Consider the following 222,262-nt stretch of genomic DNA (forward strand, 5'->3'; position numbering starts at 1 on the left):
GCCCGAAGGCCTTGGCGAAATCGATCTGCTGCTGGCCCGTGAGCGGCTGGCCGCGCCAGACCAGCACGGCGTAGCGGTTCATCGCGGCGTTGATCTGCTTGACCTCGTCGTTCGAGAGCGGCCGGGCGATGTCGATGCCGCGCGCTTCGGCGGCGAAATGCGGATGCAGGGGGGTGAGTGCTAGGGGCATGGGAAGGGTGTCCGGATGGAAGAGGGGCTCACTCGGGCTGGATGCCCGCGTCGGCGATGACGCGCGCCCAGCGCTTCATCTCCGACTGCACGTAGGCGTCGAACTGCGCGGGCGTGGAGGCGACCACCTCCATGCCCTGTTCCTCGACGCGCTTGCGCATCTCGGGGTCGAGCAGCACGCGGCGCGTGTCCGACTGGATCTTCTCGATGACGGCCGGCGGCGTGCCGTGCGGCGCGATGAAGCCCAGCAGCGCGTTGACGTGGAAGCCGGGCAGCGTCTGCGCGACGGTCGGATAGCTGAAGCCGGGCACCGGCTTGTCGCCGAGGGTGGCGATCAGCTTCATGCGGCCGGCCTTCACGAAGGGCAGCACCGAAAGGAAGGGGTCGACCACGAGGTCGATGCGACCGCCCATGAGTTCGGTGTGCGCGGGCGAACTGCCCTTGAAGGGCGCGTGCAGCATGTCGAAGCCGGCCTCGCGCTTGAGCAGCTCGGCCCCCAGGTGCGTGGTGCTGCCGGCGCCGGGCGTGCCGTAGGTCAGCTTGCCCGGGTTCTTCTTCGCATAGGCGATTAGCTCGGCCAGCGTGTTGAAGGGCGCGTCGGGCCGGGCCACGATGGCCAGCTGCAGGTTGGCGATCTGGGTGATGCCCGTGATGTCCTTGAGCGTGTCGTAGGGCAGGGTCTTGCGCAGCGAGGGATTCACCGCAAACGAGGAATTCACCATGCCGATGGTCAGCCCGTCGGGCGGGGCCTTGGCGACGAAGTCGGCACCGATGGCGGTGCCGGCGCCGGGCTTGTAGTCGACGATGACCGGCTGGCCCCAGCCCTCCTGCAGCTTCATGGCGATGAGCCGGCCGACGGTGTCGGTCGGCCCGCCGGGGGCGAACGGCACGATGAGCTTCACCGGTCCCTTGGGGAATGCGGCCGGCGCGGCGGCCCGCGCGAAACCCGGAAGGCCGGCGCCGGCCAGCAGGCCGAGGCCGGTGCCAAGGAGCTCGCGGCGGCGCGGCGACGGCGGGGAGAAGTGGGGGTTTTGTCTCGTCATCTCATTATTTTGAAACTGTGTTCCGAAATAATGATCTCCCAAAGTTCTCGCGTCAACCCGTTTTTGCTGAAAAATGGCAACAAAGATCAATCAGGGAAGCAAAGGTTTCTAAAAATGAATGACGCGATTGGCGGCAGGGAAGAGGTGAGCGCGCTCGCCAGGGGACTGGCCCTGCTGAAGGTGATCGGGATGGCGGCGGCGCCGATGGGCAATCGCGAACTGGCGGATGCGACGGGCATTCCCAAGGCGACGGTGTCGCGGCTCACGGCCACCCTGGTCGGGGCGGGCTACCTGCGGCAGTCGCAGGACAGCGAGCGTTTCAGCCTGGGGCCGGCGCTGCTCGACATGAGCAGCCGCTACCTGCGGCACTTCGACCTGCGCACGGTGGCGCGCCCGCATCTCGCGGCGCTGTCGGACTTCGCGGGCGCGAGCGTGCACATGGGCGTGCGCGACGAGCTCGACATGCTGATCATCGATTCGCTGCGCCCGCGCTCGGTGATGATCAGCTCGCGCATCGAGGTCGGTTCGCGCATGACGATCGCCACCTCGGCCGCCGGAAGGGCCTACCTGGCCTCGCTCGCGGCGCCCGAGCAGGAGGCGCTGCTGGCGCAGATCCGGCAGGAAAGCGGCGAGAACTGGCCGCGCATCGAGCCGGGGCTGATCGCCAGCATCGAGGAGTACGCGCGCGTGGGCTACTGCGGCTCGTTCGGCGAATGGCATCCGCACATCCACGCGCTGGGCTTCGCGCTGCGCGGTCCGCGCGGCGAGCGCTACGCGGTGAGCTGCGGCGGCCCGGCCTACCTGCTGCCCAAGGACACCATGCTCGCGCGTGTGGCGCCGCGGCTGCTCGAGACGGCGCAGCGCATCGCGGCCGAGGCGGGCACGGTCGATCTCGATTGAGTGAAGAGAAGCGGGCCGCCGCGCGGCCCCGCGGCGGACGCTAGGCGGCCGCTTCCAGCCCGTTGCTGAAGTGCTCGCGCATGCGCGCCATGGCGGCCTCGCCGTCGCGCGCCTCGATCGCGGCCATCACCGAGCGGTGCTCGGCCAGCGATTCCCCGATCCGCCCGGCCTTGAGCAGCGAGTTGTGGCGGTTGAGCTTCATCACCTTGCGCAGGTCGGCCACCATCTGGTCGCGCCACTTGTTGTTGGCGATCGCCAGCAGGCGCATGTGGAAGCGCTCGTTGACCGCGAAGAAATGCTCGCGGTCTTCGGGCGCGGCCGCGGCCTCGAGCTCGGCATGCAGCGCGCGCAGCTCGGCGAGCTGGGCCTCGGTGGCGCGCTCGGCCACCACGCCGGCGGCATCGCTCTCGAGCAATGACAGCAGGTGGTAGACGTCGGCCAGGTCCTGCTCCGACACCTCGGTCACATAGGCGCCACGGCGCACCTTCATCGTCACCAGGCCCTCGGCGGCCAGCACCTTCAGCGCCTCGCGCAGCGGCGTGCGGCTGATGCCGTACTCCTCGGCGAGCTTGAGTTCGTCGATCCAGCTGCCCGGTTCGAGCTCGCGGCGGAAGATCCGCTGGCGCAGCAGCTCGGCCACCTCTTCATAGAGGGCGCGCGGGGTGAGGGTGACGGCGGACATGGGCGGGACTGTACTTCAAAAATCGCGTTTGAATTAATAATTATGGATCGGTTAGACTCGCGGCCGGCCTGCAAATCCCTGCGGACCCCCAGCGATTCCAGCGAATCCTTTCCTCCAGCAGCACACCCCCTGCACGACACACTGCGAAGCGGCGCCTCCATGAGCAGCAAACCCGAACCCTCCTTCAAGCCCGCCACTCTCGAGGCCTGGGCCAAGGCCGCCGCCAAGTCGGCCCCCGGCGGCGACGTCGCCGCGCTGAACTGGATCACGCCCGACGGCATCAGCGTCAAGCCGCTGTACACCGCGGCCGACCTGCAGGGCCTGAAGTACACCGACACGCTGCCGGGCTTCGAGCCCTACCTGCGCGGCCCGCAGGCCACGATGTACGCGGTGCGCCCGTGGACCATCCGCCAGTACGCAGGCTTCTCGACCGCCGAGGAATCGAACGCCTTCTACCGCAAGGCGCTGGCCGCCGGCGGGCAGGGCGTGAGCGTGGCCTTCGACCTCGCCACCCACCGCGGCTACGACAGCGACCATCCGCGCGTGACCGGCGACGTGGGCAAGGCCGGCGTGGCGATCGATTCGGTCGAGGACATGAAGATCCTGTTCGATCAGATCCCGCTCGACAAGGTCAGCGTGTCGATGACCATGAACGGCGCGGTGCTGCCGGTGCTCGCGGGCTACGTGGTGGCGGCGGAAGAGCAGGGCGTGGCGCAGGACCAACTCAGCGGAACCATCCAGAACGACATCCTCAAGGAGTTCATGGTCCGCAACACCTACATCTTCCCGCCCGCGCCGAGCATGCGGATCATCGGCGACATCATCGAGTACACGGCGCAGAACATGCCCAAGTTCAACTCGATCTCGATCAGCGGCTACCACATGCAGGAAGCCGGCGCCAACCAGGCGCTGGAGCTGGCCTTCACGCTGGCCGACGGCAAGGAGTACGTGAAGACCGCGCTGGCCAAGGGCCTCGACGTCGACGGCTTCGCCGGGCGCCTGAGCTTCTTCTGGGCCATCGGCATGAACTTCTACCTCGAGGTGGCCAAGATGCGCGCCGCGCGCCTGCTGTGGTGCCGGATCATGAAGGAGTTCGAGCCCAAGAACCCCAAGAGCCTGATGCTGCGCACCCACTGCCAGACCTCGGGCTGGAGCCTGACCGAGCAGGACCCCTACAACAACGTGGTGCGCACCACCATCGAGGCGATGGCCGCGGTGTTCGGCGGCACGCAGAGCCTGCACACCAACGCGCTCGACGAAGCCATCGCGCTGCCGACCGAGTTCAGCGCCCGCATCGCGCGCAACACGCAGCTCATCATCCAGGAAGAGACGCACATCACGAACGTGATCGATCCCTGGGCCGGCAGCTACATGATGGAGAAGCTCACGCAGGACATGGCCGACGCGGCCTGGACCATCATCGAGGAGGTCGAGGCCATGGGCGGCATGACCAAGGCCGTGGACAGCGGCTGGGCCAAGCTCAAGATCGAGGCCGCGGCCGCCGAGAAGCAGGCGCGCATCGACTCGGGCAAGGACGTGATCGTCGGCGTCAACAAGTACAAGCTCAAGAACGAGGATGCGATCGAGAGCCTCTCGATCGACAACGTGAAGGTGCGCGACCAGCAGGTGGCGCGGCTGCAGAAGATCCGCGCCGCGCGCGACGGCGCCAAGGTGCAGGCCGCGCTCGACGCGCTCACCGAGGCGGCCGAGAACGGCACCGGCAACTTGCTCGCGCTGAGCATCGACGCGGTGCGCCTGCGCGCCACCGTCGGCGAGATCTCCGACGCGCTCGAGAAGTCCTTCGGCCGCCACCGCGCCGATACCCAGAAGGTGACCGGCGTCTATGCCGCCGCCTACGACTCCGCCGAGGGCTGGGAGAACCTCAAGACCGAGATCAACGCCTTCGCCGAGGAGCAGGGCCGCCGTCCGCGCGTGATGATCTCCAAGCTGGGCCAGGACGGCCACGACCGCGGCGCCAAGGTGGTGGCCACGGCCTTCGCCGACCTGGGCTTCGACGTCGACATGGGACCGCTGTTCCAGACGCCCGAGGAGTGCGCGCGCCAGGCGATCGAGAACGACGTGCATGCGGTGGGCGTGAGCACGCTCGCGGCCGGCCACAAGACGCTGGTGCCCGCGATCATCGCGGAGCTGCGCAAGCAGGGCGCGGACGACATCATCGTGTTCGTCGGCGGCGTGATCCCGCGCCAGGACTACGACTTCCTCTACGAGGCCGGCGTGAAGGGCATCTACGGACCGGGCACGCCGATCCCGGCGAGCGCGAAGGACGTGCTGGAGCAGATCCGCGCGGCGGTCGCGGCCTGAGCAGCGTCGTGGGCGATCTCCTGTCGCGGCTGTCGCTGCAGCCCGTGGAATCCAGCGATTTCGAGGACATGCTGGCGCTGCGCATCGACGCGATGCGACCGAGCCTCGAGCGTGTCGGCCGCTTCGACCTCGCGCGCTCGCGCGAGCGGCTCAGCGCCGGCTTCGTGATCCCTTTCATGCACCACATCGTGCTCGACGGCGACGGGCGCATCGGCTTCGTCACGCTCAAGCCCGAGGGCGCCGATGCGCTGCGGCTCGACCACCTGTACCTGCGCACCGGCTTCCAGGGCCTGGGCATCGGTGAATGGGTGATGCGCTGGGCCAAGGCGCAGGCGCGCGCGCAGCAGCGCGACATCAAGCTCACGGCGCTGGTGGAGAGCGATGCCAACCGCTTCTACCTGCGGCACGGCTTCGTGCTCGAGGGCGAGGAGGGCGTCGACCTGCACTACCGCTGGCGCCTGGCCGTGGAGGCCGCGTGCTGAACACGGCCCAGGCGCTGCAACGCGCGATCGCCGAGACGGACGGCATGGCGCAGCGCCGTGCCATCGCCAAGGCCATCACGCTGCTCGAATCCACCCGCGCCGACCACCGCGCGCAGGCCGACGAGCTGCTCACCGCGCTGCTGCCGCGCACCGGCCATTCGTTCCGGCTCGGCATCTCGGGCGTGCCGGGCGTGGGCAAGTCGACCTTCATCGAGACCCTGGGCCTGCTGCTGATCGACAAGGGCCACCGCGTCGCGGTGCTCACCATCGACCCCTCGTCCACCGTCTCGGGCGGCTCCATCCTCGGCGACAAGACGCGCATGGAACGGCTCTCGGTGCACGAGCGCGCCTACATCCGCCCCAGCCCCTCGAGCGGCACGCTCGGCGGCGTGGCCGAGAAGACGCGCGAGGCGATGCTGGTGTGCGAGGCCGCGGGCTATGACGTGGTGATCGTCGAGACCGTGGGCGTGGGCCAGAGCGAGACCGCGGTGTCGGGCATGACCGACATGTTCGTGCTGATGCAGCTGCCCAACGCCGGCGACGACCTGCAGGCGATCAAGAAGGGCGTGATGGAGATCGCCGACCTGGTCGTCATCAACAAGGCCGACATCGACAAGGACGCCGCCACGCGCGCGCAGGCGCAGATCACCTCGGCGTTGCGCCTGTTCGGCCAGCATGGCCATCCCGACCATGCACGCCACGACGAGAGCTTCTGGCATCCGCAGGCGATCCAGCTCAGCGCATTGCTGGGGCAGGGCGTCGACGCGTTCTGGACCCAGGTCGAGCGCTTTCGCGCGCTGCAGGGCGCCAACGGCCGGCTCATGGGCCGCCGCCAGCAGCAGGCCAAGTCGTGGATGTGGGACCGCATCGAAGCGGGCCTGCGCCATGCCTTCCGCCATCACCCGCGCGTGAAGGAGGAGCTGCCGGCGCTGCTCGGCCAGGTGGGCGCGCTCGAGCTGGCGCCGTCGACCGCGGCGCGTCGCCTGCTCGGCCTCTATGCAGGCGACGAAAGCGCATGGGCCAGCTGAACGACCACGGCTTCGCGCGCGGTTTCGACACCGCGGCGGGACGCTTTGCCTGGGGCACGACCTTCGAGCAGCTGGAGGCGCGCGGGCTGCGGCCCGCGCATGCGGCCGCGGGCGTCAACGTCTGGCATGTGGCGGGCGCGGACGTGCTCGGGCTGCGCAGCAGCCGCATGGAACTCATGGTGCCGCGGCCCGGACGCCCCGTGATGCAGGCGTGGCATCGGCTGGACCTGCCCGCGGGCGAGTCGCATGTCGACTTCGCGCTGCGCGCGCATGCGCAACTGGTCGAGCGGTTCGGCGCGCCTGATCGCGGCGACGCGCGGCCCGCGCGCTTCAAGGAAGAGAACGCCTGGAGCGTGGCTGTCAGCGCCGAGTGGCGCCTGGCCGGCGTGCGCGTGGGCGTCTCGTGGTACGGCGCGCCGCGCGACGACGAAGCGGCCGGGAAGACCAGCGGCATCCTGTTCGTCGACTGGGATGACGAGGTCGCGGCCGCCGCGCCATGGGCCGAGGCCTGGCAGCGCGAACAGTCGGCGCTCGACGCCATGCTGCGCGGGGCGCATGCGGTGGCGAGGCTCGAGGCCGGCCCCGCGCGCGAATTCGCGCGGAGTGCGTCGCAGCGCGTGCTGCGCATGCCCGCGTTGCACTTCACCGTGCCCGGCTTCGCGCTGCTGCAGGGCGATAGCGCCGCCAACCATCGGCTGGTGCTGTGGTCGTCGGCCTCCGGCGATGCCTGGGGCGTCTCCGATCTCCACGACACCGTCTTCTGCCGCCGCGGCGAAAGCCTCGCGGCGCAATGGGTGCAGGTGCTGCCGGCCAAGGGCGGCGGCAGCACCGATCTCTCGTTCGGCCCGCTCACCAACACGTCGCCCTATCGCCCGCGCGAGCGGTGCGGCGCGATCGCGCAATTCATGGACATCCTGGCCACCATGCCGGGAGCATCGTTCCAGTACAGCGAAACCTATGACTGCTGATTTTTCAAAGAGGCTTTTCTCATGCAAGAACTGATCGACGAACTCGAAAAGCGCCGTGCGCAGGCCCGCTTGGGCGGTGGACAGAAGCGCATCGACGCGCAGCATGCCAAGGGCAAGCTCACGGCGCGCGAACGCCTCGAGCTGCTGCTGGACGACGGCACCTTCGAGGAATGGGACATGTTCGTCGAGCACCGCTCGACTGACTTCGGCATGGCCGACAACAAGATCCCGGGCGACGGCGTGGTCACGGGCTACGGCATGATCAACGGCCGCCTGGTGTTCGTCTTCAGCCAGGACTTCACCGTCTTCGGCGGCGCGCTCAGCGAAGCGCATGCCGAGAAGATCTGCAAGGTGATGGACCAGGCGATGAAGGTCGGCGCCCCGGTGATCGGCCTCAACGACTCGGGCGGCGCGCGCATCCAGGAAGGCGTGGCCTCGCTCGGCGGCTATGCCGACGTGTTCCAGCGCAACGTGATGGCCTCGGGCGTGGTGCCGCAGATCAGCATGATCATGGGCCCGTGCGCGGGCGGCGCGGTGTACTCGCCCGCCATGACCGACTTCATCTTCATGGTGAAGGACTCGAGCTACATGTTCGTCACCGGCCCCGAGGTGGTGAAGACCGTGACGCACGAGAGCGTGACGGCCGAGGAGCTGGGCGGCGCCGTGACACACACCACGCGCAGCGGCGTGGCCGACATGGCGTTCGAGAACGACGTCGAGGCGCTGATGATGCTGCGGCGCCTCTACAACTACCTGCCGCTCAACAACCGCGAGAAGCCGCCGGTGCGCCTGGGCAACAACGGCCAGGGCGATCCGGCCGACCGGCCCGACTATTCGCTCGACACGCTGGTGCCCGAGAACGCGAACAAGCCCTACGACATGAAGGAGCTGATCTTCAAGGTCGCGGACGACGGCGACTTCTTCGAGCTGCAGCCCGACTACGCGAAGAACATCGTGATCGGCTTTGCGCGCATGGAAGGCCAGACCGTGGGCATCGTCGCCAACCAGCCGCTGGTGCTGGCGGGCTGCCTCGACATCAAGAGCAGCATCAAGGCCGCGCGCTTCGTGCGTTTCTGCGATGCCTTCAACATCTCGGTCGTGACCTTCGTCGACGTGCCCGGCTTCATGCCCGGCACCGGCCAGGAGTACGGCGGCATCATCAAGCACGGCGCCAAGCTGCTCTACGCCTATGCCGAGTGCACGGTGCCGAAGATCACCGTCATCACGCGCAAGGCCTACGGCGGCGCCTACGACGTGATGGCCTCCAAGCACCTGCGCGGCGACGTCAACCTGGCCTGGCCGCGCGCCGAGATCGCGGTGATGGGCGCCAAGGGCGCGGTCGAGATCATCTTCCGCGAGGACAAGAACGATCCGGCCAAGCTCGCGGCGCGCGAGGCCGAGTACAAGGCCCGCTTCGCCAACCCCTACGTGGCGAGCGCGCGCGGCTACATCGACGACGTGATCCTGCCGCACGAGACGCGCAAGCGCATCTGCCGCTCGCTGGTGATGCTGCGCGAGAAGAAGCTCGAGAACCCGTGGCGCAAGCACGGCAACATTCCGCTTTGAGCCGCACGGAGAAGAACATGTTCAAGAAGATCCTGATTGCGAACCGCGGCGAAAGCGGCCGCAAGGCCGCTTCGGCGAAGCCAAATTGCATGGCGCGCGTAGCGCGCGCAGGCGATTTCCACGCGGAGACCCAGAATGTTTAAGAAGATCCTGATTGCGAACCGCGGGGAAATCGCCTGCCGTGTGATCCAGACCGCCAAGAAGATGGGCATCCTCACGGTCGCCGTCTATTCCGACGCCGACAAGGAGGCCCGCCACGTCGAGCTGGCCGACGAGGCCGTGCACATCGGTGCCGCGCCCAGCCGCGAGAGCTACCTGCTGGCCGACCGCATCATCGAAGCCTGCAAGAAGACCGGTGCCGAGGCCGTGCATCCGGGCTACGGCTTCCTGTCGGAGAACGAAAGCTTCGCGAAGAGAGTCGAGGAAGAGGGCATCGCCTTCATCGGCCCCAAGCACTACTCGATCGCGGCCATGGGCGACAAGATCGCCTCGAAGAAGCTCGCCAACGAGGCTAAGGTCAACACCATCCCGGGCTGGAACGACGCCATCGAGACCGCCGAGCGCGCGGTCGAGATCGCGAAGGACATCGGCTATCCGGTGATGATCAAGGCCTCGGCCGGCGGCGGCGGCAAGGGCCTGCGCGTGGCCTTCAACGACAAGGAAGCCTTCGAGGGCTTCACCTCCTGCCGCAACGAGGCGCGCAACAGCTTCGGCGACGACCGGGTGTTCATCGAGAAGTTCGTCGAGGAGCCGCGCCACATCGAGATCCAGGTGCTCGGCGATTCGCACGGCCACGTGATCTACCTCAACGAGCGCGAATGCTCGATCCAGCGCCGCCACCAGAAGGTGATCGAGGAGGCGCCGTCGCCCTTCATCAGCGATGCCACGCGCAAGGCGATGGGCGAGCAGGCGGTGGCGCTGGCCAAGGCCGTGAACTACCAGAGCGCGGGCACGGTGGAGTTCGTGGTCGGCAAGGACCAGAGCTTCTACTTCCTCGAGATGAACACCCGCCTGCAGGTGGAGCATCCGGTGACCGAGTGCATCACGGGCCTCGACCTGGTGGAGCTGATGATCCGCGTGGCGGCCGGCGAGGAACTGCCGCTGACGCAGGAGCAGGTCAAGCGCGACGGCTGGGCCATCGAGTGCCGCATCAACGCCGAGGACCCGTTCCGCAATTTCCTGCCCTCGACCGGCCGGCTGGTGAAGTTCCAGCCGCCGGCCGAAACCATGTTCGCGAGCGACACAGAACACCTGCAGGGCGTGCGCGTCGACACCGGCGTGTACGAGGGCGGCGAGATCCCGATGTACTACGACTCGATGATCGCCAAGCTCATCGTGCACGGCAAGGACCGCAACCACGCGATCGCGCGCATGCGCGAAGCGCTCAACGGCTTCGTGATCCGCGGCATCAGCAGCAACATCCCGTTCCAGGCCGCGCTGCTCGCGCATCCGAAATTCGTGGCCGGCGACTTCAACACCGGCTTCATCGCCGAGCACTATGGCAAGGGCTTCCATGCCGAGGACGTGCCGCACAGCGAGCCCGATTTCCTGGTCGCGCTGGCGGCCTACGTGCACCGCCGCTACCGCGCGCGTGCCTCGGGCATCAGCGGCCAGCTCGAAGGCCACGGCGTGAAGGTGGGCGAGCAGTTCGTGGTGGTCGAGCTCGGCGCGCAGGGCGAGCACGTGCACCATCCGGTGACCGTGAGCGACTTCCACGGCAAGACCGGCGCGAGCGCGGTCACGGTCAACGGCAAGACCTACAAGATCGACAGCAGCCTCGCGCTGGGCGCGGTGCGCGTGCAGGGCATCGTGAACGACAAGCCCTTCACCGCGCAGGTGGAGCGCGGCGCCGGCAAGAATCCGCTGGCGCTGCGGGTGTCGAACGACGGCCGCCAGATCGAGGCCATGGTGCTGTCGCCGCTGGGCGCGCGCCTGCTCGCGCTGATGCCGCACAAGGCGCCGCCGGACCTCAGCAAGTTCCTGATGTCGCCGATGCCGGGCCTGCTGGTCGAGGTGGCGGTGCAGCCGGGCCAGCAGGTGCAGGCCGGCGAGAAGCTCGCGGTGATCGAGGCGATGAAGATGGAGAACGTGCTGTTCGCCGCGCAGGACGGCGTGGTCGGCAAGATTTCCGCGGCCAAGGGCGAGTCGCTCGCGGTCGACCAGATCATCCTGGAGTTCAACTGATGGGGGCCAGCGACCTGCAGGCGGTGGTGCTGCACCGGCCCGCGAAGCCGGTGGCGACGCCGACGCCCGAAGGCCGCTGGTCGGTCGAGGCGATCCAGGCGCTGCTCGACAAGCCGCTGATGGAACTGCTGTTCGAGGCCCAGACGGTGCATCGCCGGCATTTCCCCGAGGGCGACATCGAGCTGGCCACGCTGCTGTCGGTGAAGACCGGCGGCTGCCCCGAGAACTGCGGCTACTGTCCGCAGTCGGCCGAGTTCGACACCGGCGTGAAGGCGCAGAAGCTGATGGAGGTCGACGAGGTGCTGCGCGCCGCGCAGGCCGCCAAGGACGCGGGCGCCACGCGCTTCTGCATGGGCGCGGCCTGGCGCGCGCCCAAGGACCGCGATGTCGAGAAGGTGGCGGTGCTGGTCGAGGCCGTGAAGGGCCTGGGCCTGCAGACCTGCGCCACGCTCGGCATGCTCGAGCCGCACCATGCGCAGCAGCTCAAGGCCGCCGGCCTCGACTACTACAACCACAACCTCGACACCGCGCCCGAGTACTACACCGACATCGTCGACACCCGCAGCTACCAGGACCGCCTCGACACGCTGGCCCATGTGCGAGGTGCCGGCATCAGCGTGTGCTGCGGCGGCATCGTGGGCATGGGCGAGGCGCCGGTGCACCGCGCGGGGCTGATCGCGCAGCTGGCCAACCTCGATCCGTACCCCGAGTCGGTGCCGATCAACAGCCTGGTGCGCGTGCCCGGCACGCCGCTGGCCGATTCGGAACCGATCGATCCCTTCGACTTCGTGCGCATGATCGCGGTTGCGCGCATCACCATGCCGACCGCGCGCGTGCGCCTGTCGGCCGGCCGCCAGCAGATGGGCGAGGCGGTGCAGGCGCTGTGCTTCATGGCCGGCGCGAATTCGATCTTCTACGGCGACAAGCTGCTGGTCACGGGCAATCCCGATGTCGAGGCCGACGTGCAGCTGCTGCGCAAGCTGGGGCTGCGCTCGCACCGCGCCTCGACCGAAACGAACCCGGAGTCCTGCCAATGACGAGCGCCATCCAACGTCCCTTCCGCGTGCTGGGCATCCAGCAGATCGCGATCGGCGGTCCCGACAAGACCCGGCTGCAGAAGCTCTGGGTCGACATGCTGGGGCTCGAGGTCACGGGCACCTTCCGAAGCGAGCGCGAGAACGTCGACGAGGACATCTGCGCGATCGGCACCGGCCCGTTCAAGGTCGAGGTCGACCTGATGCAGCCGCTCGATCCCGAGAAGAAGCCCGCGGTGCACGCCACGCCGCTCAACCACGTGGGCCTGTGGATCGACGACCTGCCGACGGCCGTCGAATGGCTGACGTCGCAGGGGGTGCGCTTCGCGCCCGGCGGCATCCGCAAGGGCGCGGCGGGCTTCGACATCTGCTTCCTGCATCCGAAGGCGAACGACGAGTTCCCGATCGCGGGCGAGGGCGTGCTGATCGAGATGGTGCAGGCGCCGCCTGAGGTGGTGAAGGCCTTCGACGCGCTCGCCGGGCGCTGAGCCCGGGCGCCTTCAGGCGTTCACGACCTTCCTGATCGGCGGCTTCACGTCCGAGCGGTGCGGCGGCAGCATCGGCTGGTGCTCGCGCGCCGGGTTCAGGATGATCGAGGTCGCGGTCTCGGTGAGGATGCAGAACTTGGTGACCACCGCGTCGAGGTGGCTCACGTCGATGACCGCGATCTCGAGGATCCAGCTGTCCTCGCCGGTCACGTTGTAGGCATTCACGCATTCGGGCGTGTCCTGCACCAGCTTCACGACGCGGTCGTAGTCGGCGCGGCCGACGCGGATCATCGCGCGGATGCCGTAGCCCAGCTTGCCCAGGTTGACGGTGGCGCGGTAGCCGCTGATCACGCCCGCGGCCTCGAGCTTCTTCACGCGCTCGGTCACTGCCGGCTGGCTCAGGTGCACGCGGCGGCCGAGCTCGGCCATGGTGAGGCGCGCGTCCTTCTGCAGCTCGGCCAGGATGCGGGTGTCGTGGGCATCGAGCGTGGGGTTCAAGGTGGATTCCATCGAAGTCCTTCAAATCGACGGCCGCGAGCCGCCAGAACCGTGATTTGCGCATGGAAGCGCGGCGGCGGCCTTCATACCATGGAGCCGGCCAGGTTCACAACAACAGACACCCTCGACATGCTCTCGCTCGCCACTTCCACGCCGTCCGCGCGCGGCGGACTGCCGCCGATCATCTGGCTCTGCCTCGCCGCCACCTGGCTGGTCTGGGGCTCGACCTACCTCGCGATCAAGTACGCGCTGATCAGCTTCCAGCCCTTCCTGCAGATGGGCTCGCGCTTCCTGTTCGCGGGCCTCCTGCTCGCGGCCTGGATGCGCTGGCGCGGCGCACCCTGGCCGAACCGGCTGCAGTGGCGCAACGCGCTGGTGGTCGGCACGCTGATGCTCGGCGGCGGCATGGGCGGCACCGCGCATGCCGAGGTCTCGGTGGGCTCGGGCCTGGTCGTGGCCTTCATCGCGGTGGTGCCGCTGATCATCGCGCTGCTCAACCTGATCTGGGGCATCGTGCCGACGAAGCTCGAGGCGATCGGCATCGCGCTGGGCCTGGTCGGCGTGCTGATGCTGACCCAGGGCAGCGGCTTCCAGGCCTCGCCGGCCGGGCTGGCCGCGATCTCCATCGCCTGCGTCTGCTGGTCGGCCGGCAGCGTGCTGAGCCAGCGCGCGCTGCCGCTCGCGCCGGGTGCGATGGGCTTCGCGAGCGAGATGATCTGCGGCGGCGTGGTGCTGCTGGTGCTGGCGGCGGTCTCGGGCGAGAGCCTCGTGTGGCCGCCCGCGCCGCAGGCCACGGCGGCCTGGTTCTACCTGGTGGTGTTCGGCTCGCTGATCGCCTTCAACGCCTACATGCTGCTGCTGGCGCGCGCGCCGGCCGCGCTGGCGGCCAGCTACACCTTCGTCAATCCGGTGATCGCGATGCTGCTGGGCGTGTGGATCGCGGGCGAAACGGTCACGCGCTTCGAGTGGTACGCGGTGACGGTGATCCTGGCGGGCGTGCTGATGCTGCTGCTCAAGCGCTCGGCCAAGAAGAACTGAGCGGGCCCCTGGCTCAGGCGCCCGGGCGGCGCCACACCGCGAGCGTGGCCGCCAGCAGCCACATGCCCACGGCGCAGCCGCGATTCAGCGCCTTGAGGCCGCGCTTCGAGAGCCAGCGCACGGCCTGCGTGCCGGCGCCGGCATAGGCCAGCATCACGCAGGTGTCGAGCAGCACGAAGATGCCGCCCAGCAGCAGGTACTGCGGGCCCTGCGGCCGCGCGATGTCGACGAACTGCGGCAGGAAGGCCGCGAAGAACAGCAGCGACTTGGGGTTCGACAGCGCCACCGCGAGGCTGCGCAGCAGCGCGATGCGGCCATGCAGCCGGCTCTCGGGCGAGGACTTCGCGAGCGCGGCGCCGAGGTCGGTGGCGTCGCTGCGCCAGAGCTTGATGCCGAGCCACACGAGGTAGGCCACGCCCGCCACGCGGATCGCGTTGAACAGCCATTCCGAGGCCGCCAGCAGCGAGCCCAGGCCCAGCGCGACCACCGCGATCACGATGCTGCTGCCGAGCGACGCGCCGACGATGCCCCAGCTCGCGCGGCGCATGCCGCCGTCGATGCCGTTCGACAGCGCGAGCAGCATGGTCGGGCCCGGGATCACGGCGAGCGCGAGGGAGGCGAGCACGAAGACGAGCAGGGTGTCGAGGTTCATGGCTTGGGTGTGGAAGGACGTTGGGAGGCGGCACGGGCGCGCGCGAGCGCGGCCTCGACCACCGAGCGCTTGCGGGCCTCGGCGCTGGGCGCCGCGACCTCGGCTTCGGGGCGCTTCTTGCCCTGGCGCGCATCGGTGGGCCGATGCTGGCCGTGCAGGGCATAGCGCGCGCGGGCATGGGCCGCCTGCGCGGGCGACCAGGCCTGCCAGCCGGTGCGGCCCGGCGTGGCGTCCTCGAGCGAGATGCAGTCGACCGGGCAGACCGGGATGCAGAGTTCGCAGCCCGTGCAGTGCGCGTCGATCACGGTGTGCATGCGCTTGTTGATGCCGAGGATGGCGTCGGTCGGGCAGGCATCGAGGCACAGCGTGCAGCCGATGCACCAGGCCTCGTCGATCACCGCCAGCCTGCGCGGGCCCTCGGTGCCGAATGCCGGATCGAGCGCCTGCACGGGGCGGCCGGTGAGCTGCGCGAGCCGCTCGACGCCTTCGGCGCCGCCGGGCGGGCACTGGTTGATCTCGGCCTCGGCGCTGGCCACGGCCTGCGCATAGCCCTCGCAGTCGGGGTAGCCGCAACGGGTGCACTGCGTCTGGGGCAGTGCGTCGTGGATGCGTGCGGCCAGTCCGTTCACGGGAGGAGGAGGGCGCTCAGCGCGCCGCGGCGGCGGTCTTGCGCGCCACGGTCTTCTTCGGGGCGGGCGCGCGCTTCGCGGCCGGTGCCACCTTCTTGGCCGGCACCGCCTTCTTGGCGGGCGCCTTGGCGGTGGTGGCGGCCAGCTTGCGGCCGGGCTTGACCTTGTCCTCGGCCGGCAGGCTCTCGCGTTCACCGGCACGGCTTTGCGGCTGGTCGTTGGCGGCGATGAACTTCTGCATCTTGGGGTAGACCAGTTCGCGCCAGCGGCGGCCGCTGAAGATGCCGTAGTGGCCCGCGCCCTTGACCTCGTAGTGCTCGCGCTTCGCATCGGCGATGCCGGTGCACAGCTCGTGCGCGGCCTCGGTCTGGCCCGAGCCCGAGATGTCGTCGAGCTCGCCCTCGACCGTGAGCAGCGCGGTGGCGCGGATGTCCTGCGGGCGCACGCGCTCGACCTCGCCCGTGGGGCTCTTCACGTCCCAGGTGCCGTTGACCAGGTCGAATTCCTGGAACACGGTGCGGATCGTCTCGAGGTAGTAATCGGCGTCCATGTCGAGCACGGCGTTGTACTCGTCGTAGAACTTGCGGTGCGCCTCGGCGCTCGCGTCGTCGCCCTTGATCAGGTCCTTGAAGTAGTCGTAGTGGCTGCTGGCGTGGCGGTCGGGGTTCATCGCGACGAAGCCCGTGTGCTGCAGGAAGCCCGGGTAGACGCGCCGGCCCGCGCCCGGGAAGCCCTGCGGCACGCGGTAGATCACGTTGTTCTCGAACCACTCGAAGCTCTTGTTCATCGCGAGGTTGTTGACCGCCGTGGGCGACTTGCGGGCGTCGATCGGGCCGCCCATCATCGTCATGGTGAGCGGCAGCGCCTCGCCGCGGCTGGCCATCAGCGACACGGCGGCCAGCACCGGCACCGTGGGCTGGCACACGCTGACCACGTGGCAGTTGCCGTACTCGGCCTGCAGGCGGCGGATGAACTCCTGCACGTAGTTGATGTAGTCGTCGAGGTGGAACTCGCCGTCCGACAGCGGCACCAGGCGCGCGTTCTTCCAGTCGGTGATGTAGACCTTGTGGTCCTGCAAAAGGGTGCGCACCGTGTCGCGCAGCAGGGTGGCGTAGTGGCCCGACAGCGGCGCCACCACCAGCACCACGGGCTGGCTCTTGAGCGTCTTGAGGATGTGCGGTTCGTCGGTGAAGCGCTTGAAGCGGCGCAGCTGGCAGAACGGCTTTTCCAGCTCGATCACTTCCTGGATCACGACGTCGTCGCCGTCGACCTTGACCGACTTGATGTTGAACTCGGGCTTCTCGTAGTCCTTGCCGAGGCGGTAGAGCAGGTCGTAGCTCGCCGCCATGCGCTGCGCTCCGGGCAGCTGGCTCCAGACGGCGCCGGGGCTGTAGAGCTTGGAGGCGGCCTGGGCGAAGTCCGCGAACGGTTCCATGAGGGAACGCTGGGCTTCGTAGAGTTGGTAGAGCATCGCTGTGTCGAGTTGGAATGTTGCGGTGCAATATATCAGCGCATTTCGACACGCGCAGGGGGCCTAACCCTAGGCCCGGGAAGGCCCTCGGAGATGGCCGCGGGCTTCGTGAACAAGTTGTGTCGCGCAGGTGACTCGAGCGAGTCACCTGCGGCCGCAATCACTCACGCGCCCGCGGCGCGGGGCCTCAAATGACTTTGGCGATCGACGCGCAGACGTGATCGATGTTCTTGCTGTTGAGCGCGGCCACGCACATGCGGCCGGTGTCGGTGCCATAGACGCCGAACTCGTTGCGCAGGCGCACCATCTGGTCCTTGGTCAGGCCCGAGTAGCTGAACATGCCGATCTGGGTGGTGATGAAGCTCATGTCTTCCTTCACGCCGGCGGCCTTGAGGCCGTCGACCAGCTTCTGGCGCATGGCCTTGATGCGCACGCGCATCTCGCCCAGTTCCTTCTCCCACAGGGCGCGCAGCTCGGGGTTGCCGAGCACCGCGGCCACCACGGCGCCGCCGTGCGTGGGCGGGTTGCTGTAGTTGGTGCGGATCGCGATCTTGAGCTGCGACAGCACGCGCGCGGCTTCTTCCTTGTTCTCGCACAGCACCGACAGGGCGCCCACGCGTTCGCCGTAGAGGCTGAAGCTCTTGGAAAACGAGGTCGAGACGAAGAAGGTCAGGCCGGCGTCGACGAACTTGGCGACGGCCGCGCCGTCTTCCTGCAGGCCGTAGCCGAAGCCCTGGTAGGCCATGTCGAGGAAGGGCACCAGGCCCTTGGCCTTGACGGCGGCGACGACCTGGTCCCATTGCGCGGGCGTGATGTCGTAGCCGGTCGGGTTGTGGCAGCAGGCGTGCAGCACGACCACGGTGCCGGCCGGGGCGGCGTTGAGCGCGGCCAGCATGCCGTCGAAGTCGATGCCGCGCTTGGCGGCGTCGTAGTAGGGGTAGCTCTCGACCTCGAAACCGGCGTTGGTGAACAGCGCGCGGTGGTTTTCCCAGCTCGGGTCGCTGATCAGCACCTTGGCGGCGGGGTTGAGCTTCTTGAGGAAGTCGGCGCCGACCTTGAGGCCGCCGGTGCCGCCGATGGCCTGGATCGTGGCCACGCGGCCCGAGGTGACGGGTTCGCTGTCGGCGCCGAAGACCAGCACCTTGACGGCGTTGTCGTACGCCGCGATGCCGTCGATGGGCAGATAACCGCGCGCCGTGGGCGCTTTCATCATGTTCTGCTCGGCCGCCTGCACGCACTGGAGCAGGGGCAGCTTGCCGTTGTCGTCGTAGTAGACGCCGACGCCGAGATTGACCTTGCTGGGATTGGTATCGGCGGCAAATTGCTCGTTGAGGCCGAGGATCGGATCGCGCGGTGCCATCTCGACCGCGGTGAACATAGACATGGAAAGGTCCTTTGGGATGAAAGCTTCGCTGGCAACCGCTCGAGGCTTTAAGCTTTGCGGTTGCCTTGAATTTTACCGGCGCCACGCCACCTGACGGGTACAGCCATGCCAGAGATCAACGAAGCCATAGCAGACTCGAACAATGCCGAACCCGTGGGGCCGGCTCCCCAGGGCGAATTCATCAGCTTCCCGGGCTCGCCTTTCGAGCTGTACCAGCCCTATCCGCCGGCCGGCGACCAGCCGAAGGCCATCGACCAGCTGGTCGAGGGCGTGAGCGACGGCGAGGTGTTCCAGACCCTGCTGGGCGTGACCGGCTCGGGCAAGACCTTCACCATGGCCAACGTGATCGCCCGCACCGGGCGCCCGGCCATCGTGTTCGCGCCCAACAAGACCCTGGCGGCCCAGCTCTACAGCGAATTCCGCGAGTTCTTCCCGAAGAACGCCGTCGAGTACTTCGTCAGCTACTACGACTACTATCAGCCCGAGGCCTACGTGCCGCAGCGCGACCTGTTCATCGAGAAAGACTCCTCGATCAACGAGCACATCGAGCAGATGCGGCTGTCGGCCACCAAGAGCGTGCTGGAACGGCGCGACACCGTGATCGTGGCCACCGTGAGCGCGATCTACGGCATCGGCACGCCCGAGGACTACATGGAGATGCGGCTGATCGCGCGCGTGGGCGACAAGGTCGGCCAGCGCGACCTGATCGGCCAGCTGATCCGCATGCAGTACACGCGCAACGAGCAGGACTTCGCGCGCGGCACCTTCCGCGTGCGCGGCGACACCATCGACGTGTTCCCGGCCGAGCACAGCGAGCTCGCGATCCGCATCGAGCTGTTCGACGACGAGATCGAGTCGCTGCAGCTGTTCGACCCGCTGACCGGGCGCATCCGCCAGAAGGTGCCGCGCTTCACGGTCTACCCCTCGAGCCACTACGTGACGCCGCGCGACAAGGTGCTGGCCGCCGTGGAAACCATCAAGATCGAGCTCGACGGGCGGCTCAAGGAGCTCGTGGCCGCGGGCAAGCTGGTGGAGGCCCAGCGCCTCGAGCAGCGCACCCGCTTCGACCTCGAGATGCTGGCCGAGATTGGCCACTGCAAGGGCATCGAGAACTACACGCGCCACCTCTCGGGCGCGGCGCCTGGCGACCCGCCGCCCACGCTGACCGACTACCTGCCGAAGGACGCCCTGATGTTCCTCGACGAGAGCCATCAGATGATCGGCCAGCTCGGCGGCATGTACAACGGCGACCGGGCGCGCAAGACCACGCTGGTGGAGTACGGTTTCCGGCTGCCGAGCGCGCTCGACAACCGGCCGCTGAAGCTCGAGGAATTCGAGAAGCGCATGCGCCAGTGCATCTTCGTGTCGGCCACGCCGGCCGACTACGAGAAGCAGCACGCCGGCCAGGTGGTCGAGCAGCTGGTGCGGCCCACCGGCCTGATCGATCCCGAGGTGGAGGTCCGGCCGGCCACCCACCAGGTCGACGACGTGCTGCAGGAGATCCACGTGCGCGTCGAGAAGAACGAGCGCGTGCTGATCACCACCCTGACCAAGCGCATGGCCGAGCAGCTCACCGACTACCTGGGCGACAACGGCGTGAAGGTGCGCTACCTGCACAGCGACGTCGACACGGTCGAACGCGTGGAGATCCTGCGCGACCTGCGCCTGGGCACCTTCGACGTGCTGGTGGGCATCAACCTGCTGCGCGAGGGGCTGGACATTCCCGAGGTCTCGCTGGTGGCGATCCTCGATGCCGACAAGGAAGGCTTCCTGCGCGCCGAGCGCTCGCTGATCCAGACCATCGGCCGGGCGGCGCGCAACCTGAACGGCAAGGCCATCCTGTATGCCGACCGGATGACCGAATCGATGAAGCGCGCCATCGGCGAGACCGAGCGCCGGCGCGCGCGCCAGATCGCCCACAACGAAGCCAACGGCATCACGCCGCGCAGCATCGTGAAGCAGGTGCGCGACCTGATCGACGGCGTCTACAGCGAGAAGACCGGCAAGGAAATGGCCAAGCTGGACCTCGAGCGTGCCAAGGTCGAGGACATGAGCGAGAAGGACATCGCGCGCGAGATCAAGCGGCTCGAAAAGCAGATGCTCGAGCACGCCCGCAACCTCGAGTTCGAGAAGGCGGCGCGGGTGCGCGACCAGCTGGCGCTGCTGCGCGAGCAGGCCTTCGGCGCCGCGGGCAGCGACAACATCGCGATACCGCCGGCCAAGTAGGCAGAAGGTTTGCGCCGCCGGCGCCCCTGATCGCCCGGAATCGGGTTTACCCGAGCAAACCCGGGGGGCTTCTGATATACTTGAGCGAAACACTCAACAAAAAAGAAACTTCGCGATGAAGGACCGACTCACAACCACTGGCTCACCAGTGTCAAGAGTCGGGCAGGGCGGAGACGAGATCACCGTGGCTCCCGGGCAACGGTGTCATTTCAACGGTAAGCGCTAAAAAGGAGCTTGCGATGCGTCTCACTACCAAAGGCCGTTTTGCGGTCACAGCCATGATCGATCTGGCTCTGCGTCAGAACACCGGTCCGGTCACGCTGGCCGCGATCAGCCAGCGGCAGCAGATTTCGCTGTCGTACCTCGAACAACTCTTCGGCAAGCTGCGCCGTCACGAACTCGTCGAATCCACCCGGGGTCCGGGCGGTGGCTACAGCCTGGGCCGCAAGGCTGCCGACATCACCGTGGCCGACATCATCGTGTCGGTCGACGAACCGATCGACGCCACCCAGTGCGGCGGCAAGGAAAACTGCCTCGGCGAACAAGGCCGCTGCATGACCCACGAACTCTGGGCCTCGCTGAACCAGCGCATGGTCGAGTTCCTCGATTCGGTCACCCTGCAGAAGCTGGTCGACGACCAGATCGCCAAGGGCGTGCAGATCGAGAACAAGCCGGTCGTCAAGCGCGCCATTTCCGCGCAGCCGGTGGTCAAGCCGATCCGCGTCAATGCACCGAATTCGGTGTTTGCCCTGGGCAACGTCTTCGCCAAGTCCTGAGGACCGCGCGACGCCGAAGCTTCGAGCCTAGACCGACGCGGCGCCCACCGGGCGCCGCCAGCGAACGAACAGCGACCAAGAACAACCCCCACGCCAGCACGAGCCAGCCATGGACGTAACTCCTCATTTCCCGATCTATCTCGACTACGGCGCGACCACGCCGGTCGACCCGCGTGTGGTCGACGCCATGATTCCCTGGTTGCGTGAGCACTTCGGCAACCCGGCGTCGCGCAGCCACGCCTGGGGCTGGGAAGCGGAAGAGGCGGTCGAGAAGGCCCGCGGCTACGTGGCCGAACTGATCGGCGCCGATCCGCGCGAGATCGTCTGGACCTCGGGCGCCACCGAGTCGAACAACCTCGCGCTCAAGGGCGCGGCGCAGTTCTACAAGGGCAAGGGCAAGCACCTGATCACGGTGAAGACCGAGCACAAGGCCGTGCTCGACACCATGCGCGAGCTCGAGCGCCAGGGCTTCGAGGTCACCTACCTCGACGTGCAGGAAGACGGCCTGCTCGATCTCGATAAATTCAAGGCCGCGATCCGTCCCGACACGATCCTCGCGAGCGTGATGTTCGTGAACAACGAGATCGGCGTGGTGCAGGACGTGGTGGCGCTCGGCAACATCTGCCGCGAGAAGGGCGTGATCTTCCACGTCGACGCCGCGCAGGCCACCGGCAAGGTCGAGATCGACATCGCCAAGCTGCCGATCGACCTGATGAGCCTGGCGTCGCACAAGACCTACGGCCCCAAGGGCATCGGCGCGCTGTACGTGCGCCGCAAGCCGCGCGTGCGGCTCGAGGCCCAGATGCACGGTGGCGGCCATGAGCGCGGCATGCGCTCGGGCACGCTGCCCACGCACCAGATCGTGGGCATGGGCGAGGCCTTCCGCATCGCCAAGCTCGAGATGAAGGAAGACATCGCCAAGGCCGCTCGGCTGCAGAAGCGTCTGCTCGACGGCCTGAAGGACGTGGAACAGGTCTTCATCAACGGCGACCTCGAGCACCGCGTGCCGCACAACCTGAACATGAGCTTCAACTACGTCGAGGGCGAGTCGCTGATCATGGGCATCAAGGGCCTGGCGGTGTCGTCGGGTTCGGCCTGCACCTCGGCCAGCCTCGAGCCCAGCTACGTGCTGCGCGCCCTGGGCCGCAGCGACGAGCTCGCCCACAGCAGCCTGCGCATGACCATCGGCCGTTTCACGACCGAGGAAGAGATCGACTACGCCATCTCGACCATCAAGCACAACGTGGCCAAGCTGCGCGAATTGAGCCCCCTGTGGGAAATGTTCCAGGACGGCGTCGACATCAGCACGATCCAGTGGTCGGCGCACTGAGGCAGTGACGCGAGACCGCTCCGAAGCTCCACGATTGAACACAGTTTGAGAGGTACACCATGGCATATTCTTCCAAGGTCATCGACCACTACGAAAACCCGCGCAACGTCGGCTCCTTCGAAAAGGGCGACGATTCGGTCGGCACCGGCATGGTCGGCGCGCCGGCCTGCGGCGACGTGATGAAGCTGCAGATCAAGGTCAACCCCGAAACCGGCGTGATCGAAGACGCGCGCTTCAAGACCTACGGCTGCGGCTCGGCGATCGCCTCGTCGTCGCTCGTGACCGAATGGGTCAAGGGCAAGACGCTCGATGAAGCCGCCGCGCTCAAGAACGCGCAGATCGCCGAGGAACTGGCGCTGCCGCCGGTCAAGATCCACTGCTCGATCCTCGCCGAGGATGCGATCAAGGCGGCCGTGAGCGACTACAAGGCCAAGCACGGCGCGAAGAGCGCCGAAGCCGCGGCAGTGCACTGAGATGGCCGTCACGCTGACAGAAGCCGCCGCGCGCCATGTGAATCGCTACCTCGGCAAGCGAGGCAAGGGCGTGGGCGTGCGGCTGGGCGTGAAGACCACGGGCTGCTCGGGCCTGGCCTACAAGCTCGAGTACGTGGACGAATTGACGCCCGAGGACGTGGTGTTCGAGGACCACGGCGTGAAGGTGCTGGTGGACCCAAAGAGCCTGGCCTACATCGACGGCACGCAGCTGGACTTCGTGCGCGAGGGCCTCAACGAGGGCTTCAAGTTCAACAACCCGAACGAACGCGACCGCTGCGGTTGCGGGGAAAGCTTCCGCATCTGATGCGCAGTCGCTGACCGCGACAACAGCCGCCACCATGTCATGTGCTGGCGGTTTTTTCATGCCATGAACCTGAACGACACCGACTTCGAGCTGTTCGCCGTCCCCGCGACTTTCGCGCAGGACCGCGCGGCGCTGGACGCGCGCTGGAAAGAGCTGCAGCGCGAAGCCCATCCCGACCGTTTCGCGGCGCAGGGTGCAGCAGCCCAGCGCGTGGCCATGCAATGGTCGGTGCGCATCAACGAGGCCTACCAGCGGCTCAAGGATCCGGTGCGGCGCGCGAGCTACCTCTGCGAGCTGCACGGTGCTCCGGTCAATGCCGAGAACAACACGGCGATGCCGCCCGACTTCCTGATGCAGCAGATGGAATGGCGCGAGGCGCTCGACGAGGTCGAGGACATCGCCTCGCTCGATCGCCTGCAAGCCGAGGTCGACGCGGGCCGCGCCCGCGCGCTCTCGTCGCTCGACTGGCTGATCGACGAGAAGGGCGACTACCCCGCCGCCGCGCAACAGGTGAGAGCCCTCATGTTCATTGAGCGCTTCGGCCACGACGTCGAAGCCAAATCGGATCAATTGGGACAATAAGGGCATGGCTCTCCTCCAGATTTCAGAACCCGGCCAGGCCCCCGACCCGCACCAGCGCCGCATCGCCGTCGGCATCGACCTCGGCACCACGCATTCGCTGGTGGCCTCGGTGCGCAACGGCGTGGCCGAATGCCTGCCCGACGACCAGGGCCGCGTGCTGCTGCCCTCGGTGGTGCGCTACCTCGACAAAGAGCGCCGCCAGATCGGCTTCGACGCGGTCGCCGCGCGCGCGCAGGACCCCTCGAACACCATCACCTCGGTCAAGCGGCTCATGGGCCGCGGGCTGGCCGACGTGACCCACCGCGAAGCGATGTCCTACGCCATCGGCGGTGGCGACGGCGGCATGGTGCAGGTGCACACCGCGGCGGGCGACAAGTCGCCGGTCGAGATCAGCGCCGAGATCCTCGCGACGCTGCGCTACCGCGCCGAGGACACCTTTGACGACGAGCTCTACGGTGCGGTCATCACCGTGCCGGCCTACTTCGACGAGGGCCAGCGCCAGGCCACGAAGGACGCGGCGCAGCTGGCCGGCCTCAACGTGCTGCGTCTGATCAGCGAGCCCACCGCGGCCGCCATCGCCTACGGCCTCGACAACGCGAGCGAGGGCGTCTACGCGGTCTACGACCTGGGCGGCGGCACCTTCGACATCTCCATCCTGCGGCTCACGCAGGGCGTGTTCGAGGTCATCGCAACCGGCGGCGATTCGGCGCTCGGCGGCGACGACTACGACCATGCGCTGGCCGATTTCGTGCTGGCGCAAAGCGGTGTCCAGACCGCGAGCGAAACCGACAAGGCCGCCGTGCTCGTGGCGGCGCGCGCCGCCAAGGAAGCGCTGACCGATGCCGACACCGTGACCTTCGCCGCCGACGTGGGCGGCCAGCCGATTCGCTTCGCGCTGCAGCGCGCGCAGTTCGACGCGGCCACCAAGGCGCTCACCGACCGCACCCTGGCCGCCGTGCGCAAGGCGCTGCGCGATGCCAGGCTCAAGGCCGACGACCTGCAGGGCATCGTGCTGGTGGGCGGGTCGACGCGCATGCCGCAGGTTCGCGAGGCCGTTGCCGAGTTCTTCGGGCGCGAGCCGCTGGTCAACCTCAACCCCGACGAGGTCGTCGCGCTCGGCGCCGCGATCCAGGCGAACCAGCTGGCCGGCAACAACGGCGCGGGCGAGCTGCTGCTGCTCGACGTGATTCCGCTGTCGCTGGGTCTCGAGACCATGGGCGGGCTGGTCGAGCGCATCGTGCCGCGCAACCAGACCATCCCGACCGCGATGGCGCAGGACTTCACCACCTACCAGGACGGCCAGACCGCGCTGGCGCTGCACGTGGTGCAAGGCGAGCGCGACCTGGTGGCCGATTGCCGCAGCCTCGCGCGCTTCACCTTGCGCGGCATTCCGCCGATGACCGCGGGCGCCGCGCGCATCCGCGTGACCTTCACGGTCGACGCCGACGGCCTGCTGAGCGTGAGCGCCAAGGAGCAGATGAGCGGCGTCGAAGCCAGCGTCACCGTCAAGCCTTCCTACGGCCTGTCCGACGACCAGATCGCGACCATGCTGCAGGAGAGCTTCTCGACCGCGCAGCAGGACATGCAGGCGCGCGCGCTGGTCGAGGCCCGCGTCGATGCCGAACGCATGCTGCTCGCGACGAAGAGCGCGCTCGATACCGACGGCGACCTGCTCGACGCGCAGGAGCGCGCGGCCATCGATGCGTCGATGAGCGCGTTGCGCCTGAGCGCCCAGGGCAGCGACGCGGCCGCGATCGAGGCCGCGACCAAGGCGCTGGCCGAGATCACCGAACCCTTCGCCGCGCAGCGCATGAATGCCGGCATCGCCCGCGCGCTCTCGGGGCGCAAGGTCGAATCGCTTTAGTCCACGGTCCAGAACACCGCAAGAACGACAACGCAGCACTGCATGCCCACGATCAAGATTTATCCGCACCCCGAGTACTGCCCGCAAGGCGCCGAGATCACCGCGCCCGCGGGCACCTCGATCTGCGAGGCCCTGCTCGACAACGACATCAACATCGAGCACGCCTGCGAGATGAGCTGCGCCTGCACCACCTGCCACGTGATCGTGCGCGTGGGCGGCGGCTCGCTCAACGAGGCGGAGGAGGGCGAGGAAGACCTGCTCGACCGCGCCTGGGGCCTGGAGCCGCAATCGCGCCTGAGTTGCCAGGCGATCCTGGCGCAGGAAAATGTGACGATCGAGATTCCGAAGTACTCGATCAACCACGCGAAGGAAAACCACTGATGAGTCGTCTGATCGTTCTCGACACGGAAACCACGGGCCTGTCGGCCGAGAACGGCGACCGGGTCATCGAGCTGGGCTGCGTGGAGCTGTTCAACCGCAAGCTCACCGGCAACGACCTGCACATCTACTTCAACCCCGAGCGCGAGAGCCACGAGGACGCGCTCAAGGTGCACGGCCTGACGACCGACTTCCTGCGCGACAAGCCGAAGTTCGCCACCCTGGCCAACGACATCGTGGAGTACCTGCGCGGCGCCGAACTGATCATCCACAACGCGGCCTTCGACGTGGGCTTCCTCAACAAGGAATTCGAGCGCGCCGGCCTGCCGCCGCTCAAGACCTTCGTGAGCGAGGTGACCGACACGCTGGCCATGGCCAAGCAGGTGTACCCGGGCAAGCGCAACTCGCTCGATGCGCTGTGCGACCGCTTCGGCGTCGACCGTTCGAACCGCACCTTCCACGGCGCCAAGCTCGACGCCCAGCTGCTGGCCGACGTCTACATCAATCTCACGCGCGGCCAGGACGCGCTGCTGATCGACGTGGCCACCACCGAGCCCGAAGTGGGCACCACGATGATCGCCATCGACCTGCGCAGCATCGAGCTGCCGGTGCTGGTGGCAACCGAGCACGAACTCGCCGAGCACGACGCCGTGTTGTCCCAACTCGACAAATCGAGCAACGGTCGCACACTCTTTCGCCAAAACGCTTGAAAAGCTGTGGCATAATCTAAGGCTTCGCAGAACGCGATTCATCCAGGCGCTGAAGCCCATCGAAAAGATCGGGCAGAGGCGTCAGGGGCGGTTAGCTCAGGGGTAGAGCACAGCATTCACACTGCTGGGGTCGGAGGTTCGAAACCTCCACCGCCCACCAATTTCCCGGTTTCATTTCTCTTTTCCGTCGGCGCATCGGCCCCAACGGCATTGCCGTTGGCCTGTCGGTGCGCACCGACGCCAAGTGCCGTCGCGTGCCGCTGGTTTCTCGTGCCTTCGCGCCTAGAACCGATGGCACGACCACAACCCAGGAGAAAAGATCATGGCGACCGCACCCGATCTTCCGACGCCGATCACGCCCACGCCGGGCCTGCCCGTGGAGCCCGACGAGGGGCCGAACAAGGCGCCCGACGAGCCCACCGATCCCGAGCCGCCGCCGACCGCGACCTGATCTTCCCCGGCGCGGCGCTCGCGCTAAGCTCGCCGCATGGACGATCTCGATTGCGCCGTCATCGGCGGTGGTGTGGTGGGTTTGGCCGTGGCGCGCGCACTCGCGCTCGCGGGCCGTGAAGTGATGGTGCTCGAGGCCGAAGGCGCCATCGGCACCGGCACGAGTTCGCGCAACAGCGAAGTCATTCATGCGGGGATCTACTACCCGCAAGGCTCGCTGAAGGCGACGTTGTGCGTCGAGGGCAAGCAACTGCTGTATGCCTATGCTGAAGCGCGCGGCGTGCCGCACCGGCGCTGCGGCAAGCTGATCGTCGCGACCTCGACCGAACAGGTGGCGGAGCTCGAGGCGATCCGTCTCAAGGCCGCGGCCAATGGTGTCGACGACCTCGAACAGATTTCGGCGGCGCAGGCCGTCGCGCTCGAACCGCAACTGCGCTGCATGGCCGCGCTGGTCTCGCCGAGCACGGGCATCGTCGACAGCCATGCGCTGATGCTGAGCCTGCTCGGCGACCTCGAGAATGCGGGCGGCATGCTGGCGTTGAAGTCGGCCGTGACGCGGGCTGACCTGGAGGAGGGCGGCATCGTCTTGACGGCGCATGACGGCACGCGGTTGCGCTGCCGCAGTGTGGTCAACGCGGCCGGCCTGGGGGCCCCCGATCTGGCGCGCCACTTCGGAGGACTCGCCACCGAGACCGTGCCCACCGCCCATTTCGCGAAGGGCAACTACTTCACCCTGTCGGGCCGCGCGCCCTTCGGCCGGCTGGTCTATCCGGTGCCCGAGCCCGGTGGCCTCGGCGTGCACCTGACGATCGACCTCGGCGGGCAGGCCAAGTTCGGACCCGACGTGCAATGGGTGAGCTCGCCCGACGACCTGGTGGTGGACCCGGCGCGCGGCGATGCCTTCTATGCCGAGGTGCGCAAGTACTGGCCCGCGCTGCCCGATGGCGCATTGATCCCGGGCTATGCAGGCATGCGACCGAAGATCTCGGGCCCCGGCGATCCCGCGGCCGACTTCCGCATCGACGGACCGCGCGCGCATGGCGTGCGAGGCCTCGTCAACCTGTTCGGCATCGAATCGCCGGGGCTCACGAGCAGTCTCGCGATCGGCCGCCACGTGGTGGACCTGCTCGCGGCCGAGGACTGAATTCCGCGTCGATCGCGAACGATCTCTTGCAGAACTCTTTGTGGATGCAGGCCTGTGTGGCCGATGGAGCCTGTAACATGACAGCACGCCATTTGTAGGCGTGAAGCCGCCGGCGCGGTGCCGGTGTCATCACGGAGGAAGGTTTCCAATGAGTGCATCCAAGAATCTCGAGGCGGCAGCCGAGGACATCGCGAGCGACGTGCGTGGCGTGCTCGCCAGCAAGGACCTGGATTCGGTTCCCCACATCAAGGCGCTGCGCCAGCGCATCGACACCAAGCTCGCGATCGCCCGCGAACTCGCCGCCGAGAAGAGCCGCCTCGCCGCCAAGAAGGCCCGCGAAGCCGCCTCGGCCACCAACGCCTATGCCCACGACGAACCCTGGCAGATCGCCGCAGGCGCGCTGGCCGTCGGTGTGCTGGTGGGCCTGCTGCTTGGTCGCCGCTGATCGAACCATGATGACGGGGGGCTGCCGATGAGGTTGCTCTCCCTGCTCGGACTGGACCGGCGCCTGCGCCGGCTGCGCATTGCCGCAGCCGAGGGCGCGATGGCCGCCGAAGACCGTGTGCAGCTGCTGCGCATGGCCTGGGAGGAGGAGAAGCAGCGGCTCAAGCTGGTGCTGGTCCTCGCGATCGTGCTGCTGGGCCTGACGACGATCGCCGTCGCGCTGCTGTCCGTGGCCGTCGTGGTCCATTTCTGGGACACGCCGCAGCGCACCACCGCCGCATGGTCGGTGGCCGCGCTCTGGATCGTGCTGTGGCTCGCGGCGGCCTGGGGCTTGTGGACCCAGCTGCGCGGCGCCTCGAACAGCTTCACGCCGACCCGTGAGGAACTGGCGCGTGACTGGACCTGGGTGCAGGAGCGCTTCGGGCTCGGCGACGAGCCGGGTGAAGAGGACGAGCCGGCGCCCCGCCGCCCGGCCACGCGCGAGGAACTGATCGAACGCATCGAGCGCCAGCGCCTGCGCATCGCGACCTTGCAGGGTGGCGGTACCGCCGCCGCGCACGCTGTGGAGCAGTCTGCGCCTCCGCCGCCCGACGAAACCCCGACGGCCACGGCGCTGCGCATCGCGCGCGAGCATCCGGTTGCCACGGGTGTGGCCGTGGCTGCGGCGCTGGTGGTGGTCCGCCCGAAGCGCCTGCTGCGCTGGGCGACCTTCGTCGCGCCGATCCTCTGGCGCATGCGCTGAAACGGCCGGCGAGCCACGCTCGCCAGATGTCCCGCTGAAAAAACTCAGGCGCTGCCGCGATCCCGCTGCAGCGCCTGTGCCGTTTCATGGACCAGTGCCGGGCCGCGGTAGATCAGGCCGGTGTAGATCTGCACCACGTCCGCGCCCGCCGCGATCTTGGCCTTGGCATCGGCCGCGCCCAGGATGCCGCCCACGCCGACGATCGGGAAGTCCGCGCCCAATGCGGCGCGCAGCTGGGCGATCACGCGGTTGCTCGATTCGCGCACCGGTGCGCCCGAGAGGCCACCCGCTTCCTTCGCATGCTGCAACCCCTCGACCGCATCGCGCGCCAGCGTGGTGTTGGTGGCGATCACGCCATCCATGCCGTGGCGGCGCAGCGTGGCGGCGATCACCGCCACCTGGGCCTCGTCAAGGTCGGGCGCGATCTTCACGAACAGCGGCACGCGGCGCGGCGCACCGCCGAGGGGCTGGCGCGCCAGCGTCTCGCGCCGCTCGGCCACGGCGCCCAGCAGCGCGTCGAGCGCCTCGTCGCTCTGCAGGCTGCGCAGGTTGGCGGTGTTGGGGCTCGAGATGTTGATCGTCACGTAGTCGGCATGCGGGTACACGCCGTCGAGGCAGGCGATGTAGTCGTCCACCGCGCGCTCGATCGGCGTGGCGGCGTTCTTGCCGATGTTCAGGCCCAGCAGCATCGGCGCCTTCGCGCGGCCCGCGTTGCGGCGGAAGCGCGCCTTCTGCACGTTGGCCAGGAACGCGGCCAGCCCGTCGTTGTTGAAGCCGAGCCGGTTGATCAGCGCCTGGCGTTCGGGCAGGCGGAACATGCGCGGGCGCGGATTGCCGGGCTGGCCCTTGGGCGTGACGGTGCCGACCTCGACGAAGCCGAAGCCCATGGCGGCGAAGGCGTCGATGCAGCGCGCGTTCTTGTCGAGGCCGGCGGCGAGGCCGACGCGGTTCGGGAACTGCAGGCCGGCCAGGGTGACGGGATCGTCGACGCGCGGCGCCGAATAGGCGCAGGCCAGCGGCGTGTTCTGCGTGCGCGCGAGCCCGTCGAGCGTCAGTTCATGGGCATGCTCCGGGTCGAAACCGAACAGGAAAGGGCGGGCCAGGCCGTAGAGCGAGGAGGGCAGCAGGGACATCGTCGGATAATTCGGGGCTTCAATGAGCCCAGGATTCTCCGCGATGACCGCACCCCTTCCTTCTTCCGCCGCACCCGCCACCATCTCCCAGGACGAACTCAAGGCCCAGGTGGGCCGCGCCGCCCTGGCCTACGTGGTGAAGGGCGAGATCGTGGGCGTGGGCACCGGCTCGACGGTCAACAAGTTCATCGACGCGCTGGCCACGATCAAGGACCAGATCCGCGGCGCCGTCTCGAGCTCGATCGCCTCCACCGAGCGCCTGCGGGCGCTGGGCATCCAGGTGTTCGACAGCAACGAGGTCGAGGAGCTGGGCGTCTACATCGACGGTGCCGACGAGATCGACCCGCGGGGTTTCATGGTGAAGGGCGGCGGTGCCGCGCTCACGCGCGAGAAGATCATCGCGGCCCAGTCGCGCCGTTTCGTCTGCATCGCCGATGCCTCGAAGCTGGTCGACACGCTCGGTGCCTTTCCGCTGCCGGTCGAGGTGATCCCGATGGCGGCGCGCCGCGTGATGCGGCAGTTCGCGGCGCTCGGCGGCCAGGCCCAGGTGCGCGAGAAGGACGGCCTGCCGCTGGTCACCGACAACGGCCAGCACATCGTCGACGTGACGGGCCTGAAGATCGCCGATCCGCTGGCCTTCGAATCCGAGGTGAGCCAGTGGCCCGGCGTGGTCACCGTCGGCGTGTTCGCGCACCAGAAGGCGCATGTGTGCCTGCTCGGCACGCCCGAGGGCGTGCGGACGCTGGACTTCGCCTGATCAGAACTTGATGCCGGCCGGGTTCTCCGGCGTCGGACCGCTCGGCGGTGCCGCGGGCAGCGGCTGCTCGTCGGGCGCCGCGCGCGCGGCGGCGGGTGCGGGCGCCGGTGCGCGCGTGACCTGCGCGACCATCGGCTGTGCCGGCGGATTGCGGTAGCCGCTGGGCAGGCCGTTGCTTCTGGGATAGCCGGCCGCGTCGAGGTACTGCGCCCACTGCGTGTCGGAGAAGCCGGGCAACTGCTGCGTGCCGATGGTCAGCAGCGGCAGCGAGTTCTGGCCGCTGAGCTTCTGCAGCGCCTCCACGTCCTGGTTGCTGTTCACCGTGCGTTCCTGGAACGGGATGCCGCGCGTGACGAGCAGCGTGCGCGCCATCGAACAGGGACTGCAGTCGTCGCCGCTGTAGAGCGTCACGGGATAGCGCTGCGCGATCTGGCGCAGCTCGTAGGGCAGGCCCGCGTTGGCGCCCGCGCCGGGCGCCGGCTGCGCATTGGCGGCCGGTTCGGTGCTGGCGGTGGGCGCGCGGTCCGAGAAGGTAATCCGGCCGTTCTTGTCGACCTGCCGGTAGACCGGTTGCGCCACCGCGCCCGCGACGGCGAGCAGGAGGACGAAACCGGTCAGGCGACTTGGTGAGAATTTGTAAATCGGGCGCATGGCCCGAGTATCTCAAGCTTCAGCGCCGCATCAAGCCGGCTGCGGCTCGGCCATACCCTGGTGTCGCAGCAGCGCATCAAGCTGGGGTTCGCGGCCGCGGAAGGCCTTGAACGACTCCATCGCGCTGCGGCTGCCGCCGGCCTCGAGGATGGCCTGGCGGTACTTGCGGCCGGTCTCGATGCTCGGTTCGCCGTTGGCGCCCACGGTTTCCTCGAAGGCCGCGTAGGCGTCGGCGCTCAGCACCTCGGCCCACTTGTAGCTGTAGTAGCCGGCCGCGTAGCCGCCCGAGAAGATGTGGCTGAAGGTGTTCGGCGTGCGGCTGAACGGCGGCGAAGGCATCACGGCCACCTCGGCGCGCACCTGGGCCAGCAGCGCGAGCACGTCGCCGGGCTTCGCGGCCGCGGCGTGGTACTCGGTGTGCAGCAGCATGTCGAACAGCGAGAACTCGATCTGGCGCAGCGTCTGCAGGCCGCTCTGGAAGTTCTTGGCCGCGGTCATCTTGTCGAACAGCGCGCGCGGCAGCGGCTCGCCGGTGTCGACGTGGGCCGTCATGTGGCTCAGCACGTCCCACTCCCAGCAGAAGTTCTCCATGAACTGGCTCGGCAGCTCGACTGCGTCCCATTCGACGCCGCTGATGCCCGAGACGTCGCGCTCGTTCACCTGCGTGAGCATGTGGTGCAGGCCATGGCCGAATTCGTGGAACAGGGTGGTCACGTCGTCGTGCGTGAGCAGCGGCGGCTTGCCGCCCACGCCTTCGGCGAAATTGCAGACCAGTTGCGCGATCGGCGTCTGCAGCCGGCCGTCGTCGGGCCGCAGCCAGCGCGCGCGCACGTCGTCCATCCAGGCGCCGCCGCGCTTGGCGGCACGTGCGGAGGGGTCGAGGTAGAACTGGCCGACCTTCTGGCCGGCGCGCTCGATGCGGTAGAACTCGACGCTTGGATGCCAGGTCGGCGCGCTGTCGCGGCGGATCGAGACCTCGAACAGCGTCTCGACGATCTTGAACAGGCCCGCCATCACCTTGGGCGCCGGGAAGTACTGCTTGACCTCCTGCTCGCTGAAGGCGTAGCGCGCCTCCTTGAGCTTCTCGCCGACGTAGCTCCAGTCCCAGGGCTGCGGATCGGCCAGGCCCAGTTGAGTGGAGGCGAAAACGCGCAGGTCGGCGAGGTCGCGCTCGCCGTAGGGGCGGGCCTTGGCGGTCAGGTCGCGCAGGAACTTCACCACCTGCTCGGGCGACTCGGCCATCTTCGGCACCACCGAGAGCTCGCCGAAGTTGCGGTAGCCCAGCAGCTTGGCCTCTTCCTCGCGCAGCGCGAGGATCTCGCTGATCAGGGCCGTGTTGTCGAAGGCCGGGTCGCCGAGTTCGCTGGCGCGCGTGACGTAGGCGCGGTAGAGCGTCTCGCGCAGCGCGCTGCTCTTGGCGAACTGCATCACCGGCAGGTAGCAGGGCATCTTGAGCGTGAGCTTGTAGCCGTCCTTGGCCTCGGCTTCGGCCGCGGCGCGCGCGGCGTTGACCACGTCCTCGGGCACGCCCTCGAGCTCGCCGAACTGCGCGTAGTAGGCGAAGGCATCGGTCGCGTCGAGCGCGTTCTCGCTGAACTTCTGGCTCAGCTCGGCCTGGCGTTCCTGGATCTCGGCGAAGCGCTGCTTGGCCTCGCCCTGCAGCTCGGCGCCGCCGAGCACGAAGTTGCGCACCGCGTTGCGATGCGCCTGGCGCTGCTCGGCATCGAGCGTGGCGACGTCGATCGCCTTGTACTTCGCGTACAGGCGCTCGTCGGAGCCCAGGCGGGTCCAGAACGCGGTGACGCGCGGCATCGCCTCGTTGTAGGCGGCGCGCAGCTCGGGCGTGTCGGCCACGGCGTTGAGATGGCCGACCGCGCTCCAGGCGCGGCTGAAGCGTTCCGAGGCCACGTCGAGCACCTTGGAGATCGCGCTCCAGCTCGCGGGGAAGTCGGGGGCCGTCACCGTCTGCAGCGCGGTCTCGGCATCGGCGAGCAGCACGTCGACCGCGGGGGCGACGTGTTCGGGCCGGATGCGGTCGAACAGCGGGAGGTCGGTGAAATCGAGGAGGGGGTTGTTCGAGATGGCCATGGTGTTCACTTGGCGACGCGTTCGGCCGCTTCAAGGGTGTTGGCGAGCAGCATGGCGCGCGTCATCGGGCCGACGCCGCCGGGCACTGGCGTGATCCAGCCGGCGACTTCCTTCACGCCGTCGAAGTCGACGTCGCCCGCGAGCTTGCCGTCTTCCTTGCGGTTCATGCCGACGTCGATGACCACCGCGCCGGGCTTGACCATGTCGGCCGTGAGGAGGTTGAGCTTGCCCACGGCCGCGACGATCACGTCGGCCTGGCGCGTGATGGCGCCCAGGTCCTGCGTGGCGCTGTGGCAGATGGTCACGGTGGCGCTCTTGGCCAGCAGCATCATGGCCATCGGCTTGCCGACGATGTTGCTGCGGCCGATCACCACCGCGTGCTTGCCGCGCAGGTCGTAGCCGATGGACTCGAGCATTTTCATGCAGCCGAAGGGCGTGCAGGGCCAGAAGCCCGGCGCGCCGGTCATCAGCGCACCGGCGCTGGCGACGTGGAAGCCGTCGACGTCCTTCGCGGGCGAGATGGTCTCGATGACCTTCTGGCTGTCCATGTGCTTGGGCAGCGGCAGTTGCACCAGGATGCCGTGCACGGCCGGGTCGTCGTTGAGGACGCGGATGCGCGCGAGCAGGTCGGCCTCGCTCAGGTCGGCCGGGTAGGTCTCGAGCGTGGCCGAGAGACCGGTCTGCGTGCTGTCGTTGACCTTGTGCTTGGTATAGACCTGGCTGGCCGGGTCCTCGCCCACGAGGATGATGGAAAGGGCCGGGTTCACGCCGCGGGCCTTGAGCGCCGCGGTGCGGCCGGCGACTTCGGCGCGGATGGTTTTGGCGAGGGCGTTGCCGTCGATCAGTTGGGCGGTCATCGGTTTCGATTTTCCAAGTAAAAACGCCCGCTTGCGCAGGCGTGGGGGTCATGCATCGCTATCGAACAGATAGCCGGCGTCTAGGCCTTGGCAGCGGGCGCCGCCTGTCCGAGCGCGATCTTCAGCAGATCGGCCACGGTGTTGGCGTTGAGCTTCTCCATGATGTTGGCGCGATGCGCCTCGACGGTCTTGATGCTGATGCCGAGGTCGTCGGCGATCTGCTTGTTGAGGCGGCCGGCGACGATGCGCTCGAGCACCTGCGCCTCGCGGCCCGTGAGCTTGGACAGCAGCGCGTCGCGGCTGGCCGACTGCTGGTGCTGCGTGAAGGCGCCGCGCGCGTGTTCGAGCATGCGCTCGACCAGCGCGACGAGTTCCTCGTCGTTGAAGGGCTTCTGGATGAAATCCATCGCGCCCTTCTTCATGCTGTCGACGGCCATCGGCACGTCGCCGTGGCCGGTGATGACCACGATCGGCAGCGGCGAGCGGCGCTCGATCAACCGGTCCTGCAGCTCCAGACCCGTCATGCCACCCATGCGGATGTCGACGATCAGGCAGGCCACCTCGCGGGGGTCGTAGCGGGAGAGGAAGGACTCGGCGGAATCGAAACAGCGGACCCGGTAGTCCTTGCCTTCGAGCAGCCATTGGAGCGAATCGCGTACCGCTTCGTCGTCATCGACGACATACACAGTGCCCTTTTTCGGAATCAAACTCATGCAGGTACCTTTACCTCGTCACTTGCTAGGGAACTGATAGCGTCCAACACCGGAATCCAGAAGGAAAAACGGCATCCGATCACATCCGGGCCATTGTAGATGTTCTCCGCCTGCATCCGGCCGCGGTGCGACTCGACGATGGTGCGGCACAGGTTCAGGCCGATGCCCATGCCCTCGGGCTTGGTCGAGAAGAAGGCCTCGTAGAGCCGGTCCATGACCTCGGGCGCGAGGCCCTTGCCGGTGTCCTGCACCGAGAACTCGATCGCGTTGTGGCCCTCGATCACCTTCGGCAGCACGCGCAGTTCGACGCTGCGCCGCGCCAGCGGGCGCTCGGCGAGGTCGATCGACTCGGCCGCGTTCTTCAGCAGGTTGACCATCACCTGCTCGATCAGGATCGGGTCGACGCGCACCATCGGCAGCCGCGCCGCCACGTAGTGGTTCAGGCGCACGTTGCGCCGGCGCAGCTCGATGCCGGCCAGCTCGACCGCCTCGCTGACCATGGTCGCGACGTCGGCCGGCGTGCGGTTGGGTTCGCTGCGCTTCACGAAGGAACGGATGCGCTGGATGATCTGGCCCGCGCGCTGGGCCTGCTTCGAGGTCTTCTCGAGCGCGGCCAGCAGCGCATCGTTGTCGATCGATTGGCTCTTGATGCGCGACATCATCCCGTTGCAGTAGTTGCTGATCGCGGTCAGCGGCTGGTTCAGCTCATGCGCCACGCTCGAGGCCATCTCGCCCATGGTGATCAGCCGGCTCGCGGACTGCGCGCGGTCGGCTTGCGCCGCGGCCTGTTCCTCGGCGTCGCGGCGCGGCGTGATGTCGGTGGCGATCACCAGCTGCGCCAGGCGGCCGTCGACCCAGGTCAGGTAGCGCGAGCGCACCTCGAGCCACTTGCCGAGCTCGGGCACGAAGATCTCGTTGTTGGCCGCCTGCGCGGCGGTCAGCGTGTCGATCGGCAGGCCGGCGTAGGGGTCGACGTCGTCCAGTCCCTCGTCGTGCGCGTTCGAGGCCGGCACGCCGGCCTGCGCCACCATGCCCAGGTGGCCGACGGTGTCGGAGCCGAACCACAGGCGGTAGAGCTTGTTGGCGAACAGCAGCTCCTCGCTGCCGATCGGCGCCACCGACACCGCGGCGTCGAGCGCCTCGAGCACGGTGGTGAAGCGCTCGTACGAGGCCGAGAGCTGCTCGCGGATGCGCGTGGGCTCGGTGATGTCGGTCATCGAGGTCATCCAGCCGGTCTGGTGGCCGCGCGCGTCGATCAGCGGCGAGACGTACAGCCGCGCGTCGAACACGCTGCCGTTCTTGCGCTTCACGCGCACCTGGAAGCCGCCGGGCAGGGCGCGGCCGTGCAGTTCCTCCTCGAGCCGCTCGTTCATGATCTCGCGGTCGGACTCGAGCCAGTAGGGGAAGGGCGGTGTCTGGCCGACCAGCTCCTCCTCGGCCCAGCCGGTCATCGCGCAGAAGGCGGCGTTGACGTAGGTGATGCGGCCCTGCAGGTCGAGCACCCGCATGCCGGTCAGCATCGAGTTCTCCATCGCGCGGCGGAAGTTGGTCTCGGCCACCAGCCGCTGCTGCGCCTGCAGCCTGCGGCGCGTGTGGCGCCAGGTGCCGATCAGCATCCAGCTGGTGAGCACGCTGAGCGCGCAGACCAGCCAGAACAGCCCGTTGCCGACCACGCCCTGCGAGGTGCGGTAGGCCTGGGCGCGCAGCACCAGTGCGTTGCCCACGGGCGAGACCGGCACTTCGTATTCGTTGGTGCGTTCGCTCCAGGGCAGGAGGCGCGCGCCGGTCTCGCGCAGGTTGGCGGTGTTGCCCGCGATCACCTTGCCCTTGGCGTCGAGCAGCGACACCGCGTAGCGCGCCTGCACCTCGGAAGGCATGCCGTAGCGCAGCAGGCCATCGACCGAGAACTCGCCGAGCACCACGCCCGCGAACAGGCCCTGGTCGAACAGCGGGATGTGCAGCTGCAGCATGGCCGGCGGATCGCCGCCGGCCGCGGGCTGGGAGAACACCGGCTGGCGCAGCTCGCGCGCCAGCGCGTAGTTGCTCTCGATGTCGCCGGGGCGCAGCACGTCGCCGATCAGGTGCTGCTGCGCCGGATGCACGCTGGGCGCGGCATAGCCGGCCTTGAAGCGGCGGCGGTCGTCGATCCAGGTGATGGTCTGCAGCTCGGGGAACTGGCTGACCAGCGATTCGGCGCGGCTGGTGAACTCGATCGGGTCGATCTCGCGGTTGGAGGCATCGCGCGCGATGCGCATCAGCTGCTCCTGGCGTTCCAGCAACCGCAGCCGCAGGCGTTGCTGGGCGTATTCGACGTCGCGGCGCACCGATTCCTGCTCGCGCTCGACCTCCTCGGTGCGCAGGTACCAGAAGGCGGTGACGATCGCCGCGAGGAACAGCAGCACGGCGGCCATCGGGGCCAGCATCGCGACGGCGTCCTGCAGCACCGGGGTCTGGCGGCGCCACCAGCGGCGCCACCACGACAGCGGCGAGGCGTTGACGGCACTGCGGGCCACGGCCAGTGGGGAGGAGAAAGGCATTGCGGGAGTTTATTAGGTGGCGGGCTTCCCAAGGCCCGGGTTATCGACGGTGGCACGGGTCCCGGCACGGTCTAGGGCTGGCTCAAAATCGTCAAAATGTCACATTAAGAAATCTATGCGCACTATTTGAAATCTCATTATTTCTGTGCGACACTCCGCGCGCTCACACGCAGAGCGCCTAAATTACGCCCACAGCCCCAAAAGGAGAGACAAGCATGTCGGCAAATCCCGAGAAGCAATTCGGCCCGGCCGCGAACGACGCGGATTCCCAGGAAACGCGCGAGTGGATGGATGCCCTGTCCGCCGTGATCCAGAGCGAGGGCCCCGAGCGTGCGCACTTCCTGCTCGAACAGCTTCTGGAGCACGCCCGCCAGAACACGGTCGACATGCCGTTCTCTGCCAACACGGGCTATGTCAACACCATCGAAACCTCGCAGGAAGCCCGCAGTCCCGGCAACCTCGAGATCGAACAGCGCCTGCGCGCCTACATGCGCTGGAACGCGATGGCGATGGTGGTCAAGGCCAACCGCCACCACCCGGCCGAAGGCGGCGACCTCGGCGGCCACATCGGCTCCTTCGCCTCGCTGGCCAGCATGTTCGGCGCCGGCTTCAACCACTTCTGGCACGCCGAGAGCGAAAACCACGGCGGCGACCTGCTCTACATCCAGGGCCACGTCTCGCCCGGCATCTACGCCCGCGCCTACCTCGAAGGCCGCCTGACCGAGGAGCAACTGCTCAACTTCCGCCAGGAAGTCGACGGCAAGGGCCTGTCGAGCTATCCGCACCCCAAGCTGATGCCCGAGTTCTGGCAGTTCCCCACGGTGTCGATGGGCCTGGGCCCGCTGATGGCGATCTACCAGGCGCGCTTCCTCAAGTACCTGCATGCCCGCGGCATCGCCAACACCGAGAACCGCAAGGTCTGGGTGTTCTGCGGCGACGGCGAAATGGACGAGGTCGAATCGCTGGGCGCGATCGGCCTGGCGGCGCGCGAGAACCTCGACAACCTGATCTTCGTCATCAACTGCAACCTGCAGCGCCTCGACGGCCCGGTGCGCGGCAACGGCAAGATCATCCAGGAGCTCGAAGGCGAGTTCCGCGGCGCCAACTGGAACGTGGTCAAGCTGATCTGGGGCAAGGGCTGGGACGCGCTGCTCGAGAAGGACCATGACGGCGCGCTGCGCAAGATCATGATGGAGTGCAACGACGGCGACTACCAGTCGTTCAAGGCCAACGACGGCGCCTATGTGCGCAAGAACTTCTTCGGCCGCGATCCGCGCACCCTGAAGATGGTCGAGCACCTGAGCGACGACGAGGTCTGGAACCTGCAGCGCGGCGGCCACGACTCGCAGAAGGTCTACGCGGCCTTCCACTCGGCCCAGAACCACAAGGGCCAGCCCACGGTGCTGCTCGTCAAGACCGTCAAGGGCTTCGGCATGGGCAAGATCGGCGAGGGCAAGAACACGGTCCACCAGACCAAGAAGCTCAACGACGACGACATCCGCGCCTTCCGCGACCGCTTCAACATCCCGATCCCCGACAGCCAGATCGCCGAGCTGCCGTTCTACAAGCCGGCCGACGACACGCCGGAAATGCGCTACCTGCACGAGCGTCGCAAGGCGCTGGGCGGCTACCTGCCGCACCGCCGCGTCAAGGCCGAGGAGAGCTTCACCGTGCCCGCGCTCGACACCTTCAAGGCGGTGCTCGAACCCACGGCCGAAGGCCGCGAGATCTCGACCACGCAGGCGTACGTGCGCTTCCTCACGCAGCTGCTGCGCGACCAGGCCCTGGGCCCGCGCGTGGTGCCGATCCTCGTGGACGAGGCGCGCACCTTCGGCATGGAAGGCCTGTTCCGCCAGATCGGCATCTACAACCCGCACGGTCAGCAGTACACCCCGGTCGACAAGGACCAGGTCATGTACTACAAGGAAGACAAGGCCGGCCAGATCCTGCAGGAAGGCATCAACGAAGCCGGCGGCATGTCGAGCTGGATCGCGGCGGCGACCTCGTACAGCACCAACAACCGCATCATGGTGCCGTTCTACGTGTACTACTCGATGTTCGGCTTCCAGCGCATCGGCGACCTGGCCTGGGCGGCCGGCGACATGCAGGCGCGCGGCTTCCTGCTCGGCGGCACCTCGGGACGCACCACGCTGAACGGCGAAGGCCTGCAGCACGAGGACGGCCACAGCCACATCCTGGCCAACACCATCCCGAACTGCGTGAGCTACGACCCGACCTTCGCGCACGAAGTCGGCGTGATCCTGCACCATGGCTTGAAGCGCATGGTCGAGAAGCAGGACAACGTCTACTACTACATCACGCTGCTCAACGAGAACTACCCGATGCCCGGCCTGCAGCCTGGCACCGAGGAACAGATCATCAAGGGCATGTACCTGACGCGTCAGGGCCCCGCGATCAAGGCCGCCAAGGGCAAGGAAGCGCCGACCGTGCAACTGCTCGGCAGCGGCACCATCCTGCGCGAGAGCTTCTTCGCGCAGGAGCTGCTCGAACAGGACTGGGGCGTCTCGGCATCGGTGTGGAGCTGCCCGAGCTTCAACGAGCTGACGCGCGACGGCCAGGACGCCGACCGCTGGAACCTGCTGCACCCGACCGAGGAAGCCCGCGTGCCCTTCGTGGCGCAGCAGCTCGCAGCGAGCACCGGTCCGGTGGTCGCCTCGACCGACTACATGAAGGCCTACGCCGAGCAGATCCGTCCCTTCATCCCCAAGGGCCGCAACTACAAGGTGCTGGGCACCGACGGCTTCGGCCGCAGCGACTTCCGCAACAAGCTGCGCGAGCACTTCGAGGTCAACCGCCACTATATCGTGGTGGCCGCGCTCAAGGCCCTGGCCGAGGACGGCGTGCTGCCGGCCGCCAAGGTGGCCGAGGCGATCAAGAAGTACGGCATCAATGCCGACAAGGTGAACCCGCTCTACGCGTAATCACGATTCCCCACAACCAGGACGCGCCTTCCGGCGGGAGACAAACGATATGGCAGCAGTGGAAGTCAAGGTACCCGACATCGGCGATTTCGATGAAGTCGCGGTGATCGAGGTGTTGGTGAAAGTGGGCGACACGGTCAAGCCCGAGCAGTCGCTCATCACCGTGGAGTCGGACAAGGCCTCGATGGAGATTCCGTCGTCGTCCGCCGGCGTGGTCAAGGAACTCAAGGTCGAGGTCGGCAGCAAGGTGAAGGAAGGTTCGGTGGTGCTGGTGCTCGAGGCCGAAGGGGCCGGCCAGGCCGCCGCGCCGGCGCCCGCGGCCAGTGCTCCGGCACCCGCGGCCAGCGCGCCGGCACCGGCCGCTGCGGCACCCGCACCTGCTGCGGCGGCTGCACCGGCCGCCGCAGCGGGCCCGGTCGACGTGAAGGTGCCCGACATCGGCGACTTCAAGGACGTCGCGGTCATCGAAGTGCTGGTCAAGCCCGGCGACACCATCAAGGTCGAGCAGTCGCTGATCACGGTCGAATCGGACAAGGCCTCGATGGAGATCCCGTCGTCGGCCGCCGGCACGCTCAAGGAACTCAAGGTCAAGGTCGGCGACGTCGTCAACATCGGCGACCTGATCGCGGTGATCGAAGGCGCCGCCCCCGCTGCAGGCGCCGCGCCCGCACCGGCGCCGGCTCCCGCGGCTGCGGCCGCCGCCGCGCCCGCCACGGCTTCGGCCTCCGCGCCGGCTCCGGCTGCGGCCGCTCCCGCGCCGGCCGCCGCCGCGCCGCACGATCCGACCAGGAGCCCGTCGGCCGGCCTGCCGCATGCCTCGCCCTCGGTGCGCAAGTTCGCGCGCGAACTCGGCGTGCCGCTCGAGGAGGTCAAGGGTTCCGGTCCGAAGGGCCGGATCACGCAGGAAGACGTCCAGGGCTTCACCCAGGCCGTGATGAGCGGCCTGGCCACCACCAAGGCTTCCGCCGCGGCCAAGCCCGCGGGCGGTGGCGGTGCCGACGGCGCCGCGCTGGGTCTCTTGCCCTGGCCGAAGGTCGACTTCACGAAGTTCGGCACGGTCGAGCGCAAGGACCTGTCGCGCATCAAGAAGATCAGCGGCGCGAACTTGCACCGCAACTGGGTGATGATCCCGCACGTCACGAACAACGACGATGCCGACATCACCGAGCTCGAAGCCTTCCGCGTCGCCACCAACAAGGAGAACGAGAAGTCGGGCGTGAAGGTCACGATGCTGGCCTTCGTGATCAAGGCGGTGGTCTCGGCGCTCAGGAAGTTCCCCGAGTTCAACACCAGCCTCGACGGCGACACGCTGGTCTACAAGCAGTACTTCCACATCGGCTTCGCGGCCGACACGCCCAACGGCCTCGTGGTGCCGGTGCTGCGCGATGCCGACAAGAAGGGCATCCTGCAGATCAGCCAGGAGATGGGCGAGCTCGCCAAGAAGGCGCGCGACGGCAAGCTCGGCGCGGCCGACATGCAGGGCGGCTGCTTCTCGATCAGCTCGCTCGGCGGCATCGGCGGCACGCACTTCACCCCGATCATCAACGCTCCCGAAGTGGCCATCCTCGGCCTCTCGAAGAGCGCGATGAAGCCGGTGTGGGACGGCAAGCAGTTCGTGCCGCGCCTCACGCTGCCGCTGTCGCTGTCGTACGACCACCGCGTGATCGACGGTGCCTCGGCGGCGCGTTTCAACGCCTACCTGGGCCAGGTGCTCGCCGACTTCCGCCGCGTGCTGCTATGAGCGCCCAGGCTGCTTCGGCGGCCTCGGCGCCCCTGGCGAACCGGCGCGAGGCCCCATGACCACGGTCGTGGCCGTCCGCAAGAACGGCCAGGTCGCCATGGCGGCCGACGCGCTCGTGACCTTCGGGGACACGCGGCTCACGCACCGGCAGGAGGCGAACCAGAAGATCTTCTCGATCGAGGACGCCGTCGGCCACAGCCTGTTCGCGATGGCCGGCGCCGCGGCGCACTTCCTGGTGCTGCAGCATGCGCTGGCCGCGCAGCCGCGCGAGTCGCTGCTGTTCGGCAGCAAGCACGAGGTGTTCCGCACCTTCACGATGCTGCATCCGGTGCTCAAGAGTTCGTTCTTCATGGAGACCAAGGAAGACGACCACGAGCCCTACGAGTCGAGCCAGTTCACGATGCTGCTGGCCAACGCGAGCGGGATCTACGGCATCTACAGCTACCGCGAGGTGTTCGAGTTCAAGCAGTTCTGGAGCATCGGCTCGGGACGCAGCTTCGCGCTCGGCGCCATGCATGCGGTGTACGACCAGAAGTCGCGCTCGGCGCGTGACGTGGCGGAGGCGGGGATCGCCGCCGCCTGCGAATTCGATCGCAATTCGGCCGGACCGGTCGACTCTCTCACACTCAAACTGAAAGTGTCCAAATGAGCGAACAACAAATCAAGGTGCCCGACATCGGCGACTTCGACGAAGTGGCGGTGATCGAGGTGCTGGTGAAGGTGGGCGACACGGTGAAGGCCGAGCAATCGCTGATCACGGTCGAATCGGACAAGGCCTCGATGGAGATCCCGTCGTCCGCGGCCGGCGTGGTGAAGTCGCTGGCGGTGAAGGTAGGCGACAAGGTCAAGGAAGGCTCGGTGGTGCTGACGCTGGAGGCGGATGCCGCCGCCGCGCCGGCGCCCGCCGCTGCCGCCCCGGCGCCTGCAGCAGCGGCGCCCGCGCCCAAGGCTGCCGCGCCCGCACCGGTCGCCGCGCCCGCGGCCTCGAACTACGGCGGCAAGGTCGACGTCGAATGCGACGTCATCGTGCTCGGCGCCGGCCCCGGCGGCTACTCGGCCGCCTTCCGCGCCGCCGACCTCGGCCTGAAGGTCGTGCTGATCGAGCGCTACGCCACCCTCGGCGGCGTCTGCCTCAACGTCGGCTGCATCCCCTCGAAGGCGCTGCTGCACGTGGCCTCGGTGATGGACGAGGTCAAGCACTTCGCCGACCTCGGCGTGAGCTTCGCCGCGCCCACGGTCGACCGCGCCAAGCTGCTGGGCCACAAGAACAAGGTGGTGGGCAAGCTCACGAGCGGCCTCACCGCCATGGCCAAGATGCGCAAGGTCACGGTGCTGCGCGGCGTGGGCAACTTCGTCGACCCGCATCACCTCGAGGTCGAGGAGACCTCGGGCACCGGCTGGGACACCACCGGCAGCAAGCAGACCGTGAAGTTCCGCAGCGCCATCATCGCCGCCGGCTCGCAGGCCGTGAGCCTGCCCTTCATGCCGAAGGACCCGCGCGTGGTCGACTCCACCGGCGCGCTCGAGCTCGGCACCGATCCCAAGCGCATGCTGATCCTGGGCGGCGGCATCATCGGCCTCGAGATGGGCACGGTGTATTCCTCGCTGGGCGCGCGCCTGGACGTGGTCGAGATGCTCGACGGCCTGATGCAGGGCGCCGACCGCGACCTGGTGAAGGTCTGGCAGAAGATGAACGCGCCGCGCTTCGACAACCTCATGCTCAAGACCAAAACGGTCGGTGCCGAGGCGACGAAGGAGGGCATCAAGGTCACCTTCGAGGGCGAGAACGCGCCCAAGGAACCGCAGGTCTACGACCTGGTGCTGCAGGCCGTGGGCCGCAGCCCCAACGGCAAGAAGATCGGCGCCGAGAAGGCCGGCGTGGCCGTGGGCGAGCGCGGCTTCATCCCGGTCGACATCCAGATGCGCACCAACGTGCCGCACATCTTCGCCATCGGCGACATCGTCGGCCAGCCGATGCTGGCCCACAAGGCGGTGCACGAGGCGCACGTGGCGGCCGAGGTGATCGCGGGCGAGCTCAAGGGCGACAAGGAACTCGCGAGCGCGGCCTTCAATGCCCGCGTGATCCCGAGCGTGGCCTACACCGACCCCGAGGTGGCGTGGGTGGGCCTGACCGAGGACCAGGCCAAGGCCGAGGGCGTGAAGGTCAAGAAGGGCCTGTTCCCCTGGACCGCCTCGGGCCGCGCGATCGCCAACGGCCGCGACGAGGGCTTCACCAAGCTGCTGTTCGACGCCGAGACGCACCGCATCCTCGGTGGCGGCATCGTCGGCACCCATGCCGGCGACATGATCGGCGAGATCGCGCTGGCCATCGAGATGGGCGCCGACGAGATCGACATCGGCAAGACCATCCATCCGCACCCGACGCTGGGCGAGAGCATCGGCATGGCGGCGGAAGTGGCGCACGGCACCTGCACCGATTTGCCGCCGCAAAAGCGCTGAACGATGAAGGGCCGCCTCGCGGCCTTCGCCCCAAACAAAAAATCCCGCGGCTGCGGGATTTTTTTCGTCCCGGCCCCAGTGCGAAGTGGGCCGAAGCAGGGGAATTCAGTCGCCGGTGCGGGCCGACGCCGCGGCGGCGCGGATCTCGTCGTTCGATCCGCCGCCGAGGACGCGGCGGGCACCGTCGAAGCGGCGGCTCCAGTAGCTGCCGTTCATGTCTTCCACGCGCACCTGGGCGCCCGAGCGCGGCGAGTGGATGAACTTGCCTTCGCCGACGTAGATGCCGACATGGCTGAAGGCGCGGCGCATGGTGTTGAAGAACACGAGGTCGCCGGGCTTGAGCTCGCTGCGGTCGATCTTCTCGGTGGCGGCGGCCTGTTCTTCCGCGCGGCGCGGCAGCATGTGGCCGACCGTCTGGTTGTACATGGCGCGCACGAAGCCGCTGCAATCGAAGCCGGTGTCTTCCGAATTACCGCCGCGGCGGTACGGAACACCGAGGAAACCGATGGCAGTCATCACGAGGTCGGAGGTGCGCTCCGTGACGGTCTGGCGGACTTGCCTCAGTTGCCCCACCAGGCCCTTTTCGGCCAGCAGTTGGCCGACTTCGTCGGACCGGTCCGGTGGTTGGGGAGCTGCGTGGGCAGCGACGGCAATCAGGAGGGACGCGGGTAGGACGAAAAAACGCATGGCGCGTAGGATATTGATGACGGCGGGCACTGTCAATTTGATCTGAATTAGAGATTGTGCCGCCAACCCGTTGATTTACTTGAAAAATTTGAATCATCGGACAACTAAAATGTAACGGTCGACCGGTGATGCCGGATAAACAGTTCGGCCTCCAAGACCCTTCGAAGTCGACAACTGTCTTCATGTGGGTTTGAAAAACCGCCAAGATCATTCGTTTTGCGGGGAAAACACATGAAATCGCTGTCAGAGACTTCCCGGTGCGTCCTCGGCCGTGTTTTCGTCATGTCGGGTTTGATCTTTGGTGCGGCCGCCATGGCACAGGGGCGATCTGAGACGGTGGCCTCGGGGCTCGAGAGCCCCTGGGGCGTGGGCTTCCTGCCGGGCGATCGTTTCGTGGTGACCGAGAAGCCGGGGCGCATCCGCATCGTGGCGAAGGACGGCAGGCTGGGCGCGCCGCTGGCGGGCCTGCCGCCCATTGCGGCGGGCGGGCAGGGCGGCCTGCTCGACGTGCTCGTCGACACGGACTTCCGCAGCAACCGCACGCTGTACTTCTGCTTCTCGGAGCCCGATGCCGGCGGCAGCGCCAACAGCACGGCGCTCGCGCGGGCGCGGCTCTCGCCCGACGACACGCGGCTCGAGAACCTGCAGATCATCTTCAGCCAGAAGCCCAAGGTCGCGAGCCGCGCCCACTTCGGCTGCCGCATCGTCGACGGCGGCGACGGCACGCTCTACCTCACGCTCGGCGACCGCTTCAGCCGCAAGGAGGACGCGCAGCGGCTCGACAACCACCTCGGCAAGATCGTGCGCATCCGCAAGGACGGCAGCGTGCCCGACGACAACCCCTTCGCCGGCCGGCCCGGCCCGCTGCCCGAGATCTGGAGCTACGGCCACCGCAACGGGCAGGGCGCCACGCTCGGGCCCGATGGCCGCCTGTGGATGACCGAGCACGGCCCGCAGGGCGGCGACGAGATCAATGTCGTGCAGGCCGGCCGCAACTACGGCTGGCCCGTCATCACCTACGGCGAGAACTACGGTGGCGGCAAGATCGGCGACGGCATCACGGCCAAGGAAGGCATGGAGCAGCCGCTGCACTACTGGGTGCCGTCGATCGCGACCTCGGGCATGGCCTTCCTGACCAGCGATCGCTACGGCGCCGCGTGGAAGGGCAATCTCTTCGTCGGCTCGCTGAAGTTCGGCTACCTCGACCGCATCGAACTCAAGAACGGCAAGGTGGTGGCCGAGCACAAGCTGCTCGAGGACGGACGCGCGCGCATCCGCGACGTGAAGCAGGGGCCCGACGGCCTGCTCTACGTGCTGACCGACGAGTCGAACGGCAAGCTGCTGCGGCTGCGGCCGAACTGAGCGTCAGCCGGGGCAGCCGGGCAGCGACAGCGTCGGCAGCAGCCGCTGCCACAGGCGCCGCCATTCGGGCCAGTCGTGGCCGCCCTCGGTGGTGAAGACGCGCTGCGCCGGCAGTACGCCCGCCAGCAGCCGGTGGCTGAAGGCGAATCGGTCGTCGAGCCCGTAGCCCAGGTACAGCGGGGGACGAGCGCCCGCTGTCTGCGTGTAACCCGCGTAGCCGCGCAGCCATTGCCACAGCTGGGTTTCGTTCGGTGTGCGCGGGGGCGCGGTGGCCGTGTCGAGCGGCCCGTTCCATTTGGCGAGTCCGCCCGCGTTGGCGATGTCGGTGCTCAGCGTGCGTTCGCCCAGGTAGGGCGCGATCGCCACCACGCCGGCCAGCTCGCCCGGATGCGTCTGCGCATAGAGCAGGCCGCCGAAGCCGCCGAGCGAGATGCCGACGATCCAGATCTTGCGGTAGCCCTGGCGCCGCGCGGGCGCGATCACGTCGGCGTTCAGCCGCTCGAGCACGGTCCTGTCGTTGTAGTAGCCCAGGTGCGCGTCGACCAGCATCACGTCGACCGCGAGCCGGTTCTCGCGCACCGCCTCGACGAAGCCTTCGCGCTCGAACTCGTCGGGCGTCGAATAGGCGCCCGGCAACATCACGAGCAGGGTGTCGGCCTGGCGCGTGCAGCGCTGGGTCTCGAGCACGGTCGCCAGCGGCACGGTGCTCTTGCGCACGCCGCCGCAGCCGGCCAACAGCAGCGCGGCACCGACGCCGAGGGCCGCGAGGCAGAGCCGCTTCGTCGGGACTTTCATCCCGCCGAGTCTAGGCGGCGCGATGAGGCTTGGGCAGTTCGACCATCACCGGCTGCCCGGGCGTCGTGCACCCCGTGTCGCAGCACTTGCCGGGCTGGCGGTTGCGCGTGATCGCGCGCTGCGGATCGTGCGGCGCGGCCGCGGGCGAGCCATCGGCGGCGATGCCGCGCTCCAGCAGCCGCTCGACCAGTTCCACCTTCGATCCCACCGGGTAGTGGCGCCAGATCTCCTGCTTCATCGCCGCCGGCGAGCCGCCGCCGTGCAGGCTGATCACGCTGTACCAGCCGCCCTGGTAGCCGGCCGTCAGGTCCTCGATGAAGCGGGCCGCTTCGATGCGCTGCTCGTAGGGCACGGCCGGATTGGCGCGCAGCACGTCCGACAGCCGCGCCGCGGTCTCGGGGTTGTGGTCCTCGTCGGGGCCGGGCAGGGTGACGATCAGGCCGCCGCTCACGGTGTGGGCGATGCGGTGCATGTCGTAGATCTTGGTCGCCAGCAGCAGCTTGCCGATGTTGCTGAACACCGGGTCGGGCATGAAGACCGGGCAGTGCTCGTCGGCCTTGCCGTAGACGCTGGCCGCCACGCCGCAGGCGAAGAAGCCCTCGGTGATGCTGATGAGCTCGACCATCTGCTCGCGCAGGTGGCTCTCCTTGCCCGGGTCGAAGCCGTTGGCCTCGCACATCAGCGCGCCGGCGCCGATCAGCAGGTCGCCGAAGCCGGCGCGCGCGCCGATGCAGCTGTGGCGGTGGTGGGTGGCGTAGCTGTAGGTGAGGTGGCCCGAATGTTCCCAGCTGCCGTCGGAGCCGTCGTAGAACACGCGCTCCCAGGGCACCAGCACGCGGTCGAAGATGCACACGCCGGTGCTCTGGCCGTACTTGCGGCTGAACAGGGCGTCGCCATGCTCGAGCTTCTCGCCGGGCCGCCCGGCCGGGCGTGCCACGATGGTCAGGCCCGGCGCGTCCAGCGGCACCGCGCAGCAAACGGCGAAGTCGGCGTCCTCGCGGCCCATGTTGCGGCAGGGCATGACCAGCAGCTCGTGCACGTAGGGCGCGCCGGTCACGATGGCCTTGGTGCCCGAGATCACGATGCCGCGCGCGTTGCGCTCCACCACGTGCACGTAGCTGTCGACGTTGGCCTGTTCGTGCGGCCGGCGGCTGCGGTCGCCCTTGGCGTCGGTCATGGCCACGCCCAGGGTCAGGTCCTGGTCCTGGACGCGGTGCAGGTACTCGAGGAAGCGCGCCGTGTGCTCGCCGCCGCCGCGCGCGTCGTCGATGCGCGCCGACACCTGGGCGATCGCGTTGAGCGCGTCGTGCGTGAGGTAGCGCTGCGCGCAGCCGGTTTCCTGGCACACCAGCCGCACCGCCTCGAGCTTGTTGAGCAGGTCGCCGGCGCTGGTGTTGATGTGCGAGAGCCGGTTCACGCGCTTGCCGCTGGTGTGCTGCATCGCGGTCATCAGCGGCTCGTACTGCGTCTTCAGCGCATGGTCGTAGGTCAGGGCGATGGCGTTGATGCCGGGGCGGAACGCGGGCTCGTCGGCCACGCTCTCGACCCGCCGGCCGTCGACGTAGACGACGGGCTTGTAGCGGCGCAGCGATTCGCGGTAGTCGGCGCCGGACATCAGCGCGGCCGAGGGGAGCGGGGCGTTCATCGTGGGTGTCTCCGGTGGTTGTCGTGCGGGCCGGAATGGGCCGGCCTCGTGAAATTTAAACACTGTTCAAAAAATTGATCAATAGTTAAGAAAAATGAGCAACGCTTAAAAGAGGGGCTACAGTCCAGCCCATGCAGGCCAAGCTCCAACGACGACAGACCCTGAGCGACGCGCGCCGCGCGCTGGTGCTCGACGCGGCGCGGGCCGTGTTCTCCGAGGCCGGCATCGAGGGCGCGAGCATTCGCGAGATCGCGCGCCGCGCCGGCTACACGCCCGGCGCCATCTATTCGTACTTCGAGAGCAAGGAGGCGATCTATGCCGCGCTGCTCGACGAATCGCTGCTGCGCCTGTGCACCGCGGTGGCCGAGGCCGAGGCCTTCGCGGACCGGCCCGCGCTGACATTGGCGTCCAAGGCGCGGGCCTGGTTCGGCTTCTACGGGGCCCATCCGCGCGAGCTCGACCTCGGCTTCTACCTGGTGCACGGCATGCGGCCGCGCGGCTTGACCAGCGAGCTCGACCACGCGCTCAACGACCAGTTGAAGGAAGCGCTCAACCCCTGCGAGGAAGCGCTGCGCGCGATGGGGCTCGATGCCGCCGACGCGCTGCGCGAGAACACCGCGCTGTTCGCGCACGGCGTGGGCCTGCTGCTGATGCGGCACACCGGGCGCATCCGCATGTTCGGGCAGTCGGCCGATGCGCTGTTCGAGGCCTACATCGGGCAGCTCGTCGCCCGTGTCGGGGCGCCTGCCGCCTGAGCCGGTCCGCGCACCGGTGCTTTGGTGTTAGTTTCCAGGGTTTCGGGCGCACGGCCGCCCCGCAACCCTCGTCAGAAGAAAGAACCCCGCCCATGCTGCTCGACGCATCCCAATCCCAACTCGTGCTGGTCGACTATCAGGCCCGACTGATGCCGGCGATCTTCGAGTCGGAGGCGGTGGCGCAGAACGCGGTCCGCCTCGGCAAGATGGCCCGGCTGTTCGACGTGCCCGTCTTCGGCACCGAGCACAACCAGTCCAAGCTCGGAGAGAACCTGCCCGACATCCGCGCGCTGTGCCGCCGCACGCTGCCGAAGATGCACTTCAGTGGCGTCGAGGAAGGCCTGGGCGAATGGCTGCGCGTGCCGGCCAAGGCGCCGCAGGGCAATGCGCGCAGCCTGCCCAAGCACCTGCAGAAGCCGGTCGCGGCTGCCGAGGAGCGCAACACCATCGTCATCGCCGGCTGCGAAGCCCATGTCTGCCTGCTGCAGACGGCGCTCGACCTGCTGGAGGACGAGTTCGAGGTCTGGGTCGTCACCGATGCCTGCGGTTCGCGCACCGAGCGCAACCGCGACGCCGCCTTCGACCGCCTGGCCGGCGCGGGCGCCGAGCTGGTGACGACGGAGATGGTCGGCTTCGAATGGCTGCGCACGGCCGAGCATCCGGCCTTTCCGGAGCTGCTCGCGCTGGTGCGCTGAGAGGGCGGGGCACCGACCACCCCCGCCAGTAGAGAGGCCGCTCGCCGGCCGACCCCGGTCTCATCCGCTTGTGGCGCGTGTCAGCCTGCTGCAAGATCGGTCTCCATAATTATGAATTCAGTTTTGGCGTCGCCCTTTGCCGGGCGGTGCCGGACCGATTTCCCAAGATCAGGAGACAACACCGATGAGCCGCTACGAAGAATTCCACCGCCAGTCCATCGACGCGCCCGAGGCCTTCTGGGCCGAGCAGGCCCGGCTCATCGACTGGCAGAGCCCGCCGCAGCAGATCCTCGACGCCGGCCAGCCGCCGTTCGCGCGCTGGTTCGTCGGCGGCACCACCAACCTGTGCCACAACGCCGTCGACCGCCACCTCGCCGAGCGCGGCGACCAGCCGGCGCTGATCTTCGTCTCGACCGAGACCGGCACCGAGAAGAGCTACAGCTTCCGCGAGCTGCATGCCGAGGTGCAGCGCACCGCCGCCAGCCTGGTCGACCTGGGCGTGGGCCGCGGCGACCGCGTGCTGATCTACATGCCGATGATTCCCGAGGCCGCGTTCGCGATGCTGGCCTGCGCGCGCATCGGCGCCATCCACTGCGTGGTGTTCGGCGGTTTCGCGAGCGGCTCGCTGGCCACGCGCATCAAGGACGCCGAGCCGAAGGTGGTCGTGAGCGCCGACGCCGGCTCGCGCGGCGGCAAGGTGATCGCATACAAGCCGCTGCTCGACGAGGCGATCCGCCTGTCGAAGCACAAGCCCGGCGCGGTGCTGCTGACCGACCGCGGCCTAGCCCCCATGGCGCTGGTGGCGGGGCGCGACCACCTGGCGAGCGAGCTGCGACAGAAGCATCTCGACGCGCAGGTGCCCTGCACCTGGCTCGAGTCGACCGAGATCAGCTACACCATCTACACCAGCGGCACCACCGGCAAGCCCAAGGGCGTGCAGCGCGACGTGGGCGGCTACGCGGTGGCCCTGGCCGCGAGCATGAAGCACATCTTCGACGGCCGGCCCGGCGAGACCTACTTCTCCACCAGCGACATCGGCTGGGTCGTGGGCCACAGCTACATCGTCTACGGCCCGCTGATCGCCGGCATGGCGACGGTGATGTACGAGGGCCTGCCCACGCAGGGGCTCGACGGCCAGCCCGACGGCGGCATCTGGTGGCGGCTGGTCGAGAAGTACAAGGTGACGGTGATGTTCAGCGCGCCGACCGCGGTGCGCGTGCTCAAGAAGCAGGACCCGGCGCTGCTCAAGAAGTACGACCTCTCCACCTTGCGCGCGCTGTTCCTGGCCGGCGAGCCGCTCGACGAGCCCACGGGCCGCTGGATCGCCGAGGGCCTGGGCGTGCCGATCATCGACAACTACTGGCAGACCGAATCGGGCTGGCCGATCATCACCATCGCCAACGGCATCGAGAAGAAGCCCAGCAAGTTCGGCAGCCCGGGCGTGCCGATGTACGGCTACAAGGTGAAGATCCTGCACGAGTCGACCGGCGAGGAGCTCACGGCCCCGAACGAAAAGGGCGTGGTCGTGGTCGAGGGCCCGACGCCGCCGGGCTTCATGCAGACCATCTGGAAGGACGACGCGCGCTTCGTCAACACCTACTGGAAGAGCGTGCCCGGCAAGATGGTCTATTCGACCTTCGACTGGGGCATCCGCGACGAGGACGGCTATTTCTACATCCTCGGTCGCACCGACGACGTGATCAACGTGGCCGGCCACCGGCTCGGCACGCGCGAGATCGAGGAAAGCATCTCGGGCCACGCGGGCGTGGCCGAGGTGGCCGTGGTGGGCGTGGCCGATGCGCTCAAGGGCCAGGTCGCGATGGCCTTCGTGGTGCCCAAGGACGGGCAGGCCGTGAGCGACGAGGCGGTGGCGCTCAAGCTCGAGGGCGAGATCATGAAGACCGTGGCCGACCAGTTGGGCGCGCTGGCCCGGCCGGCACGGGTGCGTTTCGTGGGCGGGCTGCCCAAGACCCGCAGCGGCAAATTGCTGCGCCGCGCCATCCAGGCGGTCTGCGAGGGCCGCGATCCGGGCGACCTGACGACCATCGACGACCCCGCCACGCTGCAGCAGATCAAACTGTTACTCAAGCCGGCCTGAGCGCCACGCCTGGGGGGTTGTGCATCCGCTTTCAACCGTCATATGGTTGGCGTGGCACAATCGCCCGGTACTCAGGCCCTTCCCAGCCACAGTCGCATCCGCCAATCGGTTCAGCCGTGTCGCGGAAGGTTTCTTAAACCAGCTCGTGCTTCCCACAGGGAAGCGAAGGTCAGCGCAATATGAGCGATTCATCGACTCCATCGGTGTATGCCGCCTACCAAGGCAACACCTATCTCTTCGGCGGCAACGCGCCCTATGTCGAGGAGATGTACGAAAACTACCTCGCCAACCCCGGCAGCGTGCCCGACAACTGGCGCACCTACTTCGACGCGCTGCAGCACGTCCCCGCCGCCGACGGCACCAACACCCGCGACGTTCCGCACCAGCCGGTCATCAATGCGTTTGCCGAACTGGCGAAGCAGGGCACGACCAAGGTCGTGCAGGCCAGCGGCGCCGACTCCGAACTCGGCCGCAAGCGCACCGCCGTCCAGCAACTGATCGCCGCCTACCGCAACGTCGGCGCCCGCTGGGCCGACCTCGATCCGCTCAAGCGCGCCGAGCGTCCCGCCATTCCCGAACTCGAGCCCTCGTTCTACGGCTTCACCGACGCCGACCTCGAGACGGTGTTCAACACCAGCAACACCTTCTTCGGCAAGGACACCATGTCCTTGCGCGACCTGCTCAACGCACTGCGCGAAACGTACTGCGGCACCATGGGTGCCGAGTACATGTACACCACCGACCAGAATCACAAGCGCTGGTGGCAGCAGCGGCTCGAAAGCGCCCGCACCAACCCCAAGCTCAGCGCCGAGCAGAAGAAGCACGTGCTCAACCGCTTGACCGCGGCCGAGGGCCTCGAGCGCTTCCTGCACACCAAGTACGTCGGCCAGAAGCGCTTCTCGCTCGAAGGCGGCGAAAGCTTCATCGTCTCGATGGACGAGCTGATCAACCAGGCCGGCGCCAAGGGCGTGCAGGAAATCGTGATCGGCATGGCCCACCGCGGCCGCCTCAACGTGCTGGTCAACTCGCTCGGCAAGATGCCGGCCGACCTGTTCGCCGAGTTCGACCACACCGCGCCTGAAGACCTGCCCAGTGGCGACGTCAAGTACCACCAGGGCTTCAGCTCGGACGTGACCACCCCCGGCGGCCCGGTCCACCTGAGCCTCGCGTTCAACCCCTCGCACCTCGAGATCGTGAATCCCGTGGTCGAAGGCTCGGTGCGCGCGCGCATGGACCGCCGCGCCGACCCGCTGGGCAAGCAGGTGCTGCCCGTGATCGTGCACGGCGACGCCGCCTTCGCGGGCCAGGGTGTCGTGATGGAAACGCTGGCGCTGGCCGAAACCCGTGGCTACTCCACGGGCGGCACGGTGCACATCGTCATCAACAACCAGATCGGCTTCACCACCAGCGACCCGCGCGACAGCCGCTCGACGCTGTATTGCACCGACATCGTCAAGATGATCGAGGCGCCGGTGCTGCACGTGAACGGCGACGACCCCGAAGCCGTGGTGCTCGCCACCCAGATCGCGCTGGACTTCCGCATGGAATTCCAGAAGGACGTGGTCGTGGACATCATCTGCTTCCGCAAGCTGGGCCACAACGAGCAGGACACCCCCTCGCTGACCCAGCCGCTGATGTACAAGAAGATCGCCCAGCACCCCGGCACGCGCAAGCTGTACGCCGACAAGCTGGCCGCGCAGGGCCTGGGCGACACGCTCGGCGACGACATGGTCAAGGCGCAGCGCGCCGCCTTCGACGAAGGCAAGAACACGGTCGACCCGGTGCTGACCAACTTCAAGAGCAAGTACGCCGTCGACTGGAGCCCGTACCTCAACAAGAAGTGGACCGACGCCGGCGACACCGCGATTCCCTCGAGCGAGTGGAAGCGCCTGGCCGAGAAGATCACCACCGTGCCGCAAGGCTTCACGGTGCATCCGCTGGTCAAGAAGGTGCTCGACGACCGCGCCGCCATGGGCCGCGGCGACGTCAACGTCGACTGGGGCATGGGCGAGCACATGGCCTTCGCCTCGCTGGTGGCCAGCGGCTACCCGGTTCGCCTGTCGGGCGAGGACTCGGGCCGCGGCACGTTCACGCACCGCCACGCCGTGCTGCACGACCAGAACCGCGAGAAGTTCGACGAAGGCACCTACACGCCGCTGCAGAACGTGGCCGACAACCAGGCCCCGTTCGTCGTGATCGACTCGATCCTGTCGGAAGAAGCGGTGCTCGCGTTCGAATACGGCTATGCCTCGAACGACCCGAACACGCTGGTGATCTGGGAAGCCCAGTTCGGCGACTTCGTGAACGGCGCGCAGGTGGTGATCGACCAGTTCATCGCCTCGGGCGAAGTCAAGTGGGGCCGCGTCAACGGCCTCACGATGATGCTGCCGCACGGCTACGAAGGCCAGGGCCCCGAGCACAGCTCGGCGCGCCTCGAGCGCTTCATGCAGCTGAGCGCCGACACCAACATGCAGGTGGTGCAGCCGACCACGGCCAGCCAGATCTTCCACGTGCTGCGCCGCCAGATGGTGCGCAACCTGCGCAAGCCGCTGATCATCCTCACGCCCAAGTCGCTGCTGCGCAACAAGGACGCGACCTCGCCGCTGGCCGAGTTCACCAAGGGCAGCTTCCAGACCATCATTCCGGAAAGCAAGGCGCTCAAGGCCGAGAAGGTCAAGCGCCTGGTCGCCTGCTCGGGCAAGGTCTACTACGACCTGGCCAAGAAGCGCGAGGAACGCGGCGACGACGACGTGGCGATCATCCGCGTCGAACAGCTCTATCCGTTCCCGCACAAGGCCTTCGCGGCCGAGATCAAGAAGTACCCGAACCTCGTCGACGTGGTGTGGTGCCAGGACGAACCGCAGAACCAGGGCGCCTGGTTCTTCGTGCAGCACTACATCCACGAGAACATGCAGGAAGGCCAGAAGCTCGGCTACGCCGGCCGCGCGGCCTCGGCCTCGCCGGCCGTCGGCTACTCGCACCTGCACCAGGAACAGCAGAAGGCACTGGTCGATGCCGCCTTCGCCAAGCTCAAGGGCTTCGTGCTGACCAAGTAATAGAACGATCTCCTTTCAACACGAACAACCCGCTCGGGCGCATGTGGCACGGCCACATCGCCCGATCCCCCACGAGGGGCGGGCCGGGCGAACCCCGGCCCCAGGGGCACACACAAATCAAAGCGGAGCAAACTCCAAATGTCTATCGTAGAAGTCAAAGTCCCTCAGCTGTCCGAATCGGTGGCCGAAGCCACCATGCTCACCTGGAAGAAGAAGGCCGGCGAAGCCGTCGCCATCGATGAAATCCTGATCGAAATCGAGACCGACAAGGTCGTGCTCGAAGTGCCGGCGCCCGCCGCCGGCGTGCTGGCCGAGATCGTGCAAGGCGACGGCGCGACCGTCGTGGCCGAGCAACTGATCGCGAAGATCGACACCGAAGGCAAGGCCGGCGCCGCCGCTCCGGCCGCCGCGCCCGCCGCTGCCGCCCCGGCACCCGCCGCCGCCGCGCCCGCGGCAGCCGCTGCTGCTGCCACCGGTGGTGCCAAGTCCGACGTCGCGATGCCCGCCGCCGCCAAGCTGCTGGCCGACAACAACCTCAAGACCAGCGACGTCGCCGGCACCGGCAAGGACGGCCGCGTGACCAAGGGCGACGTGCTCGGCGCCGTGGCCTCGGGTGCCACCGCCAAGGCCGCGCCCGCCGCGATCCCCGCGCCGGCCGCCAAGCCCGCGCTGCCGCAGGTCGCCGCGCCCACCAGCGCGCCGGACCTGGGCGAGCGCCCTGAACAGCGCGTGCCGATGAGCCGCCTGCGCGCCCGCATCGCCGAGCGCCTGCTGCAATCGCAGTCGACCAACGCCATCCTCACGACCTTCAACGAGGTCAACATGGCGCCCGTCATGGAACTGCGCAAGCGCTTCCAGGACAGCTTCACCAAGGAACACGGCGTGAAGCTCGGCTTCATGAGCTTCTTCGTGAAGGCTGCGGTGCACGCGCTCAAGAAGTACCCGGTGATCAACGCCTCGGTCGACGGCAACGACATCCTGTACCACGGCTACTTCGACATCGGCATCGCCGTCGGTTCGCCGCGCGGCCTGGTGGTGCCGATCCTGCGCAATGCCGACCAGATGAGCTTCGCCGACATCGAGAAGAAGATCGCCGAGTACGGCAAGAAGGCACAGGACGGCAAGCTGGGCATCGAAGAGATGACCGGCGGCACCTTCTCGATCTCGAACGGCGGCACCTTCGGCTCGATGCTCTCGACCCCGATCATCAACCCGCCCCAGTCCGCGATCCTCGGCGTGCACGCCACCAAGGACCGCGCCGTGGTCGAGAACGGCCAGATCGTCATCCGCCCGATGAACTACCTGGCGATGAGCTACGACCACCGCATCATCGACGGCCGCGAAGCCGTGCTGGGCCTGGTCGCCATGAAGGAAGCGCTCGAGGATCCGTCGCGCCTGCTGTTCGACATCTAACCTGACCCACCCCCGTTGCTCGCTCACTTCGTGTAGCCGCCTCCCCCCTCAAGGGGGCGCACCCAGCGGCCCGGCAAAGCCGGTTCCGCGGGTGCTCCCGAACGGCCTTCGCTTCGCTTGCCATTGAGCGGAGCCGGCACACGAAATCATGAAGGAAATCATGTCCAAACAATTCGACGTCATCGTCATCGGCGGCGGCCCCGGCGGCTACATCGCCGCCATCCGCGCGGCGCAGCTCGGCTTCAACGTCGCCTGCATCGACGAGTGGAAGAACGGCAAGGGCGGCCCGGCACCGGGCGGCACCTGCACCAACGTCGGCTGCATTCCCTCAAAGGCACTGCTGCAGTCGTCGGAGCACTACGACCAGGCGAACCACCACTTCGCCGACCACGGCATCAAGGTCGAGGGCCTCGGCATCGACCTCGCCAAGATGCTGGCCCGCAAGGACCAGGTCGTGAAGCAGAACAACGACGGCATCCTGTACCTGTTCAAGAAGAACAAGATCAGCTTCTTCCACGGCCGTGGCGCGTTCGAGAAGGCCGGCGACGCCGGCTACGACATCAAGGTGGCCGGCGCCGCCGAGGAAACCATCACCGGCAAGCACATCATCGTCGCCACCGGCTCCAACGCCCGTGCACTGCCGGGCGCGGCCTTCGACGAGGAGAACATCCTCTCGAACGACGGCGCCCTGCGCATCGGCGCGGTGCCGAAGAAGCTGGGCCTGATCGGCTCGGGCGTCATCGGCCTCGAGATGGGCTCGGTGTGGCGCCGCCTCGGCGCCGAAGTCACCGTGCTCGAAGCGCTGCCGACCTTCCTCGGCGCGGTCGACGAGCAGATCGCCAAGGAAGCCAAGAAGGCCTTCGACAAGCAGGGCCTGAAGATCGAGCTCGGCGTGAAGGTCGGCGAGATCAAGTCGGGCAAGAACGGCGTGAGCGTGGCCTGGACCAACGCCAAGGGCGAAGCCCAGAAGCTCGAGGTCGACAAGCTGATCGTCTCGATCGGCCGCGTGCCCAACACCATCGGCCTGAACGCCGAAGCCGTGGGCCTGAAGCTCGACGAGCGCGGCGCCATCGCCGTGGACGACGACTGCAAGACCAGCCTGCCGAACGTGTGGGCGATCGGCGACGTGGTGCGCGGTCCGATGCTCGCGCACAAGGCGGAAGAAGAGGGCGTTGCCGTGGCCGAGCGCATTGCCGGCCAGCACGGGCACGTCAACTTCAACACCGTGCCGTGGGTGATCTACACCAGCCCCGAGATCGCATGGGTCGGCCAGACCGAGCAGCAGCTCAAGGCCTCGGGCCGCGCCTACAAGGCCGGCACCTTCCCGTTCCTGGCCAACGGCCGCGCGCGCGCGCTCGGCGACACGACCGGCCTGGTCAAGTTTCTGGCCGACGCGACCACGGACGAGATCCTGGGCGTGCACATCGTCGGCCCGCAGGCCAGCGAACTGATCTCCGAAGCCGTGGTGGCGATGGAGTTCAAGGCCAGCGCCGAGGACATCGCGCGCATCTGCCACGCGCACCCCTCGCTGTCGGAAGCCACCAAGGAAGCCGCCCTGGCGGTGGACAAGCGCACGCTGAACTTCTGATCCAGCGGCGACCACGCTGCGGGCGGCCATTCGCTGGCCGCCCGCAGCCCCCAACACCTAGCATTCCGATCCCTTGAGCGTCAAACAGGCCTACGAAGCGGAACTCGCGACACGCGGGTTCAAGAGCGATCCCGCGCAGCTGAGGGCCGTCGAGGCGCTCGATCGCTGCGCCACGGAATGGGCCGCGTACAAGTCGCAGCGTTCCAATGCGCTGAAGAAGCTCATCAACCGGCCCGAGCTGCCGCGCGGCGTCTACATGTACGGCGGGGTGGGGCGCGGGAAGAGCTTCCTGATGGACCTCTTCTTCAACGCCGTGCCGCTGCGGCGCAAGACGCGCCTGCACTTCCACGAGTTCATGCGCGAGGTGCACCGCGAACTGCGCGAGCTGCAGGGCACCGTCAACCCGCTCGACGAGCTGGGCCTGCGCATCTCGAAGCGCTACAAGCTGATCTGTTTCGACGAGTTCCACGTCGCCGACATCACCGACGCGATGATCCTGCATCGGCTGCTGATGGCGCTGTTCGAGAACGGCGTGGGCTTCGTCACCACTTCCAATTTCAAGCCCGACGACCTCTATCCCGGCGGGCTGCACCGCGACCGCATCCTGCCCGCCATCGAGCTGCTGAACCAGAAGCTCGAGGTGCTCAGCGTGGACAACGGCACCGACTACCGGCGCCGCACCATGGAGCAGCTGCGCATGTACCTGACGCCGAACGATGCCGGCGCCGAGAAGGAGATGCGCAAGGCTTTCGAGAAGCTGGCCGAGACGGCCGACGAGAACCCGGTGCTGCACATCGAGTCGCGCGAGATCCGCGCGCGCCGCAAGGCCGGTGGCGTCGTCTGGTTCGACTTCAAGACGCTGTGCGGCGGGCCGCGCTCGCAGAACGACTACCTCGAGATCGCGAGCCAGTTCCACACCGTGCTGCTGTCCGACGTGCCGCACATGCCGGTGCGCATGGCCTCGGAGGCGCGCCGCTTCACCTGGCTGGTCGACGTGCTGTACGACCGCCGCGTCAAGCTCATCATGTCGGCCGAGGTACCGGCCGAGGCGTTGTACACCGAGGGGCCGCTGGCGCACGAGTTTCCGCGCACGGTCTCGCGGCTCAACGAGATGCAGTCGGCCGAATTTCTCGCGCTGGAACGCCGCATCGTCGACACTCGCCTCACATGAAGAAAACCCTCGTCCTTGCCCTGTGGATGTCGTTGGCCGGCCTGCCGGCCTGGGCCCAGTCCAGCGCCGCTGCCGGCATCGCCGATCTCGAGGCCGAGCGCAACCGTCTGGCCAGCGAGCGCGCCGCCATCGAGGCGCGCTACGAGAACGAGCGCAAGGCCTGCTACGCCAAGTTCGCGGTCGAGGACTGCCTGCGCGACAGCCGCGCGCGCCGCCGCACCGAGAACGACCACATCAAGCGCCAGGAATCGTCGATCAACGACATCGAGCGCCAGCGCCGCGGCGCCGCCGAGCTGCGCAAGCTCGACGAGAAGAAGACCACCGAACGCCCGCAGGATTCCGCGCAGCAGCGCGAGCAGTCCCAGCAGAACCAGCGCGAACGCGAACAGCGTGCCGCCGACCATGCCGAAGGCCGTGCCGCGACGGCCGCGGAAGCGCCCGAGCGCCAGCGCCAGTTCGACCAGAAGCAGAGCAACCAGGCCGCCGAGCAGGCCAAGGCCGCGCAGCGCCGCGCCGAGGCGCCCGCGCAGGCCCAGCGCTACGAGGAAAAGCAGCGCAAGGCCGAGGAGCACCGCGCCAGCCGCGAGCGGCAGAACACCAACCGCACCAAGCCGCGTGGCGCGCCCCTGCCGCCCGCGGAGCCGGCTGCGAAGCCCTGACCGCCGCGCACGGCCCGCGCGGGCCGTGGAGATTTCAGGCCGCCGGCAGGGGCTCGAGCTTGAGCACCGCGATCGAGATGTTGTCGCCGGTGCCATGCGCCCGGCGGCGTGCTTCGCCCACCAGGATCTCGACCGCATCGCGCGGCGGCTGCGCATGCAGCACGCTCGCGAGTTCTTCGGGAGTGAAGTAGTGCCACAGGCCGTCGCTGCAGGCCATCAGCAGGTCGCCGGGCTGCATCCTCGGGACCTGGTCGGGTGCGATCGGCGGCGGCGTCGAGCGCATGCCCAGGCAGCCGAGCAGGATGTTGCCCTGCGGATGCACGTTGGCCTCGGCCTCGGTGATCTCGCCGCGGTCGATCAGCGTCTGCACGTACGAATGGTCGCGCGTGCGCTTGATCAGCCGGCCGTCGTGGAAGTGGTAGATGCGCGAATCGCCCGCATGGATCCAGGCGCAGTCGCCGGTCGGGTTCATGAGGAAGGCAGCCAGCGTGCTGTGCGGTTCCTGCTCGCTCGACACGGCCGTGAGCTTGATCACCGTGTGCGCGTCCTCGAGCAGCTGGCGCAGCAGCGCTTCGGCCTCGTCGCGCGCCGGGTTGTAGCGCGCGAAGAGCTGGCGCGCGGTCATCAGCACCTGGTCGGAGGCCTTGCGTCCGCCGCTGCGCCCGCCCATGCCATCGGCCACCACGGCGAGCACGCAGCCCGGCGTGCGCGGATGCGCGATCAGCAGCACCTGGTCCTGCTGGTAGGGGCGGTCGCCCTTGTGCAGGCCGGTGGCGGCAACGAGTCGAAAGCCTTGGGTCATGAGCGCGAATGCGCCGATGCAGCGCCGCCTGTCTTCTCTGGAGTTCGGATCACGACGTATTATCGAATGAACCCGAGCCCGAGCCGCGCAGAAGATGCGTCCGCTTCTCCCACGTTGGACTCCAATCTCCACTCCCTTTCCCGCCAGTTGATCGAGTTGCGCATCGAGCATGCGGACCTCGACGCGTCCATCGACAGCCTGAGCGAGGTCGCGCCGCAGGACGAGTTGCTGCTGCGCCGCCTCAAGAAGCGCCGCCTTGCGCTGCGCGACCAGATCGTGCGGCTCGAGAACGCGATCGATCCGAAGGAGCCGGCGTGAGCGGGGTGGGTATTGACGACACGCTCGCCTCGAAGGTGCTCGAGGCTTTTTCGGAAGGCGGCGTGCTCTCGCGCGCGGCCGAGCAGTTCCGCGAGCGCTCGGGCCAGACCGAGATGGCGATGGCCGTGGCGCGCACCATCGAGCAGGGCGGCATGCTGGTGGTCGAGGCCGGCACCGGCGTCGGCAAGACCTTCTCGTACCTGGTGCCCGCGCTGCTGAGCGGCGAGCGCGTGCTGCTCTCGACCGCCACCAAGGCGCTGCAGGACCAGCTCTTCGGCCGCGACCTGCCGCGACTCGTGGAAGCGCTGGGCCTGCCGGTGCGCACCGCGCTGCTCAAGGGCCGCGGCAGCTACCTTTGCCTGCACCGGCTCGACATCGCGCGCCACGATGCCTCGCTGCCCGAGCGCGGCAGCCTGCGCACGCTGGCGAAGATCGAGCAATGGTCCAAGGCCACGCGCACCGGCGATCTCGCCGAACTGCCGGGGCTCGACGAGCGCTCGCCGCTGATCCCGCTGGTGAGCTCGACGCGCGAGAACTGCCTGGGCGCGCAGTGCCCGCAGTTCAAGCCCTGCCACGTCAACCTGGCGCGGCGCGAGGCGCTGGCGGCCGACGTGGTGGTCATCAACCACCACCTGTTCTTCGCCGACCTCGCGGTGCGCGAGACCGGCATGGCCGAGCTGCTGCCGAGCGTCAGCGTGGTGGTGTTCGACGAGGCGCACCAGCTCAACGAGACCGGCGTGCAGTTCCTCGGCACCAACCTCGGCACCGGGCAGGCGCTCGACTTCGCGCGCGACGTGCTCGCGGCCGGCCTCACGCATGCGCGCGGCCTGGTCGACTGGCAGGGCATCGTGGCCGGGCTCGAACGCGCGGCGCGCGAGCTGCGGCTGGCGGTGGGCAAGCAATGGCCGGGCGCGAAGCTGCGCTGGGCCGGGCCCTCGCCCGAGGGCATCGGCGAGCACGAATGGCAGGGCGCGCTCGACACGCTGCAGATCGCCTTCGAGGAGGCGGCCGAAGGCCTCGACACGGTCAGCGAGCTGTCGCCCGATTTCGTGCGGCTGCTCGAGCGCGCGCGCGAACTCGCGAAGCGCGCGGCCAAGTTCGCGCGCGCCTGCGCGCCGGAATCCGTGCGCTGGGTCGACGTGGGCACGCAGTTGCGGCTGGTGGAGTCGCCGCTCGACATCGCCGAGGCGATGCGCACGCGCGTGCTCAAGATCGCCAAGGCGCCCGATGCGCAGTCGGACGCGCACGGCGACGAGACGCTGGGGCGCGGCGCCCGCGAGGCCGTCGACGAATACGACGCCTGGCTCGATGCGCAGGGCGGTGGCGATGACGATGACGAGCCACCGCGCGCGCAAGAGCAGCCCGAGGCCCCCGAGCGGCGCCGCCGCGCCTGGGTCTTCACCTCCGCCACCCTGGGCGACGATCCCACGCTGCGCTGGTTCACCGAACCCTGCGGCCTCGAGGACGCGGAGGTGCTGCGCGTGCGCAGCCCCTTCGACTACGCCGCGCAGGCCGCGCTCTACGTGCCGCGCGCCTTCCCCAAGCCCAACGAGCCCTCGCACAGCCTGCGCGTGGCGCAACTGGCCGCGCGCGGCGCCGGCGCGCTCGGCGGCCGCACGCTGGTGCTGACGACCACGTTGCGCGCGCTGCGTACCGTGGGCGACGAGATCCGCCAGCAGATCGAGCGCCTGGGCATCGAGCGGCGGCCCGAGGTGCTGGTGCAGGGCGAGCTGCCCAAGCGGGTGCTGATGGACCGCTTCCGCGAGGGCGACACGATGGGGCGCCCCGGCTGCGTGCTGGTCGCCTCGGCCTCGTTCTGGGAGGGCTTCGATGCGCCCGGCGATGCCTTGCAACTGGTGGTGATCGACAAGCTGCCGTTCCCGCCGCCCAACGATCCGCTGGTCGAGGCGCGTTCGCAGCGGCTCGAGGCGCAGGGCCGCAGCTCCTTCGGCGACTATTCGCTGCCCGAGGCCGCGGTGGCGCTCAAGCAGGGGGCGGGGCGGCTGATCCGGCGCGAGACCGACAGCGGCGTGCTGGTGATCTGCGACACGCGGCTGGTCGCGATGGGCTATGGCCGGCGCCTGCTCGGGGCGCTGCCGCCGATGCGGCGGCTCGAGACCGAGGCCGATCTCGACGCGGCGATCGCGGACCTGGCCGTGCCGGTGCAGGACTGAAGCGCGCGAGCCGCGGGCGATAAAAAAGCCCGAGGGCTCGCGCCGTCGGGCTTTCGTGTGGGGTCAGCCGAGCCGGCCGGCCGCCATCACCACATCTTCCACCAGGGATCGTCCTTGGTCTTGAAGCCTTGCGAGAGGTAGGTGCTCTGCGGGTAGTTGGAGGTCAGCACGCGCTGCGCGTCGTCGCGCAGGTCGTTCATGCCGAGCGCGTCGTACGAGCGCACGATGATGTAGAGCGCTTCCTCGACCGCGGGCACTTCGCGGTAGTCGGCGATCGCGCTCTGGGCGCGGTTGATGGCCGCCAGGTAGGCGCCGCGCGAGTAGTAGTAGCGCGCCACGTGAACCTCGTACTGGGCGAGCGAGTTCACAATGTAGTTCATGCGCTGGCGCGCATCGGGCGTGTAGCGCGAGTCGGGGAAGCGCGTGATCAGTTCCTTGAACGACTCGAACGACTCCTTGGCCGCCTTCTGGTCGCGCTCCGACAGGTCCTGGCGCGTGAGGAACGCGAACATGCCGAGGTCGTCGTTGAAGTTGACCACGCCCTTGAGGTACAGCGCATAGTCGAGCGCGGGGCTGGCGGGGTGCAGCTTCAGGAAGCGATCGATGGTGGAGACCGCGGCCGCCTTGTCGCCGCCCTTGTACTGGGCGTAGGCCTTCTCGAGCTGGGCCTGCTGGGCGAGGGGGGTGCCGGCGGCACGGCCCTCGAGCTTCTCGTACAGCGGCACGGCCTTGTCGTAGGCGCCGGAACCGGCTTCGTCCTTGGCTTCCGCGTAGATCCGGTTGGGGCTCCAGGTCGCGGTCTTGTCGTCCTTGGTGCTCGAACAGCCGGCGAGCAGCGCGAGGGCGCTGAGCGCCATCCAGGCTGGGACCGATAATTTGGCGCGAATCATCACATGCGGCTTTCGTGAAACAGTTGCCCTCAATTATATCGACCGACCCCCGCGACAACTCCCCGGAGGCGGCCGAGCTCGACGAGGGCGCCGATCCGTCCGAAGCCAGCGAGTGGCGGGATTTCGTCGTCGACCCCGCGCAGCACGGACTGCGGCTGGATCGCGCGCTGGCCGCATTGGTTCCCGAGTTCTCGCGCAGCTACCTGCAGCAGCTGATCGAGGCCGGCGCCGTCGAGCTGCAGGGCCGCGCCGCCACCAAGGCCTCGGCGGCCGTGCGGGCGGGGCAGGCCGGGCGGGTCGAACTGCGTCCCACGCCGCAGAGCCAGGCGTTCCGGCCCGAGCCGATGGAGATCGTCACCGTCTACGAGGACGAGCACCTGCGCGTGATCGACAAGCCGGCCGGCCTGGTGGTGCATCCCGCCCCGGGCCACTGGAGCGGCACGCTGCTCAACGGCCTGCTCGCGCTCGATCCCAAGGCGCTGCTGCTGCCGCGCGCGGGCATCGTGCACCGGCTCGACCGCGACACCAGCGGGCTGATGATGGTCGCGCGCACCCGCGCCGCCATGGACGCGCTGGTGGCGCTGATCGCCGCGCGCGAAGTCAAGCGCCAGTACCTGGCGCTGGGCCACAAGCCCTGGACCGGCGCGGCCGCGCGCCAGGTCGACGCGGCCATCGGCCGCGACCCGCGCAACCGGCTGCGCATGGCGGTGGTCGACCTGCAGCAGCACGCCGGCAAGACCGCCCGCACCCTGATCGAGCGCCTGGACAGCGAGGAGCGCGGCTGCGTGGTGCGCTGCACCCTCGAAACCGGCCGCACGCACCAGATCCGCGTGCACATGGCGTCGATCGGCCATCCGCTGGTGGGCGACACGCTCTATGGCGGCACGGCCGCCGCGGGCCTCGCGCGGCAGGCGCTGCATGCGTTCCGGCTGGCCTTCGTGCATCCGGTCACCAAGGCGCCGATCGCGCTGCATTCAGCCTTGCCGGCCGATCTCGCCGAGGCCTTGCGGGCCTGGGGGCTGGACTACAATCGCGCCTGACGGCCTCCAGGGCCGCCGCGCCGGCCGCTTGGTGCCGGCCCCGCGTTGCACTCGCCGCGTGCCGGCAACGCCTCCTTCCATCCTTCTGAACAAAAAAAGCGTCCCCCAAGGCGCCTTTTCCCGGACAACGCGAACCATGAATACGGCGGATGCCAAGCGCATTCTCGAAACCGCCTTGATCTGTTCGAGCCAGCCGCTGCCGGTGCGCGAATTGCGCGTGCTGTTCGACGACGCACTGGGCGTGGACACGATCAAGTCGCTGCTTCTCGAGCTGCAGGAAGACTGGACGCAGCGCGGCCTCGAACTGGTCAGCGTGGGCAGTGGCTGGCGCTTTCAGAGCCGGCCCGAGATGCGCGACCACCTCGACCGTTTGCACCCCGAGAAGCCGCCGCGCTACACCCGCGCGGCGCTCGAGACCCTGGCCATCATTGCCTATCGCCAGCCGGTCACGCGCGGCGACATGGAAGACATCCGCGGCGTCACCATCAACTCGCTGATCCTCAAGCAGCTCGAGGACCGCAACTGGGTCGAGGTGATCGGCCACCGCGAGACGGTCGGGCGCCCGGCGCTGTACGCGACCACGCGCCAGTTCCTCGACGACCTCGGCCTGGCCTCGCTCGACCAGCTGCCGGTGATCGAGACGCCGGCCCAGCAGGCGGCACTGGTCGACTCGCTCGAGCGCGCGGGCGGCGGCGACCAGCCGGCGCTGCCAATCGACGAGCCGCCGGCGGAGGCCGAGCCGGCGCCGGCCGCCGACGAGACGGCGGTTGCCGTCGCGGCGGAAGAGGCGCAGACTGGTGCACACCCCTCGGAACAACCCGAAGTCCAGCCGGCGATCGCGGACGATGCATCGCTGGCCGACGAAGCGATCGCCGACGAGATCGTGGCGACCGACAGCGCGTCGGCCGAGCCGGACATGGCTCCCGAGCCGGGCGATGTCGCCGCCCTCGACGAGCGAGGCGACGACGCCGAACAGCCAGCCCCCGCGGAAGCCCAGGCTTCCGCCGATACCGAACCCTCCGAAGAACCCCGCATCGATCCCGACGCTCCACCGCCGGACGCGACCGATCCTGACGCAGTCCTCCCCGGAAAGACCTCATGAGCTCATCCGACCCCGACCAAGCGGCGATCCTGCCGATCGACCCCTTGTCCAATGAAAACACGCCGGAAACGACCGGCCAGTCCGCGGGCGATGCTGCGAAAGCCGTAGCGACGGCGGAGGAGGGCGCGGCACCGAAGCGGCGTCCGCGGCGCAAGAAGGAGGCCGCGGAGGCCACCGAGGCGCCGGCAGCGGCCGAACCCGAAGCGGCCGTGGCCGTGGCCGCCGAGAGCGTCGAGGAGCCGGCCAAGCCCGCCAAGCCCAAGCGCCCGCGCAAGCCGAAGGCCGTGGTCGACGCGGCGCCCGAAGAGCCCGCAGCCGAATCCGAGCCGCCTGCGCTCGAAGCGACACCCGAGCCCGTCGCGGCACCGGTGCCCCAGCCGGAGCCCGAACCCGCGCGTGCCGAACCGGCGCGCCTGCCGCCCCGGGACGAGGAAGATTCGGACGACCGTTCCGAGGACGAAGAAGACGAGGAAGACCCCGACGACGAGGAGGACGACCTCGACCGTGCCCGCCGTGCCGCCGAGCGCGAGCAGCGCAATGCGCCGCCGCCCGAGCCGATCCGCTTCGCCGACGTCATCTCGGGCCAGTTCGACGCCGACGAGGACAGCCCCGAGGTGCCGCCGCTCAAGCGCGTGCTGCTGCCCGAGGCCGATTCGCCCAAGCTGCACAAGGTGCTCGCGCAGGCCGGGCTCGGCTCGCGCCTGGAGATGGAGCAACTGATCCTGCAGGGGCGCATCTCGGTCAACAACGAGCCGGCCCACATCGGCCAGCGCATCCAGTACGGCGACCAGGTCAAGATCAACGGCAAGCCGATCCGCTACCGGATCGCGCCGCCGCCGCCGCGCGTGATCGCCTATCACAAGCCCGTGGGCGAGGTCGTCACGCACGACGATCCGCAGAACCGCCCGACCGTGTTCCGCAAGCTGCCGCGCCTGCATCAGGGCAAGTGGCAGTCGGTCGGCCGGCTCGACCTGAACACCGAAGGCCTGCTGCTGTTCAGCAGCTCGGGCGACCTGGCCAACCAGCTGATGCATCCGCGCTTCGGCCTGGAGCGCGAATACGCGGTGCGCGTGCTCGGCGCGATCAGCAGCGAAGAACGGCAGAAGCTGCTCGACGGCGTGCGCCTCGACGACGGCATGGCGCAGTTCGGCACCATCGAGGACGGTGGCGGCGAAGGCTCCAACTGCTGGTATCGCGTCACGATTTCCGAAGGCCGCAACCGCGAGGTGCGCCGGCTGTTCGAGTCGGTGGGCCATGCGGTCAGCCGGCTGATCCGCATCCGCTACGGCGCGATGGTGCTGCCGCGCGGCCTCAAGCGCGGCGCCTGGATGGAGCTCGACGAGCGCGACATCCGCGCGTTGTTCCAGGCCTCGGGTGGCGCGCAGGCGCGTCCGGGTCCGCCGCAGCAGCGCGGCCAGGGGCCCGATGGCGGCGGTGGCGGCCGGAACGGGCGCAACAAGAAGCGCCGCGGCGGCCGCAACGGCGGTGGTGCCCAGGCGCGCGACGACAACCGCGAGCCGCCGATCCCCAGCCCGCTGGGCGACGGCCGGCCGCCGCGCGGCCCGCGCAACAACCGCGGCCCCGGCGGCGGCAACGGCGGTCCGCCGCAACAGCAGCAGGGCCGGCGCAACAACGGCAACAACAATGCCGGCAACCGCAACCGGCAGGGCGGCGACGACCGTCCGCCGAGCGGTGCCAACCAGCCCGATCCGATGAAGACCTCGCTGGGCTACATCGGCGCCGACAGCTTCACGCGCCAGCGCAAGGAACAGCGCCAGGGCGGTTCCGGCCGCCGTGGCGGTGGGGGCGGCGGGGGCGGTGGTGGAGGCGGCGGCTTTGGCGGGCAGGGCGGCGGCGGTGGCCGGCGCCGCGGCCGCTGAACAAAAACAGCCGCGCCCGCGCGGCCTTTCGCGGGGTTTTCACCAAGGTGGTGAATCCCGCCGGTTAAAATCGCGGGCTTTGTCGGGATACAGCGCAACAATATCGTTGCAGTTGTGACAAAAAACTTCAGAATCAAGCAAGCTCAGAAAGCACTTCCATGGCTATCGAACGTACCCTCTCCATCATCAAGCCCGACGCCGTCGCCAAGAACGTCATCGGCAAGATCGTTTCCCGCTTCGAGGCCGCCGGCCTGAAGATCGTGGCTGCCAAGCTGGTCCACCTCTCGCGCAACGAAGCCGAGCAGTTCTACGCCGTGCACAAGGAACGTCCCTTCTTCAAGGACCTGGTCGAGTTCATGATCTCGGGCCCGGTGTTCGTGCAAGTGCTCGAAGGCGAGAACGCGATCGCCAAGAACCGTGACCTGATGGGCGCCACCGACCCGAAGAAGGCCGCCGCCGGCACCATCCGCGCCGACTTCGCCGACAGCATCGACGCCAACGCCGTGCACGGTTCGGACGCTCCCGAAACCGCCGCCAACGAAGTGGCGTTCTTCTTCGCCGGCCTCAACGTCTACGCACGCTGAAGCCGCATCTCGACCGAATCCATGACCACGGCCAACCTGCTCGATTTCGATCTCGAGGGGTTGGCTGCGTTCTGCGAAAAACTCGGCGAGAAAAAATTCCGCGCCACGCAGCTGTTCCGCTGGATCCACCAGCGTGGCGCCAGCGACTTCTCCCAGATGACCGATCTGGCCAAGTCGCTGCGCGAGAAACTCGCGACGACCGCGCGCGTCGAGGCGCTGCCGGTCATCACCCAGCACGAATCCAAGGACGGCACGATCAAGTGGCTGTTCGACGTCGGTGACGGCAATGCCGTCGAAGCCGTCTTCATTCCCGAGGACGACCGCGGCACGCTGTGCGTGTCGTCCCAGGCCGGCTGCGCAGTCGGCTGCCGCTTCTGCTCGACCGGCCACCAGGGCTTCAGCCGCAACCTGAGCACGGGCGAGATCGTCGCCCAGCTCTGGTTCGCCGAGCACTTCCTGCGCAAGCACCTCAAGCGCGACGAGCGCGTCATCTCCAACGTGGTGATGATGGGCATGGGCGAGCCGCTGCAGAACTATTCGGCGCTGGTGCCCGCGCTGCGCACCATGCTCGACGACAACGGCTACGGCCTCTCGCGCCGCCGCGTCACGGTCTCGACCTCGGGCGTGGTGCCGATGATCGACCGCCTGGGTACCGACTGCGCGGTGGCGCTCGCCGTCTCGCTGCACGCACCCAACGATCCGCTGCGCGACGACCTGGTGCCGCTGAACCGCAAGTACCCGATCGCCGAGCTGCTCGAGGCCTGCAAGCGCTACCTCGCGCACGCGCCGCGCGACTTCATCACCTTCGAGTACTGCATGCTCGACGGCGTCAACGACCAGCCCGAGCATGCGCGCCAGCTGATCGAGCTGGTGCGCACGCACGGCGTGTCGTGCAAGTTCAACCTGATCCCGTTCAACCCCTTCCCGGCATCGGGCCTGCTGCGTTCGCCGCAGCCGCGCGTGCTGGCCTTCGCGAAGATGCTGAGCGAAGCCGGCCTGGTGACCACGGTGCGCAAGACGCGCGGCGACGACATCGACGCCGCCTGCGGCCAGCTGGCCGGCGACGTCAAGGACCGCACCCGCGCGGCCGAGCGCATGGCGCAGCGCCGCCTGGCGTCTTCTGCCTCGGGAACGGAGCGAACGGTCGTGTTGCATCCGGTCCGCAAGGCCGCTTCCACCGCCTCCCAGGAGCATTGAACCGATGAGCATGGCTTTTCCGACGGCGAGCGCCGGGCTGCAACGCGTGCTGGTGGCCAGCTTCGCGGGCCTCGCGGCGCTGCTGCTCTCGGGGTGCGTGAACACCCGCACCACGACCACCAGCCTCGATTCGGCCAGCTCGTCCTCGGGCCCGCAGCTCGTCACCGAGTCGGACGAGTCGAACGCCCGTCGCCGCGCCCGCCTGCGCATGGAACTCGCGGCCGGCTATTTCGAGCATGGCCAGAACACCGTCGCGCTCGACGAGATCAAGCAGGCGCTCAACGCCGATCCCAGCTATGCCGACGCCTTCGCGCTGCGCGGACTGGTCTACATGCGCATGGAAGACGCCGGCCTGGCCGAGGACAGCTTCCGCCGCGCGCTGGCGCTCAACCCGCGCGACGGCAACACGCGCCACAACTACGGCTGGCTGCTGTGCCAGCAGAACCGCTACCGCGACGCCGCCCAGCAGTTCACCGAGGCGCTGGCCACGCCGGCCTACACCGAGCGCGCCAAGACGCTGATGACGCAGGGCCTGTGCGAGATGCGCGCGGGCCAGCCCGTCGAGGCCGAGCGCTCGCTGCAGGCGGCCTACGAGATCGATGCCGGCAATCCGGTGGTCGGCTTCAACCTCGCCTCGCTGCTCGCGAAGCGCGGGGAATGGTCGCGCGCGCAGTTCTACGTGCGCCGCGTCAACAACGGTCCCTCGGCCAACGCCGAAACCCTGTGGCTGGGGATCAAGATCGAGCGCAGTCTCAACAACCGCGAGGCGGTCGCGCAGCTGGGCGGGCAGCTGCAGCGCCGCTTCCCGCAGTCGCGCGAAGCTTCGGCGTTCGAGCGCGGGAATTTCAATGACTGAACGGGTTTCCGAATTCGGCACTTCCGCGGTGATTCCGCTCGAGGAAGCCGACAACACGAACAAGTCCGCCGGCACCATGCTGCGCGAGGCGCGCGAAGCGCACGGCCTGCATATCGAAATGGTCGCGGCCGCGCTCAAGGTGCCGGCGCAGAAGCTGCTGGCGCTCGAGGCCGACGACATCGCCGCCTTGCCCGACCCGGTGTTCGCGCGCGCGCTGGCCAGCAGCGTCTGCCGTGCGCTGCGCGTCGATCCGGCGCCGGTGCTCGCCAAGCTGCCGGGCGCGCCCAAGGCCGCGGTGGCGGTGGCCGACCGCAATCTCAAGACCCACATCGTCTCGGGCACCTCGCGCTGGGGCAGCGGCCGTTCGGGCGGGCTGCCGTCGCGCGCGCTGCTGACCGTGGTCGCGCTGCTGCTGGTCGGCGCGGCCGCGATCTTCTGGCTGCCGCAGTCGGTGTTCGACCGCATCGGCAGCACGGTGTCGCGCATCACGGCGCGCGGCGCGGCCGAGATAGGACCGAACGCTGGCGAGGCGCCTGCCGCCCCCGGCGCCACGCCGGGCGTCGCGACCGAGAACGTGCCGGTTCCGGCCGCGGCCGTCGGCACCGCCGCGCCGGCGCCGGCCGTGGCGGCTGCACCGGCGACGCCGGCCGCGGCAACGCCCGCCGCCCCCGCAACGGCTACGCCGCCGGCCGCCGCCGACGCGAGCGGCCAGGCGCTGGTCTTCGTGGCGCGCGAGGAATGCTGGATCACCGTCACCGATTCGGCGGGCAAGCAGTTGCTGCGGCGCAGCCTGCTGGCCGGCGAAACGGTCGCGCTGTCGGGGGCGCTGCCGCTCTCGGTGGTGGTCGGGCGCGCATCGAGCGTCGATGTGCAGGTGCTCGGCAAGCCCTTCGATCTCAAACCCTTCACGCGCAATGGCGGCGTTGCGCGCTTCGAGGTGAAATCGTGAGCGAACCCCTGCCGATCGAATCCGCGGCGCCCAAGGCGCGCCGCTCGCGCCAGGCCCGCGTGGTCTGGGGCCCGCGCGTGGTCACGGTCGGCGGCGATGCGCCGGTGCGCGTGCAGTCGATGACCAACACCGACACCGTCGACGCGATCGGCACCGCGATCCAGGTCAAGGAACTGGCCCAGGCCGGCTCCGAGATGGTCCGCATCACGGTCAACACGCCCGAAGCCGCGGCGCAGGTGCCCTACATCCGCGAGCAGCTCGACCGCATGGGCATCGACGTGCCGCTGGTCGGCGACTTCCACTACAACGGCCACCGGCTGCTGACCGACTATCCGGCCTGCGCCGAGGCGCTGAGCAAGTACCGCATCAACCCCGGCAACGTGGGCAAGGGCGACAAGAAGGACCGTCAGTTCGGCCAGATGATCGACGCGGCCATGCGCTGGAACAAGCCGGTGCGCATCGGCGTGAACTGGGGCAGCCTCGACCAGGAGCTGCTGGCCAGCCTGATGGACACCAACAGCCTGCGCGCGCAGCCCTGGGATGCCAAGCAGGTCATGTACGAGGCGCTGATCACCTCGGCCATCGAATCCGCGAAGCTGGCCGAATCCATGGGCATGGCCGGCGAGCAGATCATCCTGTCGTGCAAGGTCAGCGGCGTGCAGGACCTGATCTCGGTCTACCGCGAACTCGCGCGGCGCTGCGACTACCCGCTGCACCTGGGCCTGACCGAGGCCGGCATGGGCACCAAGGGCACGGTGGCCTCGGCCACCGCGCTGTCGATCCTGCTGCAGGAAGGCATCGGCGACACCATCCGCGTGTCGCTCACGCCGCAGCCCGGAGAGTCGCGCACGCAGGAGGTGGTGATCGCCTCCGAGATCCTGCAGTCGCTGGGCCTGCGCATCTTCGTGCCGAGCGTCACCGCCTGCCCGGGGTGCGGCCGCACCACCAGCACCACCTTCCAGGAACTGGCCAAGCAGATCGACGACTACCTGCGTCTGCAGATGCCGGTCTGGCGCAAGAAATACCCGGGCGTCGAGACGATGAAGGTGGCCGTGATGGGCTGCATCGTCAACGGCCCCGGCGAGAGCAAGCACGCGGACATCGGCATCAGCCTGCCCGGCACCGGCGAGGCCCCCGCCGCGCCGGTCTTCATCGACGGCGAAAAGGCCCTCACGCTGCGCGGCGACAATATCGCCAACGAGTTCCACCAGCTCGTCGAAACCTACATCGAAAAGCGCTTCGGCCAGCCCCAGGCTGCCGACGTCGCCTGACCACTCCTCTCCCATGGCTGACAAGATCAATGCCGTCAAAGGCATGAACGACATATTGCCGGCGAGCGTGCCGCGCACCGACCGCCTGCCCGACTCGGCCCTGTGGTCGTGGTTCGAGCAGACGGTGCGCTCGCTGCTCGCGCGCTACGGCTACCAGTACATCGTGACGCCGGTGGTCGAACCCACGGCGCTGTTCGTGCGCGGCCTCGGCGAGGTGACCGACATCGTCGAGAAGGAGATGTACTCCTTCACCGACTCGATGAACGGCGACAAGCTCACGCTGCGCCCCGAGGCCACCGCCGGCATCGTGCGCGCGATGGTCGAGCACAACGCGCTCTACAACGGACCGCTGCGCCTGTGGACCATGGGCGCGATGTTCCGCCACGAGCGGCCGCAGAAGGGCCGCTACCGCCAGTTCCACCAGCTCGACGTCGAGGCGCTGGGTTTCGCCGGTCCGGACGTGGATGCCGAGCTGATCCTCATGGTGCGCGCGCTGTGGCGCGAGCTCGGACTGCTCGAGGGCCAGCACGTGCGGCTCGAGATCAACAGCCTGGGCCAGCCGGCCGAGCGCCAGGCGCATCGCGAGGCGCTGATCCGCCACTTCGAGGCGCATGCCGAGCTGCTCGACGCCGATGCGCAGCGCCGGCTGCACAGCAATCCGCTGCGCATCCTCGACACCAAGAATCCCGCCATGCAGGCGATGGTCGAGGCCGCGCCGCAGCTGATGGACTTCCTCGGCGAGGAGTCGCGCGCGCACTTCGCCGCGGTGCGCGCGGTGCTCGACGCCGCGGGCCTGGGCTACCGCGTCAACCCGCGCCTGGTGCGCGGCATGGACTACTACAACCTGACCGTGTTCGAGTGGGTCACCGACCAGCTCGGCTCGCAGGGCACCGTGTGCGGCGGCGGCCGCTACGACGGCCTGATCGGCCAGATGGGCGGCAAGCCCGCGCCGGCCGTGGGTTTCGGCCTGGGCATCGAGCGGCTGCTGCTGCTGATCCAGGAACTCGGCCTGCCGGTGCCCGGCAGCGAACCCGCGGCCTACGCCATCGTGCCCTCGGCCGCGGCGCTGCCGCAGGCGATGGTGGTGCTCGAGCAGTTGCGCGCGGCCGGCGTGGCCGTGGTGCAGCATGCGGGCGGCGGCGGCATGAAGGCGCAGTTCAAGAAGGCCGATGCGAGCGGGGCGCGCTTTGCGCTGATCTTCGGCGAGGACGAACTCGCGCGTGGCGAGGTCACCGTGAAATCCTTGCGCGATGGCAGCGGTTCGCAGGTGGCCCGCCCGCTCGCGGACGTGGCCGGCTGGGCCGCCACCCTACAATCGCCGGCTCCCGGGGAATCATCGGACCGTTCCTGAGTCTTTCAGCCTCACGGAGGCACAGAATGAAAACACACGGGCGCACCCGGCGCACCGCGGCCTCGAGTCCTTCCAACCACTGACAGCGCATGGCAACCCATCTCGATCTCGAAGAACAGGAACAGCTCGACCAGCTCAAGCATTTCTGGAACACCTACGGCACCCTGATCACCTGGGTCGTGCTGCTCGTCGCCGGCGCCTTCGTGGCCTGGAACGGCTGGCAGTATTTTCAGCGCACCAAGGCAGCCCAGGCAGCGGCGCTGTACGACGAAGTCGAGCGCAGTGCCCAGTCGGGCGATGCCGCCCGCATCGAGCGCGTGTTCAACGACATGAAGGAACGCTTCGCGGGCACCGCCTATGCGCAGCAGGCCGGCCTGCTGGCCGCCAAGACCCTCTACGACAAGGGCAATGCCGAAGCCTCGCGCGCCGCGCTCGGCTGGGTGGCCGACAAGGCCACCGACCCCGGCTACCAGGCCATCGCCAAGCTGCGCCTCGCGGCCGAACTGCTCGATGCCAAGTCCTACGACGACGCGATCAAGCAGCTCTCGGGCAACGTGCCGAAGGAATTCGAGCCGCTGGTGGCCGACCGCAAGGGCGACATCTACCTGGCCCAGGGCAAGCGCGACGAGGCGCAGGCCGAGTACCGCAAGGCCTGGACCGGCCTGGGTGCCGCTTCCGAATACCGCCGGCTGGTCGAATTCAAGCTCAATGCGGTCGGTGTCGACCCCAAGAGCCTGGCGCCCGCCATCACCGTCACCCCCGCAGTTCCTGCCAAATCCTGATCGCCAGCCATCATGAATTTCATGCGTTTCATGCCTGAATCGACCGCCGTGCGTGCGGGGTCTGCTCTTGTTTTGGTAGCGGTCCTGGCCGCCTGCTCGGGCACCTCCAAGCCGAAGCCGGCCGAACTGCCGACCAATGCCTCGCTGATCGGCGTGCGCCAGGCCTGGAGCGTGAAGATCCCGGCGGTCAAGTTCCCGCTCACCACCGACATCAGCGGCGACATCGTGACCGTGGCGGCCGCCGACGGCACCGTGGTCGGCATCGATGCCCGCGCGGGCCGCGAAACCTGGCGTGCCAGCGTCGGCGCACCGCTCACGGCGGGCGTGGGCAGCGACGGCAGCATCACCGCGGTGGTCACCACCAACAATGAACTGGTCGCGCTGCAGGGCGGCAAGGTGATCTGGAAGCAGCGCCTCACCGCGCAGGCCTTCACCGCGCCGCTGGTGGCCGGCCGCCGCGTCTTCGTGCAGACCGCCGACCGCAACATCAGCGCCTGGGACGGCGAGAGCGGTCGCCGCCTCTGGTCGCAGCAGCGCACCGGCGAGAACCTCGTGCTCAAGAAGCCGGGCGTGCTGCTCGCCGTGGGCGACACCCTGGTGGCCGGCATCGGCGGCCGCCTCGCGGGCATCAACCCGTCGAACGGCACCTCGCGCTGGGAATCGCCGATCGCGGCGCCGCGCGGCACCAACGACGTCGAGCGCCTGGTCGACCTGACCGGCAGCGTGAGCCGCGTGGGCGACACCGTCTGCGCGCGCGCCTACTACGCCAGCGTCGGCTGCGTCGACACGCTGCGCGGCACCCTGGTCTGGAGCAAGGCGGCCTCGGGCGCCGAAGGCCTGGGTGGCGACGATGGTTTCGTCTACGGCACCGAAGCCGATGGCAGCGTCACCGCCTGGCGCCGCGCCGACGGCGAACGCGCCTGGCAGAGCACCACCTTCAAGAACCGCACGCTGACCGCGCCGCTGGCCGTGGGCCGTTCGCTGGTCATCGGCGACAGCACCGGCCTGCTGCTGTTCGTCTCGCGCGAGAACGGCGGCCTGCTGAACCGCGTCACGCCCGATGGCTCGGCCATTGAAACCGCTCCGGTGGTCGTGGGCAACACGGTGGTGGTCGTCACGGCCAACGGCGGCGTCTTCGGCTACCGTCCCGACTGATCTTTTTTCCAGGGCATGGCCATGAATTGCGAATCCGCGAAGGAGCGGCCATGAAACCCGTCATGGCCCTGGTGGGCCGTCCCAACGTCGGCAAGTCGACCCTGTTCAACCGCCTGACCCAGACGCGCGATGCCATCGTGGCGGACTTCGCCGGGCTGACGCGCGACCGCCACTACGGCAACGGCCGCCTGGGCAAGCACGAGTTCATCGTCATCGACACCGGCGGCTTCGAGCCCGACGCGGGCAGCGGCATCTTCAAGGAGATGGCCAAGCAGACGCGCCAGGCCGTGGCCGAGGCCGACGTGGTGGTGTTCGTGGTCGATGCCCGCGAAGGGCTGTCGGCACAGGACCACGACATCGCCAACGAGCTGCGCCGCCTGGGCAAGCCCTGCGTGCTGGTGGCCAACAAGTCCGAGGGCATGCACGACGGCTCCAAGCTGGTCGACTTCTACGAGCTGGGCCTCGGCGAGGTGCATGGCGTGTCGGCCGCGCACGGGCAGGGCATCCGCGGCCTAGTCGAACTGGCGCTCGAATCGCTGAACCTGCCCGAGCCCGAAGAGGACGAGGACGGCGAGGACGACGTCAACAAGCCGATCAAGCTCGCGGTGGCGGGGCGCCCGAACGTCGGCAAGTCCACGCTGATCAACACCTGGCTCGGCGAAGAGCGTCTCGTGGCCTTCGACATGCCCGGCACCACGCGCGACGCGATCTCGGTGCCCTTCGAGCGCAACGGCCAGCGCTTCGAGCTGATCGACACCGCCGGATTGCGCCGCAAGGGCAGGGTGTTTGAGGCGATCGAGAAGTTCTCGGTGGTCAAGACGCTGCAGGCCATCGAATCCGCCAATGTCGTGCTGCTGCTGCTCGATGCCACGCAGGGCGTGACCGACCAGGACGCCCACATCGCGGGCTACATCCTCGAGAGCGGCCGCGCGGTGGTGATCGCCATCAACAAGTGGGACGCGGTCGACAGCTACCAGCGCGAGCAGATCCAGCGCCAGATCGAGACCCGGCTGGTGTTCCTCAAATTCGCCGCGCTGCATTTCATCTCGGCCATCAAGCGCCAGGGCCTGGGGCCGCTGTGGCAGGCGATCGCGCAGGCCCACAAGTCGGCCACCCGCAAGATGTCGACGCCGGTGCTGACCCGGCTCTTGCTCGAGGCGGTGCAATTCCAGACGCCCAAGCGCACCGGCATGTTCCGGCCCAAGCTGCGCTATGCGCACCAGGGCGGCATGAATCCGCCGCTGATCGTGATCCACGGCAATTCGCTCGAGCATGTGACCGACGCCTACAAGCGCTTTCTCGAGGGGCGGTTCCGCAAGGAATTCGACCTGGTGGGTACGCCATTGCGAATCGAATTCAAGAGCTCCCACAATCCCTACGCCGACAAGGACGAGTGAGTCTTGGGCACCGTTGGCGGCCGATGAGCGGCCGCCGGAACGGAAGTTCCGTCTTTTGAGAACCGTTATTTTTCAAAGGCTTTTGGCGCGGAATGCTGCAGCGCGGGAGGCCTGTGTTAAGGTCCCTTTTCCAACAACTACTCTTGAACACGGAGAATATCGTGAGCAATAAAGGGCAACTTCTACAAGACCCGTTTCTGAACACACTGCGTCGCGAGCATGTGCCGGTTTCCATTTATTTGGTGAACGGTATCAAGCTGCAGGGTCAGATCGAGTCTTTCGACCAGTACGTCGTGTTGCTTCGCAACACGGTGACACAGATGGTCTACAAGCACGCCATTTCCACCATCGTGCCGGGTCGTGCCGTCAACTTCTCGGCCAACGAGAACGACGACGCCGCAGCCTGATCGGCGCGGAGCGCGGCGGTGTCAAACCCGCCGCGCTTTTCCCCTTTTCTGATACCGCTTGTCTGAACTGAATTCCCGCCAGGAAGGCGCCGTCGTTCTCGTCGGCGTCGACTTCGGGCTGCCCCATTTCGACAGCGAACTCGAAGAACTCGGCCTGCTCGCGCAAACCGCGGGCCTCTCGCCCGTGGCGCGCCTCGTGTGCAAGCGCAAGGTGCCCGACGCGGCGCTTTTCGTCGGCAGCGGCAAGGCCGACGAGATCAAGGAGCTCGCCGCGATGCATCGCGCGAGCGAGGTCATCTTCGACCAGTCGCTGAGCCCGGCCCAGCAGCGCAACCTCGAGCGCCAGCTCGACGTCGCGGTGTACGACCGGACCTTCCTCATCCTCGAGATCTTCGCGCAGCGCGCGCGCTCGCACGAAGGCAAGCTGCAGGTCGAGCTCGCCCGCCTGCAGTACCTGAGCACGCGCCTCGTGCGCCGCTGGTCCCACCTGGAGCGCCAGACCGGCGGTGCCGGCGTGCGCGGCGGCCCGGGCGAGAAGCAGATCGAGCTCGACCGGCGGATGATCGCCGAGTCGATCAAGCGCACGCGCGAGCGCCTGGCCAAGGTGCAGAAGCAGCGCGGCACGCAGCGGCGCCAGCGCGAGCGCCGCGAGACCTTCAACATCTCGCTGGTGGGCTACACCAACGCGGGCAAGTCCTCGCTGTTCAATGCGCTCGTGAAGGCCCGTGCCTACGCGGCCGACCAGCTGTTCGCCACGCTCGACACCACCACGCGCAACCTCTACCTCGGCGATGCGCGCCGGCAGGTGTCGATCTCCGACACCGTGGGCTTCATCCGTGACCTGCCGCACGGCCTGGTCGACGCCTTCAAGGCCACCCTGCAGGAAGCGGTCGATGCCGACCTGCTGCTGCACGTGGTCGATGCCTCGAACCCGCACCATCCCGAGCAGATGGCCGAGGTGCAGACGGTGCTGCGCGAGATCGGCGCCGACACCGTGCCGCAATTGCTGGTCTTCAACAAGCTCGATGCCCTTGAAAGCACGCAACGTCCGCTGCATCTGCAGGACGACATGGACATCGACGGCGTGCAGGTTCCGCGCATCTTCCTGAGCGCCCGCAGCGGCGAGGGCTTGCCCCTGCTGCGCGCGGAGCTGGCCCGACTCTCGGGCTCGATCGCCGATACCATGACCCCTGAGGGTGACGCTGAATTGCACGGTGCCACCCATTGATTGGGCACAATCCCGCCACTGACAAGAGAACGACGCGAATGAATGCAAAGCCAGTGTGGAAAGGGTTCTTGGGCATGTTCAACCTGAACGATGGCCGATGGGGGCGTGGCGACGATTCGTCCTCCTCCAATGGCGATCGCCCTTCGGGCAACAGGCCTCCCGACGCCGATCCTCCGGGTGCCCCCACGCCCCCGCCTTCGGGCAACAACGGCAACAACAACCGCCCGCGTGGCCAGGGCCCGAACCAGGGGCCGCCGGACCTCGATGAACTCTGGCGCGATCTCAACCGCAAGCTCGGCGGCTTCTTCGGCGGTGGCCGAGGCAACAACAACCGTCCCAGCGGCGGCAACGGTGGCGGCAATGGCTACAAACCCGACATGAAGAACGCCGGCTTCGGCATCGGCCTGGTGGCCATCGTCGCCGTGCTGATCTGGCTCGGTACCGGCTTCTTCATCGTGAACGAAGGCCAGCAGGCCGTCATCACCCAGTTCGGCCGCTACAAGACCACCGTGGGCGCGGGCTTCAACTGGCGCCTGCCGTACCCGATCCAGCGCCACGAGACCGTGGTCGTCACGCAGATCCGCTCGACCGACGTGGGCCGCGACGCCATCGTGCGTTCCACCGGCCTGCGCGAATCGGCCATGCTGACCGAGGACGAGAACATCGTCGAGATCAAATTCGCCGTGCAGTACCGCCTGAGCGATGCGCGCGCCTGGCTCTACGAGAGCAAGACGCCCGCCGACACGGTGGTGCAGGTGGCCGAGACCGCCGTGCGCGAAGTCGTCGGCAAGATGAAGATGGACGCGGCCCTCGCCGAGGAACGCGACCAGATCGCGCCGCGCGTGCGCCAGCTGATGCAGAACATCCTCGACCGCTACCAGGTCGGTGTCGAAGTGGTCGGCATCAACCTTCAGCAGGGTGGCGTGCGTCCGCCCGAGCAGGTGCAGGCTGCCTTCGACGACGTGCTCAAGGCCGGCCAGGAACGCGAGCGCGCCAAGAACGAGGCGCAGGCCTATGCCAACAACGTGGTGCCGCTGGCCACCGGTACCGCTTCGCGCCTGAAGGAAGAGTCCGAAGCCTACAAGGCGCGCATCGTGGCCCAGGCCCAGGGTGACGCCGGCCGCTTCGCCTCGGTGCTGACCGAGTACCAGAAGGCGCCGCAGGTCACGCGTGACCGCATGTACATCGACGCCATGCAGCAGATCTACGCCAGCACGACCAAGGTGCTGGTCGACAGCAAGCAGGGGTCCAACCTGCTGTACCTGCCGCTCGACAAGCTGATCCAGCAGACCGGCAGCAACCAGTCCACCCCGGTCGATGCCGCCAGCCCGAGCGTCGCCGGCACCGCGCCGGTGCAGTCCTCGGTGATCCCGGTCGCGCCGACCAACGACATGCGTGCCCGCGACGGCCGCTCGCGTGACCGCGACGTGCGTTGAACCTGGAAGGCAACAAGAACATGAACAGAATCGGATTCATCGCCTCGTCGATCCTCGTGCTGCTGGTGCTGCTGAGCTCGACCCTCTTCGTGGTCGACCAGCGCCAGTTCGGCGTGGTCTACGCCCTGGGCCAGATCAAGCAGGTCATCACCGAGCCCGGCCTCAACTTCAAGCTGCCGCCGCCGTTCCAGAACGTGTCGTACATCGACAAGCGGCTGCTCACGCTGTCGAGCCTCGACACCGAGCCCATGCTCACGGCCGAGAAGCAGCGCGTGGTGATCGACTGGTACGTGCGCTGGCGCATCACCGACCCGCAGGCCTACATCCGCAACGTCGGCCTCGACGAAAACGCCGGTGCCATGCAGCTCAACCGCGTGGTGCGCAACGCGTTCCAGGAAAACATCAACAAGCGCACCGTGCGCGACCTGATCTCGGTGCGCCGCGAGGCCCTGATGGCCGACGTGCAGCGCGAAGTGCTGACCGTGGTGAAGGGCGCCAAGCCCTGGGGCGTGGACGTGGTGGACGTGCGCATCACGCGCGTCGACTACGTGGAAGCCATCACCGAATCGGTCTACCGCCGCATGGAAGCCGAGCGCAAGCGCGTGGCCAACGAGCTGCGTTCCACCGGCACGGCCGAAGGCGAGAAGATCCGCGCCGATGCCGACCGCCAGCGCGAAGTGATCGTTGCCAACGCCTACCGCGACGCGCAGAAGATCAAGGGCGAGGGCGATGCCCAGGCCGCTTCGGTCTACAGCGAGTCCTTCGGCCGCGATCCGCAGTTCGCGCAGTTCTATCGCAGCCTCGAGGCCTACAAGCAGAGCTTCAACAAGAAGAGCGACGTGATGGTGGTCGATCCCTCGTCGGACTTCTTCCGCGCGATGCAGGGCGCGGGTTCGTCGGCCGGCGCGCCGCGCCGTTGACGCCTGCGTTCGCAGCAGTTTCGGGAACGTGAGTTCCGACACCTTCTGGAGCGCGCTGGCGCTGGTGCTGGTGATCGAGGGCATCCTGCCCTTCGTGTCGCCCGGCGGCTGGCGCCGCGGCTTCGGCCAGCTGATGCAGCTGCGCGACGGGCAGCTGCGCTTCTTCGGCCTGTGCTGCATCGTGCTCGGGCTGTGCCTGCTCTGGCTGCTGGCCTGAGGCCGGCAGCGCCGCTTTTCGACCGCCTCGCCGCCCGCTTCGAGCGGGCACCGCCGGGGCGATTTTCGGCTGCCGGTAGAATTCCGGTTTAACCACGCCCCCGATCCCCATGTCCGCCTGGGTCCTCCCGGATCACATTGCCGATGTGCTGCCCTCCGAGGCGCGCCACATCGAAGAACTTCGCCGCCAGTTGCTCGACACCGCCCGCAGCTACGGCTACGAGCTGGTGATGCCGCCGCTGCTCGAGCATCTGGAGTCGCTGCTCTCGGGCACCGGCGAGGCGCTCGACCTGCAGACCTTCAAGCTGGTCGACCAGCTCTCGGGCCGCTCGATGGGTCTGCGGGCCGACACCACGCCGCAGGTCGCGCGCATCGATGCCCACCTGCTCAACCGCGATGGCGTGGCACGGCTGTGCTACTGCGGACCGGTGCTCCACACCCGTCCCGACCGGCCGCACGCCACGCGCGAGCCGCTGCAGTTCGGCGCCGAGATCTACGGCCACGCCGGCCTCGAGGCCGACACCGAAATCCTGCTGCTCGCGCTCGACTGCCTCGATGCGGCCGGCCTGCGCGAGGGCGTGATCGTCGACCTCGCCGATGCCCGCATCGTGCGCGCGCTGTTCGCCGGCGTGCCGGTCGATGCGGCCGTGCTGGCGCGCGTGCACGCGGCGCTGGCCGCCAAGGACGCGAGCGAACTGCGCGCGCTGACGCGCGATTTCCCCGCGGCTTCGCGCGAAGGCCTGCTGGCCCTGATCCAGCTCTACGGCGACGCCGCCGTGCTCGACGAGGCCGCCCAGGCGCTGCAGAGCACGCCAGCGGTGCGCGCGGCACTGTCCGACCTGAAGCTGCTGGCCGCCGGCCTCGAGGGCGTGGCGGGGCGCAAGATCAGCTTCGACCTGGCCGACCTGCGCGGCTATGCCTACTACAGCGGCATGCGCTTCGGCATCTACGTGCCGGGCGCGGCCGATTCGCTGGTGCGCGGCGGCCGCTACGACGAGGTGGGCGCCGTGTTCGGCCGCAACCGTCCGGCGGTCGGCTTCAGCCTCGACGTGCGCGAGCTGGTCGGCGTGCTGCCGAAGCGTCCGTTGCGCGCGGCGATCCGCGCGCCCTGGAGCGACGAAACCGGCCTGCGTCAGGCCATCGCCGGGCTGCGCAAGGCCGGCGAAACCGTGGTGTGCGTGCTGCCGGGCCATGGCAGCGAAATCGATGAGTTCCACTGCGACCGCGAGCTCGTCGAGCAGGCCGGCCAGTGGCAAGTCCGAACGATCTGAATTTTTAGCAATGGAACGAGCATGAGCGTAACCACCGGAAGAAACGTGGTCGTCGTCGGTACCCAATGGGGCGACGAGGGCAAAGGCAAGCTGGTCGACTGGCTGACCGAGAGCGCCCAGGGCGTGGTCCGCTTCCAGGGCGGCCACAACGCGGGCCACACGCTCGTGATCAACGGCGTGAAGACCGCGCTGCACCTGATCCCCAGCGGCATCATGCGTCCCGGCGTGAAGTGCTACATCGGCAACGGCGTGGTGCTGTCGGCGGCCAAGCTGTTCGAGGAGATCGAAGGGCTCGAGAAGGCCGGCGTGGAAGTGCGTTCGCGCCTGCGCATCAGCGAGGCCTGCCCGCTGATCCTGCCGTTTCACTCGGCGCTGGACATCGCGCGCGAGGCCTACCGCGAAAAGGGCGGCGTCGAGAAGATCGGCACCACCGGCCGCGGCATCGGCCCGGCCTACGAAGACAAGATCGCGCGCCGCGCGCTGCGCGTGCAGGACCTCAAGCACCCCGAGCGCTTCGCGGCCAAGCTGCGCGTGCTGCTCGACCTGCACAACCACGTGCTGACCGAGGTGCTGGGCTCGACCGCGATCGACTTCGACACCGTGTTCGACGAAGCCATGCGCCACGCCGCGCTGCTCAAGCCGATGATGGCCGACGTGTCGCGCGAACTGAACGACGCCCACCGCGACGGCGCCAACCTGCTGTTCGAAGGCGCGCAGGGCACGTTGCTCGACGTCGACCACGGCACCTACCCCTACGTCACCTCGAGCAACTGCGTGGCCGGCAACGCCGCCGCCGGTTCGGGCGTGGGCCCGGGCATGCTGCACTACATCCTCGGCATCACCAAGGCCTACTGCACGCGCGTGGGCGGCGGTCCGTTCCCGACCGAACTAGACTGGGCCACGCCCGGTACCCCCGGCTATCACATGAGCACCGTGGGCGCCGAAAAGGGCGTGACCACCGGCCGCAGCCGCCGTTGCGGCTGGTTCGATGCCGCGCTGCTCAAGCGCTCGGCGCAGGTCAACGGCCTGTCGGGCCTGTGCATCACCAAGCTCGACGTGCTCGACGGCCTGGAGAAGCTCGAGCTGTGCACCGGCTACGAGCTCGATGGCGAGACCACCGACATCCTGCCGATGGGCGCCGACGAGATCGAGCGCTGCACCCCGATCTACGAAACCCTCGAAGGCTGGAGCGAAAGCACGGTCGGCGTGACGCAGTACGACAAGCTGCCGGTCAACGCGCGCCTGTACCTGCAGCGCATCGAGCAGGTCACCGGCGTGCCGATCCACATGGTGTCGACCAGCCCCGACCGCGATCACACGATCATGATGCGCCACCCCTATCTGGCCGACTGATTTCCCGGCTCGACGACAACCCCAAAAAGAAGCCCCCTGCGCCCGCTGACCCGGGCGACATCCGCTATTCATCCAGGAGCCCATCCCCCATGTTGACCGAAGACGGCAAGCACCTCTACGTGAGCTACGACGAGTACCACAACCTGATCGAGAAGCTCGCGATCAAGGTGCACCAGTCGGGTTGGGAGTTCGACACCATCCTGTGCCTGGCCCGTGGCGGCATGCGCCCGGGCGACGTGCTGTCGCGCATCTTCGACAAGCCGCTGGCGATCATGTCGACCAGCTCCTACCGGGCTGATGCCGGCACTATCCAGGGCCATCTCGACATCGCGCGCTACATCACCACGCCCAAGGGCGAGATCGCCGGCAAGGTGCTTCTGGTCGACGACCTGGCCGACTCGGGCCACACGCTGCATGCGGTGATCAACATGCTGCGCAACAACTACGCGCCGATCACCGAGCTGCGCAGCGCGGTGCTGTGGACCAAGGCGCTGTCGACCTTCACGCCCGACTACTCGGTGGAGTTCCTGCAGACCAATCCGTGGATCCACCAGCCCTTCGAGGGCTACGACTCGCTGCGGCCCGAGAAGCTGATCGAGAAGTGGTCGGTCTGAGGCCCGTCTCCAGACGCGTCCGCTCGACCTCGACGCCCCGGCTTGCCGGGGCGTTTTTCATGGTGCGTCAGCAGGCGCCGCTGCCGTTCTCGAACATCGCCGTGTAGCGACGCTGCATCTCCTCGGGCGACAGCTTCTCGATGCTGTGGCCCACGTTCCAGCGGTGGCCGAAGGGATCGCGGAACACGCCCGAGCGCTCGCCGTAGAAGCGGTCCTCGGTCGGCATCTCGAGCGTGGCGCCGGCCGCCACCGCGCGCTCGACCACCGCGTCGGCATCGTCCACGTGCAGGTGCAGGGTGACCGCGCTGCCGCCCAGCGTCTTCGCGCTCGGGATGCCGTACTCGGGGTACTCGTCCGAGATCATCAGGATCGCGCCGTTGTGGAAGTCGAGCTCGACATGGCCGATGCGGCCGCTGGGCTCGACCAGCCGGAAGATCTCCTTGACCTGGAACACCTCGCAGTAGAAGTCGACCGCGGCCTTGGCATCGTGGACGCAGATGTAGGGGAAGAGCTCGTGGATCGCCATGGGGTGCCTCTCGTCGTGGTTCGTTGAAGAAATCGCGTGTCGGCGCCGATTCTGGAAGGCTTCAGCGCGGCCGTCTTGAACGAATTTGACCGGGGGCGGCGTTCGCGGGCACCGCCACGTGGCGCGGCGACGTGGCGCCCGTGCGCCGCCAGGCCTGGGGCGCCATGCCCGCGAGCGCCGAGAACTCGCGGCTCAGGTGCGCCTGGTCGGCATAGCCGGCCTCGAACGCGATCTCGGCCCAGGGCCGCGCCGGATCGGCCGCCAGCGCCAGCGCGCGGTCGAAGCGCATCACGCGCGCGTACTCCTTCGGCGTGAGCCCGATGGCGCCGCGGAACAGCGCGATGAAGCGCCGGTGGCTGTAGCCGCTGTCGGCCACCAGCGCGCCGATGGCCGGGTTCTCGCCCGCGAGCGGCCCGAGCGCCGCCGCGATCGCCGGATGCAGCCCGCGCAGGCCGGCGCGCAGCGCGAGCGCCAGCCGCGCCGACAGCATCGCTTCGAACAGCGCGAGCTGCCGCGCCAGGTCGGCCTCGGCATGCAGCCGCTCGAGCGCATCCGCCGCCTCGCGCGCGCCCCAGAGCGCGTCGAGCGGCGTGTGCTGGCCCGACAACGCGTCCTCGGGCGCGCCCAGCAGCGCGCGCGCCGCGCCGGGCTGCAGCTGGGCGCCGACCGAGCGCGTGGCCACCGAGACGTCGCGCAGGTAGAAGCTGCTGCGCGCGCCGCCGACGATCGCATGGCCGTAGGTCCGGCCCTCGGTGTCGGCCGCGTGGCCGAACAGCTTGAGCGGCGGCCCCGAGAGCCGGAACACCAGGTGCATGCCGCCCGTGGGCAGCACATGCTCGCGCGCGCCGGGGCGTTCGGCCCCAGTGCCCTCGGCGCCGGGTGCCCAGGCCCAGACCTGCCGCACGAAGGGCCGCAGGTGCGGCACGGGCGCGCGCGTCAGTTGCCGCATCTCAGGCCTGGGCATCCGCGTGCAGCGCGTAGACCGGGTCGGGCCAGCGCTCGGGCGCCATGCCGGCCAGTTGCGCCGCCAACTGTTCGACGAAGCGCATGTCGACATCGGGCGCGATGCCGGCCGGCCCGCGGCCGAAGGCCTCGCGCAGGCGGCGCACGGCATTGGCGGTGCCGCGCAGCACGCCTTCGGGCTGGCCGGACTGCTCGAAGACCAGCACGTTGGCCAGCAGGTGGAGGAACGAGGCCACCACGGTCGCCTCCGGGCGCTGCGTGCCGTCCAGCGCCGCCATCACCAGCTCGAGCCAGTCGACCACTTCCTGCGGAATGCCCTGGGCCGCCAGCGCGGCATAGGTGGTCGGCCAGGCGCTGGCCGGTGCCTTGCGCAGCCAGGCGCCGAGTGCGCGCGGCGTGCCCGCGGGGGCCATCGCCGCGGCCTCGGACGCCGAGTTCGCCTGCATCTTCATGAGGTGCCGGGGCGCGCCGCCGCCGGCTGCCGCCACCGGCAGGCCGCGCGTGCGCATCAGCATCGGCGCCGACGCCGGTGCAGCGAGCATGGCGTCGAACTGCACGGAGCCGGTGCCGCCCCAGCCGGCCGGCACCATCTGCGCGACCTTGCGCAGCTCGGGCAGGTCGGTCGCGCGCTCGCCCTCGGCGCGTTCGACCACGAGCAGGTAGTTGGTGAGGTCGGTCACGAGCTGGTGGGCCACGGCGATGCGGCGGGCTTCCGCCACGTCCTCCGCGCCGAGTTCGGCCACCCGCGCGTGCGCGGCGATCCGGCCGAGCGCGTCGATCGGCTCGGCCACGGCATTCACGCGCGCGCTGCCGATCGCTTCCTCGGCCGCGTCGCCCTCCGCGCGCACGCCGAGCAGCCGCACCTCGCCCACGGGCACCGCGTCGAACAGCGCGAACACGTTCACCGTGTCGGAGCCGAACACCGAGACCGGCAGCGCCGACGTCCATCGCGGCCGCGCGTCGCCCGGCCATTCGACGCGCAGCGCATCGAGCCGCGGCGAGCGCAGCCGCGCGAACATGCGCAGCACGGCCGGCTCGACCGCCTCGCCGGGCGCGACGAAGTCGCAGGCCCCGCCCGTGGCCTCGGCCAGGCGCCGCAGGTGGCTCTCGGCCGGGCTGCTGCCGATACCGACCACGAACACGCGATGCCCCGAGGCGCGGGCCGATTCGACGGTCGCGTCGATGGCGCTGATCTCGCCGTCGGTGACCACCAGCACGTCGCTCGACGCGCCGGTGCCCAGCGCGAAGGTCGAGGCCAGCGCGCTTTCCATCTCGGTGCCGCCCAGGTCGGCCTGCAGCGCACCGATCCAGCGCTGCGCGGCCAGGCGCGTGACCTCGGTGAGCTGCCACAGGCCGCGCGAGCGATGCTCGACCGTGCTGCCGAAGCGCGAGAGCGAGAAGCGGTCGCCCGCGCCCATCTGCGAAACGATCGATTGCAGCGCGCGCCGGGCGGCATCGATGCTGTCGCCGGCCATCGAGCCCGAGCAGTCGACGAGCAGCTGCACGTCGGTGGTGGCGGGGCCGCGCGCCGGCACCCGCGGGCAGAAGCTCGCGAGCGCGACGATGCCGCCGGGCGCGACGCCATCGGGCGCCGCCACGGCCATCGAGGCCTGCGCCAATTGGTCGATGACCAGCACGAAGTCGCGGTCGAGCGCGCCGCGGCGCGCCAGCGACACCTGCAGCAGCCCGCTGGCGGGCCGCATCGCCACGCCCACCGGATGGCTGGGCGAGGCCACGCGTGCTCGTGCCAGTTCGCCATGCAGGCGCAGTTCGATGTCGAAGGGGTAGGCCGCCACCGGGCTGTGCACGGGCGCCTGGTGCGGCTGCAGCCCGCCGTCGGCGACCGGGTCGCCGTAGCGTGGCGCGATCACCGTCGGGATCAGCAGGCGCAGGCCCTGCTGCTCGAAGGCCAGCGTCTGCGCATAGCGCAGGGTGACCACGCAGGCCTCCTGCGCCGCGAGGTTGCCGAGGTTCAGCGTGTAGCTGCGGTCGTGGTTCTTCTCCAGCATGATGGCCGCGTGGCCTTCGGCCAAAGCGCCTTCGTAGGCGGCCTCGGCCTCGGCCTTCTCGACCACCGTGCCGCACAGACGCCGCGCGCCGAGCTTCACGTCGACGCCCAGCAGCACCGCGCCCCACGGCAGCGGAAAGCCGTAGACCACCTCGACGTTCGAGGCGCTCGGGTTGCGGAAGCGCTGCTCGACCGTCATCTCGAGCAGCACGCCGCGCAGGTCGCCGCTGGCCTTCACGCCCTCGAGCAGCATGCTGTCGCCGTTCGCGGTCGTCATGCGTGCGTGTTCCTGATAGCTCATGGGATTGCCCTTTCCTGTGTCGTCAGTTCTTCTTCGGAACGTCGGCGGCGGGGCCGTCGACGGGGGAGGGGGCGCAAGCCGCGGCGAAGGCCGCCATCACGCCCTGGATGAAACCGCGCACCTGCTCCGGCGACAGCCCGGCCCGGCCGGGTTCGATCACCACCTCGACGCCGTCAGCCACCGTCAGGTGGCTGCGCACCTCCACCGAGCCGGCCATGCGCGGGCGCGCCGGCACCGGCGCCTCCTGGCCCTGCAGCAGCTCGCGGATGCGCTCGAGCGAGACGCCGGCCGCCGTCCACTTCCTGATCAGCAGCAGCTGCTCGAGGTGACGCGCGCCATAGCGCGCCGCGCGGGTCTCGCCCTCGGGCCGGTCGACGATGCCGATCTGCACGTAGTAGCGCACCGTGCGCGGCGGCAGGTCGGCCAGCACGCACAGGTCCGCGAGCGCATAGGAGGCCGCCGGGGAGGGTGGGTTCGATTTCATACACTTGATTTAAACACAAGAACTGTTTTTATAAAAGCGCACAAAAACCCGGCCCGCGGGGGCGCGCTAGCATCCAGCGCATGAGCAAGCCTTCCACGACCCTGATCCATCACCCCTACGTGCCGCCCGCCACCTTCGACGCGCCCCAGCCCGGCGTCTACAAGGCCTCGACGGTGTTCTTCGCCGACGTGGCCGCGATGCGCGCGCGCGACTGGAAGACCAAGGCCGGCTACACCTACGGCCTGCATGGCACGCCCACCACCTTCACGCTCGAGGAGCGCCTGGCCACCCTCGAGGGCGGCACCGAATGCCTGCTGGTGCCCAGCGGCCTGGCGGCGATCTCGCTCGTGGCCTTCGCCTTCCTCAAGACCGGCGACGAGGTGCTGATCCCCGACAACGCCTATGGCCCCAACAAGGCGCTGGCCACCGGCGAACTCGCCAACTTCGGCATCGCGTACCGCCTGTACGACGCCATGAACCCCGAGGACCTCGCGGCGAAGATCTCGCCGCGCACGAGGCTGGTGTGGCTCGAGGCCGCGGGCTCGGTGACGATGGAGTTCCCGGACCTGCCCGCGCTCGCGGCCGCCTGCCGCGCGCGCGGCGTGCTCAGCGCGCTCGACAACACCTGGGGTGCGGGCCTGGCCTTCGCGCCCTTCGACTTCAACGGCAGCGGGCAGGGTGTCGACATCTCGGTGCATGCGCTTACCAAGTACCCGAGCGGTGGCGGCGACGTGCTCATGGGCAGCGTGGTCACGCGCGACGAGCGGCTGCATCGCGCGCTCAAGCTCACCCACATGCGCATCGGCTTCGGCGTCGGCGTGGGCGATGTCGAGACGCTGCTGCGCTCGCTGCCGAGCATCGGGCTGCGCTACGCGGCGCACGACCGCGCGGCGCGCGAGCTCGCGCGCTGGCTCACCGACCGCGACGAGGTCGCGCAGGTGTTGCATCCGGCGATCGAGAGCTCGCCCGGCCACCGCCACTGGCGCGCGCTGTGCGGCGAGACCGACCTCGCGGCGGGCCTGTTCTCGATCGTCTTCGACGAGCGCTACGGCACCGAGCAGGTCGACCGCTTCTGCGACAGCCTGCAGCTGTTCCGCCTCGGCTACTCGTGGGGCGGGCCGATCAGCCTGGTGGTGCCCTACGACATCGGCCTGGTGCGCGACCCCGGCGTGGCGCCCTGGCCCTACAAGGGCACGCTGGTGCGCTTCTCGATCGGCCTGGAGGACGTGGACGACCTGCGCGCGGACCTGCAGCAGGCGCTCGCGCGGATGGCCTGACCGGCCTTCGCAGGAGGCGCTCCGGTTATCGCTTACAGTACCCCGACGCGCAGTCGTTCGACTGCTTCGCCTGAAGGAGAGATCAGTGGCAACACCGAATTACGGTTACGAGAAGCGGCAGAAAGAGCTGGCTCGCAAGAAGAAGAAGGAAGAAAAGCTCCGCGAAAAGGCGAACCGCAAGCTTTCCCCGAGCAGCGACGGCCTCGCGCCGGGCGATCCGGAAGACGACGTGGCCTCGCTCGAACGCGATCCGCCGACCGTTCCCGAACTGCCGACCAAGAACGGTTGAACGCTGCACCGTCCGGATTCTTTCCGTTCTGAATGACGAAGCCGCTGGGGGCCTGTCGGTCCCGCAGCGGCTTTTTGTTGGCGCGCGATCGGTGGAGGCCCGGCCCTTCGGTCCTACTTGGCGGCGAGCAGCTTGCGCAGTTCGGGCCAGACGTTGTCGAGCAGTTGCGGCTGCGCCGCCGCGGTCGGATGGATGCGGTCGGCCTGGAACAGCGACATCGCGTTCGGCGCGTCGGCCACGCCCTTGAGCAGGAAGGGCACCAGCGCGGACTTGGTGGTGGACGCCACCTTGGCGAACACCGCCTCGAAGCGCCGCGTGTAGTCGCCGCCATAGTTGGGCGGCACCTGGATGCCCACGATCAGCACCTTGGCGCCCGCGGCCTGCGCGGACTGCGTGATCTGCAGCAGGTTGGCCTCGGTGTCCGTGAGCGGCAGGCCGCGCAGCGCGTCGTTGGCGCCGAGCTCGAGCACCACGTGGCTGGGCTTGTGTTGCGCCAGCAGTGCCGCGAATCGCGCGCGTCCGCCCGAGCTGGTGTCGCCGCTGATGCTGGCGTTGACCACGGTGGCGTCGACCTTCTGCTGCGCGAGCCGCTTCTCGAGCAGCGGCACCCAGCCTTCGCCGCGCTTGAGGCCGTACTCGGCGCTCAGCGAATCGCCGAGCACCAGGATCACCGGCTTGCGCGCGGCGGCGTTCTGCGCCATCGCCCCACGCCATGCCCCGGAACTGCCGAGCGCGGCAGTGGTCAAGATAAAGTCACGTCGATTCAAAACCAAAGCCTTTCCATGTCCCAACCCCCGTCCCCAGCGATTGTCACCGTCGAGCATGTGTTCAAGTCCGTCACCGACTCGACCGGTACCCTGGACATTCTGCAGGACATCGATTTCACCCTCGGGGCACGGGAAACCGCGGCCATCGTGGGTGCCTCGGGGTCGGGCAAGAGCACCTTGCTGTCGATCGTCGCCGGGCTCGACACGCCCACGCGCGGCACGGTGAAGCTGGCCGGCGACGACATCTTCGCCATCGACGAGGACGACCGGGCCGCCTTGCGCGCGCAGCGCGTGGGCTTCGTGTTCCAGAGCTTCCAGCTGCTGGGCAACCTCAGCGCCCTCGAGAACGTGATGCTGCCGCTGGAACTGGCCAACCGCAAGGATGCCCGCAAGGCCGCGACCGAAATGCTGGGCCGCGTCGGCCTGGGCCAGCGGCTCAACCACTATCCCAAGGTGCTGTCGGGCGGCGAGCAGCAGCGCGTGGCGCTGGCGCGGGCCTTCGTGGTACAGCCCGCCTTGCTGCTGGCCGATGAACCCACGGGCAGCCTCGACTTCGCCACCGGCGAGCAGGTGATGCGGCTGATGTTCGACCTCAACCGCGAGCTCGGCACCACGCTCGTGCTGGTGACCCACGACCGCGGCATCGCGGCCCAGTGCGAGCGCCGCATCATGATCGAGGCCGGGCGCGTGATCCTCAACGAGAAGAACGCCGACGCGACGACCTGAGGGCTTCGGGTACAACCGGTCCTGCAGGAGGAGATTCAAGATGCAGGACGAGCTACCCCCCGATGCCCGACTCGCGCTGCAGCGCGGCAACCTGATCGAGGCCATCAAGATCGTGCGCGACCGCACCGGCCTCGGCCTCAAGGAGTCCAAGGAACTGGTCGAGCGGCACGCCAACGCGGTCGAGGGCGAACCCGCGCGCCAGACCGACGAATGGAACCGGCTGCTGAGCGGCGGCGCGCAGGGCCTGCCGGCCGAGGCGATCGCGGCGCTGGCGCAGGGCCGCAAGGTCGAGGCGGTGAAGATCGTGCGCGAGGCCACCGGCCTCGGCCTGGCCGAATCGCTGAAGCTGGTTGATGAGCACATGCATGGCGAGCGCGGCCAGTCGGCTCCGCACGGCGCCTTCGATCCGATGGCCGAGCCGGGTCGCGTACCTTCGGGCGGCGGCGCCAAGTGGCTGGCGATCGTGCTGGTGGTCGCCGTGGCGGCCGCGGTGTTCTTCTTCGTCAGCGCCTGAGCCCGATGATCGTTCCCCAGTTCTGGGCCGAAGGCCGCCTCCAGCAACGCATCGACGGCCGCCAGATCACGGTGCGCCGCTTCGGCTGGTCCGACGACAGCCCGGTGGCCGCGCAAGCCCATGCCGACCAGCGCACGCGCGAGGCCTTCGAGCGCATCGCCGGCGGCGAGAAGCTCGAGCGCCGCGAACGCAAGGTGGCCTACAACGGCGCCGACGGCATGCCGATCCGCGAGGAGATCGTCGAGCGCCACGGCGAGGACATCGTCACGCGCAACGGCTATGGCGCGCGCTGCCTCAACACACCCGACGTGCTGTTCGTCGACGTGGACTTCGAGGACGCCCAACGCGGCAATGCGCGCGGGCTCACCGTCATCGGCGCGGCGCTCATCGGCGCGCTGGTCGCGGGCTATGCCACCAAGTCGTGGCCGCTGGCCGTGGTGGCTGCCATCCTGGTGGCGGGCTTCGGCTTCTGGCGCGCGCGCACGGAGGGCCTGCGCCTGGCCGAACCCCAGGGCGATCCGCTGGCGGCGGTGCGCGCGCGCATTGAGCGCTTCATCCACCAGCATCCCGACTGGCACCTGCGGCTCTACCGCACGCCCGCGGGACTGCGCGCGCTTGCCATGCACGACGTCTTCGCGCCGTCCGATGCCGCGGTCGCCGACGTCTTCCAGACGCTGGGCGCCGACAAGGTCTACGCGCGCATGTGTCGCAACCAGAACTGCTTTCGCGCGCGCGTGAGCGCCAAGCCCTGGCGCATCGGCATCGGCGATCCGCTGCGGCCGCGTCCCGGCGTCTGGCCCGTGGCGCCCGAGCGGCTCGCGCAGCGCGAGGCCTGGGTGGCGCGCTACGAGCAGATGGCCGACCGCTTCGCGGCCTGCGAGTACCTCGAGAGCGTGGGCAACCTGCAGCGGGTGCATCCGCGCGCGCTCGCGGTGCAGACGCTGCATGACGAGCTGGCGCAGGCGCGCGGCGGCCTCCCGCTGGGCTGAGAGCGGGCGAGGGCGGGCTCCCTCGATAATCGCCGCATGTCTTCTCCCAAAGTGATCTTCGGCTTCCATGCCGTGGGCGTGCGTATCAAGACCGCGCCCAAGTCCGTGCTCGAGGTGCTGTTCGACGCCAGCCGGCGCGATGCGCGCATGAAACAGTTCATGGCGCGGGCCCAGGATGCCGGCGTGCGGCTGGTCGAGGCCGACGGCGCGCGGCTCGCCAAGCTCAGCGGCAGCCACGGCCACCAGGGCGTGGTGGCGCGCGTGGAGCCGGCCGCTCAGATCCATTCGCTCGACGAACTGCTCGAGGGCCTGGAGGAGGCGGGCACCGTGCCGCTCTTGCTCGTGCTCGACGGCGTGACCGATCCGCACAACCTCGGCGCCTGCCTGCGCGTGGCCGACGGCGCCGGGGCCCATGCGGTGATCGCGCCCAAGGACCATGCGGCCGGCATCAATGCCACCGTGGCCAAGGTGGCCAGCGGCGCGGCCGAGACGGTGCCCTATTTCATGGTGACCAACCTCGCGCGCACGCTCAACGAGCTCAAGGAGCGCAGCATCTGGTGCGTGGGTACCAGCGACGACGCGCCCGGCACCATCTACCAGAGCGACTTCAAGCGCCCGCTGGCGCTGGTGCTCGGTGCCGAGGGCGAGGGCATGCGCCAGCTCACGCGCAAGACCTGCGACGAGCTGGTCAGCATCCCGATGGCGGGCGCGGTCGAGAGCCTCAACGTCTCGGTCGCCAGCGGCGTGTGCCTCTACGAGGCGATGCGCCAGCGCGGCGCCTGAGCGCCGCGCCGCGGCCTCACTGCGACGGATCCTTGCCGCGGGTGCGGCCCACGGCGCTGAAGATGCCGATGCCCAGCAGGATCAGCGAGCCGATGCCGATGTAGAGCGTGGGCACGCCGGCCACCGAGGCGCCCCAGATCAGGCCGGCCATGAAAATCAGAAAACCGATCATGTAGAGCGCGAACGACATGCGTGTTCCTCCGAAGCTGTGATGTCTCGCAGTATCTGGAGCATGCTCGTCGCCCGCACCGGCCGGTGCCGCCTGCGGCTGTGGGAGCGGGCCTACCGCGGACGCAGGTCCTGGTCGGCCACCAGCAGGTAGCGGCAGCCGCCATCGCCGAGCGCCTGGAACACCAGCGCCCGGTCGACCCCGAAATCCAGGCAGTCGCCCGGTGCAAGCCGGAAGCGCTCCTCGCCGTAGTCGACCTGCAGTTCGCCTTCGAGCAGCCACAGGCATTGCCGGTATGGCTTGCCGCTCCAGCGCGGATAGGCGACCTGCGCCGCGCGCGGCAGCTCGACCTCGACCAGCTCGATGCCGCCAGCTGTGCCGCGCTCTAGCACCTGCCGCCGCAGATAGCCCGCGCCCGGATCGCGCCACACCGCCTGCGCGGCGCGGGGGCGCAGGCGCTGTGTGTCCCGGCCTTCGTCGTCCTGCGTCAGCAACTGCGCCAGCGGCACGCCCAGCCCCGCGGCCAGCCGCCCCAGCAGCACGGCCGTGGGGCTGCTCTGCGCGCGCTCGACCTTGGAGATCATCGCCTTGCTCACGCCCGAGCGCTCGGCCAGTTCCGCGAGGCTCAGGCCCTGCGCCTGCCGCAGCGCCGAGAGCCGCCGAGCGATCAGCGCGTCGATGGGCTCGCCGGTCTCAAGGTCCGAGGGGGATGCGTCGTTTCTCATAAGAGACTATTATTCTCCTATAGTGAACAACCGCGCAATGCTGCAAAGGAGCCCCATGCGCCTGATCCCCTGCACCGAGGAAGCCCACGCCGGCACCATCCTCGCGATCCTCAACGACGCCATCGTCACCTCGACCGCGCTCTACGACTACAAGCCGCGCACGCCCGAGCAGATGGCCGGCTGGTTCGCCACCAAGCGCGCCAACGGCTTCCCGGTGATCGGCGCGGTGGACGATGACGGCCGGCTCATGGGCTTCGCGAGCTACGGCACGTTCCGCGCCTTCCCGGCCTACAAGTACACGGTCGAGCACTCGGTGTACGTCGATGCGGCCGACCGCGGCAAGGGCCTGGGCCGCACGCTGCTCGAGGCGATCGTGGCCGAGGCGCAGGCGCGCGAGGTGCACGTGCTGGTCGGCGCGATCGACGCCCAGAATGCCGGCAGCATCGCGCTGCACGAGCGCCTGGGCTTCGAGCACGCGGGCACGGTGCGGCAGGCGGGCTTCAAGTTCGGCCGCTGGCTCGACGTGGCCTTCTACCAGCGCATCCTGGCCACGCCCGCCGAGCCGGTCGACGGCTGATCCTCAGTTCACGGCCCAGAAGCGCATCACCACCTGGGCCGGCCGGCGCACCCCGGCGCCGAGGAACAGCCGTTCGGCGATCCAGGCCAGCGCGGGCGAGGCGGTCTCGAAATGCGGCGTGCAGCGGAAATACACCTGCGCCGGATCGACCGGCTCGCCGCGCAGCAGCCGCGCCATGGTCTCGCGCGAGGCGCTGCGGATCGCGTGGTTCTGCACGTAGACGAGGTCGCCCGCATCGGTCTCGAGGCCATAGCGCGCATCGAGCACCGAGAGGGTCTCGCCCACGATCAGCTGGAAATCGCTGCCGCCCGGCAGCACGCGCGCGGTCCAGCCATGGCCCTGCGCCTGGCCGCCGGTGATCGTCACCACCCGGCGCAGGCCGCCCGGCCCCTGGCCCAGCACCTGGGGTTCGCCGACCTCCACGCGCAGGTCGGCGAAGTGCTCGAGCGAAGGCGCCGCGATGGCTTCGAAATCGCTCACGACCCGGTCCTCAGGCTGCCTTGCCTTCTTCCTCGCTCGCGCGGTCGAGCATCGCGATCGTGCCCGCGTCGAGCTTGAGCTGGGTGGCGGTCACCAGTTCGTCGAGCTGGGCGATCGATGTCGCGCTCGCGATCGGCGCGGTCACCGAGGGCCGCGCGATCTGCCAGGCGATCGCGACCTGGCCCGGCTTCGCGTTGTACTGCTGGGCCACCTTGTCGAGCGCCTCGAGGATGCGCAGCCCGCGCGGGTTGAGGTACTTCTTGGTGGTGCTCGCGCCGCGCGCGCTCTTGGCCGCGTCGGCCTCGGTGCGGTACTTGCCGGTGAGGAAGCCGGCGGCCAGCGCATAGAAGTTGATCACGCCGACCTCGCGCTTCAGGCACAGCGGCTCGAGGTCGTCCTCGAACACGGCGCGGTCGTAGAGGTTGTACAGCGGCTGCAGGCTCTCGTAGCGCGCGATGCCCAGGCGCTCGGAGACGTCGAGCGCCTCGGCCAGCCGTGGCGCGGTGAAGTTCGAGGCGCCGATGGCGCGCACCTTGCCGGCCTTCACGAGGTCGTCGAAGGCGCCCAGCGTGTCCTCGAGCGGCGTGTTGGCGTCGTCGTCGTGCGACTGGTAGAGGTCGATGTAGTCGGTCTGCAGGCGCTTGAGCGAAGCCTCGACCGCCTCGCGGATGTAGGCCGGCGAGAGCCCGACCTTGCCTTCGCCCATCGACTTGCCGAGCTTGGTGGCCAGCACCACGCGGCTGCGCTTGCCGCTCTGCTTGAGCCACTTGCCGATGATGGTCTCGGACTCGCCGCCGCTGTGGCCCGGCACCCAGTACGAGTAGACGTCGGCGGTGTCGACGAAGTTGAAGCCGGCGTCGAGCCAGGCATCGAGCAGCTTGAACGAGGCGGCCTCGTCGACGGTCCAGCCGAACACGTTGCCGCCGAAGGCGAGCGGGGACACCTGGAGGCCGGAGCGGCCGAGGGGGCGAAGTTGCGACATGGGAAAGCTCCTGAGGAAGGAAGAAGAGGGAGGAGGAAGGGGCGAAGGTCAGACGAAACCGATGGCGCCGAGCGCCGCGCCGGCGCCCAGCAGCCACAGCAGATGGATGCGCGTGCGCCAGACGACGAGCGCGGCCACGCCGGTCAGGAGCCACAGGTGCCAGGCCGGTGCGTTGCCCACGTGGTTGCCGGCGGCCAGCACCCAGCCGGTGGCGATCAACAGGCCCACCACCACGGGCGCCATGCCCTGCTTGAAGGCGCGCACGCCGCGCCGGCTGCGGTTGCGATGACCCCAGCGGGTGGCGAAGTAGGTGAGGGTGGTGCTCGGCAGCATGATGCCGACCATGGTCACGGCCAGCCCGAACAGGCCGAGCAGCCAGGCCGAGGGCCCGGCGCCGATGCCGCCGCCCGCGTTGAGGCCCACGTTCCAGCCCATCAGGCCGACGAACAGCACGTTGGGCCCGGGCGCGGCCTGCGCGATGGCCACCGAGGAGGTGAACTGCGCATCGGTGAGCCAGCCATGCTGCGCCACCAGGTAGCGATGCATGTCGGGCACGGTGGTGATGGCGCCGCTGATCGAGAGCATCGACAGCAGCATGTATTGGCCGAACAGCGCGAGCCAGTCGTGCCAGTGCATGACGATGGTCATTGAAGTACCTCCGTGCGTCGCACTGCGGTGCGAGCTTGCTTGGGGCGGCCCGGCGCGGCGCTCATGGCGCGATCTTCTTCCAGGTCCAGCCGCAGGCCACGCCGCCGAGCACCAGCAGCACCCAGCCCAGCGGGATGCGCGCCCAGGCGATGGCGCCGAACACCAGCGCCACGAACGCCAGGCAGGTGGCGAAGCCCAGCGGATGCTTGCGCAGTTGCGGGATCAGCTTGATGCCGGTGGCCGCGATCAGCCCGCCCGACACCGCGCCCATGCCGCGCAGCGCGCCCGCGACCTGCGGGTTGCCCGCGTAGTGCGCGTAGAGCACCGCGAGCGCGAGGATCACGAACAGCGGCACCGTGAGCATGCCGGCCACCGCGGCGAGCGCGCCGCGCAGCCCGAAGTAGCGGTCGCCGATCATCAGCGCGAGGTTGATCACGTTGGGCCCCGGCATCACCTGGGCCACGGCCCAGTCCTCGAGGAACTGCTCGGGCGTGAGCCACTTCTTCTTCTCGACCATCTCGCGCTGCACGATCGCCAGCACGCCGCCGAAGCCCTGCAGCGCCAGGAAGGTGAAGGACACGAAGAGGTCGCGCGGCGACTGCGGGTGTGAGGGCGCGGACGGCGCCGCCGCGCCGGAGGCTGGGGGAGACGGTTGCATGTTTCAGCGATTATCGTAGGCAGACGGCAAGATGCCGGGTGCCGCTCCGACAGGACGGTGCCGCCACCGACAGGAGACTTTCCGCCATGTATTTGCGACCCCTCTTCGATCTCTGCCGCCGCGCCGTGGCCTCCTGGTCGAACGACTACGCCCCGAGCATGGGCGCCGCGCTCGCCTACTACACCGTGTTCTCGATCGCGCCGCTGCTGCTGATCGTGATCGCCGTCGCCGGGCTGGTGTTCGGGCAGGAGGCCGCGCGCGGCGAGATCCTCGCGCAGCTCTCGGGACTGATGGGCGAGCAGGGCGCGGCCGCGGTGCAGAGCATGCTGCAGGCGGTCAACAAGCCGCGCGAGGGCATCGTCGCCACGCTGATCGGCATCGCGCTGCTGGTGGTCGGCGCCACCACCGTGTTCGGCGAACTGCAGGACGCGCTCGACCGCATCTGGCGCGCCCCCGCGCGCGCCAAGAGCAGCGGCATCTTCAACCTGCTGCGCGTGCGCCTGCTGTCCTTCAGCATGGTGATGGGCATCGGCTTCCTGCTGATGGTGTCGCTGGTGGCGAGCGCCGCGCTGGCCGCGCTCGGCAAGTGGTGGTCGCCGATGTTCGGCGCCTGGGAGACGCTGGCCCAGTGGGTCAACTTCGGCTTCAGCTTCGGCATGGTCACCGTGATCTTCGCGATGATCTACAAGATCATGCCGCGCGCGAAGGTGCAGTGGCGCGACGTGTGGGTGGGCGCGGCGGTGACGGCGCTGCTGTTCACCATCGGCAAGCACCTGATCGGCCTGTACATCGGCAAGAGCAGCGTGGCCTCGGGCTACGGCGCCGCGGGCTCGCTGGTGGTGGTGCTGGTGTGGGTCTACTACTCGGCGCAGATCTTCCTGCTGGGCGCCGAGTTCACCTGGGTCTATGCGCGCAGCTACGGCTCGCTCAAGCACTCCGACGTCGGCATCGGCGCCGGCAAGGACGACCACGTGCCGGCGCGCACGCGCTCGGGCGGCGATCTCTGAGCGCGCTCAGCCCTTGAAGCCGCCCTCGGCGAGAAATTTCTCCTCCTCGGGCGTGCTCGCGCGGCCCAGCATCCGGTTGCGGTGCGGAAAGCGGCCGAAGCGCGCCACGATGTCCCGGTGCAGCACCGCGAAGCGCTGGGTGTTGGCATCGAGCGCGCTGCAGTGCACGACCGAGCGTTCCTGCTCGGCCAGCACTTCGGAATGCATGAAGGGCATGTAGAAGAAAGGTCGCAGCACCTCCTCGAGCTGGCGGTCGAAGCCGGCGTCGACCGCATGGTGCGCGACGGCCAGCGCCTTGCCGTCGGTGGCCAGCATGTGGGCGTTGTCGCGCCAGGTGTTGCGCGGCAACTGGTCGAGCAGCACCAGCAGCGCGAGCGTGCCTTCGGCATCGTTCATCCAGGCATCGAGTTCGCCGCGCGCGGCGGCATGGTGGACCTCGACGAAGCGATGGGCGAACTCGGCATCGAAGGCCTCGTTCTTGGCGAACCAGCGCTTGGGGCCGGCCTCGCGCCAGAACTGCACCACATCGTGCGCCGAGGGCAGGGTGGAAGACGAAGAAGATTCGGTGGCGGAAATCATCGCGGCATTGTCTTCTTTCAATCGGCTTTCAATGGCGAGGCCGGCGCCGTGCGCACGGCGAATTCGGGGTGGTGGCCGACAAGGGATTGCGAATGCCCTGCCTATGCTGGTCTGCATTCATTCACGATCAGGAGACTTCCCATGAACCGATACGGCACCCTTTTGCGCGCCGCCCTCGTCGCCGGCGCGGCCAGCGCGGCGCTGGCCGGCTGCGGCATGATGTCCAAGGCCAATGTCGCGAGCTTCAGCGGCACCATGAACGCGGCCAGCGAGGTGCCACCGAACATGACGCGCGGCAGCGGCATGGCCGAGGCCTGGCTCAACCGCGACACCAACGTCCTCAAGTACAAGATCACCTACACGGGCCTCAGCGGTCCGGCCACCGCGGCCCACTTCCATGGCCCGGCACCGGCCGGCGCCAATGCCGGCGTGGTGCTGCCGTTTTCGAACGCGGCCAGCCCGATCGAGGGCGAGGCCACGCTCACGCCGGCGCAGGCGGCCGACCTCAGCGCGGGCAAGTGGTACGCCAACGTCCACACGGCCGCGAATCCGGGCGGCGAGATCCGCGGGCAATTGCTGCCGAAGATGTGAAACAGGTCCGCTGAACGCGGCTTCGAGTGCCCCCTGGTCAGTCGGGGGTCACGGGGCTGATGTCAAATGGCCGCATGACGACGTCCCCGAAGAAGCCCCGTTCCTCCTCTGTCTCGACTCCCTCCCGTTCCCCGTCTCCCCCCGCCCGCCGCAAGAGCCAGGCCGCTTCCGCGGCGCGCAAGCTCGAAGCCTTCGCGGCGCGGCGCGAGGACATGCGCTCCGCGCGCAAGGCGCTGGTGCTGCAGGGCGGCGGCGCGCTCGGTGCCTACCAGGCCGGGGTCTACGCGGCGCTCAGCGAGACCGAACTGCAGCCGCACTGGATCGCGGGCGTGTCGATCGGCGCGATCAATGCCGCGCTGATCGCGGGCAATGCGCCCGAGCATCGCGTCGACCGGCTGCGCGAGTTCTGGCATCTCGTGTCCTCGGGGCCCTCGCAGCGGCTGCCGTCGTGGTTCGGCGACCGCAGCACGCAGAACCAGTGGAGCGCGACCATGGCCTCGCTGGTGGGCATTCCCGGCTTCTTCGAGCCGCGCTATTCGCCGGCCCTGCTGCTCGGCGGCGCGGCGCCGCTCCTGAGCTACTACGACACCTCGCCGCTGAAGGCCACGCTCGAGCGCCTGGTCGACTTCGACCGCATCAACCACTGCGAGGCGCGCTTCAGCGTGGGCGCGGTCAACGTGCGCACCGGCAACTCGGTGTACTTCGACAACACGCGCCAGCGCATCGGCCCCGAGCACATCATGGCCAGCGGCGCGCTGCCGCCGGGCTTCGCGCCGGTGCACATCGACGGCGACGACTATTGGGACGGCGGCATCGTCTCGAACACGCCGCTGCAGTACGTGCTCGATCTGCATCCGCGCAGCGAGCCGCTGGTGGTGCTGCAGGTCGACCTGTTCAATGCGCGCGGCGAGATGCCGCACACGCTGTCGGGCGTGATGGAGCGGCAGAAGGACATCACCTATTCGAGCCGCACCCGCATGAACACCGACGCGCTCGCGGCCAACATGAACCTGCAGCAGGCGATCGCCGACCTGATCGAGAAGCTGCCGCCGCACCTGCGCCGCGACCCTGCGGTCGAGGCGGTGCAGGCCGAGCTCACGCACCACCCGATCGACATCTTCCACCTGATCTACCGCGACAAGCCCTACGAGCTCGAATCGAAGGACTACGAGTTCTCGCGCGCGGCGGTCGAGGAGCACTGGGAGTCGGGCGCGCGCGACATGCGCCGCGTGCTCGCGCATCCCGAGACCTTGCGCAGCGACGCCGCGGTCAACGGCGTCACCACCTTCGACCTCGGCGAGGGCGGCAGCGGTCGCGTGAAGCGGCCCGGTCTGTCACGCTGACGAGAAGAATCGCCCTCACGATTCAGCCCCGGCTAAGAAACCGGCACGAGACTGGTTGCCGGATTCAAGATGCTTCAAAGGAGGAATGTCGTGAACATTGAAGACGTGCGGCGCCAGGCTTTCGCCATGCCGCTGACCAGCCCCGCCTTTCCACCCGGACCGTACCGCTTCATGCGGCGCGAGTTCATGGTGATCACCTACCGCACCGACCTCGACGCATTGCGCGCCGTGGTGCCCGAGCCGCTCGAGGTGGTCGAGCCGCTCGTCAAGTACGAGTTCATCCGCATGCCCGACTCCACCGGCTTCGGCGACTACACCGAGTCGGGCCAGGTCATCCCGGTGCAGCTGCGCACCGCGCGCGGCCTCGAGCAGGGCGCCTACGTGCATGCGATGTACCTGAACGACCATCCGCCGATCGCGGGCGGGCGCGAGCTCTGGGGCTTTCCGAAGAAGCTGGCCTCGCCGCAGTTCGACTACGAGACCGACACCATCGTCGGCACCCTCGACTACGGCAAGCTGCGCGTGGCCAAGGCCACCATGGGCTTCAAGCACCGCGCGCTCGAGCCCGGCCCGATCCTTGCAGGCATCGCGCAGCCCAACTTCCTGCTCAAGATCATTCCGCACGTGGATGGCACGCCGCGCATCTGCGAGCTGGTGCGCTACCACATGGTCGACGTCACGCTGCACGGCGCGTGGACCGGCCCGGCCTCGCTCGAGCTGCATCCGCATGCGCTCGCCCCGGTGGCCGAGCTGCCGGTGCGCAAGGTCGAATCGGCCGTGCACTACATCGCCGACATGACGCTCGCGCTCGGCACGGTCGAGCTCGACTACCTCGCTGCTTCCTCTTCTTCGTCTTCTTCGCAACCCTAACCCAAGGAACCACCATGCAACTCAAGGACAAGGTCGCTTACATCACCGGCTCGGCCAGCGGCATCGGCAAGGAGATCGCGATCCTCTTCGCGCAGGAAGGCGCGAAGATCGTCATCGCCGACCTCAACAAGGAAGCGGCGGACGCCACCGCGGCCGAACTCAAGGCCACGGGCGCGCAGGCCATCGGCGTGGCGGTCGACGTGACCAACGAGGCGCAGGTCGACGCCTCGGTCGAAGAGGCCGCCAAGGCCTTCGGCGGCATCGACATCCTGGTGAGCAACGCCGGCATCCAGATCGTGCATCCGGTCGAGGAGTTCAGCTTCGCCGACTGGAAGAAGATGCTCGCGATCCACCTCGACGGCGCCTTCCTCACGACCAAGGCCTGCCTCAAGCACATGTATGCGCAGGGCCGTGGCGGCAGCGTGATCTACATGGGCTCGGTGCACTCGAAGGAAGCCTCGCTGCTCAAGGCCCCCTACGTGACGGCCAAGCACGGCCTGATCGGCCTCGCGAAGACGGTGGCCAAGGAAGGCGCCAAACACGGCGTGCGCGCCAACGTGATCTGCCCGGGCTTCGTGCGCACGCCGCTGGTCGAGAAGCAGATCCCCGAGCAGGCCAAGACCCTAGGCATCAGTGAGCAGGAAGTTATCAAGAACGTGATGCTCAAGGAAACGGTGGATGGCGAATTCACCACCACCGACGACGTGGCGCGCGTGGCGCTGCTGTTCGCGGCCTTCCCGACCAACGCGCTCACCGGCCAGTCGCTGGTGGTGAGCCACGGCTGGTACATGCAGTGAGTCTTTCTCCCTCCCCCGTTGGGGGAGGGCAGGGGTGGGGGCACGGGCGCTCGCAAGGCGCCGCGGCGGTGGAAACGCCCGGTGCCCCCATCCCGACCTTCCCCCAGAGGGGGAAGGAGCAAGGCAGGATCAGAGCTTCAGCGACCAGGTTTCGCCGACCAGTTGCTGGCCGAAGCCCTCGTAGGCTTCGGTCTTCTCGAGTTCGAAGCCGCGCTTGGCGTAGATCGCACGCGCGGCCGTGAGGCAGCTGTTGGTCCACAGCACCATCTTGCGATAGCCCTTGGCGCGCGCGAAGGCGATGCACTCGTCGGTGAGCCGGCTGCCCAGGCCCAGGCCGCGCGCGGCGGGCGTGAGCAACAGCAGCCGAAGCTGCGCGGTGGTGGCCGACTTGCGAACCACGAAGATCGCGCCCACGCGCTCGCCGTCGAGCTCGGCGATCCAGCCCTTTTCCCATTCGGGCTGGAACTTGCGGAGGTACTGCGCCACGATCTCCGCGACCAGCGCCTCGAACTCGCTGTTCCAGCCGTATTCGCGCGCATAGAGCTCGCCGTGCCGCTGCACCACCCAGCCCATGTCGCCGGGCTTGGGATCGCGCAGCACCACGGTGCGCGTGGGTGCGCGCGGTGCCGCGGGGTCGAGCAGGCGCTCGATCCGTCCCATGGCCTCGACCACCTGTTCGCGTTCGCGCGGCGGCAACGGCGCGAGCAGGGCGGCGGCTTCCTCGCGCGACTTCTGCTGCAGCGGCGCGAAGGCGGCATGGCCGGCCTCGGTCAGGGTCAGCAGGCTCTGGCGCGCATCGCGCGGGCTCGGCGAACGCACGATCCAGCCCTCGGTCTCGAAGCGCTTGAGGATGCGGCTCAGGTAGCCGCCGTCCAGGCCCAGTTCGCGCGCGAGATCGGTCGCGACCAGCGCGTCGCGGTGCGCGAGTTCGTAGAGCACGCGCACCTCGGTCAGCGGCAGCGCGCCGCCGAGGTAGGGCTCGAGCACGCCGGCCTGGCGCGTGAAGAAGCGGTTGAAACGGCGAACCGCCTTGACGGCTTCGACAGGAACAGCGGAAACGGCAGGGGATTCGGTGGTCGGCATGGCGCGACTATCCATCAATTGATTGACAAAAGCAAGCAATTGAATGACTTAGGCTTTCAATGCCGGCAGGGCGAAGCGGTGCCTTCCCTGGGCCGATGCCCCTAATCCCGAAGCCGCGCCACCGCTTTCACGGGACAGAAAGGGTGGAAAACCCTAAAATCGCGGGTTACCCATCGCAGCCGCATCTCTCGTTTCCGTTCGAGGCCGCCTGCCGCACCACCCCCATTTGATGAACGCCCCCGTCGACGTCTCCTTTTTCGCGCGCGCCGCCAAGCCGCTGACCAGCTACCGCAAGTACTGGGCAGCCCGCTTCGGCACGGCGAAGTTCCTGCCGACCACGCGCCAGGAGATGGAGGCGCTCGGCTGGGACAGCTGCGACATCGTGATCGTCACCGGCGATGCCTACGTCGACCATCCGAGCTTCGGCATGGCGGTGATCGGCCGCATGCTCGAGGCGCAGGGCTTTCGCGTGGGCATCATCGCCCAGCCCGACTGGCAGAGCGCCGAGCCCTTCAAGGCGCTCGGCAAGCCGAACCTGTTCTTCGGCGTGACCGCCGGCAACATGGATTCGATGATCAACCGCTACACCGCGGACCGCAAGATCCGCAGCGACGACGCCTACACGCCCGGCGACGTCGGCGGTTCGCGGCCCGATCGCGCGGCCATCGTCTATTCGCAGCGTTGCAAGGAAGCCTGGAACGACGTGCCGATCGTGCTCGGCGGCATCGAAGGCAGCCTGCGCCGCATCGCCCACTACGACTACTGGCAGGACAAGGTCCGCCGCTCGATCGTGGTCGATTCCAAGTGCGACCTGCTGCTGTACGGCAACGCCGAGCGCGCCATCGTCGAGATCGCGCATCGCCTCGCGGCGCGCGAGCCGGTGCACCAGATCGACGACGTGCGCGGCACCGCCTACGTGCGCCGCGAAACGCCCGAGGGCTGGTTCGAGATCGACTCCACCAGCGTGGACGAGCCGGGCCGCGTCGAGGCGCACGTCAATCCCTACCTGATGGTCTCGGACCAGGCCAAGGCCAACGGCGCGAGCTGCGCGCGCGAGGACGAGGCCGAGGCGGTCGCCAAGGCGGCCGAGGTCGCCGGTTCGCCGGCCGCCGCGGCAGCCGCCACCGCGGTGGTGAACCCCGCCATCAAGCCGCTGCAGTTCGTGCCCAACCCCGCGCTGCAGGGCCGCGGCAAGACCAAGGTGCCGCCGCGCGACCGCTCGGTGATCCGCCTGCCCTCGTACGAGCAGGTGCGCGCCGACCCGGTGCTCTATGCGCACGCCAACCGCGTGCTGCACCTCGAGACCAACCCCGGCAATGCGCGCGCGCTGGTGCAGGCGCATGGCGAGGGCACGACCGCGCGCGACGTCTGGATCAACCCGCCGCCGATCCCGCTGACCACGGCCGAGATGGACCACGTGTTCGATCTGCCGTATGCGCGCAGCCCGCATCCGCGCTATGCCGACGAGAACGGCAGCCACGACGGCGCGACCAAGATCCCGGCCTGGGAGATGATCCGCTTCAGCGTGAACATCATGCGCGGCTGCTTCGGCGGCTGCACCTTCTGCTCGATCACCGAGCACGAGGGCCGCATCATCCAGAGCCGTTCGGAAGACTCGATCATCAAGGAGGTCGAGGCCATCCGCGACAGCGTGAAGGGCTTCACCGGCACCATTTCCGACCTCGGCGGCCCCACGGCCAACATGTACCGCATCGGCTGCAAGTCGCCCGAGATCGAGGCCGCCTGCCGCAAGCCGAGCTGCGTGTATCCGGGCATCTGCCAGAACCTCAACACCAACCACGATCCGCTGATCAAGATCTACCGCCGCGCGCGCGCGCTGCGCGGCATCAAGAAGATCCTGATCGGCTCGGGCCTGCGCTACGACCTGGCCGTGCAGTCGCCCGAGTACGTGAAGGAGCTGGTGCAGCACCACGTGGGCGGCTACCTGAAGATCGCGCCCGAGCACACCGAGCAGGGCCCGCTCAGCAAGATGATGAAGCCCGGCATCGGCAGCTACGACAAGTTCAAGCAGATGTTCGAGAAGTACTCGGCCGAGGCGGGCAAGAAGCAGTACCTGATCCCGTACTTCATCGCCGCGCATCCGGGCACCAGCGACGAGGACATGATGAACCTCGCGATCTGGCTCAAGAAGAACGGTTTCCGCGCCGACCAGGTGCAGACCTTCTACCCGAGCCCGATGGCCACGGCCACGACGATGTACCACAGCAACCGCAACCCGCTGCGCAAGATCACGCGCGAGAGCGAGACGGTGGACATCGTGCGCGGCGAGAAGCGGCGCCGGCTGCACAAGGCCTTCCTGCGCTACCACGACGCCAACAACTGGCCGCTGCTGCGCGAGGCGCTCAAGGCCATGGGCCGCGCCGACCTGATCGGCAACGGCAAGCACCACCTGATCCCGACCTGGCAGCCGCTGACCGACGGCGGCTACACCAGCGCGCGCCGCAAGAACTCGACCAGCGCACCCGCGACGAAGACCGCCAAGGCCGCACCCTCGGTGAAGCTGCCGATGGTCAAGCCCTCGAAGGGCCGCATCCTCACGCAGCACACCGGGCTGCCGCCGCGCGACACCGGTTCGGGCCGCCCCTCGGCCAAGCCCGCCGGCGGCAAGCCCTCGGCGCGCAAGGTGCGCTGAAGCGGCGGGCGATCCAGCTCCGGCGATCGCCCCGGCCGCCATGGCACAGCAACGCATCCTCCTGGTCGCCGACCCGCGCTGGCGCGTCGAGCGCGTGCGTTCGCACGCGGCCGCGCCGCAATGGAGTCCCGTCTACACCGCGCCCTCGGGCCGGCTGGTGCTGCCCTTCGATGCCGCCGCAATGGAGTTCCGCGGCGACGACGGCCACGGTGCCTGGATCGATGCGCTGACGGCCCTGCGCGTCGCGCCCGCGCAGCGCTACCAGTTGCGCCCCCAGGCGCGCGAGCCGCGCTGCAGCGTGGTCGTGAGCGCCGCCGACGGCGTGGCCGATGCGCCTTGGACCGGCGACGGCGCCCAGCGCCTGCTGTCGCCGCGCGCCCTGTACCGGCTGCGCCTGCACTGGCGCCGCCTCGAAGCGGGGCTCGATGCCGTCGATGCCACGCCGCGACTGATCGCCGAGGCCCTCGCGGCCGGCGGCACCGCGCACAGCGAGGGCGCGGTGGGCCGTGCGCGGCGCTGCCTGGCGGCGGAGGCCGTCGACGGCCGTGCGCTGTCGCTGCACGAACTGGCCGAGGCGGCCAGCAGTTCGCCGTTCCATCTGGCGCGCAGCTTTCGCCGCCGCACCGGCCTGAGTCCGCACCAGTACCGGCTGCACCTGCGGCTGGCCGACGCGCTCGTGCAGCTCGATGCCGGCGAACGCGACCTCGCGGGCCTGGCGCACGCGCTCGGCTTCTGCAGCCAGAGCCACCTCGGCGCGCTGTTCCTGCGCGAGGTCGGCGTGACGCCCGGCGAGGCGCGCCGTGCGCTTCACGCCGCGTAAGTCCGCACGCAGCTGCGCAGGATCTTGATAGCGCCGCCAGGCGCGCGCGGCCAGACTGGCCGCATGAACCGATCCCTTCCCTGGACAGGCGTGCTCGCCGCGCTCGCCACCGCGCTGATCGGCAGCGGCTGGCAGATCGCCTCGCGCCACGGCGTCACCACCTCGCTCGGCCCGCTGGAGCTCGCGGTGCTGCGCTATGCGATTCCCGCGCTGGTGCTGCTGCCGGTGGCGTGGGCCTCGCGCGCGGCGCTGCGCGCGCTGCCGGCGCGGCAGGGCGCGCTGCTGGTGCTCGGCGGCGGCCTGCCGTTCGGGCTGGTGGTGATGGCCGGCGCGCAGTGGGCGCCGGCCGCCCACATGGGCGTGTTCGTGGCCGGCAGCGTGCCGCTGTTCACCGCGCTCGGCGGCTGGTGGCTCGATGGCGAGCGGCCCGCGCGCTCGCGCTGCCTCGGGCTGGCGCTGATGGCCGCGGGGCTCGCGGTGTCCGGCCTCGGCGGGCTGGCCGCGGCCGCCTCGGCATGGCGCGGCGACCTGCTGTTCCTGCTCGCCGCGCTGCTGTGGTCGGGCTACACCCTGGCGCTGCGCCGCAGCGGGCTCACGGCCTGGCAGGGCGCGGCCGCGATCAACCTCGGCTCGACGCTGTTGCTGCTGCCGTTGCTGTGGTTCGCGGGCGCGCCGAAGCTGCTGAGCGCGCCGCTGCGCGAGGTGGCGCTGCAGGCCGTGGGGCAGGGGCTGTTCGCGGGCCTGCTGGGGCTCGCGCTCTACGGCCTGGCCGTGGCGCGGCTGGGCGCGGCGCGCGCCTCGCTGTCGGGCGCGCTGGTGCCGCTGCTGACCGCCGTGGGCGCGGCCTGGCTGCTGCGCGAGCCGCTCACGGCCTCGACCTGGGTCGCGCTCGCGCTGGTGCTGCCGGGCGTGGCGCTCGCGGGCGGCGCCCGGGCTATGCGTACTGCATCTCTCCGTTCCCGAACGACCAGTTCTCCTTGACCACCTCGACCAGGCTGATGAACACGTCCTCGCGCCGGATGCCGAGCTGCTCGTGCAGCCCGTCGGCCACGCCCCGGTAGAAGGCCTTCTTCATCTCGATGCTGCGGCCCTGGTTCAGCGTGATCTGGATCAGCACGAAGCGCGCCGAATACTCGATGCCCAGGTAGCTGCGCGGATGCACGAGCTGCCCCGGCGGATGGCGCGCGATGACCTGGAACTTGTCGTCCTGCGGGACGTTGATGGTCTCGGTCATGACTTGGTAGATCAGGTCGCCGATGGCCGGGCCGAGCGTCTCGGGGGCGGTGTCGGGGAGGTCGATGCGGACGAGGGGCATGGTGTCTTCCTTGGCGAGCGGGAGGCGCTCGGCGCGATTGTGGGCGCGTCCGCGCTGGCGCGCATGGGGCAAGGGCGCGGGAAGCGCCCGAGCACGCGAAAGGCCGTGCCGTTGTATGGTGTGGTCCGATGAGCATTTCGTTCTACCGGCCGGGCCCCGGCATGTTCTCGCCAGCGCGGCACCTGTGGCGTGCCTGCGGCGCCGCCCTGTGCGGCTGGCTGCTGGCGGGCAGTCTCCAGGCCGGCGCCGCGCCCACGGCCAGCGAGCCGGCGGCCGGCGAAGCGCCCGCGCAGGCGCTGCGCGCCCGGCACAAGCAGATCAAGGACAAGCTCGAGCGCAGCAGCTTCGGCCGTCCCATACAGCTCGATTCGATCGAGACGCCCGACGGGCTGCAGGGCGACGTCTACGCGGTGGTCGAGCATCCGCTGTCGGAGGTCGGCAGCGCGCTCAAGGGCTCGGCCAACTGGTGCGAGCTGATGCTGCTGCACGTCAACAACCGGCGCTGCCGCGTGAGCGGCGCACCGGGCCGCGAGACGCTCACGCTCTACGTGGTGCGGCGCTACGACAAGCCGGTCGACCAGGCCTTCGAGCTGCCGTTCGCCTACCGCGTGGCGAGCGCGACGCCCGAGCACCTGATGATCGACCTGTCGGCCGCCAGCGGCCCGTTCGGCACCAGCAACTACCACGTCACGCTGGAGGCGGTGGCGCTCGACGAGCACAAGAGCTTCCTGCACTTCAGCTACAGCTACGACCACAGCATGATGGTGAAGCTCGCCACCCAGGCCTACCTCGCGACCTTCGGGCGCGACAAGGTCGGCTTCACGGTGGTGGGGCAGGCGCCCGACGGCAAGCCCGAGTACATCCGCGGCATGCGCGGGCTGGTGGAGCGCAATGCGATGCGCTACTTCCTCACGCTCGATGCCTACCTCGCGGCCGATGCCAAGGGCCAGTCCGAGCAGCGGCAGCGCCACTGGTTCGCGGCCGCCGAGCAGTTCCCGCGCCAGCTGCACGAGATCGACCTCGACACCTACCTCGCGCTCAAGCGCGAGGACCGGCAGCGCGAGGGGCTGGGCCGCTGACGGCCTGGCCCACGCTTTCACTTTCCTGTCACACGCGCCGGGGCTAATCGCCCGGCCCGCGCGCAACCCGCGCGCGGCCATGACACGGAGATGAAAAACTCATGACGAACAAGATGCAGAGGGGGGCCGCGCGGCCGGGGATCGGATGGCTGGCGCTCGCGGGCGCGAGCGCCTTGCTCGCGGCCTGCGGTGGCGGCAGCGGAGGCGGCGGGGGCTTCGTGTTCCAGCCGGGCGGCGGTGGCGGCAACAACCCGCCCGCCGCGCAATCGAAAACCGGCACCTTCCTCGACGCCGCCGTCGAGGGCCTGGACTACGTGGCCGGCGGCGGCGCCAAGGCCGCGACCAACGCCAACGGCGAATTCACATGCAAGGACGGCGAGACCGTGAGCTTCTCGGTCGGCGCGCTCGCCATCGGCAGCGCCGCCTGCGGCAGCACGGTCACGCCGCTGAACCTCGTGGGCGGCAGCGACGTCAAGGCCGATGCGGTGGTCAACCGCCTGCTCGCGCTGCAGAGCTTCGACGAGGACCTCGATCCCTCCAACGGCATCCGCCTCGCGCCCGCGCTGAAGGCCGCGCTCAAGGCCGGCTCGCTCGATTTCTCGGCCTCGGCCGAGGCCTTCAACACCGCGCTCAACGCCGTGCTGGCCGGATTGCCCGCGCCCTACGCGAGCCGCAGCGTCGATGCCGCGCGCCGCATGCTCGCGCGCGAGCACTTCGAGAACACGCTGGCCGCGCGCCTCAACGCACCCGTGACCGAGGCCTTCACCCAGTCGAACGCGCTCGGCAGCATCGGCGCCAGCGTCACGCGCTACCAGCTGCAGGCCGACGAGAAGTTCAACGTTCCCTACGAGGGCGCGAACCCGAAGGTGCAGGCCGATTTCCCCAAGGGCTTCCTGCCGGCCTACGGCTCGGGCCTGGCCTTCAAGGGCAAGGCCGACGACGGCGCGCTCGAGTTCTATGCCATCACCGACCGCGGCCCGAACGGCGACGGCCCGAACGCGCCGATCCCCGGCAGCGACACGCTCAGCATCAGCAAGGTGTTCCCGGCGCCGTCGTTCGCGCCCAGCTTCGGCCTGATCCGCATCGGCAAGACCGGCGCGGTGCTGAGCTCGAGCGTGCCCCTCAAGATCGACGCCAACCGCAAGATCACCGGCCTGCCGCCGCGCTCGGGCATCGGCTCGACCGGCGAGACGCCGCTGACCGACCGCTACGTGTTCGACGAGGCCAAGGCCGGCTACGACGCCAACGGCCTCGACCCCGAGACGCTGGTGCTCGACAAGGCGCGCAACGTGCTGTGGACCAGCGACGAGTACGGCCCCTTCATCGCGCGCCTGAACATCGCCACCGGCGTGATCGAGAAGAAGTACGCGCCCGGCGCCTCGGCGCACGACCTGCCGCTGGTGCTGGCCAAGCGCCGTCCCAACCGCGGCATGGAAGGCCTGACGCTCGATGCCGCCAGCGGCCGGCTGCACGGTTTCCTGCAGAGCCCGATCGATCCGCGCGACGAGAGCGGCAAGTCGATCAAGGCCAAGCCGCCCGGCGGCAGCAACACCGACGTGCGCCACATCGCGAAGTTCACGCGCTGGCTCGAGTTCGATCCGGCGACCGAGACCTCGAAGCTCTACGCCTACCCGATCGACGGCAGCCAGTACGACAAGGACCGCACCGGCAACGCCAAGCTCGGCGACGTGGTGAGCCTGGGCAACGGCCGCTTCATCGTGATCGAGCAGGGCGCGCGCAAGAGCGACGCCAAGGTGGTCAACAAGCTGATGCTGGTGGAGCTGCCGGCCAACGCGACCGACATCGCGGCGCAAGGGCATGAGCTCGAGATCAGCAGCATCACGCAGGCGCCCTCGGGCACGGCCGACTATTCGAAGGTCGTGACGATGCGCAAGACCGAGCTGCTCGACCTCAATGCGCTGGGCTGGCTGGCCGAGAAGGCGGAAGGCCTGACCATCGTGGACGACCAGACGCTGGCGCTGGTCAACGACGACGACTTCGGCCTGCGCACCATCCTGCTCGACGCCAACGGCAACACCGTGGCCGGCAGCGTCGAGGACTGCACCGTGAACGCGGCCGGCGCGATCGTGAGCGGCTGCCCCGAGGGCGTGACCGGTGCGCGCCTCACGCGCGGCACCGACCTCGAGCGGCCCACGCGGCTGTGGCTGATCAAGCTCGATAAGAAGCTCGGGGCGCTGCGGCTGCCTTCCTGAGTTCCGGCGCCGGCGGCATCCGCAGATGCCGCGTGGCGCCGGCCGTGCGCATCACGGCCGACAGCAGCGAGCGGAACCACACGTGGCCCGGCGCGCGCTGGTGGCGCGCATGCCAGAGCTGGTAGAAGCGCATCGGCGGGAAGTCGAGCGGCGCCGGCACGATCGCCAGCGGCAGCAGCGCGGCATAGTGCTGCGCGAAGTGCCGGCTGGTGGTGAAGATCAGGTCGGTGCCGGGCAGGAGCTGCGGCGCCATCGAGAAGTAGGGCACCGTCACGGTCGGCGTGCGCGCCAGGCGCAGCGTGGCGAGGTGGCTCTCGACCACGCCGCGCTGCAGGGTGCTGTAGAGCTGCGGTACCACGTGGGCGCCGTGCAGGTAGTCGCTCAACGCGAGGCCCTGCGCGCCCGGGTGGTCGCGGTCGACCAGGCAGACGATCTCGTCCTCCATCAGCAAGGTTGTGTGCAGGTGCTCGGGCGGCTGCGGCCAGTTGCCCACCACCACGTCGAGCGAGCCGTCGGCCAGCGCGGCCTCGACATCGAACTCGGGCCCGAGCGGATGCATGAACAGGCGCGCGCCCGGCGCGGTGCCGCGCAGGTACTGCACCACCGCGGCCATCAGCGGCGGCGCCAGGTAGTCGGGCGTGCCGAGGTGGAAGGTCAGCCGCGTGGTCGCGGGATCGAAGCTGTCGGCCGGCGCGAGCAGGGCGTCGATCTCGCCGAGCACCACGCGCACCGAGGCTTCGAGCCGCAGCGCGCGCTCGGTCGGCACCATGCGCTGCTTGTCCTTCACCAGCAGCGGGTCGCCGAAGATCTCGCGCAGCCGCTTGAGCGCGGTGCTCACGGCCGGCTGCGACTGGTTGAGGCGGGTGGCGGCGCGCGAGACGCTGCGCTCGGCCAGCAGCACGGCGAAGACGCGCAGCAGGTAGGTGTCGAAAGGATCGTTGGCGCGGGACATGGAGGGAAGGGCGCTGCACAGCTTTGGTGCCAAGCCATCGTGCAGGCCCGGCGCTTTGCTATGCCGCGCATAAGGCGCTAGCGATTGGCGTGCCATGGGCGCGTTCCTAGAGTGCGGGCATTGCTCTTGCTGGACCGCGCCATGACTTCCACCACCCCCTCCCTCGTCCGTCCCACGCGCCGCGGCGCGCTGCAACTGCTGGCGGCCGGCGCCGCCGCGCTCGCGCTGCCGGCCTTCGCGCAGTGGCCCGACCGGCCGATCAGGATCGTCGTGACCTTCCCGCCGGGCGGCTCCAGCGACATCCTGGCGCGCGTGATGGGCGAGCAGCTCGCGCGCCGGCTCGGTCAGGCGGTGGTGATCGACAACAAGCCCGGCGCGGGCGGCACCATCGGCGGCGCCCAGGTGGCGGCCGCGGCGCCCGACGGCTACACGCTGATGCTCGCGAACACCACGCCGATCGCGCTCGGCCCGTTCACGCTCGACAAGCAGCCCTACGACCCGGTCGCGGCCTTCAGCCACATCGCCGCGCTGGGCTCGGCGCCGCTGGTGGTGATGGCCAGCAAGGGCTCGGGCATCGCGAGCTTCGCCCACCTGGAAGCCCGCGCGCGCAAGGACGGCCGGCTCGATTTCGGTTCGGGCGGCCCGGGCTCGATCGGCCATATCCACGGCGAGCTGATCCGCCGCGTGACCGGGCTGCACCTGGAGCATGTGCCCTACCGCGGCGGCGCGCCGATGACCACCGACCTGATCGCCAACACCATCCCCGTGGGGATCGACGTGATCACCGCCTACGTGCCGTACTTCAAGAGCGGCCAGCTGGTGCCGCTGGCGGTCACGGGCAGCGCGCGCTCGCCGCTGATGCCCGAGGTGCCGGCCATCGCCGAAGTCGGGCAGCCCAAGCTGGTGCTCGAGAACTTCTTCGGCCTGAGCGGCCCCGCGAAGCTGCCGCCCGAGGTGGTAGCGCGCCTCCATGCCGCCTGCAACGAGGTGCTGGCCATGTCCGAGGTGCAGAAGAAGCTGATCGAGCTGGGCATCGTCGCCAAGCCCGAGACGACGGCCCGCTTCGAGGGCATCGTGAAGGAGCAGGTGGCGGTGCTGGGGCCGACGGTGAAGGCGGCGGGCATCAAGCTCTGAGGCCCGCCGGACCGGCGGCCTTCAGTCCGCCAGCGTGAGCAGCGGCACGTCGCGCTCGCGGGCCATCGCCTCGAGTTCGGCGCGGCTGCGCTGCGCGATCCAGGCCGCCACGCCCTCGTGCGTGGCCGGCGCCATCATGTCGCGCGAGGCCAGGCCCGCGGCCTCGCACAGCCGGGCGGCGAAATGCGGCTCGAGCGCGGCCACCGCCACGCGGCCGTCGGCGCAGGGATAGACGCGGTAGCCCGCATGCGCGCCGCCGACCGCGCCCTGCGGCTGCGTCAGGCCCCAGGTGCGCGGCAGCGCGAGCCAGTCGGCCGAGACATTGAGCGCGACCTCGAGGTACACGCCCTCGGCCGCGGCGCCGCGCGCGCGCAGCAGCAGGGCCTTGAGCACCGCCTCGCTCGCGAGCAGCGCGCCGCCCATGTCGGCGAACAGCGTGGCCGGCAGCGCGGTGCCGGTGACCAGGCCGCTCTCGGCGAGGTAGGTCAGGTCGTGGCCGGGCTCCTCGGCGCGCTCGCCGTGGGCGCCGACGATCGCCACCTGCGACAGCGCCGGATGGCGCGCATGCAGCGCGTTCCAGTCCAGCCCGAGCTTGGCCAGCGCCGAGGGACGGAACGAGGTCAGCAGCACGTCGGTGCGCGCGAGCGCCTCGTGCAGCGCGCGCTGGCCGGCCTCGCTCTTGAGGTCGGCCGCCTCGATGGCGATGCCCTCGTGCAGCGCGGCATAGGCAGGCTTGTTGTAGAGCGCCATCGGGTCGCCTGCGGGCGGTTCGAGCTTCAGGCAATCGGCGCCCATGCGACGGCAGCGCAGCAGCGCGGCCGGGCCGGGCAGGTTGAGCGCGAGGCTCAGGATGCGCACGCCGGCGAGCGGCTGCGAGGAGGCGTCGATAGGGGCGTCGATGGAGTCGGGCATGGCGCCATTCTCGCCCCAGCCCCGCGTCGCGCCCGCGACCCGGCCCCCGATGCGCGCGGCGCCCGCCGCGCGTAGCATGGCCGCCGTCAGGCAAACCTCCAGGAGACGACGCATGTTCCAACCTTCCCTCATGAGCGGCCAGCGCATCCTCGTGACCGGCGGCGGCACCGGGCTCGGCCGCGCGATGGCCGAGCGCTTCCTCGGCCTGGGCGCCGACATCGCGATCTGCGGCCGGCGCCAGTCGGTCTGCGAGGAGACCGCGGCCGAGTGGCGCCAGCAGTTTCCCGAACGGCGCATCGACACCTTCGGCGTCGACATCCGCGTCGCCCAGAGCGTGGACGAGATGGTCGAGAGCCTCTGGCAAAGCGGCGGCCTCACCGGCCTGGTGAACAACGCGGCCGGCAACTTCGTCTCGCCGACCGAGAGCCTCTCGCCGCGCGCCTTCGACGCGATCGCGAACATCGTCTTCCACGGCAGCTTCTACGTCACGCAGGCCGTGGGCAAGCGCTGGGTGGCCGAGGCCAAGTCGGGCCAGTGGAAGGCCGGCGATGCCTTCCGCAGCGTGATGAGCATCATCGTGACCTGGGTCGACAACGGCAGCCCCTACGTGGTGCCCTCGGCGATGAGCAAGGCCGGCATCGAGGTGATGACCAAGTCGCTCGCGGTGGAATGGGCGCGCTACGGCGTGCGGCTCAATGCCGTGGGCCCGGGCGAGATTCCGACCGAAGGCATGAGCAAGCGCCTGAACCCCGGCGAGGAGCCCGGCGCGCGCACCATCGCGATGAGCCCGATGGCGCGCACCGGCCGCATGAGCGAGCTGCAGAACCTCGCGGCCTTCCTGATGTCGCCGGGCCAGTGCGACTGGCTCACGGGCCAGAGCATCATGATGGACGGCGCCAACGCGCTGGCCAACGGCGGCAACTTCTACGAGCTGCGCCAGTGGAGCGACGGCGACTGGCTGGCCGCGCGCGAGCGCATCGAGGCGCAGAACCAGAAGGACAAGACGCAGCGCTGAGCCTGCGCGCTACTTCCTCGGCGGCTTCGCCGCGTGCACGGTGACGTGCTTGTTCACGGGGCTCGACAGCACCAGCGAGGTGGTGACCGCGCCGTCGACCGCGAGCGCGTCCACCACGCGCTCGAGGTCGGCCGGCTCGGCGATCGCGCAGCGCACGATGAAGCAGTCCTCGCCGGTCACGCGGTCGGCGCTCAGCACCTCGGGCATCTGCTCGAACAGCTTCAGGTAGCGCGCGATGCCCGCGTGCGTGGTGTCGATGCGGATGATGGCCTGCAGCCCCACGCCGAGCGCGCGCAGGTTGACGCGCGCGCCGTAGCCCTCGATCACGCCCGCGTCTTCGAGCTTGCGCACGCGCTCGCTCATGGCCGGCTGCGACAGGCCGATGCGCTTGCCCAGCGCCGCGAGGCTCTGGCGCGCGTCGGCCTGCAGGGCTTCGAGGATCAGGCGGTCTTTCTTGTCGATGTCCATGCGCGATGAGCGGAAGGGTTCGCCGATGGTCCATCGGCCGGGAGCGCCGATTTTCGATGAATGCCCGTGGCCCGCGCGCGCAGGCGCCGCTAAGGTCGTGGCTTCGTTCAAGACCCAAGGAGGAACCTTCGATGCAACTCGTCGGCATGCTCGACTCGCCCTATGTTCGCCGCGCGGCCATCTCGCTGCGGCTGCTTGGCATTGCCTTCGAACACCGTTCGCTCTCGGTGTTCAGCACCTTCGAGCAGTTCCGCGCGATCAACCCGGTGGTCAAGGCGCCGACGCTGGTGCTCGACGACGGCGCGGTGCTGATGGATTCGACCTTGATCGTCGAGTACGCCGAGTTCCTCGCCGGCCGCAGCCTGTGGCCGGCCGAAGCGGCGGCGCGGCTGCGCGCGCTGCGTCTCACGGGGCTCGCGCTCGCGGCCTGCGAGAAGACGGTGCAGATCGTCTACGAGCGCAAGCTGCGTCCGGCCGAGAAGCTGCACCAGCCCTGGGTGGACCGGGTGCTGGGCCAATTGCTGGCGGCCTATGACGAACTCGAGCGCGAGGTGGCGGCGGCGCCATGGACCGCCGAAGAAGCGGCGCTGACGCAGGACGCCGTCTCGGCGGCCGTGGCCTGGTCGTTCACGCAGCTGATGCTGCCCGAGCTGGTGCCGCCCGCGCGTTGCCCGGCACTGGCGGCCCATGCCGCGCGCGCCGAGGCCCTGCCGGTGTTCGCGGCACTGCCGCAGCTCTGATCAGGCCGCGATGTCGGCGCCGCGCTCGGCCAGCAGGCCGCGCAGCAGCGAGCGGTGGCAGCGCGACTCGTCCTCGCAGTAGCAGCCCACGGCCAGCGCGGTCTGGTGCGAGAGCGCCGCGAGCAGGTCGAGGCTGCGGCTCGCGTCGGCCTCGGCCATCTCGGCCTTGTACTTGCGCATGAACACATTCCACTCGGCCGGCGTCTGCGCGGCCTGACCCAGCTTCATGGTCTCGGTCGAGGGCGCGAGGTTCGGGTACCAGACGTCGTACCAGTCCTGCGACGCGAATTCGCTCTTGGGCACGCCGCGCGGCGGGCGCCGCACGGTGCCCACGCGCAGGCCTTCGCCGAGGCTGCGCGGCGTGCCGAGTCGAACGATGCGGATGCTCATGGGGGTCTCCTCTAGGTACCGACGATGCCGCCGTCGCGCCGCCGGATCACCAGCGTGGCCGAGCGCGGCCGCGCGCTGCCCGGTGCGGTGCCGTCGGGCCAGGCGCTGTTGTGCGTGGCGCTGCCGTCGTCGCGCGACTCGCCCGGATGCTGGACGTTGACGAACAGCACGCGGCGGTCGGGCGCGACCACGCAGCCCGTGATCTCGCAGCCGCTGGGTCCGGTCAGGAAGCGCTTGATGCGGCCCGTGGCCGGGTCGGCCACCAGCATCTGGTTGTTGCCCAGGGCGGTATAGGGCGGCTTGCCGATCAGCTGGCCGCTCATGTCGGTCTGGATCCACAGCAGGCCGCCGCTGTCGAAGTGCAGGCCGTCGGGGCTGCCGAACAGGTCGGCATCGGCGCTCGGGTAGCGCGCGCCGCTGCCGGGCTGCGCGGTGTCGCCCGCGAGCACGAAATGCTCCCAGGCGAAGCCCGCGCTCGCCGCGTCGCCGTCGTCCTCGCGCCAGCGCAGGATGCCGCCGAACAGGTTGTCTGCGCGCGGGTTCGCGGCATCGGGGCCGGGCTTGCCGAGGTCGCCGCGCTGGCTGTTGTTGGTGAGCGTGACGTAGACCTCACCGCCGGGGCTGATCGCGATCCACTCGGGGCGGTCCATCTTCGTGCCGCCCACCACGTCGGCCGCGAGCCGCGCATGGACCAGCACCTCCGCCTGGTCGGCGAAGCCGGCCGTGGCATCGAGCCCGTGGCGGCCGTGCACGAGCTCGATCCAGCGGCCGCGGCCGTCGGCGTCGAAGCGCGCCACGTACAGCGTGCCCTCGTCGAGCAGCCGCGCATTGGCCGCCGCGCGCGAGCCCGCGGCGGCGGGCGCGATGCGGTCGGTGCTCAGGTACTTGTAGATGTATTCGAAGCGCGCGTCGTCGCCCATGTAGACCGCCACGCGGCCGTCCCTGGTCACGGTGCAGGTCGCGCTCTCCTGGCGCTTGCGGCCCAGCGCGGTGCGCTTGACGGGCTTCGCGGCGGGATCGAAGGGGTCGATCTCGACCACCCAGCCGAAGCGGTGCGGCTCGTTGGGATGGCGGCTCAGGTCGAAGCGCTCGTCGAAGCGCCAGTACTCGACCCACTGCGAGCCCGCCACCGTGCCGTAGCGGCGCTGCGCGGGCGTGGCGTCCTTGGCCGCCTCCTTCGGACCGCCGAAGTAGCCGTGGAAGTTCTCCTCGCAGGTCAGGTAGGTGCCCCAGGGCGTGACGCCCATCGCGCAGTTGGCGAAGGTGCCGAGCACTTCGGTGCCGGCGGGATCGAGCGCGGTGCGCAGGCGCGGCGAACCCACGGCCGGGCCGGCGATGCGCATCGGCGTGTTGCCATGCACGCGGCGGGCATAGGGCGAGGGCAGCACCTGGCGCCAGCCGCCCTCGGGCGTGCGCGCGATCTCGATCACCGACACGCCCATCGCATGCAGCGACTTGCGCACCTTCTGCGCATTCCATTCCTTCGCGCCGTCGGCATGCAGCAGCTGCTCGTCGGTGTACTCGTGGTTCATCACGAGCAGCGCGCGCCCGGGCGTGGCGAGGGGAAAGAAATGCATGCCGTCGTGATGCATGCCGGCCTGCAGCGCCTGGTCGGCGGCGCTGTTGCCGCCGTCGGGCGCGAAGGCGGGCATCGGCTGGCCGGCGATGCCGGTGGGCGTGCCCCAGGGATAGAGCAGCTGCCATTCGTACTCGGGCGGCACCACCACCGCATCGCGCAGCGAGGCCGGCACGGCCGTGAAGCCCAGTGCTCCGCCAGCCTCGCCGGACACCGTGGGCTTGGTGGCCCCGGCGGGATGCTGGGCCAGCAGCGCCACCACGGCGGCGGTGCCCGATTGCAGGAAGCGGCGGCGGTCGAGGGACATGGACGGCGGTGCGGGTGTTGGGTCGGCGACAGCCGCCATCATCGCCGAGCACCGCGGCGCGCGATACTTTGCCCACGACCCCAGGAGACACACCGCATGACCGAACGCATCGAAACGATCCGCCACCCCGACGGCGTGGTGGAACTGCAGCTGGACCGCGCCGACAAGATGAACGCGCTCGACCCCGCGATGTTCGATGCGCTGATCGCCGCCGGCGAATCGTTGCGCGCCGACGCCATGGTGCGCGCGGTGGTGATCGCCGGGCGCGGCAAGGCCTTCTGCGCGGGGCTGGACATGGCCTCGTTCCAGCGCATGGAGCAGGGCGCGGCCGGCGAGGTGCTGGGCCAGTCGGCCGGCGGCGCCGGGCTGGTGGCGCGTACGCACGGCCTGGCCAACGCCGCGCAGCAGGTCGCGATGGTGTGGCGCGAGGTGCCGGTGCCGGTGATCGCCGCGGTGCACGGCGTGGCCTTCGGCGGCGGCCTGCAGGTGGCGCTGGGCGCGGACATCCGCATCGTCGCGCCCGACACCAGGCTGTCGGTGATGGAGATCAAGTGGGGCCTGGTGCCCGACATGGGCGGCATGGTGCTGATGCGCGAGCTGGCGCGCAGCGACCTGGTGCGCGAGCTCACCTACACCGGCCGCGTGTTCTCGGGCGAGGAGGCGCTGCAGCTCGGTTTCGCCACGCGCCTCGCGGCCGATCCGCTGGCCGAGGCGCTCGCGATGGCGCACGAGATCGCTGGCAAGAGCCCCGATGCGATCCGCGCCGGCAAGCGGCTGCTCAATGCCTCGCTGGCGCACAGCGCGGCCGAGCTCTTGATCGCCGAGTCGGTGGAGCAGCAGGCGCTGATCGGCAGCCCGAACCAGGTCGAGGCCGTGCGCGCCAACATCGAGCGGCGCGCGCCGCGTTTCACCGCGCCCGACTGAGCGGCGCCGGCCCCAGGCGCCGACAGCGCACGTCCGCCTCGCGCGGCGCGCGGCTCCGCACGCCCGCGGCCGCCGTCGAGCCCTTCCGCGCGCGCAGCAGCATCGCCATTGCAGGTACATGCCGAGGCCGCCCCGTGGCGGCGCGGTCGCGCCGGTGCGTCCTGGCGCGTGATGACAAGGTCATGAAACGTGCATGCGTCACATCTTTACGAATGAATTAAGTAACAAATGGACGCCTTTGCGACACAAAGATTTACGAACATGTAAAATGTAAGTATTCGTTTTGCATGCGACGGGGCTGTTTGGGACGGTTTGTGTGCAGAAGGTCACGGCTGGATGCCGTGAACTCTGCCGCCATGGGAAATCCTTCGCATCACACTTATCAATTATTAAGAAGCCTTGCCACGGCAGCGATCCTGCATGTCGACGACCACGTTTTTCTGCAACCTCAACGTCCCCATCCTGGTGGGCGAGGATCGCTACAAGTACGTCCCGATCGTGGGGGTGTTCCGCACCATCGCGATGGACGACGTCGATGCCTGGGTGATGCATGCCGACGGCCGTCCGCGCAGCGATCGCGAGCTCGCGGCCGAGGTGCTGGTCGAGATCCGCAAGCCGCTGGGCGCCACCGGCCGCACCGCGCCGCATGCCTTCGACGTGGCCGACATCCTGCAGCTCGACCGCGCGGCCGCGATCGTGGTGTCGACCTACCTGGCCGCCTTGCCGCGCGTCTGAGCGGCCTTCTTCCTCTTCTTCCTCAGCGCTTCCCGCGCGCATCCACCGGCCAGATGGCGACCAGCGTGTCGTCCTCGACCACGTGGTAGACGTCGTGCAGGTTCACGGTCGGGTCGCAGTGCGGCGTCACGAACTCGACACGCGCGCCCAGCGCCGGGCGCTCGTCGGCCGGCACCAGCAGCTTGCCGTGCTCGTCGCCGAAGAAGGCATAGCGGCTGCCCGTGCCGGCGCCGCGCGCGACCAGCGGAACGCCGCTGTCGGTGGCGAAGCACTTGCTGCCGCCGTCCACCGTCACCCAGTCGGCCGCCTGCGTGCTGACCACCGCGGTCTGCACGAACAGCGAGACCTCGAATTCCTGACCGGGCGCATTGCCGGCCAGCACCTGCGCGTACTCGGCATCCATGAACACGTACGAGCCGGCCTGCAGCTCGGTGAAACCGTCGCCCTGCGCATCGAGGTCGTGGGTGCCGGTGCCGGCGCCGGTCACGATCTCGAAGCGGATGCCTTGGCTTTCGGCCGCGGCCACGATCCGTGCCACCGTCCGGCGCAGGCCCGCGGCCGAGGCGCTGCGATGTTCGCGCTCCACGATGTGCTGCAGGTTGCCCGCATAGGCTTGCAGTCCGCGCAGCCGCAGCCGCGGCTCGGCCGCGATCGTCGCCGCCAGTGCCAGCACCTGGGCCTCGGTGGCGGCGCCGGTGCGGTTGTAGCCCGCGCCGTAGTCGACCAGCACGTCGAGCGGATGGGGCAGGGCGGCGGCCGCGCGCGCGAGCTCGGCGGCATTGCGCGGATCGTCGATCACCACCATCAGTCCGCCGGGGCCGGCCTGGCGCGCGAGCTTGAGCACGCGCGCGATCTTGCTCGGCGTGACCGCGGGCGAGGTCAGCAGCACGCCCGGGATGCCGCCGGCGACCATCACCTCGGCCTCGCCCACCGTCACGCAGCTCACGCCGATGGCGCCGGCCGCGACCTGCATGCGCGCGATCGCCACCGACTTGTGCGTCTTCACGTGCGGCCGCAGGCCCACGCCGCGCGAGCGCGCGAAGGCGGCCATGCGCTCGATGTTGCGCGTCATCGCGCTCAGGTCGATCAGCAGCGCCGGGGTGTCGAGCTGCTGGCGGCCGCCGGGCACGCCGATCAGCGGCGCATTGACGGGGGAGTGGGTTTCGAGGGACACGGGATGTCTCTTTCTGTGGAGGGTCGATGTGCCGCGCCGGAACACGCGGGCGAATGCCTTGTGAAATGATCGCATCGAAATGAGCGCGCCTTCCATCGTCCCCACCGATCCCCCAGCCTTCGACGGGCGCGCGCCATGAAGGCGCTCGACATCGAGGCCGTGCAGGCCTTCGTGCTGGTGGCCGACCTGCGCAGCTTCACGCGCGCGGCCGAGGCGCTCGACGGCACCCAGTCGGCCGTGAGCCTGCGCATCAAGCGGCTCGAGGACGGCCTGGGCCGCCGGCTGCTCGAGCGGACGCCGCGCCGCGTGCGGCTGTCGGCCGAGGGCGATGCCTTCCTGCCCTTTGCGCGCAACCTGCTGGCCGCGCACAGCGGCGCGCTCGATGCCTTCGCGGCGCCGCGCCGCAGGCTGGTGGTGGGCCTGAGCCACCACATCGTCGGCGCCGAGCTGCCGCTGCTGCTGCGCCGCGTGAAGCAGGCCGAGCCCGGCGTGGTGATGGAGGTGCGCATCTCCACCTCGCGCGAACTGCTCGAGGCCTTCGATCGCGGCACGCTCGATGCCGTGCTGGTGCTGCGCCACGACAGCCGCCGGCTCGACGGCGAGGTGCTGTTCGAGGAGCCCTTCGGCTGGATGGCCGCGCCCGACTTCATCCACCGCTCGGGCGAGCCGCTGCCGCTGGCGACGCAGGCCGAGCCCTGCAGCGTGCGGCAGATGGCCGTCACGGCGCTGGCGCAGGGTGGCGTGCCGTGGTCCGAGGTGTTCGTGGGCGGCGGCATCCTCACGGTGGGCGCGGCCGTCTCGGCCGGACTCGCGGTGGCCGCGCTCGGGCGCCGCGTGGCGCCGGCCGGCACGATCGAGGTCGGCCCGGTGCTGGGCCTGCCGCCGCTGCCCGCGCGCGACGTGGTGCTGCATGCGGGCGTGTCCGATGCGCCGGCGCGGCGCGCCCTGAAGTCGCTGTCGGACGCGATGCGCGCGACGGCCGGCGGCCTCACGCGCTGAGCGCGCGCAGGGCGATGGCCGCCACGGCGGTGGCCATCGCCAGCACGGCGGCGCTCGAGAGCACGGCCAGCAGATGGCCCGCGAGCAGGTCGAACGCGGTGCTCATGGCAGCGTCTCCAGGCCCGGCTGCGCGAGGTGCAGCACTTCGTAGATCGCGTCGCCATCGCCTGCATCAGGCGCCTCGGGCGCGTCCGTCAGCAGCGTGAAGCGCACGATCCGCCAGGCGGCCAGGTCGAGCGCGCTCCAGGTCGCGACCACGCCCGCCTCTGGCTCGCGGGCCTGCGCGGCGAACACCGCCGCGCGATCGGCATCGGCATCGAGCGCGCGCTCGCTGCGCCGCAGCCAGGCCGCGCGTTCGGTGCGCGCCGCGCCGGCGCGCGCATCGAGCGGCAGCCAGCTCTCCACGCGCGGCCGGCCGAAGCTGTCGATCACGTTCTGGAAGCGCTCGCCCATCAGGAACGAAGCCGCGGCCGCCGGCTCGCGCCACAGGTAGACCGAGGCGTAGAGGTGGCCGACGGCACGGTGCCGGCCGCGCTCCTGCGCGACGAAGGCCTTGAAGACCAGGCCCTCGGTGTGGTCCCACAGCGGGCCGCGCTGCGCCGCGCGGCGGCGGATGGCTTCCATGTCGTGGCCGGCCGGCAGCCGGTGCGAGTACTGCATCGCGAACATCGTGTCGCTCCTTGCATGCTTTGTTGAAGATGCAGCGAGCTTGCGATGCCGGGCGGGCCGGTTGAAGGGGCCGCGCGATATAGCTGTGATGTGGCGGCGCAATCGCCGCGGGGCTAGGCGCGGCGCTTCGCCGCCTTCGGCGCCTGCGCGCGCAGGCCCTCGACCAGCAGGCGCCCCGTGGTCTGCAGATGCTCGGTGATCAGCGTCTGCGCGGCCTGCACGTCCTTGCCGAGCACCGCGTCGACCAGCGCCTGGTGCTCGCCGCGCACGTCGCGCCGGTCGCCACCCAGCGGCGCCGACAGCTGCCGGTAGCGCTCGCTCTGCTGGTAGAGCATCAGGTGCATGCGCAGCAGCCAGCCGTTGGGGCAGCCGCTCACCAGCGCATGGTGGAACTCGGCATGGGCGGCGGTCCAGTCCTCGCTCAGCAGCGTCTGCGGCAGCTCGTGCTGCAGCTCGGCCAGCCGCGACAGCCGGTGGTGGGCCGACACCACGCGGCCCTCCCATTCGAGGCCGCCATGGCGGATCGCCTCGGCCAGGCAGAGCTTCTCGATCTCGATGCGCGCCTGCACCAGGTCCTCGAGCTCGGGCTCGGAGATCGGGCTGACCCGGAAGCCGCGCGCGGGCTCCGACACCACCAGCGATTCGGCCTCGAGCATGGCCAGCCCCTCGCGCACCGCGCCCGCGCTCACGTCGAGCTCCTCGGCCAGCGCGGCGATGTTGAGCTTGGCGTCGGGCAGCAGGCGGCCGCCGACGATCGCGGCGCGCAGGTGGGTGAACACCAGCCGGGTCTGGCTCATGCCCTTGGTCTTCTCGTTCATCGCGTCCTTTCGCGCCGTGGCGTTGCGTTGGCCCAGATCATACTTGGCAGGCTTTTAAATCTATGATTCAATAAATAATATATTCTTCGAACAAGAAACCACGGATCCACCCGTCCACCGGAGACAAGCCGCCATGACCGCTTCCTCGCTTCGCACCGTCAAGAACCCGCCGCGCGCCGCGCTGCAGGCCGTGCATTCGCTCGACCGCTTCGTGTTCACCGTGCCCGACCTCGCCGAGGCCGAGCGCTTCTATGCCGCCTTCGGCCTCGATCCGCGCCGCGATGGCGGCCGGCTCGACCTCCACACCGTCGGCCATCCGCAGGCCTGGGGTTCGCTCCACGAAGCGCCGGGCCAGCCCAAGAAGCTGCAGTACCTGCGCTTCGGCTGCTTCGCGGAGGACTTCGACGGCATCGCCGCGCGCGCGCAGCAGCTGGGCCTGCCGCGCTGCGAGGCCCATCCGCTGAGCGCGGAGCAGGGCGGCGAGGCCGGTCTCTGGCTGCTGCATCCCGACGGCTTCCCGGTGCAGGTCGTGGTGGCCGCCAAGAGCTCGCCCGAGGCCGCGGGCGAACGCGTGCTCGCGCCGCGTCCGCCGCCGGGCGTGGGCGCGTCACTCAACCGCGCGCGCATCCCGAAGGTGCACCCGCGCCGGCTCTCGCACGTGCTGCTGTTCAGCGCCAAGGTGCCCGAGGCGGTGCGCTTCTTCGAGGAGGCGCTGGGCCTGCGCGTCTCCGATCGCTCGGGCGACCTGATCGTGTTCATGCACGGCGTGCACGGCAGCGACCACCACCTGGTCGCGATGGCCAAGTCGGGCGGGCCCGGCCTGCACCACCTGAGCTGGGACGTGGCCGACATCGACGAGGTCGGCCGCGGCATGGAGCAGATGCTGGCCGCCGGCCATGTGCGCGGCTGGGGCGTGGGGCGCCACGTGCTGGGCTCGAACTACTTCCACTACGTGCGCGATCCCTGGGGCAGCTATTCGGAATATTCGTACGACATCGACTTCGTGCCCGGCGACTTCGACTGGCCCGCCGCCGACCATCCGCCCGAAGACTCCTTCTATGCCTGGGGCCCGCGCGTGCCCGAGGACTTCGTCACCAACTTCGAGATCGAGCCCGCGCCGCCGGCCGCCGATCCCGCCGCCTGATCGTTTCGCGTTTCTCTTCCTCTTTCACCCACCACAAGGAACTCCCATGCGCCTCCTGGCCTTTCAAAGCAGCGGCAAGCCCGCCCTCGGTCTTCGTCTTGGCGACGAAGTCGTGAACCTCAGCGCCGAAGGCCTGCCCGCCACGCTCGACGAGCTGCTGCGCGCCGGCCCCGAGGGCCTGGCCGCCGCGCGCCGCGCCGGCGAGAGCGCGCGCAGCCGGCTGCCGCTGGCCGGCCTCGACTGGCTGCCGCCCGTGCAGTCGCCCGCCAAGGCGATCGCGGTCGGCCTCAACTACATCGACCATGCGGCCGAGAGCAAGTTCGACCCGCCGACCTACCCGGTGCTGTTCCATCGCTTCGCCTCCTCGTGGGTCGGCCACGGCAAGGCGCTCGAGCGCCCGCACGTCTCGACCCAGTTCGACTACGAGGGCGAGCTGGTCATCGTGATCGGCAAGGCCGGTCGCTACATCGCCAAGGACCAGGCGCTCGACCACGTGGCCGGCTACTCGGTGTTCAACGACGGCTCGATCCGCGACTACCAGTTCAAGTCGGCGCAATGGATGATGGGCAAGAACTTCGACCGCTCGGGCTCGTTCGGCCCCGAGTTCGTGACCGCCGACGAGCTGCCCGCGGGCGCCGCCGGCCTGAAGCTGCAGACCCGGCTCAACGGCCAGGTGCTGCAGGACGCCAACACGCGCGACATGATCTTCGACGTGGCGACGCTGGTGTCGGTGTGCTCCGAGCCCTTCGCGCTGCAGCCCGGCGACATCATCATCGCGGGCACGCCCTCGGGCGTGGGCCTGGCGCGCAAGCCGCAGGTCTTCATGAAGGCCGGCGACGTCTGCGAGGTCGAGATCGAGGGCGTGGGCCTGCTGTCGAACCCGGTGGTCGACGGCGCCTGAGCCAGGCCCGGGCGCGCTACACCGAGCAGTAGCGCTCCTGGATCTCGCGGTCGGCCAGCAGCTCGGCCGCGCCCGCGTGGTGCGCGATGCAGCCCTGGTCGACGATGTAGGCGCGGTCCGCGATCGACAGCGCCAGCTCGACGTTCTGCTCCACCAGCAGCAGCGTCTTGCCGGCGCGCTTCCAGGCCGCGAACAGCGCGAACATCTCGTCCACCAGCACCGGCATGATCCCCTCGCTGGGCTCGTCGAGCATCACCAGCTTGGGGTGCGCCACCATCGCGCGCGCGATCGCCAGCATCTGCTGCTCGCCGCCCGACATCGTGACCGCCACCTGCGCGAGCCGCTCCTTGAGGCGCGGAAAGGTCTGCGCCACCTCGTCGATCAGTTCCTGCTCGCGCGCGTGCCGGCCCGAGGCCAGGATGCCCAGGCGCAGGTTCTCGAGCACCGTGAGCCCGGGCACGATGCGGCGCTCCTCGAACACGTAGGCCAGCCCCTGGTGGAAGCGCCGGTGCGGCGGCAGGCCCAGAAGCGACACGCCGTCGAACAGCACGCTGCCGCGCGTGCGGCCCATCAGGCCCATGATGCTGCGCATGATCGTGGTCTTGCCCGCGCCGTTGCGCCCGATCAGGCAGACGATCTCGCCCGCGTGCACCTCGAGGTCGATGCCCTGCAGGATGTGGCTGCGGCCGTACCAGGCCTCGAGCTTCTGCACCGCGAGCAGCGGCGGTTGCGATGGGGTCATCGGTGTTGCCCTCCGTGGCCGAGGTAGACGCGCTGCACGTCCTCGTTGGCGCGGATCTCCGTGGGACTGCCCTGGGCCAGCAGGCGGCCCTGGTGCAGCACCACGATGCGGTCGCTCACGCCCATGATCAGTTTCATCTTGTGCTCCACCAGCGCCACCGTGCGTTCGGCCACCAGCGCGAGGATCAGGTCCATCACCGAGCGCGTCTCCTCGGGGCTCATGCCGGCCGTGGGCTCGTCGAGCAGCAGCAGCTTCGGGTCGCTCGCGAGCGCCACCGCGATCTCGAGCGCGCGCTGCTCGCCGTGCGAGAGCCGCTCGGCGCGAAAGCCGCGCTTGTCCTGCAGCTGCACCCGCTCGAGCAGCCGCTCGGCCTTCTCGATCCAGTCGCGGCGCGCGGCGCGCGGGCGCCAGCAGTCGAAGCCGCTGTCGAGTGCCTGCACCGCCACGCGCACGTTCTCCAGCACCGTGAGGTCGGGGAACAGGTTGGTCACCTGGAAGGACTTGGCGATGCCCAGGTGCGCGAAGCGGTGCTGGGCCAGCCCGGTGATGTCGCGGCCGTCGAAGCGGATCTCGCCCGCGCTCGGCGCGAAGGCGCCCGAGACCATGTTGAAGAAGGTCGACTTGCCCGCGCCGTTGGGACCGATGATCGCGGTGAGCTGCCCGCGCGGGAAGCTCACGCCGATGTCCTCGTTGGCGGTGAACTGGCCGAAGCGCTTGGTGAGGCCGCGCGTCTCGAGGATGGCGTCCCGATGCGTGGTCGTCATCGTTCCATCCTCGCGAGCAGCGTGCCCCAGATGCCCTTCGGGAAGAACAGCACCAGCGCGATGAAGATCACCCCGACGATCAGCTGCCAGCGCTCGGTCACGGCCGTCAACGCATGCTCCATCGCGAGGAACACGCCGGCGCCCACGAAGGGCCCGAAGAAGGTGCCCATGCCGCCGAGCAGCGTGACCATCATCACCTGGCCCGAGGTGTGGTACGACAGGGTGTCGATGCCCACGGTCGCGAGGTTGATCGCCGTCAGCGCGCCGGCCAGCCCGCAGAACAGGCCCGAGATCACGAACGACAGCAGCTTGGCGCGCTCCACGTCGAAGCCCGAGGCGCGGGCGCGCTGCTCGTTCTCGCGCACCGCCTCGAGCACCGCGCCGAACGGCGACTGCAGGATGCGCGACAGCAGCCACACGGCCAGCGCCACGAAGCAGAGCATGAAGTAGTAGCGGTTCAGCGGCTGCAGCAGGTCGACCTGCCAGCCGCCGAGGCGCAGCGTGGGCACGTTCACGCCGCGCAGGCCGTTGTCGCCGCCGGTCAGCGAGGTCGCGTGGAAGGCCGCGAAGTACACGCACTGCGCGAGCGACAGCGTGACCATCGCGAAGTAGATGCCGCGCGTGCGGATCGCGAGCGCGCCGATGGCCAGCGCCACCAGCCCGCCGAGCGCGATGCCCGCCGCCACGGCCAGCGGCCAGGGCAGGCCGTGGCTGGCGATCAGGATGCCGCAGGCATAGGCGCCGCTGCCGTAGAAGGCCGCGTGGCCGAACGACAGCTTGCCGGTGTAGCCGAAGGTCAGGTTGTAGCCCGCGGCGAACAGGCCGAACAGCAGGATGTTGATCGCCATCGCGTGGAAGGGAACGACCAGCGGGAACAGCGCGAGCACCGCGATGCTCAGCGGCACGCGGTGGCGCGTGGCCGCCTCGCGCAGCCGTCGCGCGCCCGGGGCCGCGGCGGCTTCGGCGCGCGGCGCGCGCAGTGGGGGCGGGGAGGAGGAAGTGGTGGTGGACATGGTCTGGAAAGCGTTGGAAGCGAAGGGCGCGCCTTCAGTCGCGCGCGCCGAACAGCCCGTTGGGCCGCAGGATCAGCACCGCGGCCATCAGCGCGAAGATGGCGAGTTCGGCGAGCTCGGGCTGGAACAGCGTGGTCATCGCCACCACCACGCCCACCAGCAGGCCGGCCACGATGGCGCCGACCAGCGAGCCCATGCCGCCGATCACGGTGACCACGAAGGCTTCGATCAGCACCGAGCCGCCCATCTCGGGATTCACCCCGCGCAGCGGCGCCGCCAGCAGCCCGGCCAGGCCCGCGAGCGCGGTGCCGAGGCCGAAGATCAGGAGCCACACGCGGCCCACGTCGATGCCCAGCACCTTGAGCACCAGCGGATCGCGCGCGCCGGCGCGGATCACCAGGCCCAGGCGCGTCTTCTCGATGAACAGCCACAGCGCCAGCAGCAGCGCCGCGCACAGGCCGAGCAGGAACAGCCGGTAGAGCGGGAACACGCCGAAGCCCAGGTCGACCGCGCCGCGCAGCGCCTCGGGCGTGGCGAAGGCCTCGCCCTCCACGCCCCAGACCATGCGCACGCCGTCGACCAGCACGTAGGCCAGGCCGAAGGTCAGCAGCAGCGGGTAGTCGACGCCGCGGCCGTACAGCGGCCGGATCAGCCAGCGCTCGGCCACCAGCCCCAGCAGGCCGACCGCGAGCGGCACCAGCAGCAGGCACCACCAGAAGCTGCCGGTGAGGCCGTAGGCGTAGACCGCCACGTAGGCGCCCAGCATGTAGAAGGCGCCGTGCGCGAAGTTGACCACGCCCAGCAGCCCGAAGATGAGCGACAGGCCGACGGCCACCAGCACGTAGATGGCACCGAGCGCCAGGCCCACGAAGAGCTGCTGGAGCAGCAGGGAGACGGAGAGTTCCACGGCGAGGCTCTCAGGCGTGGCCCAGCTCGGCGCAGCTGCGCATGCGCGCCTCGTCGGGTGCCTCGGTGGCGACGATGCGGAAGATGTCGTCCTTGCCCTTGGCCTGCGCGGCGGGCTTCGACTCCACGATCAGCACCGACTGCACCGACTGGTGGTCGCAGGCGCGGTAATAGGTCGGCCCCTTGTAGGCGTCGCTCCTGAGGGCCTGCAGCGCCTCGGCCACGCGGTCGCTGTCGGTGCTGTTGGCCTGCCTGGCCGCGGCCAGCAGGTTGCGCACGCCCGCATAGCCCAGGCCCGCGTAGTCGGTCGGCGCGGTGCCGCCGTTGGCCGCGCGAAACGCCGTGTTGAAGGCGCGCGCCGAGGGCGTGCTCTCCTCCATGCCCCAGTAGTAGCCGGTGCCGCCGATGATGTCGGCATACACCTCGTGGCCGTCGACCATGCGGCCCGAGTGCATCAGGAGCGGCGCGATGATCTTCGACTTCTGCTTGACGCCGAAGTCGCCGGCCTGGCGGAAGGCGATCGACTGGTCGCGGCCGAAGTTGCAGACCACCAGCACGTCGGGCTTGAGCGCGAGGATGCGCGGGAAGTAGCTCGAGAAGTCGGTCTGGCCCAGCGGATGGCGGATGTCGGCCAGCACCTCGATGCCGAAGGCCTTGCCGGCCGCGAGGAAGCCGCGCGACATCTCGTGGCCGTAGGCGTAGTCGGCCGTGAGGAAGACCACGCGCTTGCCCATCTTCGGGAAGGCGTAGCGCGCCACCGCGCCCGCGGTCATGTGCGGGTTCAGGCACTCGTGGAAGGTGTACTTGCTGAAGTCCTTGGCCTCGTTGATCGAGTCGGACTGGCTCACCGAGTTGTAGATGATCTTGCGCTGCCTGGTCGCGTTGTTGACCGACAGCTGCACCGCCGCCGACACCGAGCCCACGATGAAGTGCGCGCGGTCCTTCTCGATCAGCTCGACCGTGCGCGTGACGGCCTCCTGCGGGTTGAGCTTGTCGTCGCGCACCAGCAGCTCGGCGCGCCGGCCGCCGGCCGCGTTGAACTCCTTGACCGCGAGTTCGGCGCCCTGCTGCACCGCGCGCGCCTCGGCCGCGAAGGGCCCGGTCAGCGGGATCGGCAGGCCGACGCGGAACGGTTCGTTCTGCGCCAGCGCGCGCAGCGGCAGCGCGGCACCCGAGGCCAGCAGGGCGCCGCCGGCGGCCTGCAGCACGGTGCGCCGGCGCAGCGAGGGGGAGGGAAGGTCGAGGGGCGAGGTCATGGCGTGTCTCCTTGTCGTTCGGGTCAATGCAAGCGATGAAGGCGCGGGCCCGGGGGCGACCGCGCGGCCGGAAATCAGATGCGCCCGAGGGCGCGCAGCACTTTCTCGGGGGTCACGGGCTGTTCCGACACGTGGGCGCCGAAGGGCCGCAGCGCATCGTTGATCGCGTTGAGCACGGCGGCCGGCGCACCCGCCGTGCCGGCCTCGCCCGCGCCCTTGGCGCCGAGTTGCGAGGTGCGCGTGGGGGTCTCGATGTGGGCCACCTCGATGTCGGGCATCTCGAAGGCCATCGGCACCAGGTAGTCGGCCATGCTGCCGTTGCGCATCAGGCCGTGGTCGTCGTAGAGGCATTCCTCGTACAGCACGCCGCCGATGCCCTGCACCACGGCGCCGCGGATCTGTTCGTCGACCAGCATCGGGTTGAGCACGCGCCCGCAGTCCTCCACCACCCAGTGGCGCAGCAGCCGCACGAAGCCGGTGTCGACGTCGACCTCGACATACGAGGCCTGCACGCCGTTGGTGAAGACGAAGGGATAGTCGCGCTGCGCATAGTGGCGCGTGACCACCAGCTCGGGCTGGAAGCCCGCGGGCAGCAGGTCGGGGCGGAAGTGCGCGAGCCGGCCGAGCTCGGCCAGGTCGGACAGCGTGTCGCCCGTGGCCAGGCAGCGCACCTCGCCGTGCGCGATCGTCAGGCCCTCGGCCGGCCGCTTGAGGTGCGCGGCCGCGAGCGCCAGGATGTGGCGGCGCAGGTCGCGGCTCGCGAGCAGCACGGCCTCGCCGCCGATGCCCGCGCCGCGCGAGGCCCAGGTGCCGCCGCCGTAGGGCGTGGCCGCGGTGTCGCCGGTCAGCACGCGCACCGAGGCCATCGGCAGGCCCAGCGTGTCGGCCACGATCTGCGCGAAGATGGTCTCGGTGCCCTGGCCCTGTTCGCCCACGCCGGTGGCGCAGTGCACCACGCCGGTGGGGTCGAGCCGCACGGTCGCGCCATCCTGCGCCGCGATGCGCGCGCCGCCCACGCCGTAGAAGGCCGGGCCGGGATTGGTCAGCTCGATCAGCGCCGCCAGGCCGATGCCGCGGTGCACGCCGCGCTCGCGCAGCGCGGCCTGCTCGCGGCGCAGCGCGCCGTAGTCCATCAGCGTCTCGATGCGGTCCAGGCAGGCCTGGTGCGACAGCCCCTCGAGCAGGATGCCCGAGGCACCCTGGCGCGGATAGCTGCCGTCCTCCATCACGTTGCGGCGGCGCAGTTCGAGCGGGTCGATGCCCAGCTTCGCCGCGGCGAGGTCGACCAGCCCCTCGGTCACGGTGCAGGCGATCGGATGGCCGACGCCGCGGTACTGGCTGGTCTGCACCTTGTTGAGGAAGGCGACATCGAGCGTGGCCTTGTAGTGCGCGTGCTTGTACGGGCCACCCGTGATGTTGATGACCTGGTTGCCCTCGATCGCGCTGGTGCGCGGGAACATCGAGAACGGGCCGATGCCCGTGAGGTCGTCGATCTGGAACGCCAGCATGCGGCCGTCGCGCGCCAGCGCGAGCCGCGCCTTCACGCGGTGCTCGCGCGCATGCACGTCGGTGACGAAGGACTCGAGCCGGTCGGCGACGAACTTGACGGGCCGCCCCAGCAGCACCGACAGCGCCACCGTCGCGAAGTCGTCGGCATAGGCATGCACCTTGATGCCGAAGGAACCGCCGACGTCGCGGCAGACCACGCGCACGTCGGCCTCCTGCAGGCCGAGCTGGCGCGCATAGAGGTCGGCCATCATGTGCGGCGCCTGGTGCGAGTGGTGCACCACGAGGCGCCGGCCGGTGGGCGTGAAGTCGGCCAGCACGGCGCGCGGCTCCAGCGTCACGCCGGTGTGGCGGCCGAAGCGGAACTCGTCCTCGACCACCACGTCGGCGCCCTCGAACACCGCTTCCACGCCGCCGGTGTCGATCTCGCGGTGGAAGCACAGGTTGCTGCCGAGCTCGGGATGGATCACCGGCGTGGCGGCATCGAGCGCGGTGTCCATGTGCACCGCGGCGGGCAGCGGCTCCCATTCGACCTGGACCGCGTCGAGCGCGTCCTCGGCCAGCGCCCGGGTGCGGCCGAGGATGGCGAGCACCGCCTCGCCCTGCCAGGTTGCGCGCTCGATCGCCAGCGCATGCTGCGGCGGCGAGCGCATGCCCGCCAGGTGCTTGAGCGTGCCGACCCAGGGCGCGCAGACCGCCGCGAGCTGGCGGCCGTCGACGATGGCCGCGATGCCCGGCATGCGGCGCGCCGCCTCGGCATCGATGCGCACGATGCGCGCATGCGCATGCGGGCTGCGCAGGTAGACCACGTGCAGCATGCGCGGCAGTTCGAGGTCGTCGACGTAGTTCGCGCGGCCCTGCGTGAGCCGCTGCATGTTGGGTCGCTCGATCGACTGGCCGATGTAGCGCTGCGCCTCGATCTCGCGCACCGGCGCGGGGAGGGTGAGGTCGTTCATGCCGCGCTCCCCGCGGCGCCGGTACAGCCGCCGCATCGTGCCTGCCGTTCCTGCCCGGCCAGCGCGATCGCGTCGACGATCGCGTGGTAGCCCGTGCAGCGGCAGTAGTTGCCCGAGATCTGTTCGCGGATCGTTTCGCGGCCCGGGCAGGGCGTGCGTTCGAGCAGCGCATGCGCGGTCAGCAGCATGCCCGAGGTGCAGGCGCCGCACTGCGCGGCATTGCGCGCCGAGAAGCTGCGCTGCAGGTCGGCGAGCGTGCCGGCGTCGGACAGGCCCTCGATGGTCTCGATGCGCCGGCCGTCGGCCTGCACCGCGAGCACCAGGCAGCCGCGCGCGATCTCGCCGTCGATCAGCACCGTGCAGGCGCCGCACACGCCGTGCTCGCAGCCCACGCGCGTGCCCTTGAGGCCGATCTCGTCGCGCAGCCAGTCGACCAGGTGCTGGCGCGGCTCCACGCGGCAGGCGTGCACCTCGCCGTTGACCTCGATGCGCACCGCGAGCTGGAGGTCGTGGGTGTCGGTGGTGTCCATCACTGGGCGGTCTCCGGTTGCAGCACGCGCTCGACCGCGCGCCGCAGCAGCACGCCGGCCAGGTGGCGCTTGGCCGCGGCGCTGCTGTGCAGGTCGGCATCGGGCTGCATGTCCTCGTCGAGGCTCAGCACGGCGGCCTCGAGCGTGCTTTCGTCGGCCTGCGTGCCGGCCAGCCGGGTCTCGGCGCCGAGCGCGCGCATCGGCGTGTTGCCCATGCCGAAGAAGGCGATGCGCAGGTCGGACAGCCGGCCCTCGTGCACGTCGGCGGCCAGCGCGATGCCCACGATGGCGTAGTCGCCATGGCGCCGCGCCAGTTCGGCGAAGGCGAAGCGGCGCGCCGGGCCAGGCAGCGGGAACTCGAGCGCCACCAGCACCTCGTGCGCGCGCAGGTCGGTCTGGTAGAGGTCGATGAAGAAGTCGCCGGCCATCACGCGGCGCTCGCGCTGGCCGTCGCTCACGATCAGCTCCGCATCGGCCGCGAGCGCGCAGGCCGGCCATTCGGCCGCGGGATCGGCGAAGGCGATCGAGCCGCCGAGCGTGCCGCGGTTGCGGATCGCCGCATGCGCCACGTGCGGCGCGGCCTGCGACAGCAGCGGCAGCCGCTGCGCGATCAGTTCCGAGCATTCGATGTCGACGTGCCGCACCAGCGCGCCGATGCGCAGGAACTCGCCGCGCAGTTCGATGCCGCGCAGCTCGGGCAGGGCGGCGATGTCGATCAGCAGTTGCGGCTTCGACAGCCGCATGTTGAGCGTGGCCAGCAGGGTCTGGCCGCCGGCCAGCACGCGGGCCGCGTCGCCGTGCTCGCGCAGCAGGGCCGAGGTCTGGGCCAGGCTCTGCGCGCGCAGGTAGGAGAAGGCGGGGGCTTTCATCGCGGGCTTTCCTGGCTCAGAACGCGCGGCTCGCGAGCCAGCCGATGCCGCTGCCGATCGCGAGCCACAGCAGGCGCTGCAGTTCGCCGGACCAGGGGCCGAAGCCGGCCGATGCGGTGGCGGCGCGCACGGGTGCCGCCAACGTGGGGGCCGGTTCGCGCCGTGCCTCGGGCCTGTCCGCCGCGGCTTCGAGCACCTGCGCCGCGGGCTTGGGCGCGAGCTGCTCGTTGAGCGCGAGAAAGAACTCGTCGGCCATCTTGCGTGCCGAGGCATTCACCAGCCGGCCGCCGATCTGCCCGAGCTTGCCGCCGACGGACGCCTCGACCGTGTAGGTCAGCCGCGTGCCGTTGCCCTCGGAGGCGAGCGTGACGCGCGATTCGCCCTTGGCCATGCCGGCCGCGCCGCCGCTGCCCTCGAAGGCGATGCGGCAGCTCTGCGGCTCGACCACGTCGAGCCGGCGGATGCGGCCGCTGAAATGCGCGCGCACCGGGCCGATCTTGGCGAACAGCCGCGCCTCCATCTCGTTCTCGCCGAGCCGGCGGATCTCCTCGCAGCCGGGCACGCAGCGCGCCAGCAGCTCGGGATCGTCGAGGGCGCGCCAGACCGTCTCGCGGCCCGCGGGAATCCACTGTTCGCCTTGCAGTTCCATCCGTCGTCTCTTTCTTCGGTGGCGCACCGGGAGCCGGTGCCGTTCGCATGGGCCGGAGTATTTAACGATTGGTCAATAAGATCATTGGTACTTACCATGAGGTAAATTGCGACCCTCCAACGACAACACCGAAGACAACAGCCGTTTCATGAAAGACGCATCCGAAGACCCGAAGAACGTGGCCGTCAAGCCCGCGCGCCAGCGGCTCTCGACCGAGGACCGCGAGCGCCAGATCCTCGACGGCGCGATCGCCTTCTTCTCGGAGCGCGGCCTCGACGGCCAGACGCGCGAGCTGGCGCAGCAGATCGGCATCACGCATCCGCTGCTCTATCACTACTTCCCGAACAAGCGCGCGCTGATCGAGCGCGTGTACGAGGAGGTCTACCTCGAGCGCTGGCAGCAGGAGTGGGAGGAGTGGCTGTCCGACCGTTCCACGCCGCTCGAGGCGCGGCTGGTGCGCTTCTACGGCGCCTATGCGCGCGCGATCCTCACCAAGGAGTGGGTGCGCATCCTGGTGTTCTCGGGGCTGTCCGACGGCTACGTGCCGGGGCAGTACATGGAACTGCTCAAGGAACGGCTGTTCCCGCACATCTGGCGCGAGATGCGCCACGAGCTCGGCCTCACGGGGCGCGCCAGGCCCACCGAGCGCGAGCGCGAGCTGATGTGGGGCATGCACGGCGGGATCTTCTACATCGGCGTGCGGCGCTGGATCTACGCCGAGGCCATGCCCGAGGACCTCGACGCGGTGCTGGCCGACCGCGTGCGCGCCTTCATGCTGGTGGCGCCCGAGGTGTTCGGCCGCAAGGGCGCGAAGCCCTCGGCCTGATCGCGCCGAAGCGGCTGCCGCTTTCAGATGCATTGGTCATAGCCATATCGCAAACGCTTCGTTGGTGAGCGCGCGGCGACTCCCTAAAGTGCGGCCTGCACTTTTCACAAGGAGTTACGCATGTCGATCCTGAGCCGCTGGTGGCGAGCCGCCTCCCTTGCCACGCTGACCTTCATCGCGAGCGCCCCCGTGGCCGTCGCCCAATCCACGGCCGAAGCCGGCGAGGCGCTGGTGTCGACCGAGTGGCTCGAGAAGAACCTCAGGAACGCCAAGGTGCGCGTGATCGAGGTCAGCGTGAACCCCGGCCTCTACGAGCGCGGCCACATCCCCGGCGCGGTCAACTTCTCGTGGCACAACGACCTCAACGACCGCGTGCGCCGCGACATCGTGAGCCAGGCCCAGTTCGAGAAGCTGCTGTCGGCCGCAGGTGTCGACAAGGACACCACCATCGTGCTGTACGGCGACAACAACAACTGGTTTGCGGCCTGGGGTGCCTGGGTGTTCGAGCAGTACGGGTTGAACAACGTCAAGCTGCTCGACGGCGGCCGCAAGAAGTGGGAGGCCGAGAACCGCACGCTCGAGAACCGCACGCCCGAGTACGCCGCCACCGCCTTCAAGGCGAGCCGGCCCGATCCGGCGCTGCGCGCGCGCCTGACCGACGTGGTGGCGGTGGCCGACGGCAAGTCGGACACGCGCCTGGTCGACATCCGCTCGGCCGACGAATACAGCGGCAAGATCTTCGCGCCGCCGGGCGCGGCCGAACTCGCGGTGCGCGCGGGCCACATCCCCGGCGCGGCCAACGTGCCCTGGGGCCGCGCGGTCAACGAGGACGGCACCTTCAAGTCGCCGGCCGAGCTGAAGGCGCTGTACGCCGCCGCCGGCATCGACGGCAGCAAGCCGGTCATCACCTACTGCCGCATCGGCGAGCGCTCGAGCCACACCTGGTTCGCGCTGCACCGCATCCTCGGCTACAAGAACGTGCGCAACTACGACGGCTCGTGGACCGAGTACGGCAACGCCGTCGGCGTGCCGGTGAGCAACCCGAGCGGCACCGTCTGGGCATCGAAGTGAATCGAGGAGAGAAGAAGAACGAGGAGGGTGCGTGAGTCATCACGAGTTGGGTGGCCGTCCGCAGCAAGCGCGGACGGCATTGGGCGAGCCTTCGGGCTCGTTTTTTTTGGATGGCACGGGTGCGGCGCGCTGGCCCGCGCTGGCCACGGCGTCGGTCGTGCTGGTGCTGCTCGCGGCCGGCGTGCACCTGCTCGGCGAGCGCAGCGGCGGTCGCGCGCTGGCCTTCGCGCTCGGCATCGGCGCGGTGCTCGGCATCGTGCTGCAGCGCTCGCGCTTCTGCTTCTATTGCCATGCGCGCGACTACTTCGAGCGCGGCGACGCGCGCGGCCTGCTCGCGATCGTCGCGGCGCTCGCGGTGGGCACGCTCGGCATGCACGTGGTGATGAGCGGTTGGCTGCCGGTGCCGCAGCCGGGCCGGCTGCCGCCCGATGCCCACATCGGCCCGGTGAGCTGGGCACTGGTGCTCGCGGGCCTGGCCTTCGGTGCGGGCATGGTGGTGTCGGGCTCGTGCATCAGCGCGCACTGGTACCGGCTCGGCGAGGGCTCGCCCACCGCGCCGTTCGCGCTCGCGGGCGCGGCGCTGGGCTTCGTGCTCGGCTTCAACACCTGGAACCCGCTCTACAGCGCGACCATCGCCACCGCGCCCGTGCCCTGGCTGCCGCATCACCTCGGCTATGCGGGCTCGGCCGCGCTGCAGCTCGCGGTGCTGGCGTGCGCGAGCGCGCTGCTGTGGCGACGCCTGCCCCCCGCGCGGAACGCTGCGGTGCCCGCGAGCTTCGGCGCCGCGCTGCGCGCGCTGCTGCGAGGACGCTGGCCCTACGTCTGGGGCGGCCTCGCGGTGGGCGCCATCGCCGTGATCGTGGTGCTGCGGCTGCGGCCGCTGGGCGTGACGGCCGCGCTCGGCAGCGCGGCGCGCGCGGCCGGCGAAGGGCAGGGCCTGCTGCCGCAGCGGCTCGAGGGCCTCGACGGCTTCGCGGGCTGCGTCACGGCCGTGGCGCAGAGCCTGTGGCAGACGCCGAACGCGCTGCTGGTCGGCGGCCTCGTCGCCGGCGCCTTCGCGGCCGCGCTCGCGAGCGGGCAGTTCAGGCCCGCGTGGCCGCGGCCGGCGCAGATCGCGCGCGGGCTCGGCGGCGGCCTGCTGCTCGGCTGGGGCGCGATGACCGGCCTGGGCTGCACCGTCGGCAACCTGCTGTCGGGCACCATGGCCGGCGCGCTCTCGGGCTGGGTCTTCGGCGCGGCCGTGCTGCTGGCGGTCTGGGCCGGCCTCAAGCTGCGCTGGGGCAACTGAGCGGCATTCCAGGGCCGCGCATATCGAAGCACGCATTCCTTCTTTGTGCCGCGCCCGCGCCGTTGATACGGTCGGTCCTCTTTTCTTTCTTTGCAGCAGAGGACACGCGACATGGGCGCCAGGGATTTCGAGCGGCAGCTTCTTTCGGGCGCCGATGGCGGCACGCGCCACGAGGCCGACGTGCTGGTGATCGGCGGCGGCCCGGCCGGTGCCTGGGCCGCGGTGAGCGCGGCCGCGCGCGGCGCGCGCGTGCTGCTGGCCGACAAGGGCTTCTGCGGCACCTCGGGCGCCACCGCGCCTTCGGGCACCGGCCTGTGGCACGTGCCGGCCGAAGGCACGGCGCGCGAGGAGGCCAAGGCCAGCCGCTTCGCGATGGGCGGCCAGCTGGCCGAGCACGCCTGGATGGACCGCGTGCTCGAACAGACCTGGACCAACGTCGAGACGCTCAAGGAATGGGGCTATCCGTTCCCGGTCGACGACCAGGGCGCGCTGCGCTGCACCTCGCTGCAGGGCCCCGAGTACATGCGGCTGATGCGCAAGCGCGTGAAGGCCGCGGGCGCGCGCATCCTCGACCACAGCCCGGTGCTCGAGCTGCTGGTGGACGAGCACGGCACCGTCTGCGGCGCCACCGGCGTGAACCGGCAGACCGGCGAAAGCTGGGTGGCGCGCGCCGGCGCCGTGGTCATCGCCACCGGCGGCTGCGCCTTCCTGAGCCGCGCGCTCGGCTGCAACGTGCTGACCGGCGACGGCCAGCTGATGGCGGCCGAGGTCGGCGCGGCCCTGTCGGGCATGGAGTTCTCCAATGCCTACGGGCTCGGGCCGGCCTTCTCGTCGGTCACCAAGTCGCTGTTCTACAACTGGGCCACCTTCTACGCGGCCGACGGCGTGGCGATCGAGGGCGCGGGCTCGTCCAAGGGCCGCGGCGTGATCGCGCAGACGCTGCAGGCGCAGCCCGTCTACGCCTGCCTCGACCGCGCCGACGCGCAGATCCGCGCCTGGATGCGCACCGCGCAGCCGAACTTCTTCGTCTCCTTCGATCGCCAGGGCATCGACCCCTTCACGCAGCACTTCCCGGTCACGCTGCGGCTCGAGGGCACCGTGCGCGGCACCGGCGGCCTGCACCTGGTGGACGACAGTTGCGCCACCACCGTGGCCGGCCTCTATGCCGCGGGCGACGCGGCCACGCGCGAGCTGATCTGCGGCGGCTTCACCGGCGGCGGCAGCCACAACGCGGCCTGGGCGCTGTCCTCGGGTTTCTGGGCCGGTGCCGGCGCCGCCGACTTCGGGCGCGATGCGCGCGCGCGTTCGCAACGCGCGGCCCTGCGCGCCGGCGGCGTCGCGCTGTCCACGCGCGGCGCGCAGGCCTGGGACAGCCAGGCCGTGGTGCGCGCAGTGCAGGCCGAGGTCTTCCCCTACGAACGCAACTGGTTCCGCGAAGGCGACGCGCTGCGCGATTCGCTCGCGCGGCTCGACGCCCTGTGGGAGCGCCTGCGCCAGGGCGCGCCCGCGGCCAGCGCCGCAGACGCGGTGCGCGCGCGCGAAGCGGCCGCCATGCTGGCCACCTCGCGCTGGATGTACCGCAGCGCGCTGCAGCGCACCGAGACGCGCGGCATGCACCGCCGGCGCGAGCATTCGGCCATCGACCCGACCCAGCGCCATCGCCTCTTGAGCGGCGGGCTCGACGAGGTCTGGGTGCAACGCCACGCCGTGCAACGGCGCGCCGAGGAAGAGGTGGCCGTATGATCGAACTCATCAGCGCCGAACGCTGCACCGCCTGCAACATCTGCGTGAGCGCCTGCCCGACCAACGTGTTCGAGGCCGTGCCCGGCGGCCTGCCGCGCATCGCGCGCCAGGACGACTGCCAGACCTGCTTCATGTGCGAGCTCTACTGCCCCGAGGACGCGCTCTACGTCGCGCCGATCGCAGACCGCGGCGCCACCGCCGAGGAGCGCGACGTGGCCGCCCAGGCGCTGATGGGCAGCTACCGCCGCGACATCGGCTGGGGGCGCGGCCGCCAGTCGACGGCCTCGGCCGACGCCAGCTTCGAACTGCTGCGGCGCGCGCACTGATGGCGGCGCCTGTCGATACCGGCCGCCGGCGGCTGCTGCGCGGCGCCGTCGCCGCAACCGCCGCCACGCTGCCGCTGTTCTCGATCGCGCAGGGCGCGCCCGGCGCGGGCGTGCTGCGCCTGGGCTACATCGGTCCGGGCAGGAAGCCCGCGGCCGCCACCGGCTGGGCGCTGCGCCAGGGCCTGTTGCAGCGCGAGCTCGCGCCGCTGGGCTTCAAGGAGGTGGTCACGCGCAACTTCCCGAACGGACCCGACCTCAACGAAGCCTTCATCTCGGGCGTGCTCGACGTCGGCATCTACGGCGACACGCCCGCCGTGGTCGCGCGCTCGCGCGGCCTCGATGCGCGGCTGATCGGCTTCGACACCGTGGGCATGAACGTCTGGCTGCTCACGCCGCGCGACGGCGTGCGCAGCGTGCGCGAGCTCGAGGGCCAGGCCATCGGCGTGGCGCGCGGTTCCTACATGCACCGCTACGTGCTGGGCCTGCTCAAGGAACATGGCCTGCAGAAGTCGGTGAAGGTGATCCACATGTTCCCGCGCGACGGCGAGGCCGCGCTCGACCAGCGCTCGATCGCCGCCTTCGCGGCCCAGATCGACGTCGGGCCGCTGCTCGCATCGCGCGGCTACCCCGTGATCGACGAGGCCGACCGCCATCCCACCCTGCGCGGCACCTCGGTGATCGTCGCTTCGTCGAAGCTGCTCGCCACCGCGCCCGGCCTGCCGGCCGCCTGGACCCGCGCGCGCCGCGTCGCCATTGCCGAGATGCGCGCCGACAGCGTGGCCTACTACGCCTTCCATGCCGAGGTCAGCGGCTTTCCGCTCGAGGCGGTCAAGGCCTCGCATCCGCTGAGCCAGTACCCCGAGGCGGCCTATCCCGCCGCGGGGCTGGGGCTGATCGAGGAGGTGAAGAAGTTCCTGCTGGCGGAGAAACTGGTGACGCAGGACTTCGCGTTGGGGCAGTGGCAGTGGGCGGGTGAGGGCTAGTGGTGCGGTCGTAGATCCTCGGGTGCGGCCACGCGCAGGCTGGTCCGGAATCTGGTGGCCCAGGCATCGCCCGACAGGATGGGATTGCCCACGATGCCGACGAGCAGGTCGGGCGACAGTTGCACGATGGACCCCTGCTGCGCATTCGTGCCGCCGTACACGTGCTCGTACCGGCTGGTCCTGCCGCGATTCCATTCGCCCTTGTAAACGAACTCCCCCTTCAGGGCGGACTTGCCCGCCAGTTGCGTCGGGTCCATGCGCGTGATGCTTCCGGAGACAGCGTCGGGCAGGTGCCAGCCGTCTTCGTCGGAGAAAAAATCTCCCAGGTCACGTTGGCCCGTGTCGTTCAACCGGCCGTGGCCGACGACGACGGTGCCCACCGCGCCCAGGGGCACGGGGCCGAACGCAAGATACCAATCGCAGACCTCGTACGGCGGCGCGGAGGCATATCCGTCCGTGTGGCACTCGTAGAGATCGCTGTTCTTCGGTTTCGCGATCCAGACGGTGACCTGGCACTCGTCCCCGCCGGATGGGTTCTCGGGATAGTCCGGCCTGCCTATCTGGTAGTGGGGCGCGGGTCCATGTTTGCTGTCGGCTCGTTCGGGCCGGCCGATCCGGTACTTCGCGGAGAGTTCGAAGGCGACGCCGCAGGAGACTACGGTGTTCACCGGAAAGCCGTCGGCTTGCCCAGTGGCCGGTGCATTGGGAGCCGCGTTGGCTGCAAGCGGGACCAGGATCGCAACGGCGAGGGCCCAGAGGATGGAAATGGCGGTACGCAGGGAAGGCATCGGGGCTTCTTCGGATGGGCGATGGTGGCCGCCGCATGGCCGGGGCAGGCAACCGCCCGACCATAGCGCGCCGGATCGCTGTCTTCATGAAGCTCGCGTGACACGAACGAGGCTGAAGCAACGGGCCTGTTCCCCCGCTGACGCGCCATTCAAGAGTGGCAGACCAACCCATCCTTGAGCAAGGTGATCTCGAACTGCAGATTCCCCGCACGCGCCCCACGCGCCTGCGCGAGCGTGCCATCGGCGCGCCAGCGCCGCAGCGCGGCCGCGATGTAGTCGCGCGACGCCGTGTCGCCCGCCGCGAGCCGCACGGCCGCGTCGGCCGGGGCGCGCAGGTCCTGCGCCACCGGCTTGTAGAAGCGCCATTCCTCGTTGCCCATCAGCCGCTCGAGCACCTGCGCGTCTTCGGCCAGCGCCGCGCATTCGCCGGCCATGAAGGCCGAGGCCGCATGCACCGTCGAGGGATAGTTGCGCGGCTGGGCCCCATAGCGCAGCGCCACCGCGCCCGCATAGCCCGAGCCTTCGCCCACGCAGACCGAGGCGCCGCGCAGCGCCTCCTCGTCCTGCACGCGGCCGCGGCGCAGCGCGACCACCTGGCCGCGGCCGGTGTCGTAGCTGCCAGGCGCGGCATCGATGCCGGCGCCGCCTTCGTCGGTGCGCGCGCCCTGGCCCTGCGTGGGCACGCCGGCCACCAGCAGGTCGACGCGGCCGTCGCGCAGCGCCTCGTCGCGCTCGTCGGGTGCGAGGCCGACCAGCACGGCCTTCACGCCCAGCGAGGCCGCGAGTTCGCGTGCCAGGGTGGCGTCGAAGGCATCGGGCTCGGGCGGCGTGGGCGAGCCGGGCGGGGCAGGGCGCGGATAGCGCCGTACGCCGACGACCAGTTCGCCGCGCGCGATCGCGCGTGCGAGCACCGGGCCCTTGGGCAGTTGATTCAGCGGCGTGGCCAGCGCGGGCACGGCCAGCGGCGGCAGCCATGCGAGCCAGGTCGCGGGGCCCGACAGGCCACGCTCGCGCGGCGCGTTGTCGGCATTCGACCAGGCACCGCCGGCGGCGGCCAGCGCGGCGACCACCGCGAGCACCGGCCCGGCCGCGACCAGGCTGGGCCAGCGGCGGATGCCGTCGAGCAGGCCGGCCACGGCGGAGGAAGGACGCTGGTTCTCACTCATCGAGACTCAACCCGCGCCGCCAGCGCAGCAGCCGGCGCTCGAGCAGCGCCAGCAGGTAGTTCAGCAGCAGCCCGAGCACCGCCAGCAGCAGGATGCCGGCGTACATGGTCGGGATCTGGAAGGTCTCCTGCGAGTTGAGCGTGAGGAAGCCCAGCCCCGAGTGCGCGCCGATCATCTCGGCCGCCACCAGCGCCGTGATGCTGTAGGCGCCCGCGAGCCGCACGCCCGTGAAGATCGAGGGCAGCGAGGCCGGCAGCACCACCTTGAAGAAGACGAAGCGGCGCGAGGCGCCCATCGACAGCGCGGAGTTCACGAGCAGCCGGTCGACCTGCTTCACGCCGCTCACGGTGCTCAGCAGCACCGGCCAGAACGAGGCCCAGAAGATGATCGCCACCTTCGACAGCTCGCCGATGCCGAGGAACAGGATGAAGACCGGGAACAGCGCGAAGGCCGAGGTCTGGCGGAACAGCTGCAGCACCGGGTCGACGATGGCCGCGAGCCGGCGGAAGCCGCCGACCAGCAAGCCCAGCAGCACGCCCGCGCTGCTCGCGAGCACCAGGCCCCAGAGCGAGCGCTGCAGGCTCGCGGCGACGTGCTTCCAGAGCTGGCCGTTGTCGAGCAGCTGGCCGATGCTCGCGAGCACGGCCGAGGGCGGGCTCAGGTAGGCGTCGCTCACGATGCCCAGGCGCGGCAGCGCTTCCCACAGCGCGAGGAACAGCACGATGCCGGCGGCGCGCTCGGCGAAGCGGCCCGCGAACCGGGCGAAGCGCGCCAGCGTGCGGCGCGGCGCGGGCGCGGCGGGCGCGCCTTCGAGCACGGCGCTCACGAGACCATTCCTTCGAGCGAACGCGGCTTCAGCCCGATCTGCACCTCGTCCTTCAGCACCTCCCAGGCGCGCTGGCGCAGGGCCGCGAACTCGCTCGAATGGCGCAGCTCGGCCGAGCGCGGCCGCGCCAGCGGGATGTCGATGATCGCCTTGATGCGGCCGGGCCGTTGCGTCATCACGGCCACGCGGTCGGACAGGTAGACCGCCTCCTCGAGGCTGTGCGTGATGAAGACGATGGTCTTGCGGTACTGCTCCCAGATGCGCAGCAGCTCGCCCTGCAGGATCTCGCGCGTCTGCGCGTCGAGCGCGGCGAAGGGCTCGTCCATCAGCAGCACGTCGGGCCGGTAGGCCAGCGAGCGCGCGATCGCCACGCGCTGCTTCATGCCGCCCGAGATCTCGTGCGGATAGCGTTCGCCGAAGCCGTGCAGGCCCACGAGCTCGAGGTACTCCTGCGCGGTGCGGCGGCGCGCGGCCTTGCCGATGCCGCGGATCTCGAGGCCCACCGCGATGTTGTCGAGCACCGTGAGCCACGGGAACAGCGCATAGCCCTGGAACACCACGCCCTGGTTGCGGTGCACGCCCGCGACCGGCTGGCTGTCGATGGCGATGCGACCGCCGGTGCGCTCGGTGAGCCCGGCCAGGATGCCGAGGAAGGTCGACTTGCCGCAGCCCGAGGGGCCGAGCACCGAGAGGAACTCGCCCTCCCGCACGTCGAGGTCGAAGCCCTCGAGCACGCGCACGCGCTCGCTCGCGCCGCGCGCCGCGTAGTCCATGCGCACGTCGCGCGCCGAGATCTTGATGCCGCTCATGCGCGCGCCGCTCAGGTCTTCGCCGCGGCGGGCTGCGAGGGCACCTGCGCGTAGGGGTTGAACTCGTTGGTGTAGACGTCCTTCACCGCCACCTTGCCGGCCGGGATCTTGCCCTCGGACTGCAGGATGTCGACGTAGTACTCGATCGGCGGCTCGGTCACCACCAGGTCCTCGACGTAGGCGTAGCGGTCCACGTTCTGCAGGTCCATGTTGATGCGCTTGGCGACCAGCTTGCGCGCTTCCTCGGGATTCGCGTTGACCCAGTTGCCGGCCTTGGCCAGCGCCGTCACCACGTCGCGCACCGCCTCGGGATGCTCGCGGATGAAGCGGCCGTGCGCGCTGTAGGGCGCCATGCCGCCGAGGCCGCCGTCGAGGTCGAAGTCGCTCCACAGCCGCACCAGCGCGTCGGCATGGTCGGCGCGGCCCGAGAAGGGCGCGTGGATGATCGCGAGGTCGGTGTTGCGCGTGACCAGCGTCTGCTCGGCCTGCTCGTCGGGCACCACCACGAAGTTGATCTTGTTCACGTCCACGCCATGCTGGCGCAGGTACTTCTTGGTCACGAACTCGGCGCAGGCGCCGAAGCTGTTGAAGCCGATGGTCTTGCCCTCGAGGTCCTTGGGCTTGAGGATGCCCGAGTCCTTGCGCACGAAGTACTTCATGTGCGGCGCTTCCTGCAGCGTCTTGCCGCCGGCCGCCACCACCTTGAGGTCGGCGCCCGAGGCGATGGCCGAGATCACCAGCGGCACCATGCGGCTGCCGAAGTCGATCTCGCCGGTGCCCACGAGCGGAATGATCTGCGGCGCCGCGATCTTGCCCACGTACTGCGGCCGCGTGTTCGTGCCCTCGAAGTAGCCGAGCTGGTCGGCCAGGTAGATCAGGTCGAACGAGGGGTTGTCGGGGTACTTGAACGCGACCTTGTCGCCGGCCTTCTTGACGATGGCCGGCGCGTTGGCCGAAGCGGACTTCGACTCGTCGCGCGAGCAGCCGACGAGCGCGGCCGCGCCGAGCCCGCCGAGGCTGCCCACCGTGCCCAGCGAGACGAGGGTTTGCAGCAAGCCGCGGCGCGAGGGCGCGCGCAGCGCGACGGTTGCGGATTCGCGGGAGGGGGAGAGTTTCTCGATGGACATGGCGACCGGCAGCGGAACTGCCTCTGAACAGGGATGGCCGATGCTAGGAAGCGGCCGGTGCCGGACCAACGAAGAAATCCATGCATGGATATGCGGGGAGTGGGGAAAGCGGGGACGCCGGGCGGCATCGCATGGAGGTATGGTGCGCGGCATGCGCGTCTTCCTGCTCGCCCTCGTCCTCTTCTGTCAGCTCGCCATGGCCGCTCCACCTTCGACTTCCACGCCGCCGGGTCCCCAGGCCTGGGCGCTGTCCGCGTTCATCGCCAAGAAGAAGTTCCTGCCGGAAGCCCTGTACCCGGGCGCGATGAACGAGCCGGCGCGCCTGCGCTTCGAGGCCACCATCAATGCGCTGGCCATGCAGCTGCAGCCGCTCGCGGACCGGCCGAATCCCAAGGAGAAGCTCATGGCCGCGTTCAAGGCCGCCTATCCCGCCTGGGAGAACGAGGACACGGAGGAACGCGAGCGCGCGGTGGGCTACTTCGAGGAGCTGATGGCATTCTGGGCGTGGAGAGTTCGAACGGCGTGCTGAACCGCCTGCTCTACGGATTCGATCCGGGGCAGTCGCCGGCGGCGAGGAATGCGCAGGCCCTGGCGGCGATGACGGCCGAGGAGCGGGGCTTCGCGGCGAAGCTCGAGGCGCTGCGCGTCGAGAACGCCGAGGCTTTTCTCGTGGCCGCCCTCGGCCCGCCGACGACCGTGGCGGGTGGCATGCAACTGTGGATGAAGCCGGGCGATCCGGGGTTCATGCTGTCGTTGACGAGGCCGCCGAAGGGGGCGATCGTCTGGATGGTGAAGGATCGCTTTCTCTATACGAAGGCCTTGTGAAATCCGAGCGCTGGGATGCTCGGCGCGGCTGCTTCCTTCCGCGCCGGCGGTCGCTTCGCATTGCTTGCGAAAATGCGGCATGCACAGCCTCCTCGCTTCCGACCCGGCAGCCGCTTCTTCCGCCCCCGACCCCCTCGCACTCCAGACGCTGCTCGAGCAACGCGGCTCGACCCGCGGCTTTACCGACCAGGCCCTGCCCGAGGGCTGCCTCGAACAGCTCCTGATCCAGGCGCGCCGCGCCCCGAGCGGCGCGAACCTGCAGCCCGGCGAGTTCATCTCGCTCGAGGGCGAGGCCCGCGCGCGGCTGAGCGCGGCACTGGTGGGCGCATTCCGCAACGGCGAGCAGGAAGCCGAGGACTACAGTTACTTTCCGCGCCCCATGCCCCACAGCCTGCGCCGGCGCCAGGTCGCGGCGGCGCAGGCGCTCTATGGCGCGCTGGGGGCGGCACGCGAGGACCGGGCGGCGCGCGATGCGCAGTTCGAGCGCAACTTCCGCTTCTTCGATGCGCCCGTGGCGCTGCTGGTGGTGATCGATGCGCGCATGGGCAGCGGCTGCTACATGGACCTGGGGATGTGCCTGTTCGCGCTGATGATGGCCGCGAACGCCCAGGGCATCGGCAGTTGCGCGATCGGCGCGATCGCATCCTATCCGGGCCTGGTGCGTTCGACGCTGGGGCTGGGCGATGAGCACCACGTCGTCTGCGGCCTGGCGCTGGGCTATGCCGATCCGCAGGCGCCCGAGAACGCGGTGCGGACCGCGCGGCGGCCGCTCGACGACTTCTTCCGCGTGATTCGCTAGCTGCTGGAGCCTAGAGCCGCTGCACCAGCCCCGCCGCGCCCAGGCCGCCCGCGCCGGCAATCGCCGCGAGGCCGTGCGCGCCCGACGGGGCATCGTGCTGCATGTCGGCGAGCAGGCGCACCAGGCTGACCGCGCCCGAGGCGCCGATCGGATGCCCGCGGCCCAGGCCGCCGCCGCCACGGTTCAGGCGCGAGGGCTGCAAGCCCAATGCCTGGATGAAAGACAGCGCCTGCACGGCAAAGGCCTCGTGCAGCTCCGCGCCCCAGAGCGCGTCCGCATCGAGGCCGGCACGGCGCAGCAGCGCTTCGGCGGCGGTGGAGGCGCCGAGCATCGGCATCTCCGGCGCCACGCCGATCGAGGTGCCGCCCAGCCAATGGAAGCGCGGCGCGATCTTCAACGCAGCCGCGGCCTGCGGCGTGGCGAGCAGCACGAAGGCGGCGCCGTCGGCGCGCGGGGCGATCGCGAGGCGGCTGACGGCCATCTGTAGCGCAACGACCGGGTCGGACAGCGTGTCGGCGACCGCCTCGATCGGCATGCGCGCCATGCGCGAGGCCGTGAGTTCGCGCGCATAGCTGTCGTGCGTGGCATCGCCGATGGGCACGATCTCCTGCGACATGCGTTCGCGCCATGCGAGCGCCTTCGCATGGCTTTGGGCCGCGAAGTCATCCTGCTGCGCGCGGCCGATCGAATGCAGCGCGGCATGGCGCGCGGCGGCGAGCAGCAGGTCGGGATCGCGCGCCGGATCGGGCGCGAAGGCGGGGCGGTCGTAGGGCACGGGCGCCTCGCCGGCATCGCGCGGGCGATGCTGGCGGATCGGTGCGCGGCTCCAGGCCTCGACGCCGCCGGCGATCGTGATGGCGGCATTGCCGCTGGCCAGCAGGCCGGCGGCCAGGGTCAGGGCATCGAGGCCGGCGCAGCACTGGGTGTCGACAGACAGCGCGGCGACGTGGTCCGGCAGGCCGGCGGCCAGCGCGACCATGCGCGCGGGATTGCCGCCCGCGCCCAGCGCGTTGCCGGCGACGACCGCATCGACCGCTTGCGCGGGAACGCCCGAACGCGCCAGCAAGGCCTGCAGCACCGGTGCGCCGATCTCGTGCGCCGCCAGCGCGCCGAGCGCACCGCCGACCGGCACCACCGCGCTGCGGGCCCAGCCGAGGATCACGGGCGGACTCACAGCCGGCTCCATGGCGCCGCGGACGCATCGGCCAACTGTCGCGCGAGCGCGGCGTGATCCGTCTTGCCGCTCGGCGTGCGAGGCCAGTCATCGACGCGGTAGAAGCGCCGCGGCAGCTTGAAGGGCTCGAGCCGGTCACGGCACCAGGCCTGCAGTTCCTCGCGCGAGAGCGGTGCCGACAGCGCGAGCAAGGCCACGGCCTCCATGCCGCGCAGCGGATGCGGCAGCCCCTGGATCGACGCGGCCGCGATCGCCGGATGCCCGGCCAGCACGTTCTCGACTTCCTCGGGGAACAGGTTCTTGCCCTGCACGAGCAGCATGCGCTGCTGCCGGCCGACCAGGTGCAGGAAACCGTCCTCGTCGACATGGCCCATGTCGCGCACCGAGAGCCAGTCGCCGTCGCGCAGCACGGCGGTGCCGTCTTCCTCGGCCGTCAGCGTCACGTAGTCGCTGAACACCATCGGGCTGCGCACGTAGATCAGTCCGGGCAGGGGTGGCTCGATCCTGAGCTCGACATTGGCGAAGGGCCGGCCGACCACGTCGTCGGGCAGCGCCTCGTCGCTGTCGGCCCAGGCGATGAACGAGGTTTCCGAGGCGCCATAGAACTCGACGATGCGTGCCTCGGGAAACAGCGCGCGCAGCGCCGCGGTGCGCGCGCGCGGCCACGGGGCGCCGCTGATCATCACGAGGCGCGTGCCGGTCACGGGCGGCAGGCCATGGCGCTGCGCATGCTCGAGCATCAGCAGCAGCTGGCTGGGCACGGCGACCAGGCTGCCCGCGAGGCCCCGCTGCAGCGTCTCGAGCGCGGTGGCTGCAGAAAACTGGCGCTGCAGGCGCATGCCGGCGCCGGTCCACAGGCCCAGCAGCGCGCCGAACAGGAACAGCGAATGCGAGAGCCGACCCGGCACCAGCACGGTGGTGCCGGTGGCGGGGCCGAAGCTCCGGACGCAAATCTCGAAGCTGTGGGTCCACGATCCGTGCCTGCGCCGGAAGCCCTTGGGCACGCCGGTGCTGCCCGAGGTGAAGCCGATGTAGAAGGGCGTGTTCGCGTCCGCTTTTCTGATGTCGGCGGCCGCGCCCAGGTGCTGCGCCATGCGCGCCTGCACCTTGTCCCTGATGGGCTGCGGCCAGTCGGGATCGCCGACGGCCGCGGTGCGGTTGCTCGCGAGGATCGCGAGGAAGCTCGCGAGCTGGTCGGCCGGCGATGCGCTCGCGCTGGCCCAGGCGACCGTCGGCGTGGCCGCGGCGTCGAGCGCGGCGGCCTCCGTCGCGACGCGTGCCGCGAGCGCGGCGAAACTCAGTTGCGTTTGGCCATCGTCGAGCGCGAGCGCATCGGGCGTGTGCCGCGCCCACCAGGCGAGCGGCGCGTGAACGGTCCGGAAATCGGGCGCCGGGCCGGTCATCAGTCGCGATCGAGACGCCAGCTCGGAAGGCCGCGTGCCACCGTCTGCACCACCAGCGCGCAGACCACGCACTTGACGAGGTCGCCCGGCACGAAGACCAGGCTCGCGAGCGCCGCCTTCTGCAGCGGCAGGTGGGCCACCAGCGACAGCCCTGCGATGCCGAACAGGTAGACCACGACGATGCCGCCGATGAACGAGGCGGCCAGCGCCGCGGCGAACAGCGCGCGTCCGCGCGCGGCGGCGAAGCGCCGCATGATCCAGCCGCAGGCGAAGGCGCCGAACAGCCAGCCCACGAGGAAGCCGGCCGAGGGCGTCACGAACGCGCCCGGGCCACCGCGGCCGCCGGACAGCAGCGGCAGGCCGAGCGCCACGCCCACGAGCAGCAGCGCCACCGCGAGAAAGCCGCGGCGCGGTCCGAGCAGGCAGCCCGCGAGCATCACGCCGAGGGTCTGCAGCGTGATCGGCACGCCCAGCGCCAGGTCGATGCGCGGGACGGCGCCGAGCGCGGCGATCAGCGCGGCGAACAGCGCGACGTAGGACAGCGTGCGGGAGGAGGTGATCGGGGTGGAGGTGGACATGGCAATGGAATGTCGGGGAAGGTTGCGCTGCAGGCCGTGGCCTTGGCTTCCTTGCGTGGCGGACGGGCCGCGGGTGGCTGGGCCTCCACTGCCTGCGCGGGGCGGGCAGGAGGGCGCCCGAGAGCGTAACACCGTCGCCGCCAGGCCCGCGCTGGTACGCTATCCGTCCGATTTCGAACCCAGGCGCGAGGAGGCGCCGCCCCATGAAACAACAGATCTCGCGACTCTCACCGCATCAGAACGGCAAGGTGTTCGGCGTCATGATGGCGGTCACCTCGCTGGTGTTCCTCGTGCCCTTCGCGCTGCTGTTCGCGCTGGTGCAGCCGGCCGGCAAGAGCGGGCCGTCGCTGCTGCTCCTGCTGCTCGCGCCGCTCATGTACCTGGTCTTCGCCTACTGCGCGGTGGCCATCGGCTGCCTGATCTACAACTTCCTGCAGAAGTTCGTCGGCGGCATCGAGTTCGAGACCTCGACCCCCGCGAACTCGCAGTAGGCGCAGGCCCGAGCCAGGGCCCGGCGACCGAACGAAGGCCTCAGGCCTTGTCGGCTTCCGACTTCTTGTCGATCGCCGCCTGCAGTTCCCGGGCATAGGCCAGCAGCTGGTCGCGCATGGCATCGGCGCCCTGCAGCAGCGCGTCCGACGTGGGCTGGCCCAGCAGGATGCCCGCCTGCTGGTTGCCGAATCGTTCCATCCGGTCGAACAGCAGCTTGGGATTGGGGTGCGAGGACATCAGGGCCAGGCAGAAGCTCTTGAGCGCGGCCACTTGTCCCTGGAGGTAGTCGAGGCGTTCTTTGTCGGTCATGGGAGAGGAATGCGGTTGCAAAGGAGCCGTGGTGGACTCGGGCAGGGACCCCGGGGTTCCGGGTCCGGCGACGGGCCGCATTATGAGCCGCCGGCCGGCGTGGCCGGATGACGGGCGCGCCGCCTACGCGCGGCTGCGCCAAGTGCTGCCGCACGCGGGCACGGGGGACACGGAGACTTTGCCGTCCCTTCCCGCAACCCCTCAGCCCGATCACCCACACGCCATGGCCGACACCCCTCACGTTCCGACCCCCCTGACGGTGCTCGAAGGCACCGCGCACCCGCTCGGCGCCAGCTTCAACGGCGACGGCGTCAACTTCGCCGTGTTCTCGGCGCATGCCACGCGGGTCGACGTCTGCATCTTCGACGAGGCCGGCACCACGCAGGTCGGCTGCGTCACCCTGCCCGAGTACACCGACGAGATCTGGCACGGCTTCGTGCCCGGCCTGCAACCCGGCGCGCGCTACGGCCTGCGCGTGCACGGTCCCTACGAGCCCGAGAAGGGCCACCGCTTCAACCACCACAAGCTGCTGCTCGACCCCTATGCCAAGGCCTACATGGGCACGCTGAAGTGGGGCCCCGAGCTGTTCGGCTACACCGTGGGCCATGCCGACGGCGACCTGAGCTTCGACGAGCGCGACAGCGCGCCGCTGGTGCCCAAGTGCGTGGTGGTCGACTCGCGCTTCGAGTGGACGCAGACCGATGCGCTGCGCGTGCCCTGGCCCGAGACCGTGTTCTACGAGACCCATGTGCGCGGCTTCACCATGCAGCATCCGCAGGTGCCCGAGCAGTTCCGCGGCACCTTCGCGGGCATGGCGCGCGACGAGGTGCTGGCGCCGATCCGCGCGCTCGGCGTGACCAGCGTGGAGCTGCTGCCGGTGCAGATGTTCCTGAACCAGTCCTCGCTGCTCGAGAAGGGCCTGACCAACTTCTGGGGTTACGACACCATCGGCTTCTTCGCGCTCGATCCGCGCTACATGGACGGGCCGCAGATCGACGAGTTCAAGCACATGGTCGACCGCTTCCATGCGCACGGCCTCGAGGTGATCCTCGACGTGGTCTACAACCACACGCCCGAGGGCAACGAGCTCGGCCCGACGATCTCGTTCAAGGGCATCGACAACGCGAGCTACTACCGGCTGCTGCCCGACACGCCGCGCTACTACATCAACGACACCGGCACCGGCAACACCGTGAACCTCAGCCATCCGCGCGTGCTGCAGATGGTGACCGACAGCCTGCGCTACTGGGTGACCGAGATGCGCGTGGACGGCTTCCGCTTCGACCTCGCGACCATCCTCGCACGCGAGCCGCATGGCTTCGACGAAGGCGGCGGCTTCCTCAAGAGCTGCCGGCAGGACCCGGTGCTCTCGAGCGTGAAGCTGATCGCCGAGCCCTGGGACATCGGCCCGGGCGGCTACCAGGTCGGCGGCTTCCCGCCCGGCTGGGCCGAGTGGAACGACCAGTTCCGCGACACCGTGCGCGCCTGGTGGAAGGGCGAGGAGGGCACCGCGGGCAAGCTCGCGCAGTGCCTCACCGCGAGCGGTGAGCGCTTCAACCACCGCGGGCGCCGGCCCTGGGCCAGCGTCAACTTCATCAGCGCGCACGATGGCTTCACGCTGGCCGATACCGTGAGCTACAACGACAAGCACAACGAGGCCAACGGCGAGGACAACCGCGACGGCCATTCGGACAACCGCTCGTGGAACTGCGGCGTCGAGGGCCCGACCGACGACGAGGCCGTGCTCGCGCTGCGCGCGCGCCAGCAGCGCAACCTGCTGGCCACGCTGCTGCTGTCGCAAGGCACGCCGATGCTGCTGGCCGGCGACGAGTTCGGCCGCACGCAGCAGGGCAACAACAATGCCTACTGCCAGGACAACGAGATCTCGTGGGTGGACTGGGCCGCGGCCGGTGGCGACGCAGGGCGCGCACTGAGCGACTTCTCGGCCCGCCTGCTCGCGCTGCGAAAGGAATTCCCGGTGCTGCGGCGCAACCGCTTCCTGGCCGGCGCCTGGTTCGAGGACATCGGCGCCAAGGATTCGACCTGGTTCACGCCGGCCGGTGAGGAGATGCAGCCCTCGCACTGGGACGATCCGCAGACGCGTTCGTTCGCGCTGCTGCTCGACGGCCGCGCGCCGGTGTCGGCGATTCCGGTCGCGGCGCACGACGCGAGCGTGCTGCTGGTGTTCAACGCCTGGCACGAGGCCGTGCCTTTCACGCTGCCGGCCGCGCCGGCCGGTGCGTGGACGCTGGTGCTCGACAGCGCCGACCCGGCACTGGGCGTGGGCGATGACGCGGCGCGCGGCGACTATCTGGCGACGGGGCGCTCGGTGCTCGTGTTCACGAGCCGCTGAGTTCGTGACGTTTCGGTGACGGAAGGAAGGGCCGCGCGCGCCCTCGCGGGAACGCGCGCGTAGCACTTCCACGGCTGCGCTGCGCGGTGAAAACCCTCGGTAAAAAAAGCACATCCGGTTGAACCTTCGGTTCGTACTCATCCAGAGCCGACGTTTTCGTCGGACGAGTCGTGCCCGCACATCCACCATTTACACCGAGGTGACGCCGATGAGATTCTCCCTACCCCCCGCAAGGGCCTGTGTCTTCGTGCTCAGTGCCGTGACCGCCGTGGGTGCCATCGCATCCAGCCACCGAGAGGCGCCGTCGATCGCGGGCATGCCCAAGCTCGATGCCACCGACTTCTACATGTTCCGCAGCTACGAAGCTGGTCGCCAGGACTTCGTGACGCTGATCGCCAACTACCAGCCCGACCAGAGCCCGTACGGCGGTCCCAACTACTTCACCATGGACCCGAACGGCCTGTACGAGATCCACCTCGACACCGACGGCAACGCGGTCGAGGACATCACGTTCCAGTTCAGGTTCAAGAACACGCTGCGCGACATCCAGCTGCCGATCGCGGGCAAGCAGGTGTCGATCCCGCTGGTGCAGGCTGGCGGCATCAGCGGGCCGAACCAGGCCACCAGCAACCTGCGCGAGACCTACACGCTGAACATCGTGCGCGGCGATCGCCGCAAGGGCAAGGTCGAGGCCGTGTCCAAGGCGGGCGGCGGCACCGAGTTCGACAAGCCCACCGACAACATCGGCGACAAGACCTTCGGCGGCCCGACCGGCTATGCCACCTATGCGAACCAGCATCTCTACACGGTCAACATCCCGGGCTGCGCCACGCAGGGCCGCGTGTTCGTCGGCCAGCGCAAGGATCCGTTCACCGTGGCCCTGGGCCAGGTGTTCGACCTGATCAACCTCAATCCGCTGGGCTCGAGCTCGGCCAACCCCGACGCGCTGGCCGACAAGAACGTGACGACGATGGCGCTCGAGGTGCCGATCTCGTGCATCACCACCGCCGGCCATCCGATCGTGGGCGGCTGGACCACGGCCAGCGTGCGCCAGGGTCGCCTGATCGCCAGCCCGCCCAAGAGCGGCCATGGCACCACCGCGATCAACGGCGGCGCCTGGGCCCAGGTCTCGCGTCTGGGCATGCCGCTGGTCAACGAGGTGGTGATCGGCCTGAAGGACAAGGACCGCTTCAACAGCTCCAAGCCGCAGGACGACGCGCAGTTCGCCGACTACGTGACCAACCCGACCTTGCCGGCGCTGGTGCAGACGCTGTTCTCGGCGCCCGCGCCCACCAACTTCCCGCGCACCGACCTGGTCGCGGCCTTCCTCACGGGCGTGGAGGGCGTGAACAAGCCGGCCAACGTCAAGGCGTCGGAAATGCTGCGGCTGAACACGTCCATCGCGCCAACGGTGAAGGCGAACCAGAGCAACCTCGGCGTGCTCGGCGGCGACAACGCGGGCTTCCCGAACGGACGCCGGCCGGGCGACGACGTGGTCGATGCCGAGTTGCGCGTGGCCATGGGCGTGCTGTGCGTGGCCACCGGTGCCAGCGACACGCTCAAGGTCGGCTGCAAGCCGGCCGACGCGCCCGCGGGCAGCGCCGCGCTGACCGATGGTGCCGCGCAGAGCCCCACGCAGTTCCCCGATGCCTTCCCGTACCTCAACACGCCGCTGCCGGGTTCGACCTCGGCCTCGGCCGCGCGCTGAGGAGGATGCCGGCATGAACCGCAACATCCCTCGCATCGCCGGCCTGCTGCTGGTGACCGCCTTCCTCGCCGGCTGCGGCGGGGGCGGCGGCGGTGGCGCCGTGTTCTACCCGTTCCCGCCGGTGAGCGGCAACCCGCCGGAGAACCCGCCGCCGCAAGCCGACGCCTACGACAGCTTCATTGCCTACGTGCAGTCGCTGGTCGCCTCGGTGCTCGACACGGCGGAGCCGGCCAACGTGGCCGCCTTCGATCCGGCGCCGACGTCGGAGACCAAGGACCCCGTCGCCACGCAATGAAGCAGGCGCAGCGTGCCGCGCGGCGGGCCGCGAACCGGCTGGCCCGCGCGGCGGCGCTGTTGTTGTTGCTGGGTACGGCCGGGGTGGTGCTCGCGGCGCCGCGGGTGCCGGCCAGCGACGACGAGGTGGTCGAGAAACTGCCCGTGATCGCCGGCTGGCTCGATGCGCAGCGCAAGCTGCGCCGCGAGCTGGCCCAGCGGCCCGGCGACGAGGCCACCGCGATCGAGGCCGCGACCACCTACCTCGACCTCGCGCGCTCGCAGGGCGATGCGCGCTATGCCGGCCAGGCCGCGGCCGCGCTGCAGGCCTGGGAGGCCACGCCCATCGCCCAGACACCGCCCGCGGTGCTGGTGATGCGCGCCACCGTAGCCCAGTTTCTGCACGATTTCGATGGCGCCGAAACCCTGTTGAAGGCGGCGCTGGCACGCCGGCCCGCCGATCCCCAGGGCTGGATCACGCTCGCGACCGTGCTGCGCGTGCGCGGGCGTTACGACGAATCCGATGCCGCCTGCCGTGCGCTGGGCCGCGTGGGGCCGGCGCTCTATGGCGTGGCCTGCCTGGCGGAGAACGCGGGCCTGCGCGGCAACCATGCCACCGCGCGCGATGCGCTGCGAGGCCTGCTGGCCGACCCCGCGCTGGCCGGTGCGCCGCAGGCCGGAACGCGGCAGTGGCTGTGGACCTCGATCGCCGAGATCGAGGAACTCGCGGGCCGGCCCGCCGAGGCGGATGCCGCGTACCGCAAGGCGCTCGCGGCCGAGCGGTCGGGTTATCTGCTGCTGGCGTACAGCGACTTCCTGCAGCGTGCGGGTCGTGCTGGCGAGATCCCTTCGTTGCTCGCGAAGGAAGCGCGCAGCGATGCTGTGCTGCTGCGGCTGGCCATTGCACACACGCAGGCGGGAAAACCGCAGGCACCGCGCACCGTGGTCCCCGAAGCCGAGGAACTGCGCGAGCGCTTCGAGGCCGCCGCGCTGCGGCCCGGCACCACCGCGCAGCATGCACGCGAGGAGGCGATGTTCGCACTCGATGTGCAAGGCGATGCGAAGCGCGCCGTCGAGCTGGCCCGCCTCAATGTGCGCCTGCAGCGCGAGCCGATCGATCTGCTGGTGTTCGCGCGCGCGGCCTCGGCCGCCGGCGATGCGGCCGCGCGCGATGAGGCGAGGGCGCTGATGCGCGAGATCGGACTGAAGGATGCACGTGTCGATGCCATTCCCTGAACGACGTCGCATCGGGCTGGCCACCGCCTTGCTGTTCGTGCTGGCGCTGCTCCTGGCGCTCGCGCCGGGCGCCGCGCGCGCCCACAAGGCCAGCGATGCCTACCTGCAGATCCAGCGCGATGCCGAGGGCCTCGACCTGCGCTGGGACATCGCGCTGCGCGATCTCGACGCGACGCTCGAGCTCGACCGCGATGGCGACCGCCAGCTGCGCTGGGGCGAGGTGCGAGCGCGGCTCGACGACATCCGCGCCTATGCACTCGCGCGGCTCCAGTTGCAGCAGGGTCGCTGCGCGCTGGCCGAGACCCGGCCGCCGGCGGTCGAGGACCGCGTCGATGGCGCCTATCTCGTGCTGCAACTGCACGCGCGATGCGATAGGGGGTCCACGCTCGAGATCGACTACCGGCTGTTTCGCGAGATCGATCCGACGCATCGCGGTTTGCTGCGGCTCGCTTCGGACGGTGGTGCTTCGCCGGCAGTCCACTCGCTCGATCCCGCGGCCGGCAGCGTGACGTTGCCATGGCCGGGCGCGGCGGCGGGTCCTTCCACGCCCGCCGCGAACGCCGAGAGCGACAGCCCCGGCTTCTTCCGCGACGGCATCCACCACATCCTGATCGGCTACGACCACATCCTGTTCCTGCTGTGCCTGCTGTTGCCCGCGGTGCTGCTGCGGCGCGGCGATGGCGGCTGGACACCGGTGAGGAATTGGCGCGACGCGATCTGGCCGATGCTCGGCATCGTCACCATGTTCACCATCGCGCACTCCATCACGCTGGCGCTGGCCGGGCTGAAGATCGTGAGCCTCTCGCCGCGCATCGTCGAGCCGGGCATCGCGATCACGATCATCCTCGCGGCCGTGGACAACCTGCGGCCGCTGCTGCGCGGCCGGCGCAAGCTCTTCAGCTTCCTGTTCGGCCTGATCCATGGCTTCGGCTTCGCGGGCGCGCTCGGCGAACTCGACCTGCCGCTGCGCGGCTTCGTGCTCGCGCTGCTGCAGTTCAACCTCGGCGTCGAAGCGGGCCAGCTCATGGTGGTGGCCGTGGCACTGGTCGTGCTGCTGTCGTTGCGCGGCTGGCGCGGCTATGCGCCGGTGGTGCTGCGCGGCGGCTCCGTCGTGGCCGTGGCGGTGGCGGCCATCTGGTTCTGCGAGCGCGTGTTCGACGTGAAGATCCTGCCGTTCGCCTGAGCGGGAGGCTGCCGCACGGCGGGAAAGAAAAAAGCCCCGATCGATGTCGGGGCCCGGAGCGTTTCGAACAGCCCGCGCAGTTCGCGCGGGCGGGTGCGCGATGGATTACTTGGGCAGCAGCACCTTGTCGACGACATGGATCACGCCGTTCGACTGGTACACGTCGGCGATGGTCACGGTCGCGGAGCCGCCTTTCTCGTCGGTGATCATGACCTTGCCGCCGCTGGACTTGGCCGTGAGGTTGCCGCCGGCCACGGTCTTGAGCGTCGCCGAGCCCTTGCCGTCCATGATCATCTTGGTCAGCGCGGCTGCATCGATCTTTCCGGGCACGACGTGGTAGGTCAGGATGCCCGTCAGCATCGTCTTGTTCTCGGGCTTCAGCAGCGTATCGACGGTGCCCGCGGGCAGGGCGGCGAAGGCTGCGTTCGTCGGCGCGAACACGGTGAACGGGCCCGGGCCCTTGAGCGTCTCGACCAGGCCCGCTGCCTTGACGGCCGCCACGAGCGTGGTGTGGTCCTTCGAATTCACCGCGTTGTCGATGATGTCCTTGGTGGCATACATCGGCGCACCGCCGACGGTGACCTGCGCGAGCGCGGCGAACGAGCCCAAGCTCAGCGAGACTGCCAAGGCGACCGTGGCCATGCGATTGAATCTGTTCTTCATGCGAGTACTCCTGGTGAGGATGCCGGCGCGAATTGCGCATCGACTGCTGCAACTACGGGCCGGGCCACGATGCAGATTCAATCTCGAGGCAAGGCGCGCGCTTTCTTTCGTTCAGAAGGTCCAGCGTGCGCTGACCCGCGCGCTGCGCGGCTCCATCGGATGGATGTGGCGCCCGTCGATGCCGTCGCCGCAGGCACCGCGCGCTACTTCGCCCGCGCTGCACGAGGCATAGAAGTACTCGATGTCGTTGCCCTTGCGGCCCGCGAGGTTGAACACGTCGAGGCCCAAGGTGAGCTGCTTGTTCACTGCGTATCGTGCGCCGAAGTTCAGCAGCGTGGTCGCGCGCGAGCGCACCGTGTTCAAGGTGTCGAGTGCGCGCGGGCCCATGTAGCGCAGGCGAAGCGAGGCCGTCAGAGGTCCTTCGGTATAGATCACGCCCGCGGCGAACACGCGCTCCACCGCGTTGTCGATGTAGTTGCCTTCGCCTTCAGGTGCGAGGCCCCGGAAGCGCGCGCGCGAGATCGCCGCATCGGCCTCGAAGCGCCAGCGCGAACCGAGCTTCCAGCGCAACGTGGCCTCGATGCCGCGGCGGCTGCTGGCGCGGCCGGGCTCGGTGGTGCCGGCGTCGCCGACATAGACCAGCTCCGAGTCGAGCCGCAGCTGCCACAGCGCCGTGGTGAGGCTGAAGTCCTCGCTGGGCTGGAAGCGCCAGCCGATCTCGGCACCGCGCCCCTTCACGAGCGCGGGCACGCGCTCGGCGGGCAGGCCGCTCGTCGGATCGACATTGATCGTCGCGCCGCGCACGTCGTTGCTGTGGAAGCCCGTGCCCACGTTGAGGTAGAGCTCATGGGTCGGCGTCACGGTGAAGGCCAGGCCGGCTTTCGGGCTCACGAGCGAGTCGTGGCCGCGTCCGCTATTGACCGGGCCATAGAGCGGCTCGCGCCCTTGCACGTCGTAGCGCAGCAGGTCGCCGCGCAGGCCCACGTACCCACGCCAGCGCTCGCTGAAGTTCACGAGCTGCTGGGCGTGAACGGAGAACAGGTCCTGCTGCACCTTGTCGTTGCGGACCGTCGAGATCCGTTCGCGGGCCACGGTGTTGTACAGGCCCACCTCGCCGATGCGGTCACCGCGCCAGCTGCCCCCGAAGCTCAAGACGCCATCCAGTCCCCCGATCTGATTCGGCCGGCTGTGCGTGCCCTGCAGCCCGAAGACCCGGCGGCGGTCGGTCTGCTCGAACTGGTCGCCTTGCTCGGGGTTGTTGAGGAAATAGGTGAAATCGGAGAACAGATCGAAGCGGTAGTCGATGACATAGCCGCTCAGTTGCGTCTGCCCCTCGGGGCTGTTGTCGAACCACTTGCCCGACAGGCTGAGGCGCCGTGTCTTGCCGCCGTCGGTGGTGTTGAGGGAGCCGAAGCGCGAGAGCTCGCCGCTGTCGACCAGTCGCTCGGGGATCTGGTCGGTGGAGTTCCAGCGGCTCTGGTAGGCCATGGCGGTGATGCTGAGGCCGCGCACCGGCGAGCCTTGCGAGTAGCGCAGCACCGCATTGGCCTTGCGCAGGCGTTCGGGCGTGTCCCAGGGCCCGTTGTTGCCCTCGAGTTCGATCGCACCGAGCCAGGTCTGGTCCTGCACGGTGCGCGAACCCGCTGCGAGCAGCCGGCGGAAGTTGTTCGCGCCCAGCGTGACTTCGGCAAAGGGCGCATCGAGCGCGCTCACGTAGTCGAGCGAGGCCGTGCCCGCGAGTGCGAAGTCGCCGCCGTCGGCGAAGTAGGGCCCCTTGCGATAGCGCACGCCCGAGACCAGGTCGGGGATCAGGAAGTTGAGGTCCGCGAAGCCCTGGCCGTGGCCGTGCGAGGGCATGTTGACGGGCATGCCGTCGACCGTGACCGCGAAGTCGGTGCCATGGTCGAGATTGAAGCCGCGCAGGAAGTACTGGTTGGCCTTGCCGTCGCCCGAGTGCTGGGTGGCGACCACGCCGGGCACGGCCTCGACGATGTCGCCGGGGCGCAGCTTGGGGCGGGCCTGGAACGAGGCTTTTTCCACCGCGCCTTCGCTCGCGCTGTCGGCCGTGCCGATGGCCGCATCGCGCGGGCCGCTGACTTCGATCGGGGGCAAGTGGACGGGTTGGGCACAGGCTGCAGCGCTGCCGAGCAGGGCGCCGAACATCCAGGGTTGGCGCGCGAGGCGAATCGAAGCTTTCATGGGTCTCCCGCGTCTTCGATGTCCGCGCGGAGCGGGAATGCTCGTTGCCATGACGCGCCATTGATACGCGCGCAAGCCCGTTTCGGATTCGGCGCGCTGTCAGGGCTTTCGAGGCTGCAGCAAGCCCGAGTAGCACGCGGGAATCTTTTCGTCGCCCTGCACGCAGTCGGAGTGCCTGTACAAGGCCTCGATCTCGATCACAGGCACCGGCTTGCCCAGGAACATCCGCTGCCCGGCCACGCGGCCGTCGAAGCTCACCAGCGTGTATAGGGCCACGAGGTCCCGGTCGTAGTCCCCCGCGCCGCAGGCGATGAACTGCTGCTCGTCGCGGGGCCACTGCAGCACGTTCTGTGCATCGAAGGTGGCGTGCAGCAGGGTGAAGCACTGGCGAGAACCTTCCTGTGGCTCGATGGCGTTGATGCCGCCGCTCCAGTGGATGCGTTTGCCTTGGGCTTGCGGGGTCAGGGCCTGGGCGGGGGAGAGGGTGGTGGTTTGGGGTTTCGTTGTGCGCGCAGGTGGATCAGGTTCGTGATCGGCGGGAGTGCTGCAGGCGCTCACGAGGGCCGCGGCACACAGCAGGAAGGTAGCGTGTCGTTTTAGGTGATCGGGCATCGGGTCATCGTAGCGTGGCTCCACGCTTCATCCCGGAAGGGGAGCAACCAGATCGCGCCGACCATCGCGCACGAGATAGACATCGACTTAGACCAGGGCATGCCATGAACACAGCGCGCCGCTCCAACGCACCGTCTTTCAGCGCCGCAGCCAAAGCTGTTCGACGTGGACATGGCGCGCGAGCCGAGCGTGAACGTGCTCGTGCCGCCGGAGCCTGCCGTTGGCCGAATCGTACGCATGGCGGCGCTCAACGACACTGACTTCACGAGGCTGTGGCGGAAGACGAAGAAGCTGAGGAACCGCACGCTGCTCAACATGGCGCGCGGCCAGCGCTGCCTGCTGCTGGTTCACCGGCCTGACGCTCAGCGTGATCGACGACCGCATCGGTACGCTGGTCGACCGCGGCGACATCCTGCGCGTGCAGCGCGGGGTGTACGTGCCGGCCGTCCAACACCCGCCGGCGCGCGCCATGTCGAAGACGCTGCTGCCCGACGGCTGGGTGAAGATCGAGATCGGCGACATGGTGATCCCGCTGACGCCGCGCGAAGACCGCATGCTGGCGACGCTTCAAGCCGGCGCGGCCGCTCAGGCCATCGCGATCGAGACCGGGCGCAACACCGCGCTACTGGCCGCAAACGGCGGACAATTCCAGAGCGCGGTCAGCGCGTAGGCGTTGGGAAAGGATATCGCTGGAGGCCTTCGATCGACCGCTTGCTGAGGAGCAGCGCAGAGGCGTTCTCTGCGAGCTTGGCGCTCAACATTTGGCGCGCGGTGTGAAGGTTGGCGTGGCGCGACCTGGCTTCCTTGCTGATCGCGACCATCCCAGTTAGCCGGTGAGTGAGCCGCACCGCGCTGTCCGTGTGGCGAATCATGTAGCCGTCGTGGTCTGGACGGGGATTGAAGTACTCGATGGAGAGCTCGTCGTCGGCGAGCGCAAGTTCGTTCGGGCGGCCGCTGCGGTAGCAAACAAGGCTAAGAAGAGGGGAATCGGCTGTCGTGCTGAGTTCCCGAAATGCATCTAGAAGGCGGTCGAACTGATGTTCATCCGGCACGGCCATCGTCAAGCCCACGTCGCTGTGCAAAAAATTGTCCCATTCCATTGAAACGATTTGTGGATTGTCAGCGTGATCCAAAATGAATTTGGTCACCGGGTGCAGAGCTTTGCAGTTCTCGCGATCCCGTATCGTCACGAACATTTCGAAGTAGCCCGCCATTGCTCCTCCTCCGTTGTTTGCCTGTCCCGAGTTCGGTGAGCTTGCCACATCCCCCTGTAGGGCGGGCGTGCCTGCGGCGAACACCTCACACTTCGACCGCGCGGTGTAGCTCAGCCAGGTAGAGCGCCAGGTTCATACCCTGTATGTCGTCGGTTCGAAGCCGACCACCGCAACCAGACACTTTGTGAAGCGAGACCGCCGGACCTACCTGCATTGAGCCCGGGGCAACGGGTGAAGGGACGGAGGAAGGGATTGGGAAAGCTGTGGCGAGCAGGCGCCAGCCCCATGGACACAGTTCAGAATACGTTTGCCGAAGCCATGGGGTTCTCATGTGCGCTCGCCTGTTTAGCGACGCGCCGCCGGTTCAACTCCGGCCTTCGGCGCCCCGGCGACACTGGCGCAGTGAAGATCAAGATATCCGAACTCGCCGGCCAGGATCTCGAATCCCTGGTGACCAGTGCCCTGGACGAGCAGCGCTGAGGCTCAGCGCTCTCTGCGCTCGAGCAGGCGGGCATGCGAGGTTCCTTCACCAGATGCCTCGTGGAACTCGATGTATCCGACCGAACGCCAGTCTCGAAACAACCGGGCAAGCGTGGGACCGTCTTCGAGGCTGCCATAGCCTCCGCCTCCAGAACCGACCCACATCATCCGATGCCCATTGCGATTGGCGTCGATCGTAGTCACGCCCTGCTTGAGGATTTCGGCGAGCGCCTCGTTCGAGAACAGTGCGAAGAGGTCGTAGTCCGTCACGGCCAGATGACCCAACCGTTCGATCACGAAATCGAGCAGCACATCGATCGGAAAATCGTACTCACGCCACACCCTCTCCTTCTCGTTGGCATCCGCTTCGAGTTGTACGTCCATGGCTGAAGTCTATTCGCGAGCTCCCCCTGTAGGGATTCGCCTTGCGCCCTTCGCGCTCGAAGATTCAGTCCACGGGCGACCGGACCCCGAACACGGCGCTAGCCTTGGTGCTGGAGTGGGGGTAAATCACTCCGGATTTTTCCTCCTGCTTGTCCCAGGGGTTGCAGAGTGGGACGAGAACCGCACGGTCCAGCGCGCGAGCAGCGCGTAAGTCGGATGGACCGAACCCCCGGCGCTATGCCGGCCAGTTGTCTCCTCGGGCGGCTTCGGTCGCACGTTTGCCCGTCAGGAAATTCCCTGGCGGGCTCTTTTCTCCGTTGCAAACGATGGTTTACATTCAGATTTCAGAGAATCTGAGATCTGAAGCGAGGAACCATGACCGTCTGTGTTGCCGCGATCTGTGAGACGAGCGGATCTGTGATCGGAGCGTCGGACCGCATGCTGACTGCTGGAAATGTCCAATTCCAGCCGCCGGTTTCAAAATGCTATGAGCTTACGAGTTCAGCAGTGTTGATGGTCGCCGGCGAGATGACGATTCAGGCCGAGATCGTCGCCCGGATGAGAGACCGAATCAATCGGATGCTTAGTGTGGAGCCGCCACCTGATTGGCTCCGCATAAGCGAAGTCGCCGCAATGTATTCCCATGTTCATAGCGAACTGCGCGCAAACCGCGCTGCAAGCGAGTTTCTAGGGCCGCTTGGCCTGACGCTGGAGACGTTCATCGCACGCCAAGCTGAATTGTCGCCACAGCTGGTGTCGAGTCTTGCCACAGAAATGATCACAAAGACGTTCCCCCGGGTGGAGGCGATCATCGCTGGCGTTGATCGTACAGGCGCGCACATCTACGTGGCGGATGGAGCAACGATTTCGTGTCATGACGCAGCGGGCTTCGTCGCGATAGGGAATGGTTGGTATCACGCAAACTCGCATTTGATGTTCTTAAGACATGGGAAAAACGCGGGTTTCACCAAGACTTTGTGGCTGACCTTCAGCGCCAAGAAGAGAGCAGAGGTGGCTCCCGGTGTTGGAGAAGACACCGACATGTTCGCGGTGCGCGGGTTGGGTCAACACTTCGAGATCGGCGATCACGTATTGGCCGAGTTCGATACCGTGTACCGGCAGACGGTCGATCTTCACGCGCAAGCCGACGCAGAGTCAGAAAGGAAGGCAGATGAAAGTCTTGCAGAGCTTCTTGCGGCAAGAGCCGCTGTTGGGGCCGAAGAGCAACAAGCTGTTGACACAGCGCCGCCCGCTGACGGGACAGCAGTCCCAAGCGAAGGCGATCAAGAAGGTCCAAATCGAGGAAGCTGAGCGAAACGCCGCAGGCATGCCCTCGCTGTTCGGGCAGGTGTCGAATTTGGCCGCTGGCGCATCGGAGATTCCAGCTGGGGAAGCCACTGTTACGCGATCTAAGCGCTGATGAGTCGCGGAGCCCTTTAAGCCCCCTCTAGAGTTCGACCAGGTGTGAGACGTGCGGAACACTCCCGCGCATGGCAGCACCCAAGCCGGCCACGAAGCAGGCGCCCGCACCGAAGAAGACCGCCACCGAGCCCGCAGCCCCCAAGAAGGCCGCGGGCTCGCCTGCGCGCAAGAGGGCCCCGGCCGCCAAGGCGAAGAAGCCACGCCGCCCAGCAGCCACAGAGCCGGCCCCAGCTCGGCCTCACCGACGCAGCAGCGCTTCGTCGACGAGTACCTAGTCGACCTGAACGGAACGCAGGCAGCGATCCGCGCCGGTTACAGCCCGGACAGCGCGCGGCAGATGGCGTCCGAGAGCCTGTCAAAACCGTACATCCAGACCGCGATCGCAGACGCCCGGAAGGCGCAGCAGGAACGCACGCAGGTGGATGCCGACCGCGTGGTGACGGAAGTCTGGAACAGCATGCTGGCCGACCCGCGCGAGCTGGTGCAGGTGAAGGTCGGCTGCTACCGGCACTGCTGGGGCGAGGGCTTCAGGTACCAGCGCACGGTCGGCGAGTTCAACCACGATCGAGAGCAGCGCGCCCTGAAAAACGCGGCGCCAGCTGAGTTCGACGAGAAGGGCGGCATCGGCTTCGACCCGCTCAAGCCGCCGCACCCGGCCTGCCCGAACTGTGGCGGCGACGGCCAGCCGCGCACGGTGCTGGCCGACACGCGCCGCCTGTCGCCCCGGGCGGTCGCGCTCTACGCCAGCGCCAAGATGACGAAGTACGGCATCGAGATCTCCATGCACGACAAGGGCGCGGCGATGGAGAAGCTGTTCAAGCACTTGGGCCTCTACGAGAAGGACAACCAGCAGAAGACCGATCCGCTGGCGGCCCTGCTACACAGCATCGCGAACGGCGATGGCAACGGGTTCCGGCCCGTGGCCAACGATCCCGAGGCGCCCGAGGCTCCGGCCGGCACCAGCGGCTTCATGTCGCGCCAGGACGTGGACGATGGCGCTCCCGGCTAAGGCTGCGGCGCGCCCCGCGGAACCAACTGCCCAGGGACGCGGCCGAGCTCGAGCGCTGCCTGCGTGACCCGGAATGGCGGTTGTTCAGTGGCTGCCTCTACCGGATCATCGCCAAGGGCGAGTCACCCAAGAACGAGGACGGCAAGGTCATCGACGAGGGCGATGTGTTCGTCATAACTTTCAATCCCAACCGGGCCCAGCGGCGATTCATCATTCGTCTCTGGCTCCACAACGTCATCCTGAAGGCCCGGCACCACGCTGATCGCCATCCTCTGGCTGGGTCATGCGCTCTTCAACGGGAGTCAGAACCGCCAGGCGGCTGAGGCCATCTCCATCATGAGCGGACGTTTCGTCGTCTGCGCATCGGATTGGATGCCTCGTGGCACCATGCCGCGCTTCTCAAATAGGACTTGAGCGTGTCGCGATGTTCGACTCCTTCGGCCTCGGTCTCAAAGATGGAGAAGTTGTGGCGATCAAGCCGCTTGTGCTCGATGCGAAGTCGGTAGCGCCCGTCGCCTGCTTGGATGTTCTGCGCTATGGCAGATGCGTACGAGAACGGGCGAGTAGTGCCGCTACCTTTCGGGGTAGCGGTGGGTCGTTCTGAGTCGCTTTGGGAGGTTCAGCTTTTCGCGGTGTGTCGGAAAAACCCAGGGAAATCAACAACGGAGTTGGCCTGCCCGGAGGGGATCGAACCCCCGACAACCTGCTTAGAAGGCAGGTGCTCTATCCAACTGAGCTACGGGCAGATTCCAGGCGGAACAGAAAGCAAAGCAGGAAAGAAGATTCTTGGTCGGGGCGAAAGGATTCGAACCTTCGACCCTCTGGTCCCAAACCAGATGCGCTACCAGGCTGCGCTACACCCCGACAAGCCTTCTATTCTAGCCCGAATATGAGGCGGTCTCAGCGCTTCTCGTACTGGGTCTTGCCGAAAAGCACTTCGCGCGCCTTGTCGTCGGTGATGGGCTTGCGCAGGTCGGCCAGCACCTTCACGCCGCGCTGCACGGCGGGGCGCTCGGCGATGCCGTCGAACCAGTCCTTCAGGCGCGGGTAGTCCTCGAGGGTGATGCCCTGGTTCTGCCAGCTGCGCAGCCACGGGAAGATGGCGATGTCGGCGATGCTGTAGTCGGGGCCGGCGATGAAACTGTGCTTCGACAGCTGCTTGTCGATCACGCCGTAGAGGCGCTTGGCCTCGTTGGTGTAGCGGTCGATGGCATAGGCGATCTTCTCGGGCGCGTAGAGGCGGAAGTGATGCGCCTGGCCGAGCATGGGGCCGACGCCGCCCATCTGGAACATCAGCCACTGCAGCACGTCGTAGCGCGCGCGGTCGCCCTGGGGCAGGAACTGGCCGGTCTTGCCGGCCAGGTAGACGAGGATGGCGCCCGATTCGAACAGCGAGATGGGCGCGCCGTCCGGACCGTCGGGGTCGGTGATGGCGGGGATCTTGTTGTTGGGGCTGATCTGCAGGAAGTCGGGCGCGAACTGGTCGCCCTTGCCGATGTCGATGGGGTGCGCGCGGTAGGGCAGGCCGCACTCCTCGAGCATGATGTGGATCTTGTGGCCGTTGGGCGTGGGCCAGGAATAGACCTCGATGGTCTTCGGTTCGGGCATGTTGTCGAGTCTCCGGTCTGGATGGGGGCGGCGAAGAGGGGCTCCTCGACGCGGCAGCCAGCATATACAGGCGGCCACGCGGGCGTGCGCCGCACGGCCAATGACCGGCGCGCGCCTCAGCCCACCTGCCGCTCGTGCGCGTTGCACCACATCCAGTCCTCGCCGGGTTCGAGCGACTGGATCACGGCATGGCCCTCGGCCTGCGAGTGGCGCGTGGCATGCCGGTTCTTCGACGAATCGCAGCAGCCGACGTGGCCGCAGTGCACGCACAGGCGCAGGTGCACCCAGCTGTCGCCGGTCTTGAGGCATTCCTCGCAGCCGCGCAGGGTGTGGGGCGCGGCGATCTCCGCGGGGACGTGTTCGCAGGGCTTGATGCGCATGCGTGGGTTCTCCTGGATGAATGGTGGAGGGATCGGGACTCAGGCGACTGCCGAGTTCGAGGCCAGGTGCTGGTGGATCAGTGCGACCACCGCCGCACCTTCGCCGATCGCGCCGCCCACGCGCTTGACCGAGCCCGAGCGCACGTCGCCGACCGCGAAGACGCCGGGCACGCTGGTCTCGAGCGCGGTGGCCGGGCGCGCGGGAAAGCCCGCGCTGGCGTCGGGACCGGTCTGCACGAAGCCGTGCTTGTCGACCGCGACGCCGCAGCCCGCGAGCCAGTCGGTCTCGGGTTCGGCGCCGACGAACAGGAAGATGTTGCGCGCGGGGCAGTCATGCTCGGCGCCCGTGCTGTGGCAGCGCCAGGTGGCGCCGGTGAGGCCGTCGTCGGGATCGCCGTGCAGCCGCACGAGTTCGGTATGCGGCTGCAGCGAGATGTTGGGCGTGGCCTCGATGCGGTCGATCAGATAGCGCGACATGCTGGCTGCGAGCGAGGGGCCGCGCACCAGCACGTTGACCTTGGCCGCATGGTGCGAGAGGAACACGGCGGCCTGGCCGGCCGAGTTGCCGCCGCCGACCAGCGCGACCTCCTGCTGCGCGCAGAGCTTGGCCTCGATGGCCGAGGCCCAGTACCAGATGCCGCGGCCCTCGAATTCGTGCAGCCTGGGCACGCCGGGCCGGCGGTAGCGCGCGCCGCTGGCGACGACGACGGTGCGCGCCGAAATGCGGCGGCCGTCGGCCAGCGCGATCGCGAGGCTGCCGTCGGCGTTGGTGCGCGCGCAGTCGAGCGAGGCCACCTTGGCCGGGATCAGCATCTCGACGCCGAACTTCTGCGCCTGCACGAAGGCCCGGCCGGCCAGCGCCTGGCCCGAGATGCCGGTGGGAAAGCCCAGGTAGTTCTCGATGCGCGCGCTGGCGCCGGCCTGGCCGCCGAAGGCGCGGCAGTCGAGCACGATCACGCGCAGCCCCTCGGAGGCGGCATAGACGGCGGTCGCGAGGCCGGCCGGGCCGGCGCCGACCACGGCGACGTCGTAGAGCTCGTCGTGCGCCGCTGCATCGACCATGCCCAGGCACAGCGCCAGCGCGTCCTCGGCCGGGTTCACCAGCACCGAGCCGTTGGGGCACACGGCCAGCAGCTGGTGGCCGCCGTACTGCGCCAGCAGCGCGGCGGCGTCGGGGTCCTGGTCGGCATCGACCAGGTGATAGGGATGGCCGTTGCGGCGCAGGAAGTTCTCGAGCCGCGCCATGTCGGGCGACTGCGGCTGGCCGATCAGCACCGGGCCGGCGGCGCCCGATTCGATCAGCGCCACGCGCCGCAGGATCAGCGCGCGGGTGATGCGCTCGCCGAGGTCGGCCTCGGCCACCAGCAGGGCGCGCAGTTGCGCGGGCGGCAGCACCAGCGCCTCGACGTCCTCCTCGGCATGGCCGTCGACCAGGGCGGGGCGGCCGCTGAGCTGGCCGACCTCGGCCAGGAATTCGCCCGGCCCCTGGCGCACGATCGGCACCACGTGGCCCAGGCCATCGCGCTGGGTGACCGAGACCACGCCCTTGAGCAGCACGAACATGCCGGCGCCGACCTCGCCGGCGGTGAACAGCCGGCTGCCGCGCGCGAAGTGCTGCACGCTGCCGAAACGCGCGATGCGCGCGATCTCGCTGTCGTTGAGCACCGGAAAGGTCTGCAACTGTCGGTTACCGCCGGCGGGAGTCGGTGCGGCGGTGGAAGCGTCGGTGAGGGCCATCGGGCGAGGACTCCAGGTCGGTGCGGGTTCGGCGATGAAAGCCATTAGACGTCAAAGAAGCGGCGGCGGAGCACCCCCGAAAGGAAGGCCGGCGGCCCGTCACATCGTCATGCAATTGCCACGGCCATGACACGCGCTTTTCACCACGGGTGCCGAGACTCGCCCAGCAGAAAGGGTTTCCACATGAAAGAACTGCCCAACCCGACATTTCCGCTGTCGCAGATCGGGCTCCGCGCAGCCCTCTGGCCCGCGCCCGTTGTCGCCGGCACCGCCGCCGCCGTCACCGCGACGCCCAAGGTCCCCGCTGCCGTCAGCCCCGCGGTCGTCGTGCCGGCCCCCGTCATCGAGGCCAAGCAGGGCATCACCGTCGGTTGGGCCCGTCACCAGGACGATGTGCGCGCGGCCCAGCGCCTGCGCTATGAAGTGTTCGTCGGCGAGATGGGTGCCCGCATCTCCACCTCGCTGCCCGGCCACGACGTGGACCTGTTCGACGATTTCTGCGAGCACCTGCTGGTGCGCGACGAACTGACGCAGCAGGTGATCGGCACCTACCGTGTGCTGACGCCGGCCCAGGCGCGCCGCGTGGGCAGCACCTACAGCGACACCGAATTCGACCTGACCCGCCTGCGCGACCTGCGCGAGCGCATGGTCGAGCTGGGCCGCAGCTGCGTGCACCCCGAGCACCGCCAGGGCGGCGTGATCCTGGCGCTGTGGGGCGCGCTGGCCGGTTTCATGCACCGCAACAAGCTCGACACCATGATCGGCTGCGCCAGCATCCCGATGTCGCACAACGGCGTGACCTGCGGCGACGCGGCCGCCAGCATCTGGCGCCAGCTGTCGGCCAGCCACATGGCGCCGATCCAGTACCAGGTGCAGCCGCGGCTCGCGCTGCCGGTCGAGCGCCTCGACGGCAGTCTCGACGTGGAACCGCCCGCGCTGATCAAGGGCTACCTGCGCCTGGGCGCCAAGGTGCTCGGCGCGCCGGCCTGGGATCCGGACTTCAACACCGCCGACCTGCCGATGCTGATGCGCATCGACGACCTGCCGGCGCGCTACCGCAAGCATTTCCTGGGCGCATGAAACCAGCGGTCGTCCGACCCGCGAACGGGTCGTCCGTCCTGCCGCCGGACGGGGAAGAGCAGTCGAAAGTAGGCATGTCGACGGCGTCACGGGAAAGTCATGCAAATGTCACAAACCCGCATGACACTGTCACATTCCCTTTATCGAGCACGGCCATGGTGCCGCTTGTTCCAGAATCCGTGTCCATGCCTTCCGATCCGGCCGATTCGCTGCCTTCCGTGGCCGAGACGCCGAAATTCACCTTGCTTGACCGCGACCACAGCATCCTGTCGTTCAACGAGCGGGTGCTCGACTGGGCGCACCGCCCCGAGGTGCCGCTGATCGAGCGCCTGCGCTACCTGTGCATCGTCTCGTCGAACCTCGACGAGTTCTTCGAGGTCCGCGCCGCGCCACACCTGATCGCGGGCAGCGCCGACGACCACAAGGGCACCTACACGGTCGAATCCTTCCGCCGGCTGGCCGAGGCGGTCCACACGCTGGTGGCGCGCCAGTACGCGCTCTACAACGACGAGCTGATGCCGACCTTCGGCACGCACGGCATCCACATCATTTCGCACGGCGAGCGCAACCCCGCGCAGCGCAAGTGGGTGGCCGAGTATTTCGAGCGCGAGGTGCGCCCGCTGCTGCTGCCCGTGGGGCTCGACCCCTCGCATCCGTTCCCGCAGGTCGCGAACAAGTCGCTCAACTTCATCGTGCGCCTGGGTGGCAAGGACGCCTTCGGTCGCGAGAACCCGATCCAGATCGTGAAGGTGCCGCGCGTGCTGCCGCGGCTGATCAAGATGCCGGCCAAGGTGTCGGACGGCAAGACGCTGTTCGTGGCGCTGTCGAGCGTGGTGCGCGCGCACCTGTCCTCGATGTTCACGGGGCGCGAGGTCGGCGACTTCTCGCAGTTCCGCGTCACGCGCCATTCCGACCTCGCGGTGGACGAGGAGGACGTGAAGAACCTGCGCACCGCGCTGCGCCAGGGCCTGCAGCACCGGCACTTCGGCCAGGCGGTGCGCCTGGAGGTGTCGGCCAGCTGCGCCGAGTCGCTCGCGAGCTTCCTGCTCGAGCAGTTCAACCTGCCGCCCGAGGCGCTGTACCGCGTGCACGGCCCGGTCAACCTGGCGCGCTTCACGCAGCTGGCCGACCTGCTCGACGAGCCGAAGCTGCGCTTCAAGCCCTACCAGGCCTCCTACCCGATCACGCTGTCGCCCGCGCAGTCCTTCTTCGAGCGGCTGCAGCGCGGCGACGTGCTGATCCACCAGCCCTTCGAGAGCTTCGAGGGCGTGCTGGCCTTCCTGCGCGAGGCGGTGCACGACCCGCAGGTGCTGGCGATCAAGCAGACCATCTACCGCACCGGCGCCGACTCCGAGCTGATGGAGCTGCTGCGCGAGGCGGTGCGCCGCGGCAAGGAAGTCACCGTGGTGGTGGAGCTCAAGGCGCGCTTCGACGAAGAGGCCAACATCAACTGGGCCGAGATGCTCGAGTCGATCGGCGCCCAGGTGGTGTACGGCGTGGTGGGACTGAAGACCCACGCCAAGATGCTGCTGGTGACGCGCCGCGAGGGCAAGCAGATGCGCCGCTACGGCCACCTGTCGACCGGCAACTACAACCCGCGCACCGCGCGCCTGTACACCGACATCAGCCACCTCACGGCCGACCCGCTGCTGACCGCCGACATGGAAGCAGTGTTCGTGCACCTCGCGAGCCAGAGCAAGCTGCCCAAGCTCAACCGCGTGTGGCTCGCGCCCTTCGACCTGCACAGCAACATCCGCGCGCAGATCGCCACGCTGGCCGCGGCGGCCGAGCGCGGCGAGCCAACGCGCATCGTCGCCAAGATGAATGCGCTGACCGACGAGGAACTGGTCGCGGCACTGGTGCATGCGGGGCAGAAGGGCGTGAAGATCGACCTGATCGTGCGCGGTGCCTGCACGCTGCCGGCCCAGGTGCCGGGGCTGACCGACAACATCCGCGTGCGCTCGGTGATCGGCCGCTTCCTCGAGCATTCGCGGGTGTTCTATTTCCGCCATGGCGAGGACGAGTCGCTCTATCTCTCGAGCGCCGACTGGATGAACCGCAACATGATGCGGCGCATCGAGCTCGCCTGGCCCGTGACCGACCCGGTGCTGCGCCAGCGCCTCATCGACGAGTGCCTGGTCGCCTACCTGCACGACGGCCGCGATGCCTGGGATCTCGGCGCCGATGGCGTCTACACCCGCATCGACCACGACACGCACCCGGGCGAAGCCGGTGCGTCGCGTGCGATCGAGGCGCACGGCGCGCAGGCCGCCCTGATGAACCGCTACGCAGCGCGAGGGCCCCGTGACGTCGCATCCGGCGAATGAAGCCGAAGTTCGAAAGACGATGACCATGGACCTGATCTTCTGGCGCCATGCGGAAGCCGATGACTGGACCGAGGGCTGCGACGACATGCAGCGCTCGCTCACCGCGCGCGGCGAGAAGCAGGCCAAGCGCATGGCCAGCTGGCTCGACCGCCAGCTGCCCGACGGCACGCGCATCATCAGCAGCCCCGCGCGGCGCTGCGAACAGACCGCGCTGGCGCTCGGGCGCAAGTACAAGCTGCGCAGCGAACTGGCACCCGACACCACCGCCGATGCGCTGCTGGCCTCGGCCGGCTGGCCCAACGGCAAGTCGGTGGTGCTGATGATCGGCCACCAGCCCTCGCTGGGGCAGGCGATCTCGCTGCTGCTGGGCTTGAAGCAGGACAGCTGCCCGGTGCGCAAGGGCGCGCTGTGGTGGATCCGCACGCGCGAGCGCGATGGCGACGTGCAGACCGTCGTGGTGACGGTGCAGTCGCCCGAACTGCTCTGAGGCTGCGCGCGGCCATGCCGCGCCCGCCGTGTCGACGCCGAGCGCGGCGGAGCCGGCTGTTCGCCGGTCACTCGGCCGGGCGGCTCAGCAGCCCGCCAGGTCCACGCGCCAGGTACTGATCTTCTGCCAGGCCAGCACCTCCTCGCGCAGCAGGTGGGCCGACTGCGGAAAGGCCTCGGCCCAGTCGGGCGCGCAGGCGATCGAGAAGGTACGGGTGCCGAGCGGCGACAGGTGCAGGGCGTCGGGCGCGGGATCGCGCCGTGCGTGGCACAGGATCACCGCGAGCCGCAGCGCCAGCAGCTGCATCACGAAGGTCTCGTCGTCGAGCGAGCCCTCGAGCTTGCGCAGCTTGCCGCGCTGGCCCAGCACCAGCTGGGCGAGGGTGTGCAGCTCGTTGACCGCGAAGCCGGGCGCGTCGGTGTTGTCGAGGATGTAGGCGCCGTGCTTGTGGTAGTCGCTGTGCGAGACCAGCGCGCCGATCTCGTGCAGTTGCGCGGCCCAGCCGAGCTTGCGCAGCGCGCGGCCGGCGCGGCTGGTGGTGCTGCCGCCGCGCGCGGCCGGCGCCAGCTGCACGAACAGGGCGGCGGCCGTGTCGCCCACGCGGCGGGCCTGGACCGGGTCGACCGCGAAACGGGTGGCCAGGCGCGCGACCGTGGTGGTGCGCATGTCGGCCACGCTCTCGTCGCGTTCCAGCAGTTCGTAGAGCACGCCGTGGCGCAGCGCGCCCTGGGCCACCTTCATCTCCTCGATGCCCAGCAGGTCGAACACCGCGCGCAGCACGCTGAGGCCGCCGCCGATGACCGCCTTGCGGTCCTCGCGCATGCCCTCGATGCGCAGCTTGTCGGCGCCGCCGGCCTTGAGCAGCCGGTCGAGCAGCCAGTCGAGGCCCTCGCGCTTGACCACGCCGGGCTCGCCGCCGGCCGCGGCCAGCACGTCGCCGACCGCGCCGATCGTGCCCGAGGCGCCATAGGCCACGTCCCACTGGTCGCGCGTGTAGCTGCCGAGCGCGTCGTCGAGCACCGCCTTGGCCGCGACTTCGGCGGCCCGGAAGGCGGCGGCGGTGAACTGGCCCTCGGGGAAGTGCTTCATCGACCAGGCGACGCTGCCGACGCGGTACGACTCCATCAGCTCGGCCTCGAGGGCGCGGCCGATGATCATTTCGGTGGAGCGCCCACCGATGTCGATCACCAGCCGGCGTTCGCGGTCCGAGGCGTCGTTGTGGGGCAGCATGTGCGCCACGCCTTGATAGATCAGGCGGGCTTCCTCGCGCCCCGGGATCACGTCGATGCCGAAGCCCAGGATGGTGCGCGCGCGCAGCAGGAATTCCTCGCGGTTGCGCGCCTCGCGCAGCGTCTGGGTGGCGACGGCCCGCACCTGCGAGCGCTTGAAGCCGGCCAGCCGCTCGCCGAAGCGGGCGAGGGCGTCCCAGCCGCGCTGCATGGCTTCGGGCGTGAGATTGCGTGCGCTGTCCAGGCCGTTGCCCTGGCGCACGGTCTCCTTCAGGTATTCGGTGCGGTGGATCTGGCCGTGATCGACCTGGCCGATTTCGAGCCGGAAGCTGTTGGAACCGAGATCGACCGCTGCGAGGCGGGTGCCGTTTTGCATGTTGTAGTAAAGAAGGCGGAGCCTGATTCGTATGTCGTTGACGGTTTCCCCACCGCCCCGAACCCCACCGCAGCGAGGTTCGAGAGGCTAGTTCGGGCGCATGACGGTTGTGTGACAGCGTCACAGAGCCGGAGGGCTCCGCGGCCCCATTTTCCCTCGACAGAGGGGTGTCACATCGATGTCACACAAGCTTTCTAGAGTCCGTCGCAAGCCCGAAAGGGGACTACTTCTTACTTCTAAAGGAAGCTTCATGAAAACGACGTTCAAATTTGCAACCGCCGGCCTCGTCGCCGCGGTTTTCGCTCTTCCCGCGTTCGCCCAGGACGTGACCGGTGCCGGCGCCAGCTTCCCCGCACCGCTGTATGCCAAGTGGGCTTCGGACTTCAACAAGGCCACCGGTGTCAAGATCAACTACCAGTCGGTTGGTTCGGGCGCCGGCCTGAAGCAGATCGAAGCCAAGACCGTCGACTTCGGCGCGTCGGACGCTCCCCTGAAGGACGACGAACTCCAGGCCAAGGGCCTGATGCAGTTCCCCACCGTCATCGGCGGCGTGATCCCGGTCGTGAACATCCAGGGCATCAAGCCCGGCGAACTCAAGCTCAGCGGCCAGGTGCTGGGCGACATCTACCTCGGCAAGATCACGAAGTGGAACGACCCCGCGATCAAGGCCCTGAACGGTTCGCTGAACCTGCCCGACGCTGCCATCGCCCCGGTTCGCCGCGCCGACGGTTCGGGCACCAGCTTCCTGTTCACCAACTACCTGTCGAAGGTCAACGCCGAGTGGAAGAGCAAGGTCGGCGAAGGCACGGCCGTGAACTGGCCCACCGGCGCGGGTGGCAAGGGCAATGAAGGCGTCGCCGCCTTCGTGGGCCGCCTGCCGAACTCGATCGGCTACGTGGAATACGCCTACGTCAAGCAGAACAAGATGACGTACGCCCAGATGCAGAACGCCGCCGGTAACTTCGTCTCGCCCGACGACACCGCCTTCAAGGCCGCCGCCGCCGGTGCCGACTGGAACAAGAGCTTCTACCAGGTGCTGACGAACCAGGCCGACAAGGGTGCATGGCCGATCACCGGCGCCACCTTCATCCTACTGCACAAGACGCAGGACAAGCCGGCCAATGCCACCACCGTGCTGAAGTTCTTCGACTGGGCCTACAAGAGCGGCGACAAGACGGCCGACGAACTGGACTACGTGCCGATGCCCGACGCCGTGAAGGCCACGATCGCCAAGGCCTGGGGTGAGGTCAAGGACGCTTCGGGCAAGCCCGTTGCCTTCAAGTAAGCCTTTCTCTTCCCGATAGAAAAAGAAAACACGGCGCGCCAATGAGCAGCAATCCGCTCGATGGCGCGCCGCTTTCGTCCTTGCCGGAGCGACACGTGTCATCCACTTTCCCCGCCGCCGCCACCGCGCTCGATCTTTCCGCCGAGCAGGGCCGCACCACCGCACCGCCGCCGATGAAGGCATCGCGCTCCGGTCCCATGGTCGATCGCCTGTTCGGCCTGGCCGCCAAGGGTGCCGCACTGCTGACGCTGGCGATGCTGATCGGCATCCTGCTGTCGCTGATCGTCGGCGCCTGGCCCGCCATCACCAAGTACGGCCTCGGCTTCCTCACGAGCAGCGTGTGGGACCCGGTCCAGAACGAATACGGCGGCCTCGTGATGATCTACGGCACGCTGGCCACCTCGGCCATCGCCCTGGTGATCGCGGTGCCCGTGAGCTTCGGCATCGCGCTCTTCCTCACCGAACTCTCGCCCGGCTGGCTCAAGCGCCCGCTGGGTACCGCCATCGAACTGCTGGCTGCCGTGCCGTCGATCGTCTACGGCATGTGGGGCCTGCTGGTGTTCGGCCCCATCCTCTCGAGCTGGGTCCAGCAGCCGCTGCAGAAGCTGCTGGCCGGCGTGCCCTACCTCGGCGCGCTGGTGTCCGGTCCCCCGGTGGGCATCGGCATTCTCTCGGCCGGCATCATCCTCGCGATCATGATCATCCCGTTCATCGCCTCGGTGATGCGCGACGTGTTCGAGGTCACGCCCCCGCTGCTCAAGGAATCGGCCTACGGCCTCGGTTCCACCACCTGGGAGGTCGTCTCCAAGGTCGTGCTGCCCTACACCAAGGCCGGCGTCATCGGCGGCATCATGCTCGGCCTGGGCCGCGCGCTCGGCGAGACCATGGCCGTCACCTTCGTGATCGGCAACATGAACCAGCTGAACTCGCTCTCGGTGTTCGAGGCGGCCAACAGCATCACCTCGGCGCTTGCCAACGAATTCGCCGAAGCCGGCGCCGGCCTGCACCAGGCCGCGCTGATGTACCTGGGCCTCGTGCTGTTCTTCATCACCTTCGTCGTGCTGTCGCTGTCGAAGGTGCTGCTGGCGCAGATGAAGAAGAGCGAAGGAAAGAAGTCGTGAGCACAAGCCAATCCCTCATCAACGCCAAGACCCTGGCCGAAACCCGCCAGGCCCGGTTCGCCTCGCGCAACCGCGTCAACAAGATCGCCCTCACGCTGTCGCTCGCCGCGATGGTGTTCGGCGTGTTCTGGCTCGTCTGGATCCTCTGGGAGACCCTGCGCCTGGGCATCGGCGGCCTGTCGATCATGGCCTTCACCGAGATGACCCCGCCGCCGAACGAGCCGGGCGGCATCCTCAACGCCATCTTCGGCTCCTTCGTGATGGTGCTGCTGGCGACCTTCGTCGGCACGCCGATCGGCATCATGGCCGGCATCTACCTGGCCGAATACAACCCCAAGGGCATGCTGTCCTCGGTCACGCGCTTCGTCAACGACATCCTGCTGTCGGCACCGTCGATCGTGATCGGCCTGTTCGTCTACGCGGTGGTGGTGGCCTACTTCAAGAACTTCTCGGGCCTGGCCGGTGCGCTGTCGCTCGCGCTGATCGTGATTCCGGTCGTGATCCGCACCACCGAGAACATGCTGCAGCTGGTGCCCCCTGGCCTGCGCGAAGCCGCCTACGCCCTCGGCACGCCGAAGTGGAAGGTGATCCTGAGCATCACGCTGCGCGCCGCGCGCGCCGGTGTCGTGACCGGCATCCTGCTGGCCGTGGCCCGTATCGCCGGCGAGACCGCGCCGCTGCTGTTCACGGCCCTGAACAACCAGTTCTGGACCGCCGACGTGACGCAGCCGATGGCCAGCCTGCCGGTGACGATCTTCAAGTTCGCCATGAGCCCCTACGAGAACTGGCAACAGCTCGCCTGGGCCGGCGTGTTCCTGATCACCGTCGCGGTGCTCGTCCTCAACATCCTGGCGCGGGTCCTCACGCGCTCCAAGCACTGAACCCGAAGCGGCTTCCACGCAACCCGCACAGAACGAACAAGAGAAACGCAACATGGCACCCATCACCGCTCCCACCGCCGCCGCAGCGCCCGCGAAGATCTCGGTCAAGAACCTGAACTTCTACTACGGCAAGTTCCACGCGCTCAAGGGCATCAACCTCGAGATCCCCGAGAACAAGGTCACGGCCTTCATCGGCCCCTCGGGCTGCGGCAAGTCGACCTTGCTGCGCACCTTCAACCGCATGTTCGAGCTCTATCCCGAGCAGCGCGCCGAAGGCGCCATCGAGCTCGACGGCGAGAACCTGCTGACCAGCAAGCAGGACGTGGCGCTGATCCGCGCCAAGGTCGGCATGGTGTTCCAGAAGCCGACGCCGTTCCCGATGTCGATCTACGACAACATCGCCTTCGGCGTGAAGCTGTTCGAGAATCTCTCGGCCAGCGACATGGACGACCGCGTCGAATGGGCGCTGAAGAAGGCGGCCCTGTGGACCGAAGTGCGCGACAAGCTGCAGCAAAGCGGCTCGGGCCTCTCGGGCGGCCAGCAACAGCGCCTGTGCATCGCGCGCGGTATCGCGATCAAGCCCGAAGTGCTGCTGCTCGACGAGCCCTGCTCGGCCCTGGACCCGATCTCGACCGCCAAGATCGAGGAACTGATCGCCGAGCTGAAGAACGAATACACGGTGGTCATCGTGACCCACAACATGCAGCAGGCGGCCCGCTGCAGCGACTACACCGCCTACATGTACCTGGGCGACCTGATCGAGTTCGGTGCCACCGAGCAGATGTTCTTCAAGCCGCAGCGCAAGGAGACCGAGGACTACATCACCGGCCGCTTCGGCTGATGCAACAACGGATGCAAAGAGGACGACACCATGACTGAAAAACACCTCTCCAGCCAGTTCGACAGCGAACTCAACGGCGTCTCGTCGCGCGTGATGGAACTCGGCGGCATGGTCGAGTCGCAGATCCACCAGGCGATCTACGCGCTGCTGCAGTTCGATTCGGACGCGGCCGACCGCGTGATGGAAACCGAGCACCGCGTGAACGCGATGGAAATCGAGATCGACCGCGAGCTGTCGTCGATCATCGCGCGCCGCCAGCCGACCGCGCGCGACCTGCGCCTCTTGATCGCGATCTCCAAGACCACGGCCAACCTCGAGCGCGTGGGCGACGAGTCCAACAAGATCGCGCGCATGGTCAAGTCGATCATCGAGAGCGGTGCTTCGCGCGTGCTGCCGACCACCGAGCTGCGCATCGCGGCCGACCTGGCGTCGAACCTGCTGCGCACGGCGCTCGACGCGTTCGCGCGCCTCGACACCGCCGCGGCGCTGTCGATCCTCAAGGACGACGACCTGATCGACAAGGAGTTCGACGGCTTCGTGCGCAAGCTGGTCACCTACATGATGGAAGACCCGCGCACCATCTCCGCGAGCCTCGACCTGCTGTTCCTGGCCAAGGCCATCGAGCGCATCGGCGACCACGCCAAGAACATCGCCGAGTTCATCATCTACATCGTCAAGGGTGCCGATGTGCGGCACACTTCGATGCAGGAAATCGAGTCGGCGCTGCAGTAACGACACCAGTACGACTGCGGCAAGACTCCCAAGAAAGCATGAAAAAACCCCGAGTCCTGATCGTCGAAGACGAGTCCTCGATCGCCGAGCTGATCGCCGTCAACCTCCGCCACAACGGCTTCGAGCCGATCTGGTCGGAGGATGGCGCGGCGGCCCAGCGCGAGATCGATGCCTTCCTGCCGGACCTGATCCTGCTCGACTGGATGCTGCCGGGCCAGAGCGGCCTGCAGCTCGCGCGCCAGTGGCGCAAGGACCCCCGTACCAAGGCTGTCCCGATCCTGATGCTGACCGCGCGCGGCGACGAGCCCGACAAGGTGGCCGGCCTCGACGCCGGCGCCGACGACTACATCACCAAGCCCTTCTCCACCCAGGAAATGCTCGCGCGCATCCGCGCCGTGCTGCGCCGCCGCGCGCCCGAGGTGGTGACCGAGCGCGTCGAGATCGGCGAGCTCGCGCTCGACACCGCCACCCACCGCGTGACCTGGCAGGGCAATGCGCTGAAGGTCGGCCCGACCGAGTTCAAGCTGCTGGCCTACCTGATGCAGCACGCCGAGCGCGTCCACAGCCGGGCCCAGCTGCTCGACAAGGTGTGGGGCGACCACGTCTACATCGAGGAGCGCACGGTCGACGTGCACGTCAAGCGCCTGCGCGAATCGCTGGGTGCGGCGTCCCCGATGGTCGAGACGGTGCGCGGCGCCGGCTACCGCCTGACGGCCCAAGCCACCGTTTGACCGCCGTGAGCGTCTCCGCCCGCGGGCGCGGATAATCGCCCGCCATGCCGTTTCGCATTGCTACCTTTTTAATAGCGTCTCTCCTTGGTGGAGCGGGCGTTACAGCCTTTTTCGGCTGGAAGCTGGGCTGGATCGGCGCCTGGGGCGGCGCGGTGGTCTGGCTGGCCTTCGACGGCTGGCGCGCCAAGCGGCTGCTGCAGATCCTGCGCAACGATGCGGTGGGGCTGCCCAGCCGCGGCGTCGGCATGTGGGGCGAACTGGCCGAGCGCATCCGCAAACTGCTGCGCGACCGCGAACAGCAGACCCGCCAGGCCGAGGACCGGCTGCAGGAATTCCTGGCCGCCATCCAGGCCTCGCCCAACGGCGTGGTGCTGCTCGACGAGCAGGGCCGCATCGAGTGGTGCAACCAGACCGCGGCGGCGCAGTTCGGCATCGATGCCGAGCGCGACCTGCTGCAGCACCTGGCCAACCTCGTGCGCGACCCGGCCTTCGTCGCCTACCTCGCGTCGTGGAACTACAGCCGCGACGTCGTCATCGACGGCCATGGCCCGGGCTCGCAACAGCGCAGCCACACGGTGCGGCTGTCGGTGCAGGTGCATCCCTACGCGGGCAACCGCCGCATGCTGCTCACGCGCGACATCACCGCGCTCGAGCAGGCCGAGGCGATGCGGCGCGACTTCGTGGCCAACGTCTCGCACGAGATCCGCACGCCGCTCACGGTGCTCGCGGGCTTCGTCGAGACGCTGCAGAACCTGCCGCTCGATGCCGACGAGCGCGCGCGCTACCTCGGGCTGATGGGGCAGCAGTCGCACCGCATGGAAACGCTGGTCAACGACCTGCTGACCCTGTCGCGCCTCGAGGGCAGTGCCGCGCCCGGCGGCACCCAGTGGACCCGCATCCGCGCCTTGCTCGCGCAGTGCGAGGACGAGGGCCGCGGCCTGTCGGGCCGGCTCTCGCCGCAGCTGGGCCACAAGCTGTCGTTCACCATCGATGCCGATTCCGAGATGTCCGGCGCCGCCACCGAGCTGCAAAGCGCGATGTCGAACCTGCTGAGCAACGCGATCCGCTACACGCCCGGCGGCGGCGAGGTGGCGGTGAGCTGGCGCGTGTTGCCCGACGGCCGCGGCGAGTACGCGGTGAAGGACACGGGCCCGGGCATCGCGGCCGAGCACATCCCGCGGCTGACCGAGCGCTTCTACCGCATCGACCGCAGCCGTTCGCGCGAGACCGGCGGCACCGGGCTCGGGCTGGCGATCGTCAAGCACATCGCCCAGCGCCATGGCGCGGAGCTGCGCATCGAGAGCACGGTGGGCAAGGGCTCGCGCTTCGCGCTGCTGTTCCCGGCCACGCGCGTGCGCGAGGCGCGGGTGCTGGCGCGGCTGCAGGCCTGAACGGCCGCGCCGCTTTCGCCGCCCAGCCGCTCGCTCAGCCGCGCACGCGGTGCGCCATCGTCCAGCGCAGCAGCGCGCCGAACAGCAGCGCCGTGACGGCCAGCGCCGCGGCACCCATGATCCAGAACGCCAGCGGCGACTGCATGGCCGGCCAGGGGCCGAGCCCGCGGTAGGCCAGCAGGTAGCTGCCGCCCAGGCCCACCACCCACAGCAGCGTGCAGTAGATCGCCAGCGGCGCGAGCGTGACGCGGTAGCAGCGCAGCACGAACACGCACAGGGTCTGCAGCGCATCGGCGAAGTGGTAGAGCGCCACCACCAGCAGCAGCGCGCCCGCGAGCGCGATCACGGCCGGCTTGTCCGAATACACGGCCGCGAGCTGGAAGCGCAGCCCCCACATGGCGAGCGTGAACAGCAGCGCGCACAGCACGGTCAGCTCGAAGCCGGTGCGGCAGGCGCGCCGCGCCAGCGCCGGATCGCCGGCGCCGAGCCAGAAGCTCACGCGCGCGCTGGTGGCGATCGCGAGCGACAGCGGCACCATGTAGGCCACGGCCAGCAGGTTGGCGGCGATCTGGTGCGCCGCGGCCGCGGTCGTGCCCAGGCGCGCGATGAACAGCGCCATCAGCGTGAACGAGGTGACCTCGACCAGCACCGCGAGGCCGGCTGGCACGCCCAGGCGCGCGAACTGGCCGATCTGCGCCCAGTCGGGCTTCTCGATCGGTTGCCAGAGCCGGTAGCCGCGGTAGAACGGGCTGCCGCGCAGCAGCCACACGGCGCAGCCGAGCATCGCCCAGTTGACGACCAGCGTGGCCCAGCCGCAGCCGACCAGGCCCATGGCCGGCAGGCCCGCGCCGCCGAAGGTGAACCAGACCGACAGCGGCAGCTTGATCGCCAGCGAGGCGAGCTGCAGCCAGGTCACGAGCTGCGGCTTGCCCAGGCTCTGGCTCAGGGTGCTGAACAGGCGGAACAGCAGCGCGGGCGCGAGCGCGAAGGCCAGCACCATCAGGTAGGCCTCGACCTCGCTGCGCATGGCGGGCGGCACCTGCGTCCATTGCAGGGCCGGGCCCGGCAGCAGCAGCAGCGCCATGCCCGCGACGATCGCCAGTCCCGCGAGGTAGAGCGACTGCCGCACCGAGCGGCCCACCTCGGTGCCGCGGCCGCCGCCGTGCAGCTCGGCCCAGACCGGCAGCAGGGCCTGCAGCACGCCCATGAGCGAGACGTAGACGCTGACGAAGATGGCGGCACCGACCGAGAGGGCGGCCAGCGCGTCCTCGGAATAGCGGCCGGCCACGATGGTGTCGGTCACGCCGAAGGCCATCACGGCTAGCTGGCCGACCAGCACCGTGCCCGCGTGGCGGGCGATCAGTCCGCGTTCGCCCCTCACCGCGGTGCGATCTTCTCGTACAGCAGCAGGTCGTCGGAGGGACTGCTGGGGCGGCGCAGGGTCCCCGCGAAGCGCCATTGGTCGAGCGAGATGATGGTGTGCAGCCGCTCGATGGTCTCGGGGGCCACCAGCAGCCACGGGCAGTCGGTGCCCAGCAGCAGCGGCTGCAGCTCGAAGTGGCCGTGGTATTGCAGCGCCGCGATGTGGGCGCGGCTCAGCGCGAGCTCGGCCACGCACTTGGGATGGCCCACGCGCTCGCTCACCGCGCGCACCTGCGGCGCGTAGCTGCGCGCATAGTCGATCGGCGGCAGCCACAGCGTCATCAGCAGCATCCAGCACAGCGCGGTGCCGCCGGCCGGCAGCACCAGCGTCTTCCAGAGCGCCGCGCGGTGGCGGCCGGTGCGCCAGCGCACCAGCCAGCACCAGGCGATGGTGGCGGCGAGCGCGAGCACGAAGGCGATGGGCGAGAACTCGGGCACGAAGCCCGGCACCAGCCGCGCCACGCTGGCCGCGGGCTTGGGCGGGTAGCCGGTCTGCATTGCGATCCAGTAGATCCAGCCGAGCAGCGCCAGGCCGCTGAAGAAGAGCAGGGTGAACCAGTCGACCAGCGCCGCCACGCTGCGCCGGAAGGTCGGCAGCGCGAAGGCCGCGAGCGTGGCCATCGCGGGCAGCGCCAGCATCAGCGAGCGGTCGGAGTAGTCGGTGGTCCAGGTGGCGGCCAGCGGCACCAGCGCGAACCAGAACGGCAGCGCCACGTGGCGCGCCGCGAGCTGGCGGCGCCAGCGCCACAGCGTCCACAGCGCGAGCGGCCAGGCCGGCCAGGTGAACCACAGCAGCAGCCGGGCCTGGCTGCGGATGTCGCTCGCGATCGAGGTGCCGGGATGGGCGCCGGGCAGGTCGATCTTCCATTGCAGCAGGCCGAGGCCGATCGCGAGCGCCGCGGCCAGCAGCGTCACGCCGGCCATGGTCAACAACGCACCGCGCGTGTAGCCCGGGCCTTCGTCCTCGCCCACGCCCGACCAGCCGGTGCTCGCGGGCTCGGCGGCGCGGCGCATGCGGCGGCGCTCGTAGGCGATGAACAGCACGCTGCCGGTGGCGAGAGCCAGACCGACGGTCGGGCCGCCGCTGAGCGTCATGCCCAGCGTGCCGACCACCAGCGCGATGACCGGCCCGGCGCGCCGGTAGGGCAGGGCCGCCACGCCGTAGAACAGGTGCGAGGCGAAGTAGAGCTGGGCCAGCGCGGGCGTCGTTTCATGGCCCAGTTGTGCCAAGCCCAGGCAGGCGATCAGCGCGAGCAGGGCGCCGTCGGCCATGGCGCGCGCGTAGTCGGTCGGCCGCGCCTCGCCGCCGAAGGCGAAGGCCACGGGCTGGGCGCGCGCGGTGCGCGCCAGGTAATAGACCGCGTACCAGGTCGCGGTGAAGGTGCCCCACAGCAGCAGCGCGAACACGATGCGCACCGCGAAGTCGGGATGCAGCCAGGCGGGCGCGATCTTGATCGCCAGCGCGCCGATCCAGTACGGCACCAGCGCGGGCGTTTCGGGCGCGATGCCCAGCAGGCGCGGATCGAACCAGCGGGCGATGCCCTCGGTGCTGCGCGCCAGTTCGGCCATGTAGCCGAAGGCCGTGATGTCGGCGCTCTTCCAGGGTCCCCGGCCGACCAGCCCCGGCAGCAGATAGGCGGCGCACAGCAGCAGCAGCGCGATGCGCGGCAGCCGGCGCACGGCATTCTGGGCAACGATCGCGGGCGTGGGCTGGTTCAAAGGGCGATGGGCGGCAACGGGTGGGGGAAACAAAAAGGGCAGCGCGGTAAACCGGGCTGCCCTCGACGCCAGGCCTGAGCCTGGGTGCGTGCCTTACTTGGAGGCAGCGGCGCCGGTCGTCTTGCCGAAGCGGTTGCGGAACTTCTCGACGCGACCGCCCATGTTGTCGACCGACTTCTGGGTGCCGGTGTAGAACGGGTGCGATTCGCTGGTCGTGTCCAGCTTGAACAGGGGCAGCTCGCGGCCGTCGTCCGCCTTGGCGGTTTCCTTCGTGTTCACGCAGGAACGGGTCACGAACTTGAAGCCGTTCGACATGTCGACGAACAGGACTTCGCGGTAATTCGGGTGGATGCCTTCTTTTGCCATGGTCTTTCCTTGGGGGTCGATGCGAGAGCCACTGGCGGGCAGGACGCCGGCCGCACTTTTCGCGAAGCCGTCGATTATCGCATACTGGGCCGATGGCGGCCACTTCGGCCCGTCCCCAGCCAAATCGGGCCTCCCATGACCTCCAGACCCCTGCGCGCCGGCCTCGTCGGCTACGGCTTTGCCGGCCAGACCTTCCATGCCCCGGTGCTGTCGGCCGTGCCCGGGCTCGAGCTGGCGGCGGTGGCCAGTTCCCAGCCGCACAAGGTGCATGCCGACTGGCCCGGCGTGGCCGTGGTGCCCGACACGGCGGCGCTGGTCGCGCGGCAGGACATCGACCTCGTCGTGGTCGCCACGCCGAATGCCCAGCACCATCCGGTCGCGAAGGCGGCGCTGCTGGCCGGCAAGCACGTGGTGGTCGACAAGCCCTTCACGCTCGATGCCGGCGAGGCGCGCGAGCTCAAGCTGTTGTCCGAACGCAACGATCGGGTGCTCGCGGTCTACCAGAACCGCCGTTTCGACGCCGATTTTCTGACCCTGAAGGAACTGCTGGCCAGCGGCGAGCTGGGCCGCCCGGTCTATTTCGAATCCCATTTCGACCGCTACCGGCCCGAGGTGCGCGAGCGCTGGCGCGAGCAGAAGGTGCCGGGCGCGGGCATCTGGGTCGACCTGGGCGCGCACCTGGTCGACCAGGCGGTGCAGCTGTTCGGCACGCCCGACACCCTGCAGCTCGACACCGCCGTGCTGCGCGACGGGGCCCAGGTCGAGGACTACTTCCACGCGGTGCTGCGCTACGAATCGGGGCCGCATGCGCCGCTGCGCGTGGTGCTGCACTCGACCACGCTCGCGGCCCATGCAGCGCCGCGCTACCTCGTGCACGGCACGCGCGGCAGCTACGTCAAGCACGGCGTCGATCCGCAGGAGGATGCGCTGCGCGCCGGCCAGCGGCCGCCGATGGCCGGGTGGGGCGCCGATCCGCTCGATGGCGAGCTCGTGCTGCCTGCCGCCGACGGCACGGTGGCGAAGCGCGCCTGGCCCACGCGCGCGGGCGACTACGTCGCGTATTACGCGGCCGTGCGCGACGCGATCCTCGGACAGGGGCCGAATCCCGTGCCGCCCGCGCAGGCGGTGGCGCTGATGGAACTGCTCGATCTCGGCCGGCGCAGTGCCGAGGAAGGCCGCGCGCTGCCCGTCGCGCGCCCATGAAAAAAAGCGCGCTGCATCTTGCGATGCAACGCGCTTTTTGGGAGGCGAGCTTCGGTCGAAGACCGGCTCAACCCCCGCGACGCATCATGTCGAAGAACTCGACATTGGTCTTCGTCGCCTTCATGTTCTTGAGCATCAGCTCCATCGACTCGATCTCGTCCATGTTGTACATGAGCTGACGCAGGATGCGGGTCTTCTGCAGGATCTCGGGCGCGAGCAGAAGCTCTTCGCGGCGCGTGCCGCTGCGGTTGAGCTGGATCGAGGGGAACACGCGCTTCTCGTAGAGGCGGCGGTCGAGGTGGATTTCGGAGTTGCCGGTGCCCTTGAACTCTTCGAAGATCACTTCGTCCATGCGGCTGCCGGTGTCGATCAGCGCGGTGCCGATGATGGTCAGCGAGCCGCCTTCCTCGACGTTGCGAGCGGCACCCAGGAAGCGCTTGGGACGCTGCAGTGCGTTGGCATCGACGCCGCCGGTCAGCACCTTGCCCGACGAGGGCACGACGTTGTTGTAGGCGCGTGCGAGGCGCGTGATCGAGTCGAGCAGGATCACCACGTCCTTCTTGAGCTCGACCAGGCGCTTGGCGCGCTCGATCACCATTTCGGCCACGTGCACGTGGCGCGCGGCGGGCTCGTCGAAGGTGGAGGCGATGACCTCGCCCTTCACCGTGCGCTGCATTTCGGTCACTTCTTCAGGGCGCTCGTCGACGAGCAGCACCATCATGTGGACCTCGGGGTAGTTGGCGCTGATCGCGTGCGCGATGTGCTGCATCATCACCGTCTTGCCGCTCTTGGGCGGTGCCACGAGCAGGGCGCGCTGGCCCTTGCCGATGGGGGCGATGATGTCGATCACGCGGCCGGTGATGTTCTCTTCGCCCTTGATGCCGTCGCGCTCGAGGCGCATCTGTTCCTTGGGGAACAGCGGCGTCAGGTTCTCGAACATCACCTTGTGCTTGTTCTGCTCGGGCGGTCCGCCGTTGACGGCGTCGAGCTTGGTCAGCGCGAAGTAGCGTTCGCCGTCCTTCGGAATGCGCACCTCGCCCTCGATCATGTCGCCGGTGTGCAGGTTGAAGCGGCGCACCTGGCTCGGGCTGATGTAGATGTCGTCGGTGCTGGCGGTGAAGCTGGTGTCCGGGCTGCGCAGGAAGCCGAAGCCGTCGGGCAGGATTTCGAGCACACCGTCGGCGAAGACCTGTTCGCCGGCCTTCGCGCGCTTCTTGATGATCGCGAACATCAGCTCCTGCTTGCGCATGCGGCCGACGTTTTCGATCTCAAGGGCTTCGGCCTGCTTGAGGACTTCAGACACGTGGAGTGCCTTGAGTTCGTTTAAGTGCATGGAACGACCCCTTGCGGGGGCAATCGAGGGGAAACGGAGAACAGGGGGGTGGTTCGATGTGAGACGAGAACTGCCTCACTGACCGGGGAACTCGAACCGGCTACCTGAAAGGGCCGGCGATCTGCTAAGGATTATGACAGGAAAAACGCGCCGGCCAACGCGTTGCGCGCTGGCCGGTTTGAAAGCACTCAGGCGAGTTGCTGGTCGATGAAGGCGGTGAGCTGGGCTTTGCTCATGGCGCCGACCTTGGTGGCGGCGAGCTGGCCGTCCTTGAACAGCATCAGCGTGGGGATGCCACGGATGCCGAACTTGGCGGGGATGTCGCGGTTCTCGTCGACGTTGAGCTTGGCGATCTGCAGCTTGCCTTCGTAGGCGCTCGACACTTCGTCGAGGATCGGGGCGATCATCTTGCAGGGGCCGCACCATTCGGCCCAGTAGTCGACCAGCACGGGCTGGCTGGACTTGAGCACGTCGGCTTCGAAGGAGGAATCGGAGATGTGTTTGATCAGCTCGCTGGCCATGATGGAGTCCTTGTGCGCGGGGAGTTTCGGTGCAGCTACAGTGCGGGTCATTGTGACAGAAACCAAGGGGTGACGTGGCATGCACGAAGGCTATGGCGCCGATAGCCAGAGCCCTCGTCGCGACCCGGCCCCGCTACCGAATCCCCCGCGACAGAACATGAACGAAGGCCATCCCGTCCAGGCCCTGTGGTGCGACCCTGCCGATGGTGTGGTCGCGCGCATCGTGCGCGTGCTCGCCGAACGCCAGGCGCATGCGGCGCGCACGATGGTGCTGGTGCCCTATGCGCAGCTCATGGGCGTGGCGCAGGCGATGTGGGCGCGCTGCGGCTCGCCGGGCTTCGTGCCGCGCTTCGAGACCACGCGCAATTGGGCGCGCAGCGCGGGCGGCTTCGTGCCCTCGGGCTACGACATCGCCTTCGACATGGCGCGCGACCTCGTGACCGCGCAGGGCCTGCTCTCGCAGACCGGCTTCGGCGCCGAACGCTTCGCGCTCGCGGGCCGCGTGGTCGAGCTGGCCTACCAGCTCGCGCCGCTCGCGGCCGCGGTTGCGCCCGAGGAGCGCGGCAGTGCCTGGGCCGAGCGCGCCGCGGGCGTGGCCGATGCGAGCAGCGAATCGGAGTGGTTCCGCATCGAGAGCGCGCTGATCCGCATCGCGGTCGCCTGGGCCGCGAACGCGAGCTATGCCACCGACGTGCTGCTGCGCGAACCCGCGCGTGCGCAGATCGACGTGCTGATCGTGCTCGAGGGCTTCCAGACCGACCCCTTGACGCAGACCCTGTGCAGCCTGTGGGGCGAGCGCGCCGTGCGCCTGTCGCTGGTGCCGGCCATCGCGCCGAGCGGGCAGTCCGCGGCCCATGTCGCGATCGATCCCGAGGACGAGGCCGAGCTTGCCGCGGCCTGCGCGTTGCGCCACTTGGCCGAGGGGCGCAGTCCGGTCGCGCTGGTTGCCACCGACCGCGCGCTCACGCGCCGCATCGGCGCGCGGCTCAAGGGGCAGGGCGTCACGGCGCAGGACGAGACCGGCTGGAAGCTCTCGACCACGCGCGCGGCCGCCATGCTGATGAGTGCGCTGCGCGCCTGCGCGCACGACGCCGGCAGCGACCAGGTGCTCGACTGGCTCAAGAGCGGCGACGACGGCGATGCGCTCGCGGTGCAGGGACTCGAGTCGAGATTGCGGCGCGAGGGCGTGCGCGACTGGTCGGCCTGGTGCGCGCAGGCTGCGCACAGCGAGAAGCCGCAGGACGTCGCGCTGATGCCCTTCACGAACGAGATCGAGGCCCGCCGCGCGCCGATGGCGCGGGCGCGCCCGCTGGCCGAATGGCTGGTCGCATTGCGCGCGCTGCTCGAGGCGGCCGGCCAGTGGGAGCCGCTCGAGGCCGACCTCGCGGGCGGCAAGGTGATCTCGGCACTGTGGCTCGATGCCGGCGCGCACGGCGACGAGGAGGCTTTTCCTGGCGGCCGTCACACGCTGTCCGAATTCACGGCCTGGGTGCGCGACGTGCTCGAGGACGCGAGCTTCGTGCCGCCCGTCAATGGCGAGATACCGCAGGTGATCGTGCTGCCCTTGCACCAGTTGCTGGGCCGGGCCTTCGGCGCGATCGTGATTCCGGGCTGCGACGACCGCCGCCTGCCCGCATCGCCCGAGCCGCCCGGCAACTGGAGCGCCGCGCAGCGGCTCGAGCTCGGCCTGCCTTCGCGCGAGGCGCTCGAGGCGGCGCAGCGCGCGGCCTGGAACGCGGCCCTGTGCAATCCCTGGTGCGAACTGCTGTGGCGCAGCGCCGATGCCAGCGGCGAGCCCGTGCGGCCCAGCCCGCTGGTGCAGGGGCTCGAGCTCGACCATGCGCTCGCGTTCACCGACGATCCGCGCACGCGGCGCGATGTGCCCGTGCGTCCCACCCTCTATCCGACGCCCTCGGGCACGCTGCTGCCGCTGCGCAACGTGTCGACCAGCGTCTACGAGGACCTGCGCCGCTGTCCCTATCGCTTCTTCGCGCTGCGCCAGCTCGGCCTGCGCAGCGCCGACGAGCTCGATGCCGAGGTCGACAAGCGCGACTTCGGTAACTGGCTGCATGCGGTGCTCGGCCATTTCCACGAGACGCTGCAGCAGACGCCCACGCGCGACGCCGGCGAGCGCCTGCGCTTCATCGAGGACGCGGCCGTGCGCGCCACGCGCGAGTACGGCCTGTCGGACGCCGAGTTCCTGCCCTTCGCCGCGGCCTGGCCCGCGGTGCGCGACGGCTACCTCGACTGGCTCGCGGGCCACGAGGCCGCGGGCGCGGTCTTCGTCGAATCCGAACCCTGGAAGGAGCAGCCGCTGGGCGCGCTGCAGCTGGTGGGCCGGCTCGACCGCATCGACCGCATGCCCGATGGCCAGCCCTTCGTGATCGACTACAAGACCGAGTCCTCGGCCGTGACCAAGGAGCGCGTGAAGGAACCGACCGAGGACACGCAGCTCGCCTTCTATGCCGCGCTGGTGGCCGACGACACGCTGCGCGCGGCCTACGTCAACGTGGGCGAGAAGTCCTCGGGCACGCAGACGGTGGAGCAGCCGGTGGTGGTGCAGGCGCGCGATGCGCTGGTGGCCGGCATCCTCGACGACTTCCGGCGCATCGCCGAAGGCACGCCGCTGCCGCCGCTGGGCGAAGGCACGGTGTGCGAGCACTGCACCGCGCGCGGCCTGTGCCGCAAGGATTTCTGGAGCGACGATGCCGGCGCCGCCGTGCTGCAGGGGAGCACGCCATGAACGGCGCCGCCTACGAACACAACGGCCAGCGCGTGCCGCGCGAGGCCTTCTACACCGTCGCCTGCGATCCGCGGCGCTCGGTGGCGGTCGAGGCCTGCGCGGGCGCGGGCAAGACCTGGATGCTGGTGTCGCGCATCGTGCGCGCGCTGCTCGACGACGGCGCCAACGCCTGCCAGCCGCACGAGATCCTCGCCATCACCTTCACCAAGAAGGCGGCCGGCGAGATGCGCGAGCGGCTCGACCAGTGGCTCGAGACCTTCGCCGAGCGCGAGCCCGAGGAGCTGGTCAAGGAACTGGTGATGCGCGGCATGCCGCCGGCCGAGGCGCTGGCCGCCGCGCCGCGCCTGAAGGGCCTGTACCGGCACCTGCTCGAAGGCGGCCGGCCGGTGCAGTTCCGCACCTTCCACGCCTGGTTCGCGGGACTGCTGCGCAATGCGCCGCTCGCTGTGCTGCGCGAGCTCGGCCTGCCGTCGAACTACGAGTTGCTCGAGGACGATGCAGAGGCGCGCTCGCGCACCTGGCGCCCCTTCTTCGAGGCCGTGACCGCCGACCCTGACGCGCTGGCCGACTACTACGCGGTGGTCGCCACCTACGGCCGCTCGCAGACCGCCAAGGCGCTCGGCGAGGCGCTCACGCGGCGCGTGGAGTTCTCGCTCGCCGAACCGGCCGAGGCGGTGCGGCATTTCGCCGACCTGCATCCGGCGCTGGCCGGCTTCGACACGCCCACCGACGCGCTGCGCGGCGAGGCCGTGCGCCGGCGCTGGCTCGACCGCGCCGCCGCGCTTGGCCGCGAGACCAACAAGACGCCGCAGAAGGCGGCCGAGGCCGTCATCGACATCTTCGGCACCGGCGAGCCGGCCGAGTCCGCGCTGCCGGCGGCGCTCGCGCTGCTGCGCAAGAGCTTCTTCGTCGCGACGGAAGACCGGCTCAACAAGAACCTGCAGAAGTACCCAGCCGCGCAGGAGGCCGAGGCCGAGCTGCAGCTGCTGTGCGCTGCGCAGGCCCAGCACGCGGCCTGGCTCTACCAGCAGCGCATGACGCGGCTCACGCGCCTGCTGATCGATGCCTTCGCGGGCGTCAAGCGCGCTCATGGCTGGGTCGACATGAACGACGTCGAGCAGGCCGCGCAACTGCTGTTGGGCCAGTCGGCGCTCTCGGGCTGGGTGCAGGAGCGGCTCGATGCGCGCATCGCGCACCTCTTGATCGACGAGTTCCAGGACACCAACCCGCTGCAGTGGCAGGCGCTCTACGGCTGGCTCAGCGCCTACGTGGGCGCGGGCGGCAGCGCGCCGCGCGTGTTCGTCGTGGGCGATCCGAAGCAGAGCATCTACCGCTTCCGCCGCGCCGAGCCGCAGGTCTTCATCGCCGCGAAGAAGTTCGTGCGCGAAGGCCTCGGCGGCGAGCTGCTCAACTGCGACCACACGCACCGCAATGCGCGCGCCGTCGTGGGCCTGGTCAACCAGGCCATGCTGGCCGCGCAGGAGGCCGGCGAGTTCGACGGTTTCCGTGCCCACACCACCGAGCGCAGCGACGAGGGCGCGCTGCTGAAGCTGCCGGCCATCGAGCGCGATGCCGCCGAGGCCGCGGCCGAAGCGGCTCCGGCCGACGACGGCATGCTGCACTGGCGCGACAGCCTGGTCACGCCGCGCGTGCTGCCCGAGGAACAGCTGCTGCAGAAGGAATGCGAGCAGGCCGCGCGCTGGATCGCGCAACTGATCGCCGACGGTACGCCGCCGCGCCAGATCATGGTGCTGTCGCGCCGCCGCAGCCGGCTCGCCGCGATGCAGGACGCGCTGCGCCAGCGTCACATCCCGGTGCAGCAGCCCGAGAAGAACGAGTTGCACGATGCGCCCGAGGTGCAGGACATGGTGGCGTTGATCGATGCGCTGGTCTCGCCCGCGCACGATCTCTCGCTGGCGCGCGCGCTCAAGTCGCCGCTGTTCGGCATCGGCGACGAGGATCTCGTGCAGCTGGCGCTGCGCCAGCGCGCGCTGCCGGGCTGGAGCTGGTTCCGGTTGCTGCAGACCGGCGAGGACCTGCCGGCCGCGCTGGCCGAGGCCGCGCCGCGTCTCAAGCGCTGGCAGCGCTGGTTGGCCACGCTGCCGCCGCACGATGCACTCGACGCGATCTTCCACGACGGCGATGTGCTCGCGAAGTTCGGCGCCGCCGTGCCCGCCGCGCTGCGCCAGGGCGCGCTGGCCAACCTGCGCGGCCTGCTGGCCGCGTCGCTCGACATCGACGGCGCGCGCTTCGTCACGCCCTATGCGCTGGTGCGCGCGCTGCGTGCCGGCGGCGTGCGCGCCCCGTCGGTGGCCGCGCCCGAGGCGGTGCAACTGCTGACGGTGCACGGCGCCAAGGGCCTCGAGGCCGACACCGTGCTGATGCTCGATTGCGACGCGCCGCCGCCGCGCGCCCAGACCATGGGCGTGCTGGTCGAGTGGAAGGGCGGCGACCGCGTGCCGACGCGCTTCGTCTTCCTCGCGAGCGAGAAGACGCCGCCGGCCTGCGCGGCATCGCTGCTGCTCGACGAGCAGCGCGCGCGCCACCGCGAGGAGCTCAACGGCCTCTATGTCGCGACCACGCGCGCCCGCGCGCGGCTGGTGCTGTCGTCGGTGCGCCCCGCGCGCGCCAACGAAGGCAGCTGGTGGGCGCGGCTGGCCGAGGCCTGCGAGACCGTCGATGCCGACGAGCCGCTGGTGGCGCCGGTCGCAGCGCAGGCGCAGGCCGTCTTCGCGATCCAGGAGCTGCCGGTGTTCGCTTCCGCGACGCCGCCGGTGCCCGTCGTGCGCAAGGAAAAGGCGGCCACCCTCGACGCGCGCGCCGCGGCCTTCGGCCAGGCGATGCATCGCTTGCTCGAATGGTCGGTGCCCGGCGAGCCCTTGGCCGCGGCCCATGTGCGCGCGGCGGCGCAGGAGTTCCTGCTCGACGCGCAGCAGGCGCGCGGCGCCGCGGCGCTGGCCGCGCGCATCCGCGCCGGCGCGGGTGCCTGGGCCTGGGACCTCGAGCGGATCGACTGGCACGGCAACGAGGTCACGCTGGTGCACGAAGGCGACACGCTGCGCATCGACCGGCTGGTGCGCGAGCGCGCCGGCGGCACCTGGTGGATCCTCGACTACAAATCGGCCGCAAGGCCCGAGCGCGATGCCGCGCTCATCGCACAGATGCAGCGCTACCGCGCGGCCGTGCAGCAGGCCCATCCCGGTGCCACGGTACGCGCCGCGTTCCTGACCGGGCAGGGCGAACTGGTGAACCTCGAATGACTTCTTCTCCCACCGTCGCCGTGATCGGCGGCGGCCCCGCCGGCCTGATGGCGGCGGAAATCCTTTCCGCGGCCGGTGCGAACGTGCACCTCTACGACGCCATGCCCTCGGTCGGGCGCAAGTTCCTGCTCGCGGGGCGCGGCGGGCTCAACCTCACGCACTCCGAGCCCTTCGAGGCCTTCGTGGGCCGCTTCGGCGAACGCCGCGCCGAACTCGAGCCGATGCTCGCGGCCTTCGGTCCCGCGCAACTGCGCGAATGGGCCGCGGGCCTGGGCATCGAGACCTTCGTCGGCAGCTCGGGCCGCGTGTTTCCCACCGACATGAAGGCCGCGCCGCTGCTGCGTGCCTGGCTGCACCGGCTGCGCGAGGCCGGCGTGCAGTTCCACATGCGGCACCGCTGGACCGGCGATGCCGCGGTCTCGCCCGGCGTGCTGCGCTTTGACACGCCCGCGGGCGAGGTCGAGGCCTCGGCCGATGCGGTGGTGCTCGCGCTCGGCGGCGCGAGCTGGGCGCGGCTCGGTTCCGATGGTGCCTGGGCGCCGCGGCTGCAGGCGCAGGGCGTGGCGGTGGCGGAGCTGCAACCCGCCAACTGCGGCTTCGACGGCAGCGGCTGGAGCGCGCATTTCTCGGAGCGCTTCGCGGGCCAGCCCTTCAAGTCGGTGGCCGTGTCGTTCACAGACAGCCGCGGCCGGCAGTTCGCGCGCAAGGGCGAGTTCGTCGCCACGGCGGGCGGTATCGAGGGCAGCCTGGTCTATGCCGTCTCGGCCCTGCTGCGCGACGAGATCGCCGCGAACGGCAGCGCCACATTGCTGCTCGACCTGTTGCCCGACCGCAGCGCCGAGCAGGTGCTGGCCGCGGTCAAACATCCGCGCGGCGCGCGTTCGCTCGGCAGCCATCTCAAGAGCCGGCTCGGCCTCGAGGGCATCAAGGCCGGCGTGCTCTACGAGGTGCTGAGCCGCGAGGCGATGCACGATCCGCTGCAGCTCGCGCAGGCGATCAAGGCCGTGCCGCTGCGGCTGCTGGCCGCGCGCCCGGTCGACGAGGCGATCAGCACTGCGGGTGGCGTGCGCTTCGAGGCGCTCGATGCGCAGCTGATGGCGAGCGCGCTGCCCGGCGTGTTCGTGGCGGGGGAGATGCTCGACTGGGAAGCGCCGACCGGCGGCTACCTGCTCACGGCCTCGATGGCCAGCGGCGTCGCGGCCGCGCGCGGCGTGCTCGCGCGGCTGGGTCTTGCATGAGACCCAGGCCGTGATCGATGGAACGAGGAGCGGTTGGCGCGGCTCCCGTTTCGAGCCGAAACGAAAGCGCTGAAGAAGTTGACGAGCCTTACCCCTGGCACTGACTACGCAGTTAGGGCTGCTTGGTTCCCCACCTGACCCGGTTGGCCACTTCACCATGCAGGGAGGCCCGTCAGCGGCGATTCTAACCTCGCTCGCGTTGCCCCCTTCGCCGGGGCGGTGAATCGATCGATGAGAAACATCGAAGAGGCGGACGCCGAAGGGCCCCTTCGCGGCTTTTAGAATGGGCGCAATGTCCTATATCGTGCTCGCCCGCAAGTTCCGTCCGAAAACCTTCGCTGAGATGGTCGGTCAGGGGCACGTGGTGCAGGCGCTCGAGAACGCGCTCACCACCCAGCGCCTGCATCACGCCTACCTGTTCACCGGCACGCGCGGCGTGGGCAAGACCACCGTCTCGCGCATCCTGGCCAAGTCGCTCAACTGCCAGGGGCCGGACGGGCAGGGCGGCATCACCGCCACGCCCTGCGGCGTGTGCCAGGCCTGCCGCGACATCGACGCCGGCCGCTTCGTCGACTACACCGAGCTCGACGCGGCCTCGAACCGCGGCGTGGACGAGGTGCAGTCACTGCTCGAGCAGGCGGTCTACAAGCCGGTGCAGGGCCGCTTCAAGGTCTTCATGATCGACGAAGTGCACATGCTGACCAACACCGCGTTCAACGCGATGCTGAAGACGCTCGAGGAGCCGCCCGAGTACCTCAAGTTCGTGCTGGCCACCACCGATCCGCAGAAGGTGCCGGTCACAGTGCTGTCGCGCTGCCTGCAGTTCAACCTGCGCCCGATGGCGCCCGAGACGGTGCTCGAGCACCTGACCTCGGTGCTGCAGACCGAGCAGGTGCCGGCCGAGCCGCAGGCGCTGCGCCTGCTCGCGCGCGCGGCGCGCGGCTCGATGCGCGACGCGCTCTCGCTGACCGACCAGGCGATCGCCTTCGGCAACGGCGAGCTGGTCGAGGCCGGCGTGCGCCAGATGCTCGGCAGCGTCGACCGCGGCCATGTGTTCCGCCTGATCGAGGCGCTCGCGCAGGGCGACGGCAAGACCGTGGTCGAGACCTCCGAGGCGCTGCGCATCGACGGCATGTCGGCCGCCTCCACGCTCGAGGAAATGACCGCGGTGCTGCAGGCCATGGCGGTGCTGCAGGCCGTGCCTTCGCGCGCCGAGGCCGCCACGTCCGCCACCGATCCCGACGCGGCCGACACCGCGCGGCTCGCGCTGCTGATGCCGGCCGACGAAACGCAACTGCTGTACAGCCTGTGCCTGCACGGCCGCGGCGAGCTCGGCCTCGCGCCCGACGAATACGCCGCGCTCACGATGGTGCTGCTGCGGCTGCTGGCGTTCAAGCCTGCGCAGAACGCGGCCGGCTCGGCCTCCGCGGAAAAAAAAACTCTGAATGACGCCCCGGCGGCGGCGCCGGCCCCCGTTGCCGCCCCCGCGCAGCCGCCGCGGCCGATCCCCGTGCGCAGCATGTCGGCCGAGGCGCCGCGCCCGGCGCCCGTGTCCGATGCCGCGCCCACGCAGCCGCCGGCCCACGCGCCCGCGGGCCACCGCCTGCCGGTCGTCGACCAGCCCGTGCGCCGGCCCGAGGCGCGTCCACCCGAGGACGCCCCCGAACCCGATCCCGCCAAGGTGGTCGCCGTGCCGATGCGCGTGCAGCCGCCGCCCGGCGCGCGCGACACGCCGCGCGACGGCGCCCAGGCCCCGGCCGCGCCCATCCCGCCGAGCGAGGAGGGCGACTTCTGGTTCGCCACCGTCACGCAGCTGATCGCGGCCGAGAGCATCGCCGCGCTCACGCGCGAACTGGCGCTGCAGTCGCAGCTGGTGGCACGCGATACCGACCAGTGGCTGCTGCGCATCGAGCGCGAATCGCTCAACCAGCCCTCGAGCCGCGAGAAGCTGATCGCCGCGCTGGCCGCGATCGGCCACGAGGTCAAGCTCGCGATCGAGGTCGGCGGCGTGGTCGACAGCCCGGCCCGCCGCAACAAGGCCGCCGCCGACGAGCGCCAGCGCATCGCCGAGGAGGCGATCCGCAGCGATCCCGAGATCCAGGCCCTGATGCGCGACTTCGACGCGAGGATCGTCCCGGGCTCGCTCAAACCGGCCTGAGCGCAGCGGGCCACGCGCAGCGGCGACAATCGGCCGTGGCCCTTGCGGCGGCGAGGCTTCGCCGCCATCTGCGCTTCCATCTCTTATCCTTCTCCATCCACCCAACCGATCCACAGGACCAACGATGTTCAACAAAGGACAACTGGCCGGCCTCATGAAGCAGGCGCAGGCAATGCAGGACAACCTCAAGAAGGCCCAGGAAGAACTGGCCCACATCGAGGTCGAGGGCGAATCGGGCGCCGGCCTGGTCAAGGTCGTGATGACCTGCAAGCACGACGTCAAGCGCATCACCATCGACCCGAGCCTGCTGGCCGACGACAAGGACATGCTCGAGGACCTCGTGGCCGCCGCCTTCAATGCCGCCGTGCGCAAGGCCGAGGAGACCAGCGAGCAGAAGATGGGCAAGCTGACCGCCGGCATGCCGGGCCTGCCGCCGGGCATGAAGCTGCCGTTCTGATGCCGCTGCGCCACCAAGGCTGACGTGTCCGACGCCGGTTCCCTCGACGCGCTCGTCGATGCGCTGCGCCGCCTGCCGGGCGTGGGCGTCAAGTCGGCCTCGCGCATGGCCTTCCACCTGCTGCAGCACGACCGCGAGGGCGCGCAGCTGCTCGCGCGTGCCCTGCAGCAGGCGGCGGGGCAGGTGCGCCATTGCGAGCGCTGCAACACCTTCACCGAGATGCCGGTGTGCAACGTCTGCCTCGACGTGCGGCGCGACGCGACCAAGCTCTGCGTGGTCGAGACGCCGGCCGACCAGGCCGCGCTCGAACGCACCAACGCCTTTCGCGGCTACTACTTCGTGCTGATGGGCAAGCTCAGTCCGCTCGACGGCATCGGTCCCAAGGACATCGGCCTGCAGAAGCTGTTCGAGCGCGCGCTCGACGGCACCGTGGCCGAGGTGATCCTCGCGACCAACTTCACGGCCGAGGGCGAGGCCACGGCGCACGTCATCGGCGATGCGCTGCGCCAGCGCGGCCTCACGGTCACGCGGCTCGCGCGCGGCGTGCCCGCGGGCAGCGAGCTCGAGTACGTGGACCTCGGCACCATCGCGCACGCGCTGGTCGACCGGCGCTGATCCCGCGGCGGCCACCGCCGCTGCGCGGCGCTCATACCGCGCTGCGCGGCGCATCCAAGAGATTCCGGAGACACCCATGACCCTGTCGCTGCTCACCGTCGCCTACTGGTGCGTCTTCATCGCCTGCGGCCTGCCGTACCTCGCGGCCTGGATCGCCAAGGCCGGCGCGTTCCGTCCCAGCGACAACGCGCAGCCGCGCGACTGGGCCGCCAGGCAGGCGGGCTGGCGCGCGCGCGCCAACGCTGCGCAGGCCAACAGCTTCGAAGGCCTGCCGTTCTTCATCGGCGCGGTGCTCATCGCGCACCAGCTCGGCGCCGCGCAACTGTGGATCGACCGCCTCGCGATCGCCTACGTGCTGCTGCGCGTGGCCTATCTCGCGCTCTACATCAAGGGCATTCCGGCGCTGCGCAGCGCGGTCTGGGCGGCTGCGTTCGTGGTCAACATCGCGATCCTGTTCCTCGCGAAATAGCGCGGTCGAATCCGGCCTTTTTCCACTCTGTGAGAGGCCTTCATGCTTACGTGAAAACCCGCACGGGATGACCCCGATGCAGCGACCCTGCGCGCGCCCCTAAGCTCGATTCAGTTTCGACGCATCCCAGAGCCACCCCAAGCCGCCGCAGGCCACGTTCCATGCTTCACCGCCGCACCCTCATCTCCGCCTCGGCCATCGCCGCCGCCACCATCGCGTTGCCGCGGGTGTTTGCGCAGCCGAAGCTGGAGAAAACCAGGATCTCGATCGCGGTCGGCGGCAAGGCGGCGTTCTATTACCTGCCGCTCACCATCTCCGAGCAGCTCGGCTACTTCAAGGCCGAGGGGCTCGACGTCGAGATCTCCGACTTCGCGGGCGGCGCGCGTGCTTTGCAGGCGGTGGTCGGCGGCTCGGCCGACGTGTGCTCGGGTGCCTACGAGCACACCATCAACCTGCAGGCCAAGAACCAGTTCTTCCAGGCCTTCGTGCTGCAGGGCCGCGCACCGCAGATCGCGATGGGCGTGTCGACCAAGAACATGTCGAGCTATGCCGGCATCGCCGACCTCAAGGGCAAGAAGATCGGCGTCTCGGCGCCGGGCTCGTCGACCAACATGGTGGCCAACCTCGTGCTCTCGCGCGGCGGCCTCAAGGCCAGCGACGTGAGCTACATCGGCGTGGGCGTCGCGGCCGGCGCGCTCACCGCGCTGCGCTCGGGCCAGATCGACGCCATCAGCAACACCGACCCGGTGATGACCATGCTCGAGCAGAAGGGCGACGTGAAGATCATCAGCGACACGCGCACGCTCAAGGGCACGCAGCAGGTGTTCGGCGGGCCGATGCCGGCCGCCTGCCTCTATGCGCCGGTCGACTTCGTGCAGAAGAACCCCAACACCTGCCAGGCGCTGGCCAACGCGATCGTGCACGGCCTCAAGTGGCTGCAGACCGCGGGCCCGGGCGACATCATCAAGACCGTGCCCGAGACCTACCTGCTCGGCGACCGCGCGCTCTACCTCGCCTCGTTCGACAAGGTGCGCGAATCGATCGCGCCCGACGGCATCGTGCCGTCCGAGGGACCCAAGACCGCGCTGGCCGCGATCGCGAGCTTCGATACTTCCGTCAAGGCCGACAAGATCGACCTGGCGAAAACCTACACCAACGATTTCGCACGGCGAGCGAAGGACAGGTTCAAGGCCTGACCTCGATGTCCCGCGACCCGGCTTCGGCCGGGTTTTTTCTGGGGGACGCACTTCGCTCGACATTCAGTTCCGCCATGTCCGACCACGCACTCGAACTCCTCTCGATCAGCTGCATCTTCCATTCGAAGGACGACCCCGGCCAGCGCTACACCGCGGTGGCCGACACCACCTTGCGCGTGCGCGCCGGCGAGTTCGTGTCGGTGGTCGGTCCCACGGGCTGCGGCAAGTCGACCCTGCTCAACATCGGCGCGGGGCTGCTGCAGCCCTCGTCCGGCACGGTCAAGGTGTTCGGCCAGCCGCTCGCGGGCATCAACGCGCGCGCGGGCTACATGTTCCAGACCGAGGCGCTGATGCCCTGGCGCAGCGCCATCGACAACGTGATGGTCGGGCTGCAATACCGCGGCGTGCCTGATGCCGAAGCGCGCCGCGAGGCCGAGGCCTGGCTCGCGCGCGTGGGCCTCTCGGGCTTCGGCGACCGCTATCCGCACCAGCTCTCGGGCGGCATGCGCAAGCGCGTGGCGCTGGCGCAGACGCTGGTGCTCGACCCCGACATCATCCTGATGGACGAGCCCTTCAGCGCGCTCGACATCCAGACCCGCCAGCTGATGGAGAACGAGGTGCTCGATCTCTGGAGCGCGAAGAAGAAGGCCGTGCTGTTCATCACCCACGACCTCGACGAGGCCATCGCGATGAGCGACCGCGTGGTGGTGCTCTCGGCCGGGCCCGCCACCCATCCGATCGGCGAGTTCGAGATCGACCTGCCGCGCCCGCGCGACGTGGCCGAGGTGCGCACCCAGCCGCGCTTCGTCGAGCTGCACACCCAGATCTGGGAGGTGCTGCGCGACGAGGTGCTCAAGGGCTACGCGCAGCAACTGAAGAAGGCCGCATGATGTCGCGTCTGGCCCTCAACGAACGCAACGCGCGCTTCTGGCAGCTGGTGCTGCTGGTCGTGATCCTCGTGGGCTGGCACCTGGCCTCGCGCAATCAGCAGGTGGCCTTCTTCCTCGGCGAGCCGATCCAGGTGGCCGGCCGCATCTGGAGCTGGTTCCTGCCCTTCGAGGTGCCGGCGAACCCGCTGTTCCCCGACGGACTCAAGGGCAATGCCGACATCTACCTGCACCTGGGCACCACGCTGCTCGAGACCGTGCTGGCCTTCGGCATCGGCACCGTGCTGGGCCTGGGCTGCGGCCTGTGGCTCGCGCTCGCGCCCACCGCGAGCCTGATCCTCGATCCCTACATCAAGGCCGCCAACTCGATGCCGCGCGTGATCCTCGCGCCGATCTTCGCGCTGTGGTTCGGCCTCGGCATCTGGAGCAAGGTGGCGCTGGCGGTCACGCTGGTGTTCTTCATCGTGTTCTTCAACGTCTACCAGGGCGTGCGCGAGGTCAGCCCGGTGGTGCTGGCCAATGCGCGCATGCTGGGCGCCAACCAGCGCCAGCTGCTGCGCACCGTCTACCTGCCGAGCGCCACGAGCTGGGTGTTCTCGAGCCTGCACACCTCGGTGGGCCTGGCCTTCGTGGGCGCGGTGGTGGGCGAGTACCTGGGCTCGGCGCGCGGCGTCGGCTACCTGATCCTGCAGGCCGAGGGCACCTTCGACGTCAACACCGTGTTCGCCGGCATCGTGGTGCTGACGGCCTTCGCGCTCGCGCTCGACGCGCTGGTGGGCCTGATCGAGAAGCGGCTCATGAAGTGGCAGCCGCGCAGCGGCGAGACCGAGAAGCTCTGAACCGCGCGCGGCTCGAGAACGAGCTCGAGCGCGCTCAGGTGTTCTTGCCGTGCGCCTCGGTGTTGACCTGCACCAGCGCGCGGCCCGCGAAGATGCCGCCGGCCATCTCGAGCACCAGGCGCTCCGCGTCGCGCCGCCGCAGCTCGCCGATCACCTCGTCGGCCTCGGTGTCGGAGGCGCCGAGCGCCAGCACGCCCTGGCGGCCGAAGGCCATCGCCGATTCGAAGGTCTCGCGGATCTGGAAGTCGACGTTGAGCTTGCCGATCTCGAGCATGTGCTCGCGGTCGTAGGCGCGCACCAGCAGCTGCGCATGCGGGAACTCGGCCTTGAGCAGCTCGACGATGCGCGTGGTGGCGGCCTTGTCGTTCACGCAGACCATGATGACGCGCGCGCTGTGGGCGCCGGCGGCATGCAGCACGTCGGCGCGCGAGCCGTCGCCGTAGTAGACCTTGAAGCCGAACAGGGCGGCATCGCGGATCACCTGGGTGTCGGTGTCGATGATCGCGATCGAGGCGCCGCGCGCCAGCGCGCCCTGGATCGCGATCTGGCCGAAGCGGCCGAAGCCGATCACCAGCACGTTGCCGACCAGGTCCTCGGCCTTGTCGATGCCGTCCATCGACTCGGCCACGGCCGGCGCGAAGCGGCGGTGCGCGAGCACCACCAGCGGCGTGAGCGCCATCGAGAGCACCACCACCGCCGTCATGTTGGCGTTGACCACCGGGCTGATGACGCCCGCGGCGAGCGCCGAGGAGAACAGCACGAAGGCGAACTCGCCGCCCTGGGCCATCAGCACCGCGCGGTCGAGCGCGTCGGCGCGCGAGCTCTTCGCGAGCCGCGCCACCGCGTAGATGCACAGCGACTTCACCACCATCATCGACAGCACGCCGGCCAGGATCAGCTGCCAGTTGCGCGCCACCACCGCGAGGTCGAGCGACATGCCCACGCCGATGAAGAACAGCCCGAGCAGCAGGCCGCGGAAGGGCTCGATGTCGGCCTCGAGCTGGTGGCGGAAGGTGGACTCGGACAGCAGCACGCCCGCGATGAAGGCGCCCATGGCCATCGAAAGGCCACCGAGTTGCATCAGCAGCGCGGCGCCCAGCACCACCAGCAGCGCGGCGGCGGTCATGACCTCGCGCGCCTTCGAGTTGGCGAGCACGCGGAACAGCGGGTTCAGCAGCCAGATGCCGGCCGCCACCAGCGCCGCGAGCGCGGCCAGCGCTATGCCCACGCCGATCCAGCGCGAGCCGGCCTCGACCACGTGCTGCGTGGCGTCGGGCGGCGCGATGAAGGCCACGATGGCCAGCAGCGGCACGATCAGCAGGTCTTCGAACAGCAGCACGGCGACGATCTTCTGGCCGCGCGGCGCCGCGATGTCGCCGCGTTCGCCGAGCAGCTGCATCACGATGGCGGTGGAGGTCAGCACGAAGCCCATCGCGCAGACGAAGGACACGGCGAGCGGGAAGCCGAAGGCCATGCCCACGCCGGTCAGCAGGATGCCGCACACCACCACCTGCAGGCTGCCGAGGCCGAAGATGTCGCGCCGCATGCTCCACAGGTGCGAGGGCCGCATCTCGAGGCCGATCACGAACAGGAACATCACGACGCCGAGCTCGGCCGTGTGCAGGATGGTCTGGGGATCGGTGAAGAGGCCGAAGCCGAACGGGCCGATGGCCAGCCCCGCGGCCAGGTAGCCCAGCACCGAGCCGAGCCCGATGCGCTTGAACAGCGGCACCGCGACCACCGCGGCCCCCAACAGCGTGACGACCTTGACGAGATCGCCCGCACTTCCTTCCACTGCCATGTCATGGCCCTCCTGATCTCGTTATTCGTGGCCGGCGCCGCGAAAGGTGTTGCGCCGGTCGTGCCGCCATCTCGGCGCTTCTTCAGCGCTTCTTCTTCGAGGGCGTGCCGCCGCGCTTCTCGCGCACCACCTGCTTGCTGGGCGCGCTGGCCGGCACCTTGCTCACGTTGCTGCCGCGCTTGACCTGCGCGACCGGGCGGGCGCGCGGACCGGCACCGCTGCCGACGCGCGCGGCCGGGGCGGCGCGCACCGGCAGGTAGACCACCACGCTGATGCCGCGCTTGAAGGCATGGTTGGGCTTGACGTCGTTCCACTCGGCGACGTTCGCGGGCCGCAGGTTGTAGCGCCGCGCGATGCTCGCCACGTTGTCGCTGCGCCCGGCCTTGACGGTGGTGCGGCGCGTGACGATCTCGGGCTGGAAGCTCAGGTGACCGCTGTCGGCCACCACCGCCGCCACGTCCTCCTTGACGCGCGCGCCGCGCGGCACGATCAGCGTGGAGCCGGCCTTGATCAGCATGCGCGGCGGCACGTTGTTGAGCGCGCGCAGGTCCGACTCGCTCATGCCGGCGCGCTGGGCGGCATCGGCCACGGTCATGGTGTTGGGCACGACCCAGGCGGTCCAGCTCGCGTACTGGCCCTGCGTGTAGGCGTCGAAGTTGCGCTGGAACACGGCGGCGTTGTCCCAGGGCAGCAGGAGCTCGGAGGTGCCCGCGGCGATCAGCACCGGCTTGTGGGCCGCCGGGTTGAGCGCGCGGAAGTCCTCGATGCGCACGTCGGCGAGCTTGGCGGCCAGTTCCACGTCGAGGTCGCGCGTGAGCGGCACGGTCTGGAAGTAGGGGTGGTTGGCGATCACCGGCAGCTCGGCGTTGAAGGCCTGCGGGTTGGCCACGATGTTCTTCACCGCCTGCAGCTTGGGCACGTACATGCGGGTCTCGGCCGGCATCGTGAGGTCGCTGTAGGTGGTGGGCAGGCCCAGGCGCTGGTTCTTGGCGATGGCGCGGCTCACGCTGCCTTCGCCCCAGTTGTAGGCGGCCAGCGCGAGCTGCCAGTCGCCGAACATGTTGTAGAGCTTCTGCAGGTAGTCGAGCGCGGCGCGCGTGGAGGCGACCACGTCGCGGCGGTCGTCGCGGAAGATGTTCTGCTTGAGGTCGAAGTCGGTGCCGGTGGCCGGCATGAACTGCCACATGCCGGCGGCGCGCGCGCTCGACACGGCCTGCGGGTTGAAGGCGCTCTCGATGTAGGGCAGCAGCGCCAGCTCGGTGGGCATGTTGCGCCGCTCGAGCTCCTCGACGATGTGGAAGATGTACTTGTTCGAGCGCTCGGTCATGCGCTGGATGTAGTCGGGCCGACTCGCATACCACTGCTCGCGGTCGCGCACCAGGTCGCTGTCGAGGTCGGGCATCTTGAAGCCGCGGCGGATGCGGTCCCACATGTCGGCCGGCGGGGCCAGCGTGACCACGCTCTGCGAGCGCGCCTCGCTGCTGGCGATGGGGGCGAGCTGGCCGCTCGGGTAGATGGGCGCGGCCCGGCTGGCGGCGGCGCCGGTACCGCCGGCGGTGGGGGGAGAGGAGGGGGAAGGGGAGGAAGACGAGGAAGAGGGGGTGCCGGTGCCCGCGCAGCCGGCGAGCAACAGGATGCCTGCAAGGCAGGCGGCAGCGGTGAGTTTCATCGGAAGTCGTTTTTCCATTGGCGCAGCGCCGCGAACACGTCGGCTTCGCCCGCCTCGGGGGACAGCTCGGCATGCGCGCGCACCGCTCGAAGGACAGTGGCTTCGCGGCTGCGAAGAAAGGGGTTGATCCGGCGTTCGAGGGCCAGCTGCGATGGCAGCGTGGGCTCGCCCTGGGCGCGCAGGCTTTCGCAATGCGCCCGGTACTGAGTCAGGTCGGTGTTGCCGGGTTCCACCGCCTGGGCGAAGCGCAGGTTAGAAAGTGTGTATTCGTGGGCGCAGCATACGCGGGTGTCGCCGGGCAGCGCGGCGAGCGCGTCGAGCGAGGCCAGCATCTGCGCGGGCGTGCCCTCGAACAGGCGCCCGCACCCGCCCGAGAACAGGGTGTCGCCGCAGAACAGCAGCGGCGCACGGCCCCCGGCGGCCGGCAGGAAGTAGGCGATGTGGCCGGCCGTGTGGCCCGGCACGTCGATCACCTCGAAGCGCAGGCCCAGCGCCTCGGCCCGGTCGCCCTGCACCAGCGGGGCATAGGGCTCGGGGATGCGCTCGTGCCTCGGACCCCACACCGCGGCGCCGGTGGCGGCGCGCAGCTCGGCCACGCCGCCCGTGTGATCGGCGTGATGGTGCGTGACTAGAATCGCGGCCAGTTGCAGCTTGCCGCTTGCCAGTGCGTCGAGCACCGGCCGGGCATCGCCCGGGTCCACCACGATCGCGTTGGACCCGTCCTGCAGCATCCAGATGTAGTTGTCGGCGAAGGCGGGCAGCGGAACGAGGGTCATGAGCGGTCAAATTATAGGTTTGCAGGAGTGGTTCGCGACCCCCCCCGGACGCTACCTTCTCGCCTGGGAACAAGCCCAGTTCGACCAGGCCGTGGCCGACGTTTTCGGCTACCACGCGCTGCAGCTCGGGGCCGCCCAGGTCGAGGGCCTGCGCGCCAACCGCATGCCGCACCGCTGGCTCGCGCTCGACGACCCGGCGCACCTCGCGCATGCGCCGCAGGCCGTGCTGCTGACCGATTTCGCGGCGCTGCCGTTCGCGGCCAACAGCCTGGACCTGGTGGTGCTGCCGCATGCGCTCGAGCTCAGCCCCGATCCGCACGCCACGCTGCGCGAGGTCGAGCGGGTGCTGGTGCCCGAGGGCCGGGTGGTGATCTGCGGGCTCAACCCGACCAGCCTCTGGGGCATGCGGCAGCGCCGCGCGCACCTGTACCGGCGCCTGGGCTTCGGCGAACTCTTCCTGCCCGAGGGCGGGGAGTTCATCGGCTACTGGCGCATGCGCGACTGGCTGCGCCTGCTGAGCTTCGAGGTCGAGTCGGGCCGCTTCGGCGTCTACCGGCCGTCCGCGCGCAGCGAGGCCTGGCTCGAGCGCAGCCGCTGGATGGACGTGGCCGGCGAGCGCTGGTGGCCGATCTTCGGCGCGGCCTACTTCCTGGTGGCGGTCAAGCGCGTGCGCGGCATGCGGCTCTTGAGCCCCGAATGGCGCCGCGCCGGCGCCCGCGCCACGGCGCCGGTGCCGATCGCGGGCAAGGTGCACCGACAGGGACGCCGCGCCGACGGCGAATGACGTGAATGAATATCGACAGTGAAGAAATGAAGGAACAGAGAGCTTGAACGAAGTCGTGATCTACACCGATGGTGCCTGCAAGGGCAATCCCGGCCCCGGGGGCTGGGGCGCCTGGCTCAAGTCGGGCCCCACCGAGAAGGAGCTGTTCGGCGGCGAGCTGAACACCACCAACAACCGCATGGAGCTCACGGCCGTGATCGAGGGCCTGGCCGCGCTCAAGCGGCCCTGCAAGGTCACGCTCTACCTCGACAGCCAGTACGTGCGCCAGGGCATCACCGAGTGGATCCGCGGCTGGAAGGCCAAGGGCTGGCTCACCTCGACCAAGCAGCCGGTGAAGAACGTCGAGCTCTGGCAGCGGCTGGACAAGCTGGTGCAGGAGGGCGGCCACGCCATCGAGTGGCGCTGGGTCAAGGGCCATTCGGGCGACCCGGGCAACGAGCGCGCCGACATGCTGGCCAACAAGGGCGTGGACAAGGCGCTGGGCCGCGGCTGAGCGCGCGGCTGAACACGCGGAGACTACGGGTCAGCCCTCAGAGGGAAGCGGGGCCCGCACGCTAGAGTGCGCGGGCAGGCCTCGGCAAGGGCATGGATGTTGCTTGAGGCGTTGCGATGGCCATCGCGAGATGGTTTCCAACCCTTCGCTCGCAGCATGCACCTCGACTACTCCACCGACACGGTCGACGACGCCCAGCGCTTTGCGTACTGGAGCGACGTGGTGTGCCAGCACCTGATCCCGGCCAAGAGCGTGGTGCCCGACCGCCAGCATTTCAACGCGCGCTTCAGGCTGCGCTCGCTCGGCAAGCTCGCGCTGGCCGAGATGTCGTCGCCGCGCCATGTCTGGGAGCGCGATGCCCAGCACCTGCGCAGCGGCCCCAACGAGGACTTCATGCTGAGCCTGATGGTGTCGGGCCACGGCGTGCTCTCGCAGTCGGGGCGGGAAGTGGTGCAGCGCAACGGCGACATCGTGCTTTACGACGCCGCGCGGCCCTTCAGCTTCGACCTCGCGCCCGAGTCCACGCTGCTGGTTCGCATTCCGCGCCGGCAACTGCTGTGCCGCTTTCCCGAGGCCCACAGCCTCACGGCGATGCACCTGGCCGAGGGCCATCCCACGGCGCGGCTGCTCGGCCACATGATCCGCGAGGCGGCGAGCCTCGAGCTCTCGGGCAGCGAGGCCATGGAGGCCAGCCTCGCGGGCTCGATGCTCGACATGCTCTCGGCCGTGCTGCAGGTGCAGAGCGATGGCGCCGAGGCCGCGCTGTCCTCGCATGCCCAGCTCTACCAGCGCACGCGCGAGTACATCGCCGCGCACCTCGACGACTGCGAGCTCGACGTGGAGCAGATCGCCGCGGCGCAGCACGTGTCGGCGCGCACGCTGGCGCGCGTGTTCGCCGAATACGGCAGCACGCCGATCCAGCACCTGTGGAAGCAGCGGCTCGAGGCCAGCCATGCGGCGCTCAGCGAAGGCCGCGTGCGGCAGGTCACGCAGGCCGCGTTCCAGCACGGCTTCAGCGACCTCTCGCATTTCTGCCGCGTGTTCAAGAAGGCCTACGGCGTGACGCCGCAGACCCTGCTGCGCCGCCACTGAGCACGGCCGTCCGCCGCGGCTGGCGGTTCCAGCCCATCGCGATGGCAGGCGCAGCCAAGCCGCGAACCGCGTCGTTGCCTATCGTGAAGCCAGCCCCCAGACGGGCGCTTCACGCAAGGAAACGACGATGCCTTCCCCCTCATCCGCCCCCTCCGATGGCCCGCCGACGATCGACACCGCCGCGCTGGCGCGCTGCGCCGGCCTCGACCTGAGCCCCGAGCGGCTGGCCGCGGTCGATGCCGTGCTGCAGGCCTGGATTCCCGCCGCCAACGCGCTCAGCGCGCAGATGAGCGATCCCGCGCGGCAGGCGCTGATGCCGGTCACGGCCTTCACGCATGCGCACGAGCTGCCGGAGGAGGGCGCATGAACGACATCGCGAACCTGGGGCTGGCCGAGGCCGCGCGCCTGGTGCGCGCGCGCAAGGTCTCGCCCGTGGAACTGGTCGAGGCCTCGCTCGCGCGCATCCGCGCCCACGACGGCGTGCTCAAGTCCTTCATCACCGTGTTCGAGGAACAGGCGCTGCAGGTCGCGCGCGCGGCCGAGATGCTGTCGGCCGCGGGCCACGAACTCGGTCCGCTGCACGGCGTGCCGCTGGCGCTCAAGGACAACGTCGCGCTGCGCGGCAGCCGCACCACGGCCGGCAGCAAGCTGCTGGCCGACTGGGTGCCCGAGGCCGACGCCACTGTCGCCACACGGTTGCGCCAGGCCGGCGCGCTGTTCATCGGCAAGACCAACATGCACGAGTTCGCCTGGGGCGGCACCTCGGCCAATCCGCACTACGGCGCGGTGCGCAACCCCTGGGACACCGATCGCTTCCCGGCCGGCTCCAGCGGCGGCTCGGCCGTGGCGGTGGCCGCGCGGCTGTGCTTCGGCGCCATCGGCACCGACACCGGCGGCTCGATCCGGCTGCCCTCGGCCATCAACGGCATCGTCGGGCTGCGGCCCACCTATGGCCGGGTCAGCAACCACGGCGTGATCCCGCTGGCCTGGAGCATGGACACGGTGGGCCCGATGGCCCGCAGCGTGGAGGACTGCGCGCTGATGTTCGGCGCCATCGCGGGCTTCGATCCGAAGGACGCGGCCAGCGCGCCGCGCGCGGTGGACGACTACCTGCAGGACCTCGAGGGCGGCTGCCGCCACCTGCGCATCGGCATCGTGCCGGGCTATTTCTTCGAGCACCTGCAGGCGCCGGTGCACGACGCAGTGAAGGCGGCGATCGCGGCCTTCGTCGAACTGGGCGCGCAGGTGGTCGAGGTCGACATCGGCCACATCCACGGCAACATCTCGGCCCAGCTCACCATCGAGTCGGCCGAGCCCAGCACCTACCACCAGCGCAGCCTGCGCGAGCGGCCCGGCGACTACGGCGACGACGTGCGCACCCTGCTCGAGGCCGGCGAGATGCTGCTGGCCACCCACTACCTGCAGGCGCAGCGCTACCGTGCCTTGTTGCGCGCCGAGCTCCTCGAGGCCTTCCGCCGCGTCGACGTGTTCGTCTGTCCCTCGCTGCCTTTCGCGGCCACGCGCATCGGCGAAACCAGCGTGGAGATCGAGCCGGGCCGGCCCGAGGACATGCTGTCCGCGATCATGCAGTTCACCGGCGTGGCCAGCCTCACGGGGCTGCCCTCGCTCAACGTGCCCTGCGGCTTCGATCCCGACGGCCTGCCGATCGGCATGCAGCTGATCGGCCGGCCCTTCGCCGAGGCCGCGCTGCTGCGCGCGGGCCATGCGTTCCAGCAGGCCACCGATTTCCACCGCCGCGCGCCCGCGCTGGCCTGAAAGCGCCAACCCACCCATCGACTGGCCGCGCCAGCACATCGCGATGGCGCTGCGAGCCAAGCCGCGAAGGCGGCGCTTCTATACCTTCGATGTCGGCGTCTTCCTACAGGCCGACCCCTTTTCCATCCCCAACGAACGGAGCCTCCACACCATGCCGAACACCGATCTGCACTACCTCGAACTGCTCGAAGTCGGCCGCCTGATCCAGTCGAAGGAACTCTCGAGCGTCGAGGTCACGCAGGCCCAGCTCGATCGCATCGGGCAGGTCGACGGCGGCCTGCGCAGCTATGTGCGCGTGATGACCGACTCGGCGCTGGCCGAGGCCAAGCGCGCCGACGCCGAGATCGCGCGCGGCGAATCGCGCGGCCCGCTGCACGGCGTGCCGGTGGCGGTCAAGGACCTGTGCTGGACCGCGGGCGTGCCCACGGCCGCCGGCATGACGCTCTACCAGGACTTCGTGCCCGAGGTCGACGGCACCGTGGTGCGCAAGCTGCGCGAGGCCGGCGCGCCGATCCTCGGCAAGCTGCAGCTCACCGAGAGCGCCTATGCCGACCACCATCCGAGCGTGTCGCCGCCGGTCAATCCGTGGAACGCGGCGCACTGGCCGGGCGTGTCCTCCAGCGGCTCGGGCGTGGCCACCGCGGCGGGCCTGTGCTACGGCTCGCTGGGCACCGACACGGGAGGATCGATCCGCTTTCCCTCGGCCGCCAACGGCCTCACGGGCCTGAAGCCGACCTGGGGCCGCGTGAGCCGCCACGGCGCCTTCGAGCTCGCCGCCACGCTCGACCACATCGGCCCGATGACGCGCAGCGCGGCCGATGCGGGCGCGATGCTCGGCGCCATCGCGGGCGCCGACGCGAACGATCCCACCGCCAGCCTGCTGCCGGTGCCCGACTACCTGGCCGACATCGGCCGGGGCCTGGCCGGGCTGCGCGTGGGCATCGACCTGCGTTGGGCCACCGAGGGCGTGGACGCGCCGACGCGCGAGGTCTTCGATGCCGCCGTCGCCGCGGTGAAGACGCTGGGCGGCGAATTGCGCGAGGTGCGCTTTCCCGATCCGGCGCAGGCGCTGGCCGACTGGTTCCCGCTGTGCGGCATCGAGGCCGCGGTGGTGCACGAGAAGACCTATCCGGCGCGCAAGGAGATGTACGGCCCGGCCGTGGCCGGCCTGATCGAGCTGGGGCTGGCGCAAAGCGGCACCGACTACCAGAAGATCGTGCTGCACCGCCACGACTTCAGCGGCCGCGTGCGCGCGATGTTCGAGGACATCGACCTGCTGCTGATCCCGGCCACCGGCATCGCCTCGCCGACCATGGAGCGCATGGCGCAGATGGGCGTCGACGCCGAGCTGATGGCCGCGATGCTGCGCTACACCTGCCCCTTCGACATGACCGGCAGCCCCACGATCACGCTGCCTGGCGGCTTCACGCCCGCGGGCATGCCGGTGGCCTTCCAGTTCGTGTCGCGCCACTTCGACGAGGCGCTGCTGGTGCGCGCCGGCGCGGCCTTCCAGCAGCTCACCGACTGGCACCGCCGCCATCCCGCGCTGTGAGCGCCGCGGGCTTCCCCTTTCTTCGTTCTCCCTCGTTCTTTTCTCCTTCCCTCGAAAGCACCACCATGACACTACGCAATGCGCTTCTCTCCCTGGGCTGCACGCTGGCGCTGGCCACCTCGGCGATGGCCGCCGATCCGCTGAAGATCGGCCTGATGGAAGACGTCTCGGGCGACCTCGCCGTGCTCGGCAAGCCCAAGCTCAACGGCTCGCTGCTGGCCGTGGAGGAGATCAACAAGGCCGGCGGCATCATGGGCCGCCAGATCGAGCTGATCCATCTCGATCCGCAGGGCGACAACGCGCGCTACCAGGAGTTCACGCGGCGCCTGCTGAGCAAGGACAAGGTCGACCTGCTGATCGGCGGCATCACCTCGGCCTCGCGCGAGGCGGTGCGCCCGATCGTCGACCGCACGCAGACGCCGTACTTCTATACCAACCAGTACGAGGGCGGCGTGTGCGACGCCAACATGATCAGCATGGGCGCGGTGCCCGAGCAGCAGTTCTCCACGCTGATCCCCTACATGGTCCAGACCTTCGGCAAGAAGGTCTACGTGGTGGCGGCCGACTACAACTTCGGCCAGATCTCCGCCGAGTGGAACCGCACCATCCTCAAGGACCTGGGCGGCACCGTGGTGGGCGAGGAGTTCATCCCGCTGGGCGTGTCGCAGTTCGCGCAGACGATCCAGAACATCCAGAAGGCCAAGCCCGACTGGCTCTTGATGCTCAACGTGGGCGCGGCGCAGGACTCCTTCTTCGAGCAGGCCGCGGCCGCCAAGCTGAACCTGCCGATGGGCTCGTCGGTGAAGGTGATGCTGGGCTTCGAGCACAAGCGCTTCGCGCCGCCCGCGCTCAACCGCATGCATGCCACGGCCAACTGGTTCGAGGAGATCGACACGCCCGCGGCCACCGAGTTCAAGAAGCGCTGGCACGCCAAGTTCCCGAACGAGCCCTACATCAACGACATGGGCTACAACGCCTACAACACGCTCTACATGTACAAGACGCTGGTCGAGAAGGCCAAGTCGACCAAGCTGGCCGACCTGCGCAAGGTGATCGCCACCGGCGACGCCTGCATCGAGGCGGCCGAGGGCAAGATCTGCATCGATCCCAAGAGCCAGCACGTGTCGCACCAGATGCGGCTGATCTCGGTCGACGACAAGCATGCGGTGAAGGTGCTCAAGGACTACGGGACCATCCAGCCCTACTGGCTCGGCCAGATCGGCTGTGACCTGACGAAGAAGAACGACCGCAAGCAGTACACGCCCTCGGACCTGCCGAAGAAGTCCTGAGCGCGTTTGCAGCAGCCAGCCACTGACCGGGAGCCGCGGTGTTCGCCGAAATCTTCTCCTTCCTCTACCAGTTCGCCGACGTGTTCGCGTTCCTCATCCTTTCCGCGGCCGGCCTGGCCGTGGTGTTCGGGATGATGGGCGTGATCAACATGGCGCACGGCGAGTTCATCATGTGCGGCGCCTACGTCACCGTGGGCCTGGTGCACGGCGGGCTGCCGCTGCCGCTCGCGCAGCTGTGCGGCACGCTCGCGGCCGGCCTGATCGGCATGGCCGTGGAGTGGAGCCTGGTGCGCAAGCTCTACAAGCGGCCGCTCGACTCGCTGCTCGCCACCTTCGGCCTGAGCCTGATCGTCACGCAGGGCATGCTGCTGGTGTTCGGCTCCACGCTCGCGGGCGTGGGCACGCCCGAGGGCAGCTTCAGCGTGGGCGGCTACAGCTTCTCGGTCTACCGGCTGGTGCTGTTCGCGGCCGCGGTGGCGGTGCTCGGCGGCATCTACCTGGTCTTCATGCGCACCCGCTTCGGCGTGCATGCGCGCGCCACCATGCAGAACGCCTCGATCGCGCAGGCCACCGGCGTGCGCGTGGGCCGCGTGTACGCGCTGAGCTTCGGCATCGGCGCCGGCCTCGCGGGGCTGTGCGGCGCGCTCTATGCGCCGACCATGACCCTGATCCCGACCATGGGCGCGGCCTTCCTGGTCGAGAGCTTCGTCACCGTGGTGGTGGGCGGCGCCAACGTGCTGCTGGGCACCGCGCCGGCCGGCATCCTGCTCGCGGTCATCCGCACCGGCCTCAACGGCTGGGGCGGCCAGATCGTGGGCCAGATCGGGATGCTGCTGGCGGTGATCGTGGTGATCCGCATCCTGCCCGAAGGGGTGTCGGGCTGGCTGGCCCGGCGCACCCGCTGAACGGCGTCTTCCCCTGCACGGAGTCCTCCTCGCATGTTCCAACTCATCAACGGGCCGCAGACGCTGGGCGCCAGCCGCGTCTTCTGGCTTCCCTTCCTCGCCGTGCTGGTCCTGGTGCTCGCATACCCGGCCGTCGCCGATTCGTACGACGTCGGCAACATGGCCTACCTGCTGACCTGGACCTTCATGGCCATGGGCCTGTGCCTGGTCTGGGGCTACGGCGGCATGCTGTCCTTCGGCCAGACCTTCTTCTTCGGCGTGGCCGGCTACGGCTACGGCGTGCTGGCCACCAACCTGGGCGGCGAGTCGGGCACCACCTTCCTCGCGCTGGCACTGGCCCTCGGCCTGGCCGCGCTGGCGGCGGCGGTGCTCGGCTACTTCATGATCTGGGGCCGCGTGGGCGGCGTGTTCTTCGGCATCGTCACGCTGTCGGCCACGCTGGTGCTGGCCTTCTTCCTCGGCCAGACGGCCGGGCCCGAATGGCACATCGGCAACGCGCGGCTCAACGGCTTCAACGGCATGAAGGACATGGCGCCGCTGAACATCCCTTGGTTCGGCGGCGAGCAACTGTTCTTCGAGGGCGTGGCGCTGTACTACCTGGTGGTGGCGCTGATCCTCGTGGTCTACCTGGGCCTGCGCATCCTGCTGAACTCGCGCTTCGGCAACGTGGTGGTGGCGGTGCGCGAGGATCCGCAGCGCGCCGAGCTGCTCGGCTACGACGTGCGCAAGTACCAGCTCGCCACCTTCGTCATCGGCTCCGCGCTGGCGGGCCTCAGCGGCGTGCTCTACACCTCGTGGGGCCAGTTCATCACGCCCGCGAGCATCGGCCTGCCGGCCGCCGCGATGCCGATCGTCTGGGTCGCGTTCTCGGGCCGCGGCGACATCACGGCCACGCTGGTCGGTTCGTTCCTGGTGCTCTGGGCCTTCCAGGCGCTGACGGTCTACAGCCAGCAGGCGGCGCTGCTGCTGATGGGCGCGATGCTGCTGTGCACCGTGATGGTGGCGCCGCAGGGCTTCGTGATCGGCGTGGCGAACGCGGTGCGGCGGCTGTTCGCGCGGCGCGGCGCGGCGAAGCCCGCGGCGCCGTCGAAGCTGCCCGAAGCCACGACCGCGGAGGTGCGCGCATGACCGAGGTGCTGTTGCAGACCCACGGCCTGTCGAAGCGCTTCGGCGGCCATGCGGCCGTGTCGGAGGTCGACCTCTCGGTGCGCCGCGGCGAGATCCATTGCCTGATCGGGCCCAACGGCGCGGGCAAGAGCACGCTGTTCAAGCTGATCGTCGGCACCCACGAGGCCAGCGAGGGCCGCATCGAGTTCCAGGGCCGTGAGGTGACGGACGAGCGGCCCTACCAGCGCGTGCAGCAGGGCATGAGCATCAAGATGCAGGCGCCGAGCGTGTTCCGCGAACTGCCGGTGCGGCAGAACATCCACATCGCGCTGCAGCACCATGCGCGGCTGGCCGAGCTGCGACGCGAGGAAGACCGGCTGCTCGAGCTGCTGGACCTCGCGGCCGATGCCGACAAGCCCGCGGGCGAGCTGTCCCACGGCCAGCAGCAGTGGCTGGAGATCGGCATGGCGCTGGCGCTCAAGCCGGTGCTGCTGCTGATGGACGAGCCCACGGCCGGGCTGTCGCCCGAGGAGACCTTCAAGACCGGCGAGCTGATCCAGAAGCTCAATGCCGAGGGCATGACGGTGCTGGTGGTCGAGCACGACATGGCCTTCATCCGCCAGATCGCGCAGCGCGTGACCGTGCTGCACTTCGGCAAGGTGTTCGCCGAGGGCTCGATCGCCGAGGTGATCGCCGATCCGCGCGTGGCCGAGATCTACCTGGGGAAGACGCATGAACACCACTGAGACCGTGCTCGAGATCCGCGGCCTGCAGGCCGGCTATGGCGCCACGCCGATCCTCCAGGGCGTCGACCTGGCGGTGGGCAAGGGCGAGATCGTGGCGCTGATCGGGCGCAACGGCGTGGGCAAGACCACCACCATGCGCTGCCTGATGGGCCTGCTGCGCACGCGCGGCGGCGGCATTCGCTTCCTGGGGCGCGACATCGAGACCCTGACCAGCGATGCGCGCGCGCGGCTGGGCATCGGCTACGTGCCGCAGGGGCGCGAGGTGTTCCCGCGCATGACGGTGGCCGAGAACCTGATGGTGGGCGAGCTGATCGGCGGCCCGCGCGGCCGCAAGCAGCCCGAGCTGGTCTACCAGTACTTTCCGCGCCTGGCCGAGCGGCGCGACCAGCTCGCGGGCACCATGTCGGGCGGCGAGCAGCAGCAGCTCGCCATCGGCCGCGCGCTGGTGGGCAACCCGGCGCTGATGCTGCTCGACGAACCCTCGGAAGGCATCCAGCCCTCGATCGTGCAACTGATCTGCGACGTGCTGCGCGCGATCCGGCGCGACCTCGGCACCACCATCCTGTTCGTCGAGCAGAACCTCGACACCATCCTCGACGTGGGCGAACGCGCCTACGTGATGGAGAAGGGCCGCATCGTCGGGCGCATCGAGCCCGGCGCCATGAACGCGCAGGCGGTGCGCGAGCACCTCTCGCTGTGAAGCAACCAAGAAGGAGACCCATCCCATGAGCTGGCTCGAACGATCGATCATGCAGACGCGCGGCGAGGGCCGTGCGCGCCGCGTGGCCACCCACGAACTCACCGAGGCGAAGCAGGGCACCTACCACTTCACCATCGGCCCCTACACCCAGCCCGTGTTGACGGTGAAGCCCGGCGACCGCATCGTGGTCGAGACGCGCGATGCCTTCGACGGCAAGGTCAAGACCGAGCAGGACCTGCCTTCGAAGGTGCTGACCATGCCCTTCGTCAATCCGCAGAACGGTCCGATCATGGTCGAGGGCGCCGAGCCCGGCGACGCGATCGCGGTGCACATCGAATCGATGGCGCCGCGCGGGCCCAATCCGCGCGGTACCTGCTGCATGATCCCGGACTTCGGCGCGCTGAGCGG

The 222,262-nt window shown here is 69.3% G+C and carries 213 protein-coding genes, 5 tRNA genes and 1 other RNA gene (2 of these 219 only partly in view); 139 read left to right on the top strand and 80 right to left on the bottom strand.

Annotation, left to right across the window (positions count from 1 at the left end; translation table 11 throughout):
• Together AC07RM_RS05300 and AC07RM_RS05305 are read right to left on the bottom strand one after the other, a co-directional pair.
• Positions 1–190, bottom strand: the 5' end (the start) of a protein-coding gene (locus AC07RM_RS05300; RefSeq protein WP_495333623.1) for a TauD/TfdA dioxygenase family protein. Its footprint begins 689 nt before the window's first position; the window shows 190 of its 879 coding nt (coding positions 1–190); it begins with the start codon at positions 188–190; its stop codon lies beyond the left edge, outside the window.
• Between the two features lie 28 nt (positions 191–218).
• The gene (locus AC07RM_RS05305; protein ID WP_495333624.1) at positions 219–1,232 is read right to left on the bottom strand and encodes a tripartite tricarboxylate transporter substrate binding protein; all 1,014 of its coding nucleotides are present in this window, start codon (positions 1,230–1,232) and stop codon (positions 219–221) included.
• 114 nt (positions 1,233–1,346) lie between these two features.
• On the opposite strand from AC07RM_RS05305, the gene AC07RM_RS05310 reads away from it, so the two are divergent.
• Positions 1,347–2,132 (top strand): IclR family transcriptional regulator, encoded by a 786-nt coding sequence (locus AC07RM_RS05310; RefSeq protein WP_057593637.1) that lies wholly within the window; start codon positions 1,347–1,349, stop codon positions 2,130–2,132.
• Positions 2,133–2,172: 40 nt separating this feature from the next.
• Here AC07RM_RS05310 and AC07RM_RS05315 read toward each other — a convergent pair whose 3' ends face one another.
• Positions 2,173–2,814 carry a GntR family transcriptional regulator gene (locus AC07RM_RS05315; protein WP_057593638.1) on the bottom strand — a complete coding sequence of 214 codons (642 nt, stop codon included), beginning with the start codon at positions 2,812–2,814 and terminating at the stop codon, positions 2,173–2,175.
• 159 nt (positions 2,815–2,973) lie between these two features.
• Here AC07RM_RS05315 and scpA point away from each other — a divergent pair, with 159 nt between their 5' ends.
• From scpA to AC07RM_RS05360, 9 genes are read left to right on the top strand one after another with little or no spacing between them, the layout of a single operon-like run.
• Positions 2,974–5,136 carry a methylmalonyl-CoA mutase gene (gene scpA / locus AC07RM_RS05320; RefSeq protein WP_495333625.1) on the top strand — a complete coding sequence of 721 codons (2,163 nt, stop codon included), beginning with the start codon at positions 2,974–2,976 and terminating at the stop codon, positions 5,134–5,136.
• 8 nt (positions 5,137–5,144) lie between these two features.
• Positions 5,145–5,618, top strand: a complete 474-nt coding sequence (locus tag AC07RM_RS05325) for a GNAT family N-acetyltransferase (protein WP_057593640.1) — start codon at positions 5,145–5,147, stop codon at positions 5,616–5,618.
• A complete protein-coding gene (gene meaB, locus AC07RM_RS05330; protein ID WP_296799927.1) occupies positions 5,612–6,646 on the top strand; it encodes a methylmalonyl Co-A mutase-associated GTPase MeaB in 1,035 nt (344 codons plus the stop codon). The genes AC07RM_RS05325 and meaB overlap by 7 nt, the downstream gene beginning before the upstream one ends.
• Complete coding sequence (locus tag AC07RM_RS05335) at positions 6,634–7,614, top strand: hypothetical protein (RefSeq protein WP_495333626.1); 981 nt, start codon at positions 6,634–6,636, stop codon at positions 7,612–7,614. The genes meaB and AC07RM_RS05335 overlap by 13 nt, the downstream gene beginning before the upstream one ends.
• 21 nt (positions 7,615–7,635) lie before the next feature.
• Positions 7,636–9,180: an acyl-CoA carboxylase subunit beta gene (locus AC07RM_RS05340; RefSeq protein WP_495333628.1), complete on the top strand. Its 1,545-nt coding sequence runs from the start codon at positions 7,636–7,638 to the stop codon at positions 9,178–9,180.
• A gap of 17 nt (positions 9,181–9,197) precedes the next feature.
• Entirely contained in the window at positions 9,198–9,323 is a 126-nt protein-coding gene (locus AC07RM_RS05345; RefSeq protein WP_281078450.1) for a hypothetical protein, read from the top strand.
• Positions 9,316–11,364: an acetyl-CoA carboxylase biotin carboxylase subunit gene (locus tag AC07RM_RS05350; protein ID WP_296799924.1), complete on the top strand. Its 2,049-nt coding sequence runs from the start codon at positions 9,316–9,318 to the stop codon at positions 11,362–11,364. The genes AC07RM_RS05345 and AC07RM_RS05350 overlap by 8 nt, the downstream gene beginning before the upstream one ends.
• Positions 11,364–12,401, top strand: coding sequence for a biotin synthase BioB (bioB, locus tag AC07RM_RS05355; protein ID WP_495333631.1), 1,038 nt, complete (start codon positions 11,364–11,366; stop codon positions 12,399–12,401). Before AC07RM_RS05350 ends, bioB begins: the two co-directional genes overlap by 1 nt.
• Positions 12,398–12,886, top strand: a complete 489-nt coding sequence (locus AC07RM_RS05360; RefSeq protein ID WP_057593644.1) for a VOC family protein — start codon at positions 12,398–12,400, stop codon at positions 12,884–12,886. Before bioB ends, AC07RM_RS05360 begins: the two co-directional genes overlap by 4 nt.
• A gap of 12 nt (positions 12,887–12,898) precedes the next feature.
• Here the strand turns inward: AC07RM_RS05360 and AC07RM_RS05365 are convergent, their stop codons facing one another.
• Positions 12,899–13,396 (bottom strand): Lrp/AsnC family transcriptional regulator, encoded by a 498-nt coding sequence (locus tag AC07RM_RS05365; RefSeq protein WP_057593645.1) that lies wholly within the window; start codon positions 13,394–13,396, stop codon positions 12,899–12,901.
• Positions 13,397–13,513: 117 nt separating this feature from the next.
• Between AC07RM_RS05365 and AC07RM_RS05370 the strand changes: the two genes are divergently transcribed.
• Entirely contained in the window at positions 13,514–14,422 is a 909-nt protein-coding gene (locus AC07RM_RS05370) for an EamA family transporter (RefSeq protein ID WP_495333632.1), read from the top strand.
• Positions 14,423–14,435: 13 nt separating this feature from the next.
• Here AC07RM_RS05370 and AC07RM_RS05375 read toward each other — a convergent pair whose 3' ends face one another.
• The 4 genes from AC07RM_RS05375 to AC07RM_RS05390 form a co-directional block, all read right to left on the bottom strand.
• On the bottom strand, positions 14,436–15,074 hold the full coding sequence (locus tag AC07RM_RS05375; RefSeq protein WP_057593647.1) for a LysE family translocator: 639 nt from the start codon (positions 15,072–15,074) through the stop codon (positions 14,436–14,438).
• On the bottom strand, positions 15,071–15,703 hold the full coding sequence (locus AC07RM_RS05380) for an RnfABCDGE type electron transport complex subunit B (protein ID WP_495333633.1): 633 nt from the start codon (positions 15,701–15,703) through the stop codon (positions 15,071–15,073). The genes AC07RM_RS05375 and AC07RM_RS05380 overlap by 4 nt, the downstream gene beginning before the upstream one ends.
• 16 nt (positions 15,704–15,719) lie before the next feature.
• Positions 15,720–17,174, bottom strand: coding sequence for a polyhydroxyalkanoate depolymerase (locus tag AC07RM_RS05385; RefSeq protein ID WP_495333634.1), 1,455 nt, complete (start codon positions 17,172–17,174; stop codon positions 15,720–15,722).
• 187 nt (positions 17,175–17,361) lie between these two features.
• The gene (locus AC07RM_RS05390) at positions 17,362–18,558 is read right to left on the bottom strand and encodes an amino acid aminotransferase (protein ID WP_093342670.1); all 1,197 of its coding nucleotides are present in this window, start codon (positions 18,556–18,558) and stop codon (positions 17,362–17,364) included.
• A gap of 105 nt (positions 18,559–18,663) precedes the next feature.
• Between AC07RM_RS05390 and uvrB the strand changes: the two genes are divergently transcribed.
• The 14 genes from uvrB (at position 18,664) to AC07RM_RS05460 (ending at position 30,002) form a co-directional block, all read left to right on the top strand.
• Positions 18,664–20,784, top strand: coding sequence for an excinuclease ABC subunit UvrB (gene uvrB, locus AC07RM_RS05395; RefSeq protein WP_495333635.1), 2,121 nt, complete (start codon positions 18,664–18,666; stop codon positions 20,782–20,784).
• A 239-nt stretch (positions 20,785–21,023) separates the two neighbouring features.
• A complete protein-coding gene (gene iscR / locus AC07RM_RS05400) occupies positions 21,024–21,560 on the top strand; it encodes a Fe-S cluster assembly transcriptional regulator IscR (protein WP_056580055.1) in 537 nt (178 codons plus the stop codon).
• Between the two features lie 109 nt (positions 21,561–21,669).
• Positions 21,670–22,890: an IscS subfamily cysteine desulfurase gene (locus AC07RM_RS05405; protein WP_093342669.1), complete on the top strand. Its 1,221-nt coding sequence runs from the start codon at positions 21,670–21,672 to the stop codon at positions 22,888–22,890.
• A gap of 59 nt (positions 22,891–22,949) precedes the next feature.
• Positions 22,950–23,363 carry a Fe-S cluster assembly scaffold IscU gene (gene iscU / locus AC07RM_RS05410; protein ID WP_093342667.1) on the top strand — a complete coding sequence of 138 codons (414 nt, stop codon included), beginning with the start codon at positions 22,950–22,952 and terminating at the stop codon, positions 23,361–23,363.
• Between the two features lies 1 nt (position 23,364).
• Positions 23,365–23,688 carry an iron-sulfur cluster assembly protein IscA gene (gene iscA / locus AC07RM_RS05415; RefSeq protein WP_057593654.1) on the top strand — a complete coding sequence of 108 codons (324 nt, stop codon included), beginning with the start codon at positions 23,365–23,367 and terminating at the stop codon, positions 23,686–23,688.
• Positions 23,689–23,751: 63 nt separating this feature from the next.
• Entirely contained in the window at positions 23,752–24,270 is a 519-nt protein-coding gene (gene hscB, locus AC07RM_RS05420; protein WP_495333636.1) for a Fe-S protein assembly co-chaperone HscB, read from the top strand.
• Between the two features lie 4 nt (positions 24,271–24,274).
• On the top strand, positions 24,275–26,134 hold the full coding sequence (gene hscA, locus AC07RM_RS05425) for a Fe-S protein assembly chaperone HscA (protein WP_495333637.1): 1,860 nt from the start codon (positions 24,275–24,277) through the stop codon (positions 26,132–26,134).
• A gap of 42 nt (positions 26,135–26,176) precedes the next feature.
• Positions 26,177–26,515 carry an ISC system 2Fe-2S type ferredoxin gene (gene fdx / locus AC07RM_RS05430; RefSeq protein ID WP_093342663.1) on the top strand — a complete coding sequence of 113 codons (339 nt, stop codon included), beginning with the start codon at positions 26,177–26,179 and terminating at the stop codon, positions 26,513–26,515.
• A complete protein-coding gene (gene dnaQ / locus AC07RM_RS05435) occupies positions 26,515–27,222 on the top strand; it encodes a DNA polymerase III subunit epsilon (RefSeq protein WP_208512231.1) in 708 nt (235 codons plus the stop codon). Before fdx ends, dnaQ begins: the two co-directional genes overlap by 1 nt.
• A gap of 85 nt (positions 27,223–27,307) precedes the next feature.
• Positions 27,308–27,382, top strand: a tRNA-Val gene (locus AC07RM_RS05440).
• A gap of 162 nt (positions 27,383–27,544) precedes the next feature.
• Positions 27,545–27,673 carry a stereocilin gene (locus tag AC07RM_RS05445; protein WP_093343433.1) on the top strand — a complete coding sequence of 43 codons (129 nt, stop codon included), beginning with the start codon at positions 27,545–27,547 and terminating at the stop codon, positions 27,671–27,673.
• A 36-nt stretch (positions 27,674–27,709) separates the two neighbouring features.
• A complete protein-coding gene (locus AC07RM_RS05450) occupies positions 27,710–28,816 on the top strand; it encodes an NAD(P)/FAD-dependent oxidoreductase (RefSeq protein WP_495333639.1) in 1,107 nt (368 codons plus the stop codon).
• Positions 28,817–28,964: 148 nt separating this feature from the next.
• The gene (locus AC07RM_RS05455; protein ID WP_057593661.1) at positions 28,965–29,261 is read left to right on the top strand and encodes a glycine zipper domain-containing protein; all 297 of its coding nucleotides are present in this window, start codon (positions 28,965–28,967) and stop codon (positions 29,259–29,261) included.
• 27 nt (positions 29,262–29,288) lie between these two features.
• Positions 29,289–30,002, top strand: a complete 714-nt coding sequence (locus AC07RM_RS05460; RefSeq protein ID WP_495333640.1) for a phage holin family protein — start codon at positions 29,289–29,291, stop codon at positions 30,000–30,002.
• A gap of 44 nt (positions 30,003–30,046) precedes the next feature.
• Here the strand turns inward: AC07RM_RS05460 and AC07RM_RS05465 are convergent, their stop codons facing one another.
• The gene (locus AC07RM_RS05465) at positions 30,047–31,135 is read right to left on the bottom strand and encodes a quinone-dependent dihydroorotate dehydrogenase (protein WP_296789020.1); all 1,089 of its coding nucleotides are present in this window, start codon (positions 31,133–31,135) and stop codon (positions 30,047–30,049) included.
• 43 nt (positions 31,136–31,178) lie between these two features.
• Here AC07RM_RS05465 and rpiA point away from each other — a divergent pair, with 43 nt between their 5' ends.
• The gene (gene rpiA, locus AC07RM_RS05470; protein ID WP_495333642.1) at positions 31,179–31,892 is read left to right on the top strand and encodes a ribose-5-phosphate isomerase RpiA; all 714 of its coding nucleotides are present in this window, start codon (positions 31,179–31,181) and stop codon (positions 31,890–31,892) included.
• Here rpiA and AC07RM_RS05475 read toward each other — a convergent pair whose 3' ends face one another.
• The 5 genes from AC07RM_RS05475 to AC07RM_RS05495 all read right to left on the bottom strand — a co-directional run bounded on the left by AC07RM_RS05475 (position 31,893) and on the right by AC07RM_RS05495 (position 38,738).
• The gene (locus tag AC07RM_RS05475; RefSeq protein ID WP_495333643.1) at positions 31,893–32,543 is read right to left on the bottom strand and encodes a glutaredoxin domain-containing protein; all 651 of its coding nucleotides are present in this window, start codon (positions 32,541–32,543) and stop codon (positions 31,893–31,895) included.
• A gap of 30 nt (positions 32,544–32,573) precedes the next feature.
• Complete coding sequence (locus AC07RM_RS05480) at positions 32,574–34,631, bottom strand: M3 family metallopeptidase (RefSeq protein WP_495333645.1); 2,058 nt, start codon at positions 34,629–34,631, stop codon at positions 32,574–32,576.
• Between the two features lie 5 nt (positions 34,632–34,636).
• Entirely contained in the window at positions 34,637–35,488 is an 852-nt protein-coding gene (folD, locus tag AC07RM_RS05485; RefSeq protein WP_296797854.1) for a bifunctional methylenetetrahydrofolate dehydrogenase/methenyltetrahydrofolate cyclohydrolase FolD, read from the bottom strand.
• Between the two features lie 80 nt (positions 35,489–35,568).
• Positions 35,569–36,201 (bottom strand): response regulator transcription factor, encoded by a 633-nt coding sequence (locus AC07RM_RS05490; protein WP_057593667.1) that lies wholly within the window; start codon positions 36,199–36,201, stop codon positions 35,569–35,571.
• A complete protein-coding gene (locus AC07RM_RS05495) occupies positions 36,198–38,738 on the bottom strand; it encodes a PAS domain-containing sensor histidine kinase (RefSeq protein ID WP_093342651.1) in 2,541 nt (846 codons plus the stop codon). Before AC07RM_RS05495 ends, AC07RM_RS05490 begins: the two co-directional genes overlap by 4 nt.
• A gap of 215 nt (positions 38,739–38,953) precedes the next feature.
• On the opposite strand from AC07RM_RS05495, the gene aceE reads away from it, so the two are divergent.
• From aceE to lpdA (AC07RM_RS05515), 4 genes are read left to right on the top strand one after another with little or no spacing between them, the layout of a single operon-like run.
• Positions 38,954–41,680 carry a pyruvate dehydrogenase (acetyl-transferring), homodimeric type gene (gene aceE, locus AC07RM_RS05500; RefSeq protein ID WP_208512224.1) on the top strand — a complete coding sequence of 909 codons (2,727 nt, stop codon included), beginning with the start codon at positions 38,954–38,956 and terminating at the stop codon, positions 41,678–41,680.
• 49 nt (positions 41,681–41,729) lie between these two features.
• The gene (gene aceF / locus AC07RM_RS05505) at positions 41,730–43,421 is read left to right on the top strand and encodes a dihydrolipoyllysine-residue acetyltransferase (protein WP_495333646.1); all 1,692 of its coding nucleotides are present in this window, start codon (positions 41,730–41,732) and stop codon (positions 43,419–43,421) included.
• Positions 43,422–43,476: 55 nt separating this feature from the next.
• On the top strand, positions 43,477–44,070 hold the full coding sequence (locus tag AC07RM_RS05510) for an MFS transporter (protein ID WP_495333648.1): 594 nt from the start codon (positions 43,477–43,479) through the stop codon (positions 44,068–44,070).
• On the top strand, positions 44,067–45,881 hold the full coding sequence (gene lpdA, locus AC07RM_RS05515) for a dihydrolipoyl dehydrogenase (protein ID WP_495333649.1): 1,815 nt from the start codon (positions 44,067–44,069) through the stop codon (positions 45,879–45,881). The genes AC07RM_RS05510 and lpdA (AC07RM_RS05515) overlap by 4 nt, the downstream gene beginning before the upstream one ends.
• 105 nt (positions 45,882–45,986) lie before the next feature.
• Here the strand turns inward: lpdA (AC07RM_RS05515) and AC07RM_RS05520 are convergent, their stop codons facing one another.
• The gene (locus AC07RM_RS05520; protein WP_093342645.1) at positions 45,987–46,568 is read right to left on the bottom strand and encodes a C40 family peptidase; all 582 of its coding nucleotides are present in this window, start codon (positions 46,566–46,568) and stop codon (positions 45,987–45,989) included.
• A gap of 282 nt (positions 46,569–46,850) precedes the next feature.
• Between AC07RM_RS05520 and AC07RM_RS05525 the strand changes: the two genes are divergently transcribed.
• A complete protein-coding gene (locus AC07RM_RS05525) occupies positions 46,851–47,930 on the top strand; it encodes a PQQ-dependent sugar dehydrogenase (RefSeq protein WP_495333651.1) in 1,080 nt (359 codons plus the stop codon).
• Between the two features lie 3 nt (positions 47,931–47,933).
• Here AC07RM_RS05525 and AC07RM_RS05530 read toward each other — a convergent pair whose 3' ends face one another.
• Positions 47,934–48,725: an alpha/beta fold hydrolase gene (locus tag AC07RM_RS05530; protein WP_495333652.1), complete on the bottom strand. Its 792-nt coding sequence runs from the start codon at positions 48,723–48,725 to the stop codon at positions 47,934–47,936.
• A 10-nt stretch (positions 48,726–48,735) separates the two neighbouring features.
• Positions 48,736–50,370: a 4-hydroxyphenylacetate 3-hydroxylase family protein gene (locus AC07RM_RS05535; protein ID WP_495333654.1), complete on the bottom strand. Its 1,635-nt coding sequence runs from the start codon at positions 50,368–50,370 to the stop codon at positions 48,736–48,738.
• 131 nt (positions 50,371–50,501) lie between these two features.
• Between AC07RM_RS05535 and AC07RM_RS05540 the strand changes: the two genes are divergently transcribed.
• The 8 genes from AC07RM_RS05540 to AC07RM_RS05575 all read left to right on the top strand — a co-directional run bounded on the left by AC07RM_RS05540 (position 50,502) and on the right by AC07RM_RS05575 (position 61,805).
• Entirely contained in the window at positions 50,502–51,125 is a 624-nt protein-coding gene (locus AC07RM_RS05540; RefSeq protein ID WP_495333656.1) for a TetR/AcrR family transcriptional regulator, read from the top strand.
• A 92-nt stretch (positions 51,126–51,217) separates the two neighbouring features.
• Positions 51,218–51,820 (top strand): isochorismatase family protein, encoded by a 603-nt coding sequence (locus AC07RM_RS05545; protein WP_495333658.1) that lies wholly within the window; start codon positions 51,218–51,220, stop codon positions 51,818–51,820.
• A gap of 157 nt (positions 51,821–51,977) precedes the next feature.
• A complete protein-coding gene (locus AC07RM_RS05550; protein ID WP_495334166.1) occupies positions 51,978–53,918 on the top strand; it encodes a propionate--CoA ligase in 1,941 nt (646 codons plus the stop codon).
• A gap of 179 nt (positions 53,919–54,097) precedes the next feature.
• Positions 54,098–56,974 (top strand): 2-oxoglutarate dehydrogenase E1 component, encoded by a 2,877-nt coding sequence (locus AC07RM_RS05555; RefSeq protein WP_093342634.1) that lies wholly within the window; start codon positions 54,098–54,100, stop codon positions 56,972–56,974.
• A gap of 138 nt (positions 56,975–57,112) precedes the next feature.
• Positions 57,113–58,387, top strand: a complete 1,275-nt coding sequence (odhB, locus tag AC07RM_RS05560) for a 2-oxoglutarate dehydrogenase complex dihydrolipoyllysine-residue succinyltransferase (protein WP_093342632.1) — start codon at positions 57,113–57,115, stop codon at positions 58,385–58,387.
• Positions 58,388–58,547: 160 nt separating this feature from the next.
• The gene (lpdA, locus tag AC07RM_RS05565) at positions 58,548–59,975 is read left to right on the top strand and encodes a dihydrolipoyl dehydrogenase (protein WP_495333660.1); all 1,428 of its coding nucleotides are present in this window, start codon (positions 58,548–58,550) and stop codon (positions 59,973–59,975) included.
• Positions 59,976–60,048: 73 nt separating this feature from the next.
• Positions 60,049–61,146, top strand: coding sequence for a cell division protein ZapE (gene zapE / locus AC07RM_RS05570; RefSeq protein WP_093342630.1), 1,098 nt, complete (start codon positions 60,049–60,051; stop codon positions 61,144–61,146).
• The gene (locus AC07RM_RS05575; RefSeq protein WP_495333662.1) at positions 61,143–61,805 is read left to right on the top strand and encodes a hypothetical protein; all 663 of its coding nucleotides are present in this window, start codon (positions 61,143–61,145) and stop codon (positions 61,803–61,805) included. Before zapE ends, AC07RM_RS05575 begins: the two co-directional genes overlap by 4 nt.
• Positions 61,806–61,839: 34 nt before the next feature.
• On the opposite strand, the gene AC07RM_RS05580 is transcribed toward AC07RM_RS05575, so the two are convergent.
• On the bottom strand, positions 61,840–62,607 hold the full coding sequence (locus AC07RM_RS05580) for a PP2C family protein-serine/threonine phosphatase (RefSeq protein ID WP_093342626.1): 768 nt from the start codon (positions 62,605–62,607) through the stop codon (positions 61,840–61,842).
• A gap of 114 nt (positions 62,608–62,721) precedes the next feature.
• Between AC07RM_RS05580 and AC07RM_RS05585 the strand changes: the two genes are divergently transcribed.
• Together AC07RM_RS05585 and AC07RM_RS05590 are read left to right on the top strand one after the other, a co-directional pair.
• Positions 62,722–62,925, top strand: coding sequence for a YdcH family protein (locus AC07RM_RS05585; protein ID WP_093342624.1), 204 nt, complete (start codon positions 62,722–62,724; stop codon positions 62,923–62,925).
• Positions 62,922–65,099, top strand: coding sequence for an ATP-dependent DNA helicase (locus tag AC07RM_RS05590; RefSeq protein ID WP_495333664.1), 2,178 nt, complete (start codon positions 62,922–62,924; stop codon positions 65,097–65,099). Before AC07RM_RS05585 ends, AC07RM_RS05590 begins: the two co-directional genes overlap by 4 nt.
• 86 nt (positions 65,100–65,185) lie before the next feature.
• On the opposite strand, the gene AC07RM_RS05595 is transcribed toward AC07RM_RS05590, so the two are convergent.
• A complete protein-coding gene (locus tag AC07RM_RS05595; protein ID WP_093342623.1) occupies positions 65,186–65,989 on the bottom strand; it encodes an outer membrane protein assembly factor BamD in 804 nt (267 codons plus the stop codon).
• A gap of 14 nt (positions 65,990–66,003) precedes the next feature.
• On the opposite strand from AC07RM_RS05595, the gene AC07RM_RS05600 reads away from it, so the two are divergent.
• From AC07RM_RS05600 to AC07RM_RS05695, 20 genes are all read left to right on the top strand, one after another.
• Positions 66,004–67,029 carry an RluA family pseudouridine synthase gene (locus AC07RM_RS05600; protein WP_495333666.1) on the top strand — a complete coding sequence of 342 codons (1,026 nt, stop codon included), beginning with the start codon at positions 66,004–66,006 and terminating at the stop codon, positions 67,027–67,029.
• A 136-nt stretch (positions 67,030–67,165) separates the two neighbouring features.
• On the top strand, positions 67,166–68,131 hold the full coding sequence (gene scpB, locus AC07RM_RS05605; RefSeq protein WP_495333668.1) for an SMC-Scp complex subunit ScpB: 966 nt from the start codon (positions 67,166–67,168) through the stop codon (positions 68,129–68,131).
• Positions 68,128–70,011, top strand: a complete 1,884-nt coding sequence (locus tag AC07RM_RS05610; protein WP_495333670.1) for a pseudouridine synthase — start codon at positions 68,128–68,130, stop codon at positions 70,009–70,011. Before scpB ends, AC07RM_RS05610 begins: the two co-directional genes overlap by 4 nt.
• A gap of 158 nt (positions 70,012–70,169) precedes the next feature.
• Complete coding sequence (ndk, locus tag AC07RM_RS05615) at positions 70,170–70,595, top strand: nucleoside-diphosphate kinase (RefSeq protein WP_019653122.1); 426 nt, start codon at positions 70,170–70,172, stop codon at positions 70,593–70,595.
• 21 nt (positions 70,596–70,616) lie between these two features.
• On the top strand, positions 70,617–71,792 hold the full coding sequence (gene rlmN / locus AC07RM_RS05620; protein WP_093342618.1) for a dual-specificity RNA methyltransferase RlmN: 1,176 nt from the start codon (positions 70,617–70,619) through the stop codon (positions 71,790–71,792).
• Positions 71,793–71,796: 4 nt separating this feature from the next.
• Positions 71,797–72,648: a type IV pilus biogenesis/stability protein PilW gene (gene pilW, locus AC07RM_RS05625; RefSeq protein WP_093342617.1), complete on the top strand. Its 852-nt coding sequence runs from the start codon at positions 71,797–71,799 to the stop codon at positions 72,646–72,648.
• On the top strand, positions 72,641–73,597 hold the full coding sequence (locus AC07RM_RS05630) for a RodZ domain-containing protein (RefSeq protein WP_495333672.1): 957 nt from the start codon (positions 72,641–72,643) through the stop codon (positions 73,595–73,597). Before pilW ends, AC07RM_RS05630 begins: the two co-directional genes overlap by 8 nt.
• An 8-nt stretch (positions 73,598–73,605) precedes the next feature.
• The gene (ispG, locus tag AC07RM_RS05635) at positions 73,606–74,868 is read left to right on the top strand and encodes a flavodoxin-dependent (E)-4-hydroxy-3-methylbut-2-enyl-diphosphate synthase (protein ID WP_281077512.1); all 1,263 of its coding nucleotides are present in this window, start codon (positions 73,606–73,608) and stop codon (positions 74,866–74,868) included.
• 13 nt (positions 74,869–74,881) lie between these two features.
• A complete protein-coding gene (hisS, locus tag AC07RM_RS05640; protein WP_495333674.1) occupies positions 74,882–76,219 on the top strand; it encodes a histidine--tRNA ligase in 1,338 nt (445 codons plus the stop codon).
• An 89-nt stretch (positions 76,220–76,308) separates the two neighbouring features.
• The gene (locus AC07RM_RS05645) at positions 76,309–77,001 is read left to right on the top strand and encodes a YfgM family protein (protein ID WP_093342613.1); all 693 of its coding nucleotides are present in this window, start codon (positions 76,309–76,311) and stop codon (positions 76,999–77,001) included.
• 12 nt (positions 77,002–77,013) lie between these two features.
• A complete protein-coding gene (gene bamB / locus AC07RM_RS05650; RefSeq protein WP_495333676.1) occupies positions 77,014–78,156 on the top strand; it encodes an outer membrane protein assembly factor BamB in 1,143 nt (380 codons plus the stop codon).
• Between the two features lie 50 nt (positions 78,157–78,206).
• Complete coding sequence (gene der / locus AC07RM_RS05655) at positions 78,207–79,553, top strand: ribosome biogenesis GTPase Der (RefSeq protein WP_208509375.1); 1,347 nt, start codon at positions 78,207–78,209, stop codon at positions 79,551–79,553.
• A 161-nt stretch (positions 79,554–79,714) separates the two neighbouring features.
• Positions 79,715–79,960 (top strand): RNA chaperone Hfq, encoded by a 246-nt coding sequence (gene hfq, locus AC07RM_RS05660; protein ID WP_056582504.1) that lies wholly within the window; start codon positions 79,715–79,717, stop codon positions 79,958–79,960.
• A 58-nt stretch (positions 79,961–80,018) separates the two neighbouring features.
• Positions 80,019–81,188 carry a GTPase HflX gene (gene hflX / locus AC07RM_RS05665; protein WP_093342608.1) on the top strand — a complete coding sequence of 390 codons (1,170 nt, stop codon included), beginning with the start codon at positions 80,019–80,021 and terminating at the stop codon, positions 81,186–81,188.
• A 74-nt stretch (positions 81,189–81,262) separates the two neighbouring features.
• On the top strand, positions 81,263–82,624 hold the full coding sequence (hflK, locus tag AC07RM_RS05670) for an FtsH protease activity modulator HflK (RefSeq protein WP_093342607.1): 1,362 nt from the start codon (positions 81,263–81,265) through the stop codon (positions 82,622–82,624).
• 20 nt (positions 82,625–82,644) lie between these two features.
• On the top strand, positions 82,645–83,544 hold the full coding sequence (gene hflC / locus AC07RM_RS05675; protein WP_093343425.1) for a protease modulator HflC: 900 nt from the start codon (positions 82,645–82,647) through the stop codon (positions 83,542–83,544).
• Between the two features lie 28 nt (positions 83,545–83,572).
• Positions 83,573–83,761: a DUF2065 domain-containing protein gene (locus tag AC07RM_RS05680; protein WP_093342605.1), complete on the top strand. Its 189-nt coding sequence runs from the start codon at positions 83,573–83,575 to the stop codon at positions 83,759–83,761.
• Between the two features lie 109 nt (positions 83,762–83,870).
• Complete coding sequence (locus AC07RM_RS05685) at positions 83,871–85,031, top strand: ATP phosphoribosyltransferase regulatory subunit (protein WP_495333678.1); 1,161 nt, start codon at positions 83,871–83,873, stop codon at positions 85,029–85,031.
• Positions 85,032–85,052: 21 nt separating this feature from the next.
• The gene (locus AC07RM_RS05690) at positions 85,053–86,384 is read left to right on the top strand and encodes an adenylosuccinate synthase (protein WP_093342602.1); all 1,332 of its coding nucleotides are present in this window, start codon (positions 85,053–85,055) and stop codon (positions 86,382–86,384) included.
• An 89-nt stretch (positions 86,385–86,473) separates the two neighbouring features.
• Positions 86,474–86,998 carry a phosphoribosyltransferase gene (locus AC07RM_RS05695; RefSeq protein WP_057594725.1) on the top strand — a complete coding sequence of 175 codons (525 nt, stop codon included), beginning with the start codon at positions 86,474–86,476 and terminating at the stop codon, positions 86,996–86,998.
• A 67-nt stretch (positions 86,999–87,065) separates the two neighbouring features.
• Here AC07RM_RS05695 and AC07RM_RS05700 read toward each other — a convergent pair whose 3' ends face one another.
• The 4 genes from AC07RM_RS05700 to AC07RM_RS05715 form a co-directional block, all read right to left on the bottom strand.
• Positions 87,066–87,524: a VOC family protein gene (locus tag AC07RM_RS05700; protein ID WP_495333680.1), complete on the bottom strand. Its 459-nt coding sequence runs from the start codon at positions 87,522–87,524 to the stop codon at positions 87,066–87,068.
• A gap of 61 nt (positions 87,525–87,585) precedes the next feature.
• Entirely contained in the window at positions 87,586–88,473 is an 888-nt protein-coding gene (locus AC07RM_RS05705) for a helix-turn-helix domain-containing protein (RefSeq protein WP_495333682.1), read from the bottom strand.
• Position 88,474: 1 nt separating this feature from the next.
• Positions 88,475–90,796: a VIT domain-containing protein gene (locus AC07RM_RS05710; RefSeq protein WP_495333684.1), complete on the bottom strand. Its 2,322-nt coding sequence runs from the start codon at positions 90,794–90,796 to the stop codon at positions 88,475–88,477.
• 22 nt (positions 90,797–90,818) lie between these two features.
• Positions 90,819–91,280, bottom strand: coding sequence for a MerR family transcriptional regulator (locus AC07RM_RS05715; protein ID WP_093342596.1), 462 nt, complete (start codon positions 91,278–91,280; stop codon positions 90,819–90,821).
• An 80-nt stretch (positions 91,281–91,360) separates the two neighbouring features.
• On the opposite strand from AC07RM_RS05715, the gene AC07RM_RS05720 reads away from it, so the two are divergent.
• Together AC07RM_RS05720 and AC07RM_RS05725 are read left to right on the top strand one after the other, a co-directional pair.
• Entirely contained in the window at positions 91,361–92,557 is a 1,197-nt protein-coding gene (locus AC07RM_RS05720; RefSeq protein WP_495333686.1) for a PLP-dependent transferase, read from the top strand.
• 85 nt (positions 92,558–92,642) lie between these two features.
• Positions 92,643–92,846 (top strand): hypothetical protein, encoded by a 204-nt coding sequence (locus tag AC07RM_RS05725; RefSeq protein ID WP_057594731.1) that lies wholly within the window; start codon positions 92,643–92,645, stop codon positions 92,844–92,846.
• Positions 92,847–92,959: 113 nt separating this feature from the next.
• Here the strand turns inward: AC07RM_RS05725 and AC07RM_RS05730 are convergent, their stop codons facing one another.
• On the bottom strand, positions 92,960–93,547 hold the full coding sequence (locus AC07RM_RS05730) for an arylesterase (protein ID WP_296792923.1): 588 nt from the start codon (positions 93,545–93,547) through the stop codon (positions 92,960–92,962).
• A gap of 81 nt (positions 93,548–93,628) precedes the next feature.
• Here AC07RM_RS05730 and AC07RM_RS05735 point away from each other — a divergent pair, with 81 nt between their 5' ends.
• Genes AC07RM_RS05735 through rlmB form a run of 4 tightly spaced genes read left to right on the top strand, consistent with a single transcriptional unit; the run spans position 93,629 to position 96,625 of the window.
• The gene (locus AC07RM_RS05735; RefSeq protein ID WP_495333689.1) at positions 93,629–94,339 is read left to right on the top strand and encodes an ABC transporter ATP-binding protein; all 711 of its coding nucleotides are present in this window, start codon (positions 93,629–93,631) and stop codon (positions 94,337–94,339) included.
• 40 nt (positions 94,340–94,379) lie between these two features.
• Positions 94,380–94,853, top strand: a complete 474-nt coding sequence (locus AC07RM_RS05740) for a ribosomal protein L7/L12 (RefSeq protein WP_495333691.1) — start codon at positions 94,380–94,382, stop codon at positions 94,851–94,853.
• A gap of 5 nt (positions 94,854–94,858) precedes the next feature.
• Positions 94,859–95,842, top strand: a complete 984-nt coding sequence (locus AC07RM_RS05745; RefSeq protein WP_495333693.1) for a hypothetical protein — start codon at positions 94,859–94,861, stop codon at positions 95,840–95,842.
• A 36-nt stretch (positions 95,843–95,878) separates the two neighbouring features.
• Complete coding sequence (gene rlmB, locus AC07RM_RS05750; protein ID WP_093342589.1) at positions 95,879–96,625, top strand: 23S rRNA (guanosine(2251)-2'-O)-methyltransferase RlmB; 747 nt, start codon at positions 95,879–95,881, stop codon at positions 96,623–96,625.
• A 16-nt stretch (positions 96,626–96,641) separates the two neighbouring features.
• Here rlmB and AC07RM_RS05755 read toward each other — a convergent pair whose 3' ends face one another.
• On the bottom strand, positions 96,642–96,815 hold the full coding sequence (locus tag AC07RM_RS05755; protein WP_057594737.1) for a hypothetical protein: 174 nt from the start codon (positions 96,813–96,815) through the stop codon (positions 96,642–96,644).
• Between the two features lie 92 nt (positions 96,816–96,907).
• Entirely contained in the window at positions 96,908–97,519 is a 612-nt protein-coding gene (locus AC07RM_RS05760) for a helix-turn-helix domain-containing protein (protein WP_495333694.1), read from the bottom strand.
• A gap of 55 nt (positions 97,520–97,574) precedes the next feature.
• On the opposite strand from AC07RM_RS05760, the gene AC07RM_RS05765 reads away from it, so the two are divergent.
• On the top strand, positions 97,575–98,096 hold the full coding sequence (locus AC07RM_RS05765; protein ID WP_093342586.1) for a GNAT family N-acetyltransferase: 522 nt from the start codon (positions 97,575–97,577) through the stop codon (positions 98,094–98,096).
• A gap of 3 nt (positions 98,097–98,099) precedes the next feature.
• Here the strand turns inward: AC07RM_RS05765 and AC07RM_RS05770 are convergent, their stop codons facing one another.
• From AC07RM_RS05770 to AC07RM_RS05785, 4 genes are all read right to left on the bottom strand, one after another.
• Entirely contained in the window at positions 98,100–98,576 is a 477-nt protein-coding gene (locus AC07RM_RS05770; protein WP_495333695.1) for a DUF3237 domain-containing protein, read from the bottom strand.
• A 10-nt stretch (positions 98,577–98,586) separates the two neighbouring features.
• Positions 98,587–99,558 carry an aldo/keto reductase gene (locus AC07RM_RS05775; RefSeq protein ID WP_296792938.1) on the bottom strand — a complete coding sequence of 324 codons (972 nt, stop codon included), beginning with the start codon at positions 99,556–99,558 and terminating at the stop codon, positions 98,587–98,589.
• A gap of 48 nt (positions 99,559–99,606) precedes the next feature.
• Entirely contained in the window at positions 99,607–100,206 is a 600-nt protein-coding gene (locus tag AC07RM_RS05780; RefSeq protein ID WP_495333696.1) for a chromate transporter, read from the bottom strand.
• 61 nt (positions 100,207–100,267) lie between these two features.
• The gene (locus tag AC07RM_RS05785; protein ID WP_431512480.1) at positions 100,268–100,864 is read right to left on the bottom strand and encodes a chromate transporter; all 597 of its coding nucleotides are present in this window, start codon (positions 100,862–100,864) and stop codon (positions 100,268–100,270) included.
• Between the two features lie 86 nt (positions 100,865–100,950).
• Between AC07RM_RS05785 and AC07RM_RS05790 the strand changes: the two genes are divergently transcribed.
• Positions 100,951–101,871, top strand: a complete 921-nt coding sequence (locus AC07RM_RS05790) for a YihY/virulence factor BrkB family protein (protein WP_256222480.1) — start codon at positions 100,951–100,953, stop codon at positions 101,869–101,871.
• Between the two features lie 6 nt (positions 101,872–101,877).
• On the opposite strand, the gene AC07RM_RS05795 is transcribed toward AC07RM_RS05790, so the two are convergent.
• Positions 101,878–102,450, bottom strand: a complete 573-nt coding sequence (locus AC07RM_RS05795) for a DUF924 family protein (RefSeq protein WP_495333697.1) — start codon at positions 102,448–102,450, stop codon at positions 101,878–101,880.
• A 141-nt stretch (positions 102,451–102,591) separates the two neighbouring features.
• Between AC07RM_RS05795 and AC07RM_RS05800 the strand changes: the two genes are divergently transcribed.
• The 4 genes from AC07RM_RS05800 to AC07RM_RS05815 all read left to right on the top strand — a co-directional run bounded on the left by AC07RM_RS05800 (position 102,592) and on the right by AC07RM_RS05815 (position 106,051).
• Positions 102,592–103,041, top strand: coding sequence for a CHRD domain-containing protein (locus AC07RM_RS05800; protein WP_093342577.1), 450 nt, complete (start codon positions 102,592–102,594; stop codon positions 103,039–103,041).
• 212 nt (positions 103,042–103,253) lie between these two features.
• Positions 103,254–104,384, top strand: coding sequence for a patatin-like phospholipase family protein (locus AC07RM_RS05805; RefSeq protein WP_177239304.1), 1,131 nt, complete (start codon positions 103,254–103,256; stop codon positions 104,382–104,384).
• A 90-nt stretch (positions 104,385–104,474) separates the two neighbouring features.
• The gene (locus tag AC07RM_RS05810; protein ID WP_093342574.1) at positions 104,475–105,254 is read left to right on the top strand and encodes an acetoacetate decarboxylase; all 780 of its coding nucleotides are present in this window, start codon (positions 104,475–104,477) and stop codon (positions 105,252–105,254) included.
• A gap of 14 nt (positions 105,255–105,268) precedes the next feature.
• A complete protein-coding gene (locus tag AC07RM_RS05815; RefSeq protein ID WP_209540707.1) occupies positions 105,269–106,051 on the top strand; it encodes a 3-hydroxybutyrate dehydrogenase in 783 nt (260 codons plus the stop codon).
• 129 nt (positions 106,052–106,180) lie between these two features.
• On the opposite strand, the gene AC07RM_RS05820 is transcribed toward AC07RM_RS05815, so the two are convergent.
• Positions 106,181–107,134 (bottom strand): bifunctional helix-turn-helix transcriptional regulator/GNAT family N-acetyltransferase, encoded by a 954-nt coding sequence (locus tag AC07RM_RS05820; protein ID WP_495333699.1) that lies wholly within the window; start codon positions 107,132–107,134, stop codon positions 106,181–106,183.
• A gap of 229 nt (positions 107,135–107,363) precedes the next feature.
• Here AC07RM_RS05820 and AC07RM_RS05825 point away from each other — a divergent pair, with 229 nt between their 5' ends.
• From AC07RM_RS05825 to AC07RM_RS05835, 3 genes are all read left to right on the top strand, one after another.
• On the top strand, positions 107,364–109,787 hold the full coding sequence (locus tag AC07RM_RS05825; RefSeq protein ID WP_495333701.1) for a YgiQ family radical SAM protein: 2,424 nt from the start codon (positions 107,364–107,366) through the stop codon (positions 109,785–109,787).
• 40 nt (positions 109,788–109,827) lie between these two features.
• Complete coding sequence (locus AC07RM_RS05830; protein ID WP_495333702.1) at positions 109,828–110,607, top strand: helix-turn-helix domain-containing protein; 780 nt, start codon at positions 109,828–109,830, stop codon at positions 110,605–110,607.
• A 63-nt stretch (positions 110,608–110,670) separates the two neighbouring features.
• Positions 110,671–111,588, top strand: a complete 918-nt coding sequence (locus AC07RM_RS05835) for a DMT family transporter (RefSeq protein WP_495333703.1) — start codon at positions 110,671–110,673, stop codon at positions 111,586–111,588.
• Here the strand turns inward: AC07RM_RS05835 and AC07RM_RS05840 are convergent.
• Entirely contained in the window at positions 111,542–111,922 is a 381-nt protein-coding gene (locus AC07RM_RS05840) for a tautomerase family protein (protein WP_495333704.1), read from the bottom strand. The genes AC07RM_RS05835 and AC07RM_RS05840 overlap by 47 nt on opposite strands.
• A 128-nt stretch (positions 111,923–112,050) precedes the next feature.
• Between AC07RM_RS05840 and AC07RM_RS05845 the strand changes: the two genes are divergently transcribed.
• Together AC07RM_RS05845 and AC07RM_RS05850 are read left to right on the top strand one after the other, a co-directional pair.
• Positions 112,051–113,001: a hypothetical protein gene (locus AC07RM_RS05845; protein ID WP_495333705.1), complete on the top strand. Its 951-nt coding sequence runs from the start codon at positions 112,051–112,053 to the stop codon at positions 112,999–113,001.
• A gap of 101 nt (positions 113,002–113,102) precedes the next feature.
• Complete coding sequence (locus tag AC07RM_RS05850) at positions 113,103–115,214, top strand: esterase-like activity of phytase family protein (protein WP_495333707.1); 2,112 nt, start codon at positions 113,103–113,105, stop codon at positions 115,212–115,214.
• Here AC07RM_RS05850 and AC07RM_RS05855 read toward each other — a convergent pair.
• On the bottom strand, positions 115,171–116,166 hold the full coding sequence (locus AC07RM_RS05855; RefSeq protein ID WP_093342562.1) for a LysR family transcriptional regulator: 996 nt from the start codon (positions 116,164–116,166) through the stop codon (positions 115,171–115,173). The two genes, AC07RM_RS05850 and AC07RM_RS05855, sit on opposite strands and share 44 nt — an antisense overlap.
• Positions 116,167–116,307: 141 nt before the next feature.
• Here AC07RM_RS05855 and AC07RM_RS05860 point away from each other — a divergent pair, with 141 nt between their 5' ends.
• A complete protein-coding gene (locus AC07RM_RS05860; protein WP_495333709.1) occupies positions 116,308–117,300 on the top strand; it encodes a Bug family tripartite tricarboxylate transporter substrate binding protein in 993 nt (330 codons plus the stop codon).
• A gap of 21 nt (positions 117,301–117,321) precedes the next feature.
• On the opposite strand, the gene AC07RM_RS05865 is transcribed toward AC07RM_RS05860, so the two are convergent.
• Positions 117,322–118,212: a CoA transferase gene (locus tag AC07RM_RS05865; protein ID WP_495333711.1), complete on the bottom strand. Its 891-nt coding sequence runs from the start codon at positions 118,210–118,212 to the stop codon at positions 117,322–117,324.
• 112 nt (positions 118,213–118,324) lie between these two features.
• On the opposite strand from AC07RM_RS05865, the gene AC07RM_RS05870 reads away from it, so the two are divergent.
• Positions 118,325–119,227 (top strand): SDR family oxidoreductase, encoded by a 903-nt coding sequence (locus AC07RM_RS05870; RefSeq protein WP_057594274.1) that lies wholly within the window; start codon positions 118,325–118,327, stop codon positions 119,225–119,227.
• A gap of 9 nt (positions 119,228–119,236) precedes the next feature.
• Here the strand turns inward: AC07RM_RS05870 and AC07RM_RS05875 are convergent, their stop codons facing one another.
• Entirely contained in the window at positions 119,237–119,695 is a 459-nt protein-coding gene (locus AC07RM_RS05875) for an Lrp/AsnC family transcriptional regulator (RefSeq protein ID WP_057594273.1), read from the bottom strand.
• 131 nt (positions 119,696–119,826) lie between these two features.
• Between AC07RM_RS05875 and AC07RM_RS05880 the strand changes: the two genes are divergently transcribed.
• On the top strand, positions 119,827–120,435 hold the full coding sequence (locus tag AC07RM_RS05880; RefSeq protein ID WP_495333713.1) for a glutathione S-transferase: 609 nt from the start codon (positions 119,827–119,829) through the stop codon (positions 120,433–120,435).
• Here the strand turns inward: AC07RM_RS05880 and AC07RM_RS05885 are convergent, their stop codons facing one another.
• Together AC07RM_RS05885 and AC07RM_RS05890 are read right to left on the bottom strand one after the other, a co-directional pair.
• Positions 120,436–120,825: a DUF488 domain-containing protein gene (locus tag AC07RM_RS05885; RefSeq protein ID WP_495333715.1), complete on the bottom strand. Its 390-nt coding sequence runs from the start codon at positions 120,823–120,825 to the stop codon at positions 120,436–120,438. It lies immediately after the preceding gene.
• Positions 120,826–120,836: 11 nt separating this feature from the next.
• The gene (locus AC07RM_RS05890) at positions 120,837–122,708 is read right to left on the bottom strand and encodes a PhoX family protein (RefSeq protein ID WP_495333717.1); all 1,872 of its coding nucleotides are present in this window, start codon (positions 122,706–122,708) and stop codon (positions 120,837–120,839) included.
• Positions 122,709–122,804: 96 nt separating this feature from the next.
• On the opposite strand from AC07RM_RS05890, the gene AC07RM_RS05895 reads away from it, so the two are divergent.
• Both AC07RM_RS05895 and AC07RM_RS05900 read left to right on the top strand, forming a co-directional pair.
• Positions 122,805–123,632 carry a crotonase/enoyl-CoA hydratase family protein gene (locus AC07RM_RS05895; protein WP_495333719.1) on the top strand — a complete coding sequence of 276 codons (828 nt, stop codon included), beginning with the start codon at positions 122,805–122,807 and terminating at the stop codon, positions 123,630–123,632.
• Positions 123,633–124,052: 420 nt separating this feature from the next.
• Positions 124,053–124,367, top strand: coding sequence for a hypothetical protein (locus AC07RM_RS05900; protein WP_093342549.1), 315 nt, complete (start codon positions 124,053–124,055; stop codon positions 124,365–124,367).
• 22 nt (positions 124,368–124,389) lie between these two features.
• On the opposite strand, the gene AC07RM_RS05905 is transcribed toward AC07RM_RS05900, so the two are convergent.
• On the bottom strand, positions 124,390–125,541 hold the full coding sequence (locus AC07RM_RS05905) for a DSD1 family PLP-dependent enzyme (RefSeq protein WP_495333721.1): 1,152 nt from the start codon (positions 125,539–125,541) through the stop codon (positions 124,390–124,392).
• Between the two features lie 135 nt (positions 125,542–125,676).
• On the opposite strand from AC07RM_RS05905, the gene AC07RM_RS05910 reads away from it, so the two are divergent.
• A complete protein-coding gene (locus AC07RM_RS05910; RefSeq protein ID WP_398493889.1) occupies positions 125,677–126,540 on the top strand; it encodes a LysR family transcriptional regulator in 864 nt (287 codons plus the stop codon).
• 102 nt (positions 126,541–126,642) lie between these two features.
• Here AC07RM_RS05910 and AC07RM_RS05915 read toward each other — a convergent pair whose 3' ends face one another.
• Complete coding sequence (locus AC07RM_RS05915; protein WP_495333723.1) at positions 126,643–127,209, bottom strand: DUF4865 family protein; 567 nt, start codon at positions 127,207–127,209, stop codon at positions 126,643–126,645.
• Between the two features lie 113 nt (positions 127,210–127,322).
• A complete protein-coding gene (locus AC07RM_RS05920; RefSeq protein WP_495333725.1) occupies positions 127,323–128,027 on the bottom strand; it encodes a GntR family transcriptional regulator in 705 nt (234 codons plus the stop codon).
• Between the two features lie 133 nt (positions 128,028–128,160).
• Here AC07RM_RS05920 and AC07RM_RS05925 point away from each other — a divergent pair, with 133 nt between their 5' ends.
• Positions 128,161–129,171 carry a VOC family protein gene (locus AC07RM_RS05925; protein ID WP_495333728.1) on the top strand — a complete coding sequence of 337 codons (1,011 nt, stop codon included), beginning with the start codon at positions 128,161–128,163 and terminating at the stop codon, positions 129,169–129,171.
• Between the two features lie 46 nt (positions 129,172–129,217).
• Entirely contained in the window at positions 129,218–130,072 is an 855-nt protein-coding gene (locus AC07RM_RS05930) for a fumarylacetoacetate hydrolase family protein (RefSeq protein WP_057594263.1), read from the top strand.
• A 16-nt stretch (positions 130,073–130,088) separates the two neighbouring features.
• On the opposite strand, the gene AC07RM_RS05935 is transcribed toward AC07RM_RS05930, so the two are convergent.
• The 9 genes from AC07RM_RS05935 to AC07RM_RS05975 form a co-directional block, all read right to left on the bottom strand.
• A complete protein-coding gene (locus AC07RM_RS05935; protein ID WP_495333730.1) occupies positions 130,089–130,814 on the bottom strand; it encodes an ABC transporter ATP-binding protein in 726 nt (241 codons plus the stop codon).
• Positions 130,811–131,578, bottom strand: a complete 768-nt coding sequence (locus tag AC07RM_RS05940) for an ABC transporter ATP-binding protein (RefSeq protein WP_495333732.1) — start codon at positions 131,576–131,578, stop codon at positions 130,811–130,813. The genes AC07RM_RS05935 and AC07RM_RS05940 overlap by 4 nt, the downstream gene beginning before the upstream one ends.
• The gene (locus tag AC07RM_RS05945; RefSeq protein ID WP_093342540.1) at positions 131,575–132,591 is read right to left on the bottom strand and encodes a branched-chain amino acid ABC transporter permease; all 1,017 of its coding nucleotides are present in this window, start codon (positions 132,589–132,591) and stop codon (positions 131,575–131,577) included. The genes AC07RM_RS05940 and AC07RM_RS05945 overlap by 4 nt, the downstream gene beginning before the upstream one ends.
• A 34-nt stretch (positions 132,592–132,625) precedes the next feature.
• On the bottom strand, positions 132,626–133,498 hold the full coding sequence (locus AC07RM_RS05950; RefSeq protein WP_495333735.1) for a branched-chain amino acid ABC transporter permease: 873 nt from the start codon (positions 133,496–133,498) through the stop codon (positions 132,626–132,628).
• 10 nt (positions 133,499–133,508) lie between these two features.
• Positions 133,509–134,753: an ABC transporter substrate-binding protein gene (locus tag AC07RM_RS05955; protein ID WP_208509667.1), complete on the bottom strand. Its 1,245-nt coding sequence runs from the start codon at positions 134,751–134,753 to the stop codon at positions 133,509–133,511.
• A gap of 74 nt (positions 134,754–134,827) precedes the next feature.
• Positions 134,828–137,215 carry a xanthine dehydrogenase family protein molybdopterin-binding subunit gene (locus AC07RM_RS05960; RefSeq protein WP_495333737.1) on the bottom strand — a complete coding sequence of 796 codons (2,388 nt, stop codon included), beginning with the start codon at positions 137,213–137,215 and terminating at the stop codon, positions 134,828–134,830.
• Positions 137,212–137,745, bottom strand: coding sequence for a (2Fe-2S)-binding protein (locus AC07RM_RS05965; protein ID WP_495334167.1), 534 nt, complete (start codon positions 137,743–137,745; stop codon positions 137,212–137,214). The genes AC07RM_RS05960 and AC07RM_RS05965 overlap by 4 nt, the downstream gene beginning before the upstream one ends.
• Entirely contained in the window at positions 137,745–138,614 is an 870-nt protein-coding gene (locus AC07RM_RS05970) for an FAD binding domain-containing protein (RefSeq protein ID WP_495333739.1), read from the bottom strand. The genes AC07RM_RS05965 and AC07RM_RS05970 overlap by 1 nt, the downstream gene beginning before the upstream one ends.
• 16 nt (positions 138,615–138,630) lie before the next feature.
• The gene (locus AC07RM_RS05975) at positions 138,631–139,263 is read right to left on the bottom strand and encodes an SRPBCC family protein (protein WP_495333741.1); all 633 of its coding nucleotides are present in this window, start codon (positions 139,261–139,263) and stop codon (positions 138,631–138,633) included.
• A gap of 148 nt (positions 139,264–139,411) precedes the next feature.
• Between AC07RM_RS05975 and AC07RM_RS05980 the strand changes: the two genes are divergently transcribed.
• From AC07RM_RS05980 to AC07RM_RS06005, 6 genes are all read left to right on the top strand, one after another.
• On the top strand, positions 139,412–140,089 hold the full coding sequence (locus tag AC07RM_RS05980; protein ID WP_296789122.1) for a TetR/AcrR family transcriptional regulator: 678 nt from the start codon (positions 139,412–139,414) through the stop codon (positions 140,087–140,089).
• Between the two features lie 120 nt (positions 140,090–140,209).
• Positions 140,210–141,160: a sulfurtransferase gene (locus tag AC07RM_RS05985; RefSeq protein ID WP_495333743.1), complete on the top strand. Its 951-nt coding sequence runs from the start codon at positions 140,210–140,212 to the stop codon at positions 141,158–141,160.
• Positions 141,161–141,266: 106 nt separating this feature from the next.
• Positions 141,267–142,448 carry a YeeE/YedE family protein gene (locus AC07RM_RS05990; protein WP_495333745.1) on the top strand — a complete coding sequence of 394 codons (1,182 nt, stop codon included), beginning with the start codon at positions 141,267–141,269 and terminating at the stop codon, positions 142,446–142,448.
• A 111-nt stretch (positions 142,449–142,559) separates the two neighbouring features.
• On the top strand, positions 142,560–144,191 hold the full coding sequence (locus AC07RM_RS05995) for an FAD-dependent oxidoreductase (RefSeq protein ID WP_495333747.1): 1,632 nt from the start codon (positions 142,560–142,562) through the stop codon (positions 144,189–144,191).
• Complete coding sequence (locus AC07RM_RS06000; protein WP_057594253.1) at positions 144,188–144,517, top strand: 4Fe-4S binding protein; 330 nt, start codon at positions 144,188–144,190, stop codon at positions 144,515–144,517. Before AC07RM_RS05995 ends, AC07RM_RS06000 begins: the two co-directional genes overlap by 4 nt.
• Positions 144,517–145,500: an ABC transporter substrate-binding protein gene (locus tag AC07RM_RS06005; protein ID WP_495333749.1), complete on the top strand. Its 984-nt coding sequence runs from the start codon at positions 144,517–144,519 to the stop codon at positions 145,498–145,500. Before AC07RM_RS06000 ends, AC07RM_RS06005 begins: the two co-directional genes overlap by 1 nt.
• Here the strand turns inward: AC07RM_RS06005 and AC07RM_RS06010 are convergent.
• The 5 genes from AC07RM_RS06010 to AC07RM_RS06030 form a co-directional block, all read right to left on the bottom strand.
• Positions 145,497–146,288, bottom strand: a complete 792-nt coding sequence (locus AC07RM_RS06010) for a hypothetical protein (protein WP_495333751.1) — start codon at positions 146,286–146,288, stop codon at positions 145,497–145,499. The two genes, AC07RM_RS06005 and AC07RM_RS06010, sit on opposite strands and share 4 nt — an antisense overlap.
• Before the next feature lie 149 nt (positions 146,289–146,437).
• Positions 146,438–147,454, bottom strand: a complete 1,017-nt coding sequence (locus tag AC07RM_RS06015; protein WP_495333753.1) for a transporter substrate-binding domain-containing protein — start codon at positions 147,452–147,454, stop codon at positions 146,438–146,440.
• Positions 147,447–148,280, bottom strand: a complete 834-nt coding sequence (locus AC07RM_RS06020) for an ABC transporter permease (protein WP_216087372.1) — start codon at positions 148,278–148,280, stop codon at positions 147,447–147,449. Before AC07RM_RS06020 ends, AC07RM_RS06015 begins: the two co-directional genes overlap by 8 nt.
• Entirely contained in the window at positions 148,277–149,089 is an 813-nt protein-coding gene (locus tag AC07RM_RS06025) for an ABC transporter ATP-binding protein (protein ID WP_495333755.1), read from the bottom strand. The genes AC07RM_RS06020 and AC07RM_RS06025 overlap by 4 nt, the downstream gene beginning before the upstream one ends.
• Before the next feature lie 11 nt (positions 149,090–149,100).
• Entirely contained in the window at positions 149,101–150,216 is a 1,116-nt protein-coding gene (locus AC07RM_RS06030) for an ABC transporter substrate-binding protein (RefSeq protein WP_495333757.1), read from the bottom strand.
• Positions 150,217–150,367: 151 nt separating this feature from the next.
• On the opposite strand from AC07RM_RS06030, the gene AC07RM_RS06035 reads away from it, so the two are divergent.
• The 3 genes from AC07RM_RS06035 (at position 150,368) to AC07RM_RS06045 (ending at position 151,840) form a co-directional block, all read left to right on the top strand.
• Positions 150,368–150,745: a DUF4844 domain-containing protein gene (locus AC07RM_RS06035; RefSeq protein WP_495333759.1), complete on the top strand. Its 378-nt coding sequence runs from the start codon at positions 150,368–150,370 to the stop codon at positions 150,743–150,745.
• The gene (locus AC07RM_RS06040; RefSeq protein WP_495333761.1) at positions 150,739–151,041 is read left to right on the top strand and encodes a hypothetical protein; all 303 of its coding nucleotides are present in this window, start codon (positions 150,739–150,741) and stop codon (positions 151,039–151,041) included. Before AC07RM_RS06035 ends, AC07RM_RS06040 begins: the two co-directional genes overlap by 7 nt.
• Positions 151,042–151,120: 79 nt before the next feature.
• Positions 151,121–151,840 carry a nitroreductase gene (locus tag AC07RM_RS06045; RefSeq protein ID WP_495333763.1) on the top strand — a complete coding sequence of 240 codons (720 nt, stop codon included), beginning with the start codon at positions 151,121–151,123 and terminating at the stop codon, positions 151,838–151,840.
• Positions 151,841–151,850: 10 nt separating this feature from the next.
• Here the strand turns inward: AC07RM_RS06045 and AC07RM_RS06050 are convergent, their stop codons facing one another.
• The 3 genes from AC07RM_RS06050 to AC07RM_RS06060 are packed head-to-tail and all read right to left on the bottom strand — an operon-like array spanning position 151,851 to position 154,995.
• On the bottom strand, positions 151,851–153,026 hold the full coding sequence (locus tag AC07RM_RS06050; RefSeq protein ID WP_495333765.1) for an acetyl-CoA C-acyltransferase: 1,176 nt from the start codon (positions 153,024–153,026) through the stop codon (positions 151,851–151,853).
• Positions 153,011–154,417: an AMP-binding protein gene (locus AC07RM_RS06055; RefSeq protein WP_495333767.1), complete on the bottom strand. Its 1,407-nt coding sequence runs from the start codon at positions 154,415–154,417 to the stop codon at positions 153,011–153,013. The genes AC07RM_RS06050 and AC07RM_RS06055 overlap by 16 nt, the downstream gene beginning before the upstream one ends.
• Entirely contained in the window at positions 154,417–154,995 is a 579-nt protein-coding gene (locus AC07RM_RS06060) for a biotin transporter BioY (protein WP_209540678.1), read from the bottom strand. The genes AC07RM_RS06055 and AC07RM_RS06060 overlap by 1 nt, the downstream gene beginning before the upstream one ends.
• Positions 154,996–155,198: 203 nt before the next feature.
• On the opposite strand from AC07RM_RS06060, the gene AC07RM_RS06065 reads away from it, so the two are divergent.
• Positions 155,199–155,486, top strand: a complete 288-nt coding sequence (locus tag AC07RM_RS06065) for a hypothetical protein (protein ID WP_093342516.1) — start codon at positions 155,199–155,201, stop codon at positions 155,484–155,486.
• A gap of 40 nt (positions 155,487–155,526) precedes the next feature.
• Here AC07RM_RS06065 and AC07RM_RS06070 read toward each other — a convergent pair whose 3' ends face one another.
• Positions 155,527–155,796, bottom strand: coding sequence for a hypothetical protein (locus AC07RM_RS06070; protein ID WP_431512516.1), 270 nt, complete (start codon positions 155,794–155,796; stop codon positions 155,527–155,529).
• A 223-nt stretch (positions 155,797–156,019) separates the two neighbouring features.
• On the opposite strand from AC07RM_RS06070, the gene glgX reads away from it, so the two are divergent.
• The 5 genes from glgX (at position 156,020) to AC07RM_RS06095 (ending at position 162,549) form a co-directional block, all read left to right on the top strand.
• A complete protein-coding gene (gene glgX / locus AC07RM_RS06075) occupies positions 156,020–158,149 on the top strand; it encodes a glycogen debranching protein GlgX (protein WP_495333769.1) in 2,130 nt (709 codons plus the stop codon).
• Between the two features lie 208 nt (positions 158,150–158,357).
• Entirely contained in the window at positions 158,358–159,857 is a 1,500-nt protein-coding gene (locus AC07RM_RS06080; RefSeq protein WP_093342513.1) for a DUF4331 domain-containing protein, read from the top strand.
• A gap of 13 nt (positions 159,858–159,870) precedes the next feature.
• Positions 159,871–160,152, top strand: coding sequence for a hypothetical protein (locus AC07RM_RS06085; protein ID WP_296789143.1), 282 nt, complete (start codon positions 159,871–159,873; stop codon positions 160,150–160,152).
• On the top strand, positions 160,149–161,366 hold the full coding sequence (locus AC07RM_RS06090; protein ID WP_495333771.1) for a hypothetical protein: 1,218 nt from the start codon (positions 160,149–160,151) through the stop codon (positions 161,364–161,366). Before AC07RM_RS06085 ends, AC07RM_RS06090 begins: the two co-directional genes overlap by 4 nt.
• A complete protein-coding gene (locus tag AC07RM_RS06095; RefSeq protein ID WP_495333773.1) occupies positions 161,353–162,549 on the top strand; it encodes a HupE/UreJ family protein in 1,197 nt (398 codons plus the stop codon). Before AC07RM_RS06090 ends, AC07RM_RS06095 begins: the two co-directional genes overlap by 14 nt.
• Before the next feature lie 105 nt (positions 162,550–162,654).
• Here the strand turns inward: AC07RM_RS06095 and AC07RM_RS06100 are convergent, their stop codons facing one another.
• The 3 genes from AC07RM_RS06100 to AC07RM_RS06110 form a co-directional block, all read right to left on the bottom strand.
• Positions 162,655–163,212 carry a fasciclin domain-containing protein gene (locus AC07RM_RS06100; RefSeq protein WP_296789146.1) on the bottom strand — a complete coding sequence of 186 codons (558 nt, stop codon included), beginning with the start codon at positions 163,210–163,212 and terminating at the stop codon, positions 162,655–162,657.
• 111 nt (positions 163,213–163,323) lie between these two features.
• The gene (locus tag AC07RM_RS06105) at positions 163,324–165,411 is read right to left on the bottom strand and encodes a TonB-dependent receptor (RefSeq protein WP_495333775.1); all 2,088 of its coding nucleotides are present in this window, start codon (positions 165,409–165,411) and stop codon (positions 163,324–163,326) included.
• A 99-nt stretch (positions 165,412–165,510) separates the two neighbouring features.
• The gene (locus AC07RM_RS06110; protein WP_495333777.1) at positions 165,511–166,023 is read right to left on the bottom strand and encodes a hypothetical protein; all 513 of its coding nucleotides are present in this window, start codon (positions 166,021–166,023) and stop codon (positions 165,511–165,513) included.
• Positions 166,024–166,390: 367 nt separating this feature from the next.
• Here AC07RM_RS06110 and AC07RM_RS06115 point away from each other — a divergent pair, with 367 nt between their 5' ends.
• Complete coding sequence (locus AC07RM_RS06115; RefSeq protein ID WP_495333779.1) at positions 166,391–166,693, top strand: hypothetical protein; 303 nt, start codon at positions 166,391–166,393, stop codon at positions 166,691–166,693.
• On the opposite strand, the gene AC07RM_RS06120 is transcribed toward AC07RM_RS06115, so the two are convergent.
• The gene (locus tag AC07RM_RS06120) at positions 166,683–167,237 is read right to left on the bottom strand and encodes a peptide chain release factor family protein (RefSeq protein ID WP_495333781.1); all 555 of its coding nucleotides are present in this window, start codon (positions 167,235–167,237) and stop codon (positions 166,683–166,685) included. The genes AC07RM_RS06115 and AC07RM_RS06120 overlap by 11 nt on opposite strands.
• A 99-nt stretch (positions 167,238–167,336) precedes the next feature.
• Here AC07RM_RS06120 and AC07RM_RS06125 point away from each other — a divergent pair.
• Positions 167,337–167,413: transfer RNA gene (locus tag AC07RM_RS06125), tRNA-Met, on the top strand.
• A 133-nt stretch (positions 167,414–167,546) separates the two neighbouring features.
• Positions 167,547–167,620, top strand: a tRNA-Asn gene (locus AC07RM_RS06130).
• Positions 167,621–167,720: 100 nt separating this feature from the next.
• On the opposite strand, the gene AC07RM_RS06135 is transcribed toward AC07RM_RS06130, so the two are convergent.
• The gene (locus AC07RM_RS06135; protein WP_495333783.1) at positions 167,721–168,101 is read right to left on the bottom strand and encodes a hypothetical protein; all 381 of its coding nucleotides are present in this window, start codon (positions 168,099–168,101) and stop codon (positions 167,721–167,723) included.
• Positions 168,102–168,539: 438 nt separating this feature from the next.
• Here AC07RM_RS06135 and AC07RM_RS06140 point away from each other — a divergent pair, with 438 nt between their 5' ends.
• Both AC07RM_RS06140 and AC07RM_RS06145 read left to right on the top strand, forming a co-directional pair.
• A complete protein-coding gene (locus tag AC07RM_RS06140; RefSeq protein WP_495333784.1) occupies positions 168,540–169,412 on the top strand; it encodes a hypothetical protein in 873 nt (290 codons plus the stop codon).
• Positions 169,413–169,572: 160 nt separating this feature from the next.
• On the top strand, positions 169,573–170,532 hold the full coding sequence (locus AC07RM_RS06145; RefSeq protein WP_495333786.1) for a terminase small subunit: 960 nt from the start codon (positions 169,573–169,575) through the stop codon (positions 170,530–170,532).
• A 122-nt stretch (positions 170,533–170,654) separates the two neighbouring features.
• Here AC07RM_RS06145 and AC07RM_RS06150 read toward each other — a convergent pair whose 3' ends face one another.
• From AC07RM_RS06150 to AC07RM_RS06175, 6 genes are all read right to left on the bottom strand, one after another.
• The gene (locus tag AC07RM_RS06150) at positions 170,655–170,801 is read right to left on the bottom strand and encodes a hypothetical protein (RefSeq protein WP_495333788.1); all 147 of its coding nucleotides are present in this window, start codon (positions 170,799–170,801) and stop codon (positions 170,655–170,657) included.
• Positions 170,802–171,201: 400 nt separating this feature from the next.
• A tRNA-Arg gene (locus tag AC07RM_RS06155) sits at positions 171,202–171,278 on the bottom strand.
• A 41-nt stretch (positions 171,279–171,319) separates the two neighbouring features.
• Positions 171,320–171,396, bottom strand: a tRNA-Pro gene (locus tag AC07RM_RS06160).
• A 36-nt stretch (positions 171,397–171,432) separates the two neighbouring features.
• Entirely contained in the window at positions 171,433–172,140 is a 708-nt protein-coding gene (locus tag AC07RM_RS06165; RefSeq protein ID WP_208507867.1) for a glutathione binding-like protein, read from the bottom strand.
• 116 nt (positions 172,141–172,256) lie between these two features.
• On the bottom strand, positions 172,257–172,520 hold the full coding sequence (locus AC07RM_RS06170) for a UBP-type zinc finger domain-containing protein (RefSeq protein ID WP_203205608.1): 264 nt from the start codon (positions 172,518–172,520) through the stop codon (positions 172,257–172,259).
• A 39-nt stretch (positions 172,521–172,559) separates the two neighbouring features.
• Positions 172,560–174,257, bottom strand: coding sequence for an FAD-dependent oxidoreductase (locus AC07RM_RS06175; RefSeq protein WP_495333790.1), 1,698 nt, complete (start codon positions 174,255–174,257; stop codon positions 172,560–172,562).
• A 183-nt stretch (positions 174,258–174,440) separates the two neighbouring features.
• Between AC07RM_RS06175 and AC07RM_RS06180 the strand changes: the two genes are divergently transcribed.
• The 3 genes from AC07RM_RS06180 (at position 174,441) to AC07RM_RS06190 (ending at position 178,151) form a co-directional block, all read left to right on the top strand.
• Positions 174,441–175,337: a GNAT family N-acetyltransferase gene (locus AC07RM_RS06180; RefSeq protein ID WP_093341295.1), complete on the top strand. Its 897-nt coding sequence runs from the start codon at positions 174,441–174,443 to the stop codon at positions 175,335–175,337.
• A 185-nt stretch (positions 175,338–175,522) separates the two neighbouring features.
• A complete protein-coding gene (gene ppk1, locus AC07RM_RS06185; RefSeq protein ID WP_093341297.1) occupies positions 175,523–177,664 on the top strand; it encodes a polyphosphate kinase 1 in 2,142 nt (713 codons plus the stop codon).
• A 25-nt stretch (positions 177,665–177,689) separates the two neighbouring features.
• Positions 177,690–178,151, top strand: coding sequence for a SixA phosphatase family protein (locus AC07RM_RS06190; RefSeq protein WP_057594239.1), 462 nt, complete (start codon positions 177,690–177,692; stop codon positions 178,149–178,151).
• An 84-nt stretch (positions 178,152–178,235) separates the two neighbouring features.
• Here AC07RM_RS06190 and AC07RM_RS06195 read toward each other — a convergent pair whose 3' ends face one another.
• The gene (locus tag AC07RM_RS06195) at positions 178,236–179,756 is read right to left on the bottom strand and encodes a Ppx/GppA phosphatase family protein (protein ID WP_495333792.1); all 1,521 of its coding nucleotides are present in this window, start codon (positions 179,754–179,756) and stop codon (positions 178,236–178,238) included.
• 250 nt (positions 179,757–180,006) lie between these two features.
• Between AC07RM_RS06195 and pstS the strand changes: the two genes are divergently transcribed.
• From pstS to phoR, 7 genes are read left to right on the top strand one after another with little or no spacing between them, the layout of a single operon-like run.
• Positions 180,007–181,041, top strand: a complete 1,035-nt coding sequence (gene pstS / locus AC07RM_RS06200) for a phosphate ABC transporter substrate-binding protein PstS (RefSeq protein ID WP_490876975.1) — start codon at positions 180,007–180,009, stop codon at positions 181,039–181,041.
• 41 nt (positions 181,042–181,082) lie between these two features.
• The gene (gene pstC / locus AC07RM_RS06205; protein ID WP_093341303.1) at positions 181,083–182,162 is read left to right on the top strand and encodes a phosphate ABC transporter permease subunit PstC; all 1,080 of its coding nucleotides are present in this window, start codon (positions 181,083–181,085) and stop codon (positions 182,160–182,162) included.
• A complete protein-coding gene (pstA, locus tag AC07RM_RS06210) occupies positions 182,159–183,043 on the top strand; it encodes a phosphate ABC transporter permease PstA (RefSeq protein WP_093341305.1) in 885 nt (294 codons plus the stop codon). The genes pstC and pstA overlap by 4 nt, the downstream gene beginning before the upstream one ends.
• A 52-nt stretch (positions 183,044–183,095) precedes the next feature.
• Entirely contained in the window at positions 183,096–183,884 is a 789-nt protein-coding gene (gene pstB, locus AC07RM_RS06215; RefSeq protein WP_093341306.1) for a phosphate ABC transporter ATP-binding protein PstB, read from the top strand.
• Between the two features lie 30 nt (positions 183,885–183,914).
• Positions 183,915–184,616 (top strand): phosphate signaling complex protein PhoU, encoded by a 702-nt coding sequence (phoU, locus tag AC07RM_RS06220; RefSeq protein WP_093341308.1) that lies wholly within the window; start codon positions 183,915–183,917, stop codon positions 184,614–184,616.
• A gap of 38 nt (positions 184,617–184,654) precedes the next feature.
• Entirely contained in the window at positions 184,655–185,347 is a 693-nt protein-coding gene (gene phoB, locus AC07RM_RS06225) for a phosphate regulon transcriptional regulator PhoB (RefSeq protein ID WP_057594225.1), read from the top strand.
• Between the two features lie 44 nt (positions 185,348–185,391).
• Complete coding sequence (gene phoR, locus AC07RM_RS06230) at positions 185,392–186,738, top strand: phosphate regulon sensor histidine kinase PhoR (RefSeq protein WP_093341310.1); 1,347 nt, start codon at positions 185,392–185,394, stop codon at positions 186,736–186,738.
• Between the two features lie 34 nt (positions 186,739–186,772).
• On the opposite strand, the gene AC07RM_RS06235 is transcribed toward phoR, so the two are convergent.
• From AC07RM_RS06235 to AC07RM_RS06245, 3 genes are all read right to left on the bottom strand, one after another.
• Entirely contained in the window at positions 186,773–188,119 is a 1,347-nt protein-coding gene (locus AC07RM_RS06235; RefSeq protein ID WP_495333794.1) for an MATE family efflux transporter, read from the bottom strand.
• Positions 188,116–189,879, bottom strand: a complete 1,764-nt coding sequence (locus AC07RM_RS06240; protein ID WP_495333796.1) for a hypothetical protein — start codon at positions 189,877–189,879, stop codon at positions 188,116–188,118. Before AC07RM_RS06240 ends, AC07RM_RS06235 begins: the two co-directional genes overlap by 4 nt.
• A 93-nt stretch (positions 189,880–189,972) precedes the next feature.
• Positions 189,973–190,245, bottom strand: a complete 273-nt coding sequence (locus AC07RM_RS06245) for a type B 50S ribosomal protein L31 (protein WP_093341315.1) — start codon at positions 190,243–190,245, stop codon at positions 189,973–189,975.
• Between the two features lie 135 nt (positions 190,246–190,380).
• On the opposite strand from AC07RM_RS06245, the gene AC07RM_RS06250 reads away from it, so the two are divergent.
• Positions 190,381–191,448 (top strand): oxidoreductase, encoded by a 1,068-nt coding sequence (locus AC07RM_RS06250; RefSeq protein WP_495333798.1) that lies wholly within the window; start codon positions 190,381–190,383, stop codon positions 191,446–191,448.
• 67 nt (positions 191,449–191,515) lie between these two features.
• Here the strand turns inward: AC07RM_RS06250 and rho are convergent, their stop codons facing one another.
• Both rho and trxA read right to left on the bottom strand, forming a co-directional pair.
• Entirely contained in the window at positions 191,516–192,781 is a 1,266-nt protein-coding gene (gene rho, locus AC07RM_RS06255; protein ID WP_057594219.1) for a transcription termination factor Rho, read from the bottom strand.
• 188 nt (positions 192,782–192,969) lie between these two features.
• Positions 192,970–193,302 (bottom strand): thioredoxin TrxA, encoded by a 333-nt coding sequence (gene trxA / locus AC07RM_RS06260; protein ID WP_057594218.1) that lies wholly within the window; start codon positions 193,300–193,302, stop codon positions 192,970–192,972.
• A 157-nt stretch (positions 193,303–193,459) separates the two neighbouring features.
• On the opposite strand from trxA, the gene AC07RM_RS06265 reads away from it, so the two are divergent.
• From AC07RM_RS06265 to AC07RM_RS06275, 3 genes are read left to right on the top strand one after another with little or no spacing between them, the layout of a single operon-like run.
• Positions 193,460–196,045, top strand: coding sequence for a PD-(D/E)XK nuclease family protein (locus AC07RM_RS06265; protein ID WP_495333800.1), 2,586 nt, complete (start codon positions 193,460–193,462; stop codon positions 196,043–196,045).
• Complete coding sequence (locus AC07RM_RS06270) at positions 196,042–199,305, top strand: UvrD-helicase domain-containing protein (RefSeq protein ID WP_495333802.1); 3,264 nt, start codon at positions 196,042–196,044, stop codon at positions 199,303–199,305. The genes AC07RM_RS06265 and AC07RM_RS06270 overlap by 4 nt, the downstream gene beginning before the upstream one ends.
• Positions 199,302–200,543, top strand: coding sequence for a TIGR03862 family flavoprotein (locus AC07RM_RS06275; RefSeq protein ID WP_495333804.1), 1,242 nt, complete (start codon positions 199,302–199,304; stop codon positions 200,541–200,543). Before AC07RM_RS06270 ends, AC07RM_RS06275 begins: the two co-directional genes overlap by 4 nt.
• 77 nt (positions 200,544–200,620) lie before the next feature.
• Here the strand turns inward: AC07RM_RS06275 and ffs are convergent.
• Positions 200,621–200,717, bottom strand: an RNA gene (gene ffs, locus AC07RM_RS06280) — signal recognition particle sRNA small type.
• Positions 200,718–200,835: 118 nt separating this feature from the next.
• Between ffs and dnaX the strand changes: the two genes are divergently transcribed.
• The 7 genes from dnaX (at position 200,836) to AC07RM_RS06315 (ending at position 207,164) form a co-directional block, all read left to right on the top strand.
• Positions 200,836–202,701 (top strand): DNA polymerase III subunit gamma/tau, encoded by a 1,866-nt coding sequence (dnaX, locus tag AC07RM_RS06285; protein ID WP_495333806.1) that lies wholly within the window; start codon positions 200,836–200,838, stop codon positions 202,699–202,701.
• Positions 202,702–202,825: 124 nt separating this feature from the next.
• Positions 202,826–203,158, top strand: coding sequence for a YbaB/EbfC family nucleoid-associated protein (locus tag AC07RM_RS06290; protein WP_007836669.1), 333 nt, complete (start codon positions 202,826–202,828; stop codon positions 203,156–203,158).
• A 24-nt stretch (positions 203,159–203,182) separates the two neighbouring features.
• Complete coding sequence (gene recR, locus AC07RM_RS06295; RefSeq protein WP_093341325.1) at positions 203,183–203,773, top strand: recombination mediator RecR; 591 nt, start codon at positions 203,183–203,185, stop codon at positions 203,771–203,773.
• Between the two features lie 76 nt (positions 203,774–203,849).
• Positions 203,850–204,242 (top strand): MAPEG family protein, encoded by a 393-nt coding sequence (locus tag AC07RM_RS06300; RefSeq protein ID WP_208513568.1) that lies wholly within the window; start codon positions 203,850–203,852, stop codon positions 204,240–204,242.
• A 161-nt stretch (positions 204,243–204,403) separates the two neighbouring features.
• Positions 204,404–205,438 (top strand): ABC transporter substrate-binding protein, encoded by a 1,035-nt coding sequence (locus AC07RM_RS06305; RefSeq protein ID WP_093341329.1) that lies wholly within the window; start codon positions 204,404–204,406, stop codon positions 205,436–205,438.
• Between the two features lie 74 nt (positions 205,439–205,512).
• Positions 205,513–206,328: an ABC transporter ATP-binding protein gene (locus tag AC07RM_RS06310; protein ID WP_093341331.1), complete on the top strand. Its 816-nt coding sequence runs from the start codon at positions 205,513–205,515 to the stop codon at positions 206,326–206,328.
• Entirely contained in the window at positions 206,325–207,164 is an 840-nt protein-coding gene (locus tag AC07RM_RS06315; protein WP_057594209.1) for an ABC transporter permease, read from the top strand. Before AC07RM_RS06310 ends, AC07RM_RS06315 begins: the two co-directional genes overlap by 4 nt.
• A gap of 34 nt (positions 207,165–207,198) precedes the next feature.
• Here AC07RM_RS06315 and AC07RM_RS06320 read toward each other — a convergent pair whose 3' ends face one another.
• From AC07RM_RS06320 to gloB, 3 genes are all read right to left on the bottom strand, one after another.
• On the bottom strand, positions 207,199–208,965 hold the full coding sequence (locus tag AC07RM_RS06320) for a monovalent cation:proton antiporter-2 (CPA2) family protein (protein WP_296789186.1): 1,767 nt from the start codon (positions 208,963–208,965) through the stop codon (positions 207,199–207,201).
• A gap of 82 nt (positions 208,966–209,047) precedes the next feature.
• Positions 209,048–210,634, bottom strand: a complete 1,587-nt coding sequence (locus tag AC07RM_RS06325; protein WP_495315969.1) for a transglycosylase SLT domain-containing protein — start codon at positions 210,632–210,634, stop codon at positions 209,048–209,050.
• A complete protein-coding gene (gene gloB / locus AC07RM_RS06330) occupies positions 210,631–211,410 on the bottom strand; it encodes a hydroxyacylglutathione hydrolase (protein ID WP_495333808.1) in 780 nt (259 codons plus the stop codon). Before gloB ends, AC07RM_RS06325 begins: the two co-directional genes overlap by 4 nt.
• On the opposite strand from gloB, the gene AC07RM_RS06335 reads away from it, so the two are divergent.
• The 12 genes from AC07RM_RS06335 to AC07RM_RS06390 form a co-directional block, all read left to right on the top strand.
• The gene (locus tag AC07RM_RS06335) at positions 211,409–212,194 is read left to right on the top strand and encodes a class I SAM-dependent methyltransferase (RefSeq protein ID WP_495333810.1); all 786 of its coding nucleotides are present in this window, start codon (positions 211,409–211,411) and stop codon (positions 212,192–212,194) included. The two genes, gloB and AC07RM_RS06335, sit on opposite strands and share 2 nt — an antisense overlap.
• Positions 212,195–212,237: 43 nt before the next feature.
• Positions 212,238–212,687 (top strand): ribonuclease HI, encoded by a 450-nt coding sequence (rnhA, locus tag AC07RM_RS06340; RefSeq protein ID WP_057594204.1) that lies wholly within the window; start codon positions 212,238–212,240, stop codon positions 212,685–212,687.
• A 156-nt stretch (positions 212,688–212,843) separates the two neighbouring features.
• Positions 212,844–213,779 (top strand): AraC-like ligand-binding domain-containing protein, encoded by a 936-nt coding sequence (locus AC07RM_RS06345; RefSeq protein WP_495333812.1) that lies wholly within the window; start codon positions 212,844–212,846, stop codon positions 213,777–213,779.
• A gap of 127 nt (positions 213,780–213,906) precedes the next feature.
• The gene (locus tag AC07RM_RS06350; RefSeq protein ID WP_495333814.1) at positions 213,907–214,146 is read left to right on the top strand and encodes a hypothetical protein; all 240 of its coding nucleotides are present in this window, start codon (positions 213,907–213,909) and stop codon (positions 214,144–214,146) included.
• The gene (locus AC07RM_RS06355; protein WP_495333816.1) at positions 214,143–215,555 is read left to right on the top strand and encodes an amidase; all 1,413 of its coding nucleotides are present in this window, start codon (positions 214,143–214,145) and stop codon (positions 215,553–215,555) included. The genes AC07RM_RS06350 and AC07RM_RS06355 overlap by 4 nt, the downstream gene beginning before the upstream one ends.
• A gap of 151 nt (positions 215,556–215,706) precedes the next feature.
• Positions 215,707–217,107, top strand: coding sequence for an amidase (locus AC07RM_RS06360; RefSeq protein WP_495333818.1), 1,401 nt, complete (start codon positions 215,707–215,709; stop codon positions 217,105–217,107).
• 65 nt (positions 217,108–217,172) lie between these two features.
• Positions 217,173–218,396, top strand: a complete 1,224-nt coding sequence (locus AC07RM_RS06365; RefSeq protein WP_093341349.1) for an urea ABC transporter substrate-binding protein — start codon at positions 217,173–217,175, stop codon at positions 218,394–218,396.
• Between the two features lie 38 nt (positions 218,397–218,434).
• Complete coding sequence (locus AC07RM_RS06370) at positions 218,435–219,301, top strand: ABC transporter permease subunit (protein ID WP_057592524.1); 867 nt, start codon at positions 218,435–218,437, stop codon at positions 219,299–219,301.
• A 33-nt stretch (positions 219,302–219,334) separates the two neighbouring features.
• Positions 219,335–220,429, top strand: a complete 1,095-nt coding sequence (locus tag AC07RM_RS06375; RefSeq protein ID WP_495333820.1) for a branched-chain amino acid ABC transporter permease — start codon at positions 219,335–219,337, stop codon at positions 220,427–220,429.
• Complete coding sequence (locus AC07RM_RS06380; protein ID WP_495333822.1) at positions 220,426–221,154, top strand: ABC transporter ATP-binding protein; 729 nt, start codon at positions 220,426–220,428, stop codon at positions 221,152–221,154. The genes AC07RM_RS06375 and AC07RM_RS06380 overlap by 4 nt, the downstream gene beginning before the upstream one ends.
• Positions 221,141–221,854, top strand: a complete 714-nt coding sequence (locus tag AC07RM_RS06385; protein WP_208513576.1) for an ABC transporter ATP-binding protein — start codon at positions 221,141–221,143, stop codon at positions 221,852–221,854. The genes AC07RM_RS06380 and AC07RM_RS06385 overlap by 14 nt, the downstream gene beginning before the upstream one ends.
• A 25-nt stretch (positions 221,855–221,879) precedes the next feature.
• Positions 221,880–222,262: the 5' end (the start) of an acetamidase/formamidase family protein gene (locus AC07RM_RS06390; RefSeq protein WP_495333824.1), read on the top strand. It continues 607 nt past the right edge of the window; only the first 383 of its 990 coding nucleotides appear in the window; the start codon lies at positions 221,880–221,882; its stop codon lies beyond the right edge, outside the window.

The sequence above is a fragment of the Variovorax sp. GW821-FHT09B05 genome (assembly GCF_059418265.1).

Excerpts from the sequence above, each read along its gene's own strand:
- AC07RM_RS06065 (WP_093342516.1), top strand. The coding sequence starts at position 155,199 with ATGAAACAACAGATCTCGCGACTCTCACCGCATCAGAACGGCAAGGTG.
- AC07RM_RS05610 (WP_495333670.1), top strand. The coding sequence starts at position 68,128 with ATGAGCTCATCCGACCCCGACCAAGCGGCGATCCTGCCGATCGACCCC.
- AC07RM_RS05350 (WP_296799924.1), top strand. The coding sequence starts at position 9,316 with ATGTTTAAGAAGATCCTGATTGCGAACCGCGGGGAAATCGCCTGCCGT.
- AC07RM_RS05730 (WP_296792923.1), bottom strand. The coding sequence starts at position 93,547 with ATGGCGCAGAACGCCGCCGCGCGCAAGCCGGTGATCCTGGTGCTCGGC.
- AC07RM_RS05995 (WP_495333747.1), top strand. The coding sequence starts at position 142,560 with ATGGGCGCCAGGGATTTCGAGCGGCAGCTTCTTTCGGGCGCCGATGGC.
- AC07RM_RS05845 (WP_495333705.1), top strand. The coding sequence starts at position 112,051 with ATGAGCATTTCGTTCTACCGGCCGGGCCCCGGCATGTTCTCGCCAGCG.
- AC07RM_RS05850 (WP_495333707.1), top strand. The coding sequence starts at position 113,103 with ATGACGAACAAGATGCAGAGGGGGGCCGCGCGGCCGGGGATCGGATGG.
- AC07RM_RS06325 (WP_495315969.1), bottom strand. The coding sequence starts at position 210,634 with ATGAAACTCACCGCTGCCGCCTGCCTTGCAGGCATCCTGTTGCTCGCC.
- pstB (WP_093341306.1), top strand. The coding sequence starts at position 183,096 with ATGGCACCCATCACCGCTCCCACCGCCGCCGCAGCGCCCGCGAAGATC.
- AC07RM_RS05785 (WP_431512480.1), bottom strand. The coding sequence starts at position 100,864 with ATGCAACCGTCTCCCCCAGCCTCCGGCGCGGCGGCGCCGTCCGCGCCC.
- AC07RM_RS05710 (WP_495333684.1), bottom strand. The coding sequence starts at position 90,796 with ATGAGCTATCAGGAACACGCACGCATGACGACCGCGAACGGCGACAGC.
- AC07RM_RS06375 (WP_495333820.1), top strand. The coding sequence starts at position 219,335 with ATGTTCCAACTCATCAACGGGCCGCAGACGCTGGGCGCCAGCCGCGTC.
- AC07RM_RS05935 (WP_495333730.1), bottom strand. The coding sequence starts at position 130,814 with ATGACCCCATCGCAACCGCCGCTGCTCGCGGTGCAGAAGCTCGAGGCC.
- AC07RM_RS06080 (WP_093342513.1), top strand. The coding sequence starts at position 158,358 with ATGAGATTCTCCCTACCCCCCGCAAGGGCCTGTGTCTTCGTGCTCAGT.
- AC07RM_RS06175 (WP_495333790.1), bottom strand. The coding sequence starts at position 174,257 with ATGGCCCTCACCGACGCTTCCACCGCCGCACCGACTCCCGCCGGCGGT.
- dnaQ (WP_208512231.1), top strand. The coding sequence starts at position 26,515 with ATGAGTCGTCTGATCGTTCTCGACACGGAAACCACGGGCCTGTCGGCC.
- AC07RM_RS05875 (WP_057594273.1), bottom strand. The coding sequence starts at position 119,695 with ATGGACATCGACAAGAAAGACCGCCTGATCCTCGAAGCCCTGCAGGCC.
- AC07RM_RS05580 (WP_093342626.1), bottom strand. The coding sequence starts at position 62,607 with ATGACCCAAGGCTTTCGACTCGTTGCCGCCACCGGCCTGCACAAGGGC.
- hscB (WP_495333636.1), top strand. The coding sequence starts at position 23,752 with ATGAACCTGAACGACACCGACTTCGAGCTGTTCGCCGTCCCCGCGACT.
- AC07RM_RS05720 (WP_495333686.1), top strand. The coding sequence starts at position 91,361 with ATGAGCAAGCCTTCCACGACCCTGATCCATCACCCCTACGTGCCGCCC.
- AC07RM_RS05555 (WP_093342634.1), top strand. The coding sequence starts at position 54,098 with ATGAGCGATTCATCGACTCCATCGGTGTATGCCGCCTACCAAGGCAAC.
- AC07RM_RS06030 (WP_495333757.1), bottom strand. The coding sequence starts at position 150,216 with ATGTCCATCGAGAAACTCTCCCCCTCCCGCGAATCCGCAACCGTCGCG.
- iscA (WP_057593654.1), top strand. The coding sequence starts at position 23,365 with ATGGCCGTCACGCTGACAGAAGCCGCCGCGCGCCATGTGAATCGCTAC.
- bamB (WP_495333676.1), top strand. The coding sequence starts at position 77,014 with ATGAATTTCATGCGTTTCATGCCTGAATCGACCGCCGTGCGTGCGGGG.
- AC07RM_RS05340 (WP_495333628.1), top strand. The coding sequence starts at position 7,636 with ATGCAAGAACTGATCGACGAACTCGAAAAGCGCCGTGCGCAGGCCCGC.
- AC07RM_RS05765 (WP_093342586.1), top strand. The coding sequence starts at position 97,575 with ATGCGCCTGATCCCCTGCACCGAGGAAGCCCACGCCGGCACCATCCTC.
- AC07RM_RS05890 (WP_495333717.1), bottom strand. The coding sequence starts at position 122,708 with ATGTCCCTCGACCGCCGCCGCTTCCTGCAATCGGGCACCGCCGCCGTG.
- AC07RM_RS05525 (WP_495333651.1), top strand. The coding sequence starts at position 46,851 with ATGTCGGGTTTGATCTTTGGTGCGGCCGCCATGGCACAGGGGCGATCT.
- AC07RM_RS05360 (WP_057593644.1), top strand. The coding sequence starts at position 12,398 with ATGACGAGCGCCATCCAACGTCCCTTCCGCGTGCTGGGCATCCAGCAG.
- glgX (WP_495333769.1), top strand. The coding sequence starts at position 156,020 with ATGGCCGACACCCCTCACGTTCCGACCCCCCTGACGGTGCTCGAAGGC.
- lpdA (WP_495333649.1), top strand. The coding sequence starts at position 44,067 with ATGAGCGAACAACAAATCAAGGTGCCCGACATCGGCGACTTCGACGAA.
- AC07RM_RS05535 (WP_495333654.1), bottom strand. The coding sequence starts at position 50,370 with ATGAACGCCCCGCTCCCCTCGGCCGCGCTGATGTCCGGCGCCGACTAC.
- AC07RM_RS05790 (WP_256222480.1), top strand. The coding sequence starts at position 100,951 with ATGTATTTGCGACCCCTCTTCGATCTCTGCCGCCGCGCCGTGGCCTCC.
- pstS (WP_490876975.1), top strand. The coding sequence starts at position 180,007 with ATGAAAACGACGTTCAAATTTGCAACCGCCGGCCTCGTCGCCGCGGTT.
- AC07RM_RS05915 (WP_495333723.1), bottom strand. The coding sequence starts at position 127,209 with ATGTTCGCGATGCAGTACTCGCACCGGCTGCCGGCCGGCCACGACATG.
- AC07RM_RS05445 (WP_093343433.1), top strand. The coding sequence starts at position 27,545 with ATGGCGACCGCACCCGATCTTCCGACGCCGATCACGCCCACGCCGGGC.
- AC07RM_RS05530 (WP_495333652.1), bottom strand. The coding sequence starts at position 48,725 with ATGAAAGTCCCGACGAAGCGGCTCTGCCTCGCGGCCCTCGGCGTCGGT.
- AC07RM_RS05880 (WP_495333713.1), top strand. The coding sequence starts at position 119,827 with ATGCAACTCGTCGGCATGCTCGACTCGCCCTATGTTCGCCGCGCGGCC.
- AC07RM_RS05925 (WP_495333728.1), top strand. The coding sequence starts at position 128,161 with ATGACCGCTTCCTCGCTTCGCACCGTCAAGAACCCGCCGCGCGCCGCG.
- rpiA (WP_495333642.1), top strand. The coding sequence starts at position 31,179 with ATGACCGCACCCCTTCCTTCTTCCGCCGCACCCGCCACCATCTCCCAG.
- AC07RM_RS05385 (WP_495333634.1), bottom strand. The coding sequence starts at position 17,174 with ATGCTCTACCAACTCTACGAAGCCCAGCGTTCCCTCATGGAACCGTTC.
- AC07RM_RS05510 (WP_495333648.1), top strand. The coding sequence starts at position 43,477 with ATGACCACGGTCGTGGCCGTCCGCAAGAACGGCCAGGTCGCCATGGCG.
- AC07RM_RS05405 (WP_093342669.1), top strand. The coding sequence starts at position 21,670 with ATGGACGTAACTCCTCATTTCCCGATCTATCTCGACTACGGCGCGACC.
- AC07RM_RS05335 (WP_495333626.1), top strand. The coding sequence starts at position 6,634 with ATGGGCCAGCTGAACGACCACGGCTTCGCGCGCGGTTTCGACACCGCG.
- AC07RM_RS05835 (WP_495333703.1), top strand. The coding sequence starts at position 110,671 with ATGAACCGATCCCTTCCCTGGACAGGCGTGCTCGCCGCGCTCGCCACC.
- AC07RM_RS05375 (WP_057593647.1), bottom strand. The coding sequence starts at position 15,074 with ATGAACCTCGACACCCTGCTCGTCTTCGTGCTCGCCTCCCTCGCGCTC.
- AC07RM_RS05460 (WP_495333640.1), top strand. The coding sequence starts at position 29,289 with ATGAGGTTGCTCTCCCTGCTCGGACTGGACCGGCGCCTGCGCCGGCTG.
- AC07RM_RS05855 (WP_093342562.1), bottom strand. The coding sequence starts at position 116,166 with ATGTCCCGCGCCAACGATCCTTTCGACACCTACCTGCTGCGCGTCTTC.
- AC07RM_RS05455 (WP_057593661.1), top strand. The coding sequence starts at position 28,965 with ATGAGTGCATCCAAGAATCTCGAGGCGGCAGCCGAGGACATCGCGAGC.
- AC07RM_RS05315 (WP_057593638.1), bottom strand. The coding sequence starts at position 2,814 with ATGTCCGCCGTCACCCTCACCCCGCGCGCCCTCTATGAAGAGGTGGCC.
- AC07RM_RS05960 (WP_495333737.1), bottom strand. The coding sequence starts at position 137,215 with ATGAACGACCTCACCCTCCCCGCGCCGGTGCGCGAGATCGAGGCGCAG.
- rho (WP_057594219.1), bottom strand. The coding sequence starts at position 192,781 with ATGCACTTAAACGAACTCAAGGCACTCCACGTGTCTGAAGTCCTCAAG.
- AC07RM_RS06005 (WP_495333749.1), top strand. The coding sequence starts at position 144,517 with ATGGCGGCGCCTGTCGATACCGGCCGCCGGCGGCTGCTGCGCGGCGCC.
- AC07RM_RS06320 (WP_296789186.1), bottom strand. The coding sequence starts at position 208,965 with ATGGCAGTGGAAGGAAGTGCGGGCGATCTCGTCAAGGTCGTCACGCTG.
- odhB (WP_093342632.1), top strand. The coding sequence starts at position 57,113 with ATGTCTATCGTAGAAGTCAAAGTCCCTCAGCTGTCCGAATCGGTGGCC.
- AC07RM_RS05345 (WP_281078450.1), top strand. The coding sequence starts at position 9,198 with ATGTTCAAGAAGATCCTGATTGCGAACCGCGGCGAAAGCGGCCGCAAG.
- AC07RM_RS05900 (WP_093342549.1), top strand. The coding sequence starts at position 124,053 with ATGTCGACGACCACGTTTTTCTGCAACCTCAACGTCCCCATCCTGGTG.
- phoR (WP_093341310.1), top strand. The coding sequence starts at position 185,392 with ATGCCGTTTCGCATTGCTACCTTTTTAATAGCGTCTCTCCTTGGTGGA.
- AC07RM_RS05645 (WP_093342613.1), top strand. The coding sequence starts at position 76,309 with ATGGCAACCCATCTCGATCTCGAAGAACAGGAACAGCTCGACCAGCTC.
- AC07RM_RS06035 (WP_495333759.1), top strand. The coding sequence starts at position 150,368 with ATGCGCGTCTTCCTGCTCGCCCTCGTCCTCTTCTGTCAGCTCGCCATG.
- AC07RM_RS05390 (WP_093342670.1), bottom strand. The coding sequence starts at position 18,558 with ATGTCTATGTTCACCGCGGTCGAGATGGCACCGCGCGATCCGATCCTC.
- AC07RM_RS05465 (WP_296789020.1), bottom strand. The coding sequence starts at position 31,135 with ATGTCCCTGCTGCCCTCCTCGCTCTACGGCCTGGCCCGCCCTTTCCTG.
- AC07RM_RS05595 (WP_093342623.1), bottom strand. The coding sequence starts at position 65,989 with ATGATTCGCGCCAAATTATCGGTCCCAGCCTGGATGGCGCTCAGCGCC.
- AC07RM_RS05870 (WP_057594274.1), top strand. The coding sequence starts at position 118,325 with ATGTTCCAACCTTCCCTCATGAGCGGCCAGCGCATCCTCGTGACCGGC.
- AC07RM_RS05740 (WP_495333691.1), top strand. The coding sequence starts at position 94,380 with ATGCAGGACGAGCTACCCCCCGATGCCCGACTCGCGCTGCAGCGCGGC.
- AC07RM_RS06015 (WP_495333753.1), bottom strand. The coding sequence starts at position 147,454 with ATGAGTGAGAACCAGCGTCCTTCCTCCGCCGTGGCCGGCCTGCTCGAC.
- AC07RM_RS05700 (WP_495333680.1), bottom strand. The coding sequence starts at position 87,524 with ATGGCGATCCACGAGCTCTTCCCCTACATCTGCGTCCACGATGCCAAG.
- AC07RM_RS05980 (WP_296789122.1), top strand. The coding sequence starts at position 139,412 with ATGAAAGACGCATCCGAAGACCCGAAGAACGTGGCCGTCAAGCCCGCG.
- AC07RM_RS06355 (WP_495333816.1), top strand. The coding sequence starts at position 214,143 with ATGAACGACATCGCGAACCTGGGGCTGGCCGAGGCCGCGCGCCTGGTG.
- AC07RM_RS06265 (WP_495333800.1), top strand. The coding sequence starts at position 193,460 with ATGAACGAAGGCCATCCCGTCCAGGCCCTGTGGTGCGACCCTGCCGAT.
- aceF (WP_495333646.1), top strand. The coding sequence starts at position 41,730 with ATGGCAGCAGTGGAAGTCAAGGTACCCGACATCGGCGATTTCGATGAA.
- AC07RM_RS05480 (WP_495333645.1), bottom strand. The coding sequence starts at position 34,631 with ATGGCCATCTCGAACAACCCCCTCCTCGATTTCACCGACCTCCCGCTG.
- AC07RM_RS06300 (WP_208513568.1), top strand. The coding sequence starts at position 203,850 with ATGACCCTGTCGCTGCTCACCGTCGCCTACTGGTGCGTCTTCATCGCC.
- AC07RM_RS06055 (WP_495333767.1), bottom strand. The coding sequence starts at position 154,417 with ATGACCGGCCCGGCGCCCGATTTCCGGACCGTTCACGCGCCGCTCGCC.
- folD (WP_296797854.1), bottom strand. The coding sequence starts at position 35,488 with ATGACCGCCCAACTGATCGACGGCAACGCCCTCGCCAAAACCATCCGC.
- AC07RM_RS05575 (WP_495333662.1), top strand. The coding sequence starts at position 61,143 with ATGAAGAAAACCCTCGTCCTTGCCCTGTGGATGTCGTTGGCCGGCCTG.
- AC07RM_RS06060 (WP_209540678.1), bottom strand. The coding sequence starts at position 154,995 with ATGTCCACCTCCACCCCGATCACCTCCTCCCGCACGCTGTCCTACGTC.
- AC07RM_RS06045 (WP_495333763.1), top strand. The coding sequence starts at position 151,121 with ATGCACAGCCTCCTCGCTTCCGACCCGGCAGCCGCTTCTTCCGCCCCC.
- AC07RM_RS05945 (WP_093342540.1), bottom strand. The coding sequence starts at position 132,591 with ATGTCCACCACCACTTCCTCCTCCCCGCCCCCACTGCGCGCGCCGCGC.
- AC07RM_RS05780 (WP_495333696.1), bottom strand. The coding sequence starts at position 100,206 with ATGACCATCGTCATGCACTGGCACGACTGGCTCGCGCTGTTCGGCCAA.
- AC07RM_RS05370 (WP_495333632.1), top strand. The coding sequence starts at position 13,514 with ATGCTCTCGCTCGCCACTTCCACGCCGTCCGCGCGCGGCGGACTGCCG.
- AC07RM_RS05805 (WP_177239304.1), top strand. The coding sequence starts at position 103,254 with ATGCGCTCCGCGCGCAAGGCGCTGGTGCTGCAGGGCGGCGGCGCGCTC.
- AC07RM_RS06335 (WP_495333810.1), top strand. The coding sequence starts at position 211,409 with ATGAGCGGTCAAATTATAGGTTTGCAGGAGTGGTTCGCGACCCCCCCC.
- AC07RM_RS06150 (WP_495333788.1), bottom strand. The coding sequence starts at position 170,801 with ATGGCGATCAGCGTGGTGCCGGGCCTTCAGGATGACGTTGTGGAGCCA.
- AC07RM_RS06120 (WP_495333781.1), bottom strand. The coding sequence starts at position 167,237 with ATGGCGGGCTACTTCGAAATGTTCGTGACGATACGGGATCGCGAGAAC.
- AC07RM_RS05475 (WP_495333643.1), bottom strand. The coding sequence starts at position 32,543 with ATGCGCCCGATTTACAAATTCTCACCAAGTCGCCTGACCGGTTTCGTC.
- AC07RM_RS06050 (WP_495333765.1), bottom strand. The coding sequence starts at position 153,026 with ATGGAGCCGGCTGTGAGTCCGCCCGTGATCCTCGGCTGGGCCCGCAGC.
- pilW (WP_093342617.1), top strand. The coding sequence starts at position 71,797 with ATGAGCATGGCTTTTCCGACGGCGAGCGCCGGGCTGCAACGCGTGCTG.
- AC07RM_RS05545 (WP_495333658.1), top strand. The coding sequence starts at position 51,218 with ATGCTGCTCGACGCATCCCAATCCCAACTCGTGCTGGTCGACTATCAG.
- AC07RM_RS05865 (WP_495333711.1), bottom strand. The coding sequence starts at position 118,212 with ATGCCCGACTCCATCGACGCCCCTATCGACGCCTCCTCGCAGCCGCTC.
- trxA (WP_057594218.1), bottom strand. The coding sequence starts at position 193,302 with ATGGCCAGCGAGCTGATCAAACACATCTCCGATTCCTCCTTCGAAGCC.
- AC07RM_RS05920 (WP_495333725.1), bottom strand. The coding sequence starts at position 128,027 with ATGAACGAGAAGACCAAGGGCATGAGCCAGACCCGGCTGGTGTTCACC.
- hflC (WP_093343425.1), top strand. The coding sequence starts at position 82,645 with ATGAACAGAATCGGATTCATCGCCTCGTCGATCCTCGTGCTGCTGGTG.
- AC07RM_RS06310 (WP_093341331.1), top strand. The coding sequence starts at position 205,513 with ATGTCCGACCACGCACTCGAACTCCTCTCGATCAGCTGCATCTTCCAT.
- AC07RM_RS05310 (WP_057593637.1), top strand. The coding sequence starts at position 1,347 with ATGAATGACGCGATTGGCGGCAGGGAAGAGGTGAGCGCGCTCGCCAGG.
- AC07RM_RS05760 (WP_495333694.1), bottom strand. The coding sequence starts at position 97,519 with ATGAGAAACGACGCATCCCCCTCGGACCTTGAGACCGGCGAGCCCATC.
- AC07RM_RS06270 (WP_495333802.1), top strand. The coding sequence starts at position 196,042 with ATGAACGGCGCCGCCTACGAACACAACGGCCAGCGCGTGCCGCGCGAG.
- hflK (WP_093342607.1), top strand. The coding sequence starts at position 81,263 with ATGTTCAACCTGAACGATGGCCGATGGGGGCGTGGCGACGATTCGTCC.
- uvrB (WP_495333635.1), top strand. The coding sequence starts at position 18,664 with ATGCCAGAGATCAACGAAGCCATAGCAGACTCGAACAATGCCGAACCC.
- AC07RM_RS05705 (WP_495333682.1), bottom strand. The coding sequence starts at position 88,473 with ATGCGGCAACTGACGCGCGCGCCCGTGCCGCACCTGCGGCCCTTCGTG.
- AC07RM_RS05450 (WP_495333639.1), top strand. The coding sequence starts at position 27,710 with ATGGACGATCTCGATTGCGCCGTCATCGGCGGTGGTGTGGTGGGTTTG.
- AC07RM_RS05910 (WP_398493889.1), top strand. The coding sequence starts at position 125,677 with ATGAAGGCGCTCGACATCGAGGCCGTGCAGGCCTTCGTGCTGGTGGCC.
- AC07RM_RS05885 (WP_495333715.1), bottom strand. The coding sequence starts at position 120,825 with ATGAGCATCCGCATCGTTCGACTCGGCACGCCGCGCAGCCTCGGCGAA.
- gloB (WP_495333808.1), bottom strand. The coding sequence starts at position 211,410 with ATGACCCTCGTTCCGCTGCCCGCCTTCGCCGACAACTACATCTGGATG.
- AC07RM_RS06275 (WP_495333804.1), top strand. The coding sequence starts at position 199,302 with ATGACTTCTTCTCCCACCGTCGCCGTGATCGGCGGCGGCCCCGCCGGC.
- AC07RM_RS05540 (WP_495333656.1), top strand. The coding sequence starts at position 50,502 with ATGCAGGCCAAGCTCCAACGACGACAGACCCTGAGCGACGCGCGCCGC.
- AC07RM_RS05755 (WP_057594737.1), bottom strand. The coding sequence starts at position 96,815 with ATGTCGTTCGCGCTCTACATGATCGGTTTTCTGATTTTCATGGCCGGC.
- AC07RM_RS06070 (WP_431512516.1), bottom strand. The coding sequence starts at position 155,796 with ATGACCGACAAAGAACGCCTCGACTACCTCCAGGGACAAGTGGCCGCG.
- AC07RM_RS05630 (WP_495333672.1), top strand. The coding sequence starts at position 72,641 with ATGACTGAACGGGTTTCCGAATTCGGCACTTCCGCGGTGATTCCGCTC.
- AC07RM_RS05825 (WP_495333701.1), top strand. The coding sequence starts at position 107,364 with ATGAACGCCCCCGTCGACGTCTCCTTTTTCGCGCGCGCCGCCAAGCCG.
- AC07RM_RS06345 (WP_495333812.1), top strand. The coding sequence starts at position 212,844 with ATGCACCTCGACTACTCCACCGACACGGTCGACGACGCCCAGCGCTTT.
- AC07RM_RS06100 (WP_296789146.1), bottom strand. The coding sequence starts at position 163,212 with ATGAAGAACAGATTCAATCGCATGGCCACGGTCGCCTTGGCAGTCTCG.
- AC07RM_RS06090 (WP_495333771.1), top strand. The coding sequence starts at position 160,149 with ATGAAGCAGGCGCAGCGTGCCGCGCGGCGGGCCGCGAACCGGCTGGCC.
- der (WP_208509375.1), top strand. The coding sequence starts at position 78,207 with ATGAAACCCGTCATGGCCCTGGTGGGCCGTCCCAACGTCGGCAAGTCG.
- AC07RM_RS05840 (WP_495333704.1), bottom strand. The coding sequence starts at position 111,922 with ATGCCCCTCGTCCGCATCGACCTCCCCGACACCGCCCCCGAGACGCTC.
- AC07RM_RS06360 (WP_495333818.1), top strand. The coding sequence starts at position 215,707 with ATGCCGAACACCGATCTGCACTACCTCGAACTGCTCGAAGTCGGCCGC.
- AC07RM_RS05365 (WP_057593645.1), bottom strand. The coding sequence starts at position 13,396 with ATGGAATCCACCTTGAACCCCACGCTCGATGCCCACGACACCCGCATC.
- iscR (WP_056580055.1), top strand. The coding sequence starts at position 21,024 with ATGCGTCTCACTACCAAAGGCCGTTTTGCGGTCACAGCCATGATCGAT.
- AC07RM_RS05715 (WP_093342596.1), bottom strand. The coding sequence starts at position 91,280 with ATGAAATCGAACCCACCCTCCCCGGCGGCCTCCTATGCGCTCGCGGAC.
- AC07RM_RS06135 (WP_495333783.1), bottom strand. The coding sequence starts at position 168,101 with ATGGACGTACAACTCGAAGCGGATGCCAACGAGAAGGAGAGGGTGTGG.
- lpdA (WP_495333660.1), top strand. The coding sequence starts at position 58,548 with ATGTCCAAACAATTCGACGTCATCGTCATCGGCGGCGGCCCCGGCGGC.
- phoB (WP_057594225.1), top strand. The coding sequence starts at position 184,655 with ATGAAAAAACCCCGAGTCCTGATCGTCGAAGACGAGTCCTCGATCGCC.
- AC07RM_RS05800 (WP_093342577.1), top strand. The coding sequence starts at position 102,592 with ATGAACCGATACGGCACCCTTTTGCGCGCCGCCCTCGTCGCCGGCGCG.
- AC07RM_RS06180 (WP_093341295.1), top strand. The coding sequence starts at position 174,441 with ATGAAAGAACTGCCCAACCCGACATTTCCGCTGTCGCAGATCGGGCTC.
- AC07RM_RS05695 (WP_057594725.1), top strand. The coding sequence starts at position 86,474 with ATGTTGACCGAAGACGGCAAGCACCTCTACGTGAGCTACGACGAGTAC.
- AC07RM_RS05970 (WP_495333739.1), bottom strand. The coding sequence starts at position 138,614 with ATGAAAGCCCCCGCCTTCTCCTACCTGCGCGCGCAGAGCCTGGCCCAG.
- AC07RM_RS05985 (WP_495333743.1), top strand. The coding sequence starts at position 140,210 with ATGTCGATCCTGAGCCGCTGGTGGCGAGCCGCCTCCCTTGCCACGCTG.
- AC07RM_RS05940 (WP_495333732.1), bottom strand. The coding sequence starts at position 131,578 with ATGACGACCACGCATCGGGACGCCATCCTCGAGACGCGCGGCCTCACC.
- AC07RM_RS06095 (WP_495333773.1), top strand. The coding sequence starts at position 161,353 with ATGCCATTCCCTGAACGACGTCGCATCGGGCTGGCCACCGCCTTGCTG.
- AC07RM_RS06385 (WP_208513576.1), top strand. The coding sequence starts at position 221,141 with ATGAACACCACTGAGACCGTGCTCGAGATCCGCGGCCTGCAGGCCGGC.
- rlmB (WP_093342589.1), top strand. The coding sequence starts at position 95,879 with ATGTCTTCTCCCAAAGTGATCTTCGGCTTCCATGCCGTGGGCGTGCGT.
- AC07RM_RS06105 (WP_495333775.1), bottom strand. The coding sequence starts at position 165,411 with ATGAAAGCTTCGATTCGCCTCGCGCGCCAACCCTGGATGTTCGGCGCC.
- AC07RM_RS06085 (WP_296789143.1), top strand. The coding sequence starts at position 159,871 with ATGAACCGCAACATCCCTCGCATCGCCGGCCTGCTGCTGGTGACCGCC.
- fdx (WP_093342663.1), top strand. The coding sequence starts at position 26,177 with ATGCCCACGATCAAGATTTATCCGCACCCCGAGTACTGCCCGCAAGGC.
- AC07RM_RS06350 (WP_495333814.1), top strand. The coding sequence starts at position 213,907 with ATGCCTTCCCCCTCATCCGCCCCCTCCGATGGCCCGCCGACGATCGAC.
- scpA (WP_495333625.1), top strand. The coding sequence starts at position 2,974 with ATGAGCAGCAAACCCGAACCCTCCTTCAAGCCCGCCACTCTCGAGGCC.
- phoU (WP_093341308.1), top strand. The coding sequence starts at position 183,915 with ATGACTGAAAAACACCTCTCCAGCCAGTTCGACAGCGAACTCAACGGC.
- AC07RM_RS06305 (WP_093341329.1), top strand. The coding sequence starts at position 204,404 with ATGCTTCACCGCCGCACCCTCATCTCCGCCTCGGCCATCGCCGCCGCC.
- AC07RM_RS05815 (WP_209540707.1), top strand. The coding sequence starts at position 105,269 with ATGCAACTCAAGGACAAGGTCGCTTACATCACCGGCTCGGCCAGCGGC.
- AC07RM_RS05490 (WP_057593667.1), bottom strand. The coding sequence starts at position 36,201 with ATGAGTTTGATTCCGAAAAAGGGCACTGTGTATGTCGTCGATGACGAC.
- AC07RM_RS06245 (WP_093341315.1), bottom strand. The coding sequence starts at position 190,245 with ATGGCAAAAGAAGGCATCCACCCGAATTACCGCGAAGTCCTGTTCGTC.
- scpB (WP_495333668.1), top strand. The coding sequence starts at position 67,166 with ATGAATACGGCGGATGCCAAGCGCATTCTCGAAACCGCCTTGATCTGT.
- AC07RM_RS05895 (WP_495333719.1), top strand. The coding sequence starts at position 122,805 with ATGACCGAACGCATCGAAACGATCCGCCACCCCGACGGCGTGGTGGAA.
- pstC (WP_093341303.1), top strand. The coding sequence starts at position 181,083 with ATGAGCAGCAATCCGCTCGATGGCGCGCCGCTTTCGTCCTTGCCGGAG.
- hisS (WP_495333674.1), top strand. The coding sequence starts at position 74,882 with ATGGCTGACAAGATCAATGCCGTCAAAGGCATGAACGACATATTGCCG.
- AC07RM_RS05820 (WP_495333699.1), bottom strand. The coding sequence starts at position 107,134 with ATGCCGACCACCGAATCCCCTGCCGTTTCCGCTGTTCCTGTCGAAGCC.
- AC07RM_RS05690 (WP_093342602.1), top strand. The coding sequence starts at position 85,053 with ATGAGCGTAACCACCGGAAGAAACGTGGTCGTCGTCGGTACCCAATGG.
- AC07RM_RS06010 (WP_495333751.1), bottom strand. The coding sequence starts at position 146,288 with ATGCCTTCCCTGCGTACCGCCATTTCCATCCTCTGGGCCCTCGCCGTT.
- ppk1 (WP_093341297.1), top strand. The coding sequence starts at position 175,523 with ATGCCTTCCGATCCGGCCGATTCGCTGCCTTCCGTGGCCGAGACGCCG.
- AC07RM_RS06190 (WP_057594239.1), top strand. The coding sequence starts at position 177,690 with ATGGACCTGATCTTCTGGCGCCATGCGGAAGCCGATGACTGGACCGAG.
- dnaX (WP_495333806.1), top strand. The coding sequence starts at position 200,836 with ATGTCCTATATCGTGCTCGCCCGCAAGTTCCGTCCGAAAACCTTCGCT.
- AC07RM_RS06250 (WP_495333798.1), top strand. The coding sequence starts at position 190,381 with ATGACCTCCAGACCCCTGCGCGCCGGCCTCGTCGGCTACGGCTTTGCC.
- AC07RM_RS05860 (WP_495333709.1), top strand. The coding sequence starts at position 116,308 with ATGACTTCCACCACCCCCTCCCTCGTCCGTCCCACGCGCCGCGGCGCG.
- iscU (WP_093342667.1), top strand. The coding sequence starts at position 22,950 with ATGGCATATTCTTCCAAGGTCATCGACCACTACGAAAACCCGCGCAAC.
- AC07RM_RS05305 (WP_495333624.1), bottom strand. The coding sequence starts at position 1,232 with ATGACGAGACAAAACCCCCACTTCTCCCCGCCGTCGCCGCGCCGCCGC.
- AC07RM_RS05775 (WP_296792938.1), bottom strand. The coding sequence starts at position 99,558 with ATGTCGCAACTTCGCCCCCTCGGCCGCTCCGGCCTCCAGGTGTCCCCG.
- AC07RM_RS06140 (WP_495333784.1), top strand. The coding sequence starts at position 168,540 with ATGCTGACTGCTGGAAATGTCCAATTCCAGCCGCCGGTTTCAAAATGC.
- AC07RM_RS05965 (WP_495334167.1), bottom strand. The coding sequence starts at position 137,745 with ATGGACACCACCGACACCCACGACCTCCAGCTCGCGGTGCGCATCGAG.
- AC07RM_RS06380 (WP_495333822.1), top strand. The coding sequence starts at position 220,426 with ATGACCGAGGTGCTGTTGCAGACCCACGGCCTGTCGAAGCGCTTCGGC.
- ndk (WP_019653122.1), top strand. The coding sequence starts at position 70,170 with ATGGCTATCGAACGTACCCTCTCCATCATCAAGCCCGACGCCGTCGCC.
- AC07RM_RS05930 (WP_057594263.1), top strand. The coding sequence starts at position 129,218 with ATGCGCCTCCTGGCCTTTCAAAGCAGCGGCAAGCCCGCCCTCGGTCTT.
- AC07RM_RS05685 (WP_495333678.1), top strand. The coding sequence starts at position 83,871 with ATGTCCGCCTGGGTCCTCCCGGATCACATTGCCGATGTGCTGCCCTCC.
- AC07RM_RS06165 (WP_208507867.1), bottom strand. The coding sequence starts at position 172,140 with ATGCCCGAACCGAAGACCATCGAGGTCTATTCCTGGCCCACGCCCAAC.
- AC07RM_RS05795 (WP_495333697.1), bottom strand. The coding sequence starts at position 102,450 with ATGATTTCCGCCACCGAATCTTCTTCGTCTTCCACCCTGCCCTCGGCG.
- AC07RM_RS05520 (WP_093342645.1), bottom strand. The coding sequence starts at position 46,568 with ATGCGTTTTTTCGTCCTACCCGCGTCCCTCCTGATTGCCGTCGCTGCC.
- aceE (WP_208512224.1), top strand. The coding sequence starts at position 38,954 with ATGTCGGCAAATCCCGAGAAGCAATTCGGCCCGGCCGCGAACGACGCG.
- AC07RM_RS06290 (WP_007836669.1), top strand. The coding sequence starts at position 202,826 with ATGTTCAACAAAGGACAACTGGCCGGCCTCATGAAGCAGGCGCAGGCA.
- hscA (WP_495333637.1), top strand. The coding sequence starts at position 24,275 with ATGGCTCTCCTCCAGATTTCAGAACCCGGCCAGGCCCCCGACCCGCAC.
- AC07RM_RS05975 (WP_495333741.1), bottom strand. The coding sequence starts at position 139,263 with ATGGAACTGCAAGGCGAACAGTGGATTCCCGCGGGCCGCGAGACGGTC.
- bioB (WP_495333631.1), top strand. The coding sequence starts at position 11,364 with ATGGGGGCCAGCGACCTGCAGGCGGTGGTGCTGCACCGGCCCGCGAAG.
- rlmN (WP_093342618.1), top strand. The coding sequence starts at position 70,617 with ATGACCACGGCCAACCTGCTCGATTTCGATCTCGAGGGGTTGGCTGCG.
- AC07RM_RS06000 (WP_057594253.1), top strand. The coding sequence starts at position 144,188 with ATGATCGAACTCATCAGCGCCGAACGCTGCACCGCCTGCAACATCTGC.
- AC07RM_RS06195 (WP_495333792.1), bottom strand. The coding sequence starts at position 179,756 with ATGCAAAACGGCACCCGCCTCGCAGCGGTCGATCTCGGTTCCAACAGC.
- AC07RM_RS06110 (WP_495333777.1), bottom strand. The coding sequence starts at position 166,023 with ATGCCCGATCACCTAAAACGACACGCTACCTTCCTGCTGTGTGCCGCG.
- AC07RM_RS05830 (WP_495333702.1), top strand. The coding sequence starts at position 109,828 with ATGGCACAGCAACGCATCCTCCTGGTCGCCGACCCGCGCTGGCGCGTC.
- AC07RM_RS06315 (WP_057594209.1), top strand. The coding sequence starts at position 206,325 with ATGATGTCGCGTCTGGCCCTCAACGAACGCAACGCGCGCTTCTGGCAG.
- AC07RM_RS05735 (WP_495333689.1), top strand. The coding sequence starts at position 93,629 with ATGTCCCAACCCCCGTCCCCAGCGATTGTCACCGTCGAGCATGTGTTC.
- AC07RM_RS05955 (WP_208509667.1), bottom strand. The coding sequence starts at position 134,753 with ATGACCTCGCCCCTCGACCTTCCCTCCCCCTCGCTGCGCCGGCGCACC.
- AC07RM_RS05495 (WP_093342651.1), bottom strand. The coding sequence starts at position 38,738 with ATGCCTTTCTCCTCCCCACTGGCCGTGGCCCGCAGTGCCGTCAACGCC.
- AC07RM_RS05745 (WP_495333693.1), top strand. The coding sequence starts at position 94,859 with ATGATCGTTCCCCAGTTCTGGGCCGAAGGCCGCCTCCAGCAACGCATC.
- AC07RM_RS06025 (WP_495333755.1), bottom strand. The coding sequence starts at position 149,089 with ATGAGCGGCATCAAGATCTCGGCGCGCGACGTGCGCATGGACTACGCG.
- AC07RM_RS06365 (WP_093341349.1), top strand. The coding sequence starts at position 217,173 with ATGACACTACGCAATGCGCTTCTCTCCCTGGGCTGCACGCTGGCGCTG.
- AC07RM_RS06170 (WP_203205608.1), bottom strand. The coding sequence starts at position 172,520 with ATGCGCATCAAGCCCTGCGAACACGTCCCCGCGGAGATCGCCGCGCCC.